This window comes from Nitrospira tepida (assembly GCF_947241125.1).
Lineage (GTDB): Bacteria > Nitrospirota > Nitrospiria > Nitrospirales > Nitrospiraceae > Nitrospira_G > Nitrospira_G tepida.
In genome coordinates this window covers 2,003,015-2,233,700 of sequence record NZ_OX365700.1, presented here as the reverse complement: position 1 = coordinate 2,233,700, position 230,686 = coordinate 2,003,015, and the positions used below count along the sequence as shown (strand labels likewise).

The 230,686-nt window shown below is 59.0% G+C and carries 217 protein-coding genes, 1 tRNA gene and 3 pseudogenes (2 of these 221 cut by a window edge); 83 read left to right on the top strand and 138 right to left on the bottom strand.

What is annotated here, in order from left to right:
- Positions 1-663, top strand: the 3' portion of a protein-coding gene (locus QWI75_RS10555; RefSeq protein ID WP_289268540.1) for a 16S rRNA (uracil(1498)-N(3))-methyltransferase. It extends 78 nt beyond the left edge of the window; 663 of the gene's 741 nt are visible here — the last part of the coding sequence; its start codon lies beyond the left edge, outside the window; it ends in the stop codon at positions 661-663.
- Positions 664-693: 30 nt separating this feature from the next.
- On the opposite strand, the gene QWI75_RS10550 is transcribed toward QWI75_RS10555, so the two are convergent.
- From QWI75_RS10550 to recA, 10 genes are all read right to left on the bottom strand, one after another.
- Entirely contained in the window at positions 694-1,653 is a 960-nt protein-coding gene (locus QWI75_RS10550; RefSeq protein WP_289268539.1) for a WD40/YVTN/BNR-like repeat-containing protein, read from the bottom strand.
- 73 nt (positions 1,654-1,726) lie between these two features.
- A complete protein-coding gene (locus tag QWI75_RS10545; protein ID WP_370693633.1) occupies positions 1,727-3,412 on the bottom strand; it encodes an IPT/TIG domain-containing protein in 1,686 nt (561 codons plus the stop codon).
- 248 nt (positions 3,413-3,660) lie between these two features.
- Complete coding sequence (locus QWI75_RS10540) at positions 3,661-4,128, bottom strand: RidA family protein (protein WP_289268537.1); 468 nt, start codon at positions 4,126-4,128, stop codon at positions 3,661-3,663.
- A gap of 46 nt (positions 4,129-4,174) precedes the next feature.
- Complete coding sequence (locus QWI75_RS10535) at positions 4,175-5,335, bottom strand: alkaline phosphatase family protein (protein ID WP_289268536.1); 1,161 nt, start codon at positions 5,333-5,335, stop codon at positions 4,175-4,177.
- Between the two features lie 69 nt (positions 5,336-5,404).
- Positions 5,405-6,097, bottom strand: coding sequence for a deoxyribose-phosphate aldolase (gene deoC, locus QWI75_RS10530; protein WP_289268535.1), 693 nt, complete (start codon positions 6,095-6,097; stop codon positions 5,405-5,407).
- A gap of 74 nt (positions 6,098-6,171) precedes the next feature.
- The gene (gene mltG / locus QWI75_RS10525; RefSeq protein ID WP_289268534.1) at positions 6,172-7,206 is read right to left on the bottom strand and encodes an endolytic transglycosylase MltG; all 1,035 of its coding nucleotides are present in this window, start codon (positions 7,204-7,206) and stop codon (positions 6,172-6,174) included.
- A 17-nt stretch (positions 7,207-7,223) separates the two neighbouring features.
- Positions 7,224-7,760: a Holliday junction resolvase RuvX gene (gene ruvX / locus QWI75_RS10520; RefSeq protein ID WP_289268533.1), complete on the bottom strand. Its 537-nt coding sequence runs from the start codon at positions 7,758-7,760 to the stop codon at positions 7,224-7,226.
- Positions 7,750-10,380 carry an alanine--tRNA ligase gene (gene alaS / locus QWI75_RS10515; protein WP_289268532.1) on the bottom strand — a complete coding sequence of 877 codons (2,631 nt, stop codon included), beginning with the start codon at positions 10,378-10,380 and terminating at the stop codon, positions 7,750-7,752. Before alaS ends, ruvX begins: the two co-directional genes overlap by 11 nt.
- A 24-nt stretch (positions 10,381-10,404) precedes the next feature.
- On the bottom strand, positions 10,405-10,962 hold the full coding sequence (locus QWI75_RS10510; protein ID WP_289268531.1) for a regulatory protein RecX: 558 nt from the start codon (positions 10,960-10,962) through the stop codon (positions 10,405-10,407).
- Positions 10,959-12,059, bottom strand: a complete 1,101-nt coding sequence (gene recA / locus QWI75_RS10505; protein WP_289268530.1) for a recombinase RecA — start codon at positions 12,057-12,059, stop codon at positions 10,959-10,961. Before recA ends, QWI75_RS10510 begins: the two co-directional genes overlap by 4 nt.
- A 176-nt stretch (positions 12,060-12,235) precedes the next feature.
- On the opposite strand from recA, the gene QWI75_RS10500 reads away from it, so the two are divergent.
- Positions 12,236-13,633, top strand: coding sequence for a DUF4403 family protein (locus tag QWI75_RS10500; RefSeq protein ID WP_289268529.1), 1,398 nt, complete (start codon positions 12,236-12,238; stop codon positions 13,631-13,633).
- A gap of 503 nt (positions 13,634-14,136) precedes the next feature.
- Here the strand turns inward: QWI75_RS10500 and QWI75_RS10495 are convergent.
- The 5 genes from QWI75_RS10495 to QWI75_RS10475 form a co-directional block, all read right to left on the bottom strand.
- Positions 14,137-15,114: a hypothetical protein gene (locus QWI75_RS10495; protein WP_213041706.1), complete on the bottom strand. Its 978-nt coding sequence runs from the start codon at positions 15,112-15,114 to the stop codon at positions 14,137-14,139.
- Between the two features lie 245 nt (positions 15,115-15,359).
- Positions 15,360-16,493: an inorganic phosphate transporter gene (locus QWI75_RS10490; protein ID WP_213041707.1), complete on the bottom strand. Its 1,134-nt coding sequence runs from the start codon at positions 16,491-16,493 to the stop codon at positions 15,360-15,362.
- Between the two features lie 13 nt (positions 16,494-16,506).
- Positions 16,507-17,550, bottom strand: coding sequence for an arsenosugar biosynthesis radical SAM (seleno)protein ArsS (arsS, locus tag QWI75_RS10485; RefSeq protein ID WP_213041708.1), 1,044 nt, complete (start codon positions 17,548-17,550; stop codon positions 16,507-16,509).
- Between the two features lie 49 nt (positions 17,551-17,599).
- Positions 17,600-17,956, bottom strand: a complete 357-nt coding sequence (locus tag QWI75_RS10480; RefSeq protein ID WP_213041709.1) for an ArsR/SmtB family transcription factor — start codon at positions 17,954-17,956, stop codon at positions 17,600-17,602.
- Positions 17,956-19,143, bottom strand: coding sequence for a methyltransferase domain-containing protein (locus tag QWI75_RS10475; RefSeq protein ID WP_213041710.1), 1,188 nt, complete (start codon positions 19,141-19,143; stop codon positions 17,956-17,958). Before QWI75_RS10475 ends, QWI75_RS10480 begins: the two co-directional genes overlap by 1 nt.
- A 290-nt stretch (positions 19,144-19,433) precedes the next feature.
- On the opposite strand from QWI75_RS10475, the gene QWI75_RS10470 reads away from it, so the two are divergent.
- The 5 genes from QWI75_RS10470 (at position 19,434) to QWI75_RS10450 (ending at position 22,376) form a co-directional block, all read left to right on the top strand.
- Positions 19,434-19,910 (top strand): heavy metal-responsive transcriptional regulator, encoded by a 477-nt coding sequence (locus QWI75_RS10470; protein ID WP_213041711.1) that lies wholly within the window; start codon positions 19,434-19,436, stop codon positions 19,908-19,910.
- Between the two features lie 126 nt (positions 19,911-20,036).
- Complete coding sequence (locus QWI75_RS10465) at positions 20,037-20,807, top strand: IS5 family transposase (protein WP_213041712.1); 771 nt, start codon at positions 20,037-20,039, stop codon at positions 20,805-20,807.
- Between the two features lie 344 nt (positions 20,808-21,151).
- A complete protein-coding gene (gene merF / locus QWI75_RS10460; protein ID WP_213041713.1) occupies positions 21,152-21,412 on the top strand; it encodes a mercury resistance system transport protein MerF in 261 nt (86 codons plus the stop codon).
- An 8-nt stretch (positions 21,413-21,420) separates the two neighbouring features.
- Entirely contained in the window at positions 21,421-21,840 is a 420-nt protein-coding gene (locus QWI75_RS10455) for a carboxymuconolactone decarboxylase family protein (RefSeq protein WP_213041714.1), read from the top strand.
- The gene (locus QWI75_RS10450) at positions 21,837-22,376 is read left to right on the top strand and encodes a hypothetical protein (RefSeq protein ID WP_213041715.1); all 540 of its coding nucleotides are present in this window, start codon (positions 21,837-21,839) and stop codon (positions 22,374-22,376) included. Before QWI75_RS10455 ends, QWI75_RS10450 begins: the two co-directional genes overlap by 4 nt.
- Positions 22,377-22,402: 26 nt before the next feature.
- Here the strand turns inward: QWI75_RS10450 and QWI75_RS10445 are convergent, their stop codons facing one another.
- From QWI75_RS10445 to QWI75_RS10430, 4 genes are all read right to left on the bottom strand, one after another.
- Positions 22,403-23,032, bottom strand: a complete 630-nt coding sequence (locus tag QWI75_RS10445) for a hypothetical protein (RefSeq protein ID WP_289268528.1) — start codon at positions 23,030-23,032, stop codon at positions 22,403-22,405.
- Between the two features lie 66 nt (positions 23,033-23,098).
- Positions 23,099-23,515, bottom strand: coding sequence for a hypothetical protein (locus tag QWI75_RS10440; protein WP_213041717.1), 417 nt, complete (start codon positions 23,513-23,515; stop codon positions 23,099-23,101).
- Between the two features lie 195 nt (positions 23,516-23,710).
- The gene (locus QWI75_RS10435) at positions 23,711-24,490 is read right to left on the bottom strand and encodes a hypothetical protein (protein WP_213041718.1); all 780 of its coding nucleotides are present in this window, start codon (positions 24,488-24,490) and stop codon (positions 23,711-23,713) included.
- Between the two features lie 83 nt (positions 24,491-24,573).
- Positions 24,574-24,930, bottom strand: coding sequence for a DsrE family protein (locus tag QWI75_RS10430; protein WP_213041719.1), 357 nt, complete (start codon positions 24,928-24,930; stop codon positions 24,574-24,576).
- Positions 24,931-25,185: 255 nt separating this feature from the next.
- On the opposite strand from QWI75_RS10430, the gene QWI75_RS10425 reads away from it, so the two are divergent.
- From QWI75_RS10425 to QWI75_RS10365, 13 genes and pseudogenes are all read left to right on the top strand, one after another.
- Entirely contained in the window at positions 25,186-25,398 is a 213-nt protein-coding gene (locus tag QWI75_RS10425; RefSeq protein WP_213041720.1) for a hypothetical protein, read from the top strand.
- 343 nt (positions 25,399-25,741) lie between these two features.
- Complete coding sequence (locus QWI75_RS10420; RefSeq protein ID WP_213041721.1) at positions 25,742-26,203, top strand: CBS domain-containing protein; 462 nt, start codon at positions 25,742-25,744, stop codon at positions 26,201-26,203.
- Positions 26,200-27,186 (top strand): M48 family metallopeptidase, encoded by a 987-nt coding sequence (locus QWI75_RS10415; RefSeq protein ID WP_213041722.1) that lies wholly within the window; start codon positions 26,200-26,202, stop codon positions 27,184-27,186. Before QWI75_RS10420 ends, QWI75_RS10415 begins: the two co-directional genes overlap by 4 nt.
- A 116-nt stretch (positions 27,187-27,302) precedes the next feature.
- Positions 27,303-27,523: pseudogene (locus QWI75_RS22805) on the top strand (tautomerase family protein).
- Positions 27,524-27,575: 52 nt separating this feature from the next.
- Positions 27,576-28,151: a carboxymuconolactone decarboxylase family protein gene (locus tag QWI75_RS10405; RefSeq protein WP_213041724.1), complete on the top strand. Its 576-nt coding sequence runs from the start codon at positions 27,576-27,578 to the stop codon at positions 28,149-28,151.
- Between the two features lie 136 nt (positions 28,152-28,287).
- Positions 28,288-28,698, top strand: coding sequence for a hypothetical protein (locus QWI75_RS10400; protein WP_213041725.1), 411 nt, complete (start codon positions 28,288-28,290; stop codon positions 28,696-28,698).
- Positions 28,699-29,052: 354 nt separating this feature from the next.
- A complete protein-coding gene (locus QWI75_RS10395) occupies positions 29,053-29,178 on the top strand; it encodes a hypothetical protein (protein WP_281412671.1) in 126 nt (41 codons plus the stop codon).
- A 357-nt stretch (positions 29,179-29,535) separates the two neighbouring features.
- A complete protein-coding gene (locus QWI75_RS10390) occupies positions 29,536-29,871 on the top strand; it encodes a BufA1 family periplasmic bufferin-type metallophore (RefSeq protein ID WP_246507528.1) in 336 nt (111 codons plus the stop codon).
- A gap of 11 nt (positions 29,872-29,882) precedes the next feature.
- A complete protein-coding gene (gene bufB, locus QWI75_RS10385; RefSeq protein ID WP_213041726.1) occupies positions 29,883-30,728 on the top strand; it encodes an MNIO family bufferin maturase in 846 nt (281 codons plus the stop codon).
- The gene (locus QWI75_RS10380) at positions 30,712-31,488 is read left to right on the top strand and encodes an HvfC/BufC family peptide modification chaperone (protein WP_213041727.1); all 777 of its coding nucleotides are present in this window, start codon (positions 30,712-30,714) and stop codon (positions 31,486-31,488) included. Before bufB ends, QWI75_RS10380 begins: the two co-directional genes overlap by 17 nt.
- On the top strand, positions 31,485-32,018 hold the full coding sequence (locus QWI75_RS10375) for a DoxX family protein (protein WP_213041728.1): 534 nt from the start codon (positions 31,485-31,487) through the stop codon (positions 32,016-32,018). The genes QWI75_RS10380 and QWI75_RS10375 overlap by 4 nt, the downstream gene beginning before the upstream one ends.
- Before the next feature lie 108 nt (positions 32,019-32,126).
- Entirely contained in the window at positions 32,127-33,389 is a 1,263-nt protein-coding gene (soxC, locus tag QWI75_RS10370) for a sulfite dehydrogenase (RefSeq protein ID WP_213041729.1), read from the top strand.
- Between the two features lie 58 nt (positions 33,390-33,447).
- Positions 33,448-33,933 carry a c-type cytochrome gene (locus QWI75_RS10365; protein ID WP_289268527.1) on the top strand — a complete coding sequence of 162 codons (486 nt, stop codon included), beginning with the start codon at positions 33,448-33,450 and terminating at the stop codon, positions 33,931-33,933.
- Positions 33,934-33,961: 28 nt separating this feature from the next.
- On the opposite strand, the gene QWI75_RS10360 is transcribed toward QWI75_RS10365, so the two are convergent.
- The 6 genes from QWI75_RS10360 to QWI75_RS10335 all read right to left on the bottom strand — a co-directional run bounded on the left by QWI75_RS10360 (position 33,962) and on the right by QWI75_RS10335 (position 40,946).
- Entirely contained in the window at positions 33,962-34,729 is a 768-nt protein-coding gene (locus QWI75_RS10360) for a DUF3047 domain-containing protein (RefSeq protein ID WP_246507530.1), read from the bottom strand.
- Between the two features lie 56 nt (positions 34,730-34,785).
- On the bottom strand, positions 34,786-36,339 hold the full coding sequence (locus QWI75_RS10355; protein WP_213041731.1) for a mercuric reductase: 1,554 nt from the start codon (positions 36,337-36,339) through the stop codon (positions 34,786-34,788).
- A 76-nt stretch (positions 36,340-36,415) separates the two neighbouring features.
- Entirely contained in the window at positions 36,416-37,192 is a 777-nt protein-coding gene (locus tag QWI75_RS10350) for a TVP38/TMEM64 family protein (protein WP_213041732.1), read from the bottom strand.
- A 294-nt stretch (positions 37,193-37,486) separates the two neighbouring features.
- Complete coding sequence (locus tag QWI75_RS10345) at positions 37,487-38,848, bottom strand: hypothetical protein (RefSeq protein ID WP_213041733.1); 1,362 nt, start codon at positions 38,846-38,848, stop codon at positions 37,487-37,489.
- A gap of 165 nt (positions 38,849-39,013) precedes the next feature.
- Positions 39,014-39,325, bottom strand: a complete 312-nt coding sequence (locus tag QWI75_RS10340) for a hypothetical protein (protein ID WP_213041734.1) — start codon at positions 39,323-39,325, stop codon at positions 39,014-39,016.
- A 34-nt stretch (positions 39,326-39,359) separates the two neighbouring features.
- The gene (locus QWI75_RS10335) at positions 39,360-40,946 is read right to left on the bottom strand and encodes a sigma-54-dependent Fis family transcriptional regulator (protein WP_289271644.1); all 1,587 of its coding nucleotides are present in this window, start codon (positions 40,944-40,946) and stop codon (positions 39,360-39,362) included.
- Positions 40,947-41,186: 240 nt separating this feature from the next.
- Here QWI75_RS10335 and QWI75_RS10330 point away from each other — a divergent pair, with 240 nt between their 5' ends.
- The 8 genes from QWI75_RS10330 to QWI75_RS10295 all read left to right on the top strand — a co-directional run bounded on the left by QWI75_RS10330 (position 41,187) and on the right by QWI75_RS10295 (position 47,752).
- Entirely contained in the window at positions 41,187-41,756 is a 570-nt protein-coding gene (locus tag QWI75_RS10330) for a carboxymuconolactone decarboxylase family protein (RefSeq protein ID WP_213041736.1), read from the top strand.
- Positions 41,757-41,818: 62 nt separating this feature from the next.
- Positions 41,819-42,622, top strand: coding sequence for a cysteine hydrolase family protein (locus tag QWI75_RS10325; protein ID WP_213041737.1), 804 nt, complete (start codon positions 41,819-41,821; stop codon positions 42,620-42,622).
- A gap of 111 nt (positions 42,623-42,733) precedes the next feature.
- Positions 42,734-43,525, top strand: a complete 792-nt coding sequence (locus tag QWI75_RS10320; protein WP_213041738.1) for an SDR family NAD(P)-dependent oxidoreductase — start codon at positions 42,734-42,736, stop codon at positions 43,523-43,525.
- 84 nt (positions 43,526-43,609) lie between these two features.
- The gene (locus QWI75_RS10315) at positions 43,610-43,984 is read left to right on the top strand and encodes a DsrE family protein (protein WP_213041739.1); all 375 of its coding nucleotides are present in this window, start codon (positions 43,610-43,612) and stop codon (positions 43,982-43,984) included.
- The gene (locus QWI75_RS10310; RefSeq protein WP_213041740.1) at positions 43,981-44,655 is read left to right on the top strand and encodes a pyridoxamine 5'-phosphate oxidase family protein; all 675 of its coding nucleotides are present in this window, start codon (positions 43,981-43,983) and stop codon (positions 44,653-44,655) included. The genes QWI75_RS10315 and QWI75_RS10310 overlap by 4 nt, the downstream gene beginning before the upstream one ends.
- Before the next feature lie 47 nt (positions 44,656-44,702).
- The gene (locus QWI75_RS10305) at positions 44,703-45,944 is read left to right on the top strand and encodes an ABC transporter substrate-binding protein (protein ID WP_213041741.1); all 1,242 of its coding nucleotides are present in this window, start codon (positions 44,703-44,705) and stop codon (positions 45,942-45,944) included.
- A gap of 9 nt (positions 45,945-45,953) precedes the next feature.
- Positions 45,954-46,433: a nuclear transport factor 2 family protein gene (locus QWI75_RS10300; RefSeq protein WP_213041742.1), complete on the top strand. Its 480-nt coding sequence runs from the start codon at positions 45,954-45,956 to the stop codon at positions 46,431-46,433.
- Positions 46,434-47,047: 614 nt separating this feature from the next.
- Entirely contained in the window at positions 47,048-47,752 is a 705-nt protein-coding gene (locus QWI75_RS10295; RefSeq protein WP_213041743.1) for a Crp/Fnr family transcriptional regulator, read from the top strand.
- Between the two features lie 102 nt (positions 47,753-47,854).
- Here QWI75_RS10295 and QWI75_RS10290 read toward each other — a convergent pair whose 3' ends face one another.
- The 8 genes from QWI75_RS10290 to QWI75_RS10255 form a co-directional block, all read right to left on the bottom strand.
- Positions 47,855-48,952, bottom strand: a complete 1,098-nt coding sequence (locus QWI75_RS10290) for a transporter family protein (RefSeq protein ID WP_213041744.1) — start codon at positions 48,950-48,952, stop codon at positions 47,855-47,857.
- A 697-nt stretch (positions 48,953-49,649) separates the two neighbouring features.
- Positions 49,650-50,402, bottom strand: coding sequence for a TVP38/TMEM64 family protein (locus QWI75_RS10285; RefSeq protein ID WP_213041745.1), 753 nt, complete (start codon positions 50,400-50,402; stop codon positions 49,650-49,652).
- A gap of 19 nt (positions 50,403-50,421) precedes the next feature.
- Entirely contained in the window at positions 50,422-50,949 is a 528-nt protein-coding gene (locus QWI75_RS10280; protein WP_289268526.1) for an acyloxyacyl hydrolase, read from the bottom strand.
- 379 nt (positions 50,950-51,328) lie between these two features.
- Positions 51,329-51,739, bottom strand: coding sequence for a carboxymuconolactone decarboxylase family protein (locus tag QWI75_RS10275; protein ID WP_289268525.1), 411 nt, complete (start codon positions 51,737-51,739; stop codon positions 51,329-51,331).
- 125 nt (positions 51,740-51,864) lie between these two features.
- Positions 51,865-52,893: a DUF3179 domain-containing protein gene (locus tag QWI75_RS10270; protein WP_213041748.1), complete on the bottom strand. Its 1,029-nt coding sequence runs from the start codon at positions 52,891-52,893 to the stop codon at positions 51,865-51,867.
- Positions 52,893-53,441, bottom strand: coding sequence for a hypothetical protein (locus QWI75_RS10265; RefSeq protein ID WP_213041749.1), 549 nt, complete (start codon positions 53,439-53,441; stop codon positions 52,893-52,895). Before QWI75_RS10265 ends, QWI75_RS10270 begins: the two co-directional genes overlap by 1 nt.
- A 490-nt stretch (positions 53,442-53,931) precedes the next feature.
- Positions 53,932-54,498 (bottom strand): hypothetical protein, encoded by a 567-nt coding sequence (locus tag QWI75_RS10260; protein ID WP_289268524.1) that lies wholly within the window; start codon positions 54,496-54,498, stop codon positions 53,932-53,934.
- Between the two features lie 125 nt (positions 54,499-54,623).
- Entirely contained in the window at positions 54,624-54,860 is a 237-nt protein-coding gene (locus tag QWI75_RS10255; RefSeq protein ID WP_213041752.1) for an SHOCT domain-containing protein, read from the bottom strand.
- Positions 54,861-54,969: 109 nt separating this feature from the next.
- Here QWI75_RS10255 and QWI75_RS10250 point away from each other — a divergent pair, with 109 nt between their 5' ends.
- The gene (locus QWI75_RS10250; RefSeq protein WP_213041753.1) at positions 54,970-55,500 is read left to right on the top strand and encodes a JAB domain-containing protein; all 531 of its coding nucleotides are present in this window, start codon (positions 54,970-54,972) and stop codon (positions 55,498-55,500) included.
- Between the two features lie 54 nt (positions 55,501-55,554).
- On the opposite strand, the gene QWI75_RS10245 is transcribed toward QWI75_RS10250, so the two are convergent.
- From QWI75_RS10245 to QWI75_RS10210, 8 genes are all read right to left on the bottom strand, one after another.
- A complete protein-coding gene (locus tag QWI75_RS10245; protein ID WP_213041754.1) occupies positions 55,555-55,911 on the bottom strand; it encodes a hypothetical protein in 357 nt (118 codons plus the stop codon).
- A gap of 68 nt (positions 55,912-55,979) precedes the next feature.
- Entirely contained in the window at positions 55,980-59,432 is a 3,453-nt protein-coding gene (locus QWI75_RS10240; protein ID WP_213041755.1) for a hypothetical protein, read from the bottom strand.
- A 183-nt stretch (positions 59,433-59,615) separates the two neighbouring features.
- Positions 59,616-60,152, bottom strand: a complete 537-nt coding sequence (locus QWI75_RS10235) for a gamma-glutamylcyclotransferase family protein (RefSeq protein WP_281412672.1) — start codon at positions 60,150-60,152, stop codon at positions 59,616-59,618.
- Positions 60,089-60,733, bottom strand: a complete 645-nt coding sequence (locus tag QWI75_RS10230) for a hypothetical protein (RefSeq protein ID WP_213041757.1) — start codon at positions 60,731-60,733, stop codon at positions 60,089-60,091. The genes QWI75_RS10235 and QWI75_RS10230 overlap by 64 nt, the downstream gene beginning before the upstream one ends.
- 22 nt (positions 60,734-60,755) lie before the next feature.
- Complete coding sequence (locus QWI75_RS10225; protein ID WP_213041758.1) at positions 60,756-61,682, bottom strand: AlbA family DNA-binding domain-containing protein; 927 nt, start codon at positions 61,680-61,682, stop codon at positions 60,756-60,758.
- A gap of 188 nt (positions 61,683-61,870) precedes the next feature.
- Positions 61,871-64,129 (bottom strand): KAP family P-loop NTPase fold protein, encoded by a 2,259-nt coding sequence (locus tag QWI75_RS10220; protein WP_289268523.1) that lies wholly within the window; start codon positions 64,127-64,129, stop codon positions 61,871-61,873.
- Complete coding sequence (locus QWI75_RS10215) at positions 64,116-67,388, bottom strand: Eco57I restriction-modification methylase domain-containing protein (protein WP_213041760.1); 3,273 nt, start codon at positions 67,386-67,388, stop codon at positions 64,116-64,118. The genes QWI75_RS10220 and QWI75_RS10215 overlap by 14 nt, the downstream gene beginning before the upstream one ends.
- A gap of 10 nt (positions 67,389-67,398) precedes the next feature.
- Positions 67,399-70,785, bottom strand: a complete 3,387-nt coding sequence (locus QWI75_RS10210) for a helicase-related protein (RefSeq protein WP_213041761.1) — start codon at positions 70,783-70,785, stop codon at positions 67,399-67,401.
- Between the two features lie 1,025 nt (positions 70,786-71,810).
- On the opposite strand from QWI75_RS10210, the gene QWI75_RS10205 reads away from it, so the two are divergent.
- The 7 genes from QWI75_RS10205 to QWI75_RS10175 all read left to right on the top strand — a co-directional run bounded on the left by QWI75_RS10205 (position 71,811) and on the right by QWI75_RS10175 (position 76,010).
- Positions 71,811-72,248 carry a macro domain-containing protein gene (locus QWI75_RS10205; protein WP_213041762.1) on the top strand — a complete coding sequence of 146 codons (438 nt, stop codon included), beginning with the start codon at positions 71,811-71,813 and terminating at the stop codon, positions 72,246-72,248.
- Positions 72,249-72,380: 132 nt separating this feature from the next.
- On the top strand, positions 72,381-72,662 hold the full coding sequence (locus QWI75_RS10200) for a hypothetical protein (protein ID WP_289268522.1): 282 nt from the start codon (positions 72,381-72,383) through the stop codon (positions 72,660-72,662).
- Positions 72,663-72,775: 113 nt separating this feature from the next.
- A complete protein-coding gene (locus QWI75_RS10195; RefSeq protein ID WP_213041764.1) occupies positions 72,776-73,060 on the top strand; it encodes a hypothetical protein in 285 nt (94 codons plus the stop codon).
- Between the two features lie 32 nt (positions 73,061-73,092).
- Positions 73,093-73,560, top strand: coding sequence for a hypothetical protein (locus QWI75_RS10190; RefSeq protein WP_213041765.1), 468 nt, complete (start codon positions 73,093-73,095; stop codon positions 73,558-73,560).
- A 112-nt stretch (positions 73,561-73,672) separates the two neighbouring features.
- Positions 73,673-74,044 carry a single-stranded DNA-binding protein gene (locus tag QWI75_RS10185; protein WP_213041766.1) on the top strand — a complete coding sequence of 124 codons (372 nt, stop codon included), beginning with the start codon at positions 73,673-73,675 and terminating at the stop codon, positions 74,042-74,044.
- Positions 74,045-74,115: 71 nt separating this feature from the next.
- Entirely contained in the window at positions 74,116-75,486 is a 1,371-nt protein-coding gene (locus tag QWI75_RS10180) for a hypothetical protein (RefSeq protein WP_213041767.1), read from the top strand.
- 176 nt (positions 75,487-75,662) lie between these two features.
- A complete protein-coding gene (locus QWI75_RS10175; protein WP_213041768.1) occupies positions 75,663-76,010 on the top strand; it encodes a single-stranded DNA-binding protein in 348 nt (115 codons plus the stop codon).
- 129 nt (positions 76,011-76,139) lie between these two features.
- Here the strand turns inward: QWI75_RS10175 and QWI75_RS10170 are convergent, their stop codons facing one another.
- Both QWI75_RS10170 and QWI75_RS10165 read right to left on the bottom strand, forming a co-directional pair.
- On the bottom strand, positions 76,140-76,811 hold the full coding sequence (locus tag QWI75_RS10170; RefSeq protein ID WP_289268521.1) for a hypothetical protein: 672 nt from the start codon (positions 76,809-76,811) through the stop codon (positions 76,140-76,142).
- 787 nt (positions 76,812-77,598) lie between these two features.
- Entirely contained in the window at positions 77,599-77,982 is a 384-nt protein-coding gene (locus QWI75_RS10165) for a hypothetical protein (RefSeq protein WP_213041770.1), read from the bottom strand.
- Positions 77,983-78,045: 63 nt separating this feature from the next.
- Here QWI75_RS10165 and QWI75_RS10160 point away from each other — a divergent pair, with 63 nt between their 5' ends.
- On the top strand, positions 78,046-78,381 hold the full coding sequence (locus QWI75_RS10160) for a hypothetical protein (RefSeq protein WP_213041771.1): 336 nt from the start codon (positions 78,046-78,048) through the stop codon (positions 78,379-78,381).
- On the opposite strand, the gene QWI75_RS10155 is transcribed toward QWI75_RS10160, so the two are convergent.
- On the bottom strand, positions 78,337-78,576 hold the full coding sequence (locus QWI75_RS10155; RefSeq protein WP_213041772.1) for a hypothetical protein: 240 nt from the start codon (positions 78,574-78,576) through the stop codon (positions 78,337-78,339). The two genes, QWI75_RS10160 and QWI75_RS10155, sit on opposite strands and share 45 nt — an antisense overlap.
- An 864-nt stretch (positions 78,577-79,440) precedes the next feature.
- Here QWI75_RS10155 and QWI75_RS10150 point away from each other — a divergent pair.
- The 6 genes from QWI75_RS10150 to QWI75_RS10125 all read left to right on the top strand — a co-directional run bounded on the left by QWI75_RS10150 (position 79,441) and on the right by QWI75_RS10125 (position 84,784).
- Entirely contained in the window at positions 79,441-81,909 is a 2,469-nt protein-coding gene (locus QWI75_RS10150; RefSeq protein WP_213041773.1) for a DEAD/DEAH box helicase, read from the top strand.
- Positions 81,910-82,072: 163 nt separating this feature from the next.
- A complete protein-coding gene (locus QWI75_RS10145) occupies positions 82,073-82,450 on the top strand; it encodes a hypothetical protein (protein ID WP_213041774.1) in 378 nt (125 codons plus the stop codon).
- Between the two features lie 249 nt (positions 82,451-82,699).
- Positions 82,700-83,464, top strand: coding sequence for an RNase H family protein (locus QWI75_RS10140; protein WP_213041775.1), 765 nt, complete (start codon positions 82,700-82,702; stop codon positions 83,462-83,464).
- A 211-nt stretch (positions 83,465-83,675) separates the two neighbouring features.
- Positions 83,676-84,065 carry a single-stranded DNA-binding protein gene (locus tag QWI75_RS10135; RefSeq protein ID WP_213041776.1) on the top strand — a complete coding sequence of 130 codons (390 nt, stop codon included), beginning with the start codon at positions 83,676-83,678 and terminating at the stop codon, positions 84,063-84,065.
- A gap of 134 nt (positions 84,066-84,199) precedes the next feature.
- A complete protein-coding gene (locus tag QWI75_RS10130) occupies positions 84,200-84,379 on the top strand; it encodes a hypothetical protein (protein ID WP_213041777.1) in 180 nt (59 codons plus the stop codon).
- Positions 84,380-84,442: 63 nt separating this feature from the next.
- The gene (locus QWI75_RS10125) at positions 84,443-84,784 is read left to right on the top strand and encodes a DUF488 family protein, N3 subclade (RefSeq protein ID WP_213041778.1); all 342 of its coding nucleotides are present in this window, start codon (positions 84,443-84,445) and stop codon (positions 84,782-84,784) included.
- 231 nt (positions 84,785-85,015) lie between these two features.
- On the opposite strand, the gene QWI75_RS10120 is transcribed toward QWI75_RS10125, so the two are convergent.
- From QWI75_RS10120 to QWI75_RS10110, 3 genes are all read right to left on the bottom strand, one after another.
- On the bottom strand, positions 85,016-85,384 hold the full coding sequence (locus QWI75_RS10120) for a hypothetical protein (protein WP_289268520.1): 369 nt from the start codon (positions 85,382-85,384) through the stop codon (positions 85,016-85,018).
- A 112-nt stretch (positions 85,385-85,496) separates the two neighbouring features.
- Positions 85,497-87,701, bottom strand: coding sequence for a site-specific integrase (locus tag QWI75_RS10115; protein WP_213041780.1), 2,205 nt, complete (start codon positions 87,699-87,701; stop codon positions 85,497-85,499).
- Positions 87,652-89,079 (bottom strand): site-specific integrase, encoded by a 1,428-nt coding sequence (locus QWI75_RS10110; RefSeq protein WP_289268519.1) that lies wholly within the window; start codon positions 89,077-89,079, stop codon positions 87,652-87,654. The genes QWI75_RS10115 and QWI75_RS10110 overlap by 50 nt, the downstream gene beginning before the upstream one ends.
- A gap of 266 nt (positions 89,080-89,345) precedes the next feature.
- Here QWI75_RS10110 and QWI75_RS10105 point away from each other — a divergent pair, with 266 nt between their 5' ends.
- Positions 89,346-89,522, top strand: a complete 177-nt coding sequence (locus QWI75_RS10105; protein WP_213041782.1) for a hypothetical protein — start codon at positions 89,346-89,348, stop codon at positions 89,520-89,522.
- Positions 89,523-89,794: 272 nt separating this feature from the next.
- On the opposite strand, the gene QWI75_RS10100 is transcribed toward QWI75_RS10105, so the two are convergent.
- On the bottom strand, positions 89,795-90,172 hold the full coding sequence (locus QWI75_RS10100; protein ID WP_289268518.1) for a hypothetical protein: 378 nt from the start codon (positions 90,170-90,172) through the stop codon (positions 89,795-89,797).
- 733 nt (positions 90,173-90,905) lie between these two features.
- On the opposite strand from QWI75_RS10100, the gene QWI75_RS10095 reads away from it, so the two are divergent.
- Together QWI75_RS10095 and QWI75_RS10090 are read left to right on the top strand one after the other, a co-directional pair.
- On the top strand, positions 90,906-92,018 hold the full coding sequence (locus tag QWI75_RS10095; RefSeq protein ID WP_213041785.1) for a ParM/StbA family protein: 1,113 nt from the start codon (positions 90,906-90,908) through the stop codon (positions 92,016-92,018).
- Positions 92,019-92,882: 864 nt separating this feature from the next.
- The gene (locus tag QWI75_RS10090) at positions 92,883-95,429 is read left to right on the top strand and encodes a DEAD/DEAH box helicase (protein WP_213041786.1); all 2,547 of its coding nucleotides are present in this window, start codon (positions 92,883-92,885) and stop codon (positions 95,427-95,429) included.
- A 143-nt stretch (positions 95,430-95,572) separates the two neighbouring features.
- Here the strand turns inward: QWI75_RS10090 and QWI75_RS10085 are convergent, their stop codons facing one another.
- The 10 genes from QWI75_RS10085 to QWI75_RS10040 all read right to left on the bottom strand — a co-directional run bounded on the left by QWI75_RS10085 (position 95,573) and on the right by QWI75_RS10040 (position 104,112).
- Positions 95,573-96,265 carry a hypothetical protein gene (locus QWI75_RS10085; RefSeq protein WP_213041787.1) on the bottom strand — a complete coding sequence of 231 codons (693 nt, stop codon included), beginning with the start codon at positions 96,263-96,265 and terminating at the stop codon, positions 95,573-95,575.
- Positions 96,266-96,310: 45 nt separating this feature from the next.
- Complete coding sequence (locus QWI75_RS10080; RefSeq protein WP_213041788.1) at positions 96,311-96,562, bottom strand: hypothetical protein; 252 nt, start codon at positions 96,560-96,562, stop codon at positions 96,311-96,313.
- A gap of 15 nt (positions 96,563-96,577) precedes the next feature.
- Positions 96,578-97,855: an HD domain-containing protein gene (locus QWI75_RS10075; RefSeq protein ID WP_289268517.1), complete on the bottom strand. Its 1,278-nt coding sequence runs from the start codon at positions 97,853-97,855 to the stop codon at positions 96,578-96,580.
- 63 nt (positions 97,856-97,918) lie between these two features.
- A complete protein-coding gene (locus tag QWI75_RS10070) occupies positions 97,919-98,350 on the bottom strand; it encodes a transcription termination/antitermination protein NusG (RefSeq protein ID WP_289268516.1) in 432 nt (143 codons plus the stop codon).
- Between the two features lie 180 nt (positions 98,351-98,530).
- On the bottom strand, positions 98,531-99,085 hold the full coding sequence (locus tag QWI75_RS10065) for a transglycosylase SLT domain-containing protein (RefSeq protein WP_213041791.1): 555 nt from the start codon (positions 99,083-99,085) through the stop codon (positions 98,531-98,533).
- Between the two features lie 18 nt (positions 99,086-99,103).
- Positions 99,104-100,063, bottom strand: coding sequence for a conjugal transfer protein TraN (gene traN / locus QWI75_RS10060; RefSeq protein ID WP_289268515.1), 960 nt, complete (start codon positions 100,061-100,063; stop codon positions 99,104-99,106).
- Positions 100,064-101,157: 1,094 nt separating this feature from the next.
- A complete protein-coding gene (locus QWI75_RS10055) occupies positions 101,158-101,637 on the bottom strand; it encodes a heavy metal-binding domain-containing protein (RefSeq protein WP_213041793.1) in 480 nt (159 codons plus the stop codon).
- The gene (locus tag QWI75_RS10050; protein ID WP_213041794.1) at positions 101,621-102,664 is read right to left on the bottom strand and encodes a prolipoprotein diacylglyceryl transferase; all 1,044 of its coding nucleotides are present in this window, start codon (positions 102,662-102,664) and stop codon (positions 101,621-101,623) included. Before QWI75_RS10050 ends, QWI75_RS10055 begins: the two co-directional genes overlap by 17 nt.
- Positions 102,665-102,718: 54 nt before the next feature.
- The gene (locus QWI75_RS10045) at positions 102,719-103,354 is read right to left on the bottom strand and encodes a hypothetical protein (protein WP_289268514.1); all 636 of its coding nucleotides are present in this window, start codon (positions 103,352-103,354) and stop codon (positions 102,719-102,721) included.
- Between the two features lie 131 nt (positions 103,355-103,485).
- The gene (locus tag QWI75_RS10040) at positions 103,486-104,112 is read right to left on the bottom strand and encodes a hypothetical protein (RefSeq protein ID WP_213041796.1); all 627 of its coding nucleotides are present in this window, start codon (positions 104,110-104,112) and stop codon (positions 103,486-103,488) included.
- Between the two features lie 178 nt (positions 104,113-104,290).
- On the opposite strand from QWI75_RS10040, the gene QWI75_RS10035 reads away from it, so the two are divergent.
- Positions 104,291-105,586 carry a hypothetical protein gene (locus QWI75_RS10035; protein ID WP_213041797.1) on the top strand — a complete coding sequence of 432 codons (1,296 nt, stop codon included), beginning with the start codon at positions 104,291-104,293 and terminating at the stop codon, positions 105,584-105,586.
- A 605-nt stretch (positions 105,587-106,191) separates the two neighbouring features.
- Positions 106,192-106,731, top strand: coding sequence for a hypothetical protein (locus QWI75_RS10030; RefSeq protein WP_289268513.1), 540 nt, complete (start codon positions 106,192-106,194; stop codon positions 106,729-106,731).
- Positions 106,732-106,829: 98 nt separating this feature from the next.
- Here the strand turns inward: QWI75_RS10030 and QWI75_RS10025 are convergent, their stop codons facing one another.
- From QWI75_RS10025 to QWI75_RS09865, 33 genes are all read right to left on the bottom strand, one after another.
- Positions 106,830-107,360: a TIGR02391 family protein gene (locus QWI75_RS10025; RefSeq protein ID WP_289268512.1), complete on the bottom strand. Its 531-nt coding sequence runs from the start codon at positions 107,358-107,360 to the stop codon at positions 106,830-106,832.
- Between the two features lie 575 nt (positions 107,361-107,935).
- Positions 107,936-108,166, bottom strand: coding sequence for a hypothetical protein (locus QWI75_RS10020; RefSeq protein ID WP_213041800.1), 231 nt, complete (start codon positions 108,164-108,166; stop codon positions 107,936-107,938).
- 139 nt (positions 108,167-108,305) lie between these two features.
- A complete protein-coding gene (locus QWI75_RS10015) occupies positions 108,306-112,475 on the bottom strand; it encodes a conjugal transfer protein TraG N-terminal domain-containing protein (RefSeq protein ID WP_213041801.1) in 4,170 nt (1,389 codons plus the stop codon).
- Between the two features lie 33 nt (positions 112,476-112,508).
- On the bottom strand, positions 112,509-113,846 hold the full coding sequence (locus QWI75_RS10010; protein ID WP_213041802.1) for a conjugal transfer protein TraH: 1,338 nt from the start codon (positions 113,844-113,846) through the stop codon (positions 112,509-112,511).
- 18 nt (positions 113,847-113,864) lie between these two features.
- Positions 113,865-114,773: a conjugal transfer protein TraF gene (locus tag QWI75_RS10005; protein ID WP_213041803.1), complete on the bottom strand. Its 909-nt coding sequence runs from the start codon at positions 114,771-114,773 to the stop codon at positions 113,865-113,867.
- 2,473 nt (positions 114,774-117,246) lie between these two features.
- Positions 117,247-117,576, bottom strand: coding sequence for a helix-turn-helix domain-containing protein (locus QWI75_RS10000; RefSeq protein ID WP_053380500.1), 330 nt, complete (start codon positions 117,574-117,576; stop codon positions 117,247-117,249).
- A 185-nt stretch (positions 117,577-117,761) separates the two neighbouring features.
- Complete coding sequence (istB, locus tag QWI75_RS09995) at positions 117,762-118,526, bottom strand: IS21-like element helper ATPase IstB (RefSeq protein ID WP_289268509.1); 765 nt, start codon at positions 118,524-118,526, stop codon at positions 117,762-117,764.
- Entirely contained in the window at positions 118,526-120,064 is a 1,539-nt protein-coding gene (gene istA, locus QWI75_RS09990; protein ID WP_289271643.1) for an IS21 family transposase, read from the bottom strand. The genes istB (QWI75_RS09995) and istA (QWI75_RS09990) overlap by 1 nt, the downstream gene beginning before the upstream one ends.
- A 283-nt stretch (positions 120,065-120,347) precedes the next feature.
- Positions 120,348-120,965: a cytochrome P460 family protein gene (locus QWI75_RS09985; protein ID WP_289268511.1), complete on the bottom strand. Its 618-nt coding sequence runs from the start codon at positions 120,963-120,965 to the stop codon at positions 120,348-120,350.
- Between the two features lie 486 nt (positions 120,966-121,451).
- Positions 121,452-122,120: a Crp/Fnr family transcriptional regulator gene (locus QWI75_RS09980; protein WP_289268510.1), complete on the bottom strand. Its 669-nt coding sequence runs from the start codon at positions 122,118-122,120 to the stop codon at positions 121,452-121,454.
- A gap of 111 nt (positions 122,121-122,231) precedes the next feature.
- On the bottom strand, positions 122,232-122,996 hold the full coding sequence (gene istB, locus QWI75_RS09975) for an IS21-like element helper ATPase IstB (RefSeq protein WP_289268509.1): 765 nt from the start codon (positions 122,994-122,996) through the stop codon (positions 122,232-122,234).
- Positions 122,996-124,534 carry an IS21 family transposase gene (gene istA / locus QWI75_RS09970; RefSeq protein WP_289271643.1) on the bottom strand — a complete coding sequence of 513 codons (1,539 nt, stop codon included), beginning with the start codon at positions 124,532-124,534 and terminating at the stop codon, positions 122,996-122,998. Before istA (QWI75_RS09970) ends, istB (QWI75_RS09975) begins: the two co-directional genes overlap by 1 nt.
- Before the next feature lie 283 nt (positions 124,535-124,817).
- A complete protein-coding gene (locus QWI75_RS09965) occupies positions 124,818-125,435 on the bottom strand; it encodes a cytochrome P460 family protein (RefSeq protein WP_289268511.1) in 618 nt (205 codons plus the stop codon).
- 486 nt (positions 125,436-125,921) lie between these two features.
- On the bottom strand, positions 125,922-126,590 hold the full coding sequence (locus QWI75_RS09960; protein ID WP_289268510.1) for a Crp/Fnr family transcriptional regulator: 669 nt from the start codon (positions 126,588-126,590) through the stop codon (positions 125,922-125,924).
- Positions 126,591-126,701: 111 nt separating this feature from the next.
- Entirely contained in the window at positions 126,702-127,466 is a 765-nt protein-coding gene (gene istB / locus QWI75_RS09955) for an IS21-like element helper ATPase IstB (RefSeq protein ID WP_289268509.1), read from the bottom strand.
- Entirely contained in the window at positions 127,466-129,004 is a 1,539-nt protein-coding gene (gene istA / locus QWI75_RS09950; protein ID WP_289271643.1) for an IS21 family transposase, read from the bottom strand. The genes istB (QWI75_RS09955) and istA (QWI75_RS09950) overlap by 1 nt, the downstream gene beginning before the upstream one ends.
- A 235-nt stretch (positions 129,005-129,239) precedes the next feature.
- Positions 129,240-130,283: a tyrosine-type recombinase/integrase gene (locus QWI75_RS09945; protein WP_289268508.1), complete on the bottom strand. Its 1,044-nt coding sequence runs from the start codon at positions 130,281-130,283 to the stop codon at positions 129,240-129,242.
- Between the two features lie 158 nt (positions 130,284-130,441).
- Entirely contained in the window at positions 130,442-131,449 is a 1,008-nt protein-coding gene (locus QWI75_RS09940; RefSeq protein WP_289268507.1) for a TraU family protein, read from the bottom strand.
- A 125-nt stretch (positions 131,450-131,574) separates the two neighbouring features.
- Positions 131,575-132,786: a TrbC family F-type conjugative pilus assembly protein gene (locus tag QWI75_RS09935; protein WP_213041805.1), complete on the bottom strand. Its 1,212-nt coding sequence runs from the start codon at positions 132,784-132,786 to the stop codon at positions 131,575-131,577.
- A 32-nt stretch (positions 132,787-132,818) separates the two neighbouring features.
- A complete protein-coding gene (gene lepB, locus QWI75_RS09930) occupies positions 132,819-133,364 on the bottom strand; it encodes a signal peptidase I (protein ID WP_213041806.1) in 546 nt (181 codons plus the stop codon).
- Complete coding sequence (gene traC / locus QWI75_RS09925) at positions 133,327-135,858, bottom strand: type IV secretion system protein TraC (protein WP_289268506.1); 2,532 nt, start codon at positions 135,856-135,858, stop codon at positions 133,327-133,329. Before traC ends, lepB begins: the two co-directional genes overlap by 38 nt.
- A 48-nt stretch (positions 135,859-135,906) precedes the next feature.
- The gene (traV, locus tag QWI75_RS09920) at positions 135,907-136,611 is read right to left on the bottom strand and encodes a type IV conjugative transfer system lipoprotein TraV (RefSeq protein ID WP_213041808.1); all 705 of its coding nucleotides are present in this window, start codon (positions 136,609-136,611) and stop codon (positions 135,907-135,909) included.
- Positions 136,612-136,640: 29 nt separating this feature from the next.
- Entirely contained in the window at positions 136,641-137,396 is a 756-nt protein-coding gene (locus QWI75_RS09915) for a DsbC family protein (RefSeq protein WP_213041809.1), read from the bottom strand.
- A gap of 92 nt (positions 137,397-137,488) precedes the next feature.
- Positions 137,489-138,829 (bottom strand): TraB/VirB10 family protein, encoded by a 1,341-nt coding sequence (locus tag QWI75_RS09910; RefSeq protein ID WP_289268505.1) that lies wholly within the window; start codon positions 138,827-138,829, stop codon positions 137,489-137,491.
- A 75-nt stretch (positions 138,830-138,904) separates the two neighbouring features.
- Positions 138,905-139,609 (bottom strand): TraK domain-containing protein, encoded by a 705-nt coding sequence (locus QWI75_RS09905; protein ID WP_213041811.1) that lies wholly within the window; start codon positions 139,607-139,609, stop codon positions 138,905-138,907.
- A complete protein-coding gene (locus QWI75_RS09900; RefSeq protein ID WP_213041812.1) occupies positions 139,518-140,123 on the bottom strand; it encodes a TraE/TraK family type IV conjugative transfer system protein in 606 nt (201 codons plus the stop codon). Before QWI75_RS09900 ends, QWI75_RS09905 begins: the two co-directional genes overlap by 92 nt.
- Positions 140,124-140,130: 7 nt before the next feature.
- Complete coding sequence (gene traL / locus QWI75_RS09895; protein WP_213041813.1) at positions 140,131-140,409, bottom strand: type IV conjugative transfer system protein TraL; 279 nt, start codon at positions 140,407-140,409, stop codon at positions 140,131-140,133.
- A 112-nt stretch (positions 140,410-140,521) separates the two neighbouring features.
- Entirely contained in the window at positions 140,522-140,830 is a 309-nt protein-coding gene (locus QWI75_RS09890) for a hypothetical protein (RefSeq protein ID WP_213041814.1), read from the bottom strand.
- A gap of 299 nt (positions 140,831-141,129) precedes the next feature.
- Entirely contained in the window at positions 141,130-141,465 is a 336-nt protein-coding gene (locus tag QWI75_RS09885) for a hypothetical protein (RefSeq protein ID WP_289268504.1), read from the bottom strand.
- A 387-nt stretch (positions 141,466-141,852) separates the two neighbouring features.
- Positions 141,853-142,641 (bottom strand): nucleotidyl transferase AbiEii/AbiGii toxin family protein, encoded by a 789-nt coding sequence (locus QWI75_RS09880; protein ID WP_289268503.1) that lies wholly within the window; start codon positions 142,639-142,641, stop codon positions 141,853-141,855.
- Positions 142,638-143,444: a type IV toxin-antitoxin system AbiEi family antitoxin domain-containing protein gene (locus tag QWI75_RS09875; RefSeq protein ID WP_289268502.1), complete on the bottom strand. Its 807-nt coding sequence runs from the start codon at positions 143,442-143,444 to the stop codon at positions 142,638-142,640. The genes QWI75_RS09880 and QWI75_RS09875 overlap by 4 nt, the downstream gene beginning before the upstream one ends.
- Positions 143,445-143,544: 100 nt before the next feature.
- Positions 143,545-145,719 (bottom strand): SF1B family DNA helicase RecD2, encoded by a 2,175-nt coding sequence (recD2, locus tag QWI75_RS09870; protein WP_289268501.1) that lies wholly within the window; start codon positions 145,717-145,719, stop codon positions 143,545-143,547.
- A 250-nt stretch (positions 145,720-145,969) separates the two neighbouring features.
- Positions 145,970-146,272, bottom strand: a complete 303-nt coding sequence (locus tag QWI75_RS09865; protein WP_289268500.1) for a hypothetical protein — start codon at positions 146,270-146,272, stop codon at positions 145,970-145,972.
- 366 nt (positions 146,273-146,638) lie between these two features.
- Between QWI75_RS09865 and QWI75_RS09860 the strand changes: the two genes are divergently transcribed.
- The 4 genes from QWI75_RS09860 (at position 146,639) to vapC (ending at position 149,898) form a co-directional block, all read left to right on the top strand.
- The gene (locus QWI75_RS09860; protein WP_289268499.1) at positions 146,639-147,742 is read left to right on the top strand and encodes a PD-(D/E)XK nuclease family protein; all 1,104 of its coding nucleotides are present in this window, start codon (positions 146,639-146,641) and stop codon (positions 147,740-147,742) included.
- 77 nt (positions 147,743-147,819) lie between these two features.
- On the top strand, positions 147,820-149,094 hold the full coding sequence (locus QWI75_RS09855; RefSeq protein WP_289268498.1) for a recombination directionality factor: 1,275 nt from the start codon (positions 147,820-147,822) through the stop codon (positions 149,092-149,094).
- A gap of 182 nt (positions 149,095-149,276) precedes the next feature.
- Entirely contained in the window at positions 149,277-149,498 is a 222-nt protein-coding gene (locus QWI75_RS09850; RefSeq protein WP_213041819.1) for a type II toxin-antitoxin system VapB family antitoxin, read from the top strand.
- On the top strand, positions 149,485-149,898 hold the full coding sequence (gene vapC / locus QWI75_RS09845) for a type II toxin-antitoxin system VapC family toxin (protein ID WP_213041820.1): 414 nt from the start codon (positions 149,485-149,487) through the stop codon (positions 149,896-149,898). Before QWI75_RS09850 ends, vapC begins: the two co-directional genes overlap by 14 nt.
- A 267-nt stretch (positions 149,899-150,165) precedes the next feature.
- On the opposite strand, the gene QWI75_RS09840 is transcribed toward vapC, so the two are convergent.
- Entirely contained in the window at positions 150,166-150,843 is a 678-nt protein-coding gene (locus tag QWI75_RS09840; RefSeq protein WP_289268497.1) for a helix-turn-helix transcriptional regulator, read from the bottom strand.
- Positions 150,844-151,428: 585 nt separating this feature from the next.
- Here QWI75_RS09840 and QWI75_RS09835 point away from each other — a divergent pair.
- The 5 genes from QWI75_RS09835 (at position 151,429) to QWI75_RS09815 (ending at position 155,346) form a co-directional block, all read left to right on the top strand.
- Positions 151,429-152,025 (top strand): hypothetical protein, encoded by a 597-nt coding sequence (locus QWI75_RS09835; RefSeq protein WP_289268496.1) that lies wholly within the window; start codon positions 151,429-151,431, stop codon positions 152,023-152,025.
- Positions 152,003-152,626 carry a hypothetical protein gene (locus tag QWI75_RS09830; protein WP_289268495.1) on the top strand — a complete coding sequence of 208 codons (624 nt, stop codon included), beginning with the start codon at positions 152,003-152,005 and terminating at the stop codon, positions 152,624-152,626. The genes QWI75_RS09835 and QWI75_RS09830 overlap by 23 nt, the downstream gene beginning before the upstream one ends.
- Positions 152,562-153,761, top strand: coding sequence for a ParB/RepB/Spo0J family partition protein (locus QWI75_RS09825; RefSeq protein WP_213041824.1), 1,200 nt, complete (start codon positions 152,562-152,564; stop codon positions 153,759-153,761). The genes QWI75_RS09830 and QWI75_RS09825 overlap by 65 nt, the downstream gene beginning before the upstream one ends.
- A gap of 159 nt (positions 153,762-153,920) precedes the next feature.
- A complete protein-coding gene (locus QWI75_RS09820; protein ID WP_213041825.1) occupies positions 153,921-154,592 on the top strand; it encodes a hypothetical protein in 672 nt (223 codons plus the stop codon).
- A gap of 169 nt (positions 154,593-154,761) precedes the next feature.
- Positions 154,762-155,346, top strand: coding sequence for a hypothetical protein (locus tag QWI75_RS09815; protein ID WP_289268494.1), 585 nt, complete (start codon positions 154,762-154,764; stop codon positions 155,344-155,346).
- 98 nt (positions 155,347-155,444) lie between these two features.
- Here QWI75_RS09815 and QWI75_RS09810 read toward each other — a convergent pair whose 3' ends face one another.
- From QWI75_RS09810 to QWI75_RS09795, 5 genes are all read right to left on the bottom strand, one after another.
- Positions 155,445-156,893, bottom strand: a complete 1,449-nt coding sequence (locus QWI75_RS09810; protein WP_289268493.1) for a type IV secretory system conjugative DNA transfer family protein — start codon at positions 156,891-156,893, stop codon at positions 155,445-155,447.
- A gap of 364 nt (positions 156,894-157,257) precedes the next feature.
- Positions 157,258-158,214: an IS5 family transposase gene (locus tag QWI75_RS09805; RefSeq protein ID WP_289268492.1), complete on the bottom strand. Its 957-nt coding sequence runs from the start codon at positions 158,212-158,214 to the stop codon at positions 157,258-157,260.
- Positions 158,215-158,332: 118 nt separating this feature from the next.
- Positions 158,333-159,202, bottom strand: a complete 870-nt coding sequence (locus QWI75_RS09800) for a hypothetical protein (protein ID WP_213043607.1) — start codon at positions 159,200-159,202, stop codon at positions 158,333-158,335.
- A gap of 36 nt (positions 159,203-159,238) precedes the next feature.
- Positions 159,239-159,670, bottom strand: coding sequence for a putative toxin-antitoxin system toxin component, PIN family (locus QWI75_RS22800; RefSeq protein WP_213043608.1), 432 nt, complete (start codon positions 159,668-159,670; stop codon positions 159,239-159,241).
- Positions 159,667-159,954, bottom strand: a complete 288-nt coding sequence (locus tag QWI75_RS09795) for a type II toxin-antitoxin system Phd/YefM family antitoxin (RefSeq protein ID WP_213043609.1) — start codon at positions 159,952-159,954, stop codon at positions 159,667-159,669. Before QWI75_RS09795 ends, QWI75_RS22800 begins: the two co-directional genes overlap by 4 nt.
- 293 nt (positions 159,955-160,247) lie before the next feature.
- On the opposite strand from QWI75_RS09795, the gene QWI75_RS09790 reads away from it, so the two are divergent.
- From QWI75_RS09790 to QWI75_RS09720, 15 genes are all read left to right on the top strand, one after another.
- Positions 160,248-162,503 carry an adenosylcobalamin-dependent ribonucleoside-diphosphate reductase gene (locus QWI75_RS09790; RefSeq protein WP_289268491.1) on the top strand — a complete coding sequence of 752 codons (2,256 nt, stop codon included), beginning with the start codon at positions 160,248-160,250 and terminating at the stop codon, positions 162,501-162,503.
- Between the two features lie 30 nt (positions 162,504-162,533).
- Positions 162,534-163,136: a hypothetical protein gene (locus tag QWI75_RS09785; protein ID WP_289268490.1), complete on the top strand. Its 603-nt coding sequence runs from the start codon at positions 162,534-162,536 to the stop codon at positions 163,134-163,136.
- A gap of 48 nt (positions 163,137-163,184) precedes the next feature.
- Positions 163,185-164,711: an AAA family ATPase gene (locus QWI75_RS09780; protein WP_289268489.1), complete on the top strand. Its 1,527-nt coding sequence runs from the start codon at positions 163,185-163,187 to the stop codon at positions 164,709-164,711.
- A 35-nt stretch (positions 164,712-164,746) separates the two neighbouring features.
- Complete coding sequence (locus QWI75_RS09775) at positions 164,747-165,061, top strand: hypothetical protein (protein ID WP_289268488.1); 315 nt, start codon at positions 164,747-164,749, stop codon at positions 165,059-165,061.
- A gap of 24 nt (positions 165,062-165,085) precedes the next feature.
- A complete protein-coding gene (locus tag QWI75_RS09770; RefSeq protein ID WP_289268487.1) occupies positions 165,086-165,307 on the top strand; it encodes a hypothetical protein in 222 nt (73 codons plus the stop codon).
- An 8-nt stretch (positions 165,308-165,315) separates the two neighbouring features.
- Entirely contained in the window at positions 165,316-166,221 is a 906-nt protein-coding gene (locus tag QWI75_RS09765; RefSeq protein ID WP_289268486.1) for a hypothetical protein, read from the top strand.
- Positions 166,222-166,321: 100 nt separating this feature from the next.
- Entirely contained in the window at positions 166,322-167,344 is a 1,023-nt protein-coding gene (locus QWI75_RS09760) for a CHC2 zinc finger domain-containing protein (protein WP_213043618.1), read from the top strand.
- A gap of 42 nt (positions 167,345-167,386) precedes the next feature.
- Positions 167,387-169,507 (top strand): helicase-related protein, encoded by a 2,121-nt coding sequence (locus QWI75_RS09755; protein WP_213043619.1) that lies wholly within the window; start codon positions 167,387-167,389, stop codon positions 169,505-169,507.
- A 34-nt stretch (positions 169,508-169,541) separates the two neighbouring features.
- Positions 169,542-170,135 (top strand): hypothetical protein, encoded by a 594-nt coding sequence (locus QWI75_RS09750; protein WP_213043620.1) that lies wholly within the window; start codon positions 169,542-169,544, stop codon positions 170,133-170,135.
- A 49-nt stretch (positions 170,136-170,184) separates the two neighbouring features.
- A complete protein-coding gene (locus QWI75_RS09745; RefSeq protein WP_213043621.1) occupies positions 170,185-171,273 on the top strand; it encodes a DUF6094 domain-containing protein in 1,089 nt (362 codons plus the stop codon).
- The gene (locus QWI75_RS09740) at positions 171,270-172,052 is read left to right on the top strand and encodes a hypothetical protein (RefSeq protein ID WP_213043622.1); all 783 of its coding nucleotides are present in this window, start codon (positions 171,270-171,272) and stop codon (positions 172,050-172,052) included. Before QWI75_RS09745 ends, QWI75_RS09740 begins: the two co-directional genes overlap by 4 nt.
- A gap of 69 nt (positions 172,053-172,121) precedes the next feature.
- Positions 172,122-173,255, top strand: coding sequence for a DNA polymerase III subunit beta (dnaN, locus tag QWI75_RS09735; protein WP_213043623.1), 1,134 nt, complete (start codon positions 172,122-172,124; stop codon positions 173,253-173,255).
- Between the two features lie 14 nt (positions 173,256-173,269).
- Complete coding sequence (locus QWI75_RS09730; protein WP_289268485.1) at positions 173,270-173,524, top strand: hypothetical protein; 255 nt, start codon at positions 173,270-173,272, stop codon at positions 173,522-173,524.
- 375 nt (positions 173,525-173,899) lie between these two features.
- Positions 173,900-174,229, top strand: coding sequence for a helix-turn-helix domain-containing protein (locus QWI75_RS09725; RefSeq protein WP_213043624.1), 330 nt, complete (start codon positions 173,900-173,902; stop codon positions 174,227-174,229).
- A gap of 27 nt (positions 174,230-174,256) precedes the next feature.
- Positions 174,257-175,435: a tyrosine-type recombinase/integrase gene (locus QWI75_RS09720; protein WP_213043625.1), complete on the top strand. Its 1,179-nt coding sequence runs from the start codon at positions 174,257-174,259 to the stop codon at positions 175,433-175,435.
- A gap of 721 nt (positions 175,436-176,156) precedes the next feature.
- Here the strand turns inward: QWI75_RS09720 and QWI75_RS22795 are convergent.
- From QWI75_RS22795 to QWI75_RS09620, 21 genes and pseudogenes are all read right to left on the bottom strand, one after another.
- The gene (locus tag QWI75_RS22795; RefSeq protein ID WP_370693565.1) at positions 176,157-176,435 is read right to left on the bottom strand and encodes an energy transducer TonB family protein; all 279 of its coding nucleotides are present in this window, start codon (positions 176,433-176,435) and stop codon (positions 176,157-176,159) included.
- On the bottom strand, positions 176,407-177,273 hold the full coding sequence (locus tag QWI75_RS09715; protein ID WP_213043627.1) for a hypothetical protein: 867 nt from the start codon (positions 177,271-177,273) through the stop codon (positions 176,407-176,409). Before QWI75_RS09715 ends, QWI75_RS22795 begins: the two co-directional genes overlap by 29 nt.
- Before the next feature lie 22 nt (positions 177,274-177,295).
- The gene (locus QWI75_RS09710; RefSeq protein ID WP_213043628.1) at positions 177,296-177,991 is read right to left on the bottom strand and encodes a HoxN/HupN/NixA family nickel/cobalt transporter; all 696 of its coding nucleotides are present in this window, start codon (positions 177,989-177,991) and stop codon (positions 177,296-177,298) included.
- The gene (hypB, locus tag QWI75_RS09705; RefSeq protein ID WP_213043629.1) at positions 177,985-178,815 is read right to left on the bottom strand and encodes a hydrogenase nickel incorporation protein HypB; all 831 of its coding nucleotides are present in this window, start codon (positions 178,813-178,815) and stop codon (positions 177,985-177,987) included. The genes QWI75_RS09710 and hypB overlap by 7 nt, the downstream gene beginning before the upstream one ends.
- The gene (hypA, locus tag QWI75_RS09700; protein WP_213043630.1) at positions 178,815-179,144 is read right to left on the bottom strand and encodes a hydrogenase maturation nickel metallochaperone HypA; all 330 of its coding nucleotides are present in this window, start codon (positions 179,142-179,144) and stop codon (positions 178,815-178,817) included. Before hypA ends, hypB begins: the two co-directional genes overlap by 1 nt.
- Entirely contained in the window at positions 179,132-179,698 is a 567-nt protein-coding gene (locus QWI75_RS09695; protein ID WP_213043631.1) for a hypothetical protein, read from the bottom strand. The genes hypA and QWI75_RS09695 overlap by 13 nt, the downstream gene beginning before the upstream one ends.
- Before the next feature lie 15 nt (positions 179,699-179,713).
- A complete protein-coding gene (hypE, locus tag QWI75_RS09690; protein ID WP_213043866.1) occupies positions 179,714-180,739 on the bottom strand; it encodes a hydrogenase expression/formation protein HypE in 1,026 nt (341 codons plus the stop codon).
- Between the two features lie 100 nt (positions 180,740-180,839).
- Positions 180,840-181,985 carry a hydrogenase formation protein HypD gene (gene hypD / locus QWI75_RS09685; RefSeq protein ID WP_213043632.1) on the bottom strand — a complete coding sequence of 382 codons (1,146 nt, stop codon included), beginning with the start codon at positions 181,983-181,985 and terminating at the stop codon, positions 180,840-180,842.
- The gene (locus tag QWI75_RS09680; RefSeq protein WP_213043633.1) at positions 181,982-182,671 is read right to left on the bottom strand and encodes a D-sedoheptulose-7-phosphate isomerase; all 690 of its coding nucleotides are present in this window, start codon (positions 182,669-182,671) and stop codon (positions 181,982-181,984) included. Before QWI75_RS09680 ends, hypD begins: the two co-directional genes overlap by 4 nt.
- 7 nt (positions 182,672-182,678) lie before the next feature.
- On the bottom strand, positions 182,679-182,960 hold the full coding sequence (locus tag QWI75_RS09675) for a HypC/HybG/HupF family hydrogenase formation chaperone (protein ID WP_213043634.1): 282 nt from the start codon (positions 182,958-182,960) through the stop codon (positions 182,679-182,681).
- A 7-nt stretch (positions 182,961-182,967) separates the two neighbouring features.
- The gene (gene hypF, locus QWI75_RS09670) at positions 182,968-185,370 is read right to left on the bottom strand and encodes a carbamoyltransferase HypF (protein WP_213043635.1); all 2,403 of its coding nucleotides are present in this window, start codon (positions 185,368-185,370) and stop codon (positions 182,968-182,970) included.
- Positions 185,367-186,365 carry an NHL repeat-containing protein gene (locus QWI75_RS09665; RefSeq protein ID WP_289268484.1) on the bottom strand — a complete coding sequence of 333 codons (999 nt, stop codon included), beginning with the start codon at positions 186,363-186,365 and terminating at the stop codon, positions 185,367-185,369. Before QWI75_RS09665 ends, hypF begins: the two co-directional genes overlap by 4 nt.
- A gap of 221 nt (positions 186,366-186,586) precedes the next feature.
- Positions 186,587-187,420: a NifU family protein gene (locus tag QWI75_RS09660; protein ID WP_289268483.1), complete on the bottom strand. Its 834-nt coding sequence runs from the start codon at positions 187,418-187,420 to the stop codon at positions 186,587-186,589.
- 56 nt (positions 187,421-187,476) lie between these two features.
- Positions 187,477-187,701 carry a hypothetical protein gene (locus QWI75_RS09655; RefSeq protein WP_213043638.1) on the bottom strand — a complete coding sequence of 75 codons (225 nt, stop codon included), beginning with the start codon at positions 187,699-187,701 and terminating at the stop codon, positions 187,477-187,479.
- Positions 187,702-187,713: 12 nt separating this feature from the next.
- Positions 187,714-187,935, bottom strand: coding sequence for a hypothetical protein (locus QWI75_RS09650; RefSeq protein ID WP_213043639.1), 222 nt, complete (start codon positions 187,933-187,935; stop codon positions 187,714-187,716).
- A gap of 46 nt (positions 187,936-187,981) precedes the next feature.
- Complete coding sequence (locus QWI75_RS09645) at positions 187,982-188,992, bottom strand: tetratricopeptide repeat protein (RefSeq protein WP_213043640.1); 1,011 nt, start codon at positions 188,990-188,992, stop codon at positions 187,982-187,984.
- A 639-nt stretch (positions 188,993-189,631) separates the two neighbouring features.
- Positions 189,632-190,084: pseudogene (locus tag QWI75_RS22790) on the bottom strand (hydrogenase maturation protease); the annotation flags it as partial.
- A 359-nt stretch (positions 190,085-190,443) separates the two neighbouring features.
- Positions 190,444-190,758: a hypothetical protein gene (locus tag QWI75_RS09635; RefSeq protein ID WP_213043643.1), complete on the bottom strand. Its 315-nt coding sequence runs from the start codon at positions 190,756-190,758 to the stop codon at positions 190,444-190,446.
- A 110-nt stretch (positions 190,759-190,868) separates the two neighbouring features.
- Positions 190,869-192,464, bottom strand: a complete 1,596-nt coding sequence (locus QWI75_RS09630) for a nickel-dependent hydrogenase large subunit (RefSeq protein ID WP_213043644.1) — start codon at positions 192,462-192,464, stop codon at positions 190,869-190,871.
- A gap of 43 nt (positions 192,465-192,507) precedes the next feature.
- A complete protein-coding gene (locus tag QWI75_RS09625; RefSeq protein WP_213043645.1) occupies positions 192,508-193,470 on the bottom strand; it encodes an NADH-quinone oxidoreductase subunit B family protein in 963 nt (320 codons plus the stop codon).
- Positions 193,471-193,964: 494 nt separating this feature from the next.
- The gene (locus QWI75_RS09620; RefSeq protein ID WP_213043646.1) at positions 193,965-195,452 is read right to left on the bottom strand and encodes a sigma-54-dependent transcriptional regulator; all 1,488 of its coding nucleotides are present in this window, start codon (positions 195,450-195,452) and stop codon (positions 193,965-193,967) included.
- Between the two features lie 514 nt (positions 195,453-195,966).
- On the opposite strand from QWI75_RS09620, the gene QWI75_RS09615 reads away from it, so the two are divergent.
- Positions 195,967-196,042, top strand: a tRNA-Met gene (locus QWI75_RS09615).
- Positions 196,043-196,322: 280 nt separating this feature from the next.
- Here QWI75_RS09615 and QWI75_RS09610 read toward each other — a convergent pair.
- Positions 196,323-196,559, bottom strand: a complete 237-nt coding sequence (locus QWI75_RS09610; RefSeq protein ID WP_289268482.1) for a hypothetical protein — start codon at positions 196,557-196,559, stop codon at positions 196,323-196,325.
- Between the two features lie 32 nt (positions 196,560-196,591).
- Complete coding sequence (lexA, locus tag QWI75_RS09605) at positions 196,592-197,134, bottom strand: transcriptional repressor LexA (protein ID WP_289268481.1); 543 nt, start codon at positions 197,132-197,134, stop codon at positions 196,592-196,594.
- Positions 197,135-197,308: 174 nt separating this feature from the next.
- Between lexA and QWI75_RS09600 the strand changes: the two genes are divergently transcribed.
- Both QWI75_RS09600 and QWI75_RS09595 read left to right on the top strand, forming a co-directional pair.
- Positions 197,309-197,575, top strand: a complete 267-nt coding sequence (locus QWI75_RS09600) for a hypothetical protein (RefSeq protein ID WP_289268480.1) — start codon at positions 197,309-197,311, stop codon at positions 197,573-197,575.
- A 376-nt stretch (positions 197,576-197,951) separates the two neighbouring features.
- Positions 197,952-198,821: a hypothetical protein gene (locus tag QWI75_RS09595; RefSeq protein WP_289268479.1), complete on the top strand. Its 870-nt coding sequence runs from the start codon at positions 197,952-197,954 to the stop codon at positions 198,819-198,821.
- 45 nt (positions 198,822-198,866) lie between these two features.
- Here QWI75_RS09595 and QWI75_RS09590 read toward each other — a convergent pair whose 3' ends face one another.
- From QWI75_RS09590 to QWI75_RS22785, 3 genes and pseudogenes are all read right to left on the bottom strand, one after another.
- Positions 198,867-200,447 carry an efflux transporter outer membrane subunit gene (locus QWI75_RS09590; RefSeq protein ID WP_289268478.1) on the bottom strand — a complete coding sequence of 527 codons (1,581 nt, stop codon included), beginning with the start codon at positions 200,445-200,447 and terminating at the stop codon, positions 198,867-198,869.
- A gap of 41 nt (positions 200,448-200,488) precedes the next feature.
- On the bottom strand, positions 200,489-201,745 hold the full coding sequence (locus tag QWI75_RS09585) for an efflux RND transporter periplasmic adaptor subunit (protein ID WP_289268477.1): 1,257 nt from the start codon (positions 201,743-201,745) through the stop codon (positions 200,489-200,491).
- Positions 201,742-204,922 (bottom strand): annotated as a pseudogene (locus tag QWI75_RS22785) (efflux RND transporter permease subunit). Before QWI75_RS22785 ends, QWI75_RS09585 begins: the two are co-directional and overlap by 4 nt.
- Before the next feature lie 478 nt (positions 204,923-205,400).
- On the opposite strand from QWI75_RS22785, the gene modA (QWI75_RS09570) reads away from it, so the two are divergent.
- Together modA (QWI75_RS09570) and QWI75_RS09565 are read left to right on the top strand one after the other, a co-directional pair.
- Complete coding sequence (modA, locus tag QWI75_RS09570; RefSeq protein WP_289268474.1) at positions 205,401-206,192, top strand: molybdate ABC transporter substrate-binding protein; 792 nt, start codon at positions 205,401-205,403, stop codon at positions 206,190-206,192.
- A gap of 86 nt (positions 206,193-206,278) precedes the next feature.
- On the top strand, positions 206,279-206,860 hold the full coding sequence (locus QWI75_RS09565) for a tetratricopeptide repeat protein (protein ID WP_289268473.1): 582 nt from the start codon (positions 206,279-206,281) through the stop codon (positions 206,858-206,860).
- Between the two features lie 820 nt (positions 206,861-207,680).
- Here the strand turns inward: QWI75_RS09565 and QWI75_RS09560 are convergent.
- The 9 genes from QWI75_RS09560 to QWI75_RS09520 form a co-directional block, all read right to left on the bottom strand.
- On the bottom strand, positions 207,681-208,766 hold the full coding sequence (locus QWI75_RS09560; RefSeq protein WP_289268472.1) for an ABC transporter ATP-binding protein: 1,086 nt from the start codon (positions 208,764-208,766) through the stop codon (positions 207,681-207,683).
- On the bottom strand, positions 208,751-209,425 hold the full coding sequence (gene modB / locus QWI75_RS09555) for a molybdate ABC transporter permease subunit (RefSeq protein ID WP_289268471.1): 675 nt from the start codon (positions 209,423-209,425) through the stop codon (positions 208,751-208,753). The genes QWI75_RS09560 and modB overlap by 16 nt, the downstream gene beginning before the upstream one ends.
- A gap of 82 nt (positions 209,426-209,507) precedes the next feature.
- Entirely contained in the window at positions 209,508-209,711 is a 204-nt protein-coding gene (locus QWI75_RS09550; RefSeq protein ID WP_289268470.1) for a TOBE domain-containing protein, read from the bottom strand.
- A gap of 62 nt (positions 209,712-209,773) precedes the next feature.
- Entirely contained in the window at positions 209,774-210,163 is a 390-nt protein-coding gene (locus QWI75_RS09545) for a hypothetical protein (protein WP_289268469.1), read from the bottom strand.
- A 4-nt stretch (positions 210,164-210,167) separates the two neighbouring features.
- On the bottom strand, positions 210,168-210,971 hold the full coding sequence (gene modA / locus QWI75_RS09540) for a molybdate ABC transporter substrate-binding protein (protein WP_289268468.1): 804 nt from the start codon (positions 210,969-210,971) through the stop codon (positions 210,168-210,170).
- A gap of 132 nt (positions 210,972-211,103) precedes the next feature.
- On the bottom strand, positions 211,104-212,819 hold the full coding sequence (locus QWI75_RS09535; protein WP_289268467.1) for a porin: 1,716 nt from the start codon (positions 212,817-212,819) through the stop codon (positions 211,104-211,106).
- Between the two features lie 64 nt (positions 212,820-212,883).
- Positions 212,884-213,561 (bottom strand): hypothetical protein, encoded by a 678-nt coding sequence (locus QWI75_RS09530; protein ID WP_289268466.1) that lies wholly within the window; start codon positions 213,559-213,561, stop codon positions 212,884-212,886.
- A 91-nt stretch (positions 213,562-213,652) separates the two neighbouring features.
- The gene (modA, locus tag QWI75_RS09525) at positions 213,653-214,495 is read right to left on the bottom strand and encodes a molybdate ABC transporter substrate-binding protein (RefSeq protein WP_289268465.1); all 843 of its coding nucleotides are present in this window, start codon (positions 214,493-214,495) and stop codon (positions 213,653-213,655) included.
- Between the two features lie 66 nt (positions 214,496-214,561).
- Complete coding sequence (locus QWI75_RS09520; RefSeq protein ID WP_289268464.1) at positions 214,562-215,758, bottom strand: XRE family transcriptional regulator; 1,197 nt, start codon at positions 215,756-215,758, stop codon at positions 214,562-214,564.
- A gap of 120 nt (positions 215,759-215,878) precedes the next feature.
- Between QWI75_RS09520 and QWI75_RS09515 the strand changes: the two genes are divergently transcribed.
- Both QWI75_RS09515 and QWI75_RS09510 read left to right on the top strand, forming a co-directional pair.
- Entirely contained in the window at positions 215,879-217,435 is a 1,557-nt protein-coding gene (locus QWI75_RS09515; protein WP_289268463.1) for a sensor histidine kinase, read from the top strand.
- Positions 217,435-218,787, top strand: a complete 1,353-nt coding sequence (locus QWI75_RS09510; RefSeq protein WP_289268462.1) for a sigma-54-dependent transcriptional regulator — start codon at positions 217,435-217,437, stop codon at positions 218,785-218,787. The genes QWI75_RS09515 and QWI75_RS09510 overlap by 1 nt, the downstream gene beginning before the upstream one ends.
- Before the next feature lie 270 nt (positions 218,788-219,057).
- Here QWI75_RS09510 and QWI75_RS09505 read toward each other — a convergent pair whose 3' ends face one another.
- The 5 genes from QWI75_RS09505 to QWI75_RS09485 all read right to left on the bottom strand — a co-directional run bounded on the left by QWI75_RS09505 (position 219,058) and on the right by QWI75_RS09485 (position 223,641).
- Entirely contained in the window at positions 219,058-219,936 is an 879-nt protein-coding gene (locus QWI75_RS09505; protein WP_289268461.1) for a hypothetical protein, read from the bottom strand.
- A 14-nt stretch (positions 219,937-219,950) separates the two neighbouring features.
- A complete protein-coding gene (locus QWI75_RS09500) occupies positions 219,951-220,406 on the bottom strand; it encodes a hypothetical protein (protein ID WP_289268460.1) in 456 nt (151 codons plus the stop codon).
- A 202-nt stretch (positions 220,407-220,608) separates the two neighbouring features.
- Complete coding sequence (gene trmL, locus QWI75_RS09495; protein WP_289268459.1) at positions 220,609-221,073, bottom strand: tRNA (uridine(34)/cytosine(34)/5-carboxymethylaminomethyluridine(34)-2'-O)-methyltransferase TrmL; 465 nt, start codon at positions 221,071-221,073, stop codon at positions 220,609-220,611.
- A 165-nt stretch (positions 221,074-221,238) separates the two neighbouring features.
- On the bottom strand, positions 221,239-222,486 hold the full coding sequence (locus QWI75_RS09490) for a hypothetical protein (RefSeq protein WP_289268458.1): 1,248 nt from the start codon (positions 222,484-222,486) through the stop codon (positions 221,239-221,241).
- 255 nt (positions 222,487-222,741) lie between these two features.
- Positions 222,742-223,641: a hypothetical protein gene (locus QWI75_RS09485; RefSeq protein ID WP_289268457.1), complete on the bottom strand. Its 900-nt coding sequence runs from the start codon at positions 223,639-223,641 to the stop codon at positions 222,742-222,744.
- A gap of 624 nt (positions 223,642-224,265) precedes the next feature.
- On the opposite strand from QWI75_RS09485, the gene QWI75_RS09480 reads away from it, so the two are divergent.
- Genes QWI75_RS09480 through QWI75_RS09465 form a run of 4 tightly spaced genes read left to right on the top strand, consistent with a single transcriptional unit; the run spans position 224,266 to position 230,582 of the window.
- Positions 224,266-224,706 (top strand): response regulator, encoded by a 441-nt coding sequence (locus QWI75_RS09480; RefSeq protein ID WP_289268456.1) that lies wholly within the window; start codon positions 224,266-224,268, stop codon positions 224,704-224,706.
- Positions 224,700-227,957, top strand: coding sequence for an efflux RND transporter permease subunit (locus QWI75_RS09475; RefSeq protein WP_289268455.1), 3,258 nt, complete (start codon positions 224,700-224,702; stop codon positions 227,955-227,957). Before QWI75_RS09480 ends, QWI75_RS09475 begins: the two co-directional genes overlap by 7 nt.
- Positions 227,958-227,965: 8 nt before the next feature.
- Positions 227,966-229,204, top strand: a complete 1,239-nt coding sequence (locus QWI75_RS09470) for an efflux RND transporter periplasmic adaptor subunit (protein ID WP_289268454.1) — start codon at positions 227,966-227,968, stop codon at positions 229,202-229,204.
- A 16-nt stretch (positions 229,205-229,220) separates the two neighbouring features.
- Positions 229,221-230,582, top strand: coding sequence for a TolC family protein (locus tag QWI75_RS09465; protein WP_289268453.1), 1,362 nt, complete (start codon positions 229,221-229,223; stop codon positions 230,580-230,582).
- Here the strand turns inward: QWI75_RS09465 and QWI75_RS09460 are convergent.
- A protein-coding gene (locus tag QWI75_RS09460; protein WP_289268452.1) for a hypothetical protein crosses the window boundary here: on the bottom strand, positions 230,548-230,686 show its end. 512 nt of this gene lie beyond the right edge of the window; only the last 139 of its 651 coding nucleotides appear in the window; the start codon falls outside the window, past its right edge — the gene reads right to left on this strand; its stop codon occupies positions 230,548-230,550. The two genes, QWI75_RS09465 and QWI75_RS09460, sit on opposite strands and share 35 nt — an antisense overlap.

Below are 230,686 nucleotides of genomic sequence, written 5' to 3'. Positions count from 1 at the left end.
CGCACCAGCCTGCGGGTTCGACCGGGCGAAGAACTCAGGCTCACGGAGGACCATGTCCGCCGCCATCGCGCTCGGGTCACATCAGTGACCGCGGAGCAACTGACCGCGTCCGTGCTCGATACGGCTCAGCGGCCTGCTGGGACGGCGCCGGCCGTGATCCTAGGGCAGGCCCTGCTCAAGCATGATCAGATGGACTGGGTAATCCAAAAGGCGACGGAACTGGGCGTCGCCTTCGTCATACCCCTTATCACGAGCCGGGGTGTCGTGCGGCCGGACGCCGCGCGTATCAAGGCGCAGCGAGAACGGTGGAACAAGATCGCCTTCGAAGCCGCCCAGCAAGCGGAGCGTTGGGATATCCCGGAGGTCATGGAACCGCAAGCCTGGCCCGATTGGGTGGGCGCCCTTCCCTCCGCTGCCACGCGACTGTTGCTGCATGAGCGCCGCCGGTCGGTCCCCCTGTCGGATATCCCGCTCTCCGAGGCGGTTGGGGAACCTTTCGTCCTGGCCATAGGGCCGGAAGGAGGCTGGACTGAGGATGAAACCTATGCCGCCGACCAGGCGGGATTTCGATCGGTCAGCCTGGGTGAACGAATTCTTCGGGCTGAAACGGCGGCTCTCGCCGGGCTGACCCTCCTCCAAGGGAGGTTGGGACAGCTTCGCTGAGGGACAGACTGCTTCGCGACGGCTCCACCGTTACGGCATCAGAGACAGAATCGTTCCGTTCTCCCCGACCGCCCAGCCGCGGGATGCATCGGCAAAGGACAAGCCGAACAGCGAATACTTGGCAATCGGCGGGTGAGGCAGCCAGGTAATCCCCGCATCGGCGGTCGAATACAACGCGCCGCCTTCTCCCACCGTCCATCCGGTCTTGGAATCGGTAAAGCGGATTTTCAGGAAATCCGTGACGCGCTTGCACCCGCCGACGCAGGAAATCGAGCGATCCACCCATTGTTGCCCGCCGTCGCTCGTTTGCAACATGATCCCGGCGTTGCCGACGACCCAACCGTTGGCGTCGTCCAGGAACGCGACGTCAAAGAACGTCCCCGCGCTATGGCTGGATTGCGCCTGCCAATTGGCGCCGCCGTCTTGGCTGACGAGTATCGTTCCAAGGGCTCCGACCGCCAGGCCATGTTGTTCGTTCAAGAACGTGACCGAGTAGAGATTGGCGGTCGTCTCGCTGGATTGCTCGACCCAATGTTTGCCCCCATCCTCCGTATGCAGAATGACGCCCCGGTCTCCAACCACCCACCCTCGCCGTCCGCCGAGGAACGTGATTCCATAGAGCGTCGCTTGGATGCCCGTCGGCTGGGGTATCCAGGTTTCGCCCCCGTCGGTCGTGGCCAGGATCGTCCCGTTGGCCCCAGTCACCCATCCCCGACGGTCGTCCGCGAAGAAGATCCCGGCCAACAGCGTTCGCACCCCACTGGGGACCGCTCGCCATTTTTTCCCGCCGTCGGTCGTCTTGAGAATCGTCCCGCCGGCTCCGACGGCCCAGCCCAATTGTGGAGATCTGGCCTGCACGCCCATCAAGGTGTTCGTCGTCCCGCTTTTTTGCGGGATCACGCGCACCCGTTCGGCGCCTTCGGCGATACGAGGGGAGGAGAGCAGCGAACAGAGGAAGAAGATAGCCCAGCCCCAGACGATTACCGGCATAACGCTCGATCGGGACTGAAGACCGGCAAACCGTATCGCGGATCGGTCGGCATGGGGGAAGAGACGATCGCGTTTATTCCTTGATACCGAGGGGGGCCATGCCATGTTCCTCGAACAGCCCCTGCTCCGGAAGCCCACGGTGCTCGACGGTGAACTCTCCGACCGGAACAGTGATGTACTGCTTCGGTTGGCAGCAAGACCCGTCCGGCAAGACATCCCATGACCCCCGGCGCACCATCAACGTCCCCTTTGAGAGATCTGGCAAGAATTCTCCCGGCTTTCCCACGCCGAAGACATGGCGGCGCGGGACGACGACTTTGATTTCGTTGTCGGTCCAGGACAGGATGTGCAGCGCCACGCCGTTCAACAAGACCTCCGTTCGGGACACATCCTCGCCGAATTGAAAACGATCACCCACATAGGCTTGACTGCTCAGACCAAGCTGGATGGCCTCCCGCATGATGAGAAAGTCTCCGAAGCCCGTTCCCTTGATCGTGACGACCTCATCAAGCCCGGCCGAATGGGGTTCGTAGGACGTGACCTGGGGGGTGACGACCGTAAAGTGCCCGGCCTCGGTCGTCAGCACGGTTCGTTCGGCGCAACAACTGCCGTCCGGATTGGGCTTGACCGCTCCCCGCTTCACCACCACGGGCCCGTCCTTCGCGCTGAACGGCACCCAGACATCAATTCTGTCCTGATGCCAGCGATAAATGATCGCGGGCACCCCGCCGATCTCGACGGCGTTTTCCCCTGGATCAAAATCCGCAAAGGCATAGGGGGTCTCGCCGCTTTCCGAGTAATAACCGAAATTCTCGCCGCTGATCCGGAGGAGGGTGCCGATGGGTCCCTTCTCAGGCTTAATTTTCGTCACCTTCGGCACCGTCACGGTGAACTGTGACAATGTGCGCTGCATCCCGGCCTTCTTCAGAACCAAGGGGCCTGATTCGGCGCCGAGCGGCACATGGACCACGATCATCGAGTCCTTCCACTGGGCCACGACAGCCGGATGCCCGTTGAACAGCACCGCGTCGTCTGTCCCCTTGCTGTTGCCGAACCCCAACCCGAACAGCACCACCTTGGTGCCGATCGGACCGCTGACGGGATCGACACGCACTGTCGGCATCAATGAGATCTTGACGCTGTTGCTGAGCACATGTTGCACGGTGGCGCAACAGGAGCCGTCGGGAAGCGGGTCCGACGAAGCCAGCCGGATGTGAATGTCTCCGCTGGCGGCATTGGCGGGAACTTCGACCTCGATCTTATCGTCCCTCCAGCGCCGCGGCCGGACCACGACGCCTCCGATCACCACATCGTTGACCCCGAACATGGAATTGGGGTCGCGCGGGCCCGCCGTGGGGCCGAAATGTTCTCCCAACAGTTGCACGATTTCACCAGGCTCCGCCTCCGCAGGGACAACCTCCCGGATGACCGGGCGCTGGACGGTAAAGGTCCCGGCTGCAATCTTCTGCTTGCCCTTGTGGATCTCGACCGGTCCGTCCTTCGCTTCGTAGGGCACTTTGACCTCAATCAGGCTGGGGTCCCAACGCTGGATCAAGGCCGGTACGCCGCTGAAGAGGACACGGTTCTCCCTCGTGGATTGGAACCCGCCAAATCCGCTTCCAACGATGGACACAGTGGCGCCGGGAGCGGCGCTCGACGGCTGCAGTTGCACGGCCACCTTGGATTGTTTGGGGGACTTCTTCGGCGATGCGGCGAATGCCTCTTCCACTGGACCGGCCCAACTCGCCAGCAGGAGCATCAGCCCCACAACCGAGCGGATCGTCGCACCACCTCGAGATTGTATTGGAACGTCAGGACAATATGAGTTCAACATGTTATGAGCTTTTGTTGCGCGGATGAATGATAGTGGAGCCCTGCCTGTACCAGTAACTCCTCACGCAACAGAAATGGCTGTTCGAGATGGAGTTATCGTGAGGCGACGGACGATGTTGGACTATAACAAGGCATTTTTTTGAGTGTCAAGGCAGCGGGAATGGGGCGGGTGGTTTACGTATCCGTCGAAATTTCGACGATCAACTCCAGCTCAACCGGCGCATTGAGGGGCAACTCTGCGGCGCCGACTGCCACTCTGGCATGGCGGCCCGCCTCGCCGAACGCCGCCACCAGCAAGTCCGAGGCGCCGTTGACGACGGCCGGCTGTTGGACGAATCCTTCGGCCGAGGCGACATGACCGGTCATGCGCACGACCTGACCGATTCGGTCCAAGTCGCCGAGTTCGCTCTTGAGAATGGCCAGCGCATTGAGCAATGCCAGCCGCGCCGCCTCCACCCCCTGTTCGACCGTCAAGTCTCGGCCTAACTTTCCCGTATAGGACAGCCGGCCGTTTTTCATCGGGAGCACGCCGCTCAGGAACAACAACCGGCCCGATCTGACGGCCGGCACATAGTTGGCGACCGGCTTGGGGGCGGTCGGCAGTTCCACCCCCATCTCTCTCAGACGTTCCTCGCAGGACATGGCTCCGACCTCTTCTCCATGACGGCGGTCACCGGCCGCCGCTCCCTCATCCGCCCCGCAATGCGGCCAGGTAACTGTCGCCCGACGGCAGGCGCGATGCGCCGAACGCTTCCGCAATCGTTTGCCCCAGATCCGCGAAGGTCCGAAGCGTGCCCAGATTCACCCCCTTGGCGACGCGCGGGCCGAACATCAACAACGGCACAGGGTCGCCGGTCGCCTCTCCTCCTCCCAGCACATCCCGCGCGTGGTCGGCGGTCAGACACACCAGATCGCCGGGCTTGAGCTTGGCCTGAAGCTCCAACAGGCTCACATCGAGCTTTCCCAACGCCTGGGCCCAGTTGGAGGCGAACGATGCGGCGCCTCCCCATTCTACGTCATCGAACAGGCCGGCGACGATCAGCCCTCGCGGCGTGGTGGTCAGGGTCTTCATCAACTCGCTCCAGACGGCGGCTGTCTTCCTGACGGAAATCAATCTGGTGAAACCGGTCCCGTTGACCAGATCCCCGACCTTGCCGATCCCCGTCACCAATTGTTCGACGTCCACGAGCGCTTCAAACAGCGATGTTCCCGGCGGGGCCAGGCAACTTTCCCGCGCCTGATCCAGCCAGTGGAAGGCTCCGGGCGGCCCGCCGATCGGCCGAGCCACCACTCGTGCAAGCGGACACAAGCCCTGCGCAGCCTTTCTCACATCTCGACAGATGCGGAACAATTCCGGCGGAGGGCACAGGGTATCATGCGCCGCGATATGGCAGGCCGCGCCCTGATCTCCCCAGATCAGCAGGTGCCTGTGCGCGAGCGCCTCTGCGGCCGTGTGTCCCAGCAGGGTGCGGAGGTCAGGAAAGGCGACCGGACGAACGGACGCTTTGGCCGTCCGCTCGACCAATTCCCTGAGCGATGCCGGGAGCGTATCCCGATAAGAAGGGAACGGATGCGGCGGCGCCAGACCGGAGAGTTCCCACAGGCTCGTGAGGGGATCCGATCCCGGACTCGACCGAACCATGCGCCCGAAGCAGCCCTCCGGCTGGTCCATGCGCCGCAGACGGGATGGTCCCGCCACATGGCCAAGGCCCAGCGCCTCCAGCGTCGGAAGGGCCACATCCGGAGCGGCCTCGAGAACCGACCCTAGTCCCCTCCCCTTGGCCTGTCCTTTCTCTGCTTGATCGGACTCGGAAAGGGCGCCGCCCCCCAGGCCGTTGACGAAAAGCACAATAATCCGTTGAATCACGCGCGCACTATAACAGAAGCCACCAGGGCCGAAAAGACGGCGGGACCGGCGTCATCCTGCCACGCGGCCTGCTACCCCTCGCCGCTCAGCGGCCTCTTCAAGAATCTTAATGCCAGCGCTGGTGCCGATCCGATCAGCGCCCGCATCAAGCAGGGCCAGGGTGGTCGCAAGGTCGCGAATGCCGCCCGACGCCTTGATCCTGGCCCGGCCGGCCACGGCATCCTTCATCAACCGGACATCCTCCACTGTCGCGCCGCCTGCCGCAAAGCCGGTGGACGTCTTCACATAGTCCATGCCGGCTTCCACCGCGAGCCGGCAGGCCGTCCGTTTCTCCTCTTGGGCCAACAGGCAGGTTTCGAGGATGACCTTATGTTCTACGCCTGGGGTTGCGCGCACGACTGCGGTCATGTCCCGTCTGACATAATCGAGATCCCCGGACTTGAGCCGGCTCACGTTCAAGACCATGTCCAATACGGTGGCGCCCAACGCCACTCCTTCGCGCGCTTCGGCCACCTTGGCGCCGGTGGTCTGGCCGCCAAGCGGAAAGCCGACGGGCATGCCGACACGGATGTTCATGCCGCGCACCGCCGCCACGACCTCTTCAATGTAGCAGGGAGGCACGAAGATGACGGTGAAGCCGAGCCGCTGCGCCTCCTCGCAGAGCCGCAGGACATCGGCCCGCGTGGCCTCCGGGCGAAGAATCGTATGGTCGATCAAGCCGGGCAACCGATCTATGACTGTCATGATCCGCCCTCTCCCTTGATGGTCATCTGTGCTTGCACCCAACAGGAACCTGGCGTCGTGACCCCGGGCCCGCTCTACAAGCGGGCGCCCGCCATCCGCCGGAACGGCCGCTTCTGGAATTTCTCCACGGCGTGGTTATGCTCGTCCAACGTCGAGGAGAAATAGTGGGTGCCGTCGTTCCGCGACACGAAATACAGGTAGGCTGCATTGGCCGGATACAAGGCGGCTCGGATCGACTGGGCCCCGGGACTGGCGATGGGGCCGGGCGGGAGTCCGCGCACCCGGTAGGTGTTGTACGGACTATGGTCGGACAGGTCCCGCTTGCGCAGGTTTCCGTCGAACTGCTCCAATCCGTAGATGACCGTGGGATCGCTTTGTAGCGGAATCTTGCGCCGCAACCGATTGTGAAAGACCGCGGAGATCAGCTCGCGTTCCTCCCCCACGCTGGTTTCCTTTTCGATCACGGACGCAAGCGTCAGGACTTGGTGCATCGTCATCCGCATGTCGGCCGCGCGCAGCCTCCAGGCCGGAGTGAAGACCTGCCACAATTTCGAGACCATCACGTGGATCAGGTCCTTGGCTTTGGTTCCCCTGGCGACATGATAAGTGTCCGGAAACAAATACCCTTCCAGGCTGGCGGCATCGATCTCAAGCGACCGGATAAACTCGCGGTCCGTGCAGAGCCGCCGGAATTCCCGCGCATCGACCAGCTTATCGATGTCGAGGACATCCGCGATTTGAGCGATCGAGTAGCCCTCCGGCACCGTAATCGGATGTAAGACCACCTGGCCGGCGACCAATTTGTCGAGAATCTCCTGCGGCTTCATCCCCGGATTCAATTCGTACTCCCCCGAGATGATCCGCCGGTCGGCCGAGTGGGAGCGCCCCAGCAACACAAAACGGGAGCGGCTCTTGATGAGCCGCTCCCGTTCGAGTTGTGCCGCGATCTGTTGGAACGTCGCTCCCTCCGGAATCGTCACGATCTTCGGCTGAGCTTGGCGGGGATCGGTCGCGACGGGAGAGTCGGCCCATCTGGTCATCTGATAGCCGATGACACCCGCCACCAGGAAGGCAACAAGGATGATCAGCAGGATCAATCGTCCGTACATCGTCGGGTCGGTTTCGCTTATCCGCTCGGCGCTCCCCCGTTCCGCGAACCGCTATCGTCGGTCGGCCAGTCTTCGGCCGAGGGTGCGTCTGGTGTCGTGGAGGAATCCGCGTGAGCGGCCCTGCTTGTCTGGCCGGCCAGATAGCTTTGCAGCAGGATCGCCGCCGCGACGCGATCCACGACCTGCCTGCGCTTGGCGCGGCTGAGGTCCGCCTCGATCAACAACTCCTCCGCGCTCTGCGTCGTATGGCGCTCATCCCAAGTCACGATCGGGACGGACAGCACCGGCTGCAGGAGCCGGCGAAAGTCCTCGACCACCGCGGCTTCCGGCCCCAACTCTCCAGTGGTGCGAATCGGCAACCCGAGCACGACCTTCCCCGCCTCATGTTCACGCACGAGCGTCGCAATATGGGCGAGATCGGCTTCCAGCGTTCTCCGCCGATAGGTTTCCAACGGTTGCGCCGTCCAGCCGAGTTCATCGCTGAGCGCCACCCCGATCCGCTTGGTCCCGTAATCCAGCGCGAGGATTCGCTTGCCCATCAGCTTACTGTCCAAGTGCCTGCTCCACCAGCGGAAAGACCTTTTCGAGGGCGCGAGGCAACCCTTCCGGTTGCTTCCCTCCGGCCTGAGCCAGTTCCGGCCGTCCTCCTCCGGTCCCTCCGACTTCGACCGCCATGGACTTGATCAGCTCGCCGGCCTTGATGGACGCGGTCAGGTCCTTGGTCACGGCGACCAGCAGCGAGACTTTGTCGTCGCTCACGCCGCCGAGCGCCACGACTCCTGATTTGAGCTTATCACGGACCCGGTCGGCCAGCGCGCGCATGCCGTTCATGTCCATGCCGTCGGTCCGCTGCACATGCACCTGCACCGAGCCGATTGTGCGGACCTGGGCGTCGGTCGAGGCCCCGCTGGCGAGCTTGAGCTTCAACTCCTCCAGTTCCCGCTCCTTTTCCTTCAACTGCGCCGCCAGTTTCCTGGTCCGGCCGACAAGGTCGGACGGCGCGACCTTCAGGATCTCCGACAGCTCCCGAACATCCGCCTCCAACCGCTTGAGCGCGGACAGCGCGCCTACCCCCGTCTGCGCTTCGATCCGGCGCACCCCGGCGGCCACTCCGGTCTCGGACAGGATGCGGAAGAGACCGATCTCGCCGGTGTGACGGCAATGGGTGCCGCCGCAGAGTTCCTTGCTGAACTCTTCGATGGTCACGACCCGCACCTGTTCCCCGTACTTATCCCCGAAGAAGGCCAGCGCGCCGGCCGCGACCGCATCCTGAATGCCCATCACCTGCGTCCGCACCTGCTCATTGCGGCGGATCTGGTCGTTGACGATCGCTTCCACTTCGTCGATATCCCTGCCGGACAGCGCCTTGAAATGCGCGAAGTCGAATCGCAGCCGATTCGGCGCGACCAGCGATCCATATTGTTTGACATGCGGGCCCAGAAGATCGCGGAGGGCGGCATGCACGAGGTGCGTCGCCGTATGGTTGCGAGCCGCGTCCTGTCTCGTGTTGGCCCGCACCTGGGCCTGGAGCCGATCCCCTTCGCGCACAAGACCGCTCTGGACCCTCCCCTTGTGCACAAACATCGTGGGAAGCGGCTTGACGGTTTCCGTGATCTCAATCCGGCCTTCCGGCCCCACCAGCACCCCTTGATCCCCGACCTGCCCGCCGCCTTCCGCATAAAAGGGCGTGACATCTAGGACGCACTCGATCTCGTCACCGGCCGTTGCTTCCTTGACAAGCCGGTCGCCCTTCAAGATGGCCTGGAGCACGCTTTCGCTCTGCAACCGTTCGTACCCGACGAATTGCGTGGCCGGCACCCGTGCCGACAGCTCCGCCAACATCGGGCTCACGGCCTCCGACTCGAACGAGGCGGATTTCCGCGCCCTCGCCCTCTGTTCATCAATGGCCCGGTCGAACCCCTCTTGATCGACGGCCAGGCCCTGCTCGCGACAGGCTTCCGCGATCAAATCCATCGGAAAGCCGTAGGTATCATAAAGTTTGAAGACCTCCGGACCGGCCAGCACCGGCTGGCCGGCGGCTTTGGCCTTCGCCACCATGTCGTTGAGGATGGGCAGACCCTGGTCCAATGTGGCGATGAACCGCTCTTCTTCCCCTTGCGTCACCTCCGTGATCGTATCAGCCGCGGCGCGCAGCTCCGGATAGAACGATCCCATGGAGAGCGCCACCGAGCCGGTCAGGTCGTACAGGAACGGTTCCGAGACGCCCAGCAGGCGACCGTGGCGCGCCGCGCGCCGGAGAATCCGGCGCAACACATACCCGCGCCCTTCGTTCGACGGCAGAATGCCGTCGGCCACCAGAAACGCGATGGCCCGCAGATGGTCCGCGATCACGCGCATGGACCGATCACTCGAAAGGTTCGCGCCGTACCGTTGCCCGGTCCTGGTCCCGATGGCGTGAAGAATCGGCGCAAAGACATCGCCGTCGTAGTTGCTGTGTTTCCCCTGGACGACCGCGGCCAGGCGTTCCAGTCCCATGCCCGTATCGATGCTCGGCCTGGGAAGCGGCTGCCGTTCGCCCCTGTCGTTTTGGTTGAACTGCATGAACACGAGGTTCCAGATCTCGATCACGCGATCGCCGTCGCCGTTCGGCCGGTCGTCACCCGGCACCGCCGTTCCCTGGTCGAAGTGAATCTCGGAGCAGGGGCCGCAGGGACCCGTGTCCCCCATCTGCCAGAAATTATCCTTCTCGCCGAACCGCATGATGCGTTGGTCCGGCATGCCGATCCTTTTCCATAGGCTTGCCGCGTCGTCGTCATCCTTATAGACCGTGACCCAGAGGCGATCCTTGGCCAACCCGACCTCCTTGGTCAGGAACTCCCATCCGAACTCAATGGCCTCGGCCTTGAAGTAGTCCCCGAACGAGAAGTTGCCGAGCATCTCGAAAAAGGTATGGTGCCGCGCCGTGTAGCCGACGTTCTCCAGATCGTTGTGCTTTCCTCCGGCCCGCACGCACTTCTGCACCGTGACGGCCCGCTTGTAGGCCCGGCTCTCCTCGCCGAGGAACACCCGCTTGAATTGGTTCATCCCGGCGTTCGTAAACAACAGGGTCGGGTCCGCCTGAGGAATCAGGGGCGAGCTGGCCACCGCCTGATGGCCCTGCCGCTCAAAATAGCGGAGAAACGCCTGGCGGAGGGCTTCTGTCGTGTGATTCATGAAACCATCCTTCCGTAAGTCCGGCTACTCGCCGTGGGCATCCCCGTCGTCGCGATGTTCCATCCCGATCGCTTCTGCGATCACCTCTTCGCCAAACCCGCGTTGCCGCAGGAGTGAGGCAAGCCTGGCCGGCGAGACGGCCCGTCCCCCTTTTTGCTGTTGCCTAATGATCTCTCCCGCGAATCTCCGTTCGGTATCGCGCCCATACAAACGCGCCAGCGTCTCGGCGACCAAGGGTTCATCAAAGCCCTTGGCCAACAATTCGGCTTCGAGGGCTGGCTTGGCCATGGGGCGCCGCTGCACCCGAGACTCGGCCCATCGAAAGGCGAAGGAACGATCATTCAGATAGCCGAGCTCGATGCAACGTGCGACGGCCTCCCGAACGATTTTCTTCGGCACTCGCTGCCGTTGCAGATAGCGAGTAAGTTGCGCGGCAGTCCGATCACGCAGTGACAGATACTTGAATGCCAGTTGAATGGGGTCCCGCCGGGGGGAGATCACGCGCCGCCGGGAGGACGAGTCCTTCATGGCATCACGGCCACTGTGGCGCTGCCAGATCGCGCAATGCCGGACGAGCGTCACCCCCGCACCGCGTGCGACCGCCTCTCTTTCTCCTCGCCCTTCGCGTCGGCCTTCTTCTCGTGTTTGTCGTCCTTGTCGGACCGCTTGTCGGACGCCTTGGCTCCGACTCCCGAGGATTCTCGAATTCGATGCTCGATATCGCGGGCGATGGCCGGATTGTTCTTTAGGAAATCCCGGACCTGCTCCCTTCCCTGGCCCAACCGCTCGCCCTTATAGGAATACCAGGCGCCGGACTTCTCCAAAACCCGCTTCTCGACGCCGAGATCGACCAGTTCGCCCATTTTCGAGATGCCTTCCGCAAACATGATGTCGAATTCCGCCTGTTTGAACGGGGGCGCCATCTTGTTCTTCACCACCTTGACCCGGACGCGGCTGCCGGTCACGTCGGTGCCTTCCTTGATCGATTCAATCCTTCGGATGTCGAGCCGAACGGAGGAATAGAATTTGAGGGCGTTCCCGCCGGTGGTCGTCTCCGGATTGCCGAACATCACTCCCAGCTTCATACGAATCTGGTTGATGAAAATGACCATCGTCTGGGATTTGGAGATCGCCGCGGTCAATTTCCGCAGGGCCTGCGACATCAGCCGCGCCTGCAAGCCCATGTGGGCGTCACCCATTTCCCCTTCGATTTCCGCGCGCGGCACCAGGGCCGCCACGGAGTCGATCACCAGCAGATCCACGGCCCCGCTGCGGACCAACGTTTCCGCAATTTCCAGCGCCTGCTCCCCGGTATCGGGCTGCGAAACCAGCAGATCGTCCGTGTTGACTCCCAATTTGCGCGCGTAGCCGAGATCCAGCGCATGCTCGGCGTCGATAAACGCGGCGATGCCGCCGGCTTTCTGCGCTTCGGCGATCACATGCAGCGACAGGGTCGTTTTGCCCGAGGATTCAGGGCCGAAGATCTCGATGACCCGGCCTCGGGGCAAGCCACCGATCCCCAACGCAATATCCAACGACAGCGAGCCGGAGGACACGACCGGGGCGTCGACGACCACCTCCGCGGTGCCGAGCTTCATCACCGCTCCCTTGCCGTACTGTTTTTCGATTTGAGACAGGGCCAGATCCAGCGCGCGTTTCTTGTCGTCCTTTTCGGCCATTCCAGGCTCCTTCGTTGGGATCAAAATCGTGGAATTATACCCGACACGGTCGGGAAAAACCTAGCGCCGGTGCCGGAGGGATGCTCCACGTCTCCTCATGCGGACGCGGGCGGAACATGGTACAGTGTGGCCGTCGCTCCTCGGTCCGTGCGGACATGCGCTCAGGTGTTTCCCCAATGCGGACAACTCGGTTCCTCCCGTTCGTCTTCGCCCTGCTTCTGTGGACGGCCGGCGTCCATGCCAAACAGCCTGGTCCGGCCTCGTCTGATTCACAGCAGACAGGACCGTCGGCGATCATGGTGCATGCCGCTGCCCCGCTGGCCCTCCTCAAACCGGCATTGGATGAGTTGGACGCGGCGTGGCGCCAACGGACCGGCGACCGCTGGACGGCTCTGGCCCAAGGAGCCGGCTTTATCAAATATGCGTGGAAGCGGGAACGGGCGGAATGGACCGTCAGAGGAAACCACGTCGACTTCAGCCTGACGATCACCTTCACGGCCGATACCGCCACATCACCGGAAAGCAAGACCGTCGCTTCCTGCGGACGCCGTGCGGCGGGCCGAGCGCCAGGCAGGGTCGTCGCGCGTATTACGTCCGTCCTATCATTGGGACCGCAATACAATGTGCAGGCCTCCAGCAAGGTGACCTCCGTGCAGGCCGTTGGAGCCTGCCTTCGCGAACTGGACCGGGCGGACCTGACTCCCACGGTCGCCTATCTCCTGCGCGCCGACCTCCAGCAGGCGCTTCCGATCCTCAACACGCATATTCAACGCCAATTCCAATTCAAGGAACCGGTCCAGAGGGCCTGGACCTCCCTGCAACGGCCCGTGGCGGTCGATGAGCGGCAACATCAGACGCTGCTCCTCGACCCACGAGAAACCAGAGCCGGGTCCATTGAAGGACAGGACAGCCTGTTGAAGGCGGCGATCGGATTCATGGTGCTTCCCCGCTTAACGAACGGGCAGGTCGCGACTTCCACCGCAGTCCCGCTTCCACTCCTTAAGACCACGCCTCCCCCGGATGGATTCCATGTCTCACTCGACGTCCCGCTTCCATACGAAGAGGCCAACCAACAACTGGCTCAACGGCTCGTGGGACAAACCTATGGAACGGAGCCTGGCACGATCACCATTCGACAGGTGCATTTCCATCCGGCGGGTGACAAGGCCGCGCTTGAGATGACCCTGGACCTGGCCGGCCTTGCGCCGATCACGCTCCTGATGCAAGGCGAGCCACGATACGAGCCGGAGACCCAAACCGTCCGTTTCACTCATTTCGATTACCAGATCAAGAATCGCTCCATGCTGACCGATTTCGCGGAATCACTGTTGCATGAAGAGTTCCGCCGTTGGCTGGAGCAAAGCGCGACCCTTCCCCTGGCGGATAAACTGGAGGAGGCACGGCAGCAATTAGAAGCCGGCCTCAACCGCGATGTGGATGGCGGGAGGCTCCAAGGCCGAATATCCATATTGCGTCTCGTCAGCCTGACCATGAAGCCCACGCTGGTCCTTGGTCGCTTCATCGCCGAGGGTGAATTACATTACCATGTGCGAAGCCGGCAGTTTCTCCGCTAACCGTCTTCCCGAGGAAGCCTGAGATCACAGCGAAAAAGTTCGCAGCAGCGCAATCCTGGACGATCGACTGACAGATCTGAAACTCGCTGCCTTGGGAACGACTACCATGCGCATGTGACGGACCCGTCGCATTACCCGATCTGAACCGCTGCGAGCAAGAACCCTGATTGTCCGACGCAGCGGCGACATGCTATAGTTGTGTTTCGCTTGTTCGAATTCTGTTTCGATTCCCTTCCAGTGCTTGCGTGGCGGTGTAGCTCAGTTGGTAGAGCAGCGGACTCATAAACCGCGTCTCGTTTCTCCCTTTCACACGCAAAACTCCACAAACTCCAAGAGAATCGCAGCGTCCAGCGCACTTTCTCGTTTTCCGACATCCGATCTCTTCCCGCCCAAACCGACCAGTTCCGGCCTCCTGGTGAACATCTGGTGAACATATTGAGGAAGTCGCAACCAAAGGAACTGTTCAAATTAGCAGACTGCTTGTCTCCAGTAGGGACAGATCCTCAGCGCATGATCACTTTTCCGGTCTGGCTCCAATAATAGTAAATCGAGAAATTTGGATAGATCGCGCCAAGGGTGTTCTGACCTGCAACCGTGAATAAGCAGCCGACTGCCCCTACCCAATGTTCTCCGAGCCGATACTGGATCGTCGGTTGAACCCCGAGGGAGTTGAACCCATGACGCCCTCCGACATTGATATCCTTGCCATCGGCCCGCCAAGGAAGGCCATGGAAGCCCACGAACTCCAGGTTGTACCCCAAACCCCGCTTGTCGTTGAAGATGTGTTCAACAATCAGGCGCGTGTTGATGATATCGGCTGGATAGGTCGTCTCCCCCGCATCGCTGCCGGGAAGATGGTACGAATAGAACACACCGCCGCTCACGCGAAACGGTTGCAGGTTCTTCCGAAACATCACCCCTTCCGTCCAGGTCAACGACCCGAATCGAGAGGCTGGAAGTCGCCCCAGCGGCGCAAAGCCGCCTGGAGGGCTTTCACTCCCCGTCACCCAACGACTGGTCGGTAACACAATCATGTTGAACGTTGTGATGGAAGGACGCCATCCATCCGGATCTTGAATAATCGGCCGGTATTTCAAGTACACCTGTGTATCGCCCAGGCCGGAATCCGTAGTCCACGGCCCCCCCTTTCCCTGATTAAACTGCGCGCTGGAATTCGCCCACCAGAATGAGCCCGAGAGACCGACATTGAGCTCGAAGTGGCTCGTCAGGCCATAGGCCATCGTGACGACTGGTGCTATCTGATACGAGTGGACAGGGGAGGAAGTGCTCTTGGTAGTCAGATCGTTTCCGAATTGTTTCTCACTAATCTGAGAAAATAAGAACGGATGGAAGGTGAACTGTCCCTTCGGGTGGATGTCAACCCCACTAATAAAAATCGGCCCGTTCGACAGCGGATTCCAGCTTTTCCGGTACTTTTGCATCTCTTGATCGGTGGGCACCCAATCCAGCGCATGTGACACCCCTCCTCCCGTGAGCTCGAAACAAAGGATGATCCCGAGGATACATGCCACTTCGGAAAAGCATGTCCGGAGGACTAGTTCCTGTGGTGTCCGGCTGTGCAGAGTTCTGCACACATAAGGCTGTTGCTTCATTCAATCCTCGCCTATGACATTGAGTCATGTTGATCAGTCCATGATTCGACTGCTTCAAAACCCCACCCCGCGAGTCTCTACCACGCGACACCGTGACCAAACTGTGAGATCGCTTACACAAGCCTGGTGAGCAGATGATAGGCGAGTGCGGAAAGAAGTCCGGAAGCAGGAAGCGTGACGACCCACGCCAGGACCATGTCACGCACCGTGGACCATCGAACGGCACTGACGCCTTTCAACAATCCAATGCCAATGATCGCCGAACTGCTGACGTGGGTCGTCGAGACCGGCAACCCCATCACGGCGGAGACCATCACCAGCGAGGAGGTCGTGAGATTCGCAGATAATCCCTCACCGTGATCCATCCGTGTGACCTTCTCCGCAAGGACTTGGGTGACACGGAGTCCTGCCAGGTAGCTCCCGACGCCCATCGCCATCGCCACGCCGATGAGTGCCACACCTTGATAGGCCGCGCTGGGCCAAGTCGCGACAGCGCTTCCGAGCAGCAATATCGCCGCAATCTTGGGGGCGTCGTTCGTTCCACGAGCCAGCGAAGCCAATCCGCTTGAGCACCAATGGATACTGTCCAACCCAACAACGAGCCCGCTCAGTCCCGCCCGGTCGCACTGAACCGGAACGGCCACCACCGGTCGCCCCAGAGCCGCGGTCTGAAACAAAGTACGTGTGGCTCCCTGCGCATCGATCATGACCAGCGCCCTGGCGGTCGGCATCACACAAACACAGGCTCCTTCCCATCGAGCCGCGAGCGTGCGGACAAGACGATGCACAATGACAGAGACCATCAGGGCCAGCACGGGACTGAGGATGAGCGGCAAGACAATCTTCCTTCCAATTCCCTTCCACAGAAGCCCCTCACTTCCAAATGCGACGAGGCCTACCCCGACGATCGCGCCGGTTAACGCATGGGTGGTGGATACAGGGAGGCCGCTCCAGGATGCGGCCAGTACCCACAGGACCGCGCCAATGAGCACGGCGGCGGCGATGGGCGGCGATGCGGGAGCGTCTGGCGCCAGCAGTCCTTGGCTGAAGGTCTTCACCATCGCGGTGGCGACCAATCCCGAGAGCCCAGCGCCGATCATTGTCCAGAGCGTTCCCCAGAGGATCGCGGTCCGGTAGTTGGTCACCCCGCTGCCAACGAGGGTGGCAATTGCTTTGGACACATCGTTCGCGCCGTTGGCGCAAGCCAGAGACAACACGAGGACGAATGTGAGGATCGATAACTCCATACGAGTCGGCCAGCTATGCTGTCGTGACCGCCCCGCCGCAAGACGAGCCGGCACCGGCCGTGCAGGCGTAGCAGTGATTCCTCGTCACAATCCTGCGTGCGCTCAGGCGGGTCGGATCGAAGTCACGAATATGGCGTGGCATTCCCTTGTCGACCGGCAGGTTGAGCATCTGATTAAAGTCGCAATCGTACAGGGTGCCGTCCCATCCCACGGAAATCATCGACCGGCACATGACGCCGGCGGCAGCGGCCGGGTTGAACGCAGTGGCCAATCGATCCATGTAGGCCTCATAATTGCCGCTCTCGATCAGGAACTCCAGGAACCGACTGATGGGCATATTCGTGATGGTGTAGAGACGGTTGAACTCGACGCCGTGCCGGCTCCGGAGTTCTTTTCTAAACTGCGCTTCGATGGCCTCTTGCTTGGGAGGGAGAAACGCGCCGACGGGATTGTAAACGAGGTTCAAAACAAGGCCGCTGTCCGGTCGACCGTATCCGAGGCGATTCAAGAGTTTGAGGGCCTCGATCGATTTCTCAAAGATCCCTTCTCCCCGCTGCGCATCGGTCTGGCTAGCACGATAGGCCGGAAGCGACGCAATGACTTCGACGCGATGGGCAGCCAGAAACTCGGCAAGATCTGCTTGGGAGGGAAGCAGCAACACGGAGAGATTGCAGCGATCCATCACATGACGGCCGAGCGCACGAGCCTGTTCGACCAGCCAACGAAAGTTCGGGTTGAGCTCGGGTGCGCCGCCGGTGATGTCGACGGTTAGAACGTCGGTCCTGGCCAACGCCGCGAGACAGAGTTCGGCGGTCTCCTTCGACATCGTTTCGGTGCGGTCCGGCCCTGCATCGACGTGACAATGCCGGCAGGTCTGGTTGCAGAGCTTGCCGACGTTGATCTGAAAGACCGTGATCCCTGTGGCGTGGAGCGGGAACAAGTCGGCCTGATTGAGTCGCCTTTCAAACGGAGGACAACCGGCCGTTTCTGTCAGCACCTTGAGCTGTTCAGCGGAAGAGGCGAGCGGGTTGTGTCGTCCGAGCAAGGTCAGCGCCATCTCTATATCCGTGAGCAAGCGAGAAGCACCTCAGAAAACCACCATGGCATCAGCGGGTGTGCCCCATGCCGGCCAACACCATTTCCGGGAATCGCAACTCACAGCATCCGAAGTTGAGCGCCCGTCCCTGCCGATTGGCCAGCACGCGTTGGACCCTCGGCAGGATTCGATAACAGACCTGCTTGCCGTCCCGAAGCCCCTCAATCAATCCGGCATCCCGGAGAATCCGGAGATGATGGGAGATGTGCGGTTGCGGACAGCGTAGCTGCCGGACGAGTTCCGTCACGCACTTCTCCTCGATCAGTAACGACTCCAGTATACGCAACCGGGTGTGATCCGCCAGGGCCTTGAGAATCGTGGCGCATTGGTCTGCGGTGAGCATGTCGCCGGGTGAGGCGGGCTTCATCAGCAGCAGCCTCCATCGGGTGAACAGGTGACCTCGCCGCCATTCACGCGTTGGCCGGCGCGGTTGATGATGGCGAAATGCGGAGCATACCCGTCGGTTGCCAATACCTTGAGGGTCTTGGAGCAGACTTCCAGCGGTTCTCCCCGTCGGTAGACGTGATGATCGTCATCGGCAGCTTCGAGAAATGGGCCCGCGAGCAGGGCAAAGTCTCCTTGCCACACGCAAGAGGCTTGCGAGGGCAACACCGCCCACCAGCGCGCATCCGCTCGGTCGAGCACGATCGGTTCATGGGACAGCACAAAATACGGGGCGAGCGGGGGTTGACTCAGCAGCAGAGCCGTGTCCGGCCCGATCGGTCGCGGAATACCTCGCTGGTAGCTGGCTCCACGTTCATCCACCACAAGGCTAAATGGTCCGCGGAGTGTCGCGTAGCGAACGGCGGGTCCCGCAGGATGCGGTGGGAGTTTGTAGCCGGTCAGCGTTACGGAGAAGAAGTGAATCCCATCGATGACTTGCCAGGGAGAGAACTTGACGAGATGGATACCGAGAAACCCGGCTTCCACCATGCCGACACTGTAGGCCGCGAGCGTCAATGCGCCGGAGAGACACTCACCCCATTTTTCAGCATCATGCACCAAGTATTGCGGGACGGCTTGGTCTGACACGATATCGGAAATCGTAAAACGCCCACCCGGTTTCGTGACGCGGAACATCTCACGGAAGACCCTGCGCTTATCAGGAGCCAGGTTGATGACGCAGTTGGAAATGATCAGATCGATCGTGTTGTCGTCCACCGGCATCGCATCGGCCATGCCCTTTCGGAACTCCACGTTCGAGGAGGCATAGCCCAGATTCGCTGCAACAATCGGCGCATTGCGGCGCGCAATCTCCAGCATCGCGTCCGTCATATCGAGACCGATCACACGGCCGGTCGGTCCGACCAACCGCGAGGCTTCGAAGCAGTCGATTCCTCCGCCGGAGCCGATGTCCAGGACCGTCTCACCGGGGCGGACCGTCTTCAACCCGGCGGGCGTGCCGCAACCATAGGAAATCTTGAGCACCTCTTCTGGGATAAACGTCTTCAGGTCGGCGAAGTCGTAACTCGTCGGACAGCACATCTGCTCGCCTGCGGCGGCAGCCCGCGCGTAGCGGTCACTGACTTTTTGCGTGATTTCGTCTATCGGCATGGTCCCCTCGTCGCGACTGTATATATAGAGATCCCTCTATGTGTCAATCTTGCCCTATGAGAGCGATCGCATCCTTATAAATAGGTGGATAGGTCCATATACAGGGAAGCACATGGACCTTCTGTAAGCTGGCTTACAGTCACACGGCCGCCAGTCTCTCGGCTGTGGACGCGCTGGAGTAGAGTCGGACGTTCAAGAGGATCATTACGGGTCGGAAACGAACAAACGGACACACTCCCCCCTTGACTCCGTACTATGGTACAGGGTGTATCGTCACACATGAGGTGCACATGACAACCGAACTCACAATTGGGCAGCTTGCAAAGGATGTTGGGGTGAATATCGAAACGATTCGCTACTACGAGCGACGCAGCTTACTCGACCCCACCTCGCGGCTGCCGTCCGGCTATAGACTCTACAACAGCGAGGCGCAGCGACGTCTCCGCTTCATCAAGAACGCCCAGGCGTTGGGTTTTACGCTCCATGAGATCGAAGAACTCCTCGATCTTCGGGTCAGATCGAAAGCCCGGTGCGGTGATGTGCAGCGGAGGGCGGAAGCCAAGCTGAGGCACGTGGAGGCAAAAGTGCGCGACTTGCAGGCACTGGCCAGGGCACTACGAAGCTTGCTTCGCGACTGCCGGGCTGGCCAGCCAACTGATCGGTGTCCAATTCTCAAGGCCCTGGAGGATGAAATGCACGGAAAGAGACGCACAGCGCGAAAGGAGGTGAACGGATCGGGAAGCGGACCTTCGGAATTGCTTAGGTGACGTCAGGAATTGATCCACACCTGCCAGGCTGTTTCGTCCAGCCACAACGGCAGAACCATACAAGCCTGATTAGAACCTATCTCAAAATTATTGACAGCATGACAGTCCGTCCGTATAGGTGCTCCCATGCTGCGGTTGCGCGACGATCAATGGGAGCGGATTCGGGATCATTGTCCTGAAGAGCACATCCCGGACACTCGCCCGGGCCGCAAACCGATCCCAACCCGGGCCGTCCTGGAAGCGGTGCTCTGGATTCTGAACACCGGGGCGCAATGGCACCTGCTCCCGCAGTGCTATCCCAACTACAAGACCGTGCATCGCCGGTTCCAACAGTGGTGTCAACGGGAGGTCCTGCGAGAGGTCCTCACCCAGCTGGCAAACACGCTGCGTGACGAAGGGGCCATTGATGAACGCGAGAGTTTCATTGATGCCACGTTTGCGGCGGCCAAGGGCGGCGGCGAGGCCATTGGACTTACGAAGCGCGGCAAGGGCGTGAAAATCCTGGCGATTGTGGATCGGCACGGACTGCCCCTCTCCGTGAGCACGCATGCGGCGAATCATCATGAAGTCACCCTGGTCCAACTCAGTTTCGACTTCTACATGCTCGAGGCCAAGCCCGAGCATCTCATCGGGGATCGGGCGTATGACAGCGATGGCCTCGATGCCGACCTCCACCAAGACGGGGTGAACCTGATCGCGCCGCATCGATCCACTCGCAAACTCAAGACCCAGGATGGGCGGCACCTACGCCGGTACCAACGCCGCTGGCTCGTTGAACGGTTCTTTGCCTGGCTCCAGTGGAAACGCCGACTCCTCGTTCGCTGGGAGTACTACGCCGCCAATTTTCTCGGGTTCGTGCAGCTCGCCTGCATCACGATGCTCCTCAAACAATTTTGAGATAGGTTCTAGAGAAAAAAGGAGATTCCACGATGGTGACCACAAAGCGAAGGGTTGAGGTATTCACGGCTGGCTGTCCCATTTGTGATAACACAGTCAAGCTGGTCAAGTCTTTAGTCTGCCCCAGTTGCGACCTACAGATCTACGATCTACGGGAGGGCTGCGCGACGAACGAATGCCGGGACAAAGCGAGACGCTACGGGATCACCGCAGTCCCGGCCGTCGCGGTTAACGGTGTGTTGTTGGACTGTTGCCGGCGGGAACCGATCACAGCCGATCGCTTAAGGGCTGCTGGCGTCGGACAGGCGTGATGGTAAGGGCGAACATCAGGGAGGCATGACTCCATGAACCGGAACCGTCTCATGACTTTGGGCTTAACAGGCGCAGCGTTGACAGCACTCTGCTGTTTCACGCCGATTCTGGTCGGGCTGCTGGGTCTTCTCGGCCTGGGAGCGGTCACGGGCTACCTGGACTATGTGCTGCTCCCCGCCCTAGCCGCCTTCCTTGGCTTGGCCCTGTACAGCCTGTCTCGGAGAAATCGGGATGACGTCTCCGGCTGTTGTTCGCATCATTCCGCAAAAGAACACGGTAAACCGGAAGGATGACAAAACTCATGACCGAAGAACAAAAAGAGATAAGGTCAGATGCCGAAAGTTTATTTCAAGAGCTGCGTCGCCTCAGTCCGAAGGTCACCGGCGGGCTGCTTCGCATGCGACAGGAGGCGTACCGCGACGGGGTTGTTTCCGCCAAATACAAGCTCCTCACGGCAATGAGCGTCTCAATCGCCATCCGATGTGAGCCCTGCATTCGAGCCTACGTCCAAATGGCGGTCGAAAAGGGCATTACTCTGGACGAATTGATTGAATTCCTCGAAGTCGCGATGACCATGCAAGGCTGCCCTGGCGAGGAATGGGCACTGAAGGCCTATGCCGTATACAAGGACTGCACGAGTTGTCGGCCGACTTCGGATGCGTCAACCTGCTGCGAACACCAGTCTATGAGCCAGAACAAGAATGCGGAGGGCGGGTCATGAACCGACAGATCGTGACCATGATACTAGCGATGTGCATGACACTCATAGGGATCGCCGGCCTAGGCACGCAGCACGCGTCCGCAGCCAGCATCCTGATCCACATGAAGACCTCGCTGGCAGAGGACGATGCGCAAATTTGTGCCGTGCCGAATGTGGCTTGGGCGGCCGTCAAGGCGGGCCATAAGGTGACAATTCTGGTTGATGCCAGCGCGGTGACATCAGTGACCAAGGGGTTTGGCTTTTTTCGCAGACTGGTCGGTTCGGACAGTACCGCGCTCGAACGAGCGGGGCTGCCGGAGCGAGAACGGCAGAGCGTCTCCGAACAGATGGGCGTACCCCTGGAGCAGGTCCCGCATAACTACGGGGAGTACTTTGAGATCCTCAAGAGCAAGCTGGGCGTTGAAATCTATGGCAATCAGACCATGATGCTGCTCTACAAGATCGATCCGGCTCGAGTCGCCTCTTCAGTAACCCCCCTTCCGCTGGAAAAGATGGTGGGCCTGTTCGTATCAGCCGATCATGTGATCGTGTACTGAGCTTCAACCGACAAGGAACTGTGTGATTATTGGGAAGCTATTGAAGTGAATGTCCATGTCCGGCCGAAATCGGTGCTGTGGACACGAACGATCCGTTCACCCCGAAAGGCCTTCGACCGTACGGTGAAGGAGATGGCACCCTGCCGGGACACCTGAATGTCTTCAAAATGCGGGGCGCGATCCCCCTGGAAATTGTAGTGGCGGCAGTCAGCTTTTCCTTTAGGAGCACAAAAATCGGGTTTCACAACCGGATCGATCAACTCCTCAGGGAGAGACGTGGGATACCACGCTCGAAACTGTCCGCACGCATCGAAGCTCACACTCACACCATTCCCAATCCAGACCAGCGTCTGCTCATCGACCACCAGATAGTTGTGGCGCTCGCGCTCGACCAGTTCTGCGGCATTCTTGGATCCGATGGCGCCCCCGTTCCCTAATGTACGCCAACCTGGGTCCTGGGTCTTGTGGCCCGGAGAGTTTGCTGTATGCTCCGACGCGCACTGGACGCGAAACACTTCGCCGGTATAGTGGAGCGGAAGGTTCTCATAGTACCGAACGACCTTCAGCTTGAAATGAGGTTCATACAAAACAGCCTCGTCGAGTTTCTGCGTGGCTTGACTGCACGAGACTAGCGCGATGTTCCAGATCGTCGTCATCACGATAATCTTGAGGAAGAACCGCCCAGGCGAAGCGATCATATGGTGTGGCAAGACAACGATCCCCTACCGCACCTGCGGCCAGCCGCGCTTCCACAAGCATTGCCCAGACGACAGGTAGTCTTTGGATCGGCACCACTCAAGGCAAGCTACTGTCGGGTAATGCGTCGTCCTCAGATATGCGTATCTGCCGTCGGGTTGCTTCTTGAACACTTCCCACGGGCCGGTCCGATTGCCCCATATGGAGATCTCCGAGAACGCCACGCCTTCAAATGACTCCAAGTCCTGCGCCAGGTTGCAGCGAAACAGAAATGTGTCTTGCACGCCGTTGATGAAGTAATCATCACCCAGCGCATACTCGGCATACACAAAGGCCCCTAGTGGATCTGGTGTGTCAAACTCAGCGGCATCCGCAACGCCCGCCAACATCAGACCAAGCAGCATGCCTATTGACACACACACCTGAATGCTCTCCCGCATCATGTTGGTATCTCGAATCGCATGCCCCCTGTGGGGAGAATGTCTCCGACTCATACCCGAACCCATGCGCTCTTCCATTGTAACCAACGAATGCTGCGCTACAAGCCGAATTGCCATATTCGACAGTGCAGGGGAGTAGTTGTCGTTCAATGGGAATCGCGCGCGATTATTGTACTCACTCAGGCATTGGCATGGGACCTATTCTCTTGACGACACAAAGTCTTGATGACGAAACTCCAACCAGGTGCGTTGCAGGTCCAAAGTCAGCCGCTTCGCGGCATCGTTCATGGTCACCACCCGAAGCGTATTCGGTGCACCTTCATAGGTTGGCGGCCACCAGGGTCGCCCATCAGGGCCGGCGGGGCGAAACCAGATGACGGGATACCATTGGTTGATGCCCGGGGCCATCGGGCGATCCAGCGTGGCCATGCTCCGGCCTTCCCCGCGCAGCAGCACCGCTCCTGTCTTGACGTCGATCAGCGCGGCCTCAAGCAGCGACCAGTTGTCCCGTCGCAAGCCAGGCTGGCTGTGCGAATGCCACCCCAGGAAGACGGTTTGCGGATATTCTTGCTCCATGGCGGAAGCCACAACGACCAAAAGATAGTTCACGTCATGCGACTGTGCCAATTCGAGCAATGGACTGAGATCGCCCCTTGGCTGTACGCCTTCGGCTGGCAGGAGCGTCTCGACCGTGAGCGGAAGTGACTGACCGAGTCGTTCCTTCAGCTGCTCCGTGAGTCGAGTCTGCGCTTCGTCCGGCAATACCGGTGCGGCTCCTTCAGCCGTCTGATCGGCGATTACGAGGAGGCCGGTCCGGCCCTTGCGGTCGGAAAGCGGGTTCAGCGATTCCAGTGTCGGAACCGGATGCGTGCCGACATACTGGTTCATTCGGCTCGGTGGCGAGGCGGTCGCACAACCAGCCAGGACAACGACGACCGTCATTCCCATCTGCAGAGTCATCCAAGATGTCGGAGCCATGGCTACCGCCCTCCTCTCGCTCGTGGGCGGACACCCACCCGGCGGCTTGACTTTACCGGTCGAGTGTCCGCGGCACCCGTCGGCTAGAACGTAATGACCTGATAGCCTTGCGCCACCAGCTTTTTGAAGCTGGGATGTCCGTCGTACTCCCCTGCCAGCTTCACCCCGCATGCAACCACTTTGTCCTTCACGCCAAATGCTCCCGCGCAGAACTCGCAGGCCCCGCCGATCCGATCTTTCACCGCATTGTAGAGCCCGTGCAGCTTGTGATCGGGCTTTTCCAACTCGGGAATCCACTTGGGCCCGGCGCCGTCGAAGATGAGCTGAACGTCGTCATGACCGTCCTTGAACTCCTTGACGGATTCCAGGGCATTCACCACACGGCCTAACCCTTCGTGTGTTTCCGTGTCGGCCAACACGACAATCGCGACTTTGGACATGGTGCACTCCTTTCAGAAGCCAGTATGTGAGAGATGAGAAGAATCGCCGCCTGCGACCAGTGCGGAGGCGGCATCATGCCGCCACGACCTCGCACTCTACCGCGCACAGCCCAGGCCCATCTGTAGCCTAGCTTACAAAACGAATTCTCCGTGTTTTTCTGCAAGCGGTGAGGTGCCTTACAGAACGAGGTCGTCTCAGCCGCTAGGATCACGCTCAAGATGCAAACACACCGATCACTCACGAGGAGGTGCGTCATGACCTGCGAACGATGCAATGGCCTGATGGTCAGCGAGCAGATTTGTGATCTGCGAGGGACAAGCGGCGATCTCAGTGTGGACGGCTATCGTTGCCTGCTCTGCGGCGATGTGGTCGACAAGACGATTCTCGCTAATAGACGGTGTTCATCCGAGACGGTCGAACCGCCCACGGTCTACAGCCCTCCGATGCCAAGACTCGTGGCGGCATAAGGCGAGAAGCATAATCGAAGCGATCATGCCCTTCCCACGACTGATTGAAGGTTGATCGAGGAAGGAGATGTGCCATGACACGTCAAGACGAACCGGTAATGGCCCTTCGAATCCAACTCCACCAACTGCCCTGTCCAACTTGTGGCCGTCATGACCTGGAGCCGATGCTCCAATGTGATTACTACCCGGACGGCTGTCTCTGGCTGGTTCGCTGCGAAACGTGCCGGGCGCAATACCATCTGGATCATCGGAGCGGGCCTGCTTGGATCGACGATGCACGGACTGTTGCGCCTGCAGACCCGGCGGCCACTGAACACTCTTAACGGACAGAAGGGAGGCTCCCATGCGAATCCATGAGGTCATGTCCACCGGAGTGGTGACGGGTGCACCGACGGACTGCGTGCGGGAGATCGTCATCAAAATGTTGAGCCGGCATTGCGGGGCGATTCCAATCGTGAACGGCAATCATGAATTGCTCGGCATCGTGACCCTGCGCGACGTGATGTTGCCGATGTATCCCAACTACGGCGACTACATTCATGACGCGGTGCACAGTCGGGACTTTCTGGAAATGGAGCAGAACTATCCCGAGGTGCTGGCGAAGAAGGCCGAGGAGATCATGGTGCCTAATCCGCTGACCGTTTCGCCGGAGACGCCCATCCTCGAGGCCGCTTCGTATATGGGGCTCAAGAACTTCCGGCGCATCCCGGTCGCCGACCATGGCAAGCTCGTCGGCATGGTCAGTATCGGCGACATTCACCGAGGACTCTTCTTTGCGCGCGGAGGTTGTGAAGCAGAGCCATGACCAGAGGAGAGGGAAGGATTCAGCCTTCTGAGAAGTTCATGAACCGCCGGTCGTTACTGTACCTCGGCGCGAAAGCGGCGTTCGGTTTCTGCACCGCGCTGAGTCTCCTAGGAGGTCTGTCTGCCTGCTACCGCGCCCCGGGTACCGCGCGTGACCAACTGATTTTCTTCTCGGAGGAAAAAGAACTGCAATTTGGACTGAGCGCCTACCGGGAAGTGTTGCGGCAAGCGCGGCTGTCCGAAAACGCCGGGATCAATGACATGGTCCAACGGGTTGGACAGCGGATCGCCAAGGCCGCCAACAAACCCGAGTATCAGTGGGAATTTGCGGTCATCGAAGAGGACCAGATGATCAATGCCTTCGCGCTGCCCGGCGGCAAGGTGGCGGTCTTCACCGGCATTCTGAAGCACACCAAGAACGAGGCGGGGCTCGCCACTGTGATGGGGCACGAAGTGGCCCATGCGCTGCAGCGCCATGGGGTGGAACGCATGAGTCGCAGCATCCTCGATCAGATTGCCCAGCTCGGAGCCCTGGGGGCTGCCGCGTCAGGCCACTCGAGCGGAGCGGCGATTCAGGGGTTGTTAGGGGCATACGGTGTCAACGTGTCGCTGCCCTTCAATCGGAAACAGGAATCGGAGGCGGATTACATCGGCCTGCGGTTGATGGCACAAGCGGGCTATGACCCGCGCGAAGCGGTGCCGTTCTGGGAACGGATGAACGGGTGCCCCAAACAGATGATCGGAAAACTCTGCTTTCGATCGCAACATGCCATTCCCGAGTTTCTCTCCACGCATCCCTCCGATGTGACCCGGATCAATCAGATCGAAGCCTGGCTCCCCGAAGCCTTGCAACACTACCACGTCCCTGGTGGTGGATCCATCCAACCGCCGCCAATTCCCTATCGACCGTTGATCGGACCGATGCCTCAAGTGAGTAGCCTTTCGAACACAGCTCGCATGTCTACACAACAGATAGAGGAGTGAAGGCGAGCTCTTTGGAGGAATTAGTGACAGCTCAAGCGTGATAGCTATTGCGCCTTAGTCTGGACCGATCAGTCCAGAACAAGGTTGTTATCTCGATACAGAAGGGAGGTGAACGCATGCCACTCGCACAATTAAAAGGGCTCAGCGGGTATCTCAGCGCGGAGCAGAAGGCCGAACTGATCCGCAAGGTCACGGACGGATCGTGTCAGTTGAAGGAGAAGGGTTGCGGTCCGTGACCTGGGTCATCATCGAAGGAGTTCCCTCGGGGGACTGGGGCGTCGGCGGGACACCCGTCACGACCGAGGCTCTGAAGAACATGGCCACGCAGGGCCGCTAACGTGAGAGCATCAAGCAACACAAGATCACACATTCGAAGAAGGAGGATCACCATGAAGTTTCAGGTCCATACGAAGGAGACGGCTCCGGAGGCGTCGCGCGCAACGGTCGAAGCCACCGCAAAGAAGTACGGATTTCTTCCGAATTTATTCGGGGTACTCGCCGAGTCGCCGACGGCGGTGCAAGCCTATGCGGCCATCAACAAGGCCCTTGAGCAGAGTGCGCTCTCTCCGGTGGAACAGCAGGTGGTGGCCTTGACCGTCAGTACTACGAACGACTGTGCCTACTGCGTAGGTGCCCACTCCACGGTGGCCCAGATGGTCCGCACGCCCGAGGACATTCTTGCAGGGCTGCGAGAGCAACGACCGCTCTCCGACCGGAAGCTCAATGCGCTTCGTACGCTGGTGCTGTCCGTCATGCGTCATCGCGGGTGGGTGCCGGAAGATGATCTGGAGCACTTTGCAGCGGCGGGATACGGACAGCGGCATCTGTTAGACGTGCTGACGATTGTGGCTCTCAAAACCTTGAGCAACTATCTGAATCACATCGCCCATACGCAGCTCGATCGACAGTTCGCGTCGCAGGCCTGGAGCCCCAAGGAGGGCTGCACCAGTTGTTTGACGACGTGAACTTCTTGGCGAGGTACAGAACGATTGAGAGGGAGTCCCACGCCGGCATAGGCGTGGGACTGCACGGATCCATTTCAGTGACGGTTGCGACCGCGCTCCCGAACGCGGCGAACCTTGTCGGAGGAGGGAGACAGACATGAGCCGGTCAAGATGGGGTCAGAACGTGTGGCGGATTCCTCTCCTGTTTGCCGGCGATCTCCTGAAACAACCCACCTGGGTTCCGATCTGGGTCTTCGCGCTGATGATCGTGAATATGGCCAGCCTTGCGTTCTGGAGCGAACTCCTGGCGAAGGTCATTTTTGTAACGTTTCTGATGTCGGCCATACTGATGATGACCCTATATGCCAAATTTGGGTTCGAACGGATACTCGGATTCGGTCATGTGTTCTGGATTCCATTATTGGCGTATATCCTTGTCCAAGTTCGCCATGCCCAAGGCGAGTTCCATGCATACCTCGTCGTGCTCTCCCTGTGTATTGGGGCGTCATTGCTATTCGATATTGTTGATGTGTGGAAATTCCTGTCATCGAAAAGAGTACCCCGCTGACGTCGATCACCTGGTCGCCTCACTATTCACGCCATCGTTTGTCACATCGCTAAGAGAAGTATAGAGCAGTCCACGGGTGTGCCAACTGGCATGGCGGTGCGGCCCGCTCGGTGGGGGCGATAGGCGGGATATGTATCAGATTGGCCTGGGCGTAAGTAGCGGATGAAGATCCCCCCTGCTTGCGGTTTGCTCCTCTCCGACATCGACCGCAACTGTAAGGCGGCTCACAGCCTTCTCATGTGGTGGATGGTAGGGTGCGCATAAACATATCGAGGCAGCTCAATGTTTTCCTGCTCTCTCGAAGAGCGAAAGCGGAGCAACTTATCTCTCACTATCACAAAGGAGGGTCAGACCATGTCGATGATGTGCAGTATGCAGGGATGCACGCAGAAACACGGAATGTGCGGGCACGAACAAATGATGCTCGTCATGATGGTCATGCTGGTGGTCGGCGGAGCGGCCTACTGGCTTCTGGGATAGCCGGCGCTTCGCTCGATCGTCCACTCGAACCACTCACCGCTTGGTATGTCCCACTGTCCGAGGCGGGCCGGATCACGGCTGAACGATCGGTGCCCTGTCGTGCTTTCTGGAAGCCAAAACAACGGCTGGAATTCCAGCAGGCGACTGTAAGCTGCCTCACAGCGGCTAGGCCATACGGGAGCTAAGATCCAACGACACAATCCAAGCGTAGGAACACGAGGAGAGAAGCCAACGAGATGGTCCACGCCAGAGAAGGGAGGGGTCCACATGATCGAGTCCTGAATCCGTCGCGATGCATCGATGTTCAGTCACGAGCGTCATTCCGAAGATCGTTCAACCTAACAAAGGAGACTTCCCATGAACGCCAACACGAAGAAGAACGCCATGATTCACTCCGCGCTGCTCGTTGCATTCAGCCTGGCAGGATCGCAGGCGATGGCTGCCGCTCCGAAAGTCCCGGAGTTGCCCGCCGGCTGGGAGGCCTGCGGCGGTGTGGCCAAGGCTGGGATGAACGATTGCGCGGTCAAGACCAGCCTCCACTCCTGTGTGGGCATGGCCAAGAAGGACAATGAGCCCGATTCCTATGTGTTCTTGCCGAAAGGTCTGTGTGGAAAGATCGCGAATGGCACCGTGCTGGCCATCACGAAAGACGATCTGGCGAAGATGAAAGAGATGATGATGAAAAAGATGTAGGACGCGGCGCAATGACGACGCACATCGACGCTCCGATCCCGGCCTGCGCCGGGATCGGACTTCGCTCACAACACTTTCGGGAGATCCTGGAGGAATTCCCACCGGTCGCCTGGATGGAAACTCATCCGGAAAACTATTTCGGTGACGGCGGCGCGCCACTCCGGAACCTCGAACGCATCAGGGCTCACTACCCCCTGAGTTTCCACGGGGTCGGCCTGTCGCTGGGCTCGACCGATCCGATCGACCGTCTCCATCTCCGGAAACTCAAAGCTCTGGTCGATCGATTCGACCCGGCACTCGTGTCGGAGCACCTCTCGTGGAGTTCCGTCGACGGTCGGTTCCTCAACGAGCTGCTCCCCTTGCCCTCTACCGAAGAAAGCCTGAACCATGTCTGTTCACGGATCGACGAGGTCCAGAACGTCCTGCAACGGCCCCTCCTGATCGAAAACATCACCCGGTATCTGACATGGCGTGAATCCACGATCCCGGAAGGTGAGTTCATGGCCGAGACAGCCAGGCGGACGGGCTGCGGCATTCTGCTCGATCTCAACAACGTCTATGTCAACGCGGTCAATTTTCACCTGGACCCCTTTGAGTTCTTGGACGCCATTCCGGCCGAGACGGTCTGGGAAATCCATCTGGCAGGTTTCGATCGCTTCGGGCGGTGGCTCATCGATACCCATGGCGAGGCGGTCTATCCGGAAATCTGGGGCCTGTACCAGTGGGCGATTCATCATTTTGGACCGCGCCCGACGTTGATCGAGTGGGATACCAACATGCCGCCACTCTCTGTCCTGGTTGATCAGGCCAAGCAGGCGAGCGCGATTCTTGGAGGCTGCCATGTTGCGGCTTCATGAGATCCAACAGGCATTTGCCAAAGGCATGATCGAGGGACAATACGCCGTCGTGGCGGAAGCGATCGTGCCAGGAGGCTCAGCTCTACGAAATGTGGCGCTCTATCGCCGCCTGATCCGTACCAACTACACGCAGGTGCTCAGCGTCACCTTTCCCATTCTACGCCGGTTTGTCGGTCCCCGGTATTTCAACCTCCTCGCGCGAGGCTATGTCAAAAGATACCCGTCGATGAGCGGCGATCTGTTTTCGTACGGGCGGCATCTTCCGGTGCTGCTGCTCGAACTACAGGTTCCCTGTCTGCTGGTCGAACTGGCGCGATTGGAATGGACCTGCCACGAAGTGTATCAGGGCGCCGATTCCCTGCCCCTCCCCCACGCTCAACTAGATGCCATTGCCTCCGCTGACCCATCGCGCGTGACGTTCCGTCTGAACGCGACAGTGCGGCTGCTGCGTTGCTCCTTGCCGGTACATCGCGTGTGGCTGGCATTGCAGCCGGACGCCCCGACAGACATCGCGGTCGATCTGCCGCTGCCGGAAGAGGACACGGGCATCCTGGTCACCAGGGCCGAAGGGAGGATCCATGTAGCGGCTCTCGCCGACCTCGACTACCGATTGCTCGAAGCCATGCTCGACCGGAAGACCGTGGCCGAGGTCGAGCACTTGGCGACGGAAACCGACCCGGAGTTCGACTTCACTCGGTTCATGGCTTCCATCATAGATTTGAACGTGCTCGCCGGAGTTTCCGTGGAGGCACCCTCATGACACACGAGACTGGCTTGTTGACGCGCGCAGTCATGAGTGCGGCTCCAGCCTACCGTCGGTTGATCTGGGGACTGGAGGCCTTACTCCCGCTGTTCGACCTGTCTGTCCGCCTGTATTTGGCTCACATTTTTTGGAAAGGCGGCATGGTCAAGCTCTCTAGCTGGATGTCGACCGTGATGCTCTTCACCATGGTCTACGATGTGCCTCTGTTGCCGCCGGAGATCGCCGCCTACCTGGCCACCGCCGTCGAATTGAGCGGCTCGTTCCTGCTGGCCATCGGCCTGGCGGGTCGGTGGGCCGCCCTCTCGCTCTTCGGGCTGAATATCGTCGCGTCAATCTCGTACGGACAATTGTCCGAAGCCGCGCTGCAAGAGGCGTTCTATTGGGGGATCCTGTTCTTGTATTTCGTCCTGCACGGACCAGGGCTGCTCTCCGTTGATGCGCTATTGCAGTATCTGGTTCGACGAAGACAAACGATGAACGGTGCCGACGAAGCGATTGCGAAGCAAGCTGTTCCTCGTAGTGCGTAGGGTGGACATGTAGGCATGTGCAACGCTTCGTCTTCGAAAAACTTGCCTCAGGCCGGCCAAAGAGGTCACACTGACGTGTAGGAAGGCGGTCATGACAACTGGGGGCTCATGAGTTCACCCGATCAAACGAAGCCGGTTTTCTCGGAGCGAGAGCCGCCTGAGGAAGACACCGTCGATCGCCGTGCGTGGCTAGTGAGCGCAGTTTCGTCGATTGGGACCACTGCTGCAAGCCTAATCGCTCCGTCGCTACTGCCGGCTGAGGAACTGGCTGCTCTCGATCCCACCGCTGTCCCCGGTCACGCTCCGAGCCCCTACGGGTCACGCGCACCGGGAGAAACCGCCCATCGCCTGCCCACGGCCACCCATTCACTGACGCCCCATCACGCCTTGCACGGCATCATCACTCCGTCCGCACTGCATTTCGAGCGCCATCATAACGGAGTGCCGAGCATCAACCCCGACCGGCACCGACTCTTGATTCATGGACTGGTCGACCGACCACTGACATTTTCGATGAACGATCTGACGCGCTTTCCCTCCATCACCAGAACCCTGTTCATCGAATGTTCCGGCAACTCCGGAAAAGAATGGAAAGGGCCGACGGGAACAACCGTTCAAGAGACCCATGGGTTGATGAGCACGAGCGAATGGACCGGCGTGCCGCTCTCGACGGTCTTGGCTGAGGCCGGCATCAAACCTGACGCGGCGTGGGTGTTGGCGGAGGGCAGCGATGCCGCCGCCATGACCCGTAGTCTGCCGTTGGCGGCGGTGGTGAAGGATGCGCTGCTCTGCTACGCGCAAAACGGTGAGGCGCTCAGGCCGGAGCAGGGCTATCCGCTCCGGTTGGTGATTCCGGGTTGGGAAGGGAACACCTGCATCAAATGGGTCAGGCGGTTGAAGCTCGGCACTGCGCCGTTCATGACTCGTGAAGAAACCTCCCGCTATACCGACCTCATGCCGGACGGCACAGCCCGGCAGTTTACCTTCGTAATGGAAGCAAAGTCAGTCATCACCAGTCCGTCTGGCGGCCAACAGATCACGCCGGGGTTCGTCGAAATCCGCGGTCTGGCCTGGAGCGGGCGCGGCAAGATTGCGAAGGTCGAGGTGAGCGCGGATGGCGGGCTTACCTGGCGCACGGCGCAATTACAAGAACCGGTTCTCCCCTACTGTCACACGCGCTTCCGGTACGGTTGGCGCTGGCATGGGGACGAAGCGATTATTCAAAGCCGCTGCATCGATGAGACCGGCTATATCCAGCCGAGCAGAGCGGCGCTTATTACGGTCAGAGGAACGAATTCCGTGTACCATTACAATGCCATCCAAAGTTGGAAAGTGGGTGGAGACGGGAAGGTGACCAATGTGGAGATGTAATCCGGCCTCGTCGATACTCCTCGTGCTGGGCTTGCCCCTAATCCCTCCAGGCATCTCCATGGCAGAAGAAGCCCGCTACGGATTCGGACAGCCGGCGACCGAGGCTGACATCAAAGCGTGGAATATCGATATCACTCCGACTGGCGAAGGGTTGCCCCCTGGCCGAGGGACCGTACGGCAAGGAGCAGCCGTATATTCAAACAAGTGCGCCGCCTGCCACGGACCGACAGGAACAGAAGGGCCAAAGGATCGGCTGGTCGGCGGCCACGGTTCGCTGGCTACAGAACACCCGGTCAAAACCATCGGCAGCTACTGGCCCTATGCCACGACGTTGTACGACTACATCTTCCGCGCCATGCCCTTCACCGCGCCGCAGTCGCTCACGGCGGACGAAGTCTATAGCCTCGTCGCGTGGCTGCTCCACCAAAACGGCATCATTCCGGCAACTATGGTAGTCGACGCGCAGACGCTGCCCAACGTAACAATGCCCAATCGTGACGGATTCGTCGCCGATCCACGGCCGGACGTGGAATCGCGCGAATGACCAAGCTATCCGTCCGGCGCTAGCCGAATTACGTTCCCTTCTTCTTGAAGACAATGTCTCCGTAATAGGCTTCCGCCGACTCGCCGGTATTGTCGGTATCCGTCATGATGGCGACACCGGAAATCATGGGCGGCTCTGCTCCGAACGCTCGTTTGTAGTCTTCATAGACGTTCCGCTCTTCGGTCGTCCAGGTGTTCAGCTTGGCTGATCCGCTTTCCACCACAATCATATGCACCTGTTCCGTGTACGGGTTGGGCACCGCGGTTCCTACTGGCGCCCGGCTCTCCCAAATGTAATTGATGGCGCCGAGCGGGGGGTACCGGCCGTAGATGAGTTTCGCGGCTTCGTACTTCGCCTTGCCGAAGAGACCGACTTTCGCACTCTCGTATTGGAACGTGACGTAGATGCGGGCGGGATAGTCGTCCCCCTCTTTCCTGGTCACATCGCCGGCCTTTAGGGTATTCGAGACTTTCCATCGCCACTGGACGATCGGATACTCCTTCGGATCGATCAGAATTTCTTTCGTGTATCCCGAAGAGGAGGCTCGACTGGTTGCCTTGACGGCGACGCGATCACCGTCGAGCACAAGGCTGTACGTCGTGTGTTGGGGAATTTTTGGAAAGGTGAGCGGTTTCCAGCCGTCCGGCCAGGGACCATTCGGATTCGCTGTCGAAAATGGACCCACTTCTACGGTGGCGGGGGATTGAGCTTGTAGCCGGCTCGGATCGCCGACGATCATTCCCACCAACACGACCGATGCAAGACCGACGATCACGGAAGATAGAGATGGTGCCATAGGCTGCATCCTTTTCAAGTTCTCAAGTGAAACATCGTTGTTCATGATGTACCGCTCTATCGCCGCATCCAGGCAAACAATTTGATCAACAGGTTCTTGGTTCGTTGCGTGAAATGCGCTTTGCGCCAGAGGTTCACCACCTTCTTGTTCACTTCAGCTTGCGTGGGATAAGGATGGATGGTTGCCGCGATCGTCTTGGCCCCGGCTCCCGCCTTCATGGCGACGGAAAATTCGCTGATCATATCACCGGCATGGTTGGCCACGATCGTGGCACCGAGGATCGTATCGGTTCCCTTTTCGACGTGAATCCTCGCAAACCCTTCGTCTTCCCCGTCTAGAATCGCTCGATCGACTTCATCCAGCTTGTAGGTATAGGTTTCCACCTCAAGGCCCTTCTCCTTGGCCTCTCTCTCATACATGCCGACATGAGCCACTTCCGGCTCGGTGAAGGTGCACCAGGGCATGACCAAGGAATCGACGTTGGCATAGCCCAGACCGAACGGATGCGGGAACAAGGCATTCTGGATGATGATTTGAGCCATGGCATCGGCCGCATGCGTAAACTTGTAGCGAGAGCAGATATCGCCTGCCGCGTAGATCTTTGGGTTCGTCGTCTGCAATCTGGCGTTGACCTTGATCCCGCTCTTGTCGTACTCGACTCCGGCTGTCTCCAATCCGATCCCCTCCACGTACGGCGTTCGCCCGACACCGACGAGAATTTCATCGACCGTTACGTCGTAGTGCCGGCCGTGCGAATCGACGGTCAAACGTTTCCCGCCGTCGGTCTTCTGCACCGTGAGATCCTTTCCGCAGCACAGCACGTTCACGCCATCGCGGACCATCTGTTGCTCGACGATGTCAGCCGCATCGCGGTCCTCGTTCGGCATGATCCCGTGCATCGCTTCGATGAGATAGACTTGGCTCCCAAAGCGGGCGAACGACTGTGCCAGTTCACAGCCGATGGGACCGGCTCCGATCACCCCGATGCGTTGCGGCAACTCCGTCAACGAAAAGACAGTTTCGTTCGTGAGATACCCGGCTTCTTGAAGCCCTGGCACCGGAGGTGCCGATGCTCGCGCACCGGTGCAGACAGCGGCTTTCACAAAAGCCAGGATCCGATCGCCCGCCGGTCCTTCCACGTGGATGGTCTCGGGACTAAGAAAACGCCCGCTGCCAATAAAGACGTCTACACCAAGCTGGGTATACCGATGGACTGAGTCGTTCCGGCTGATGCGCGCCCGGACTTTTCGCATGCGCGCCATGACGGCGGCGAAGTCATACTGCACGCCAGGAGGAATATGGAGGCCAAACTCCGTGGCCCTCCGTAGATCGGTCCAAGCTCTGGCTGCTCGGATCACACCTTTTGATGGTACGCACCCAACATTGAGACAGTCTCCTCCCATCAGATGCTTTTCAATCAACGCGACCTTTGCCCCCAGGCTTGCGGCTACGACCGCGGTGATCAAGCCCGCCGTTCCGGCTCCGATCACCACGATGTTGTAGCGACCGGTCGGCTCGGGATTGACCCAATCGGGCGGATGCACATTGGCGACCAGCTGCTGATTGTACTCGTCGTTCGGAAGAACCAATGACTGATCGTGCTCACTCATTCCAGCGACCCTTGGGAGAGGCTTCATCATCACGTGGCGCCCTTCGTTGTGAATCAATCATCAAACGATGAACTCTTCATCGCGCTGGTTTGGCCGCAAACCTTTTATAGACGACCGGCACGAGGGCGAGAAGCCCCAAGAGGATACAGGCCCCGATCACATTCGGCGACGCGATCTCCTTCAGTGAATTTATGGTACCCAGTTGGCGTCCTGCATAGGCATAGACGAACGAACCGGGAATGATGCCGAGCGCCGTGGCTCCGATATATGTTCCGGCGCTCACGCGAGTCAGTCCTGATACGAGGTTGACCACGAAGAACGGAAACAGGGGAATCAGTCGAAGAGTCAGCAGGTAGCTGAAGGCGTTCTTGACAAAGCCTTCTTGGAACGGTCTCAGCGACTTCCCGAATTTCTGTTCCACTGTGTCCCGTAGCAGATACCGCGCGGTCAGAAACGCCAGGGTCGCGCCGGTCGTCGCCCCGAGATTCACGAACAACGTTCCAGGGACGGCCCCGAACACGAACCCGCCGGCGAGCGTGAGCATGACCGCACCCGGAAGCGACAAGCCGGTGACAATCGCATAGGCCACAATGAAGATGCCGACCGCTGCGACATAATTCACGTCCGTAAACGCCAGCAGATTGTCCCGATTTTCCTTCAGGGCGTTCAACGATAAGAACCGTCCGAGATCAAAATAGAAGAAGGCCCCGATGGCCAGCCCGATCACAAGAGCAATGATCACCTTGCCTGAAGGAAGCTCCTTGGTGGAGGTAACGGGTTCGGTGCCCGGTTGAACAGCGTGGATCGAATGGGTTGTCTCCTCCTGATATCCGTCAGCACACCGTGTTTCCATAGACCGGACTCCCTTCGTGTGGCTGAGTGAAACAGGACATGGGCTCTGCTGCAACTCAGGCTCTCTGAAAGAATCTCCTCTCGCCATGACTCCACAATAACCGACTCCCCGTTTAGATTCTGTGAGCCAATTCACAATCCTGGACGGCAGGGAACCGGGGAAGCACGGCATCTGTAAGGCACATGGATCCCCCGGCCTTTGGACGGCGGGACGTGTTCCAAGTGGACTGGATGGTGAAAAAGTACCAGACCATGCCCTGGCTGCGATCGCTGGTACGTACCATGCCCGAAGGGCTTACGAACGTTCGTGATCATTGGGTATTACGAGAATGAAGTGATTCAAGAGCGTATGCCGCTCGTAGCTGAGCAGATACAGATGAAGCAGTGTAGGATCATCGGCGTCCCAATGGAGCACAGGACCATCGACACCGATGGCATGATGGTCGAGCCAGCGATTTTGCGAATCCAGGTGGAATCCGTAGAAGGTGCGCTCGGCCGGGGGCTCCTTTACCACATGCTCGTAAGACTCGAAGAAACTGGGGTTGCCGATACCGAGGGGAACCTGCCAGCCACGGTCATAGTGCTCCGGAGACGCAACGGGAATAGCGGTCCCATCGAGCCCGCCGAGAATCAGGCGAGTGGCTTCGCCGGTCAGATGACTGCGAAACTCGAGCTCGATCTCGAACAGCGACTGAGATCCTCCGTTGAGTTTCACCTGCCGCACGGTGGCCCCAGCCAGCTCTGCGAGATAGTGCAATTGAGTGTCACGAGCGTGAGCCCGGGAGTATCGACCCGGCGGAATGAAGCTCGAGAACTGCACCGGCCCACGGTACCAGTCTCGATAGGTCGAGGCGACTGGTGTCAGAATGTTCTTGCGCTTATGGACTTGCTCGCCTCGTACGGCGACCGGCTCATCCCAGCGAACTGTCGGCTGAATCGACCATTCCCGCTCGACCGTCCGCACCCGATCTAACCGGATCGGCGTCCCTGACGGATCGACCCAATGTTCGAGGGACCACCAGTAGGACCAATATGAGAGGCCATTGACCCGTTCGAATAAGCCCTTGTACAGCCCGAGCGGGAACGTAAACCAGAGATGCTCATAGACGCGGTCTTCCCCATTCTCATTGGTGAACAGCAACAGCTCCCACAGACCGGCATTCAAACAATTGCGGGCGAGATCGATGCGGCTCAACGCCCGCTGCTCGAACCCGTCTCCTCCCTCGCGGACATGGACCTGGGATGAAGATCGGTCAAACCGGACCTGCTGTCGGTTCCATTCGCGATCGATCAGGCCGATTTTCGTCAGATCTGGATCGGTTTTGACCCAGGGCGGAACGGCGGCAACGAGGTGCGCAAGGTCTACACCGATCAGTTCGATGGCGGTGGCCTGCTCCGAGGCCGGCTCGATGCGGAAGTGAAAGTGAGTATCGCGGGTCTGTTCGATGATGAGGCTTCGGTGAGGATAGTTCGCGAAGACCGCGCTTCGTGTCTCCGGATCCTCCTGGTACGCTGCGTCACTGAATGTCGTGAGACCGACAGTTTGTACTGGTGCCGTGTGGTAACGGACCTGAAACCAGATTGCTCCGACGACGGCAATGAGGATAACTGCGCTTGACAGCACGAGCCCCCATCGCTTCATGATAGTTGAAGACATGGTCTAGTTCCTTTCAGAGATGCGGAGACTGCCCGACGCAGGTCTGCATGGTGCATAGGCGCCGCCTCTCTCAGCACAGGAGAAGGCGCGGCGAGAACTCAGCCGCCTTGGACCGGAGCCGTCCCCCAGGGTACAGTGCAATTATGAAATGGCTACTGTGGAAGGTTAGGACAGTATCGGAGGAGCGCGAGCGCGTACCGTTTCTGAAAAAACCGGCAGGACAGGAGTCTGTGACAGGCTCACCGGATTGTAGAAGACGATTGGAATCGGGCGAATGATGTCAAGGTAGACGACAGAACCGGCTTCGCCGCTTGTTCCGATCCAGGTGCAGACTTGATGGTGCGGGGTCTTGGGCTCGCCCGGAAGCGGAAGGCCGGCCTCCAACGCCCAGACGTGCATCCACACCGTCAGCGACACATAGGCCAGGCCGACGGTCCAGAACAGCAGCCGCTGGCGTCGATCGATGAGCCGGTCCATAAGCTGAAACGCTACTCCCAGGCGAAGAAACCTGTCAACCGGGCAGATCGGCATCCCGCAGCTTGGCCCTTTGGATCCCCAGCGCCTTGATCCGCGAGGCCAGTGTGGTCGGTTTCATGCCCAGCAGCGCGGCGGCGCCCTGTGCGCCGAAGATCCGGCCCTCGCTCGTCCGCAGCGCCTGAATGATGCTCTCCCGCTCCTGGCGTTTGAGCTCTTCTCGCGTCAGAAGTTGTGCTCGCGACGGCATGTCGCGAGACAGTGCCCGCGTCTCGCGCGGTTGCGACGGGTGAAGATGGACACGCAGCGGCCCTCCTTGTGAAAGGATCACCGCGCGCTCGACGACATTCTGGAGCTCCCGCACGTTTCCGGGCCAGTCATGCGCGGCAAGCTGGTTCAACACCGCTTGTGTGACTCGGGGGGCACGGCGATTGAGCCGTTTCGCGCTCTGCGCGATGAAATGCAGCGCGAGCTGCGGAATGTCTTCCCGGCGTTCACGGAGCGGTGGGATGTGGATGGGAAACACGCTGAGACGGTAAAACAGATCCTCTCGAAAACGGCCGGCTTCGACCTCCCGCTTCAAGTCGCGATTCGTCGCCGCGACGATCCGCACGTCCACCCTCCGCGTCCGCGTGTCGCCGACACGCTCGAACTCGCCCTCTTGCAGGACCCGTAACAGCTTCGCCTGCATCGCCACGGGCACCTCCCCGATCTCGTCGAGAAAGAGCGTGCCGCCGTCGGCCAGTTCGAAGCGACCGGGCCGATCGGCGAGGGCTCCGGTGAAGGATCCCTTTACATGTCCGAAGAATTCGCTTTCAAACAATTGGTCCGGCACGGCGCTGCAGTTCACCTTGATCAGGGCCCGGTCTCGCCGCCGGCTCCGGTCATGAATCGCGCGCGCGACCAGTTCTTTCCCCGTCCCACTCTCTCCCGTGACGAGCACTGCCGCGTCGGTGGGCGCGACCAACTGCACTTGACGGAGGACGTGCTGGAGCGACTGGCTCTCTCCGACGAATTCCTCCATCCCCAACGCGGCGGTGACCTCTTCACGCAGGTAGAGGTTCTCCTCTTCCAGCCGGGCACGCAGCAGGGCGATCTCATCGAACGCCTTGGCGTTTGCAATGCTTACCGCTGCGTAGTCGGCGAACATGCGGAGCCACTCGAAGGCTTGCTCGTTGAGCAAGCCGCGGTCGAAGAGCGCCAGCACTCCGAGGACCTCCTCCCGGAAGATCAAGGGTTGCGCCGCGAAGGTCCGGACTCCCTCACGCGCGAACCAGTCAGGGTCCGCGATCCACTCCTCGTCACCGCGAAGCCCGGCCAGCCGGAGCGGCTCACCGCTCGTGGCCACGCGCCCGATCTTGCGCTCGCCAAGGGGAAACCGATGAAACGAGCCGTCCAAGCGGCCGTAGTCGGCCTGCGGATCGCGCGACACTCCCGCGCTGGCGACGAGGTGCAACCACCGACTGTTGTCGGAGACATCCTTCCGCTCACGGCAGACCGTACAGAGTTCATTTGGCGTCGTGAGCCAAATCCGCGTCAATACCGTATTCGGGCATTGCGCGATGCCGTCGGTAATCGTGCGCAGCACCGCATCAAGCCCACGTTGTTGAGCGGTGGAAACCATCACATGAGGGAGTTTGTTGGGGTCCATAGATTTTTTACAGGCTACGAGATCTCATGCCAACATGCAACGACTATTCGTATATTACGATTAGTCGTAGCGGCTGTCAGTCGAGCAAAATCCATTTAAGTCATGTTTTTTCAATACCTTATTAATCAGTGCCGATCAGGCACGTCTTCTGCTCACACGAGGGCTATCGAACGCTGGTGCAACGAATCAGATCCACTCACAAAGGAGGAATGTATGAATCGCATCGCACACCTTGATCCCGCAACCACGAACGGCCCAGCCAAGCAGCTCTTCGATGCCGTGCAAGCCAAGCTTGGTGCCGTCCCGAACCTGTTCCGGGTGTTGGGTAACTCTCCAGCCGCGCTCAACGGCTTCCTGAGCCTCAACGGAGCTCTCGCAGCCGGAGCATTCCCCCCGAAGCTGCGCGAGCAGATTGCGCTCACCGTGGCCGAGACCAATCAATGCGCCTACTGCCTCAGCGCGCATGCATTTGTCGGCGGCAGGCTCGGATTGAGCACGCAGGATATTGCGGATGCCCGGCAGGCCGATGCCACCGATAAGCGGACCGATGCCATTCTCAAACTCGCACAGAGCATCGTCGTCCAGCGCGGGGAACTCGGCGCGACGGGCCTGGATCAGGCGCGCGCGGCCGGGCTGACTGACGGTGACATTGTCGAAACCGTCGCCCATGTCGCGCTGAACATCTTCAGCAATTACCTCAACCATATCGCCGGCACGGTCATCGATTTTCCGGAGGTTCCGCTCACGCAGGGGCATGCCGCATCGTCTTGCGCCTGCGGCTAGAAGCAAAGGCCAGTGCTATTCAAGGGATTCCAACTCATCAACGCAGACGAAAGGATGCTGTCATGACTATTCTTACTCGCTCGAGCATCGCCGCGGTGGCCGCCGTCATCGTCGGCTTGACCCTGACCTCGTCGCCGTTCGCACAGAATGCAAAACCCACGGTGTCGCATTATGCCGGACCGCGAGAGGATGCGCCGGTTCCTCGTCCGGGCCTGACGCCGAAAAGGGGGCGGGTGGCCGTCGTCGTCACCGACCCGCAGAACGATTTCCTCAACCCCAAGGGAGTGGCCTGGGGCGTCGTCGGACAGAGTGTGCAGGAGAACCACACGGTCGAGAACATCGAAAGCCTCTTCAAGGTCGCCAAATCCGCCGGTGTGCCGGTCTTTGTCAGCCCGCACTACTACTATGCGCACGACCATCAGTGGAAATTCGGCGGCGCGCTCGAAGTGCTCATGCACAACATCGGCATGTTCGATCGCAAAGGCGCCTTGACGCAGGAGGGTTTTGCCGGCTCGGGCGCGGACTGGCTCGACCGCTACAAGCCCTATATCGAGGACGGCCGGACGGTGATCACGAGCCCGCACAAGGTGTTCGGGCCCGAGTCAAACGATCTCATCTTGCAGTTGCGCAAAGCTGACATCAGCCAGGTCATCCTGGCCGGCATGTCCGCCAATCTCTGCACCGAGTCACATCTACGCGAACTGCTCGAGCAAGGGTTTGAAGTCGTGGTCGTGACCGATGCCACGGCCGCAGCCAAGCTGCCTGGATTCGACGGGTATGAAGCGGCCTTCGTGAACTTTCGCTTGATGGCCAGCGACGTGTGGAGCACGGCCCAAACGGTCAAGACCCTCACGAGTCTCAAGTAATCCACTCGGACCTCCGGATGGGGCATCCGACCGTGGTGACTGAGAAAAGACTGATGGCGCAGGTGATCGTTTTGAGAGTTCTGTCCATTCGAACCGATAGGGGAGGAGAACATGCAGACGTACGAAACTACGGCAATCGTGACAGGTGCGGGAAGCGGCATAGGCCTGGCCGTGGCGGAATCCTTTCTCCGCGAAGGGATGAATATCGTGCTCAACGGGCGCAATGAAGAGAAGCTTGTCCGTGCCGCAGTCCAGCTCGGTCAACCTGATCGGCTTGCGATCGTCGCCGGTGACATCACCCGGCCCGAGACGTCCACCCGGGTTGTGGAGGAGGCGGTCAATCGCTTTGGCCAGCTCTCCGTGCTCGTGAACAACGCCGGCATCTTCTGTACGAAGCCATTCACCGAATACGCCGTCGAAGAGCTTGACGGGTTTCTCGGCTACCTGCGGGGAACCTTTGTTCTGTCGCAAGCGGCGGTTCGGCAGATGCGTGGGCAGGGCCGCGGCGGGTCAATCGTCAACATCGGGACGATTCTCGCGTCGAACGGTGTGAACGGGATTCCTTCCAGCGCGCCGATCGCGGCCAAAGGGGGAATCATGGCGCTGACCAAGAACTTGTCCGTTGAACTGGCGAGGGAAAACATTCGCATCAACGCGGTCGCGCCCGGAGTGGTTCCCACGCCACTCTACGGTGATCTCACCGACGAGCAACTCGAAGCACTCCATGGGATGCAACCACTCGGTCGTTATGGGACGCCCAAGGACATTGCAGATGCCGTCCTGTACCTGGTCAAGGCAAGCTGGGTCACCGGAGTGATCCTGCCGGTGGATGGCGGAGTGGATGCCGGGGGCGATGGAGCCTACCACGGAGTGAAGGAGAGCGCTGGGACAGTTGCGGCATGAACGTGGCCGAACGGCTCCGCATGAACACAATGCACAGCATCGTTAAAGATCCATACCACCACTCACGGATGCGAAGGAGGAACTATGAAAACGGCAATCGTCATACTCTCTGACCCCAAGAGCGGCGCCGAAGAGGCGCTTGGGCGGGTATTCAATGCGCTCGCCCTGGCTGCTGAATCCAAGCAGAAAGGCGACGAGGTCGCCGTGGTGTTCAACGGGCCAGGCACCAGGTGGCCGACGGAGCTGACCAAGCTGACCCACCCGGCTCATGCGCTCTATCAGTCCGTACGCGATGTGGTTCAGGGCGCGTCGTGCGCCTGTGCCGAGGTGTTCGGGGCGACGGAGAGCGTGAAGTTGTGTGGAGTGGCGAGCGTGAACGACAACGCCATACCGGGAACTGCCGGTCTCTTGAGCCTCAGACGGTACCTGGCCGACGGATGGAACGTGGTGGTGTTTTGACCAGTCGAACAGGGGTGATGGAAGACGGTCTGAAACCGTTTTCCATCATCCGACTGGCGGAGGGCAAGGCGATGGCGCGGAAATATCTCCATATGACGATGACTGAATCAGTGCGCCGTGCGCAACAGCAATACTACGGGCATGCGGCGACGATCACGGATGTTCATGAGCGTGATCCGTTAAGCGATGCGGAGGCTCAATTCATTGCAGACCGCGACAGTTTTTATCTGGGATCGGTCAGTGAGACTGGTTGGCCCTATGTCCAGCACAGGGGCGGGCCGAAAGGCTTTCTGAAGGTCCTCGATCCCGCCACGCTCGCGTTCGCCGATTACCGTGGGAACCGGCAACTTCTGAGCACAGGGAACCTGTTCGCGAACGACCAGGTGGCATTGTTTCTCATGGACTACAAGAACCGAGAGCGGTTGAAGATTCTCGGTCACGCGCGGGTGGAAGACGTTCGAGACCATTCGGCGCTAGCAGTGCGGCTCACGCAGGGAGACAGCCAGCCAAAGGCGGAGCGGATCGTCATCATCGAGGTCGTCTCCTACGACTGGAATTGCCCCAAATACATCACCCCACGCTATTCCATCGATGAGGTTGAGGAGTTGGTGGGGCCGTTGAAATCCCGCATCGCCGAGTTGGAAGCGCAGCTCCGATCGGCTCAGGACTAGACGATAATTGGACTCATGTTGAGTTGACCATACAGGAGGGACGTCCCATGCAAAACGTATCGCGTCGACGCTTTCTTCAGTTGGCTGTCGCAACGGGCGGCGCGCTCGCGCTGGGAGATCTGGCCGACTCGATCCGACTTCCCCGGTCCGGACGTGTTGCCTACGCCTCGGAACCAATCAAGGTCGGGATCATTGATCCGCTCTCAAGCCCGTACAAAACCTCCTCGATCCACGACGTGCACGGCGCGACCGTGGCGGTGGATCGCTTCAACAAGGCCGGCGGGGTACTGGGACGTCCAGTCGCCATCATCGAAGCCGATGATGCGTCCAACGTAGACACTGCCGTCCGGGCGGCCCGCAAGCTGATCAAGGACGACCGTGTACATTTCCTCATGGGCACCTTCAACGGCGACGTGGCGCTGGCCGTCGCACAGGTGGCCAAGCAGGAGAACCGGCTCTTCATGGTGACCGGGGCACATGTGCCGGAGTTGACGGGTTCGGGGTGCAACTCGCATACGTTCGTGTTCATGCCAAGCGCCCGAATGTTGTCCAGGGCCGTTACGCCCCATCTCGTAAAGACCTACGGGAATCGCTGGTTCATGATCACGACCGAGACAATGGACGGCCGGGCGGCAGAACAGGCCATGGCGGCCGCGCTCCAGGCCGAGGGTGGCGAAGTGCTCGGCTCGATCAGCACGCCCTTCGGGACCACCGACTTCACAATTGCGCTGGCTCAAGCCAAAACTGCGAAACCCGGCGCCGTCATCCTGAATCTCTACGGCTGGGATCTCGTTCATGCGCTGAAGGCCTATACAGCGGCAGGGTTGGCCAAGGAGCAGATCGGCGTGGGTGGCATGATCGGCGGCGAACAAATCGGCCGTCCGCTCGGCTATGCCAACAATGCGGGGATCTGGGGGTTGATCTGGGACCCCAAGATCAACAGCGAGAGCTCACGGCGGTTCATTCAAGGCGTGATCGACAAGTACAACCATACCCCCACCTCACGCTGCTACCATGGCTACACTGCGATGACACAGATTCTGGAGGCGGTTCAACGGGCCGGCACGACCGAGACGCAGGCGGTCATCAAGGCGCTGGAGGGACATGAATTCGACGGGCTGAAAGAGAGCCGGTCCTACTTTCGCGCCAGGGATCACCAGCATGTGCAGGACGTGCTGGTAGGGAAAGCCTACGGCAAGGAACTGGGCCTGGGCCATTACCAACTACTGGCCACAGTTCCAGGTGACGCCGTCGCCGGCCGTCATGACGAGTCGACTTGCACGCTGTAGGAGCACGTCATGTCAACGATCCCGAATAGGCGCCCCCCTGTTCCACCCTTTACCGAGGAGACCGCAATCCGGAAAGTGCGCATGGCAGAGGACGCCTGGAATAGCCGTAATCCCGATTTGGTCGCACTGGCCTACAGCGTTGACAGCCTGTGGCGGAATCGCGACGAGTTCCTGTCCGGCCGTGAGGCGATCGTGGCATTTCTGCGACGCAAATGGGCCAAGGAGCTGGACTACAGGCTGATTAAGGAACTGTGGGCGTTCCATGAGACGCGCATCGCCGTGCGTTTTGCCTATGAGTGGCACGACGATTCCGGAAACTGGTTCCGGTCCTACGGGAACGAGAACTGGGAGTTCGACGGAAATGGCCTCATGCACCGGCGCCTCGCAAGCATCAACGATCTTCCCATTAGAGAGGAGGAACGCCAATACCACTGGCGGCTTGGCCCTCGCCCCGAGGGCCACCCTTCCCTGTCCGATCTCGGCCTGTGAAGGACGGCGTGAGTGAGACAGGCAAATGTCGGCGAATGTCCGCCATGGCAGTCAAGCGAGATGGGATCAATGCATCGCGACTATCTCGCATTCCGGCAACCATGGGGAGCGGTCATGGGAAGAGGCTCTGTGACCATATTGTCCTGGGAAAGCCACAATTTGTAAGCTACCTCACAGATTTTCCTTATGCATATCGGGTAACAGTACAAATTGCGCTGGTGTCTTCGGAAGGCAAAACGCGTCACACGTGTGAGGAAACCCCAAGGACGCATCCGAGTCGTCGGTGTTCGGTATCGTGCGGTTGTGAACGCTCCAAACCGTGGCGGGTGCAATGGCCTGAGTAATTGTTGATGATGCTCTTCACATCATCCACCGGATGACAGCAGCCGACCTAGGAAAGAGCAATAAGGCACATTTGCATCGGGTGGCGATGCGTGTGCAAGCTGTAAACGATTTCTTGCTAGAGAGAGCTGCCGGATGTCATGATGACGTGCACGCATTTCATCTGCGCGAAGCACACGCACTGCCTGCGTCCAGAGGCAGACCAGGCAGTACCCATTGCAATGTTCGAGGCGGGCGATTAGTCTGTAGCACGTTAACCGTGAGCTGACCTGATGGAACGCGTACAGTCTGCCGCCACCAACAAGCTCTGGTTCCTCAAGCACATTCGCTTGTTTGACGGGATCTCTCCGTCTGAAATGCAGGAGATGGAGAAAATTACCCGAATGGAAGAGGTCAAGAAACGGCAGCCCTTGTACCTTCCAGGCGATCCGAGCAGCAACGTCTATCTCCTCAAGAAGGGCCGCGTCAAAATCGCCAACACGGCGCCCAGCGGGAAAGAAGTCACCTTCGATATTTTAGAGCCGGGAGAAGTGTTCGGAGAACTTGAGGTTCTGGAAGACGCTCCCCGCTCGACATCGGCCGAGGCCCTTGATGACGCGCTGATTTGTGTGATTCCCCGGAAGGATTTCGATCAGTACCTGGCCATGCATCCGAACGTGACGGTCAAGTTGACCAAACTCATCGGGTTGCGGCTCAAGAAAATCCAGAGCCGTATCGAAGATCTGGTCTTTCGTGATGTGCCAGCCCGTCTGGCCCATCTGCTCTCGGAGTTGAGCAAATCGGATGGGGTCGCAGATAAGCAGGGGGTTCGACTCAAAGTGAAGTTGACCCACCAGGAAATGGCCAACTTGATCGGCTGCAGCCGCGAAACCGTGAGCGCCACCATGGGCCTGTTCAGGGATCAGTGCCTCATCCAGATGGAAGGCCGGAGCATCACTATCCTGAAGCCGGACGAGCTCTCACGCCTGGTGTCATAGCCACTTCCCTTCACTGCCACGCTCGGCCGGCGTCCTGCCTTGGCGATGGGAACCGGTGATCAGCTCCCATCGCTAATGAGCTCGTCGCTTTATGCCCCGCAGTTATGTCTGCGGTTTCACAAGCTGAAACGAGCGGGTGAGGCCGAATATAAAACTGGTTCCTTGCGCGAGGTTATTGTTCGCATCCCGAGCGAGAGGGATCTGGGTCATGAAGTAGACTGAGGTCGCCTCCGTGAGCCGTGACTTGATCAACTCGCCGAGAGCAAGCTGAAAACCTGGAGTATAGGCAAGGTATGTCGATCCCGTATTGGGGACGCGCCGATCCAGAACTCGGGGATCGAGCAGGACCGGTTCATCTCCGGCGAAAGGAGGCGCCGATTGCTCCAAGTTTGCCGTAACATTGTCATGAGTCAGATACCGGTAGTTGAACTGACTGATCAGCACAAGCCAAGGGGTCGTAATGAGATTCAATCCCACGTTCAATTGGTACTCATCTCCAAATTGATACCCGTCACGATTGCGAAACGTATGGCGGTAGCTGGCAAAGGCGAATTGGTTCAAACGGTGAGGAATCAGCTCGTACGTCTGATAGATGGATCCGATGAGGCCGACGTTCCCGCGACCGAGCTGTCCCGACGACTCCAACACTTGTCCTGAACTGTCCCGCGCCCTGGTATCTCCCGTGGGAAGCTCAAGGCCCAACCCCATCACGACCATGTGCCGGAGCGTCGGCAACAGGTTGTACTTGGCCGTAACCCGCACATCGCCGATGCCGTTGTCCGCAAAGTTGACCCGCTCCCCAAACTCGGTGGGGGATTCGCCGATCTCGTCGAGATGGATGTGCGTGCGTTTCAGGTAGGGAATCGTCACCTGCATCGCAAACCGATCGGTGACTCCGTAGTTCAGATCGAGCGTATAGGTCTGGGTGATCGTCCGCACCTCCTGATGATGATCGAGAATCAACCGTTGCCGAGCCTGGTCAGCCGCCGGAATGATCCCGGTCGTGCCGCCCAGCAACCGCATCGGCGTGTAATTGTAGATTCCATTGACAGTCAGGACCCCCTGCTGTGGAACCTGCTGTTGCGCACCGATGACGACGAAGCAACTCACGGCGCCGCAAGAGGCTAGAGCCGCCGCTTGGGTGCAGAGAACCCAGGTGATCATGAGCAAGATCAAGGACATTCGATGATGAAGTCGCATGAGATTCCTCCTAAGCCACAAGGGCGCAGGTCTTTCGATAGGCCGAAAAACCGCCTCAAGACACGTTGTTCGCTGGATGTCCCGTCTCACCTCCGGCCGAAACGCACAACCACGGGACCACAGAATGACATGGTCCAGTGGTCATCGTCCGGGTCGATTAGTGACGGGTATGATCTTCGTGGGGGGCATGTTGAGGTGGGTGGACCGCGAGAGAACTGCCGAGCGAGAGCCCGCGCGTGGCTCGAAGCCAGCCGAGCCGAGTCGACCAGTTCTCGGATCATGAATTGAACTCTGTCGCGCTGTGGAATGGCATCAACAACGTAGCCGGCTGCACAGAGCCAGGCGCACAACAGACTTGAGTGTGTGCCGGCATGATGATGAGATTGATCGCCCGTATGTGCCGCCAGATGGGGACGCGCAAGTCCCATCGGCGCAAAGAGCACTCCCACCAATAAGGCAGTCAGCAATATCGGAGAAGGACGTTTCATCGAGCTCATAGTCACAACCACCGGCCGAGTCCGGCTCTACGCTCCCCGCCTGGTCCATTACTGCATGATCGTCCGAGAATTCCTGTGAGGTGGGTTACAGTTTGTTCGTCAGAGAGATCGGATAGCGCGTCTATCGCGCGTGCCAACAGACGCGTGGTATTTCACCTAGCCTTCGTGGTGTCACCTCGGCTACATGGAATCTGCCGATCTCATGGCAGTGGGCCGCCGCATGAAGCGCATCGAGAATCGACGATCGCATTGGGGGTGGAGCGAGGAGCGGGGACCGGCATGTCGCCCCGCAGTAGACGGACCCAGCGTGCGGTGGGGTAGCGAACCACCAACTTCGGGACGAGGAGGAGCAGGGCTACCATAATCAATCCCAGCACGATCAAGAACCACTCCCCCGAGACGACTTGGCTGCCTGCATAGGTCAGTGCGAGCGTAGGAACAATCATCCCCAACAGAGTCGCGGCGGCGAACACGCGAAGCGACATGTTCGTGAGGCCCGCTCCGTAACTCACCAGATCGAATGAGAAGACCGGGAACAACCGCGCGAGGAACACGAAGATGGCCAAATGCCGGTCCGAACATCGCTCGCAAAAGCTGATCTCCATCCGGAAGATCCGAGTCACGACTTCCCGTCCCAGGGCTCTGCCGATAAGAAAACTGAGAATGGCACCAAGTTCCGCGCCGGCGACAGCATAGGCAGTCCCCAAGGTCACGCCGAAAGTTGCGCCCGCTGCCAGATCCAAGGGCAGACTGGGAATGGGACTGATGACCACAGCCACCGCCATGAGTGCCATGAACAAGATCGGCCCGAAGGGACCAGCCGCACGGAGTTGATCGGCGATCCTGTCCGGCTTGAGCCACTCCCCTACATCCAGCCAAGATACAGCTCCATAGCCCGCCACTAGTACGACGAGAAGCGCGCCGACCTTCAGCCAACGTGTTTTTGTGGTCACCGCCATATCTCCCGTCCGGTCAAAATAACCGAGGTGTAAAGAATGACACGCCGACATACGGCAGGACTCCGTTGATTCCAGTATTTCTATCGCCAAGATTCGAATTGGAAATATGATGGAGTCGCACGCCCATCGTCCAGGTGATCCGGTCCGTCACGAAATACTGCACCCCGGGGCCGGTCTCCAAGACGAATTCGAACTGTGTGCTTTGTTCTGGAATCCGCGGCGCCAGATTGGTCCAGATCATGCCGGCGCCGGCGTCCCAGAAGGGGACCCATCGGCCGAAGGAGAGAAAATTGTATTTCAGGACGAACGATCCTCCTACAGCTTCGGCAGCGAATGGCTTGATAAATCTCCCGAATAGCGGTTCCACCAGGAGTTCGACATTGCCTTCCCACCAGCTTTTTCCCAGCGGATCGGTGAGCACCATCCCGACGCGCGGCAGCACGAAGACCGCGCTCCGGTTGGAGGAGGAGCCGTTCCCGATCGCCGTCGTGCCCTGGGCGTATCCCACCGCCCCTCCGAGTTCCATAGTCCCCCGGGGCATGACATCGCGGACCTCGAATGACGATTGCGCAGACGCGACACTGCCACTGGCCCAGAGCATCACAATGGTGAGCACCGATGCTGAGAAGAGTGCGCCGGTGTGATGCCGACGTTGACCTATCAGCCTTTTCGGAGTCCCGCGTCCTACCGCAGCGTGACTCCGGCATCCCCGCCTGTTCCCCGTTCGCATGATCCCGCATTGCACCCTTTCTATCCATCACTGGATGATTGCATGGTACGGCAGGCTTGAAGACGCGTCTGTGACATGCCTTACAAGCGACTGAGAATATGTTTGTGGGAAACCGAGAAAGTGGGATCTTGGGTTGTAGGAAGATCGGATGAACTGACGGATATTCTTGAGCTTCTCCTACCCTTGCCGGTCAGCGATCCCGCGCGCCGACCTGAGTATTCCTCGGGACACAAGGCGCGGCATAGCCCATGGCATGCAGGACAGTGGGAAACATGCGTGAGACGGCGATCGCCAGAGAGAGCTCGATAACGCCGATGTCACCATATCGACGGAAAATGGCCTCACGCCAGGTATCCTCCTCGCCGCTGGCCGTCGCCACGGCTTCGGCAAAGAAATACACTACCGCCAGGTCCGGGGAGAGCGAACAGGGGTTTTCATCGAGGATCGAATCAAGAATGGCCACGCTGACCCCGGCTTGTTTCGCGAAGCGAACCTCCATCGGAAGGCACGTTCCGCAGTCTTCATGTAAAGCTGTTACGATCCGAGCCAGGTGATAGGCCTCAGCAGGAAGGGCGCGTCGAAATCGTGCGAGCGGCATCATCTTCGTGAACTTCAGGAAGTGCGGAGGCGACACACGAAGTACATGACGTAGATAGGCGAGCGGGATGCCCTGTTCATATTCGATGGCACTCAGTCGCTTCTCACAAAGCCATCGGATCACTGGTATCATGGGGATCTGCCCTCTGGACTCTTGAACACCTGAGTGTCCGGATGGAAGGCATACCAGGCGAACCAGAAACCCATGATCGAAGGGATCGGCGTTCCGTCGACATCGAGGACGGAGGCACTGCGGGATTCCTGGTTGAACCGTATCGTGATGGACCGGCCTCCGATCTGATCGCTGATGAGAGGGCGGGCCTTCTCCAGCTCTGAAAAGGGATAGGCCTTGGTGACGCCGTTGATCTCCACGCCGACGACCCGCTCCTTGGGATGGTAGCGTGGATCGAAATGCGTGGTATCGAACATGAGGTCGCGACGGTCGGCATAACCCAGGTACGGATCGTGGTCGTAGTTCCGGAATGATCCTGTCTCTGTAGACAGAACGAGCGTGGCAGGATGGGCGGCGCGCCATTCCGCCCAAGTCGTATGTTCCAGAAACATGGGCGTCAGTCGCTCTCCGGTCAGCGGGCCGGCCACCGCGTGCATGCCGACTTGCGACCAGAGACTTTCCGTCTGGTGGTCGTACATGAGGAGGTCGCTCTGATACAGCAGTCCGGACACACCGAATGTGTGTCGTCGTCCTTGGATGGTGGCATCGAACGCGATGCCGGTTCCGCAGAGGGGGCAGTAGGTGACAACCACCGCGTGGCCATCAATTGTATCGTTGACGATCTCGTGCCAGTTCAAAATCTTGATCGGGTAGGTCTTGGCTTCCGCTCCCAGGTTGAGGCCTAGTACCCGGTCTCCGTCGAGCAGAAACGTCGCCTCTGCGGCCGGGACGAATCGCGGATGAAGAATCGCGGGGATCCCATCCTTGCCGGGACCTCCATCAACGATCTGATCGAGCCGCACGTTGTGGCGGGTCAGGTCGAATGTGGTCGTCGGATTTTTCCCGAGTCCTAGCCAGGCCGCAAGAATGAGGATCGCGCCGACGGCAATGAACAAGGTCCAACGCCATTGCGGAGACGTGATGCGCTGACGGAACGTATTGCGAGAAACCGTGGGGGGAAAGAGATCTGGCTGCAGATCGCTCATCAGATGAACCAGTAGATGCCCACAACGCACGACAGCAGGACGAGCATGATGATCATGCTCCCGATCCCACAGGCCGCACCCCGGCTTTCTTTTCGTGAGAGCGCGAACTGGCTTGCTCGCGTCGCTTCGTAACTCTGATATTCTTCACGCAAGCAATTGTTCACGAATCTGACGGTATCGGGGACAAAGGCCGGCATGATTCCGGACAGGTATCGATCAAAGGCCTTAAAGAAGCGAATCGTCGACAAGATCTTGTCGTACGTCGCCTGCTCGAGCGCGTTCAGACGGAACGCATGGGGCAATGCCGTGATGAAATAGGTTCCGGCCTCGTTCGTCGTGATGGCTAAGGCGATGATCAGCTTGGTTCTCCGATCCAGACGTTCGAGATTCATCTCTTCCTTGAACAGTTCCCAGGCCGTTTCCAGATATGCCGGTCGATTTCGCATGCCTTCAAACAAATCGGGCACGAACGAGATGCCGAATGTCCGGGTGATATCCAGGAATACGGTCTGAGCGATGGCAAAGCGGGTGAGTTCGGCATCAGTCATCGATGCGTGATCGCCTTCTGCCAGCAGGGTTGCGGCCCGTACTGTCCTGCCCAGAGCAACAGTAGACTGAGCCCTCATCGCTCCCCCCTCTCCCATGCACGCAATTTGGCCACAAGCCAGTCTTTCCTCGGAATGCCTGTCGTAAGGATACGACCGTCTAACAAGAAGGCTGGAAAGACCAGCACCCCGAACAGGTCCGTGTCACCCGGTTTCGCTGTTCGGACGTCGATCTTCCAATCCGGAAGTTCACTCTGGATCTCCTGCGCCAGGGTTCGAGCTGAGAGCTCGGACAGGCATCCCCCATGAACGAAAATATCAAGACGGGCCATGGCGCCATTCTAGAGGGGTCGCGCATACCAATCTGTGAGGGGGCTTACATTTGAACGATAAACGACGTGTCGGGGAGCGAAACGGAACTCGAACCATGAAGCCTGTGCCGGGTCATCTACAAGCGCACTCTCCTTACTGCGGGATGAGTTCGGAGGCCAGGTCAGCCGATCTCCTCAGGTGACGGAATGAGTAGAACCCAAGTCAAGGCACAGACAAGATTCTCCATTATCGACAGAGCATCGGTGAAAGAGATCCCAGGATCTTCTCGAACTTCCAAGCTTCGGTGTTTGAGCATGTTTTCAGCATTCCTTCCTCGTTCGGACCAAATAGCAAGCAACTCGGGAGGAAAAGTCCTCCTGGTGGGTACCTCCCTGACTTCTCCAATGGCAGCGTTTGGCCCAAGATTGCCGACGTACCGGAGGATGTGTTCAAAAGCGAGATCCAGACGGAATATCGCATCATTAAAATAGAATCCCGCCAGCCACTCACCTTGTTCCGGTGGTCGGTCTTCCCCCAGCATCCTGAGGGCCATCTCCTTGGCTTCATCCATGCGTCGCCACACCCTACCCGGTTCCTGCAATTGCCCTGGATATCCTAACTGCTCCGCTCGTGCGAGCGAATAGATCGCTCCGAGGGCGAAGTTGTAGAGGCTCGAATGTCGTGGATCAGAGCGCGACACCTCCAGATCCTTCATCTGACTCAGGGCTCTTTTAATTCTGTCATTCATGGGATGCGCACCCCCTGACGAAAGACCAATGGTCGCTAGCTGATAGCATCAGGAGTGAGAGAGCACGGGAACGGCAGGATCGCGCACAAGAGACAACAGCTTGAGCGGGCCAGATGAGCCGCTCGTTACATAAGTAAGTCCCGTTTTCGCTCCTCAAACTCCTGCTTACTGATCTCCCCGCGGGCATACCGTTTCTTGAGAATTTCCAATGCGGAGTCTTCACGACGGCCGAACCCTTGTCCCATCAGCCATCGGGCGACGAAGAGGCCACCGAAAATCAAGACGGTCCAGAAGAGCACCATGCTTAGCAAGCCAAAGCCCATCATGGGGATCCAGCCACAATCCGTGAATCGGTCCATCATGGCAAAACCTGCACGCGATAGATGAAGGCTCTGGTTTCGAGCTGGCACTTCTTATCGACAATCGTCTTAGGCTAGTCGAGCCCGTTTAACATCTTCCATAGAGATCACTATGACACCCTCTACTCCAGAGAGTCCACATCGTGACCTGTCTCCTCGCTCGACGAGAAGACCTCGCGCTGCCAAGCCCCAGACAGGCCAACATGTCTATGCGATTCCCCACTATCGGGTGATGCTGGTGAAGGAGAGCCTGGCGCACCCCTCACCCGTCAAGATCATGGATTCCCACAACGCGTACCGGCTGCTTGTACCGGTCTTCGATGGACTCGATCGCGAGCATTTCCTGGTCATAGGCCTTGACGCGAAGCATGCCGTCATCGGCATCAACACCGTCAGCATCGGATCGGTTACCCTCAGCATCGTCCATCCCCGCGAAGTCTTCAAGCCACTCATCCTCATGAACGCGAGTGCCGTCATCCTGGCCCACAACCATCCGAGCGGCGATTCGAGTCCGAGCCCAGAAGACCGTGCTCTGACTCGGCGACTTAAAGATGGGGGCGAGCTGCTGGGCATCACCGTGCTTGACCACGTTGTGCTGGGCGAGGACCGGTACTACAGCTTTGCAGACCACCAAGAACTGTAGGCAGAATAACTTCCTCCCCCACAGTCCCCCACTGTCCTGATGCTGGCAGGCAGGCTAGCGTTGACGGTCGGGAAAAGTGTTCAGCGGTCTGAAAGGCGTGTTTGGGTTGTACTGATTGATCGGGTTCAGCGGATTGTTAGGGTTGACCTCGTTGATCGGATTAAAGGGATTGTTGGGATTGTAACGATTGATCGGATTGGCGGGATTCCCCGGATCGACACTGTTGATGGGGTTGAAGGGGTTCTTAGGATCCACCGAATTGATCGGGTTCAGGGGATTGTCAGGACGCAGTTGATTGATCGGATTGAAGATGTTGTAGTCGCGTTCATACTTCTCATCGAAGCCGAACTCAGCCCACGCCGGGGTGATCACGATGAGCATCAAGGCGACGAGGAGTAGGAAGGTACGCATAGGCACCTCCGGGCTGGCAGGGTGGATATGTGCATTATACGCCGTTAGAGGTCGAACTGACACAGATCCTAAGCCGACTTGCCGGAAAGTAACTCCGCATAGCCGAGGTGACCAAATCTCCCAAGAAGTTCAATTACGGCATCTGAGGCCTGTCTAACTTCCGGTAACGGGTGTTCTCTTGTCTGCGAGAACATTCTTCGAAGATCTCCACCCCAACTAGAAAGCTCAATATGCGACGTTTGCCCCTCGACCAAGAGCCTGACACATTCTAGAACCTCAATTGGAAACGCGGCTGCATAATCGGGGAGACGCTCCAGCACCTGGAAATCCGGATCAATGCTATGTGTTAATCGCAGGACACCCAGAAGGTTTTCCACAGCCCACCCTGCCCCAAATTTACTAGAACCGAAGCACCAGCCGAACGCCCGAAGCTCGGCCTGGTGGCTTGCCGGATCCCGCCTCGCCTGTTCGAATCGCCAAACCCAGAGACGCTGCAGTCGGTCTAGCACAGCGGGTTCGATAGGATCTGCCGTGCCATCTAAGCTGCGGCCAATGAACTCAATCGCCTCCGCCCGTATCTTGTCGGGTGCCCGTGTGAAAAACAGGCGAAGAAGTGAGTCCTCCTCCTCTAGCGTGTAGTGGCCTCTCCAATAGAACGTCATCAGATGGCCGGCTAATCTTTCATCGCGCAAATGGCGAGTGTCATCCGCCGATGCCGTCGGACTCCCAAGCTGCGCAACGGCCTGCGCGTATACCGGCTCGAGTGGTTCAAATACCTCTTCATAGCCGTCGTTGAAACAAATCAATCCATCCCATGCGACCAGCCAGTACCGTTGGTTGGTGGCCGGAAATATCCGCGGGACAGCGGCAGTTGCCCAGTCTCGATCAAACACAAGGATCCATGGAAACCAACGGCCGTACAGGGACCGAATCGCCAGTGAAGGATCCCTAGCCGGATCTAAATGCCTGTCGAGTACAGCACGTGCTTCTGCGGGAAGTGTTGGGGGCCCGGCATCTTCATTCTGCCGTTTTATCCATCCCGGGTAGAAGATGAGACCCTCGATGGCCCGACCACGAACTGAATTGATTGCGCGATGCATCGACTGACTCGGCCGTTCGGAATCTTCTTCGTCGTCCTCCGGCTCTGGATCCGGATCCATCGTCAATGTTTCCAGGAGGCACCAGGCCGCTTCACGAAGTTCAATCGGAATCCCCAAGGTTTCATGCTGAAAGCCGACACGAAGGAGCTCAACGATCCACCAACGGGTTCCACCCCAATCCAGATCGGCTTCCCAGCGATCAACACTCCGTCCTGGAATTGTGCGAGGTTGATCAAGGATCCACGAGCACAGAGAGAAGACCCGCGCCCATGGAATTTGATGATCTGCCTGAAGCGCCTTCACGAACCCACGAACGATGCCGTGAACATATGTCGGATCTATGTCTCTCCATTTCTCTGATGCGTCGGCATAAGGAACTGGATTAGTCGCAACGACGGACGTCAACACTTCTGCCAGACCTGACCGTGTGGGATACGGAAAAGAGTTCCGATCTGGTGTCCAACTGAGCAGATAATTTCGCAATTCAGACGGCGTAAGTCTCCGCAGTTCGTCTTCAGATCTTGGAGCACGCTCTCCCGCCGAGACCACCCTCGCTTCTCTCATTGGCGGTGGCGCTGGCTCGAACTCGCCAAATTCCTGTACAAGCGCGGCATACCGCTCTTGCCAGGGAGGTGGCAGGGCGGTATGGCATGGCCCTAGCCGATTCCATTGCCAGCTCCGGCGATGCCTCTCGATCTCTTCACTGCTGGGGCGCCGCCCAGTGCTCGCTTCATAGTTCCTAATCAATCTCTCGACGTTCTGAGGTCCTGCGTCAACCCATGCGACAATTGTCCGCTGTTCATCAGGAGTCAGGCGCGCAAAACCGACTTGAAGTAGCGCATCGTATTCCTTTCGCAAGTTTCTGCCTCTGAACGATGGTTCATGTGTGAGCCTCGACGCCACCATGTCTCTTGGCGCTAAGGTGGCAGATGCGAGAAAGTATAGAGCAAGCCGTCTGAAGATCAGCCAGCAGCGTGTTTCAAGCGCTTCGACCAAGGGACCGAGCTCGATACGTCCATCGCTCAGCAAAGATTGGGCAGCGTCCCGAGTCGTGACGGCCAATACGCTCCTAACGTCATCGCGATCGTCTTCGTCCTGAAGAGCTAGATCCGGCTGCCACACGATGGAGTTGTCGTCCCATTCATCCGACGAGGATGAGCGGCGAGAGAGTTTTGCCGCCTTCTGAAGGATGTTGCATAAGATGTCAAAGCACTCGCGGCCGGTCCTGTCAAGTACGGGTTGAAGATGGTCCTCCACGACCTGACGATATTCATACATGCTTATCCGCGGCTTAACCGGCCTATACAAGATGTCCGAGTCACCATCAGCCTGTACATGTTCAATAGCGAGCAGCGCTGTAAGCAGTGTCAGGGCTTCCTGTGACAGTCCGCCGTCTGCCAGATGGGTTGTCAGTTTGCCAAGTCGTCGCCAGAACAAGATCCCGCTATCGTGATGAACCCATTTGCTCAATCTTGGGATAAAGCGAACGGAATGTTGCGCCGGCAGTTTAAGAAGTACATCTACCAAATCGCGGATAACAAATGGATTCGCCAAGGTCCGTTGAGCAAGAGCATCTACAATGTCGGTCAAGCCATTCAGGACCGCGGTGGGATCGGCTCTGTCGGCAACACGCACGAGGTATTCTGAAGCCGCCCAACGTGGGATGCCGCTAGCTTCAATAGGTGGAGGGGTCCTAAAGATTCCTTCGGTTCGTAGGGCAGGGATCCATGCCGGATCCTTGAGATTCTCGAAAAAGTACCTGTAATGTTCAATATGTCCAAGCTGGGTTACGACGAGATGGACGTCGGCTGGAGTCGAATTTCGAATCAAGTCGTCAATGTCAGCGATCGTTACGAAGAAGCCTTGTCCAAGCGTGAGCACTGTCCTTTCAAAAAGAATAAATCGTCGCTTGATGTCGTCCCAGTCATATTCCGAATCTGTCTTGCCGTTATCATGTGCGTGACCGACAAACCATTCCTTTAGTTTGATCCAACGTCTCAAAACCGGACGCAATGCATCACCAAGATGGCGATTTTCTGGGCGGTCTGCCTGAAACAGTTTCTCGGCAATCGTATCGGGTTTGGCACGTGTTGCCTTGTGCTCCTTGATCAGCTCTTCTATCTGACCCAAGAAATCCTCGGTCAAAGCATCTTGGGGATCCGGAATGGATGTAGAGCCAACGGTCCGAGGTGGACGGATCAGAGGCCGGATCATTCGGTCCCAGGCCAGCGCAATCTCATCCAATCGCTTGTCGTATTCCAAACGTGTGCGCTCCACACCTGCGAGAATTCCGGGTAAGGTATTCGCGATCTCTCGAACGCAATGCGCAATGATTCGGCTCCGGCCAGGGAGTGGTTGTTGCTCAAGAAGAATCACAGCGGTCTCATAGAGCTCTGCCAGGGAAGGTGCCTTTTTCTTCAACCAATGGAGCAGCCTCCGCCGCGATGAGGACCACGGAGTCGTTAAAGGGGATGGCGATGGTGTTTCATCCAGCGGTGGCTGAGGGACAACGTCAGGTCCATTGGGCATGGGCGATTATATACAGGCGCCGAACGGCGGGGTAGCGTCAACGAGATGGCACTGAACGATCTTCTACCAGTCGCCTCACTCGTCGAACACAGCGACAGTTTGTAACCATTCGATGTATCCGTGCGGCAGGTTGTGCTCCTTTGCGCCTTTGATTATCAGATCGAGGTAGACTCGGCCGGGACGCAGTCTAGAAGATGGGCTGACCGCGAAATAGCACTCAGCCGAGATCGGCTCCACGTCATGGGTTTTGACCGTGATCGTTCGTCGTACGTACTGTTTCTTGTGAACGCCCTCATGTTTGTCGAGCTTGTCTAATTCATGATCTTGCAATGCGTACAAAACTCCATGGACAGCGTGACCTTCATCGGGAACCACCATCGCGTAGCCAGAGCCATCATCGGCAGGCTTGTCAAAAGAAAGCCGGTATCCATCGAGCCGAGCAAGCCTACACTCGACGTTCTTCCTCCCGACGCGGTGCTCCAAGCGTCCTGTATCAAGATTCGAGCCGTATGCGAAATAGTAGCGCAGTATACGCCGATGGGAACCTTTCAGTTCGCTCTTACATTCACAGAAGCTCTTTTCAGACGAGCAAGCTCCTTGGCATAGATACAAAGGCAATCCTCGATTTCGTGAGGCCTTAGCTTGGTGAATTCTGCTGGCAGTTCGCCCACCTTCAGGTACTTGCCTCCTGAGGCAAGACCGAGAGCTTTGGCGCCCTTCCGCGTCCCACGATGCAGGTAGACAAATTCGGGTTCCATCCCGAGCCGAGCTCCAATGCGGACCGCGGTATCGTATATCGCCAGCTCTCCAAATCCCCTGATCGACCCAGCCGTTGTTTCCACCAGTTCGATTAAGCTGTCAAAGCCGGTGCATTTCCTGATCTGAGCGCGTTTCGCCAGCAGCTCTTTGCCCGCCCTGGCTAATACCGCCTCCGGGATCCGCCACTGGTGGTCATGCTTTCTCCCACCGTCTACCTCCGCCCTGGCAGCCCTTTCTACGGCTTCATCGAGAGAGTTCAACATCTGGAAGGAGGCAAGCTCATTGTTAGCCCTGTCTCTGTACCTAGCGATGTAATCCTGCACAACCTCCTTGAAGGAGTGAAGGACCATCTGGTCGCCGGTCCGGGGTAGGCAAGATCCGCGGGGCCTTTTCGGATGAGCCTTGCAGCTCTTTGCATCACCAATTCTTTTCATGGATACGAACCTTAAAGAATCTTCATTGGCCGCCTACGGATGGTATTTCACCCAGCATCACTTGCCCGGACTGCGGTGGCATGTCATCGGCATAGGTTTTCCAGAGTAGAATGGGCTCCCTGGTCTCATTCATATCAATGCGGCTTGTGTCCACGATTAGGACGAAGTCTCGATCCTTTCCGTTGGTAAGCTCCCAATCATCTTCTGGAAAAATGACACGCCCGACCGCGGTCAACGGATTCTCGAACCATTGATTCCCGAACAGACGAGAAGGTATTTCGATGATGCGCTGCTTATCAAAGCCCTTCACGACTTTGGATACGGTTCTTGGAACGGTGAAAACTGCCTTCACATCATGGGTAGACACTGCTCCCTTATTAACAAGTGAGATGTTCAGTGCATATTCGCACACAGTTGCCTTGCGATCTATGAATCTTCGCGAGAAGGAAGGGATGATAAGAGGGTGTTTCATGCGATTCATGATGTCGCGGATCTCATAGTCTTCCATCGGTACAGATTCAAAGTTGAATCGCTTGTAGTATCTCTTGTCCGCCGCTTGATGGGCCGTCGGTGCCTGTGGAACGCTTACGACATAGGCCACCTTTCCCGGAGCGGAGGCAGTGAGCGCAACTAGATTTATGTAGACTCCAGCTAACCGAGGACGTACCCGGCCGTTGATGACCTGCTCAAGCCACTCCTTTGTGACCTGCGCCGGATCGACCCCGTCCAATTGGCGTGGAGTATGTTGCTCTTCCACCATGCCGTAGACAATTACGCCGCCTGCACCGTTAGCCAACGCCGAAACGTCCTTACTAATCTCATTCTTCGCCTTCACGTTGCTGGTCAGTGCGTCGCCCCGCTTATATTCGAGGTCGGTCTGTTCCTCTGCGCCACTCTGAATCAGCGAGAGTAGATCCTGCTCCGTCCATTCTGACGGTGGCTTATCCATGCTGAGGGCACACACCCCCTCGTTGTACCGAGTTAGGTTCGATCCAGAGAGTGGATATGCGATGGCCAATTTCCGGGACGCCTGGCGCCGGGAGGCCGGCACATTTGGGGCTCTTGTCCACCAGGTATTTGTTCAGGGCGACGGGGCACTGAGGATGGCCGTGAGTGGTCCAAGCGAACGCTGGCACCTCATCCCTCGTCCTCGTCATCAGCCCAGTGACCGTCATCAGGTTTTCCATCCCGTCGCCGCTTGATTGCCTTTTGGAATGCCTTCACCGCACTCTTTTCCTTGTCGCTGAGGCCGTCGGGTGAGATTTCCGCCACTTTCCTTTCCAAAGTTCCCACGGGAACGAAATCTTCGATGTTCGTCAGATTGATCCGCCAGTGCTCCTGCGACACATAGTCCCCCATACCATGGGACGTAGACCGGTGAAGACATGCGGTGAGGAAAGAGAGGACGCCTTCCTTTGAGTCGATTAACTTTTCCACCCATTGACGAGGTTTTTCGTGTGAGGCCCATTTATCCCAGCAATAAAGGATGCTAAGCATGTTGCGATGGCTTGTCAGGATTCCGGAGCCTGCGGCTTGTTCAATCTTTTCCACACAGATATGGTGCAGTGCGTCCAAATCAGCGTCAGTCACATTAAAAGCATCAGGGTCCTTCTTTCGCTTCTCTTCGTTACCTTCGAGGGAAGCGATCCTTATCGGAAGGTACAGACCCGTCGTGGCTTTCATGGCCTCCTTGAGGATAGCCCCGCGTCTGCCTATGTCCATCTCCTGTTTCAAGTACCAGTAGATGATGCGGGACGCATGCGTGTCTGGGGAAATTGAAAAGAAGCCACCTCGATCTTCTGGCAGTTCGTCGCCGATATCGAACAGCGCGGTGATAAACGATACGGCGTGTTGCAGGTCGATTTTCTGCTTGTAGGCTTCAAGACGGTCCAGTGCGACGCCTAACAGGCTACGCTTGTTAAGCGCACGGAATTCTACGACTAGGCCTTCACGATTACCAACGAGGGACAGTACCCGATCTAGCTCCGCTTGGGAAATGTCTCCCTCAGGAATTGCGAGATGGAAATACCGGTCGAACACATCGGGGTGGCAGAGACGCAGCTCCCTAAACCACTCCTCCTTAAAGTCATGGCCATACATGGATCCGTTGAATACCCATTCAACCGGCGGGAAGAGTTCTTTGACTATCTCGCGGACCTGGCCGGGTTGTGAGGCCGCTTCGACTATGGACTCAATGAGTTTTCTCGTTCGCTCGTTTTCGTCGTGCGAATCATGCGCGCGGTCGCGAAGGTTCGTCAGCTCTAACTTAGCCTCGGGAAGCCTCCGGTAAACGACTGGCTCAAAGACGCGGAGCACTTCCAGCGCGATAAGGTCCACTGGGTTCACTTCAAAGCTGCCCGTGCTCCGAAACAGCGAAACGTGAAAAGAGAGGGAGGCCAGATAGCGGTACACATCCCGTAGCGTTTGGAAGTAGGGGCGAAGGCCTCCAAGGAATAGGTTGCCCCAGCGCGTCTGGTCGAACCGCTTGCCCACATCCCCATCGGTTAGTAGTTCGTCGAGGCCCGCGAATAGGACTTTCTCCAGGCGTGTTCGCTCAATACGTGGGATATCGAATCCCACCTGTACTATTTTCTCAAGGAATTCTTGTCCACTGACGGCTGGCGATGAATCCAAACTACGCTCCACGATGTCGCGTTGGAACAGAAGGAGATAGACCACGTTTGGAAAGTCAGCATTAGCTTTGACGAGTTGGAAGAGGAGTCGTATTTCTTCAGGTGTGAGGCGATCGATATCATCCAACACCACGAGGATTGGCCTTTCGAGTTCTTTCAGGGAGTCAGAAAGCTCTTTCTTTATCTCAGCCAATGTCTGCTGTTGCACGACCGCTTGGTCCTCGACTCCTTTTGAGCCTTCTTGCGCCACGGTCGCAGATTGCTCCATCCCTTTGGAAAGCATGTCTGCGATTCCCGAACCGGGCAGTCCAAGTATTGGCAAGATGGTCTTAAGTGATTTGGCGAGAGAGGCGCCGAGGGTGAGGTAGGTTCCATAGGTTCGCCACTTGGCCGCACGTCGTTTCCCGTCTTCGCTTCCGTCCGATCGGCCCAATAACAGACCGATTTCTTGAAAGAACGCCTCTGCCAGTTGATCTTGGCCTGACCATTGCCATGGATTGAACTCAATGATCAGGGGACAGTTCGTCTCGGCCAAACGGAGCGTTTGCAGGACCATGTTTTTTACCGAAGATTTCCCCGAGCCCCAAGGTCCATACATGGCAACGACCAGGCTCTCATTGCCCTGCCAGCCTTTGATGGCGGAGGCTAGGGATTTCGCAAACGGAGCACGGCCCAGGAGGTCTTCCTCAATAGAGCTGATAGGCCGATCGGCTGAGAATTCATGTTTCGTGCGCTGGCTCTTTTCGGGGTTATTCTCCATCATCAGACCCAGCATCCTGACCCATACGGTACTTGCCGTCGTAGTTGATGATGAAGTCCAGTTCTTCATCCGTGAAGCCGTAGTGCTTCGCGAGCACGCGGTCTATCTCGTCGATGATGGGCTTTGATCTGTCGGGATAAAACTCATCATACTCAACTTGTCCCGATGCCTCGTAGTTATAAATGCGTCTTCGTGAATGCCGCTGGAGATCTTTCATCAGTTTGTTGAAGAGAGGTTCGAGATGTTTGAGCGCTGGTGAGTTCAGATCTCCGATGGGGAAGTTCTCTATATCTGGGCCAGCGATGTTTCTACAATTTCCTTGGCTCGTAAACCAAAAGTAAAAGAGAGTGCTATTCAAAATGGCGCCAAGTCGCTTTGCGTGCTCTTCCCTCTTGAGATACAAGTCCTTAAGATGATCGGTTGATCTCTCCTTAACGGCAGACTTAAAGTACGGTTCGAAGTCCATGGATCTAATCCAGAACACAGGACTTCTATGATACGTGACATGACCTGGCCCCGAATCGGAGAAATAAATGTTCATAGTAAGTTGTTTGCTGACGATCTTGCCAAGCACCTTGGCAGCCAACCTACTTCCGAGTTTTGCAAATCTTAAGAAACCATTTGGGAATCCACATTCTGAGTAAGCTATCTTTGCGAACAGGTAAGGCCTCTCGTCCGCATACCATCGCAAGTACTCAGTGGTCTGGACCTTTGCCGAACCTGTGTACTGCGGTCCGCCAATAACGATGCACAGGCGGTACTTTACTCCATTGAACATGACAGAAGGGTGAGCATCTCCACTATAGTAGGAAATGTGTAGTTGTTGCCCGTATCGATTCCAAACGTAATCTTGGTAGGGCTCCATGCGATCAGTCGAGAAGCCGCTCAAGGGAACGATCATGCTGAAGCTTCCTGTATTCCTTAACAGAGCAGAACTGCGCTCCACACATGGCGGGTAAAGGTTGCCACACTCTTTAGTTACGTAGCCAATAAGGCTGTAGGTCGTAACTTTGTGCATCTCCACGTAGGGCGGATTGCCGATAATCACATCGAACCCCCCGCTTTTCATAATGCGGTAAAATTCTATGAACCAGTGGAAAGGCTTGTGGGAGGCAAGCCACTTCGCATAGGAAGCGCGCTTTGAAGCCTCGACACCATACTCGTTGGCAAGATAGCGATTGAGTTCGTCCTCAAGCGTCTGGAGTCGCCTACGTAGCTCCTCCTTGGCCTCGGCGAAGTCTTTCGCCTCCATGCCGTGCTCAGTCTGCATCTCGTGGAACTTCTGAAACGCCCTGTCGGCAATCTCGGCGTTTTCTTCTATGGTCGGGAGGGATTGAAGGCGTACCCAGTCCCCTTCCATGGACTTCTTCAAATCTTCAAGCCTGGCGTATCCAACCAACGTATTACCCGCACGGATATTAAAGTCGATGTCCGGTAGCGGCTCGATCTGCTCCACCTTCTCGACTTGCGCCACAAGTTTGAGGAAGAGACGAAGTTTGCAGATCTCGACGGCCTCTTCCATGATGTCCACGCCATAGAGATTGTTGAGGATGATGGATTTCAGGATGAAGTAACGACGGTTGGGATGACTCGCGACCCGATCAAGAATTTTCCGAAAGTCGTTGAACTTCTCCGGGAGGTGCTTGGTGCCCGAGCGCGTGAGCTCGTCTAGGAACACTTCCATCCGGTCCAGGCAAGCTTCGTAGAGCGGTTCAAGGATATTGAGTGCAGCAAAGAGGAAGGCTCCAGAGCCGCAAGTCGGATCGAGCACCGTGACCTTTTCAATCGCATGGTAAAAGGCCCGCAGCAGTTCCGGACCTTCGGAATTTTCGATGACATCCTGCGCAAACTGCCTGATATCGAGGTTGTAGGTAATGAACTGGTTGACATCTCGAATTTCGCCGTCCGCGAGTTTTTTGCGCACCTCTAGGTATCGCGCACGGCGGGCGACGACTTCACGCCAAATTTCCGTTGGCAGGGAATAGTCTGAGGGCGCGGCTTTGTTCCATTCCGTCCGATTCGAGATATCTTTCAGGCCGGAAGCAATTTCAGGAGGGAGCTCGAGAACGACTCCCTTCTTCACCGGCTCATAGATGTAGCGGTCTGGGTCGAGCTGGAGCGGGCGCCAAACGGATTGATTGCCTTCGAAGGCGATCTTGCACTTCTGCCGCGCGGCATCGAAGAGGAACGGAATTACCGTGTTTTGGCTGATGTAGCCGGTGATGTCTTCCTTCGTATAATAGGCGCCCATCTGCTTCTGGTTGATGTACTTCTCAAAGATATAACCAAGCACGTCGGGATTGATTTCGTCATCCCGGCGGAGCGGGCGCTCATCGAGGTGCCAGTGGTACTGTTCGAAGAAGCCGAAGAGTCTGGCAAACGCGGCATCGGCCACCTGAATGTCTTTGCCGTGCTGCTCTTCAATCTGATGGCGTAGAAACAGACCTCCGTTGAGGTAAGGCACCTTGCCCAGCAATCGGTTCACGGTTGCTCCGCGATCGGTATCCTTTTTGGCGAAGCCTTCGAAGAACAGCGCGCAGAGAAAGTCTCTGTAGAATCGGTCCCTCCCTCGGGCCTGCGACTCGTTCAATTTGATCCGCAGGTAGTCTCGGTTGTCGTCGAGAAAGCCCTTTTTCTGAATGAAGTAGACGAACATCAACCGGTTGAGCATGACGGAGGCGTACCATCGCTGCAGGTCCTCGTCTGGAATGCCTTTGAGAAACTTTAGGAATGCCGTGTGTTCTTTCTGGAACGTATCGTAGAACCGCTTTGTGACGCGCTCCACGTCGAAGGCCGCTCGCGCCCGCGTGGTTACTTCCACCAGACTGAGTTGCTCCTCCTCCTCCAGGGAAAAGACGATGCCCTGGAGCTTTTGGATGAGGGCGTCTCCCGGTTGATTGCGATGGTAGGTATGTTCCCGACAGGCCGTCGGTTTGCCCACCTCGCGCTTCACCCACTGCCATACTTGAGCGGAGTTGGATGGATCGGTGTAAATGATGAGATGTTCTTGAGCGGACTTGGTGAGCTGGCGGTCGATTTTGCGGCGTATCGAGTAGTCAGGAATTCCCTTCTGGCCAGTTGCACGACAGTGGAACGCAACCATGCCGCGCTTCTGAGCGACGGCGCTAAGGGTAAACGGCTGGCCGTCGATCGGTATCTCGATGGTTGCAGAATGCGTGTCCCAACCGAGTTCTTCTATGAAAAGACGTCGAAAATCACAAGCGGCGAGGTGTTGGCGAGTTCGAGTAGGGTCGAGCGGCATTGTTGGTTGGTTATTCGGGCGCTGATAGTCCCATGGAACAGATGATCCTAGGTTCCTGGGTCTGTTCTTCCTCATGAATTAGACAGAGCCGATCTTCTTCACGGAGCGCGATGACCAGTTCTGCCAGTGCCTCGTCCGACACCCCGCTTCGGAGTTGGCGATTGAGCGTATCCACGGCGGCTTGGCGGAGTGGATAGCGGTAGATTTCATCGATGGCTTTCAGAAGTTCCAGGGACTCAAACAACGTGCCTTTGACATGCTCCGCATGGCGCTTGAGTCGTTCATACGTGCGAAAACGTGCCCCTGAAGGCCGTCCTAATTGTCCCCCAACTGTTTTCTCTTCTGTGACTATCAACTCGACACCCTTCTGGACCAGTTCGTGATGGTTCGATTGGCGCGGTAGGGCTGGTGTGTCTGAGCTGCACGCCGCAGCCTGGAGGATGGCGAACTGAGACTCCGTGACGGCGGTACCGTTTTTGTCGATCCAGGCCAGCGCGTCGTTGCCTTCGGCTGTTCTCAGATACACCAGCACCCCGCCTGGTTGCTTGTTCGTCGGGTCATGCGCCCGCGTGGCATAGATTACGGGCGGCAGATCGGGGATGGTCTTTTGTAGGCTTGGATCGGCGGTAATCGCGTTCTTCCAGATTTGATAGGCATACGAGGCCAAATCCACTTCTGTATCGGCCTCTCCATCTAGAATGCCTGCTTTCTCATGGTAGAGATTGAGGATCGCATTATCGTTTCGATCATCCTCGAAGAAGGCCTCGTCGGTGCCGACCACTTCCGCATTTTCTTGAAGACGGCGCCTCACTCTGGCTCGGAGTCGTATGATGCGCTCGACGCCTTCGGCGGGCAAGAAAGAGTAGCAGAGGATGTTCTCAGCCTTCTGTCCGATACGGTCCACACGGCCTGCTCGTTGGACGAGGCGAATGATGGCCCAGGGGAGGTCGAAATTCACCACAATGGCCGCATCTTGCAGGTTTTGTCCCTCACTGAGCACGTCCGTGGCAATCAGGACTCGCAACTCCTCGCCCGGTTTCAGTCTGTCACGCTTATCGTTGCTATCCGGGCTGAACCGCCACGCCAAGGCTGTCGGGTTCGGAGAGTCTCCGGTTGCACCAGCCAAGGATGAGACTCCACGAGCCGCGAGCTGGGTCTCTAGGTAGCGGACGGTATCGGCAAATTGAGTAAAGATAAGGACTTTGTCATTCGGGTGTTTCTTCTTGAGCAAATTGACGAGGGCCAGAAGCTTGGCGTCTTTGTTCGAGTCCCATTCACCGCATAGTTGCAAGACCTTTAGGAGGGCCTCTGTATCGCTCCGCAAATCGTTCTCTAACGATTTCACAAAGAGTCCTGACGGAAGCCACTTAAATCGCCGCTTGTATTGACCAGCGTACTCCTCATAAATCTCGGCTCCTCGACTGATGAAGTCCTTGGCCTTTCGGAGCGACCCTGTGAGTGGTCGCTCTTGCTCTTGATCGTTCTCGTCGTCGTCAAATAATCCTGTCTTGGCTCCGGGGGCGTCGGCGTCTTCGTCGTATATGCGCGCATCGAGCATCTCGGCATCTTGCGTGCCGATTGGGATGGGCTTCTTGTGTTCAATCGCATGAAGGTAAACGTGATTGCGGAGGATATGACGTTCGATTGACTGGAGAAAGGCCTGGCCGCTGCTTTCGAGACGCTTGAACAGATTCGTCCGACAGAACCCCATAAGGCGTTTCCCGGCACGAGATAGGTCTTGCAGCAATCTCGCTTCAGCTTGTGTAGGTGGTTCATGCGGCGTCGCCGCCACATAGTTCCCTAATCCGTACCGAGGGAGATTGAGGGCGTTGATGGTATTGACGATATCGTCGGCGTAGAGCCGCGCATACTGGTCTGCGGGGTTGGCATCGTCAATCTTAAAGGTCACTGTTCTTGGAACTCTGATGGGAAAGTAAGACCGGCTCCCATCCTCGAAGGTGAGAAATCTCCGACCGCTGGTTGGGTCAGTCTGGGCATAGTTGTCCTGAATGAAACTGCGGGTGCGTCTTACCATGTAGAGGCGCATCAGTTCTCGCCAGTCGTCCGCATATTCGCTCTTCTCGAAAGCCGCCAGAGAGCGCACGGAACATTGATGGCGTCGAATAAACTCGGTTTCGGTGAGCTCGCGAATTAAGCGTTCGGGACGAACACCGAGGTCTTTGTCTTCTTTGACGAAGAGACGTAACTGGTTGGAAAGGTCAAGATAGGTTTTGTTGTAGGGGGTGGCAGAAAGCAGAATGCACTTGCTCTCATTGGCTTGGATGTATTCTTGAATTGCCCGATAGCGCTTGCCTTCACGGTTGCGAAGGTTGTGGCTTTCGTCGATGAGCACGAGGCGGTAACGGCGCAGATTCGGCAGTTCCCCTACAACCTGGCTAATTGACAACACCTTCGCGAGTAACCGGTATTGTGCTCGATAATCCTCCCACATCGGGACCAAGTTCTTGGGACAGATGATGAGTGTCTCAAGCCCATGATCATCTTCGAAAATCCTTGCCAGGGCAGTGGCCATCAGAGTTTTCCCGAGACCCACCACATCGCCGATCAACACGCCGCTGCGCTTGTTCAGGTGATGAGCCGCAATCTTGACCGCCGCCGTTTGAAACTCGAATAGCCGCTTGCCAAAGTCTCGTGGTATTCGAAATTCGGAAAGCCCCGCCCGTGCCTCTTGCGAAAGATGGTACGCCATCTTGATATAGATATGGTACGGAGGCACGAGTTCTTCCCGAGCCCAGCTCTCTTCGATAATCCGGACCAGTTCTTCCGAAATATCCACACACCAACGGTCCGTCCACCGATCTTCGAACCACTTGGCCAACTTCTGGCAGGCGTCGTGATCCAGTACGTCCACGTTCAGCTCGCCCTGCTTGGAAAGGCCCGCAAGCGTCAGATTGCTGCTTCCTAGGTACCCGACGGAGGGATTGATAGGATCGGGGCGAAAAAGCAAATACAACTTGGCATGTAGGGGATGCCGGAGGAACAGTTTGACTATAACCCTCTTGGATTTAATCTGTTCTGCCAGCTTGCGTAATCCCGCTTCGTCTTCGTTGGTAGGAATGCCAACGCTCAATTGCTCGCGGAACTCTTCGGCGAGCTTCTTTTTGAGGCGAATTGCCGTCTGGTTGTCTATCTCGCCATCTCGGCTTATCAGGCTCAGAGCTTCCCGTAATTCGTCTTGCGGCAACCGCTGCATGCCGACCAATAGGCGGCAGCAGTGCCCGTCTCCTCCGGACCACTTCTCAATATACGAGTCGAGCTGCTTCCATCCCCGAAGGTTGAAATACCCAACACAGAAGTCGGCACGGTCAGCAACTTGGATTGTTTCGCGCAGCGCTGGCAGGAGAGATTGTTCGATGTTGTCAAAGATACGAGGCATCAGAAGTACTCATAACCGGTGCAAATCTGTCTCACAGATTCAAATGTACCTACATACAAGGCCTGCCAGGCAGTTGAGCGGGTTGGGACAACTCCTTATCAGAAATAAGCTATGTGTGTGGACACATGGGAGCAGGCGGCTGTGCCGGCTAACTCGCAAGAAATGTCCATATATCGAGGCGAGAGTTTAGCGAATTACGCTGAAAAAGCCAATGAGAGCGGCCGGATAAGCAGCTCTGCTTTTCGGGGAAACAGTCCTGTGTTCGAGCCGCCAAGAATTTCGACAGCTCATCTTGGAGTACGCAGTGAGCACCCTTGCTTCATAGGCCCTTATCGACGAGCTTCTTCGGTTGGACCGCTTGCTGCAAGAACGCCGCTAACTCGCTGGGCACATCCCATCTATCCATCAAGGGCATGGTTATCCTCCTTGCTCCAGGAACTCAGTGAGCCTAGAATTTTGTTAGCATGTCCCCGGCTGATCTATACATCGCACTCTGGCTGCTTTCGCATTCTGCGGCAAGCGTGCCCTACAGTAGGTTCATCTGCTCTAACAGTTCCACCCCTCCCCTCTGCACTGCCCAGATCTCGTCCGCAAGCCTTCCCTTTTTCGGCTCTCTGTACGACGGCGACTACCCTCTTCCTCCCGCGCAGGGTTTCCCCGGCTGGTTTTTCTCCTACCAAGACCGGAAGACACATGGGACCGCCCCTCCAGCAAGTTGCACTGACTCATCCAAGCCCACGCTGGATGGCGGGACACCGTCTATGTTCACTTTCTCCCCCGATCCATCTCCCGCACAGGCCGATCGATTCGAAGCCTGCCACGACAAGGCCTCCTAGCTCCCCTCGTCTCGAATCACGGCCTGACCTTTCGGATTTCCACAAGTCCGCCGCTCGGCAAAATCATCCACAGAAGACTACGCGTAGACTTGGCCTTCCTCGAAGACTTCGAATGCCAATCCCAATGGCAACGGGCCCGCGGCGGGCAGGGATCCGATGAAATCGGTCTATTCGACGAGGTGAATCGCTATGCGTGAGATTACCGGTGACCTGTGGGATGTGCACGATCAGGGCTTTTGTATCGGCGTGCCTACGAACGGAAACTGTCGCCGGGATGGTCGTGCGGTCATGGGTGCGGGAGTGGCCTTGGCCGCCGCACAACTATTCCCGAATCTGCCCATTCTCCTCGGAGAGAAGCTCCGCGCCTCTGGAAACCATGTCTACTACTGGCCTGAGTTCCGAATCGTGACACTGCCGACCAAGGAAGCATGGATACGGCCCTCAAATCTCGGATTGATTGAACGCACTGCCCGAGAAGCCGTCCACCTCGCCGATCATAACCGACTCACCACGATCTACTGCCCCCGACTGGGCTGTGGACTCGGCGGCCTCGCGTGGAAAGACGTCGCCTCCGTCCTGGCCGGCTTGTGGGATGGCCGCTTCATCATTGTCCACCCGGCTGCATAACGCTATCCCCAGCATCGCCGAAAACTCACCACATTGCGATCCAACGGTCAGTAGTACCCAGAATGAGCACCGACAATGCTCGAGGGGGGCACCGTGCACGCCCCTTCAGATGAGGAGGACGAAGAGACGGCCATGAATCCGCTGAAAGTCATCGAGCAACGCTGTCCCGATCGCCCGCTATGGGACCCTATTCTTAAGGTCATGCCCGAGAAGAGCGTCGCACAATTCATGTTCATGGGAGAGGTGCTCTGCGAGAGTGGAACCCGCATCTTTCTGTACAAGCACATCTGGAGCCGGCGCTATATCAATCTGGATCAGCAAGGACGGGCCTACCAGTTCCACGCTTCTGAGCAGGGCTCCCACTACGTCCCCGTCGAGCTTTCGGGCGCCATCAGTCGCGCCTCATCCTTTTAGATCAGCCGCAAGCGAGCGCGATGCAGATGATGTGACTTCATTCCTCGCGTAGACCACCCGACAAGCCACAGTCTCCCTTGACGCGTGAACGCCGCACGCAGGATACTCCACCCGTGAGTCCCATCCTTCCGGATCAGACGGACCTCGAATCGCAGCTCGGAATCCTCCTCCGCTCCGGCCGCGCGGCGGGATTCTCGAGCGAACGCTTCGACCAGTGTCTCCGGCTGATCGCCCAGATTCCGTCCCCCGATTCCCAGAAGGCGTGGTTCGATCTGTTCTACGAACAATGGACGGAGTTTGCCCGGACGCCGGACTGCTTGCAGGGCCCGTTGAAAGAGTCCTTCGAGTCACGGCTGGCTCGGCTTCGTACCCAGATCGAGCAGCAGCGCCGAGATTAACCTTTCCTTCTTCCCCACCAGCAGGAGTCATCATGAACAGCGCCCGCCCTTGGATCGCCGTAGTCAGTGTCTTTGATTGGACCCGCATTCACGAGTTTTGCCGCGAGCACGATATCGCCAAGGGCAACAGCTCCTGGCACATGTTCGATGCGCCGACAGGCGGGGCGATCAACTGCTGGACGATCGATGAGTCGCACTGGCAACGGATGGGGGAACTGTGCGGAACCTTCTACCCGGAACGATCCGACGGCCAGCATCCGGGTATCATCATTGAGGACATCATGGCCGGCAAGGTCGCGCCGGAAGCTCTGCTCCAAGGCGGCTTCATGGCGGGGGCTGAGGCTGTGATTGTCCGATTCGCCCCCGCGAACCCAGATCCCAAGGTCGAAGCAGAAGTGCGCGCTGCCTGGTCGGTCGATCAAGCCCGTGCGTTCTTCAACAAGTTGCACCTGCGTGTGTTGCAGCGGCCCTTGCCCGCGCCTCAGCCACTCGAACAATAGATCCTCCTTTGTGAACGAGACAATTCTCGGATGGCCCGCAAGCGGGCAGTGCTCCAGCCTGCCTGACATGTGTGCGCGTCCATGATCTTTATCTTTGTTGAAGGAGGTTGCCATGGCTGAGCAGGACATCAAGATCTTGACCCTTTCCGGTCGTGTCACGCACAAGCCGGAGCTGTTCCAGCACCAGGATGGTGCGTCATTGGAGTTCTCCGTCGCGGTGCACTCGAACGGGTTTTATGCCAAGGCCGACGACCCGGAATACTGGGACATCAAGGTCCTCGGCGCGTCGGAGAAGCTAGCCAACACGCTGGAGAAAGGGCAGCACGTGAAACTGACCGGGAATCCCCAGATCCGGACCTATATAAAGGAGGGAGTCCGGCATAAGGCTGTCACCGTGATCGTCATCGATCCGCGATTGCTGATCCTCGGACCCAAAGCGAAGCAACCGAAACCGGCTGAACCTGTCGAGTCGGCTGCGGCTTGACGCGTCAAGCGTGACTGATCTGCCTGACCGTATTGTGTGACCGACCAACTGCGTTGGAGGAGGATCATCCTATGGAATGTGCAACGTGCCTTGCAGACTTGTACCCGCCAGAGCTCATTGCCGAGCCAGCCTTCGATTCGGAAGACACCCTTCCCCCTCTCTACGACCGCTATGTGTTGCTCCCGAGTGACAACGAAGAAGTCGTGGTCACCTTCCTCGTCGCATTGCATGCCGCCCATCTGGAGCAATGGGCACGCCGAGACCAGGAACGCCGGTTGTCGGGGGAGACCCGGTTCGCGGACGAGGATCCCAAACCGGAGTTCCCGCTGATCATCAAACGCTCACAGAGGGCCGGCGCGCCCCGATTCGCTGTGCTCCCCAACGGCCAGCGAGTGCTTCTCCTCGATGCTCATCGTGTCTACTTCCTCTGCGGCATCGCTGGCGTCCTCTCGCTCGAAGAGGCGAAAGCCCGGAACCACACGAGAACCGGCTACAGGCTGTGCCCGGGCTGTCAGGGGAAACATCTGCCTCCAATTGCGACGACCACCTCTGAGGCTGGAGCAGTCGCAGTTAGCCAATCCCCCTCAGAGACCTGCCCCAAGTGCCACGCGCCCAAAGCCTCCTCCTATATTCTAGACGGGCCCGACCACAGCCGGTGCCTGCTCTGCGGACGGTACGACTACTATGCCGCGCCCGACCAGCTCACAGACGAGGAAAGGGACCAGAACGAGGATGCGATTGCCAGCATGCTCTTCGCCCAGGGAGACTTGGAAGTCACAGTCCCCTCACTCGAAGACGACCTCAGCGAGGAGAGTGTCGAGGGCGATCCCGACCGCCATCTAATGGACGCCCAGGACGGCGAAGACTGCGTCAAAGGGCTCGACCTCCATGAAGAAGAGCTTGCCGACCTCCTCGCCAACACGTCGCAAGACCTCGCCGATCTCGGCGACCGCATGCACAAGCCTGCATTCGACCTTTTCCTGACCAGCCATCCCCTCCGGAAGAAGCTGATCGACCTAGCCCTCCGTGGCGTCGACCATACCGAGTCGCGTATGGCCTTGTGGGCAGCGGCCGGCCGGATCCTTGAGGTGTCTCCGCGCTCCCTCAGCGAGGAAGACTCCAAGGCCATCTCCGAGTGGCTCCTCACGTTATCCGATGAGGACTTGTCCCTACTTGCCGGCGATCCGGACGCGCACCATCCGATGCTGCGGCACCCGAGCCCTGCAGCCTTTCAACCGACAGATCCCCTGCTACTCCCGCTCATCAAGTATTTTAAAGAGCAGCTCCGACGTTTCCGCTCGAAGGAAGCCGGCTGCCGCCTTCTTTCGAAGGACCATGGATTGAGCGAAGAAGCGCTGCGTTCGGTCGCCGTGCAATGCGGCATGCTGCCTGGGACCACTCCCGCCCCCATACGTTCCTCTCCTCAGGTCTACGCCGCCTGAGGTCACCAAGCGGCACAGAAGTTCACTGCGACGCTTGTTTCTCGGACCCTGGATGCCATGCGCACGGTAGTCCGGTGCGTACAACCGGTGACCGGGTCAGCTAGGTGACCGGCGTGGCGCATTGAGCGTCATGTCTTGTTGTTCACTCACCACTCACATGTTGGAGGTATCTTCACATGCGTACGTTCGCCAAAGGGACTATCAACGGCCGTCTCACCACCGACCCCGTCATCCGCACGGTCGGCGACAAGTCGGTCTGCAACCTGCGCCTCGCGGTCGACGGGCTCCCGTCCAGGAAGACCGGCGAGAAGCGGCCCTCGAGTTATTTCTCAGTCGTCGTCTGGGGAAAGCTCGCCGAGAGCTGCCGCAACCTGGTCAAGGGCCAGGAAGTCTACGTGGAAGGCAACCTTCAAACCCGGACGCGAGAGACCGACGGTCAGGCGTCGGTGACGTATGTCGAGCTCAACGCCAGGACCGTCAACTTCGGCAACCTGCCGAGGTCGGCGATGCAACGGGCCGCGTAAGCGGACAAAAAAAGGGAGTGCGATCCCCCGATCCTCACGATCGAGCTGGACGCACTCCCTCACCTGTAGGGAGACCGGAAGGAACTCCGCACCGCCCTGAGGGCAGAATTCCTTCCGTCTCGTTGCCTGTCACCTGCCGCAAGCTCTCTGGAACACGGCCTGGGACACTCCGAACTTGGGAGCCAGGATCCGGATTCCTGCCTGCGGATAGATGAAGCGCGCGAGTTTGACGCGGCAGGAATACTTCCACCGCTCGATTTTCACCGAAATCGGCGGCAGGACCCGCTGCATTCCCTCGGTCGTGATCTCGGTCAAGAGGTCAGATTCCGGCAATAGCTTCCAGAGGACATCCTCCGGCGCGGCGACCAGCCAATGCGCGACCTCACGCTGCTCCCTCTCTTTCATCCTGACACAGGATTCGGCCGTGGCCGATGCAGCCGCCCACACCAGATCCGTTCGGCTCCCCGACAGGCGGCCGAGTATCGTGGCTTCAAGGAGCCCACAACGCAACGCCTTGACTGACAGGCTTTGCCAGAACCGGTTCTGGAGCGCGATGAGCATGTCATCGGCATCCTCCTGCTCGGATCCCTCCTGATCTGCTGATGCTGCTTCGTCGGAGGGTTCCTCGGTTAGTTCCTCATCGGATCTCTCCTCGGTCGAAAGGGATGCCGCATCCGTCTTCTCGGGGTCTTGATCCTCCTCCCGATCCGCATCCGGCACCTCGCTGCAGAGCAAATCCTCCGCCTCCACTGAGCCCAACGCCGCCACCTCCGCAAATTCCTGGGCGACGTCGCCAAGCATCAGGGCTGGCTCCTGGTCGTCATCACGCACCGCTGCCCGCGATAACGCCAGCTCGTTCTGAGCCTGGTCTTCCGCTGACAGCAGTGTCGTTGTTTCACTCCACCCGCACAGACAACTCTTCTCCAGGATTCCAGATTCGGAAGTCCCGGAGACCACCCGTTCCAGCACCACCGACGCCTTGCATCGCGGGCATGCCGGTTGCGTAGATACGGATGTGCGAGGTAAGGAGACCGGATTCTCGGGCTGTGGCCTCGGCAGGTGATATCCGAAGCACATCGGACACTGCCGAGGACCAGTGATCCACGTTCCGCCTCGTCGTTCCTCTTCCGACAACACCACCGGCGCTTGAAGGCCGCACAATGGCATCGCCCGTGAGGTATCCAACCGGCGTGCGCGACGTCCGTCACGCAGCGTGACATACACACTGCGGTATCGACGGCGGAGAACCGGGACTCTGGGTTTGGTCGGTTGATGTTCTTCATCATAGCGATTCTCCAATGGCGTGCGAGCTGTCTGCATCAGCCGGTTCGACCAGTCCACTTCCTCCATTTCTGCCAATCGCTGTTCGAGGTTGTAGAGATTGACAGGGTGGATTCTGTGGTTCCCAGTCCGGCACTCCTCAAGCAAGGCCTGCACATCCTCTTTCTCCAGACGTGCGACACGGGTCGCATGCGCTCGTGGAGCCAGAATGGCCTTGCGAAGAATGGTCCGAATCGCTGTGAGCTTCGATGTGGTTGTTGTGGTCATGATGGTGTCTCCTTCGATGGTGTGTGTCATGGTGAATTGGTCAACGTTGGCAAATCGGTTCCGCATAGAGGGCCTGCGAGGCGGTCACGACCGCTTCATGAGCTTCCTGCGACAACCTTGGCAGATCCCTTGGGCTGTACCGGGCAAACGTCATCAAGGCTTCGCGCTCGAAGCGCCCAAGCCTTGCCGCCTGTGCGACCACTCTCCGGGCGAAGTCGAACTCCCAGGTTTCCGGAAGCGTCGCCTGCCCCCGCGTTTGCTGTTCAATCTCGTCCACGAGCGTGCGGACCTTCACTAGCTTCCCATCGACTTCGCAGAGTACGTCCCCCGCTGCCGTGTGAACCCGATCCGGTTCGAACAGCGTCGCGAGGATGAATTCGCGATGGGACCTGAAGTAGTCGTTCCATTTGTGATGGCTCTCCATGATGGCCTCCTGATGAGTGACAAGGATTGACAATCCGCCTGCGCTGCAGTACATCGTGAATCGATGAGAGCCTACCGAGTCGAAATCCCGCTCAGCGGGCCTCTCCACGATGAAGCAGAGGTCCTGCTGCAGGAGTCACAGAGCCGTGACACCGGCAGCGATGACCTCAAGCAACGCCTGCGCGACTGGTTCGATCGAGTGCTGCGCTATTGGAACTTCCAGCCGAAGCCGGTCCTGTGTCCGAGATGTCAGACTCGACTCGACACGCTGTATCCGAAAGGTTCGCGAGAAGATTGTGATCTGTGGGAACTTGAGATGAACGGGAAGGGACCGACGATCATCTACACCTGTTTCTCATGTCGAGAGCGGGTGCCGATGCCGATTGGCGTCCTGACCTGAGACGACCTGCCACAGTTTTCCCAACAGGCCATCTCGCAGAATCTCTTCTTCATCGAGCGTACTGAGATACAACCGCACTTTCTCCGGTTCGCTCTGCGCACGTTCCATCAAGTGCCGATAGGTTCGTCGCGCATGCCGGATGTCCCCGAGAAGCATCTCCCACGCCTGTTTTTCCTTCTTGCTCATGCCTGCCATAGGGCGTACCTCCACAATAAAGATGTGCTGAGCTCAGCACGGGGCCGGAGCCCAGGTTGAGTCATGCGATGTCTGGAATGAATGTGAGGTGATTGGACCTGATGCAGAAGAGAACAGATGGAAGGATGGTTTTGAGGAGCTGGAAGGTTGTGAGTGGCGCTGTCCTGCCGATGATCTGACTATGGCACTGTCATGATGTCCTCCTTTCCTGTGTGCTGAAGCCGCTGCCTGTGCGATACGATCAAGGAAAACCGCATCCATGTGGAGACAGACGACGGTCGTCTGACTCAGATGAGCCGACGGTCAGATGAATGTTGGTGATGGAGTCGAACTGTGTGAAGAGTGAAACTGTGCCTGCGCAGGGCGCGCAATCGCTGCTGAAGGGACCGTGCGCTGTCCACGATGATCAGTCGTGAAACGACGGCGTCACGATGATGAGAAGAATTGAGAAAGGTTCTGCCGCGTGAAGTTCACCGGCAGAGAGATGATTCGGCGAGTGCCTACTAAAAGAAGTAAAGTGGCTTTATCCTACGGCTCTGCGCGCCGAGTTGCAAGAGTTTGCCGCCTGCATCACGAAATCTTTTTCGGTCGGGCATCATGCATAACTGAGACCAACCTCCGCCTGACCTGGCCTCAACGGCATCACTCCGATCACACAACACGCGCCCGGTGCGAACGCGCTGCGCACGGACCTCGGCAGGTTTCAGATCGTTCGTGTACCGACATAGAGATTTCACGCGACAACACCACGCGGCTCCACGTTGTATTTTGTCTTTGCCCGTCCTCCCTCCGGCGCTCGTCCCGAGCGCAGGTTCAATCACCCGATGCTCTGTGCGCTTATCTTCGGCACTCAAGGGAGATGTCATGCAGACTCCGGCAGGATGGACCGCTCCCAAAATGGACCATGCGGACCATCACTCCACCCTCGTCCCTATGATTGAATCCTTTCGCCAGGCCATCGCAGATGAGCTGCGGGCTCGGCAACCTCTGAGCGATACGGACAGCTTCACCTTCCCAATCCGCAACGGCCGCCTCCAACACCGTGCTGGGCGAACCTCCTATTTCCTCTTCGACTGCCAGCCGATTCCTGACCACATTCTGGAGGACGCCCATCCTTCTCTCCTAGCGAACGACCAGCGTCATCCTTGCCGAGTCGTTGGATTCTCGATCGATGGCCTCGCACTGGCGCTGGATACAGAACTGCAGGCGGAAATCCCCCAAGCGCATCTCACCTTTGACTCCATCAAGCTCTTGCAGGCCCTCGACAAACGACTGGTCCAGATCCTGCGGCAGCAGGCCGACTTCAACACCGCACTCAGCCTCAAGGCCTTCCAGCCCGATGCCGTCCCCAGACTCGTGGATTCCGCGGGAATTTCCGCACCCCCCTGCCTGAATACAGAACAAGCCGCAGCCTTCGCACGCGCGCTGCAGGACGACCTCCTGTTCGTCCTCGGTCCTCCGGGAACCGGGAAAAGCGAGTTGATCAGTGCCCTTGCTCAGGCTTTCCTGCATCTTGGGCAGCGGATCTTGATCTGCTCTCCGACGAACACCGCCATCGATCACATCCTCGACCTTGTGCTCGATAAGGTGCTGGATTGTCCCCGCGGAACGATCGTTCGCGTAGGAACTGCAAGCCCTGATAGCTCCGAGCGAAGCCAAACGACCAATCTTGAGGCCCTGGTACTGGACCAGATGACCGCTATCGAAGCAACCGTTGAGCCTCTACGGAAGCAACTCAGCGCCCTGGAAGCCGACCTGCCCGGGCTTGAAAGCCTGCTCCAGCATACTCTGCAGATCAGCATCTGCCAGCGCACCGTCGCCGAGCTGCAGCAACGGCATGATCTGCTCGTCGGCTATGAGGAGCGGCTCCTCAGCGCGATCGCAAGGGTTCGAAGCGAGTTGGAAGAGGCCCACCACCGCCTGGCGTCCCTGCGGGCCCTGCCCTTTGTGTTCCGGCTACTGAAGCGACGGCAGATCGCGCAGACGGAACAATTCATTCTGGAAGAAACTCCCGAGCAAGCCAGGCGCTATGCGGCCCTCCGGATGCTCGAACAGGATCTCCGCCAATCACGGCGACTCATCCAGGACGCTCAGGCACGGGAGCGAGCAGCCAGAGAGCACCTCCCCTTTTCAGCGGACAACTTCACCCTTGATGAACTCGAACTGCTGGTCCGCGTCACGCAGCACACAATCCGCGAGCTCCGGCAAACCGTCACTGATGGAGAGCGGCGCATTGCGGAGATCGAACGCACGATCATCAACCGAAGCCGGATCATTGCGACCACCTTGACCCGGACCTATGCCTCCAAATTGCTTAGTCCCGAGCGGTTCGACGTCGTGATCCTGGATGAGGCGAGTATGGGCTTGCCGCCCGCCGTCTTTGCCGCCTCGTGTCTCGCAACCAAGAAGCTGATCATCGTCGGCGACTATCTCCAATTGCCCCCAATCACAGTAGCCAAGACCGAGCACACCAAAGCGTGGCTCGCGAGGGATATTTATCAGATCGCGCAGATCACGTCCGGACGGGATCAGCGGGTCGTGTCGCTCGCCACCCAGTACCGGATGCATCCAGATATCGCACGGGTTGCCGCGCGCCTGTATGCCCGCGCCGGCCTCGCATATCACTCGGCCGCCCACATGGGGGCAGCCCGTCGGCCCTTGACGGCCTATGCGCCCGCTCCTGGTCAGCCCTTGATCGTCTTGGACACGGCCGGCGCCGATCCCGTGACCAAACGGGACCGCAGAGGGTCGCCCTATAACCTGTACCACGCCATGCTCGCTGTGCGGCTTGCCATGCAAACCGTCTCGACCCCGGGTGAGGCGCCATCCGTCAGCATCATCGCGCCCTATCGCGCCCAGGTCCATCTGATCGAACGATTGCTCCGCCTTCAAGGGCTGGCAGATTTGGTTCAGGCCGGAACGGTCCACCGCTTCCAAGGACGCCAGAGCGATGTCGTCATCTTCGACACGGTCACGACGGCCAACATCGCACGGACCATGCTCGGGTGGGTGCACGAGGACGCAGCGCCGCACAAGCTCATCAACGTCGCGATCACGCGCGCGAAAGGAAAGCTCATCCTCATCGGCCACGCCGGGGCGCTCGAAGAACTCCAACGGAGTCCCGAACCGCTGCTCTGGGACTTTCTTCAACTGGCCCGGGAATACGGCGTCATCGTGCCCGCGACATCGCTGCTCGCAGCGGTCCCGGATATCCACTTGGATTCCACCGCACAAACAGATCAATTGCTTTCGGAGGTGCTGGCGCGCTCACGCACTCACAGGCAACCCCTGCACCTGATCGAGGCATCTCCTGCGGCAGTGTCGGTTTCCTAACTCGCACCGCACGGTCGCAGAGATGTTCTGCCATGATTGCTCCCTAGTACGCTACGGCTGTAAGGAGAGTTCTTCCCGTCTCCACCTGAGAGAACAGGTTCTCGATCGAGTTGATTTCTGACCGGAGACATCCTAGACTGCGACACTGCGGAAAGGAGACACTGTGGACACCGACTCCCTAGCTCAAATTCGCCAAATCGTCACGGAGGCGTCACAAGGCCTGCGCGAGGAAATGGGAGGGCTCCGTACTGAACTCCGGCAAGAAATGGCCGCTATGACCGCGACCCTGCGCGAGGACATCGCGGACGCCAAGCGCCACTCCGGCATCCTTGTCGAAGATCTTCACCACAAGCTCGACTTGGTCATTGAAGGACAGCAGTTTCAACGCCAACAGCTTGTCGACATCCGCTCAGAAATCCACCTAGAGTCGCGCGATACACGGGCCATGCTCCAGCTGTCCTATCATCAGCTTCAGGAGCGGGTTGAAAGCCTTGAACGTCGGCTCCAGACCGTCGAGCAGCACCTCGGACTTTCAACCTGATCGGTTCTGAAAGTTCGACTTTCTCACGGACCAGACAGTGGTTGCCCCTTTCCCTCTTCACGCAGAACCCCGCGCCTTCAGATAACAGCTCCCGACAGTTATCATCCGGCTTGCCCGATATTTACAATTCCCTACCCGGAGATCGTACCGTTTTCCCGCGCGCGTCAGAAAACTATGAACCAGCTGGCCCGCTGCGCGGGCATTGTCTCCGGCCCAGCGGCTCTGGTAGACAAACAGCGAGGAGGGCACATGACGCTTCAGGAATTGGCAGATGCCATGACCAGCGGACTGCAAGAGCAAGGGATCATCGCCACGCCAGGCCCGTCGATGAACAACCACTACGCTGCGAAACTGCTTATCCAGATGCAGAACGGCCCCAATCTCGGTGCTATCAAGCTTTATGTCGGCAAACGTGGCCCCACTTTGGTCCCTGATGAATTGCACTCCTGTCCACCGGCCATTCTAGCGACCATTACTCAGGTATGGCAGCGCATTTCCGGTGGGAGCTCTGCTGCTCCGAGGGGTCACGACACGCTGACCATCGACCCATCGGTTATCCAGGTCTGGGTGGACGGAGCCTGTCTCCAGGCACCGCTCGGGTACCGGTTCGGGTGGTCGTTCGTCGTCCAGCAAGGTGATCGAGAATTGCACCGGGACTCCGGCAGCCTTCTGCAAAGCGGCGCATTCGAACACCGCAATGTCGGAGCCGAACTCGAGGCCGCCACTCGCGCGCTGACCTGGTGTGTTCTCAACGGGTACAAGCAAGTCACGGTGTACCACGATTACAAGGGCATTGCCGCCTGGCCAACCGGCGCTTGGCGGGCCAATACCCCGTCGACCCGCGAGTACGCCCGGTTCATCAAAGCGTTGCCGATCGAGATCGCGTGGCAGAAGGTTCCGGCGCATCGTGGCATTGCGATGAACGAACTCGTCGATCAACTCGCCAACCGCGCGGCAGCCGAGAGTCCCGCTCTTCCGATTCCCGCAAGCTCGACTCCTGATCCCGTTATGTGAAACGCGCCCTTCCTCGCACGTCTTTTTTTCCACCGTCCGAGCGGTCATGAGGCCCGCTGCGCGGGCAGCATGTCCGAAGTGTTGACCGGGGCCCGAGCCCACCTCACGAATCAGACCACACTTCGGTGAACGGCCCAGGCCCCGGCCTGTCGTTCTCTATTGCTCTGCACTCCTGCAGGGCCTTTGTTCACCCATGAAAAGGAGTGTTGCGATGAGCACTGCTACCGCTGATTCGGGGACGGACCGGAAACTATTCAAAGATACGAACAAGCTTGAGATGACCGGACGGCTTGCGAGGAACCCGGAGATCCGCTACCGAGCCAATAGCCAGGCTGTGACTACGTTCGATCTCTGCAGCACCGAGGAGTATCCAGTGCAAGGGGATGTGCGAAAGCGGGAATGCTGGGTCACAGTCGTCATGTATGGCCCCGATGGCGAGAAGTTCGCCGGTGAAGGCCAAAAAGGCGATTGGATCGGCATCGCCGGCAAGCTCCAACAGCGTCGCTGGGAAACCGAGGATGGCCATAAGCGCGCGAAGCATGAGATTGTCGCGTTCTCCGCTGAGGTCAAGCGCAAGGCTCGCACGAGCACCCCGAGCTGATCCAGCTCAAAGCGGGCGGCTTCAGACCATGGAGCCGCCTGTTGTGTTTCGAGAGCGCGTCTGTCGCTCTCCACCCTGGGCCATGGGGACTAACATGGCCACCCACTTGGCACCCAATCCTTCAGAGGCGCGCCATGGACATCTTCGATTCTGCATTTGTCGGAATCCTGCAATTCATGGTTGCTTCCGTCACCCTGGGTACCGTCCTTGGCTCGATCGCGATCTACGTCTTCCAGACCCAGGAGAGACGGGTGGCTCGTCGTACGCTCTTCATCCACATTCCGCCGCACTATCCACTCGGCCGCTGCCGGTAACAGCCAGCTCAGACTCGCTGCGCTCGTAGGTCACACCTCCCGGGTAATACATGGAGGTGCGCCATGACTGTACTGACCCGCGGACAAATCAAGCCGGGCGTGATCGGCATCGATACGACCGTGAAGTCTGCCATCGGACTGTGGCGATCCTTCGCCCCGACGTGGTCTATGGTGATGGGCTGGAAGCGCGGAGAACTCACCTGGGAGCAGTACGTCTCGCAGTACGGTACGATCCTCGCTCGTGTTCCGGATGTTGTCTGGAACACCCTGGCCGCGCAACCCGAAGCCCGATTGCTTTGTTATTGTCGTGACGGTCTACCCTGCCACACGCACCTCATTATCTTTTCCGGGATTTGTTCTCGTATTCGAATCGCTATGAGGGATGAATGGTTGCATATATGCTAGTAGCGCATAAAGCCTCTTTCAGGCTCTACGATCCCGTTCAAGACCTAAAGGTCGAACGCCAATCTTCACTTGAAACGGATTGCCTGCATTCTTCAAGAGCGACGAGATGGGGAACCATGGTGAAGCCCGCTCTAACAGGAGCTTGGCCGCCTCTGACCAATTGACTTCATTACCCGTTCACTGTTCGTCAGAAGGAGCTGGCGTCAAATAGACCTCAGATGGCTGTTCCCCTTAGCCGGTCGTTGGAACGGATTTATCATGATGACCCAGCATCGCATTGTAGAGCGTATCATTAGCCTGCAGCCACGTTTCTTCGAGTGCGACATAGCTTTCTTCCATTTTGAGTAACCGTAACGCTAAATCCCGTTTCGGCATTTGCAGATATCGCTCGTACACTAAGCGAAGATCGCGGCCAGCTTTTACTCTCGGCTGTGGCATCTCCTCGAGGCACTCCACCGAAAAGCGTCGTTTGCCACGCGGTGCCCGCCAAGTGCGATGCGCCTCATACAGCTCGCGGGCTTCATCATTGCCCAAGATCGCACTGGCTGAGATCCCCAAATGTTTTCGGTCCAATTCCTTGGACGTCATGACAATTGCCATCAGCGAGACTTTTCGTTTGGCCTTTAGCAGTGCATGAACGGACTGGCGCACGAGCAGGACCGTACGCTGGCGTTTCGGTTCATACACCCGCTGCACTAACCAGGGACGTCGGTTATCGCTTTGTAGGCTGCTCGTCGATTTGGATGAGCGGGACACGAGATTCGTCCTTTCGATATTCTTCAATCAACGTCATTTCCTGCAACTCCCGTTCGCACTCGCGCACCAGTTGCTGCATCCGCTGGCTTTCTGCGAGCAGCCCTTCTGTCTTGGTAAAGGCGATCTGCCGGAGCGCCCATTGACGTTTGTGTTGGACCTGATGCCGCCTTGAAGGATCGGGTACTTTCCCCGGGCATCCGACGCATGCAAACTTCGCCGTGCAGAATCCGTGGCTCACACAGATTCCTCCGATGACATCGGTGAGGGTTCCTACCTTGTCATGTGCCTCCTCATACAGAGCTTTGAGGTCTTCTGGAAGACGCACGACGGCCTTTCCCACATTTAAATGAGATGCGAGTTTGGCGAGGTATTGGTCACTGGCGTCCACAAGGAAGGTTTCAGTTGGCTTGCTGTAGTAGTCGGTCACGGCGAGGTTCTTTTGCTTGAGCATTTCCCGCACGATATCGATCGGCAGTTTTTCAACCTGCACGGCATGTGTGGCAAAGGCATGGCGAAACAGGTGGGGGCGGAGCACCACGCGAGTGCCGTCGACCGTTGACAACGGAATCCCATGGAGAAGAAAGCGCACACAACTGGTGAGGGTTTTATAATCCAAATGTTTGGACGAATACTGGAAGATATAGGGTGCTTTTCCAAACCGATGTGCCCGGGCCAGATGCTTGTTATAAGGCACCCGCGGTAACGGCTGCCCGGCCTTGAGCCCATAATGCTCAGTAAGCATCTTGGCCACTTTGACCAGCAAGCGCCGCGTTTCCTCGCCAATGAAATAATTCTGCGGAGTATTCGTTCGTTCTCCTTTTGGAACCAACTGTAAGACGTACCGCATGCGGGGCGATTGATCTTTCGCTCCGGGTGGCGCTGGGAAAATCAGTCGTGCGAGGCAGTCGCTACTCAGGCGCACTTGGCAGCTTTCATTAATGCGCATGCCCGTTGTGGTCCACAGATCCAGCGCGAGGAGACCGAACAAGCTGGCGACATACAGGGACTCTAACGGGATCAATATCTTGCCCGTCTTCTCCATCAACCACACTAAGTGATGCCCTCCCCCCTGTTGGATCGTTGGGGTCAAGACGCCAGCCACATACGTGCCGAATGGCTCTGGACTATACAGCTTTGGGTCGCGTGAATATCCCCACGCGGCGAACCACCGACGTCGCAGCTCTTTTTCCTCTTCCTTGATCTGTCGTTGTGATCCCAGGACCTTCTGCTTGATGAGATCAACAAACCACAGTCCTTCCGGCGTGGCGGCTCCAGTCCGCTCAGCCTGAACAAATTCTAGGATGAGGTAGTTATTACCCCGTGCAAACTCCCACCTTTGTTTGTGCGCACGCCGCCGCACCTCGACGCGAAATGTGTCAGGGTACGTGAGGCGAATGCTTCTCTTATCCCAGACCCGAAAGCGCAAGGTTTCGTCGCCTTCCTGATAGTGAAACGCGATCGGGAAGACCGGCTCTCCTGTGGCATCATGAGGGGCTCGTTCCACCGCTTCCTTCATAGCCTGGCGAATGCGAGTGATCAGATTCAGGCGAAAGTGCGCCTCAGCCCGGATCTGCGCATACTGCCGAACGATGGCATCGGTCTCGGCCTTTCTTCTTTTTCGCGCCAGCTGACGCATTTGCTCAAAGTCTCGCAGACCGCGGACCTCCTCAAACGGAATCAGAGGGAAAATGAATGGCCGGTATTTCTCCTGTTGCTGAGCGGACAATGTCTGTAGCCATTGGTTCCCGTATCTGGCCAGGGATTTATAGGACAGCCAAAAGCCATACCGGCTCTGATCCGTATCGTCCGGCACAAGCTCACCTTTTAAATACGCAATCATCGTTTCCTTAGGCTTCCAGTCGTCCATCGATCTGAGGCTCAACACCTCGAAGAACGTTCTTAACCGGGCGTGGCAGGAAGCCATGCGTCCTTCAATGGTATGCAAATCCATACGGTTGGCAGAGAGAATGGCAGCTCCTAGAATCAGATGATTGGACCAGGGATATCCAAGACGTCGCTCCAGGCGACGCACGATGCGATCATGGATGCTCGGCCATTTGTGCCCATTCTCTGGATCGGCACCTGTCCGTGGCGCTCGATACACCAGAGGATCAATACGGCCCTTGAACCGATTCCATGGCCGGGTCACGTTCGCCTGCAAGGTTACCTCCTAACTCTTGTAAGAACGTCCAGTCAGCGTCTTCTGTTCCTGGTCTGTGGGTGATGGCTCTTGTTGGGAGGCGGGAGCCTTGATCAACGATAGCTTCTCGGAGGACGTTGTCCAAGTGTTGGTGCAGTTGATTTTGAATTTCGGCGTGACGACTTGCGTTAAAATAGTGCTCGTAAGACTGCAGGGTCACCCATCCGCTTTTCCAGCTCATATACTCGATCAATTCACGCAATTTGCGATTCAGATCCGCCTCGCTTTGCGAGGTTTCATAGATCTGTCGAATGGCCAAGGTGACATACCAGTGACGAGCTTGATGCATGTTCGCTCGCAGGCCGGCCACTTCACACGCCGGATTCCAGTAGTAGCGACGGTAGTGGTCCGCAGATAAGACGGTCCCGTGTTCGGTCATGAACAGTGGGATCGTATGAAGATCGACAATCCCTGAACGAGCCAGCTTCTGATAATCGGCCAGCGAGGCATGGCGGGAATCGATGTCTCGCCGTTCAGTGTTCACATACCGGCGCAGAAGGTTGGCGGCTTCGCGAGAAAAGCGGATAAATTTTGTTCTCACTTCATGGCTGCCTTTGTTGAACGCCGTCGCCTCTTGCAAGAATCCTCGAGCCCCCCAGTCTCCAAATGTGAGGCCGAGGACCTCCGACACTCTCGCTCCTGAGCTAAAGAGAATCTGCGCAATGCATTCCTCGCGGATTCGCCAACGCGGGAGCCTCCGTCCTCCAGCTAGCACCATTGCTGGAAATGCAGGATCATCAATGGGCTGGGGCCTCCATTCAGTTCCTTCCAAACGGAAATAATTTTCCGAGAGCCGTGTCTTCGGCATTGGGTGAGAGACGCCGCTAATCTCAGGCATCGTGGGATATGGCGGCTCTTTTTTCAGGCCTTCTATCTGGTTGACGGTCCTAACAGCCCGATGCTCTAACGGGTTGTCGAAGGCATAGCGCTTCGTTCTGCGCATGATCGAATAGAATGTCTTGAGCGAGGCGAGAAATACGCGGAGCGTCGTCCGTGTCTCTTTCGTCAAATACACGAGCTCAAAGCCGAGGTGATGAGGGCGAGCTTGCGCGGCCAAACGCTGAGTTAGATACTCCCGAACATAGTCTCGGATAATCATTGGTTCACTTGTCCAGGAGAACTGATGGGTGTCCAGCCAAGAGAAAAATGGCATCAAGGCATAGATATACGCGCGACAGGTCCCACGCGACAGCCGTGATGAGGCTTCCTCGCAGTAGTGGGTGAGCGGAAGATGAAGACGATTAGAGCCATCGAACACCAAGACCCGACGGCCACCATGTGAGGAACCAGGTCGAGAAAACAGCCGGTAGGTGCGGATAATGATCCCTTCGACAACCACGCCTAAGGTGCTGACGACCCGACATACAGTAGTAGTCAATAAAGGTCAACCGAATTGCTGGGCTATTTGTCGTATTTTTAAAAGTGACTGTTTACTTAAACGAGTATGCGGTGGCAGCCTGGCCCGACCGCTTTCGCGACGGACGCATGTGACGCCGTTCCTTCGACCGCCCCTCGATGCTGATGCGCTTGCGACCGAAAAGAAGGCCGCCGCGGACGGCGGCAGGAGGTGACGACGCTGACGATCGTCCAACCAAGGAGGCGCCGATGCGGTTCGAGATTCAGATCTCAGAGGGGATTCTGGACAAGCTGAAGGGGAAGGCTCATCAGGAGGTCGACTCGTTCGCCCGCCGACATTTCCGGATCAAGGAAATGCAGGCACGAGAAGAAGAGCAAGCCCGGACCCACACTTTCAACACCATCCGTGCGGCACTGAGTCGCTAGTGCTTCTCAGGCGAGTGGACATGCCTACCGTACCACGCTTCTAAGACAACCGGCTTCCCTTGGGCTGCCGCAGATCGAGCGGGAGCACGCCGCTCTGTCCCAATGTCGCGGCTTCGCGCCCACGATGCGGGCACTCGCCGCTCCGTACCAGGGCTGCATTGCGCACCTGGCACCTGAGGGAAAGGCCGGCGCTTCGCGCCGGCAGGTTACAGAACTCCGCGGTGCTCCCTTCTAATTGCGAGATCTTGCTCACCGAACCCAGGTGTCCTCCCTTATGAAGCCCCCTCCTCGCGCCCAGTCTCCGCCTCGTAACCAAGATTCACGACTTGTTCTTTCCCATCAATGATACGGACTTCGATTCTCCCCCGATGCCTTCTCATCCGATACCTGGCCTTGACCTTCCGCGCCAGGTTGATGAGGAACGGTTTCATTCGCGGATCAATCTTATGGTACGCGATGAGATAGTCTGCAATACGGGTGGGCATCGTACGGTAATTCTTTCGCAGCCACATTTCTATTTGCTTTTCCGTTTTCATCCAGCGTTGGCTTGTCATCCCGTAACTACAGGCACGCTGATACATGAACGGCACTGCCTCGGGGCACTCCGCCTCTGCCCGGACAAACAAAGTATCGACCTCCTCGCAGTACATCCGAATCCTGATTCGTCTGCCTGTGTCGCTTGAGCTTTCAGAGGCAGGTTGGACCGGGTTCGACACCTGAGTCCCATCAATAGGCCCTACCATCAACGCCTCGTCAGAAACAGCAGATATCTTCACTTCACCGGACCCGTTCCCCACCCCGCTTTACCTTCCCTCCGTCGCGTCGTGAGTTCAGGACAGTATATTCATATCTGTTATGTGCGAACGTCTTGAGCACAATCCCTCAGCAACCTCATCCAGGAAGCGCGAACAGCTCGGAACCCCGTACTGCCTCATGATAAGCAGGTTCACTCTGAAGGGAACCATCGTAGTATCCCTCAGTCTCATGGCAATTCGGATGTAGAGGTATTACTGCTTCGAGACCCACCCTCCAAACCCCTTGATCTCGTGGAGCATAGAAATACTCCAGGCAGTCGCACTCAACAGGCTGATCCGGGCATTGAGGCAACCTCAACAGAGAGGGCCCGCCTTATACGCCTATATATAAGGATAGAGCGACCCTCCTTAGACCTTCAGCGTTACATCGTCTTCATTCTCTAACATATTGCTACCATTCCTATTTCAGACTTTCGGCTTTGTTCGCGATTCCCTATTTCCTCTTTGGCCTGGTGACTTTGATGGTTTCCTGGAATCCTGGGAGCTCTCCGGCTTCTGGTCAGTAATACGACAGGCGAGAGGCCAGATTATCCGTTACCGCGAACCAGTCGAACTAAAGGAGCGCTACATGGCAACTCGCACAAGGGCGGCCGCCAAGGCAGGAATGACGTCAGGCGTTAGACATTCACCGAACCGATTGAACGGAGACGTGCCGTTCATCGGTCTCGACGTGGGCTACGGGTACACGAAGATTGTCTTTGAAGATGGGCGACGCTTCATCTATCCCTCGCTGGTGGCACCGGTTGCCGTCACCTCGATCGACTTGGGTCTCTCGCTCTCAAAGAGCGCCGTTCAGGTCGAGGGAGCCGATTATGTCGTTGGCGAGGAAGCAGTCCAAGCGGGCTGGAGGTTCCGCGAACAATATGACGGGTGGTGGACCTCTCCCACGTTTAAGGCGCTCGTGGCATTTGCAGCACGCCATGTGCCCGAAGGCGCCCACGTGTTCACGGGCCTCCCGCTCCATGTGTATGCGTCTGCAGTGGCCCAGACTCAGGTGGCAGAAGTAGTCCGGAAGGGACTTCGCACGAACCAGGTCACGGTCTTCCCTCAGGGCGTGGGGGCGTTTTTCGCCGCGATCGCTGCGCATCCCGGTTCTGAGGAAGGCCGGAACGCCTTCGTCGATATCGGCATGCGCACAACCGAGTTTGTCGGCATGTCCAATCGCCAGTTCCTGAGCGACCTCTCATGCGGCAAGGTCCTGGGCGTCACAGAGCTCTTCACACGCGTTGCCGACAGCTTGACTCACCAACATGAAAGAACAATCGATCCCTACGAAATTGATCTCGCGATTCAAGGTTTTCGCCCGATAAAGGTCAAAGGGGACAATCTCGCCCAAAAGCTCATCGATGAGACTATCCAACCCCTTCTCAAACCATTTGCCGAACGCATCCTCGGCGAAATGACCAGACTCTGGGGACCAGGCGCTCCGTCCTTTGACCGCGTCATTTTCTGCGGCGGAGGCGCATTGATCCTCAAGCCTTATCTTTCCGGATTCCGAGAGAAAGTGGAATTTCTCAGAGACTCGCAATACGCGAACGCCTGCGGGTATCTGCACTTCGGCCGGTGGGTCTATCAACGACCGGTCACGAACAATGCAGTCCATCATCCAGAGTCCGAGCGGGATCGCCAAGAGGAAGCAATTCAAGATGAAGATATGCTTCGTGTGGGAGGGACCATATGAGAAATGAGCCGGGGAAGGGGCATCGCATCTACCGGCTCTATTTCAACGAAGAAGATCCGTCCGACGTTGCGCTCCGGCGGTGGATATGGTCCCTGCCCACGCGAAAACGGGGTCATATCGTCAAAAGCATCCTAAGAAAACAGCTCGCAGACTGGGGCAGAATGAAAGGCCGTCGCGGAGTTCGCAAGCCCCGACAGATCCAGCGGCGGGTTTCGGAGCGGACCCTCCGAGCATCCAAACCGCAGAGGCCAATCCCTGCCACCAACGAGATTCAATCCCTTATCAACCAAGCCTTCGCATCGACAAGGTCGGCATCGTAGCTGGGAGGTACGTCCACACATTGCTCGCCTTGGCCCGCAGATTCGACGCCGTCTGAACATATCCCAGAACCCAGGACACTCACACACGATTTTTTCAGGTTCATAAACCCTATGGATCGCTAGTCCGCAGACCCCATTTGCCGGCACCGCGATTGTCGATAGATTGAGAGCCGTGTCTAAAGGATCGCGGTCCCCAAATCAGATGGTTGGGGGACAGGTTAAATGTAGGAACAGCGGCTTAGGAATGCGTCCCTGTGACCTTTTATCTGCTGGACCGCGAGACTTAGGGATAGCAAGGCTAGATAGACGTTCAACCGTGACCTATTTCGGAATGGACAAAGTTGAGACCTTTACCGTCTTCCGAGAGGTAGAGGAAAAAGCAACGCTTCGCTGATGGTCGGTGGACCGGCGACCCGCGGCTTGGTTGGACTATCACCTGAACAAACCTCCGCAGTGTCGGTTCTGAGATATCATGGTGACATGCTAAAGCGAAAACGGTATTCTGCTGAGCCGCTATCACAGCCCACACGACAAGCAGGAAAATATGAGCGACACAGGGAACCGACCAGAATTTCGTAAGCCCAAAGCGGCCGTTAACTATTCCTCACCGGAGGAATTGTTCTCGAAGCTACCAAATCGTGCTGGTAGTCACGGATATCTCAGGGTTCCCCAGGCCGATGTTCTAAGAGAGTATAAAGATTGCGCGGACAGGGATATCGCTCTCGAACTGCCCACAGGAACTGGGAAAACGGCCGTTGGTTTACTTATAGCAGAGTGGCGTCGACGTCGATCCGGCGAAAAAGTGGCCTATCTTGTATTGACGAATCAACTTGCCAAACAAGTTATGCGAGAGGCGCAAAATCTTGGAATTGAGTGTGCAGATCTTACCGGGAACAAAGACAGCCGCCATCCGGCTGAAGTAGGGAAATATAGTTTAGCAAAAGCAGTCGCAGTATCCACATACTCCAACCTGTTCAATGTCAATCCAGTCATACAAGAGTCTGATGTCCTCATCTTCGATGATGCACATGGTGCAGAGTCATTTGTGAGCGGAATGTGGACCGTTAGGGTTCGCAAGGACGCGCCGCGCCGACTTTACTCAGAGGTTTTGACTGCAATCAGGCCTTCTCTTACCGATGCACAATTTCGGGTAGTGACGGACGAAGATGAATTTGAGGTGGTCGAATTAGCCGATGTACATGCTTCTTCTGGAGTCGTGCCAGCTATTACAGCTATTTTCGATCGTGAAAGAGACGCGGAAATTTATTTTCCATGGGGTCTAATTCGAAACCAAATCCAAGCCTGCCTTTGTTTAGTGTCGACCAGAGAGATTGTTTTCAGACCTGTAATCCCTCCAACCCATACGCATGCCCCTTTTGCTAACACCAAGCAGAGAATCTATATGTCCGCGACTTTGGGAGGCGAAGGCGATCTACAGAGAAGTTATGGCATCACATCCATAAAACCGATTAGAGCAAGGCACGCTGAGTGGGGAAAAAGATATGTATTCGTACCAGGAATATGTCATTCAGAACAAGAATGTTCCGATCTCATAGCCAAGGTTTGGAAGGCCATAGCACCTCGTCGGGCCCTTTTACTGGCTCCATCTTTTCTAACCGCGGACAGAACGTTCACTCGGATCTCGGGTGGCATGAAGCCACAGCCTTCTAAGTTTAGCGCAGCGGATATTGAAGAGTCGCTTGAACCCTTCACCAATAGTGTTTGCGGAATATTGTGTCTTGCTGGCCGATACGATGGCATAGATTTGCCGGGTGACACCTGTCGTTTACTAATTATCTCGGAAACAGCGGCTGCTATAGATGCTCTTGAACGTCATATGCGCGACCACTGGAAAATGGGTCCCTTGCTGCGACGGCGGGAAAGGACAAGGCTTATTCAGGGAATGGGGCGATGCACAAGAGACGCAACGGATTTTGCGGTTGTCATTATGTTGGGCCAAAGCCTACTCAATGCTTTGACTACGCCGGCACTTGTCCAGGGCTTCCCTGAGGAAATTCAGAGAGAACTAACATGGGGTATGGAACAAAGCGACGTGGCGAAAGAACATCGCCATCAACTGAGCGACATGATTATTGGGCTACTAATGGACTCAGACTATCGAAAGCAAGCGAATGAAAGTTTAGAAGATATAACGATCGAAGGCCATGAAGAGAGAGATGATCCTTACAGCCAAGGTGCTATAGCGGAGGTCAATTATCTAAGGTCACTTTGGGACAGCGATTTCACACACGCCCTTCTCACCGCCCGTGAACAGGCCGATCGCACCAACGATCATGAACTATCAGGCTATAGAGCCTGGTGGTGGTACCTTGCGAGTATTGCAGCTTTTCACCTCGGCGATACGGTAAGCGAAATTGATTGCCTAAAACGAGCACGAGCAACGCGGATAAATTCGGGTTTCATGGATCACCTTTTGCGTGCACGTAGCAGAGCTACATCGGTGGATCCGTCCGACATCGATGATATTAGAGCGGAATCTATATGGAATATTTTCGAAAAGTGGGGATGGCAAGGTCCTCGCTTTAGTGGAAAACTTGATGAAATGCTGGAGGGGCTAAGCAAACCTGACGACCCGACCCAATTCAATATTGGCTTAGAAAGATTAGGTGAGTGTTTTGGCGCCAAAGTATTTCGTCGCACTGAAGATGGCGTTCCGGATGTTGTCTGGTTGTTTCATGACTGTTGTTATGCCATTGAAAATAAGTCTGACAAGAAGCCAGATGGTGCTTTGTCAAAACGGGATGTTCAGCAGGCGAAGGGCCATCCAGAATGGGTTCTTGCCAATATAGCGGAAGCAAAAGATATTCCCATTAGACCAATAGTCGTTTCAGATGTTTATCCGGATGCCATCGCGGAACCTTTTATTGAAGGGCTGTTTCATGCGGTAATTGAAGATATTGTTAAGGAAGGTAACCGAGTTGCTTCCGAACTTCCTAATCTTCGCGCACAGTTTGCCGGCAAGGAATATGGATCAGTTCACGGCGAATTCAGAACCGCCATTAAGACTGCGTCTCTTGACCGTGGAACGGTCGAATCCTTTTTCTCTAAGCCGCTAAGGATGAAATCTTAAAGATTCCGTCTCACTCGATCTCACTCCCTCTAGGATGGCAAGTTGTTGAGTTTCTGAAATAAGACCTGTGAAACCAGGGTCAGCATTGAGGATGCTGAATTGGCCCCAAATCAAATCCGGCTTTGGCACCATCGCATACCTACTCAGTATCCGTCGTAGAGCATGTTGCGGCGATGCTCGAGCTCCGCCTGCTTCGAGCCGCGCACGAACAAGATCCGCGGGATGATGAGCGAGACAGCCGTACTGAAGACAACGAACCAGCTCGACAGAAGGAGCACCTCGCGGACATTCAGGATCCACGTTTGCACCTCCAGTGCCGTAGCCTGATTCATAAGAACCCGCCACGCCGGCCACAACTGTTCGGCTTTGGCATGCACCCAATGCGGCGTGAGCAATCCGTGCAATCCGTGGAAGAGCAGAAAAACCAGGATCACCTTCAAGATGTTGAACGTGACCATCGCGCTGTAAATGCTGTCGATGGCTTGCCGGCACGCCTTCCCATAGTAGCAGTTGCCCAGATTGACCCCGATCATGACGTTGTAGCCCAATCCGTACGCCATCGCGATCAGGACGGAGAAGAGCTGATCAAATAAGCTCGGGCTGAGCGTGCCGAAGATCGGCACGAGGTTCGACAACACCCCCATGCTCACCGGGACGAACAAGGCGCTGATCAAACCATCGGCCAGTGCCCCTTTCACTCCCACTTCAAAATACGCGATCCGCCGGTCCAGCAAGAGATAGTTCTCAGGAATCTCCCGCCCCGTCTTGACGACCGTCGCGAGAATCTGAATCTCGGAGATCGCCTCGATGAGGCTCCGGGGCTTGGCCCTAGCCATACCCTCTGCGAACAATGGCCCCGGACGTCCCCCTTTCTCCATCGTTCACCCCCCGCCGAAGAATCGGACGACCGAATTCACATAGGCAAGCAGGATCGTCAGCGCGTAGAAGAAGATGCCGATTGCTAACCGTTGTTTGTAGGCCCCGTACCAGAACGCGAATCCGAGACACGTCACCGCCAACACTCGCGCCACCACACCCCGGAACAAAGTCGCAAAGACCCAGTTCCACCAGGCCAAATATTCTTCTAGCGTCATATAGGAGAGCGGGTTCAGATAATCGATGAGATTCTCCATGGCCAGCGGGTACTCCTACGAGATCGCCCGCAGTTCGACAACGATTTGGAGGATACCGGACTTGCGGGCCTCCAGATCCGACGCCGGCACGTTGAAGACTTCCAGCTTGATCGGGACAAAGTAATTACGAGGTGGGAGCGTATTTCTCCGTCTCGGATTGTTCATGATGATCTGATAGCTCCGCCCATAGAATCCCTCCCCGATCGGTACTGCAAGGACGTCAGCACGCCGTACTTCATCGACGATGCGGCGCAAGGCCTTCTCGCGATCGGAAAGCCGGATCAAAGAGAGATCCACCACCTTGCGCTCCGCGGAGAGGCGCCGGGCCGCGTCGAGGAGCAGGTCAGGATGCGCGTAGACCGTATCCTTGATGGAGATGGCGGACCACCTCCCGCCCCGCTGGAGCTGGTTGATCTTCGGCTCCATCAGTTCCAGCAAGCGGGGAACCGAAAACCAGCTTTCCCACGGCTGCACTTTCAATTCCTTGGAGAAGGCAGCCACCTCCAATTCTCGCGCCCGTCCGTCCGCCTGCCGCAGGAGAGCGTCGAACTGGTCTTTACTCGCTCGATGATGTCCTCGGATCGCATCCAACGACTCCTTCAGCCACGGAATGTCGGAGCCTGCGAAGAGTTCCTGCACCTTCATCGCGCTCACAGCGGGATGGTCACCCATCGTGTAGATCCCGCTCGCGCGGAACACCGGAATCTTTCCCAGATCATGGCCCAGCGCGGCCATCAGCATCTTCGGGACCAGCGGCTCATAGTCGCGATAGGTTTCCTTGAGACTCTTCATCGCCAGCAGCGTAACGCGATGGGTGTGCTCCTTCAGCGTCACTCTCGCCAATGTGTCGCGGATACTGTATAGATCGCTGTGTTCCTCATCCTTCTCTGGCGCAGTGACAACCACTGACGGACAGTGCCCGTACTGCTCCAGCACCTTCACCATTTCCAGGATAGGCACCCACACACGCTGTGCCTCGAGGATGGCCTGATACGGTACCAGTAGATCCCGCACCAGGGCGGAGGACTGAAGGCCTTCCGGTCGGAGAGGCTGGCTCACAGATCGGGATTGATTCGGAGGCATGTCGGAAGAGGCGCCCTCCTTCGCTTCAGGAGTATCACCAGGCTGAGCCGCGTCCGATTCGGCCTCCATGGCCCGATCGTTCGCCTGACCCTCCTCCGGCGCGACCTCGATCCGCATGAAATCAACGTTCAAAGGTAGCCACAGGTTCTTGGCCAGGTCGGACAAATCGATTTGAATCGGGTCGGGCACACGAGGCTGTGGCGCCGCCACGCTGACTGATTGCTTCCATCCCAATCGGGTTACCACCGCACTCAGCCATCGGTTCACCACGGGCTAGGCCCATTGTTCGGGCAACGGAACAGGTTCAATCGCTGGCCGCGTCACGAGGACGGGAATCGCTCGCCCGAACAGGGCTACGTCCACCACCCCCTGTTCCCCGTCCCACTCTCGTAGGAACCCGATCACGGGCGCACTCGGCCAATGGGCGATGCGCACGAGGTCTCCTGGAACGAACGTCTCCTCACGAGCACTGGGAGGTGCGCCTAACGCTCCCGCATCGCACAGATCCTCGATCGGCATCACTCTCCTGACACCAGGAAACTTCGACACCGCCTCAATCTTTGTCCGATCCAACTCGCACACCACATAGCCCTTCACGAGTTCAGTCATCCGTGCGGTGTGAAGTTGCTGCAAATATCGCATCACCCGATTCTCATGGCCCGGAACCGCCTCGATCGCAACGACCTTCACGTCCGCGTCTTCCACCGACCCGCCTCGACAGCCACCAGCCACTGTTCAACCATTCAATTTCATTCCCGAATGTATATGAAATGCTCCCAGCGACTCGCTACGATTGGTGAGTGTCCCGCACACAGGGGCGACCGTATGCTGGAGCTGTTCAAACCCGTCCGGGAGGTGCAGGAGCAAGACCCGCTTGCTCGCAAGTCATCGGCGTGTCTTCCTCACCTGTTCCAGATCAACAAGCGAGCGATAGACTTTCCACACATACTGAGTCAGCCGCTTCGAACCGTTATACCGTCCGATCGCGACCCAATTGTTTCCAAACAGATCGAGCTTCTGCCGGAGCACGAACGCCGCCCACTGCAAATTGACACAGGGATCCAGAAGATAGACGGGATGCACGCGATACTGTTCCAGATTGCGACTGTTGATCTGCCCCAGTCCCACATCAAAATTGGCGCCCTGCTGCCATAAGCGACTGACCAGCTCCGCCGCTTGTGTATAGGACAGCCTGCCGCGCGACTCACCCTCGCCTTGGCGATTGACCCCGACCGCAAAGGGATTCCCTTCGCTCTCCACGTGCACGATCGCTTCGAGCAGAACAGGCGAGACTTGGTATCGGTGCGCGGCCTCCTGAATGCAGCGATGGTTCAGATACCAGTAGGTGTCCCCGCTGAGGGGTGATCCGCCGATTGCTTCGGCTCCTATTGGAACCAGCGCAATGACCAGGAGCGCGCCAACCAGAACTATATGCACCATGCCGTTTTGGCCTCTGCGCTAGCACTTTCCGCTGTAGGCGCAAATCTTCGCGTTCATGTCGGAAGCCACGGCCGCCGGATCGATATTCGCGCTGACGTGCACGTACCACTCGGTAAAGTCCATGGCGGCGAAATTCAACGAGGAGAATTGCGTGATGCTGAACCCACTACACTCTGGCGCATCGGCGGAACCCCAGGGCCAACCGATTTGGGCGCGGCCTTGTTCCTGGACAATGCGGGCCAGTTCCGACTTGAAATCACAAAACACCTGCTCCTTTCGGATGCAGACCTTTCCCAGCCCGAAGCTGATCCACTCGACGCAGCGATCGCCGACGTAGTGGGCCTTGTACAACTGCCGATCCTTTGCGAGTTGAATCTCCTCGTCCGAACAGGTTCCCAACAATTTGCTCGGGTCGCTCGCGTCACAACAGTTGATCAGCACGGACGCAATGGTGCTGTAATCGCAGGCCATCCTCGTTCCGTTGAAGACTCGCAAACTGCTCGTATCCCAGTCGTTCTCGACGTCTTTGATCAGCTGGAGATACGTGGCGGACAGAGCCAGAGATTGGTCCGGCGGCGTGGACGTATTCACACAAAACGGCACATAGCTCCCAGGCGTTCCGCATTGAGTGCATTGCTTCATCGTGACGGTCTTGTCGCACACGGGCGTCGACGCACAGGAATAGGTGTTGGTGTACATCTCGCAGGTCCCGGTGGTGGTATTGAATTGCGAGCAACTCGACCCGATCTGCGTACAGCCCGCCGCCACATACGATTGGCAGGTATCGGGAGCCTGGTTCTGAATCTGCCAGGTCTGCTGCTCATTCCAGCACCCGGACTGCGGACTCACGTTATAGCTTTGCCACGTGAGCCCACCCGTGATCGTGACGCTATAGGCATGGGCCTCCCACCAAAAGGTAAATGGAATCTGAAACGTCGTCGGTCCCGTCCAGATCGCCGTTCCCAGGACAAACGTCATCCCGTTGCCCCAGCAGCCACACTTACGATTACAAAAAGGCGGCCTGCCTGTCATCGAGGTTGCCCCACCTTCTGACACCACCACCGTTCCGGCACTCCCGCTCGCGTTCGTACAGCCGTACTTGTTTTCTCCGACAGCATTCCCGGAGAAACTGAATTTCAACGTGTAGCCTCCTGTGCCGTTGGGAGTCGGAATCACATAATTGATGCCGTACCACGCTTGCGACATCCCGGGAGTGTGATCGTGAGACCCTCCCCAGCCGCCACCCGTCCCGATCGCGGCCCCTGTCGGGTCTGAGCATGTCACCGTGCGTGTGGCATTATCCAAACAGGTCTCTGACTTCTGCGTCGCTTGTCCACTCGTCGCCAACGCTTGGTAGGGCGAGCAGCCGTCGAATAAGGTCTCGGTATCCACCGGAGGCGTCCCATTCGGGGGCGCGGAACAGGCTGCCGCCGTCAACGAAGGAGACCAGGTTCTGTAGCACATGGTTTCGGCTATCCCGGGGACTTGGCAGGTCTGGATGGAGGGCGGGCCAGGAACCCATTCGATACAGGTCGGGACGTCCACACAGGTCGCGCTGAGTCCTGGTGACGGAGTGATGCTGGAGGCCACCGCCTCGGCGGTCTTGACCGGAGCGGTTGTGCTCACATCCCATCCATCTTTGGACGATTTCTGCCCCTGGAGCGTCGAATACGTTGGATCCGTCAACGTCGCGTTGGAGGAATCCGAATTGAGAGAGCCAATATCTCCCGTGTTGCTGAAATACCCTTCCTGCGACGCTCCCGAACAGCCGGAGGTTGTACAGCTGGTAGCCCCGCCGTACTGAGGCGTCTGCGTCATATTCGGCGCCAAGTTTCCAGGGCTGACCGAACCAGCAGCTTGCATCTCGCCCAACACACATTGAGCCCGTGCATACGCATCGGCGACGCTGTCGCATGGCCCCGCCGCCGTGGCCGGTCTCACCAAGGCCGCAGCACAGCTTACCGACAGCGCCGCAACAATCATGAGCCATCTCGATCGACTGAGCGGTCTGGCCGCCGACGACGGCATCACCTCGACGAATTGGAACGGAACGCGCGGCATCGACCCCTTCCCTAGCTTTTCAGAATCGGTATCGTCGGTCGCGCCACCGCTCGTCCGGAACGAGCCGTCATCTCACTCACGACTCGTTTGGACTCCTCCGACAGCGGGAGCACACCGTCCCTTCCTTCAAACTCACTTACTTCCTTCCTGAGAAATCGCACCGCCGTTCCAAATCCCAAGACCTGGGTCATGGCCATCCCTTTGAAGGGAACCGGTGAGACTTCCACCGCCACCCCGATCACCGCATCAGCACCGAGAGCCCCAGCCTGGTCCTGCAGACTATCGAACACCTTCTCCATGGCCTTGCGAGCCGGCTTATCGTAGGTGTTCACCCGGCCACCCAAGATGTCCATAATCCGCGCGATATAGTCGCGAAACGTGCCCAATCCCACCGTGTGGATCTCCACGACCAGCCCTAACGCCTCGACCTCTCGACCGGGATAACTCTGCGTACTCAGAAAGTCGATGTCCTTCTTATCTCGCTTTGCCATCACCCTTCTTCTCCCCTTTTTCCGGGACGGTGGTGTCGGCAGCCGGCTGAGGCGAGAAGGTCAGTGTCCCAGGTGGCGGTGCGGCAAGAGGCTCCGCTGGAGGACCAATCCGTGAACCAGACGTCTCGGTCGGAATCGATATCCTTTCCGCCACAGTGCCCTCGCTCGGACCCAGAGCCCCCTGGGCGCCTGCTTTCCGCTCTGGTTCGCCTTTCTTGATCCCCGGATCCCGGATGGCACTCCCGCTTGTTTCCACGGGAGAGCGCTGCCCCTTGCCATCGACAGATCCCTGAGCGATCTTTGACGCCGGTGTGAACGGACTGTTCTTCACGGCCGCAGCGGATTTCCCGGCTCCTCTCCCAACGGCCGACGGGTCGGCTTTGACTCCAAGTTGCCGCATGGCCTGTTCTACGGCGGGAGACTGGGTGTTCTCCGTCTGCTTACTTTCCTCCCCAGAGTTCGAAGGAACCGTGGTGTTCGGACCCACCTTCGAGACCGTTTCCCGCAGCGCATCATCCGGCCGACCTTCTCCGTCCTTCGCGCCAGCCTCCTTGCGTAGTTCGGGAGCTTTGGCTTTCGGATCTCCCGAGGCCACTGGCTTCATCCTGGCCATCAGGGTCCCCATCTTGGCGATCAAGGATTCGACCCGATTTGTGAGCGTCACATTGGTCTCCGCCAGGAAGCTGAGCTGGTCCATGACCTTGCCGAATTTTTGATCCAGCTCCGAGACCCGAGACTCCTGCGATGCCAGTTTGCTTGTGAGCAGTCTGGCGTCATCGCGGGCGCGTGCGACTTCTGTCTTGGTCTGGTCCTGTTGCAGCCGCAGCGTGCCCTGATCCTTGCTCACGTTCGAGTAGGCCCGATGAACCGCATCCACGCGCTGCTGCAAATCGTCCTTCTCCGTTTCCCACTCTGTTTTCACGTCCTTGAGATGCTCATACTGAGTCCGGACTCGCTCATATTCCTCACTACTCACGCATCCGACCAGCAACATCGCCATCAAACTGCAAATCCAAAGGCGCATCATGCGTTCCTCCCCTTGTTCACCACCACCTGGGCTCGATGTTGAGTGCTGTGCGGGTTACGTCGCTATCCGAGGAGGGACAGTTCCTCCCGCCGTCATGGGCGTTTGAGCGCCTCGGTCCGGAGGCTCGCTAAACAAGTCCTCCGCTTCGCGTGGCGTTCGGTAGGGCAACTCCACCTGTGCACAGAAATCCGCGATCAATTCGTGGAGGCGCCTGATCAGTTCGTGAATCTTCGTGAACAGATGCTCCGTCTGCGATAAATCGTCGCAACTCATCCGTGTGTGAAGAATCACTCCATCCAGCTTCTCCGCCACCCGCGACACCTTCTTCGTTTCCTCGGATCGCGGGGTGATCACCCGCGCATTCCGTTGCCCGGCGAGGGTGAGGCGATACTGATAGTTCAGGACCGGCGCTGGTGCGAAATCCTGCTCACTGACCCCCATCGCCTTCAGAAGTTCGTATCCCAAGTGCACCCACTCATGGATACGATCTAGCTGCGCCTGCACCTCACCGACAGATAGGGAATGTCCTGCGCTGAGCCGGAGCCGATTGACAGCCTTATCCAGGGGGAAGAGCATCCCTACGATAACCCTCCCCTCGGGCGTGCGCGGCAGGAGCAACAGGCTCTGAGGATCTTGCAGCCGTTCGCGGTTGTGCTCGGCCCGTTCCTCGGGGCTGGGACGTCCGCGCATCGGGCGATTCCTTCCCTGACCAGCTGGACCAGTCCGCCCATTCGTCCCCTGCTCTTCCTTTCTCGCCGATCCTGCTTGTCCATTCTGTTGCGTTGCCGATGCCATGGAACCCTCCTCTCCCGGAGCGACTATCACTGTTCTGTCCTCAGCTCGATCGCCACTGATGTCAGCTTGCTCGCGAGCGCGATGTTCAGGCCGCCCTTTCCCAGGAAATATCCCTTGCACTCGGCCGGGACCAGTACCCGCGCCATCTGCTCCTCCCGGAACACGTCGATCCGTCTGATACGATCGACCGGTGCCGGTGCCAGCGCATTGCGGATGAATCGTCCCAGGTCCGTCGAGTACCGGACAAACGACACCATCAGTCTGGTGTAGCTGGCGTAGCTCTGACGGTAGGGCACACACAACCTGACCGGGTCGACTCCCTCTTCACTCTCGACGGCGATCTTGACAAACGGCGAACCGAGGCCCGTGGCGACCCGACGTATCCGGACTTCACCAGCCGCCAACACAGGACGGAGGATGGATTCCGAAATACGGCGGATGTAATGGGGACAGCGCTGGGACAAGACCGGATACACCTCACCCAACCGGTACACCGCTGCCGAGATTGTGTCCTTGACCCGATAGGGCCGGTCGGCATACTGCTTCGGAAGCACAGCGAAGGGCTGCGTGCCATGGACTAGGATGAGGTAACTGTCCCGGTCCGGTAAGGCCTTCACAACCCGACCCAGCACGAAGTCCCCGATCTTCTCCATCAAGCCGGCTTCCTTCCTCCGTCCTTTGTATTACTCCCGCCTCTGTCAGGGGCTTTCCCCCAGTTCGACGCGCCCGTGACTGCCAACTTGCCCCTTCTGCCTTGGCTTGCGTTTCGCCTCCGCTCCTGTATTAGTTCTGGAGGAAGCTGCGCATCATCTGGTTGCTACCGAGGCAGAAATGGGTCATCAAAACCAAGCTCCCACGGACCAACCACCGGTCCCCCATACATCATTCCCCTGGTTTGTCTACATTGCGCTTGTGCTGCCCCACTGCGCGCCGATCGACAAACCCGTCAGCCTCGACCACGTTCAGCAGGTGCCGGTCATTCACCACACTGAGCCTATCGGTCCTCCGGAACTCCGGATCACGACCCACACCGATGGCCTTGGGTGGTCCGTTCAGCCGATCCAACGGATCCGACGGTATGTCGACGTGACGCAGCAGGAAACGTGGAAGACCAGAGTCTATCCGGCTGCGAAAACCTGGAGAATTCCAAAACTCGTGGCAGGGTGGGTCACATGTCCGACGTGGGGAATCTTAGGGATGACGGGACTCGCTTTCGCTGATCCCGGGGCGCCGATGTGGCGCCGACCAGCCCTCTATGAACCTTGCTCGCTGGCCGGCGGCGGCGAGGCCTACTCCTTCGAAGCAACGATGATGCGAAACGATGTCAGCCTGGATCGCCGGATTGAAGAGGAGGATCAGCCGGTGACGACTGGTTCTCTTGCGCTCGTATGGCAGCTCCCCGGCAAGGATCCTCTCGGCATCGACATTCCTCCGAGTCCGCAGCAGCCGACAATCACCTTCCGAGCTCGTTGGATCGCAAACCTGCTCGCGCGGCAGGGCATCGAGATCTCCGACACCCTTTCCGGCCACGCAGAGATTCAACTCCAGCAACCAGGAGGCCCTCTCGTCTCTCATCCGATCCCGTTGACCACCGTGATGCTCCGCACCGCCATCGAGCAGGAAGCGGCACGGGCTCCCGCAGGCCGGTGGCCATCAGCGATCAGAATCCGAACCGTCGTGGAACCCGATAGAAATGCTGCCGCTCCTGAAACGCGAGCGATCGCGACGCATCTGCTCCGACACTTTGCTCGGTCGGATCTGGCTGTCGTCGCGCGCGACGAGCTTCTCACCGAAACCGAAGACCTACAGGCGGCTCACCATCAAGGCCGCTACAGGGACTCGGCGCAGAACGGAATTGGGGAATGGTCCGGTGCAACCCTTCTCGTCCGCGTGTATGCCCGGAATCTCCACGAACAAGGCTACCTCGCGACGACGAGCATCACTTCCATCGAGACGGGCGAAGTTCTCGCTCATCTCCTCGTGGAAGCCCCGCCCGGGCAGTGGGCCGAGTTTCTCGACACCATGAGCGCACGGATCCTCGACACGGTGATGCACGCAGGTCGCCCACAGGGGGACATCGCGCCCCACAATGATACGAGGCGGGAGGGATGGCTCATCACACAATGAGAACCAGCCGCCTCCTTCCCCTGCTTATCAGCTTCCTTCTCGCGGGATGTGCAGAACTTGTCCCGGAGGTCGCGGGCCCTCCCCAGACCCGCGTGTTCGAGCTCGACCGCCATCCGACCCGCCACCTTCGGATCAGGACAGAAGTACACCCAGATCATCTGGGCTGGACCCTGGCCATCGAGCAAGCGACAGCCGTGACCACCGCGGTTCAGACAGAGACATCCCAACACTATCGCCGCTACGTCTTCTCGCCCCTCTCGATCGTTCCCGGACTCTTCCAGTGTCCGTACGGCATGATCAAGTACGTCCTCACGCTCGGCCACGCTTCGGATGAACCGATGCCTTACGGATGCCGACGACTTCTCATGCGAGAACCCCTTCAGGGCTCCATCCTCCTACCCAGCAACATTCACCGCACCCTCGAGCTGACGGAACGATGGGAGCCGGTGAAGGGAGGCTGGATTGACGTGAAATGGGCCGGGCAGACAGATCTACTCGCGACGTATCCGACTCCCGCTATGAGGACAGTCCTCCGACTAGCGCATCTCCTCCGGAACGATCAGGCAAGGGCTACGTCACAGGAAGCGCACACAGGCAGATTGGAAGTGAACTATAGGCAGGGACCACATACCATCACGACGATGCTCGACGTCTCACCGAAACAGCTCACCAAAGCTTACCAGGCCGCGACTCATTCCATTCCGGCCGAGCGCTGGCCTCATCCGCTCGTCGTTCAGGTCGCCAAACTTCAAGGATTCCCTACCGTACTCGAAGAGGTCATCGAGGCGTCTCTTGCGAAACACTTCTTGCAGGCACAGATCTGTTTCGTCGCTGACGATCCAACAAAATCCAGAATCATCGAGGAACAACAGTTTCAACTCAGCGGCCGGGTCCATGACAGCCAACAGGTGGCGCTCGGCCGCTGGATTCCGGCCACCGTACTTATCACCGGAAACATCGATACTACCCAGACAGCAGCCGAGGTCGTCCTGCAAGTATCGTCGATCCCCTCTGGAGAAGTCCTCGGAACGATCCGCCTCCCAGTCACTCCCACCACCGCATTCCCTATGGCTTCAATGCTCTCCGAGGACCTCCGGCTTATCACCGCTCAAGCACCAAAAACACCTTGCGGAAGCTTCCCATGACATAGCCATAGAAAATCGAGCGCGTCTAACGTCTGAATTCACCGGCCTGCGCGGCTTTTCGCGCACGTCCGGTGGAATGATGGGATCGGCGTCATAGGCTACCGCCTGCTATCAACAATGCGAAGCAAGTGGCTCGCCAAGATGACCATTTCTTGGGCTTCCGTCGCGTCGCTGATGGAAACAGTGCGATGAGAATGTGGGTTCTTGTATGAACCGATTGCTCCGGCAAACAAATGTGCCAATGCCTCACGCTCCGCCTCGGGCTGCTGCAAATTAGAGAGCGGACCGGTCATTTTGTCGAATGCCTTGCGCATTAGCGCGGTTCCAATATCCGTATCGGCAAAGTGTCCGGCCTCTCGCACAGCTACTTCGACCGCCCGAAATGCCTTGAACACTGCGGTTTCTAAGTCACCGCGAACAATGTCGAGCCAGACTTCATCGGCTATTGACGGATGCAACAATGCCTTCGGGAACGCAACGCTGCGCGCATAAGTCTTGAACGAGTCGTTAGCCAATATTGTTCGGGCGCGGCGGCTCAGAAGCATCCATCCATTGTTCCCGTTCGTTCTTGGCTCCGGAATCAGAAGGCCCTGCACCGACAGCCAATTCCATGCCTCGGCAAGCGCCAACTCAGCATCTCGTTTCCGGTTCTGGGGATAGCCGTCCGAGGCTCCTGGAGTACCGTGAATGTCTGACACCAAGGACTGTAGGTGAATGAGGCCGTTTTGCCGGCGCTCATGGGCGAGCCGCAGAACGACCTCAGCAAGTTCTTCAGGCGCTAGTGCCACAAGCACGTCTACGTCGGGGATTACTGATGTCAAAGTGGCCATGATATAGGGGCGTAGAAATATGACGCCGAACTAATAAGTCTGCTGCAGGCTTTCCCCGCAGTATATTGAGGCAACCTGAATAATGTGCCGATGCCCAAGTTTACTTCGAACTCACACACTTATCCATCGCTCCGTCTGGTGCCAATCACTGAGATAGGCTGCCAATCCTGCAGTCCATCCGGCTATCAGCCCGCGGTGTATCTCGACCAATCACTTTGAGTCAGAGGCAGTCAGCCGGGCTGTTTATTCCACGCCCGCCTCGCCTCTCTGTCTTCGCATCTTGCACCAGATCAGTCGTAGCCCAACATCAAAAGGTGTGATGACCCTCCTCAAGAACAATACGACTTGATAACCGTCATCACGCCAGGGAACCGCTAATCATTATCGCAGAGAGAGTCTTCTCCTCTCCCATAGGTGTTGCCATGAACATCGATGATCTCATCGATCATGGGGTAACCGGTTCCTGGATTAAGTTCCTCCCTGCTGGACTCAGGATCAGGATCCAACAGACCCAACTCATCTCCTCGTTGAGATAGCTCCCATCCGAGGCCCTTCCACCAGTTCTTCAGCCGCCGCCAGAAGACCTCTAATTGAGTCCACATCATGATGAGTGAACCTACATGTTGTCAGGCGAAAGTTTACCTAAATTGACGAACAGTAGCCATTTTCAATGCTACCCGCGTGACAAGCGATAGTGTTCCGATCCCGCTACACGCATCAAGCACTCCTATTGATGCGAAGGGATCACGGTTGAATGTGCTTACCAGCGCCCTTCGCCCCAGTAATATCGATCCCGCTTTTCTTGAGGGCATGCGTAAGATCCTCCTGGAACCTCTGGAGATCCTCCATACTCTGCGGCGAAGTCCCCAGCCCAGGCTGCATGCCAGGCCGACCAGTGGGACCTCCTTCTGGAAGTGGTCCTCCTTTTGGACCTGCAGCGCCGGTTCCGCCTCCGAATGCCCCGCCAAGTCGCCGACCTGTCATAGCCAAATTACCGGCACCCGTTACAATGTCAACAGCGGTTTTGCCGGCCCCAATCGCTTTTAAAGTTTGCTTCGCCCCGCTGTCTTCATTGGTGAGTTCTTTCGCATCCCAGTGCCCAAACACAGCATACTCGGCGCCGATGTTCACCCGTCGCTGGAGTTCCTGCCTGTACACATCCCATTCGATCACCTGTATGCCGCTATCCCCTTTCTCATAGAGCAGCTTTCCGTCAGGCCCAATAACCTGGGTCGAGGCCAAGCCACTCGATTCCACCTCGTTCTTGGAAAGCGAACGGAAATTCGTCAATCCCGGTCCACCAGACGTGGGCTGAGCGGTCTCGGCCACTCCCCATTGCGCCTTTCCATCGACCACCTTGTAGTTCCACGTCTTCCCATACTGGCCGCTCTGAAATTCGGCGTAGACCACGTTCCCTTGTTCATCCATGAAGCCACGCATCTGCACGGGATGATGTTGCCCCTGATGGACGGGATCGGGAATCCACTTGGTGCCGCTGAACATGCGTGTGTTATGCATTTCGGAGAGAGTCCCACCCTGCATCCGATGGAATTCCTCGAACCGCTCGACGAAATGCCCGCCTGTTTCATGGGTGTAGTCATGGAACAGGTCGGTCTTTCTCCCGCCTGTTCCGATATCCGAGAGGATCTCTCTCGTGCCATTCCCTGCTTGCGGCCCCAGCGTCAATGTCCGAGCGGTCCCGTCCGCGCCGATCTGTTCGGTAGAAAGGGTCGTGTAGGTCGCCACGGAGGCATGCGAATCGGGATCTTGATGCATGTCAATGAAGCCGGTCTCGTATTCTTTCGTCAGCGGATTCTGCTTCATCACGAACGCCTGGCTCCTCAGGTCATTGACCACGCTGCCCTCCAGCAGGTTCCCTTCCTGATCGAACAGGCCGAAGAAATGTCCCTTGTGGGTCTGCCCGGTCGTCCCATCCTTCCACTGAATCGGTTTGTCTTTGAGGTATTGTTCCTTTTCCTGCCATCCCATCACGTGTGACACATAGTCCCACAGTTCTGTCTTTCGGCCTCCCTCCGCGTGGCTGAAGATTGCTTCTCCCGTCTGATTGCTTCTCACGCCGCGGACGGCAACCTCCTGCCCGCGATACTGGTCAAGCGTCAGAAATTCCACCCCTTCCCTGCTCTGCCCGGCAGCGATGTGAAAATCTCCCTGGTGGTCGTAATTGCCGGTCAAGGATTTCGTCACCCCTCCGGGAATTGAATAAGACAGACTGACCGACGTGGGGACGCGCCGCTCCTGGCCGTTGGCAAGCTGGATCACGTTCCCTTCCTCGTGCGTCGCCACCTGCCTGATCACCGCCTCATTCTCGGGAAGAAGCCCGATGATCCGTTGAAGCCTCACGCCATCCGCAGTGTAGCTCTTGCCGCCGTTGTCACCGGTCTTGTAGACATACTCCATCCCCGCATCGACGAAGCGATCCTTGTTGCTCCGCTCTGTCCCACCCGCCGTCGCTTGGAGAAACTTCCTTCCCTCTGCATCGACATGGATCTCCCCTGAATAGGCAGCCTTGTGGTCGCCCTTGGTGCTTTCGATTTCATACGTGAGGGGATTGTGCTGGAACTTTTCATCTGATCCCACAGTCACACGACCGAATTCCCTCGCCTTGCCCTGAATCGTCTCCATCTCCCCGTCCAGTTTGCGCACGTCAATGCTCTCCGCCGCCTCGCGAGTATAAAAGGTGCCATCGGCGCTGTGGTAGTAGCGGAGATTGGCATCCTCTCTCAGCACCTCCCCGACGACGCCCTCTTTATAGCCTCCCTGCGAGACGGCGAAGACCGAGATCCCGTTGATCTTCTGTCCGGTGAGTCGTCCCTTGTATTCGCGGGTCGGGCCGTCGCCGGAGGTCACCAGCTGCCCTTCGCCCCAGAAGTCCTCGTGGCCGAGGCGCAGACCCGAACGTGAGAGGGTGCCGGTGACCGGTTCCTGCCGGCCATCGGGATGGACCGCCCAGGCCATGACAGGACCCGTTTCGCTGACCTGTTGCGGCCCCCACTGCGTGCTCGTCTCGACCCGGCTCACGCCATCCTTAATCGAGGAATCCACGCGGCGGACGGTTCTTCCCGTTTCCTGGTTGTATTCTTCCCGGACCGAGTGGAGGACACCATCATGCTCGTAGCTGAAACTTTTATCGATCGTGGCCCCGCGGACTTCGAACTGTTTCTGCACTATCCGGCCGGCCGCGTGATCGAACTCGTCGCGACGGAACGCGCCGCTCTCATACCAGGCGCCGGTGGGAGCCAGCTCGCTCGCGCGCCGCGAGAACCCTCCCGTCGGCCCCTGGTAGGTCACCATGCCGTTCGCCCCGATGCGGGTCGTCCCGCCATCAGCGTGATGTAGAGTCGAGACCCCTGTTTGCGCATCGACCCGCAGGCCGCCGACGCCAACCGGGACTGTATAGCTCTCTTGCGACGCGGAACGTCCTGCAGTCTCCATCCGAACCGGCTCCATCAGATAGGACGGTGGTTCCGACATGACCTGCCCGTGACCACGAGCGAACCGCCCTGCTTCCTGGCCGGCGGCAGAGAGAGGAGCGGAGAGACTTCCGGTGAGCGAAGAGGCGAGATTCCCTCCGGCCCAGACCAGGCCCCAGGCGACGGCCGGTACCGCCAGCGTGAGATCCGTCGCCATGGAATTGATCCCGACGATGTACTCTCGGATCGGGTCGAACGAATTGAACGTGATGGCGTCGGCGAACCCCGAATTGATGATGAGATCCTTGACCTTGGCGTTAGCTTCGAAATACATGACGAAATTTACGACCGCATAGAGCGGCCCCCACATGGCGAGCCATGCGAAGCTCCGCCCGTAGAGGCCGAGGACCCGAGTCATGGAGCCGGACAGGGCCATCACGGCGATGAACGGGGTGACCAGATACACCAGGCCTTCCGCGACCGTTCGGAGCACGGGGAGGAACTTCGCGGCGATATAGGACTTGGTATAGGCCTGATACTTCAAATCCTGGGTTGTGGCCTCCTGAGCCAGCTTCACTGCCGACGGCACATCGTTCATCGTCTTGGCCCTCTGGGCCCATGCCTCCTTCCAGGCCTTCACGATCACGATATTCCGGAGAACCTGGTCCGAAGTCTGTCCCGGCACACCGAGCAGGGTCGTCCGGAGTTGATCAATCACTGGCAACTCGTCTCCAGGAGTCGCAGGGTCCGCACCGAGCGACGAACGCAGCTTCTGGGTGGCTTCCAGATATTCGGGCGCCGGTGTCGTAAAGCCCGGCGTGATGACGTTCGCGTAGAAGTCCGTGCAGAGCTGCGCAGTGGGCTGGATATTGCCATTCTGATACCACGGTGAACTCAGAGCGGGATTGGTCGCCGCGATCGCGCCAAGAGCATCGGTCGCCTTCTCCACAGCCGTGCGGTTCAGTTGGTTGTAGTCGATCTCCTTCAGCGTGCAGTTCATGAGATACTGGACGAGGTTTTTCCACAGATCGCTGTCAGGGAGCGTGAAGTCGAGCAGCTTCTGCGTCTCGAACAACGGGCGGTTGATCACCGATCCCGTGGAACGATAGCCGGTCGGCAACAAGAGCGCCGTCTCGGTGATGGAGGTGAGGTGATACCCCACCTGACCAGAGACGTAGGCCGGAAACGCGATCAGCACCGGCACCCCGGTCACGATCGTGTCGGGCACCGCCGCATTGACCTGATCTTCGATCGAGACGTCGGCCGTCACGAATACCGAGGCGTACAGCAGCCCGACCGCGCCGATCAGTAGGGGGCCGAGGAACCGACGGTTGAAGGTCACATGGAGCAAGGCGAAGACCACCAGGCCGAGCAGGCCGAGCCTGAAGAGGCTTTCATAAGCCCCCGTGGTCATCATCACCTTGAGGCCCGTGATCACCGCCGCGATGACATCCCCGTTCCCGAACGTAAAGATCTGCCACATTGGCTGTCCGCTCCGGCCTCAGCTCACGGCACCCTAGCGGGCCGTGCGATACTGTCCCTGCTCCAGGGCCATCTTTGTGACGTTGTAGATATTCTGGAGGTGGGCCGAACGCTTCGCTGCCTCGGCGTAGGCTTCGGCGAGCACCTCGTGCGCCTCTTTCCGGAATTCAGCCGTATCCACGGCAAAGCTGGGCTTGAGCTGTTTGATCTTGGCCCCCTGCTGGATCGCGTTGTTCACGGCCCACTCCATCCATTGAATCGCCATTTCGATGGCCACCACCTCGCTCGTCATCCGTACCAACTGGGTCGCGACTTCATTCGGATGCCCGTAATCCGTCAAGATCTTCAGCACCGGGATCGGGCTCATGTTCACCAGCGTCACATCCGCCGCGCTCATCGCGGTCTTACTATAGAGATTGGTCACGATGTTCTGCAGCGCCGTTGCCGTGCGGCTCTTGAACCCTTCCATCGCCGTTTCATTCTGAGGCTGGATCTGGAGGCATTGGGCGGGATCATCGGTGCAGGCGTAGACCCGGACGGTCTCCGCCGGCACCACATCGATCAAGTCGGAGAAGTTGATCGTGGGCGGATGATACTCGGACTGGCCCTGGTCATTCACAATGATTGTGCCGGTCGTCGACATGATGATGCGAGCGGTCTGATCTTCCACTCCTGCCTGCTTCAAGACGTTCCACACGAGATTCCCCGTGATGTCGTATTCCGTGCCCTTCAGAGCCGCTGCCGCATCAGCCGACGTATTATCCTGGGCGCTGTCCCGATCTTCCCACGGATCCCCGGTGATGCCGGTTTGGGTCTTGAACTGCTGCCATTTCCGGTACGCGTACTGGTTGAGCTTGTCCGGATCCTTCATGCTCTGGGCGAGCGCTTCCCCCACCTCCTGTCCGGCCTGGCACGGTTGAATCCGGCCCAGCGCATTCAACGTCCTGGACGCGGTCTCGATCATGTTGAGGACGTTCGAGCAGGTCTCGCAGAGTTCTTTCATCGCGAGCTGGAAGGCATAGCCCAACACCACGGACCCGCCGAACTGCTGGAGCATATCGACGTACCGGTTCAGCTTGGCGTAGGAGAAACTGCCCAGGTACGTGTCGATGCCCGCGCAGCCCCGCCGGAACCGTGGAGGGTTGATATTCCAGAGCGAGAAGTTGTCGTTGTTCAGCCGGATCGAGTAGGCGCCCGCGGCGAGATACCCGCGGCTTTGGCTCTCATAGGCCCCCGGTATCGCCGTGCTGACGACGCCCCAGCTATCGAACATGGACTGGAGGGAATCATTGACGCTCTGAGCCGAGGCGACGGCCGGCATCCAGACCATCGCGCCGACGATGAACAGGGTCCGCAGTATCCGTGTTGCCATAGTCACCTCTTCGGGCTGTTACGAATCGCCCGCTTTTCTCCTCAACTGAGGGCGCTGCTTCAGGATCGTGAGCACACGCTCGCGAAGCTCGTTGAATGTCATGACACCGGAGCCGATCGGGACCAGGAAGTTTTCTTGGGGTATCGCGAGATAGATCGTCGGGACCTTCTGCAATGACACGCGTTCGGCCATGCCGTTGTCCGCCGCAGCCTTCGGGAATTCCTTCAGCCCCTGCCCGTCCAGGGTGACCGGAAAGACCTCGATCTGGTAGGTATCGGCGAACAGCTTCAGAATCTTCGACTGCTCCTGGCAAAATCGACAGGTGGACGTGAAGAAGAAGAACAGGCCGACATGGTTCGCCCTTGCGGATGAGAGGAGCCGCTCGTCCACCTCTTGCGTCGCCTGTGCCTCCACGTCGTGGCCGAACTGCGAGGTCGGATGCTCGGTCGCAAAATCGAGCTGCGGGTTCGTAAACATCGCCAACTGCCACATGGACGTGAAGTCCTCGGAGCGCTTGAACACGGCGCGTTGCGCGATGATGTACGTCTTCACGGTCTCTGGAGTGGGGGCATCCAACGCGGCCTCGCGTTTGGCCGAGGCCAACTCCCTCAGCATCCCAGCCGGCAGCGTGCTCAAGTCTTCCTGTTCGATAGGGACCCGCTTGAGGAGGCTGCGATACTTGGCGGGGTCCAGCCAGGCTTCGAGCGGAAGAGTGGCCAACGTCACCGGTCTGACAACCGCATCCGTTTCGTCTTCCTCGACCGGATCCTGATACCAGAACCATCCCTCCCTGGCTCGCTCATAAAACTCATTCGCCAAGCGGGAAGAGGACGGATGCTGGTCAGGGAGAGACCCGGCCCGCGCGACAACCGGCGCGAGCACCGCACAGACCATCACGATGAATCCTCGCACGATCTTTTTTCTCACACTCCTACTCCACCAGAAACCAAACTCCATTCTGAGTAACCCTCGCACAGTCGCCCATCGCCGGAGAGCCATGAAGTACAACGCCGCGTCCAGCTGGGGACTGGTAAAGGGGTGATTTTCGTAATAGGGGGTATTCTTCCATTCCTAACCCTCTTTCCGGTAAGGGGCTCTCTCTCCATTCGTCCCATGGCCTAATTGAAACCTTGCGGCCCCCAACTTAGTAATACGTCCCCGTCATAGCACGCGGCGGATCGATGGCTGGCAGCAGCTCAGTGCGATCCTGACCGCCTTGGAGAGTACCGCGGCTACCTGAGGGGGGATCTGGAGGTCAGGCCGGATGCCGATCGCCTCGTATAAGGGAAATGTGGAGGTTATTTTGTAGAGTCAATGCGGGGAGAAGCCAATTTCTACGGAAATCGGGGACACGACCCCACGGCCGAGCGTCACGGCCAGAGACGACAGTACAGCTCATTTCTCATCATGCAGAGTGATGGCCGTTCTCGATCCTGGCTGTTCGAGAGGCCACATATCGATTAAAGCCACCGCCAGCATTTTGGGACCACCTGACTGCTACGTTCGGTGACATATGTAAGAGCCGTCCGAGAACTGCCGGATGAAGTTGGCTCGCTAATTGTAACAAGGCACTGTTACGGCCCCTCCGACACTCCACCCCAATGTTGTTAAGGTTCTTCTGCAAGCGGACCACGTTCCGATGACTCCCGTAATGTCGTCCCGGAAACAACCAGTACGTCCCATCGGCTCGACGACCGTTTGGATTTCCACGGCAAGCCACTAATTGCTTGGAGAGCAATCTTGCTATAACGGGTGGCATCACAACTGGTTCCCCTCCAAAGACTATCTTTACGTTCTTCTTCTCGTCGATTTGCACCATAGAATCCAGTAACGTGACGATCCGGCTGACATGTTGGCCAAAAACAAGAACGAATAGGCCGCAGAGGCGAAGTTCGAGTCTCATGGATTCATCGTTGCTTAATCGCTCAATCATTGCCCAGCGCCTGTCCTCGTCAACGAGAACCATTCCGCTCGATTTCAGAAGAGGCACCTCTAGCGGGCGTGAGAACTTGCGGAGCGATGTCCACTGCAAAAAGTCGCGGACGAGATATGGGGTCGTCACCTTACTCTCAGTGAGCCAGCATTCAACATCCTTTTGGGTGCATTGCTGGAGCGTCTTTTCCTGTCTATCTAACCACTCCAAAAACCTGACGGCGATCCGTAACCGCAATTTCATTGAGTGCAAAGCCCAGCGTGTCAGGCGTTGGTGTTGAATTTTCCCACGGAGTCGACGCACTATACGCCATTCAGCAAACATCATAATGAGAAGACGATGCTGGTCGGGCACTTCGGCTCTGAAGACCTCGAGCCAGTGGTCAATGTGGGCGGCCATTCGATTCCTCACTGGCAGTCCACCTGCTTCCACAAGGATTGAGCGCACGAACTCCGCGTGGCCGGGGGACGTATGTTTGTCAAGTGCGGAATGTGAGAGTGCTGTTTGGCCTTGCGCGATGGAGTGGAGCAGAGCCGCGCTTCCTGTTTTCAACCAATTCACCACGGAGATGGGCTTTCGGCTGAGTAAGGTCTCCATTACCCGGTTCAGATGTGGGGTATTTGATGAAGCACCTTGGAGATTCAGTAACTTCGGAAGGGCCACGTGCCGCAGATAACAGTCAACACAATACCCCTTTGCATAGCGCGGTTTTTGCTGCCCGCAGTGCACACAACGGCTTGAATCCTCCCAACCAGCGCACGGCCGGCAAATGATCTGCCGCTTCTCGAATGGGACGGCCATGCCCATATTTCTACATCTTGTACATTCCTTCGGCTTTTGCCTAAATTCTTCGGCACAATGATTACAGACGGGGCCACCTGGCCAATACGCCGTCACAGGTTTCTTTTCACCGCACCACACGCACTGCACGAGTGGACGGCCGGCGCACTCTGCACATAAGGGCGTCGGCCCTAGAAATCCTTGGCACAACTTTCGTTGACCACAGTTCGAACAGATGCGTATGCGTCCGGGTCGCCTTGGCCGCCGGCGCACGTGCAAAGGGTCTTTGCCGTCCCGGATCGCCATATAACAACACATACACAAGGCCCTTCCGTCACGTCGACTCTGGACTGGTCTCTGCTGACCACAGAGCGAACAGGGCTCAGTGTGACGAGGGTAACACGCCCCGCAGATGGGGCTTCCGGCTCTCTTCACCACAACGGGACCGAAGCTCTGACATACTGTGCAGGTAGCCAACTGAGAGGGATGGCATTTCCAACATTGGTGACAAATTGGCTGCCCATTCAAATGCCTTACGACCCTACGGGCATTGCCGCAGGTGCCACAGATTTTCTTTTGGGCCGCACGACACCGGACACACACCCGACGTTGATGAAGGATGCGCTTCAGGAGTCGTTTTTCGTTGCAGATCGGACAGATCCCAACAGGCGCCATGGCTTCCGTCTCTTACTTCGGTCGATGGACACGTGTCTTAATGAGGGACAATCGACCTGATGATTTTGTCTCTCCGGCTGCAGCAAGCTTTTTCCTTTCTTGACGGTCTACCTGTTTGATGGTGATCAGATCATTCGGTGTGCAGGCGAAGATGTCACATAACGCAGCCAGCAGATCCAGTGTGAGACGGAGAGGCGCCTGGGCAACGAGTCGATACACTTGAATGCGAGACAACTGGACTCCCCGTTGCGCCAGCATCGGGACCAGCTCTGTAGTCGAATGAAAATGATGCTGCTCCATCACTTTCTTGAGATTCCATTCAGCGGCCATTTTCTTGGTCACCTTACTCCTCCTTTGGCCGATAGAGGCGTTCAAGCGCCTGTTGCAGTTGGTGGTTTTTGAAATCACTGCTGACATGTGTATAGATGGCTGTTGTCGAGAGAAATGCGTGCCTGCGTATTCCGCTGAATCCGGCCACCGATTCCGAGCGAATCCGGCCACCCCTCGGAGCCCCGCGACGCAGGGCCTCAGTGCTCTGTCTTCAGTGGCCGACTTCCGTCCGATTTGGCTAACCGTTTGCGCATTGATTCTCCTTTCAAAGTGATCTTATAGGCATTGTGGACGAGCCGGTCAAGAATCGCGTCGGCCAGTGTCGGCTCCCCGATCGCCGTGTGCCAGTGATCGATCGGGAGTTGACTGGCCACGAGGGTGGCCCGACGTCCATGGCGATCATCGAGGAGTTCCAAGAGATCTCGGCGATGCTCGTCGGTCAACGGGGCCAGCCCCCAGTCATCCAGCACCACGAGGTCCGTCTTCGCGAGACTCCGGAGCACGCGGCCATAGCGGCCATCGCCTTTGGCGATCGCCAGGTCCCGGAAGAACCGCGGGAGTCGCAAATACAGGGCGGAGCACCCCAACCGACAGGCCATCTGGGCCAGTGCACAGGCCAGGTACGTTTTGCCCGCGCCAGTCGGCCCCACGATCAACACATTGTCATGACGGCGAATCCACTGACCCGTGGCCAGGGACGCGATCACGCTTTTGTCCAGCCCCCGGGGATGGCGATAATCGAGATCTTCCAGCGTGGCGTGGCCGGGGAACCGGGCCTGGGCCAGCCGCCGCGCCAACCGGTGATTGTCCCGGACCGTGCACTCGCGATCGACTAATAGCCCCAGCCGTTCCTCGAAGCTGAGCCGCTGGACGTCGGGCATCTCCAATTGCTCCGCCAAGGCGATGGCCATGCCGGTGAGCTTCATCGCCTCCAGCGCCGTGAGTGTGGGATGACGTAACATCAGAACCCTCCTTCCTGTTGGTAATAGGTGGTGCCGCGCAGATGGGCGTGCTCGAACGGCAGCGGGACCGTCAGCACCGGCTCGGGGAGCGGCTGTTGGTCGAGTCCGGTCTTTAAAATGGACTGCACACTCTTGTAGGTGAACGCCTCCAGCGCCTGCGCCCGCCGGCAGGCGGCTTCGAGTCGCGCCACGCCGTACGCACGCTCCAGGCGGAGAATGCCCAGACAGGAGCGATAGCCTTGCTCGGGATGCGGCCGCCGCGCCAGGAGTTCGGCCACGACGGTTCCGGTCGCGGGCCCCACGGTCTCGGCCCACTGGATCAGGCGGGAGGGAGACCATGCCAGATATTGCTGATGCGCCGAGGGGAGATGCGCCACCACCGTCGTATGCCGACCCCGCTCCGCACTCCGCACATGGCTCGCCACCCGCTGGTTTTTGTGGAAGCACTCGACGGTGGTCACGGTCAGCCGCACATCGAGGGCCGTATGGACCAACGGCGACGGGACGCTGTAGTAGTGGCCCTCGACCTCAAGATGCGAATCGATATTCACCCGCGCCGTCCGCCACTCGGCATAGACGTAGGGCTCGGTGGGCAGCGGCTGCAAGGCGGGCCGGTCCACCGCGTCGAACTGAGACTGTCGACAACCAGGGAGTTTCTTGAAGGGGCGGCGATTCAGCCGGTCCAAACAGGCGGCGATGGCGATATTGAGCTCCGCCAGACTGAAGAAGGGGTGATGCCGCAGACAGGCCAGGATCCATCGTTCGACGAGCAGGACGCCCGCTTCGACCTTCGCCTTGTCGCGCGGTTTGCGCACCCGAGCCGGAATCACCGCGACATCGTAGTGCCGGGCCAGATCGGCATAGGTCGGGTTCAACTCGGGCTCATAGCGGCAGGCCTTGGTGACGCCGCTCCGTAAGTTATCGGGCACGATGATTTCCGGCACGCCGCCGAACGAGGCGAAGGCGCGCGTATGCGCACCAATCCAATCCGGCAGCGTTTGGGTCCAGGTGGCCTCGGCGTAGGTGTAATTGGAGGCCCCCCACACCGCGACGAAGATCTGGGCTGGCCGCACCTCGCCGGTCTGCCGATCCTGGACCGGCACGGTCTGGCCCGCATAGTCAACGAAGAGTTTCTCACCGGCACGATGCTCCTGCCGCAGACACCGATCCAGGGTGGCCCGCCAGGCCCCATAGCGATCGCAAAAGCGGCTGTACTGATAGCCGGCCGGATGCTGGGCTTTGTACTCCTGCCAGAGGAGCGCCAGGGTGACACCCTTCCGCGTCAATTCCTGGTGCACGGTCGCCCAGTCCGGCACAGCCCGCGGCGGGCCGGTCGGCGAGGGGGCCACCGGATACAGCCGGGTTTCCAGCTGCTGATCGTCCAGGTCCTCCGGGAACGGCCAGGTCAGCCCGGCCGCCGTGGCCCGATAGAGCGTCTCGGCGACCGTGCTCCGCGCCACGCCACAACTCGCGGCGACTTGTCGGTTACTGAGCCCACAGGCCCATTTCAGTCGCAGAATGTCTTTGATCTTTCGCATGGTCACTCGCTCCGCTGGCATCGGTTCCTCCCTCATAAATTGGAAGGGACACGATACCCAAGGGTGAGGAGGACCTGCGTCGCGAATGGCTCCAGAACGATCGGACGGCGGCGAGCCGCCTGTTATTCCGAGGGATGTCGGCCACCGATTCCGAGAGGACTCGGAAAAGTGGCCGACTTCCGGTCGGAATCAGTGGCCGCGTTCCGTCGGAATGGGTGGCCGACTTGCGTCGGAATCAGTGGCCGGCTTGGGTCGGAATACGCACTGAGACGCTTAAACTCGCCTATTTCTTCTGGAGCACCGGGTAGCCAAATGCATAAATCCACTTGTCTGCATCAGGGGCATTGGCCCTGGCAAGCTCTTTGGCTGGTGTATGGCAAGGAAGACAATCCGTCTTGTAGTTTTTCGACACTGTTCGTTTCGGATCTTCTGCGTTGAACAGAGACCAGGCCCATCCATCTCCCCAGAGGCTCGACTCTTTGTGCCGGCCTTTGGTGTCGCGCACGAGTACGAACCACCCTTTAATAGTGGTTGCGTGGCCGACGGCCAATCCTGTCGTCATCGACATCGTCGTGGCATTCAACAGTTCTTTGACTAACACGGCGCCATCAGGAAATTGGCCAGTCTTCTTGTAGTACGCAATGGTTTCCGGCTGGGTATACACCACATGGTACTCGTGAAGGCCTGGACCCATCTTCTCGAGAGCCTCGCCAGTATTGGCATGCGCCCACGTCCCCAACGTCGGCCACTCTGTATAATTGGCCGGCACGCGAAGGGCTCCGGTTGCCGCATCGACCACATTGGGCACGAAGAGCGGCTCTGCTTCGGCCCGCAAGGGGCTGCTCTGAAGCGCCACGGCAACACACGCCATACCCATGACAGACCAGATCTTGTTCATCATGCCCCTCCAGTTGTTGTAGAGCCCATTCGATTGTCCTCGCACATCCTGCCTGCATCGGGTGCAAACAGCCTCGTTCGCGCTGTCGTTCAAGCGTGGTATTCAGCGCGTCCTAGAAACATCCAGACGCGTACTCCGCATAATCTTCCTCCGAACACACGAGAGCCCCGTGGTGGCATCAGATCACGTCTCGGCAACGCCGGCCTTCGCACGCAACCATTCCTCAGATGGTACCGGCGTCTGATTGGGCCACATACGTGAACGGCGTCATGTAGAGAACAGTACCGCAGAGACTGTGTGGGGGTCTGTCATGAATATGACAAGTCAGATGAATTGCATTTGGGGCGTCTAAGGGGAAGGCCGTGTGCCGAACGGTAGACTCTCCCACTGGAGATAGTGGGCTAGATCAGCTTCATTCCTCTGCGAGAGGGAGTATCTTTTGAACATGAGTCTGCACGAGCGGCGGCAGGGTTTCCGCTGCTCGTGTTGTCACTGGGAGAGTTGGTGTTTTAATCGCTCAAGGCTTCGTATGCAGAGGTAGGATCTGGTCGAGGAAATGAGTTCCTTCTGATGCAGCTTGCCCAAGACGGCGCTGACGCTCGGTCGGGCGGCTCCGACAATTTCTGCGAGCTCCTCATGGGTCAGCCGAATATCCATCGCATAGCCAGGGCCGTGGCCACAGGGTGTCCCTCCGAAGCACATCAGATCATACAGCACCATGGCCACGCGCTTTTCTAACGGGTCTGTCTGCTGCCACTGCAGCCGGCGGGAGAGGATCTGTAGCTGCGCGCCAAGCGCTTCGATCAGCAGCCGCTGCAGCTCAAGGCTGCTTTGCATGGCCCTCTCGGCAGACAAGCAGTCGAACTCAAGGACAGCGGTTGGGCCGTTGGCCAGCGCCACTTCCTCGAGCATCTCCAGATTTGGCACAAATGGGAGCTCCCCAAACAACGCGCCTCTCCCAAGAAGCACTCGTGTGACCTGTCGACCAGTTGATTGGATAGACGTAAGGCGAACGAACCCCTTCTCCACGGCATAGAATTTCTTGGCGGTGGAGGTGATGTGGATGGCCCCCCCATGCTTGAGGAGGTGCCGCCGAAATGCACACGCTGCCTTCAAAGCTGACAGTGTCCGCTGCATAAGCTCTTGGGGAAGATTCACGTGAGCCCCCTTTCAGATATTCGATTGCATTGCGCAGTGCGTATTCCGCTGAATCCGGCCACCGATTCCGAGCGAATCCGGCCACCCCTCGGAGCCCCGCGACGCAGGGCCTCAGTGCTCTGTCTTCAGTGGCCGACTTCCGTCCGATTTGGCTAACCGTTTGCGCATTGATTCTCCTTTCAAAGTGATCTTATAGGCATTGTGGACGAGCCGGTCAAGAATCGCGTCGGCCAGTGTCGGCTCCCCGATCGCCGTGTGCCAGTGATCGATCGGGAGTTGACTGGCCACGAGGGTGGCCCGACGTCCATGGCGATCATCGAGGAGTTCCAAGAGATCTCGGCGATGCTCGTCGGTCAACGGGGCCAGCCCCCAGTCATCCAGCACCACGAGGTCCGTCTTCGCGAGACTCCGGAGCACGCGGCCATAGCGGCCATCGCCTTTGGCGATCGCCAGGTCCCGGAAGAACCGCGGGAGTCGCAAATACAGGGCGGAGCACCCCAACCGACAGGCCATCTGGGCCAGTGCACAGGCCAGGTACGTTTTGCCCGCGCCAGTCGGCCCCACGATCAACACATTGTCATGACGGCGAATCCACTGACCCGTGGCCAGGGACGCGATCACGCTTTTGTCCAGCCCCCGGGGATGGCGATAATCGAGATCTTCCAGCGTGGCGTGGCCGGGGAACCGGGCCTGGGCCAGCCGCCGCGCCAACCGGTGATTGTCCCGGACCGTGCACTCGCGATCGACTAATAGCCCCAGCCGTTCCTCGAAGCTGAGCCGCTGGACGTCGGGCATCTCCAATTGCTCCGCCAAGGCGATGGCCATGCCGGTGAGCTTCATCGCCTCCAGCGCCGTGAGTGTGGGATGACGTAACATCAGAACCCTCCTTCCTGTTGGTAATAGGTGGTGCCGCGCAGATGGGCGTGCTCGAACGGCAGCGGGACCGTCAGCACCGGCTCGGGGAGCGGCTGTTGGTCGAGTCCGGTCTTTAAAATGGACTGCACACTCTTGTAGGTGAACGCCTCCAGCGCCTGCGCCCGCCGGCAGGCGGCTTCGAGTCGCGCCACGCCGTACGCACGCTCCAGGCGGAGAATGCCCAGACAGGAGCGATAGCCTTGCTCGGGATGCGGCCGCCGCGCCAGGAGTTCGGCCACGACGGTTCCGGTCGCGGGCCCCACGGTCTCGGCCCACTGGATCAGGCGGGAGGGAGACCATGCCAGATATTGCTGATGCGCCGAGGGGAGATGCGCCACCACCGTCGTATGCCGACCCCGCTCCGCACTCCGCACATGGCTCGCCACCCGCTGGTTTTTGTGGAAGCACTCGACGGTGGTCACGGTCAGCCGCACATCGAGGGCCGTATGGACCAACGGCGACGGGACGCTGTAGTAGTGGCCCTCGACCTCAAGATGCGAATCGATATTCACCCGCGCCGTCCGCCACTCGGCATAGACGTAGGGCTCGGTGGGCAGCGGCTGCAAGGCGGGCCGGTCCACCGCGTCGAACTGAGACTGTCGACAACCAGGGAGTTTCTTGAAGGGGCGGCGATTCAGCCGGTCCAAACAGGCGGCGATGGCGATATTGAGCTCCGCCAGACTGAAGAAGGGGTGATGCCGCAGACAGGCCAGGATCCATCGTTCGACGAGCAGGACGCCCGCTTCGACCTTCGCCTTGTCGCGCGGTTTGCGCACCCGAGCCGGAATCACCGCGACATCGTAGTGCCGGGCCAGATCGGCATAGGTCGGGTTCAACTCGGGCTCATAGCGGCAGGCCTTGGTGACGCCGCTCCGTAAGTTATCGGGCACGATGATTTCCGGCACGCCGCCGAACGAGGCGAAGGCGCGCGTATGCGCACCAATCCAATCCGGCAGCGTTTGGGTCCAGGTGGCCTCGGCGTAGGTGTAATTGGAGGCCCCCCACACCGCGACGAAGATCTGGGCTGGCCGCACCTCGCCGGTCTGCCGATCCTGGACCGGCACGGTCTGGCCCGCATAGTCAACGAAGAGTTTCTCACCGGCACGATGCTCCTGCCGCAGACACCGATCCAGGGTGGCCCGCCAGGCCCCATAGCGATCGCAAAAGCGGCTGTACTGATAGCCGGCCGGATGCTGGGCTTTGTACTCCTGCCAGAGGAGCGCCAGGGTGACACCCTTCCGCGTCAATTCCTGGTGCACGGTCGCCCAGTCCGGCACAGCCCGCGGCGGGCCGGTCGGCGAGGGGGCCACCGGATACAGCCGGGTTTCCAGCTGCTGATCGTCCAGGTCCTCCGGGAACGGCCAGGTCAGCCCGGCCGCCGTGGCCCGATAGAGCGTCTCGGCGACCGTGCTCCGCGCCACGCCACAACTCGCGGCGACTTGTCGGTTACTGAGCCCACAGGCCCATTTCAGTCGCAGAATGTCTTTGATCTTTCGCATGGTCACTCGCTCCGCTGGCATCGGTTCCTCCCTCATAAATTGGAAGGGACACGATACCCAAGGGTGAGGAGGACCTGCGTCGCGAATGGCTCCAGAACGATCGGACGGCGGCGAGCCGCCTGTTATTCCGAGGGATGTCGGCCACCGATTCCGAGAGGACTCGGAAAAGTGGCCGACTTCCGGTCGGAATCAGTGGCCGCGTTCCGTCGGAATGGGTGGCCGACTTGCGTCGGAATCAGTGGCCGGCTTGGGTCGGAATACGCACTGAGACGCTTAAACTCGCCTATTTCTTCTGGAGCACCGGGTAGCCAAATGCATAAATCCACTTGTCTGCATCAGGGGCATTGGCCCTGGCAAGCTCTTTGGCTGGTGTATGGCAAGGAAGACAATCCGTCTTGTAGTTTTTCGACACTGTTCGTTTCGGATCTTCTGCGTTGAACAGAGACCAGGCCCATCCATCTCCCCAGAGGCTCGACTCTTTGTGCCGGCCTTTGGTGTCGCGCACGAGTACGAACCACCCTTTAATAGTGGTTGCGTGGCCGACGGCCAATCCTGTCGTCATCGACATCGTCGTGGCATTCAACAGTTCTTTGACTAACACGGCGCCATCAGGAAATTGGCCAGTCTTCTTGTAGTACGCAATGGTTTCCGGCTGGGTATACACCACATGGTACTCGTGAAGGCCTGGACCCATCTTCTCGAGAGCCTCGCCAGTATTGGCATGCGCCCACGTCCCCAACGTCGGCCACTCTGTATAATTGGCCGGCACGCGAAGGGCTCCGGTTGCCGCATCGACCACATTGGGCACGAAGAGCGGCTCTGCTTCGGCCCGCAAGGGGCTGCTCTGAAGCGCCACGGCAACACACGCCATACCCATGACAGACCAGATCTTGTTCATCATGCCCCTCCAGTTGTTGTAGAGCCCATTCGATTGTCCTCGCACATCCTGCCTGCATCGGGTGCAAACAGCCTCGTTCGCGCTGTCGTTCAAGCGTGGTATTCAGCGCGTCCTAGAAACATCCAGACGCGTACTCCGCATAATCTTCCTCCGAACACACGAGAGCCCCGTGGTGGCATCAGATCACGTCTCGGCAACGCCGGCCTTCGCACGCAACCATTCCTCAGATGGTACCGGCGTCTGATTGGGCCACATACGTGAACGGCGTCATGTAGAGAACAGTACCGCAGAGACTGTGTGGGGGTCTGTCATGAATATGACAAGTCAGATGAATTGCATTTGGGGCGTCTAAGGGGAAGGCCGTGTGCCGAACGGTAGACTCTCCCACTGGAGATAGTGGGCTAGATCAGCTTCATTCCTCTGCGAGAGGGAGTATCTTTTGAACATGAGTCTGCACGAGCGGCGGCAGGGTTTCCGCTGCTCGTGTTGTCACTGGGAGAGTTGGTGTTTTAATCGCTCAAGGCTTCGTATGCAGAGGTAGGATCTGGTCGAGGAAATGAGTTCCTTCTGATGCAGCTTGCCCAAGACGGCGCTGACGCTCGGTCGGGCGGCTCCGACAATTTCTGCGAGCTCCTCATGGGTCAGCCGAATATCCATCGCATAGCCAGGGCCGTGGCCACAGGGTGTCCCTCCGAAGCACATCAGATCATACAGCACCATGGCCACGCGCTTTTCTAACGGGTCTGTCTGCTGCCACTGCAGCCGGCGGGAGAGGATCTGTAGCTGCGCGCCAAGCGCTTCGATCAGCAGCCGCTGCAGCTCAAGGCTGCTTTGCATGGCCCTCTCGGCAGACAAGCAGTCGAACTCAAGGACAGCGGTTGGGCCGTTGGCCAGCGCCACTTCCTCGAGCATCTCCAGATTTGGCACAAATGGGAGCTCCCCAAACAACGCGCCTCTCCCAAGAAGCACTCGTGTGACCTGTCGACCAGTTGATTGGATAGACGTAAGGCGAACGAACCCCTTCTCCACGGCATAGAATTTCTTGGCGGTGGAGGTGATGTGGATGGCCCCCCCATGCTTGAGGAGGTGCCGCCGAAATGCACACGCTGCCTTCAAAGCTGACAGTGTCCGCTGCATAAGCTCTTGGGGAAGATTCACGTGAGCCCCCTTTCAGATATTCGATTGCATTGCGCAGTGCGTATTCCGCTGAATCCGGCCACCGATTCCGAGCGAATCCGGCCACCCCTCGGAGCCCCGCGACGCAGGGCCTCAGTGCTCTGTCTTCAGTGGCCGACTTCCGTCCGATTTGGCTAACCGTTTGCGCATTGATTCTCCTTTCAAAGTGATCTTATAGGCATTGTGGACGAGCCGGTCAAGAATCGCGTCGGCCAGTGTCGGCTCCCCGATCGCCGTGTGCCAGTGATCGATCGGGAGTTGACTGGCCACGAGGGTGGCCCGACGTCCATGGCGATCATCGAGGAGTTCCAAGAGATCTCGGCGATGCTCGTCGGTCAACGGGGCCAGCCCCCAGTCATCCAGCACCACGAGGTCCGTCTTCGCGAGACTCCGGAGCACGCGGCCATAGCGGCCATCGCCTTTGGCGATCGCCAGGTCCCGGAAGAACCGCGGGAGTCGCAAATACAGGGCGGAGCACCCCAACCGACAGGCCATCTGGGCCAGTGCACAGGCCAGGTACGTTTTGCCCGCGCCAGTCGGCCCCACGATCAACACATTGTCATGACGGCGAATCCACTGACCCGTGGCCAGGGACGCGATCACGCTTTTGTCCAGCCCCCGGGGATGGCGATAATCGAGATCTTCCAGCGTGGCGTGGCCGGGGAACCGGGCCTGGGCCAGCCGCCGCGCCAACCGGTGATTGTCCCGGACCGTGCACTCGCGATCGACTAATAGCCCCAGCCGTTCCTCGAAGCTGAGCCGCTGGACGTCGGGCATCTCCAATTGCTCCGCCAAGGCGATGGCCATGCCGGTGAGCTTCATCGCCTCCAGCGCCGTGAGTGTGGGATGACGTAACATCAGAACCCTCCTTCCTGTTGGTAATAGGTGGTGCCGCGCAGATGGGCGTGCTCGAACGGCAGCGGGACCGTCAGCACCGGCTCGGGGAGCGGCTGTTGGTCGAGTCCGGTCTTTAAAATGGACTGCACACTCTTGTAGGTGAACGCCTCCAGCGCCTGCGCCCGCCGGCAGGCGGCTTCGAGTCGCGCCACGCCGTACGCACGCTCCAGGCGGAGAATGCCCAGACAGGAGCGATAGCCTTGCTCGGGATGCGGCCGCCGCGCCAGGAGTTCGGCCACGACGGTTCCGGTCGCGGGCCCCACGGTCTCGGCCCACTGGATCAGGCGGGAGGGAGACCATGCCAGATATTGCTGATGCGCCGAGGGGAGATGCGCCACCACCGTCGTATGCCGACCCCGCTCCGCACTCCGCACATGGCTCGCCACCCGCTGGTTTTTGTGGAAGCACTCGACGGTGGTCACGGTCAGCCGCACATCGAGGGCCGTATGGACCAACGGCGACGGGACGCTGTAGTAGTGGCCCTCGACCTCAAGATGCGAATCGATATTCACCCGCGCCGTCCGCCACTCGGCATAGACGTAGGGCTCGGTGGGCAGCGGCTGCAAGGCGGGCCGGTCCACCGCGTCGAACTGAGACTGTCGACAACCAGGGAGTTTCTTGAAGGGGCGGCGATTCAGCCGGTCCAAACAGGCGGCGATGGCGATATTGAGCTCCGCCAGACTGAAGAAGGGGTGATGCCGCAGACAGGCCAGGATCCATCGTTCGACGAGCAGGACGCCCGCTTCGACCTTCGCCTTGTCGCGCGGTTTGCGCACCCGAGCCGGAATCACCGCGACATCGTAGTGCCGGGCCAGATCGGCATAGGTCGGGTTCAACTCGGGCTCATAGCGGCAGGCCTTGGTGACGCCGCTCCGTAAGTTATCGGGCACGATGATTTCCGGCACGCCGCCGAACGAGGCGAAGGCGCGCGTATGCGCACCAATCCAATCCGGCAGCGTTTGGGTCCAGGTGGCCTCGGCGTAGGTGTAATTGGAGGCCCCCCACACCGCGACGAAGATCTGGGCTGGCCGCACCTCGCCGGTCTGCCGATCCTGGACCGGCACGGTCTGGCCCGCATAGTCAACGAAGAGTTTCTCACCGGCACGATGCTCCTGCCGCAGACACCGATCCAGGGTGGCCCGCCAGGCCCCATAGCGATCGCAAAAGCGGCTGTACTGATAGCCGGCCGGATGCTGGGCTTTGTACTCCTGCCAGAGGAGCGCCAGGGTGACACCCTTCCGCGTCAATTCCTGGTGCACGGTCGCCCAGTCCGGCACAGCCCGCGGCGGGCCGGTCGGCGAGGGGGCCACCGGATACAGCCGGGTTTCCAGCTGCTGATCGTCCAGGTCCTCCGGGAACGGCCAGGTCAGCCCGGCCGCCGTGGCCCGATAGAGCGTCTCGGCGACCGTGCTCCGCGCCACGCCACAACTCGCGGCGACTTGTCGGTTACTGAGCCCACAGGCCCATTTCAGTCGCAGAATGTCTTTGATCTTTCGCATGGTCACTCGCTCCGCTGGCATCGGTTCCTCCCTCATAAATTGGAAGGGACACGATACCCAAGGGTGAGGAGGACCTGCGTCGCGAATGGCTCCAGAACGATCGGACGGCGGCGAGCCGCCTGTTATTCCGAGGGATGTCGGCCACCGATTCCGAGAGGACTCGGAAAAGTGGCCGACTTCCGGTCGGAATCAGTGGCCGCGTTCCGTCGGAATGGGTGGCCGACTTGCGTCGGAATCAGTGGCCGGCTTGGGTCGGAATACGCACGTGCCCGAGTTGCTGTTGAATGAACACGGGATCGTACCCATATTCGGCTAGATTGGTGGCGTACGTATGGCGCAGATGATGAAGGGATAATTCGACAGGCAAACCCGCCTCCTCCACGATGTGTTGAAAGCGAGATCCAAAGTCCTTACTCCCAAGGTATTGAACCCGCTCTGTCGGAAATAAGGCAGGATGGGCACCCACATTGAACAGGGTCCTGATGTCTCTGAGATATTGTTCGAGAACCTCCACAATCCAGCTGACCTCCGGCACAGTGAAGACCAACCGCCGTCGTGGCGGCCCCCCGTTCGCGGCCTTCCCAAATCGCACGTGCAGAACACCGAACCGACCAAGATGTTTCATTTTCGGATCAGGATTGCGCCGAAAATCACTGATATCAAGCCTGCACACCTCCGTTCGCCGGAGACCAAAGGCATAGGCGACCTTGACCATCACGGCATCGCGCGCCGCCGCAAGGGAACCTTTTCGGCGCTGGCGAAGCACCTCTGCATGGTGTTGTTCGACATATTCAAACAATCTATCGATCTCGTCGAAGGTAAATGGGCGACGGCTGGGACGGCCCTCGTATTCTGTAGCGTGTGAGACCGTGTTCCATTCATCACAGATTTGAATGATGGAAGATCCAATCTCGCGCTCACAGCGTTCCACCCACCCGTATCTCCGATCGGTGACATACTCCAGAAATAACTGAAGAGTAGTCTGGTATTGGCGAAGAGTTGAGACACTGAGCTTTTGCGAGAGCTCGGCACTGAACTCGACAAGGTCTTCTGGCTTCCACTGCCAGGGAAATGTATCCGTGTACTGTTGAAAGCGCTGGACAAGCCGATGACGCGCTTTAATCGTGGAAGGGTTTAGATGACGACTGTGCTGCTGAAGCCGCCACCCTTCCAGCATCGCGGCATAAAGTTGTTCAGGCGGATCAAGAAATGTAACGTTGGCAGGAAGGACATTCTCCGCGGTTGCGGAAAATGGCCCCATTCGGTCGTTACCTTTCATGTAACGTAGGTTACATGAAACGTAACGACAGCGCAAGCTGGTTTTTTTCGGAAACGATCATGGCATAGGGATGTGAGAATGCCTTGCAGAAAGCCGGTCTTGGCGAAGTTTTCCAGAGGAACGAATGTTACATAAAAGATATTGACCCCCCTTTCTCGCTACAGCAGACAGCAACGCTGCAGCTTCCACAGGAGAAAGACGAAGTCTTCTCCGATCACCGGCACCATCTTGCCCATCCCCCACATCAGCACCGTTCGACCGATCGGCTGGCAACAGGGCGCCGGGACATTGGGGATCGGGTAAAGCAACTGGTATTTGTATTGACTCTTCACAATCAGGCCGGTCGGAAAGTCCGTGCAGATCAACGGCCCGTCCGCTGCCGTATAGAACTCGGTGCCGAAGCGGGCCAGCCGAGCCAGCAGGCGCGACATGGCCAGCGCCGCTGGTTTGAGCTGGCCGCTCGACTCCGACACGTTGCCCGTCGTCGGGTACATCAAGCCGAAACTTCCCGCGCACCAGAACAAGGGATCGATGGGAAAACCAGCTGACGCGGCAAGGGAATCGGCGGCACAGGCCGCGACCGTGAGCGGATTCCCCAACAAGAGGGCTTCCGGGAACAGAATGAGTGCCAGCAGGTCATCGTTCCAGGAGGGGTCGATCTCAGACAGGTACGCCAGATCGATCTCGTCGCCGGCGGCGCTGGGATTGACACAAGCCCAGTCCACCGCGATGCCGACGATGGCCCAGAGGGGAAAGATGTAGAAGTGCGAATGGTAAAAGGTGAAGTCCAGGTCGGGGGAATCCATATTGGTATTGGCCGATCCGCGTCCCTCGAACACGAACTCCGGCCCCAACGTGATCCCGTTGAGAGCCGGGAAGCAGAGCGGCGTGCGGACGATTTCGACCAGTCGGACCGGCTCCCAGATGCCAAGCGGTATGCCCGGGACGCAGAGGTACGGCGTGAGACACACGCAGCCGCAGAGCTGAGGCGGATAGACGGCGGAGATCCCAGGCCCGACGGCGGGACGAGTCGAGTCCTCCCCGACCTCCGTGAGCGTGAACCCGAAGAGACTGATGGGAAACATGCATTCCCAGCAGGTCTTCACCAGGGTATCGGCCAGGATATTCGTGTTCTTCGGACAGACGGCTTCCGCGGAGTCCGGCATCGTTCCGCCCAGGAGAACTGCGAACAGGAGGAGCAGTCCAGCGAGGCTTGCCAGCCTAGAGCGCTGCTGAACTCGCGCACTTTCTTCGGGTTTAGCCGCAGTGGACCGTTCCGCCCGATCCTGTCTCATGGCACGATCTCCTGAACCCGGAATCGATTGCCTTCCTGCGTCACCAGACTCGGGACAGCGACCAGGCCGAACCGCTCATACATCAGCAGATTCGCCCAGTAGACCGGACGGTGCAACAGCCGACCGAGCGGACCGATATGCCCTTCCGTCACGAGCAGTTTCAGCGGACGGTCCTCGTGAGCCAGGAGGTAGTGCTGAACCCATTGCACCTGTTCCTGCGAGTTGCCATTGAAGAAGATGAGCGTGTAGGGGAGCTTCACCTTGTCGAGCGGATTCACGGTCGAGCCCGCCTTGATGTAGAGAGTTCCCGTTTTCGGATCTGTCACATCGTCCGGGAATCGGACCGTAGCATCCACCAGGAAGCTGCGAGGTTGCTGAGTTTCCGGCAAGGGAAGCTGAGGGCCTCGATGGATCTTCCGCGCCGTCGCGTCCTCCGCACGGCGCTTGATCGCGTTCCAATCCGCCCTGGCCACCGCCTCGCTCAGCACTTGTTTCATGTCGCGTTCGGCAATCGACCAGGTCGGAGAGTCCGTGCGGATCCGCTGATGCCCGCTCGGCATCGGGAGGCTCGGTTGCGGTTCACTCGTCGGTCCTCCTTGCAGGAACCCTCGCTGGCGCCGGTCAAACCACTCCGCCAGCGCGCGATAGACTCTCTCTTCGCGCGCCAGGACCTCCAACAGATGGCGAACGGAAGTCGAGCCGATCACCACCGCATCATGGTCCCCTTTCACGATCGCGAGAGCCGGGACTTCCGAGACCCCGAGACGCCCGTAGAGCACCGGGTCGATCGAGACCGCTGCCAGCAACGCCTCATCAGTCCCCATCAACTGCCGGAACCGTTCGCCTGTCGCCTTGAAGGACAATTTGACCGGCCCGTCGCCGGACGAAGGCGCATTGAGCAGACCCCGGATCACGATGCGCGCGCCCAGCAGCTTTGCCTCGGCAAAATATCCTTTCAGCACTTCGTCCGGCATGGACAGGGACAAGAGCAGATAGATCCCATCCCGATTGACTTCGCGAGACTCCCGGCCTTGGGAAGGTTGCAGCACCGTCCGGGAGAAGCGCGCAATCTCTTCCGCCACCTCGCGTGGAGACCGTTCGGGCTCCCGAGCCTGCCTTGAGGATTCCCCCGCACTCGACCAGGACAGGGCTCCGCCGCAGAGCAGCCCCGCGACGACCAGCACCAACAGTCCCTGCCTTCTCATCATGAAACAGACCTCCCCCTCTAAATCACTGCCACCTACCAGATCGGAGTGACCACCCCTCGGAGATCCTCCGCCCTCACATAGCCGTAGTACCGGGAGTCGAAGGATCGCGGATGGGACAGGGCCACGTAATACTGCCCCGGTGGAATCGGACTCTCGAGCTTCGCCAAACGGATCGGTTGCCCGAGTCGATCACGCTCCAGGCCTTCTCCGACCACTGCACCATTGACCAGCACCTGCCTCCCTCGCACTTCCACCCGATCACCCGGCACCCCGACGAGGCGCTTCGTCCAGAGCACCCCGACCCTCGTGTAGGGCCTGGCCAGGCCAGCCGGCTGCACGCGATCGGCAGAGGCCTGCGCCATCACAAACGCCACGAGTTCGCCCCGCTGCGGCTCGCGCCCTTTCTCGATCAGGAAGAGCCGGTAGTCCGGCAGGCTTTCATCCGACCGGAGCGCAAGCTGATACCAAGGACTCGCCACAGCCAGAACGGGCCAGATCACTCCGATCCCGAGGAGGGCGAGCACCAGCTTCGGATGCCGGTCATGCCACTCGTTCACCTGTTGCAGCAGCTCTTTCATGTTCCTGCTCCAGAATGAGGTCGATGGCCCGATCGATCGTCATCTCCGGACCACCCGCCTTCACGATCCGGTCGATCAAGGCCAGCTCTTCTGCCTTGGTGGAGTACATCAACTGCGTGCGCCGATCGACGGTCAGCCGGCCGATTCCCCGGCCGTGATTGGCCGTATAGAAGAAGATTTCCGAATAGCCGGCGCCCCGATGGACGGATCGCAGCAGTTGATACTCGAACTCGCTCAGGATCAGCCGGCCCCGCTGCTTGATGGACTCGATGCTCTCCGGCTTCTGCTTGAGCAGGAAGACGAAGTCCGAATTGGCCAGCAAGGCCGCCCCGGTCTGTCCCATCTTGTCGTAGTAATCGTTGATGCCCTGGGTGATCGTCATGATCGATCCCCCGTACTTCCTGACTCGCCGGACGCCTTTCTCGAAGAACGCCGACACGTTGCCTCCTTGAGACAGGAGATCCCAGGCCTCGTCCATCGCGCAGATCTTCCGCCTGGCCCGATCGCCCTGGTACATGGCCACCTGAATGTTCATGATCATCTGGAGCAGGATCACCGAGCGCAGGTCCGGGAGCGCATCGAGGCCGTCCAGCTCCAGCACATAGAAGTCCCGCTCGAAGTGCATGTTGTTCGGGCCGTTGAAGAGATCGCCGTAGTTGCCCGCGGCCGTATAGGGAAAGAGCTGAGTGCCGAGATCCGTGATCCGCTGATCCTCCCGCTCCTGCCCCATCTTCAGCAGCGCCGCCGCGACATCGGTCGGCGTCGCATCGCCTCCCTTCTGAGCAAGCACCTGGATCAAGGCCTGCTCCAGACAGGACAGCTCCAGATCGGTCAGCGCACGCGAGGGGGACAGCATCTGCGCGAAGATCGCTTTGATCATTGCCAATTCGTCCTTGCGGTCCGCTTCCTCTTCCGGCGACTCGGCCTTCCGGTCATAGCGGCCGATCACCCGTGACAGGGGGTTCAAGCACAATTTCCTCGCCTCGCGCGAGAACTGCATGAACTGCCCCTTGAGGTGCTCGCAGAGCTTCATGTAGCTCTTGCCGGCGTCGATGACCCAGGCCTGCCCGCCGGTGGCCAGATAGGACCGGAAGAAGAAATTGGCGAAGAAACTCTTCCCCGCCCCCGAGTCGGCCGCGATACAGATGTTGAAATTGCCTTCTGTATTCGCGAACACGTCCAGACTCATCATCTGCCCGGACCGGGAGGTCAGCAGCATCACGGGCTGCCCCATGCCTTTCCAGTCGCCGGCGATGGGAGCGAGGTGGGCCGGGACCTCCGAGTGGACCGTCTTGAGCCGGCGCAGGTCGTCGCGGAGGAGTGGCACGTTCGAAGGAAGCCCCATTGGCAGGCCGAACAAGAACACCCGGAACCCGATGAAATGGTCGTCCTGCAGCAGCCAGTCGTGCGTGCGATAGATCGCCTTGATCGCCGAGCTGTGTTTCTCCAACTCCTTGGGATCGTTTCCGTACAGCGCGGCCTGGACGTACAGCCCGATGGTCTGCTTGCCTTCCGCGACCAGCGCCATCATGCGGTTGAAGTGCTGGAGCTTCTTCTCGAAGATGGGAATGAGCTTCAGCATGAAGCCCACCGCCTGGTTCGTCACCACGACATGCTTCTTCCGCAGTGCGGCGACCGACTTGACCTGGTCTAGCTTCACCGCATTGAGTGTGAGGAAGAACGGACAGGTGATCTGGTCCATCCCTCGCAGGAGACTGCCGATCAGCTCCCGGTTTTTGGATCCGTGCCACTCCTCGGGAAACTGCTGCACCGTCAGGCTCTTGACGAACTTCCCATCGAGTTCGAACATGCGCGCGTGGAGTTTCGCGTAGGTATCCCGCGCCACGACCTGGTCGCTGATCAACTGCGTCGAGTTGTAGGAGGGCGGGCGTTCCTCCCAGGCATGGCCCGGGCTCAGCAGCGTATGGAGCAGCCAGATGAGCTCCAACGGAGGGACTCTGACCACCGGCAACCCGACGTTGCGCAGCGTCTGCTCCACCCCCTCGAGCTGTTCGACAATGTCCTCGAACTCGATCCCGTTCGGATACTCCTCCTTCAGAGGCATCGTAACCGACACATAGACGTTGAAGTCCCGGGGCCTGATGCCCGACGTCGGGATCAACCGTGTTCCCTGCGACTCCAGGAAAAACTCCCTGGTGCGTGTCGCATCCCGGAGGAACCGGGAGTCCGGATCCCCCCGATGGCTCAATCCCACGTGCGCATCCAGATAGGGCTGGATCACCGGCGAGGCATGGATCATGAGCTGGTAGGTGGTGCCGGTCGGCGCCTGGCTCGATTCGAACAGGTTCGTGAGCTTCTGAATCGTGTCCGGTCCCATGCCCAACAAGGGCGGGCTTTCCCAGACACAGCCGATCCGGCCGTCAGCCAGCCGGTACACCCGGTTGTCCGGATCATAGGCATGGTGCGGCAGCCAGTCACTGATCGACGTCCGCGCGATCATCTTTCTCGCAAAATACTCAAGCAGGGTAGACATGTAGATCTCTCTCCGAATGACAAGCCGATCGTTTCCGGAAACCGGAGATCACGGGAAATTCGGCCCGAAGCCATAGGAATCCACGGGCGAGGCCGGCGTTCCATTCATGGGCGATGGGCCCGGATTGCTCGGAGCCCCTGGCACACCGTTGACTCGCGGCTGCGCCATGGAATGACGGCTCTCGTCCTGAAGGTTGAGATCCTGAGAGGTGCTGGGACCCGACCCTGTCCCTGAGGCAGCGCCGGTCCCCCCGGTCTTGCCGCGACTCGCTCGTTCAACCATCCGTGACGTCTTCGGCAAGAAATCGGCGCCAGGCCGAGCGCCGCGCGGGACGCGACGCATGCCTTGCCGGTGGCCGTAGACAAAATGCGCCTCGCTCAGCACGACGTACAGCTGAGCCGAATCGTGCAGCCGGCCCTTCGAATCCTGATAAGGAGCGATCCAGACTCGCAGGACGTCCGCCGGGACCAGGACCGGCTTGCCCAGATAGGAATCGATCGTCCCCGCCACCGGTGGCGCTGGCGGAAACCCCTCCCTGGGGCCGGTCGGATTGCGACCGTGACTCTCCTGCGTAAGATCCTGGGATGGAGGAGACGGCTCAAACCTCCGATCGAAGTTCTCCGAGACCGACCGGCAACTGGCAGATTCAGGATACCCCTTGCAACTGAATTGCGAGTGATAGCCACAGCCCGACAAGAGGACGAGCCCCATCGCCATCAAGCCGGTCCCAACCTGTCCGCCGATGTGTCGCATTCTCAGCGCTCTTTCTCGACCCGTACTCTTCATTGTCCAAGCGAGAGGCCAGGATTCGGCCGAACCAAGGCCAGGATCTCCTCCGCGGAACGATGCCCGAGCACAAGGGTGCCGTTCGGCAAGAAGATCGACGGAGTGCTCGACACATGCAGGTCGTGACCCAGTTTGAGATTCTCGTCGATCGGATGGGCACAGGGCTGCTCCGGAGATGGGACCGGCTGACCCGCCAGGGCATGATCAAGCATGACGGCCTGGTCCGCCGCGCACCAGATCGCGACGGACTTGCGATAGGCATCCGGGTGCGGACGCACCAGCGGGTAGAGCACCACCGCGACGGGAACACCGGCCTGAACAATCTTCTTCACTTCAGGATGAAATTTGCGGCAGAAGGGACAATCCGGATCATCGAACACCACAATCGGGTGCAGCGCAGGCTCCCTCTGTGCCTCGGCTTGTGGTTTCAACAGAATGACCTTGGAGAGATCCAAGCCCGAGAGCACCTCCTGCTGCTTGCGCCTCAAGTATTCCCTGGTCAAGTTCCGTCCGGAAGCCAGGTCGAACAGGCCACCCGAGAAGACATACCGTCCGCTCTCATGGACGTACAGAATGCTCGCATCCAACTGCGCCCCATCGGTCTCGACCAGGTACCAGCCAGGGATCTCGGTTTGCGAGAGATTCTTGATCTTCACCCCGGGGAACTTCGCCTCGATCGTGGCTCTGACCGACTGTCCCGGAGGTTCCTCGGCGACGACGGGCGTCGAGACGAAGGACATCACGGCCATCATGAGAACGGTCCTGAGACAGAGCCCTGGAAGATGTGTGTTTCGCATGGGCAACCTCCGATAGCGTCCGGTCATCAACTTGCTCCCTTCGGGTATTATTGGATCGGCACCGCGGACGGGTTAAACGAACCGGGTGGGCTGTATACGCTGCTGGATGGAGCAGACGACAAGAAAAACTCCTCAAGCTCCTTCCCGTCCGACACAATGAAGTCCACCTCCCGATCCGCCGAGATCTCGATGATCGGGAAGATCGAGGAGGCCATCACGGCGTAATGGCGTGCCAGCAACGACGCCGCATTCCCCGCTCCGCCCGCCACCCCCGCCATCGCCAACTGGCCCGCCGGCGGAAACGTGAAGGCTTGCGACGGACTGCTGGAGATGACGAAGCCCTGTTGAAACGGCATGAACGCGCGGCTGATGCCCGACACGAAGCCGGCCAGGAGCGAGCGCGCCAACATCGCGCCCTCTTTCATCACCACCGGCCCGCGCATGCCAGCCTTGCCGTCCTCGCCGGCGACGAACCCTTTAATGGTCATATCCACCGCTGTGCCGTTCTGCCGAACGCAGGAGATATTGACCCCGCGGATCTGCACGCGCTCCGACGACAATTCCGCGAGCCCTTCTCCCATTAAGAAGCAGTCGGTGGCATGCACCCGAAAGTCATTAGGCAGCTTCATCAGATCCCGGATCTGCATCAGGATGGGAGACGGACTGTTCCCCATCGCGCCTCCGCCCCCTCCCGTAGCGCCGGCAGTCCGCGCCGGCGCATCCAAACCGGAGAGCAATTTGACGGGCACGATCGTGCCCGTGGGCAGCCAGTACTTCTTGGACTGATTCGTCCGAAGGGACACCGGCTCGACCCGGAAGGTGCGAATGCCATCGGTCGGTGCCACAATGACATCTTTCTTCTCACTGCCGACCTGGCGAGCAGGGATGGGCGCGGAGGCCGTACCTGGAACCCGCGGCGGAGTGCCGGAGCGCTGGTTGAGGGCATCCGGCCCTTGGGCCCAGGTCGGAGGAAGCGGGGGCGGCAGGACCCCGTTTCGTACGGCTGTCTTGTCCGCTCGCCCGTCGCCCGTCGGCTTGGACTCAGGCTTGAGCGGCTCCTTCTCCTTCGCCTCCATGCGCAGGCGAAGCGCATCGATCATCCGCCGCAACTCGTCTTTCTCCTGCGACAACGCCTCGATCCGTTTCCCCGCCTCCGCCCGCCAGATCTCCTGGTCCGTTTTCGCCGCATCCAGCGAGACTGGTTTGGACTGCGCCTGGGCCCGAGCCCCGTGACTGCCGGGTGTCCGGAATTGGTTGAGCCCCACCGTGCCGACGGCGAGCACGACGAGACCGATCAGCCCGATCAGCCATTTCGACGGCGGCGTCTTCGGTTTCCGGTTCGGATCACCGCCCGGATTGAGAATTGGGCTTGTTGATTTCTGCTGCATCGGATTCATGTCGTTATGTTCTTTCGCCTCGGCGCGGACAAGCCTTCCCCAGGAGTACAGCCCGACCGTGCCGCTCTATTTCGCCGCCGGAGACGGAACCAGATCGATCCACAAGACTCGCACCTCCTCGCCCGATTCGATGACGTGGCGATTCAAGGCGATCGCGAGCTCCTTCCCCGTGAAAAACTCCGACTCCCGGAGCGTCTGCGTCCCGGACGTCTTGTTCGCCAGCCGGTATGCCATCACGCGATAGCGTGGACAGCGGGATTCGATCCCCTTGACGACCTCGAGCTCCATCCACCTGGGATACTGCTCCGGGTCGATCGGGGCTGAATGGCAGCCTCGCGGCAAGTCTTCCAACGCCGCTCGCCGTATCAACTCGACGAGCCCATCCACATAATCCGCCGCCATCTTGACGGGATCGTCTTCCCCCGGCGCTCCGTCCGCCCGATCGTCCTCGACCGTGATCCGTTGCGTTGATTCCGCGCTCGCCACCAGTTCGAAGACGTAGGCCTGTCTGCCGGCCATCACCACGAGATCCGCCGGGCTCGTGCGGACCCGAACCATGACATACCGGCCCTGCGCCTTCGCCTCCAGATCCGGTTTGGAGCTGGACACGGAGGTCACCTCTTCGGGCAGCTCGATGACATTGATGTCACGAAGCGACACCGCCGCCCGCAGCGTCCGGCTATCCTCGACGGTCAGTCTCTGATCGGCCTGACTGAATGGCGGACTTGCCAGCGCGAGCGCGATCGCGATGCTGGCTGCTGATCGCCACAATCTCAGGCCTGAAGTCTTTGAATCGCAGTGTGAGATGGTATTCACGCTCCTCCTCCGCTACCAGAATCGACCCCGAAAACCGGCGTTCCAACCCGCTGATGATCACGTCATCTCCGACGATCTCCGTCGCGTCCGGGAAAAACACCCGATTGAGGTTATTCCCGACGATGTAGATCCGCTCGGCCCCCAACCCTTCCGACATCATCCCGTACTGCTCCGGCGCCACGTAGCGCAGCACGACCGTGTGGCCGAACTCGACGGATCTCGGCGTGACATTCGTGACGAACGGCAGCAAGGTCAGGGCGATCTGCCGCCGGTACTCATCCGAGACATTCCCATCCGAGGTCACCAGGTATTCTTGGGAGACCGACGCGGGAACCACGTGGAGAATCTCCACCCGGCGATACAGGCCGTTCGCCATCAAGGCCAGCACCAATCCGATGTTGGCCAGGAGCAGAACGAACGCGATGGCCCGCGTGCTGTAGAGATCCTTCACATAGCGTCCGATATGCATGCGCTCCTCACTCGATCAACTCCCGAACCGTTCCATCCGGCCCCAACGGCAGGTCGAATCCCGGGATCCCGTACCAATAAGCGAAGTGGAAGATGAATCCGTCGCTCTTCCCGCTCTTCAGCGTTGAAATCATGAACGTGCACAGGAGGCCGACGACGAGCAGAGAGGTCAGCTGCCGCGTGAGGATGCCGATGAAGCCGCACAGAATCAGCACGATCAGTTCGTCCAACTCCCACCAGGCGATCTGTGGCGGACTGTCCAGATATCTCGGGATGAAGACCTGCATCGTGACCCTCCGTACCGGCACCCACCCGCTGACCCGTGGACCCGGATCTGTCGCCGTGAACCAGACCGGGATGGAGTCGTCTGTGCAACCCCATCCCGATCGAGCCTGAGCCTTACATCAGTCCCGTGGTAATAGTCGGGATCACCGTTGGCAAATAAAAGGACCCGGCTGCGACGCCGAATCCGGTGAACATGTAGCCCCACCGGCCGGCCATCGCAGAACCCAGCCCGATCGCCCCGGCAATCAGGCCCAGCAAGGTGCCGAGCGAACCCTGCATCCAGCCCGTCAACAGGGTGTTCAGCGGACCGAACGTCGCATCCGCGCCCGCGAACGCCGGAACTGCCATGATCACCATGCTGGCGAAGAGCACCATCGCTATCACGCCCAGAACCGCTGTCATCTTCTTCATGAGGTTACGCATGTGGAACCCTCCAGGTTCTATCCTTGGATCATTCAGAGCTCATACAACTGATCGTGCAGCCATGCCGAACAAAGTCAGACAACAGACCGTCTTAGTTCCTCACTGGGTCACCTCTCTTTTCTGCATCGCCGTCGCTGGCCTAGCCGTTTCATACGGATCGTCGGATCAGCCTGGGAGGTACGGCAGTGCACTGCCTGGCCGATTGGCCTCATTCCCCTTGATCGTTCCGTCGCCCCACGCTTGGTCCAGACTCGAACCGCACCGTCCCATGATGGATTTCTGCTCTTGCTCCATGATCATCACTGAGTGAGTTCGCGCTGCTGATCGCTGTGGCCGGACTGCCGGACGGTTGTTTTCGGCAAGACCACGGGCAGTGACCGGACCGTCTTCAACAGCGACGACAGTGCTTCTGGAGCCGGATCGAGGATGCGAGCCGATGGGAGAGGCGAGAGCAGATCCGCCTCCGGACAGGTCATCGGCGTCCCAAGCACATACTGAACAGTCTCTGGCACCGTCACGACTCCGCCAGGAAGCTGGTACTTCCGTTCACACAGCTTCACGACCGCTCCCGCGTGGACGGCGACCGAGGACCAGGCAATCATGCCGGCCACGAGACTCATCCTTCTCCACTGCATCGCCAACTCCCTCTGCGCCGGCAGAATCTCCTAGCTGCGTCACTCCAGACGGAACGACGCTCCGCCCTGACAATTCCACGGAGAGTATTACCGGCTGATTGTGATACGAAGGGAAGTGCCGAAGGCTCTACTGCAGAGACAGTGATTGGTGAGAGATGGACGAAGAGAGCGATGGAGAATGATGCTGAAATAACCGGCTATGGCGAACGGAGGCGTGATCTCGTTCCAGTGCCGTTTAAAAGGCCTGAGGACTGCCGGTGTAGACCAGATGCCTGCGTACGCCCCCCGGGGAACAACACTTCGCGGGACCGCGAACGATCCCGCGAGTCAATCATGACAGAAATGATGTCACAGCACGGACCGGCGCGAGCCGACACCCTTGAACCTTCACAGATGGGCAACGAGCCGATCGCTCACAAGTTTCGCTGCGGCGCGAGCGTCGTACTCGACAATGGGCGCTAGTAAGGGGCGGAGATCTTCGTTGAAGGTCCGGGAGGCAACTTTCGCCGCCAGGTTCTCTTCGAAGTCTGTCACCCTGATCTTTGCCCCTGCTGCCTTCATGTAACGATGAAATGCCTCAATGATGCGCTCGGGGTCGACACCCTCCATGCGCAGTCCGATCCACAGATCGAAGAGATCACGCCCTTTACGGCGCTGGTAGAGTGCCCGCAGCTTGGTGGCGAGCAGCTCTTCAAGCGTATACGTATTCACCGCGGCCTCGCCCTCGAACCACCGAGAACGGACGGCGAATAGCCGTGACTTGAAGCCAAACACATCAAAGTGCTCCCGGCTGTTGATCTCGATCTTGAGCCGCAGTGGAACAACCGGCGGAACCTCGGACACCATGCGATAGCGAAGCGTCACATTGTCAGGGTTGTTTTGTCGACGCGGTGTCCCGAGTATTGGATCGAGCCGCGCTCGGAGTTTATCGAGAAGAGGTCCGATTGGGCCCGTCTTGCGCTGAACCAAATCGATATCCTCCGAATATCTGACGGGTCTGGCCACGTACAGTTTGTGCAGAGCTGTCCCACCTCGGAGAATGAGATGATCCGAGATTTCCAATTCACGAAAGATCTCGACCAGAGCGCGGCAGAGTATCAGATCCTGCTCAACCTGAGCGTCTTGGGGCCAAGGCGCCGCGTTTCGCCACTGAGTGATGAAGGCCTGCGGAATCATCCTTCAGGCTCCAACTTGGCATTAACCAGGAGACGCCACTTCCGGCTCTCAGGCCCATCTCCGACCGGTGAGGCCGGATCCAGGGGTCTCAAAGGGGGATCTTTCTTGTCAACCCAATCGGCCAGGCCGCGCGTCAACTTCCTGCGGCTCAGCCGATCAAGCAGATATCCCAACCGTTGCGCAACGAGGATCTCTCCATGTCTCTTCACTATCGCCGTAAGTTTAGCCGCATCCAGGCGCTCGGCCAGTTCAGCCAATACGGTGATCACGTGTTCCAGCCCTCCGGCCGCTCTAGGATAGCGAACAAGGTCCCAGGCTGTTGTCTCAGCTGAGGAGGCCTTCTGGAAGCCGGTCGGGGTCTTGACCTCGACCGTGACTGAATGGTCGAACGGTCCCTTTCCGAAGAAGCGGATGTGTACGTTACCAACCCGAATTGGTCGGACAGCTCGCGTCGGCACCATGACCTGGAATTCCTGCGGTCTATGGTGTGCCGCACCATGACTCTGAGCCGCGGAGAGCAGGCCCACATAGTACTGTTTCCCCATATTCTTCATGAGCTCATCGATAAACCACTCCGGAGGCAGAGTGCCGACGGACCAGTGCTGCGCGTCCACGATGACGTAGAACCCGGACCGGGGCATCACCAGACGGCCGGCCTTGACCAGCCGATGCAAAGCCATGTATACGGCTCCCGGTGTTGCCCCGAGCTGCTGTTTCGCCTCCGCTCGCGTGAACGTATAGCGTCCTGTTGCCAGGAGGTTGTCGACAAATTGGCCAGCTGAGATGGTGGGTCTTGCATTCATATCGGTTGCACAATCTAACGAATATCGTAAGATTCCGCAACCTGTTTATTGGTCATGTTCAGGCTGATTATCGCTGCATGCCTTCTGGATACCGCGCACTCTATGCGAGGAACACTGTCTGATGAGAGAAGGGCTCAAGCACAGCTAGGGGAGAATCGCGAAATAACCCGCTATGGCGACGAGTGCCTTGATCCCGTTTCAATGCCGTGTAAAAGGCCTGAGGACTCCCGATGTAGACCAGCTGCTTCTGCGCCCTGGTCACTGCGGTATACAACACTTCACGAGTCAACATCGGGTAGTGGCTCGAGTGCATCACCACAACCGTGCAGGGAAATTCCGATCCCTGGGCCTTGTGCACTGTCAAAGAATAAGCCAGGGCCAAGTCGTCCCAGTCCGCTTCCGTATAAGAGACCTCGCGATCCGGAAAAGCGACCTGCAGCACGCGCTCCGTTTCTGACACCTCTGTGATCGACCCGATCTCACCGTTGAACACCTGCTTCTTGTAGTCATTGTCCAAATGGATCACCCGATCCCCGACGCGAAAGGGAGAGCCATCGTCCGACATCCCGGGGTTCATGATGTCCTGCAACACTCGATTCAGCTCCACCGTCCCCAGCGGTCCCCTTTTCATCGGAGCCAGGACCTGAATCTCCCGCGGCTGAAACGGCAGCGTCGGAAGGACATCCCGCAGCGCCGCGAGCACTTCTTCCGGCTCGTTCCGCAGGAAAAACTCACACTCGCCCAGCGAGCCTGAGCGCAGAGACGGCACGGTTCCGAAGTGGATGTCGTGGGCCAGACGAACGATCTGCGACCCGGCGGTCTGGCGCTGGATCTCCACGAGTTCCGTGACCGGACAGATGTTGGCTGCGATAAGATCGCGGAGCACCTGTCCCGCTCCCACCGCAGGCAGTTGATGGATGTCGCCGACGAACACCAGCCTGGTCCTAGCCGGATCCAGCGCATTGACGAGCGCCGCCGCCATTTCAAGATCCAGCATCGGCGCTTCATCCACCACCAGCAGATCGACCCGCAGCGGCCGTCGCCGATTGAACCGACACCCCTCCCCGGGGTGCCATTCCAGCAACCGATGGATCGTCATGCCGTCCAGGCCAGTGCCCTCCCCCGCCCGCTTCGCCGCTTTCCCGGTTGGAGCCGCGAGCGCCACCTTCAATCCCAGCCGCACCGCCTGGCGCAACAGATATCCCACGGCCATCGTCTTTCCCGTCCCAGGCAATCCTGCAATCACCGACAGACCATGATTCAGGGCCCGTGCGACCGCCTCTCGCTGCACCGGCGTCAGCGCCAGGCGTTCCACGGCCCCCAACTCAATCCGGGAGGGGAGAAAGGTCTGGCTTGCCAGGTCTCGCAGCCCGGCCTCAAGCGCTCGCTCCGCGTTATAGAGCCGAGGCAGGTACAGCGTGCGCTCCCACTCCTGCAGTGTCCCACGCTCGCTCGCCCTCGCCACCGCGGCCTCCAACTCGGTCGCTTCGACATTGAGCACCCGTTGCGCCTCTTTCACGAGGATCTCGCGCGGCAGACAGCTATGGCCTCTTCCTGCTTCCTGCTCCAGGACATAGTGCAGCCCGGCGACCAGCCGATGAGGATCGTTCATCGCCATGCCTCGTCCCCGGGCGATGCTGTCCGCCCGCTGAAACCCGACCCCATGGAGCTCCGCCAAGCAGTAAGCATTCGTCCGGATCTGCAGAGCCGCCTCGGGTCCGAACTGCCGGAGGGCCTTGTGCGCCAGACCCACGCTCAAGCCCAAGCCCAATAACTCGCTCAGGGTCGCTGCCTGTCCTTTCTGAATCTGCCAGGACTTGACGAGATGCTGGATCGTGGACTCGCCAATGCCCTGAATCTCGATGAACTGTTCGGGATGCAGATCCAACACTGTCAGCGCGTCTCTTCCGAAGCGATCAAGGATCCGCTGCGCGAGGACCGGTCCGATGCCAGAGAGCACCCCCGAGGCGAGATAGGCCTTGATCCCTTCCGGTGTATGAGGACGCGCACAGCTCACCGCTGCCACGCGGAACTGTTCTCCCCGGGTGCCATACTCCCACCGACCCACCAGCAGCAGGCACTGACCATCTACCGGCTGCGTCCGGAACAGACCTATCACCTTGAAGACCCGAGGCCTATCGAGCGCCGATGCAGCCCTCCCCGCCTCGCGCACGGATAACACGGTAAATCCGGTCTCAGCCTTCCGGTAAAGAGCCCGCAAGACTTCCACCTCGATACAGATATCCGAGCCTGAAGCTACTCGCTCCTGATCCACCGATGGGTACTCCTCCCCCTCTGCCTACGCACCTGGCTCGTCTCACACACAGAACTGACCACAGGAACAATCCCAGTTCGTCACTCGCGCACGACCCGCACGAGGTGAACCCCACTCACCTCATCCCTTGAACCGGCGCACGGAACATCGATCGCGCTCTCCACCCACAGACCGGGTGTCTCACTGAGTCCTTCCTGACGCAATTCGATCGGCCAGATCCAGACGCCGCCATCGCTCCGACCCCATGAGCTCACTGGCTTCCATGCTGGAATCGCTCGCGTTGATTCAATTGCCACTCCAGCCAACAGGCCAGAGCTCGATCAACCCCTGACCTCATCAAATACGGATGGCGAGACATGCGAGCGAGCACGTACTGGAACCACACGTGCGCCCGATGCTTCGGCATGATTGCCAACAACACACTCACCCCGGAGAGCCATGTGATTCGCAGCGTCCTCAGCGGGTGTCGATCCATGACCTCCAAATCATCCAGCAGGAGTTCTTCCAGACACTCCCGACGACCAGCGACGGTCGGTTCCGGTGGAACGCGCATCTCCTTCACCTTCCTCGCCTCCTGGTGAATCGGGCCATCTGTTGACCCTGTCACGCATTGTCGTCCCACATACTCTTTCCAGAGGTCCGTCGCAAATGTCCCGCCCTGCCCTTCAAACCCACCGGATGGAACGGGACCGTCCAAACCAGCGAAAGGGCGCCCCGCACCCCACCCCCGGACCCGCTTCTGTTTTCCATTTTGAATATAGAGACCACCGCGCCTCTATTTTCACTCTGGCACATCGAGTTCGTGCTGCTTGCCCGCCTCGACCACGCCCCTCCCCTCATTCTGGCGGCCACGACCGGATAGACTCGCAGCAGTTCTTCTTCTCGGTATTTCCGAACATGAGCCCTCGACAGGTGGTCTATGCTCGCCGAACTGATCCATCCCCTCGCCGCCATGGGAGCACAGGACTGGCCGTATCGACCCCGTCCCTCCAGCGCCGGTCCCAACCAATGTGTGCGGAAACTGGTCTACCACGCGCGCGAGTTCCCGCGAAGACAGACCCACGGCCGATTCCTGGTCGTGCTGGACGACAGTTCCTGGCACGAAGAGCTCACGCTGAATTGGATTGAGCAATCGGCGTTTCAGCTGCGGGATCGCCAGACGGAGGTCGTCTGCGGGGAAACTGTCTTCGCAGGGGAAGCGTACACGATCCTGGGCCACATCGATGGGATCGTCACGGATCTGCTCGGCATCGACCGACTGCTTGAACACAAGGCCATCGAACACTTCACCTTCCAACGGTACGCGGAGGGCGACTATCCCTTCGATTACTTTGCGCAGGTCTGCTTCTATTTACACGGCATCACCAAACTCAACCCGGACATCAACGAAGCCCTGCTCCTCATCAAGAACAAGAACCAGAGCGCCTACCTCGAATACCGACTACACTACGACTTACCGAACGACCGACTGAACGTGGTCGAGATCGTGCATTCCAATGGAGAGCGTTCTTTCCCGAAACAGGACGTCATCGGTCTGTACCAGCAAGCGCTCGCCCGATTCGCGCAGATCGAACAGCATCGAGCTGACCAGACCTTGCCGGACCGGCCCTACGAAGACGACTCCAATTACCATTGCCAGTACTGCCCCTACTCACGCCTGTGCTGGGAAGGCCACGTGGCTCCGGTCCTCACGAATACGGTGCCTCTCTCACCCGACATGGCGGCACTGGCTGCGGAGTACCTTGATCTCGACGCCAGGATCAAACCCCTCCACAAACGATTCGACCAGGTGAAGAAGCTGCTGAAAGCCGGCCTCAAGACGCAGCAAGCCAGCGAAGCAGAGGGGCACGGGTTCATCGTCCGCATCACCCAATCCACGCAGACCCGCCATGACGTGAAGCTGTTACCGTCTTATGTCCAGGAGCTGGCTGAGACTTCCCTGCCCATCGAAAAACTGTCGGTTAGCAGGGTCGCCCAGGAAAGCCGGACTCTTCAGGCTGATCCCGACCCTCGGGTCGCCTGATCCAGGCAGGGCCGCCGAACGCCCGCCAACATCACCTAATCGCTCGTCCCAAGTCCATCACAAGGAGGCACATCGCCATGACCACGACCTTCGTTCCGTTCACGCGCATCAACGGCCTCTCCAACCGCCGTCGCTACCCGATCATCGGCAAGATTCGCCTGGGCATCCGAGCGCTCGGCAAGAGCGGCAGCTATCCCGTCGAAACCCCCTACTTCGTTGTGCCCAAGGAGGTCCAAGAACTCTATGGGGAGAAACCCACCGAGCTGGACGTCATGTTTCCTTCCAACAATCCGGAGCTGATTTTTCCCCAATCCCTCCGATGGTACGGGAACTCCCATGGGCTGAAATGCATCGGGAACAAGAAACAGGCCCAGCGCCTCGACGAACGCACCTTCCGATTCGAGCCACGCGAATGCCCCTGCGAACTGCTCGAGAAAGGCGAGTGTTCGGAGCGCGCGCAGCTGCTCGTCATGCTGCCCAGGATCAGCATGGCCGGTCTGTATCAGATCGACCTCGGCAGCTCGAACAGCATGATCGACATCAACTCCTACTTCGACTGGATGAATACCCACATCGGACGGTTTGCGATGATCCAGCTCAAACTCCGCCGGGTCCCCAGACACATGGTCCACAAGGGCCAGCCCCGCATCCATTACCCGCTCGCCCTCCGCTTCGACGGGTCCGCCGCCGACATCGAAGAGTTGAAAAAGCTCAACGCGGAGATCCTCAGCAAGCTGGGTTCCATCGACGTCCAGGAACCAGAGGACACCAATCCGGCCATCGACCCACAGGCCACCACAGTCCTCGAACACGACCTCCCGAAGGCATTATCCCTGAACGGACCCGGCTCTGATCAGGCCGAGAGCGCCACATCTGAGCCGTCGGCCATTTCCGTTCCGGCACGACCACTGGAACAGGCCGATCCACCCCCCTCTGCCGCTCCCGACACGCCGGCAGCGCCACAGATGACCGAGCCCCAGAAACGGCGCATTCTGCGAAAAGCCAAGGAAGCGGGATTGGCCGAGGACCTCATTCTCGCCAAGATCCACCATCTGACAAAGAAAGAGGCGTCGGCACTGATTTCCCGACTCGACCGGCAGGACCATTCGTTCTTCGACGCCGCTGCTCCGGCCACGGCGCCGGCACTTTCGGGTCCGCGGTCTGAGGTATTGGAACCCCGCGCGAACGCAACGCTAAAGGCCAACGAGCGCCTGACCCCGTTGACCCGCGTCCAATTCAAGACGAGCGGCGACGCGACCGCATTCGATCAAGCAGCAGACGGTGAAGCCCCAGTGGCCGATGGCGGAGGCGTCCCCCCTTTCCTTCCCACTACGGAAGGAGTTGAATTCTAAGAGGACCGTGTCTCGACCAAACTCGTGGACACTGAGTGCATGAACGCAGCTGAGGTCGCGGCAATCGTTGCCAGCCCCATCATCTTCACGTCATTCTATATATATGGACATCGTTTTGACGCCCATATTGTTTTCCAGTATGATATAGCCATAAATCTGAAATCATAGGGGCAGAGGATGACATGAAGACCACTATCGAAATCGATCAGCATCTCCTGCGACAGGCTCAGAAGGCGCTTGGCACGGATACCATCAAAGGAACCGTCGAAGCCAGTCTCCGAACGGTCATCCGCCAGGGTCAGTTACAGAAACTCGCGGATGCGCTCGGGACGATTCCCCTCGACCTGACGCCCGAGCAGCTTCGACAGCAACGCCGCAAACGGACCCCGCATGTATCTCGTTGACACGTCCGTGTGGATCCATGCCCTGCGTCCAGCCGGTCATCCCGAAGTCCGTGCACGACTCAAGCCGTTGATCCTCAGCGGGGACACCGCGCTCACCGAGTGGATTCTGCTCGAACTGATGACGGGCCTCACGAAGTCCGAACATCCGGACACCTTGCTGCAGTGGTTTGCTCCAGTCATACGCCTTCCGTTCGAGGTGGCCTGGTGGGAAAAAGCCTGGCAGAATGCGGGGCGGCTAAGAAAACACGGAGTGTCGCCCACGGCTGCGGATTGTCTCATCGCCACGGTCGCGCTGGAGCACCGCGTCACCTTGATCCATTGCGACGCCGATTTCGAAGCCATGCATCCGGCGCTTCAGTTGCAGACCCTCGATTGGACGCAGTACCTCGCGAGGTCCTAAACACAAGTTCTGATGCGCGCGATCCATGATCGCGCATGTCGCAGCCGCCGAAGCGTCACCAGTCAAGATGGTCGTGTCGGCAAGTTTTCCCTCGAACGAAAGGCCGCCGTCCTCCAGTGGCTCAGACCGCTTCGCATTTCACACCGCCAGTGCCGTTGAAGGATCAACGATACGGCAGGCACTTCCATGCGACAGACCGCAGGGCCTGAAAATACGAAGGGCTGACAGGATCTCACTCCCGTCAGCCCGCTTCATTGCAAACCCGGCTTATTTTTTCTCTCCGACCTCGATCTTGGCAGCCTGCAACCCCTGAACCAACTTCATCCAAGCGGGCGGCAGGACACTGGCGAGTTCCCCCAAGGCCTTCCCTGAAATGTTCCGGAGCGCATCGAACAGCCCAACCTCCCCCTCCTCTTTTCTCACCAGCGGCAGCATCCAATCCGGGAGATATCCCGCAGCAACCAGATAATCCTCGACCGGCTGGTCTAATGCCACAGCCAAGGCTCTCACCTCACTCTTCGTCAAGCCCGCGAGCCCTGCCGCCACCAACCCAAGCCGCCCATTGAAGCCCAACTGCGCATCCAAGAATCTGATTTCGGTTTCCGATCGTCCTTTGAGATCAGCCTGAACCCGCCGTTGGAACTCCTCCGGCATGTTCTCTTCCCCTCGAGGCGAAAGATGGGCCGCCACTTCAGGAGAGACGATCAATCGCGCACGCGCCAGGAGGAGGCTATGCGTCACCGCTGCCCGCTCCTGAAGATCCGCACAACAGACCCGTGCGATGGCCCGCAGCGTTTCATCGCTCGGCAATGCCCCGCTCTGTTCATCCTCGATCTGGTACAGGTGCGCCGGAGACATCTTGAGCTGGCGAGCCAACTCTCTCGGGTTCAATCCCGCCCGCGTCCGCACCTCGCGAATCAAATTCCACAGGGCCGTCTCAGCCATCCTGACTCCTTATCTATATACCAACGGATAGACGTATAACAAAGTTTGTCATCCGTGTAAAGACAGGCTATCTCAAAATACCATCAATTTTACATATTGTGTATTTTCAATAACTTACAATCATTATACCTGAATCTGTATTACTCAGGAGACGACACGTTACTGTGGTTCGTATCCCTCTTGATATCTGTTAACTAGTTTACATACAATACCGCTTCAACTCCAGGCTGGAGTTCGCTTTAAGCGTAGTCAACATGAACTTTCAGGAATCTACACACGCGCACTCTCGCTCGACCCACCGTGTTCCGATTCATTCGTGCGGGCTCATCCAGTCATCGGTACGGCTCCATCCGAATTCGTCCGAGCTCAGTCTCCAGAACCCACGTTCCTCCAGCACGCCAACCTTCCTCGCCGTCTGCCAGCCCTTCTCCATGGGACCAGAAGCCATCCGTGTTTCTCCACCGAGAATTGAAACATTCTGCGTAGAGGTACCAGTCTTCCTTTCGATCAAGTCTCCTCAGTTTATCTCGCTGTTCATGTCTGTCACCTTGTTCATCTACCTAAGGGAAAGGGATCATCATGTTCGTGCCTTCAAACGCTTCGTTGCACCTCGCCAATCCTCAGAACGCCATCTTCGAACTTTGGCAGAAGCACGACAGACTCATCGAGGCGGTCATCGACCGCTACCACTGCCTCGATCCGGCCGTCAGCCGAGAAGATCTCAAACAACAATCGTTCATCGCCTTCGTTGAGGGCCTGGCGAACTACGACTTCACCAAAGGGGCACACTGCCAACTGAGCAGCTATATCTACCGATTCCTCCAAAAGGAGTTCCACCGGCTCGTTCCGGGCAGGGACAAAATCGTGCTCGTCGAGGATCCCAGCGGCACCTTCCTCAAATTCATCGAATACTCGACCTACGAAAAACGGAAGCGAGAATTCCAGCAGCTTGGCTACCGCACCACCATCCTCTCTCGCATCGAGCGATTCCACGAGCCCTCGTTCCAGGATGCGCAAGACGAGGCCAGCGAGGATTCTCGGGACGCACCCGGCTCACAGGATGGGCTCGACGATGACGTCCACAAGATCGATGTCTCATCCCCGGACGTCGGCGACTCGATCCCGGCATGGATGGACGCACCGCACTCGGAGCGATTCAGTGAAGACCAGCCTGCTCGTTAACACCTCAAAGCAGGAGTTCCACGCGCTGGCCCGAGAGCTTGGGATCGCCCATGGCCTGACCTGCCCGCGAATCGACGCGCTCGGGGAGGTCCCGTACATCTCACTGCCCGCCTTCCGCCAGGTGCTGACGCGGTTCCACATCACGCATAGCACCCAGCAACTCCGCCTCTGGCTCCCCCTGCCTCGCACCCATCTTCCGCCCGCCCTCCAGGTTCTGCTTTGCCACGCGCCAGAGCGATGGTATCTCCTCCGGACCCGCGGCCGGGGCGGGCGCAACGGGCGCCGCTACGCTATCCCTCTCAGTTTTCTGTCGCCGGATGCCCAGGACTTCGTCCGAACTCGCCAACTCGTCCGCAAGGACATCTCCGACGACACGTTGATCCACACCATTCGCGCCTTGCTCGGGACCAACCCCCGGCTGAGGTCGACAGACATCCATCGGCACTTCCTGCGGGAAGGCTTCTCCATCCACTATCAGGCTGTTCGGAAAGCAGTCGGAACCATCAAACTGCGAGGACTGTATGCAACCCTCTGTCATGATCCCAGTCAACCAGCTGATCGTGAACCCGGAGTACAAAGACCTGTTTCCCCCGCTCGCTGACCCCGACTTCGACGACCTCTGCCGGAGTGTCGCGGAAGTCGGCATCCTCTGCCACCTGATCGTCGAGCGGACCGGTGACCGGTACACGATTCTCTCCGGTCACCATCGCTACGAGGCAGCCATCCGAGCCAAGTACGGCGAGGTGCCGTGCAGCATCGCCACCACGCTGGAAGAAAAGATCGCCGCCCTGTTCGACAACGTCCATCGCCGCCACCTGTCACCCCACGACCAGGAACGCCTTCGGCAGTGCGAGGCCGAGTGGAAACGCAAGGTCCTCCAAAGCCTCATCCCGGAACTGCAGGGCCTGATTCCGTATCTTCCCGGCGAGATCAAGTTGACCCTCGCGGCCGCCTCGCCCGAACGGCAGCGCGCCTATCTCACGGAGCTTCAGCAACGGCTCACCGCTCACAGCAGCTCCGGGGCCCCAGTCGCCCCGGCTGCCGAGCAGAGCTCGTTGATTCACGATCTCCGCCAGCAACTCCAGGAGAAACAGCTCCAGATCCAGTCCCTCAACAACCAGATCACCGCACTCCAACAGACCCTCAAGCAGGCGAAGTCCCTCGCCACGACCCTGACCTCGAAACAGAAGGCAACCAACGCGACCGTCGATCAGGCTGTGCAGAGCCGTTTCCAGACCGAGCTTGAGGATTTCCGACAACGACTGGAGGACCTCTCCAAGCAGCTGCAAGCGGCTCACAAGGACAAGGAGACCCTGGAAGAGCAACTCCAGCAGGAACGCAACCGGATCAAAGCCATGGAGGCAGAGGTCAAAGCTGCTGCGCTCCAACAGCAGCAGGCGGTCGACCGATTCCAGGACTCGCTCCGCCACAGCCCCGGCCCCGAACTCCTGTCCAACGGACTCGATTGCGCCAGTCAGATCCTTGCCACCTTGGCCGTCTATGCCAAGACGATCACGACCTGGAGTCCCGGAACCCCGGACCAGGCGGCAAAAAGCCTGCGCAAAGTGGAGCAACAGCTCGGACTGGTGCAGGAGGCCGTTTCGGCGGCCTCCCACAGGGGACGGGATGCTCATCCACTCGGGAACGGGACGCCCACACTCAGCGTGGTTGGGGACGGTGCCTCCAAACTGAACACCGGGCGGCCAAGGGAGAGAGGCAAATCACTGGAGGGGTGAGCAACCGTTGAAGCCATTGCTGACAGAGGGCTTCCGGACCTAGCCAAGTGGCTAGGCTGCCCCCTACGAATGGCTAGGTGTGCGAAGGGTCGTCTTGCTGGTATAAAAGCCATGCACCATCACAACTGTGTAAACCCTGACCCAGAGCCACGTTGCTCGATGGACTGTCTTGACACATCAACGCTCTCTCCCTGCCACGGTGTCGGCAATGCCACGCTGGCGAAGGCCACGCTCCTGCAGCGCATCCGTGTGGCCCTCACCAAGATCAGCTTCTATAACCAGGTCGCCAAAGAACCCGCATCCTGCCCCTCTTCGCTGATTGAACAACACATCCTCACGTTGCTGCTCGCCTCGCAGCTCCACAGCATGTTCCGGAGCAGCCTCGTGCGCGCGCTCGATGTGTGCTGCCCGAGCCTCGACGAAGCCATTCACCAGCTCGTCACCAAGGATCTCATTCACGTGCAGACCACCGATCTTCCCTCAAAAGACGTGCTGCTGACGCTTGAACCAGCCGGAGCGCTCGCCGCCCATCGCCTCCTCCAATGGCCCCATGTGCTCAACTCCGTCCTTGAATCACTCAGTCCTGCCACCCAGGAGGAATTGTACGCCCACCTGCTCCATACCCTCCTGCAGCTTCAGGAGGCCAAGCAGATCCCCACCAGCCAGATGTGCATCACCTGCCGGCACTTCCGGCCCAGGCAATATCCGGAGAATCCGGAGAAGCCGCACCATTGCGCCTTCGTCGATGCCCCATTCGGTGACCGGGACCTGCAGATCGACTGCCCTGAACATTCCGACTCCGACCCTTTGCCGCGCGGTCCCATCATCTAACCACTCGTTCTGTCGGAGCCCGGCGCCATCCTCTCGTGCAGCGCGTTCGTTGAGTGCCGCTCCAACTGCCGTCGGGCTGTAATACATGGGTAGATTGGACGCAGATTGCCATGATCGCCCGCCTACTCTGCTCGGGGACACGACTCGCCTGCTCCTCGGAGCAGGACCGATGACCGCCCCAGGCAAGAGCCCGACGCGATTCGCGTTCACCTTCCACGCGACCGTCTTCAGGAAGGATCCCGCGTTTGTCGCTCGTGTCACCTGGGACTTCACCCAACAGAAGATCCATCGAGAACACGCGCCGCTCGAACGGAAGCCAAAAGGCCGGTTTCATGCGGAGGTCAGCGGAACGTTCACCGCGTCGGTCGGGGACATCATCGAGGCACACCGCGGACGGACGAAAGAGCGCGACAGCCGCGCGTTCTTCCTCGTCGCCCCCTCCGGGACCCTGATCCTGGTCGCGTTCGCGGACGAATTGGATGACGTGATTCGAGTCGGAAACTATCTCGCCGGCCGGCTCGCGGTCGAGGACCTTGGGAAGGGAGGTTGGGTCTTCGATAAAGTACGGAGCGATTGGAACGGCGAGCCGGTCAGTGGGGAGCCGCAGCAACGTCAGAGGACGCCATCACCCAGTTCATCCCTGTCGAGAGACAACATGGATCACCACAAACCTGATCTCCTTCACGAACTCTCACGGCCGGACACGATTCCTGAGGCGAAGGGCAGACACCGACGGATTCGCCATCCTGGCTGAGCAGAAACCCTAAATTCACAGCCTGTGGCAGTCCCCCAAGGGATCAGGAGAACAGCAGCACGGGACAGTAGGAATACAGCGAGTCCACCGGTCCGCCATCACGCGGATGAGAGCGGCGGTGCCTGAGCCGGACCGTCCTTGGTGGCATCTGGGGCAGGCGCCGGGGACTCGACTGACCTTAGGGGACTGACGACGGGGAACTTCACATTTACGTAGAGCGGCGTCGTATCCAAGGTCTGGCCCTTGTACGTCTGCCCGTACGTGCGGAAATAGAACCATCGTTTCGGGAGAGACATCACGCGATCGCGGAGGACCTGGCGCCGCGCCGTCAACTTCATCATCACCCGGCCACCGACCTCAATCATCGGCTCATCTCGAGTGACCAGCGGCGTCGAATCCTCCACGTATTGCGCGGTCTCCGGATGGTTCAGCAGGAAGTAGGCCCAGGAACTGATGTTGTCCATGATGCTCTGTGCCGCGTACGGACCGACCTCCTCCTGGATCTGCGCGAGCGACTGCGTATACAGATGGATCCAGATATTGGCCCCACCGCCCTTATTGAACAACTCCTTGATGTCGGGGTAGAGCACGTTATGGCCCTCGTCGATGTGCAGACACAAGGGCGGAGTAAGCGCACGCCCGGAGGCAAACAGGCGTCCCACCAGGCTCTGAATCATGGAGATGAACACCTTCGCGATAATATGAGCCGTCCGGCGCGTCAGTAGACTACCGGTATTGCAGACCATGATCACGCGTTTCCCGGATTCGAGGCGCCGAATGAATTCATTCGTCTTTGCCTTTCCGATGATCCGTCCCGTCGTGCCGAAAGTCAGTGCCGACAACATCGTCTGGAGCGATGTCGAGACCTTGGCGTAGAAGTCCGCCATATTCGGACCATGCGTGATCTGATCGATCGCCATGCACAGTTCCTCCGTCCCCGGCAACGCCTGAAGCGTATCTCGGAACTGCATCAGGTCCTTATGACCGGCTCGCAGCTTCACATCGTAGAACGAGATCTGAGGAGGGATTCCCTTCGCCTTGGCGAGTATGATCAAGCCTGCCACGATGACTTGAGCCACCTGGGTCGCAATCGCAATATAGAAATCCTCGCGCGCCTTGATCCCTGAGACGATGTGATTCACGAGTTCATCTTCCATGTAGTAGCTCGATAACGGGTCGAGGTAGACCGACTCATCGGGAAAGATCGGCGTGAGCAGCATCAGCTCCTTGAGCCGCCCACACTCGGCCGCTGTTTGCACCACCTTTGAAAACAACTCGATGTCTCCCTTCGGATCGACCACGACCACCGAGTAACCTTTCCTGATGTCCTGCTCGACGATATTCTCCATCAGGCGGGTCTTGCCCACCCGCGTCGTTCCCAGGCAGCCGAAATGACCACTTCGATCGGCATCCCGCATCACAAGGACCCCTTCCCGTTGGTTGTCGTCGAGATTCGCGCCGAATCCCAACAACGTCAGCTCCGGATGAACCGGTCGCGGTTTACCCTCCCGGTTGAGCGCACGGAGCCGTTCCAGCGGAGAAGCCATCGTCCCAACCTCCTTGCCCGAAGGTGTCATTGAGTGATCAACCTCATGCGAGTAATACCGGTTAGGAGAATGCGAATACGATCGAGGAAGGGGATAGCCAACAAAGGAGAGCCGGCGAATGGGGTCGAACTGCCGACGTTGTGAATACCAATAGACGAAAGTGATCTCTGCAGCGACTCGGCGTTTTAACTGTGTTGGTACTGAATTAACTAGGGAAGGTCTGATTAATTCACGTTTCCACTGAGAAACCAGTTCCTGGGGTGATCACTCTGGGCTATCCGGTGAGAATCTGCTGGTCCGTGAGCCTTTTTGTGAGCTCACCCACCGTCCAATGGCCCACTGCCTCCCTGCGGACACACGTCTCCTACGTTCCCGCCAAGAGGCGTCGTCGCGCCAGATACAGATTCGTTAAGCCGCACGTGACAAAGAGCCAATTCGTATTCTTCGCCAGCCCCCGGTAGCGGACTTTGGCCCATCCAAAGATCTGTTTCATCACCAAGAACACGTGTTCGACTTTGGCCCGCACCTTCGACTTGGTCCGGTTCCGGGCGCGCTCGGTTTCACTCAGCGGCCGATGGCGATGTGCTTTCGTCTGCACGAAGCTCTTGGCCCCAGGCACATGTTGCTGAATCACGTCGCGTTGGCCACTATAGGCGGCATCGCCCCACACCCGCGTCTCCTGTCCATGCAGCAGCTCCGGCAACACCTGACTGTCATGCACATTGGCGGCGGTGGCTGCCACTGAATGAATCAGCTTCGTCCGGCTGTCTACTCCAATATGGGCCTTCATCCCGAAATACCACTGGTTGCCCTTCTTCGTCTGATGCATCTCCGGATCCCGCTCCTTCGTGCGATTCTTCGTGGAACTGGGGGCGCTGATGATCGTGGCATCCACGATGGTCCCCCGGCTGATCTGCAGCCCCTGCTCGGCCAGATACGTCCGGATCAAGGCAAAGAGTTGCTCGCCCAACCGATGGGCTTCCAGGAGATGCCGAAATTTGCAGATGGTCGTCTCATCCGGTACAGGCTCGCGCCCCAGATCAATGCCAACGAACTGCCGCATGGCGCGGGAGTCATACAGGGCCTCCTCCACCGCCGGGTCAGACAGATTGAACCAATGTTGCAGGAAATGGATACGGAGCATTCGCTCGACTCCGACCGGCGGACGCCCGGCCCCCTCCGCCTTGGGATAGTACGGCTCGATAACCGCTGCCAGCTCGCTCCACGGAATCACCTGCTCCATCTCCGCCAGAAACCGCTCGCGGCGGGTCGGTTTCCGATACTGTTCAAAGCTCGCTTCTGCAAAGGTCTGTTGCGACATGGGGGCGCCTCCTGACCGGTGCTGCGCTACCCGTAGCACATCACGCGCGAGGAATAAATCAGACCTTCCCTAGACAGGGTGCAGAAGATCAGCGGCGATGAGACCGCCATGTTTTCCTTCACTCGTATGGTGAAGCATTGTTCCCCATACACTTAAAGATGGCAGGAAAAACTTGGTACGCACAGCGCTCGGGCGTGTGCAGGAGGTAAACCTCCCGAAAGGTGGCAGACAGGTTTGGAAAATCTAGGCTCAGCCAATGTCCGGCAAGTTGAGCCATGTCTTCTAGTGTTGTATCACTATCCTGATAAGGAGAGTTATAGAGGATCGCTTCGTCGTAATGAAGCAGAAGCCGAGCATCGACGCCTTGTAATCCACCGTAGCGACCTGCCTTTTTCGCAACAATCTTGCGAAGAGCCTCAACCGCTGTGAGGGGGTTATACGCACCTCCCCATCCTTCCATTTCAATCCATCGTTGGTGAGGCCTATCTTGCGCCCCTCTGGGCATAAGCAGAAAACTGTGCAAGTATCTCTCCAGTCTCGGATACTTTGTAAAGTCTCTGCAGAGTTGCCCTTGAGGCGATTGCAGTAGGGGCTGTGCCGTCCAGTCCGAATCCGTTTTCTGAATGAGGTGCTGGAGTTCAGATTTAAGCGCGTCTGCCTCAGACTTTTGGAATCGCTCGGCGTCATCCCTTGGCAAGATCAGGCATAGTCTAAAGTTCACTGTTGTATTCGGAATTCTTGAGATGACCCTCCTGAGTTCTGTTTCAAGGCGTTCTTTCTTCCGCGCCACTCGCATCTGGTCTTCATCAAGCCATCCACCCAGTTGCCATTCGACAACGCTGTCATCACGCATTATTGTCTTAACGTCCGCGAAGCCATCCTTAGGATACTCCTCGTCTTTCATTTGTAGCGACAGCGAAAAATGCGCTTCGCGGAAAGCGGAAAATACGAACTTATGTTTTTCGATTTGCGGATCGATGTGATTCATGGGAGTCAGTAGGCGGCCGAGACGACTATGAGCCTCTCAACCTGGGCGAGGCTTCCCCCGAAGGCTCTTCCGGTAGAAGTCGAGAAACTCACGGGGAGTCAATATCTGAGAGCCTTGTCGGGCCCCAGGGGGGAAGTGCTTCACGTTTCCAGTAATCAGGCACCGGACACGGCCGGCCAGGGCGACTTCCAGGAAGGGTTCGTCATTCGGGTCCGGCAAGCGAGCCGGGAGTGGATCACCCGCCGCAACGGTTCCCGTCGCTTTCAATTGATCCAGGAACGCGTCGACATGCTCCCTGCCGAATGAAAACTTCGGGCGCCGGAGAACCTCCACGTACTCTGCCATGATTCGGGCGTCATAGGCTACGGTCAGGGTCCCAGAGGCAATCATGCGGACGATTTCACCAGGTGGGCCAAAGGGGGACAAGAGGCCGGCCACGAGCACATTCGTGTCGACGACGACGATCACCGCCGCCGGGTCTTCCGAGTCGACGCGATCTCAGCATTAATCTCTTCCAGAGACAGCTTGTCGGTTCCGGCGGCAATAGATTGAGACTGCATCACTTCAACCGCGGCGACGGCGCGGGCCCGCCGGAGCGCGACCAGCGAGCTTTCTAGTGTTTCCTCGGACACGGCTGAAAGGATCGCAATCGGTTTCCCGTTCGACGTGAGAACCAGATCCTTGTCACGTGAGAGTTTCGACCACACCTCGCTCGGCCGCCCTCGCAGTTCTCGCACGGTAATGAACTTCATGGCCTAACCTCCAATGTGAGTGACAAAATGGTACACAACTGAGGTCCAATTGTCAATCATCCTACCCTTTGCGATCGGATTTTCCAACCCGAATGGCAAGAGGCGCGACACCTCCTCCGTTCGGGCAAGCCGCTCCCCAATTGTTTTGTTTGACCCAGAAGGCGGCTCTGGCACCCGTCCTGACTCATGGTTTTTTGCAACATTCGCAGGCTCCCAAACCCGGGAAGTAATTCTCAATTGAGGCGTTGCACGTTTAAAGGTGCGACAACCTCCGACTCATTGAAGGTTGACTGATGACGAACAACCTGACCGATCCGATCCCACCCTCCACCATGGAGTACATTCCGCTATCGGACAACGCTCTCACCGTCCTCCGAGAACGGTACCTGGCCAAGGATGACCAGGGAAACATCGTCGAAACCGTGGACCAACTCTGGGCACGGGTCGCCCGTGAAATCGCCGTGGTCGAGACCCTGTACGAGGCGACACATGAAGAAGTGGCATCCATCGAGGAGCAGTTCCGCCGGATGCTCGCCTCTCGAACCTTCCTGCCCAATTCCCCCACCTTGATGAACGCCGGCCGGCCGGGCGCGCACAAGCAGTACTCCGCCTGTTTCGTGATCCCCATCGAGGATGACATGCAGTCGATCGGGGATGCCGTGACTGCGGCCTTGTTGATCCACAAAAGTGGCGGAGGCACCGGGTTTTCGTTCTCCAATTTGCGTCCGAAGGGCGATCGTGTGAGGAGCTCAGGCGGCGTGGCATCCGGCCCGGTCTCCTTCATGAAGATCATTGACGGCGCCACCGAACAGGTACGCCAGGGCGGAACCCGCAGGGGCGCGAACATGGGGATTCTCCATGTCCAGCACCCCGATATCCTGGACTTCGTGAGGTGCAAGACGCACGACGGCCAGATCCGGAACTTCAACATCAGCGTGGCCGCTACCGACGAGTTCATGACCGCGGTCAAGGAGGACAGGCTCTACGCCCTGATCAACCCCCGCACGATGCAGCCCATCAAACACATCTCCGCACGGCTGGTCTTCGATCGCATCGTCGAGGAAGCCTGGAAGACCGGCGATCCCGGGCTCTTCTTCATCGACCGCGCGAACCGGGCCTGTCCGATTCCAAACATGGGCGAAATCGTCTCGACCAATCCCTGCGGTGAGATCCCTCTGCATGGCTTCGATGCCTGCACGCTTGGCTCCATCGACTTAGCCAAGCATCTTCGGATCCTGCCCGGCCATGATCAGTACGAGCTCGACTGGGAGCGTCTCGACCAGACCATCCGGCTCGCGGTTCGATTCCTGGACAACATCATCGATGCCAACGACCATCCGCTCCCCCAGATCAACGCCATGACGCGGCAGACCCGCCGCATCGGCCTCGGGATCATGGGATATGCACGGCTGTTGATGATGTTGGGCCTTCCCTACGGCAGCGAAGAAGCCATACGCTTGACCGAGCGGCTCGCACACCAGATGAAGGCCATGGCGTGGCGCGCGTCGGAGCAACTGGCCCACACACGAGGCGTGTATCCGGCGTGGAAGGGAAGCAAGCATGAACAGGAAGGGAGAAAGGTGCGGCACAGCTACGTGACCACCGTGGCCCCGACTGGGTCGATCAGCATGATCGCCGACACCAGTGCCGGCTGTGAGCCCGAGTTCGCGCTGGTCTGGTTCAAGCACGTCCTCGAAGGCAGGAAGCTTCCCTACCTGTGCGACCTCTTCGAAGCGACGGCCAGGCGCGAAGGCTGGTGGCACGACGTTCTCATCGACAAGATCGCGGCCAATCACGGGTCGTGCCGCGGGCTCAAGGACGTTCCCGCCCACTGGCAACAGGTCTTTACAGTGGCCCACGATCTCACCTCCGAGCAGCATGTCCAGGTCCAGGCTGCCTGGCAGCAGTTCAGCGACACGGCGGTCAGCAAGACGATCAACCTGCCCTCCATGGCAACCGTTGAAGACGTCCGCCACGCTTATGTGCTCGCATGGGAACTCGATTGCAGCGGGATCACCGTCTACCGCGATGGGAGTCGTGCCAGCCAAGTGCTCAATCTGGGCAAGGCGGACCGCAATGGGAGCCTGTCCACGAACGGAACAAGCCAGGTGCCAGACGCGGACCTCCCTGTTGCCCACCCCTTCGAGCTGCCGGATGTCCTGGACGCGAAGCGGGTGCATGTGAAGACGACGGACGGGCATGTGTACGTCACGATCTCAACTCTCAAGACCAGACCGCTCGAAGTCTTCATCCACACGCCCGTCGAGGCCAGCAACGCGGAAATCTACGAATCCTTTGCCCGGGTCCTCTCCATCTCCTTGCGATCGGGTGTGCCTGTGGAGGCCTTGCTCGAACAACTGGAAAAGGCCAACCAGCGGTACGGCTCGGTTGCCAGTATCCCGGCCGCCATCATCCGAGCACTCCGCATGAGCCAGCTGATCAAAGAGAACGGCGAGGGACTCCCTCCCTGCCCGCAATGCAACCAGGGCACCATTCGGCAGGAGAATTGTCTGGTCTGCCCACACTGCAGCTGGACGAAGTGCAGTTGACCGTTTACCCATTATATAGAGAGGTCGGCCATGCCTCCCCAGTCGCTTCCACCATCCATCCCGCTCAACAGGGCGACCGTGTCGCCGACGGATCAGAACGTCGGGCTTCAGGTCGGATGGACCGTGGTCTACCGCGATGCCAACGACCGACTGCAGGACGGCAGAATCCTCGAGATCCTCGACCCGAGCGCAAAGGGCAGCGTCAATCTCGATTCCGGAGTCACAATCCCCATCGCCAAGATCACCGCTGTCAAAGCCGTCGATCAAGCCGGCCGTTGCCTCGGCGCCTGGACCGTCAACCCCCACGGCTACGACGGCACCAGGTCCGCCACTCTCCCGGTACTCACCGGCCCGGACCGCTGGCTCAAACGGTTCCGCCGCCTGGCCGAACTCACCGCCGGGATCACCAGCAACGATCCGCGCTTCCCTTCCTCCATGCGCCTGCTCGACCAATGCGAAGAGGCATACGTGCAGGGACATGACGACGCGTTCATTCAGTGTGCGCGCCAGGTCACCGCACTCGTCAACGCTCCCGTCTCCAGACAAACCGCTTCCACCGAATCGGGCGAGCGTGCTCCATCTCAACGAGCCGCGCAGCGACCGTCACAGTCATCCGATCATTCACCTACGTAACCATCTCCTCTTTCATCCTCGCAACGAGCCATCACGAAGGAGAGTGCGATGCAGACTTCCATGCCTGATCTCGTGGCGCAGTTCGTCCGCGCCCGCAGGGTTTCGGTTCCGCTCCTCGCCATCACCACACCCGATCCCGCCGCGACGATCGGCCTGGTCCGGACCTACGGGTTGCGAAGTCCTGGATCCGATCAGGAAGACCCCGTCTTCTCCTGGGACGTCAGCCGCGGGCTCATGCCCGTCAACAGCGGAGCCGAGAAAGCCCTGGCGACGCTGCTCGGCAGTACCAAGTCCAACGTCACGATGAATCCCTCGGAAACCCTCAAGCTCCTTGCAAATGTGCCTCCGAAGAGCGTCGTTTTCTTTCACAACGCCCACCGCTTCATCCGCAACGAGTTCGTCTCCCAAGGCATCTGGAATTTGCGCGACCTCTTCAAGGGCAAACCGGCGACCCTCGTCTTGCTGGCTCCGGCGATCGACGTACCCGCGGAACTCTTCCATGATCTCCTGGTCCTGGAAGAAACCCTGCCGGGGCGGGAGCAACTGGCCGCGATCATCAAGGACCAATGCGTGCAGGCCCAGATCGAAACTCCTCCAGACGAGGCGATGGCGCAGGCCGTCTCCGCCCTCCAGGGGCTCGCGGCTTTTCCGGCCGAACAGGTCGTGGCCCTGTCGCTGAGCAAACGGAACGGCATCAACCTGGCGCGGCTCTGGGAACGGAAACGGCAGATGATCAACGCCACACCCGGGCTCTCCGTGTGGGGCGGGAACGAACGGTTCCACGACATTGGCGGCGTGCAAGCCGCCAAAGACTTCCTCGCGAAACTCTTCAAAGGCAACGATCCGCCGAAGGCCGTCGTCTTCCTTGATGAAATCGAGAAAATGTTCAGCGGCTCCCTCTCCTCCAATCAGGACTCGTCGGGCGTCACCGTCTCCATGCTGGGGACCTTGCTCACCTATATGCAGGATCACAAGGCGAGAGGCATCATCTTCGTCGGCCCGCCGGGGACGTGCAAATCCATGGTCGCCAAAGCCAGCGGCACGGAAGCCGGCGTGCCCGCGATTTGCTTCGACCTCGGCGCGATGAAGGCGTCGCTCGTCGGTCAATCGGAAGGCCAGCTGCGCCAGGCGCTCGGCGTCGTCAGCGCCGTGGCCGATGACAATGTCCTCTTCATCGCCACCAGCAACAACGTGAGCGCGCTCCCGCCGGAGCTGCTCCGCCGCTTCAAGTACGGCGTCGTGTTCTTCGATCTGCCTTCGGCAGCCGAGCGGGAAACCATCTGGGCCATCTATCGCAAACATTTCCGGATCCCAGCCGAGATGGCTCAGCCACCAGACCAAGGCTGGACCGGCGACGAGATCCGGACCTGTTGCGAGCTGAGCTGGCAACTCGGTTGCTCCCTGGAAGAAGCGAGCGCCTACATCATCCCGGTCTCCATCCGCGCCGCGGACCAGCTCAAAGAGCTGCGCTCGCAAGCCAATTACCGGTACCTCTCCGCCAGCTACCCCGGCCCCTATCTAATGGACAAGGCTGAGGCCGCGCAGGGACCGAGCCCCCGCATGTACGCGGCCTAGGTGACTCTCTTTCTATTTTTCTTAACGAGGTCCACATGCCCTGCTGGATGACCGCCACCACCACGGTCGAACTCAAGGCTGCCGATCAGAGGCTCCTCAAGCAAGCCGCTGAACGACTCGGCTGGACGGTGTTCCTTGAGGGAGCATCCCTTCGCATCCGGACACCCGACGGGATCACGCTCTTCGTATCCCCCGGGTCGGTTGTGATTCCACGCGGCCAAGAAGAACTCGTCGAGACGCTGCAACGAGCCTACGCCCACCAGATTCTTGACGCGGTGGCATCCCAATTCGGCTGGACCGTCGAGTCCACGGACACGTCGGAATCCACCTTCGTCCTCAGCAAGTTTTAATCGCTCGATGGAAAGGAGCCGGTCATGCACAGGCCCGACGCCATTCGCGTGCACATCGCGCCGGACGGCACCCTGACAGTTACGACGGACGACATCAGCATGCCCAATCACCGAGAGGCAGACGATTTACTCAACTTATTGAACCAGCTCGCGGGCGGCCAGACCGAAGTCATCGAGCGGCCCGAACGGCTCCTCCACGGCGAGCACCAGGACCACTCGCATGTCCACCGTTCACATCACGCATGAGGTTCTCCATGGACACTCCACAAGCCACTCTCTCCGCACTCTGGAAGAACGCGGTCTGCCTCGTCCTCACCTTGCGGAAGCTCGGCATCAAGCGGACCGTCCGCCAGGATGTGCTCGCGGTCGAGACCGACCGCGCCCTGGTCAAGGTGACCAAGGCGATTCTGGCCTGTCCTGAATTCAAGGAAATTACGAAACTGGACGCGCAGATCCGCAAGCGACTCTCCAGCTATACGCTGCCCTCCTCCCTGCGGCCGGGCATCTACCTCGTCCCCAATGCGCTCCTCGAAGAAGTCGACGAGCTGATCACGAACTTCAAAGAGAAACGAGAGAGCCTAATCGACTATTTTGTCCAAGTCTACCCCCAGCGCAGAGAAGAAGCCCAACTCAAGTTGGCCGACCTCTACAATCCTGCCGATTACCCGGACGTCGATACGGTCAAGGCCGGCTTTCTCTTCGAATGCCAATACCTGACGTTCGACCTTCCCGGAACCCTGAGTGCTCTCAGCGAGCGGCTGCTGACGCGTGAGACCGACAACGTCTCGCAAAAAGTCAGGCAGATGCTTGAGGAAGCCAAGACCACCTTGCGCGAGGCGATGGCCGAGTTGGTCGATCACCTGATGGAGCGACTCACGCCCAGTGCCAACGGCAAGACCAAAACCTTCAAGGCCAGCACGGTGACCAACCTGATGGACTTCCTGAACCGGTTCGATGCGCGCAATCTCAGCCAGGATCTGGACCTGCAGAAGCTCGTCGATCAGGCCAAGGGCCTCCTCTCGGGGATGGAGCCGGCGCGCATCCGCACGGACGAATCCGTCGCCACGGTCGTTCGCGAAGGGATGCGAGCGATCAAGTCCCAGCTGGATGCGCTGATGGTCGAAAAGCCGTCGCGTGTCTACGCGCTGGAGGATGAATAGGAGAAAGGTGCCGAATCACACAATCCGACGGCGTCTTCGCAGTAATACCCTCCCTGCCGGCACCTCCATCACAGGATTACGCAAAGGATCACGACCCATCATGAAGCTCTCGCCTGACGATATCCGGCGGGCCCGTTCCGTCAATCTCATCGAGATCCTCATCGAACTGGGCCACAAGCCCGTGTCCCGCCGCCCGGATCATGCGCTCTTCCACTCTCCCTTGCGCGACGACCGCCACCCGTCGTTTTCCGTCTCCCGTGTCAACGGCGCCTGGGTCTGGTATGACTTTGGCCCGGGCACGCACGGCGATGGCATCGAGTTCATCCAACAGACATTCCAGCTCACGTTCCCCGAAGCGGTGTGCAAGCTGCTCGGTTATCCCATCTCCTTCGGCCCTACTCCCAGGCGAACCCGGAAGGATTCGAACCAAGATCAGCGGCAGCGGATCGAGCTGGCGCGGCAGGCCTACCACAGCGCCAAGGCCAGCATGACACCTGAGAAGGAAGCAGAGCTCCGGCAGTATTTTCTCTCTCGGCAGGTCCCGTACTATCCCCACGTCGGAGCGGTCTGGATGGCCCGCGGCGAGGCCAAGACCCCATACATCGGCATCCCGCTTCCCGGCCCCAATGTCCACTTCATGCATGGAGTGGAATGCCGGGCGCTCCATGACGTGCCGAACGAACTCCTGCGCGCCACGATCGGCATCAAGTCTCCCTGGATCATGAAGCGCGGGGACGCCGCAGTCCTCGTCACCGAAAGTATCCTCGACTGCTTGGCCGGTGATGCGCTGTTCGGCCCCACATTCACGCTCTGTGCCCTGAACGGGATCGCCAACGTCGGCAAACTTCCGGAGTACCTGACTCGCCTCAAGGCCAAGATCGTCTATCTCGCGCTGGACAATGACCCCGAGCCCGACAAGGGTCCGAAAGCCCAGCAAGAGGCGATCGTGTTACTCACGAGACTGGGAATGCATGTGGTGGAAGTCCGAGTCCACCATCAGGCAGGCGTCAAGGACCTCCACAAGCTCCTGCTTCACGCCCCGACCCGCATCTCGCTGTTCCGCCTCACCGAGAGCGGCATTCACCACCAGCCCACGTCAAGCGCTCCATCCCTCTGTTCGTAACAGCACAGGCATCGCTCAATCTTGATCTCGCAAGGAGACGCCATGGACACGCGCCAGGTTCCGATCACGACGTTTATCGAGACCTTCAGCGCCAGCCTGTGTGAATCGGCCGCCTCACAGCTCAGGCCCATCTTCAGACCCGAGCACCGGATCACGGCGCAGCCCATCCTGAATCAACTCAAGGAACCGCTCTGGCCTCCGCAAGCGGATGTCGCCGCGGCCGCGGCCCTGGTGCTGCAACAGCATCGCGGCGCGTTGATCGTCGGAGAGATGGCGACCGGCAAGACCCGCACTGCGGTTGGCGCCTGTCTCATCCACGGCTCCCGACGCGTGCTGGTGATGGCGCCGCCCCATCTTCTCCGCAAGTGGGAGAGAGAAATCACACGCATTCTGCCGGACGCCCCGGTCCACCAGCTGAAGTCGCTCAGCAGCATCGATCGCATCGCTCGGACCCCGCTGCCCAATCATCTCCCCCTCTTTGCGATCATCTCCCGTGAAAAGGCCAAGCTGTCGTACGCCACGAAACCAGCCCTGGTCCACCGACGCTGGAAGGGTGAGCACGGATCGGTTGACCTCTTTTGCTGTCCCCACTGTGGGGACCAGGTTCGGGACGCTGACGAGACACCCCTCACCCCGGAGACCTTGCCGGCGAAATCGAAATGCCGCGCCTGTGGCTCTCCCCTGTACGACTTTGATCCGAACGGGCCACGCCGGTACGCCTTGGCCGATTACATCTGCAAGCAGCACCCGACCTTGTTCGATACGTTCGTGGTTGATGAGATCCACGAGCTGAAGGGCAAGGCCACGGCGCAAGGTATCGCCTTTGCGAATCTCATGAACGTCACGGACCGGGTCATTGGATTGACGGGTACGCTTTCGAACGGACGCAGCACGTCGGTCTTCTACCTCCTCTGGCGCCTCATTCCCGGCCTCAAGTCGTCGTACAGTTTCCATGATGAATCCCGTTGGGTCGATGTCTACGGCATCCGCGAGACCCGCACCACGTGCATCGATGCCGACCAGGTGGTCGAGCACGGAACCCAGTCGAAACGGAAAGTCTACGTGACCGTCGTGGAACGGCCGGGGATCTCGCCCCGGCTGATCCCGCACCTGGTCGACAAGGCCTGCTTCCTCCGGATGGAAGACCTGGATCTCGCGCTCCCTCCCTATGAGGAACGTGTCGACACGTGCGAACTCGAAGGCCCACTCAAGGCCCAGTACGAGCAACTCTTCAAAGCGGCCAAACCGCTGATCCGGGAGGCCAGGAAATCCCGCGACGGGCACCTGCTGTCAACGGTCGTTCAGGCACTGGTGGCCTACCCGGACCGTTGTACAACGGAGGAACGAATCACCAACAAGTTTGGAGAGGTCAAGTTCACCCTTCCGCCGTTACCTGAGCCGATCCGATATCCGAAAGAACGCCTGCTCCTGCAACACATCGAAGACAACGTGAACCGGCATCGCCGGGTCCTCGTGTACTGCACCCATACGGGGACCCGCGACATCACGCTCCGCCTGCATCAGATTCTGAAGCAAGCAGGGTTTCGCACGGCCGTGCTCACGGCTTCGGTCCAAGCCGAACGCCGTGAGGAATGGATTGAGGACCGGGTGAAGGCCGGCCTTGATGTGCTGATCTGCAATCCTCGGCTGGTGCAGACCGGCCTCGATCTCCTGGATTTTCCCAGCCTGCGATTCTTCGAGTCAGACTACAACATCCTGACCGTCCGGCAAGCCGCGCGCCGTTCCTGGCGGCCGGGACAACAGCACCCGGTCGACGTGCGACCGCTCATCTATGCCGGCACGGCCCAGGAACAGGCCTGGTCCCTCATCGCCAGCGGGATCAAGGCCAGCCTCTACACCGAGGGAGACATTACCAGTCACGCGATGGCGGCCTTCAATCAAGAGGACGACATCACCATTGGCCTGATCAGATTCATTCTCGACCAGAATCCTCAGCTCCTGAGCGCGGAACAAGCCTTCCGCGACCTCGCGCGCGCCTACAAGGACCAGCGGGAAGTCATTGGCGAGTCGTCACCTCAGCCCCCAGTACATCTCCTGGCCGCCTCCGCGGCAGGAGACCAAGCTTTCACGATTCCGACAGCCGAGCCGGCTCCCGTGGTGCTCCCAGAGCTCTCGCAGCAACTCGGTCTCTTCGCCGTCTGACCCATCCTACCTTGCCATGCATCCGGAGGCCCGCATGACACACGACCGGTCACACCCGATGGATGATGACCCGAAGATGCTCCGCGTCAATGGCTTCGACGCCCTGATCGAATCCTATGCCTACGAGGACCAGCAGCCCGCCCTCTCCCTGCGAGTGCTCTCGCTCATCGCGCGAGAGTCGAGCATGCGAACGATCCGTGCCAACATGAGCCTCGGCCATCAGGTCAACATCGAGGGTGTCGGACTCCTCTCCTGGCCGACGCCCTCCGACCTGGAGATCCAGTCCTATCACCGGCGGCTCCCCTCAGGACTCATCTCCTCCCTCTGGATCCCCAAGACCGCCACGGCCTATGGGATCGAGCCCAACCAGCCCGCGTATCTGATCAGCCCTCACGGCACCGCCCCCACGACTCCGTCCGGCTTCATCCCGCTGCTCGACCGGCTGCTGCCATTCCCGGTTCTCGCTGCCTGGGCGGAGGCCCTCTGGGAATTCGGGCTGGAGGCCGAATGGATCATCCCCCTGATCGGGCACAGGCTGCATGTCTGGGAGGTCCATCCTCCGCGTCGCGTCGTGCAGGACTTCATCACGACCCAGCTGCAAGCCCGCGCGTTACCAGTTCCAGCCTGAGCCGAGCCGGGGGAGCCATCTTCCACCATTCACACGAGAGCCACGGACCATGAGAACGATCGCCAGAGCAAAAGCGGGATTCTATCCGACGCCGGAACCGGTCACCCGCGCCATCGCCGAGCTAATTCAGAACCCCTCCGGCCATTCCGGCCGGCTCTGTGATCCATGTTGCGGGCTCGGAGAACCAGCACGCGCCTTGGCCCAATCGCTGAGACTGGTCAGTTTCGGGATCGAGCTCGACAGAGACCGATTCCGGGAGTCGAAGACCATCCTCAACGAGACGCTCCGCTCCGACGCCTTCGCCACCACCATCCAGAAGCAGAGCATGTCCCTCGTGTTCCTCAATCCTCCGTATGATGATTTGGGAAAACGCCAGCGCAGCGAACCCGCGTGGCTCCGCCTGCTCACCCCCGCCTTGCAACCGGGAGGCATTCTCGTGTTCATCATCCCCGAGCCGCGGTTGACGAAGGAACTGCGCCGCTATCTCGCCACCCACTATCGACAGGTTGCGTTCTTCAGGTTCCCTCATCCGGAGTACCTCGCCTTCCGCCAGGTCGTCATCCTCGGGGTGAAAAGCACCTCGCCCTTGCGCGATCGCAGACGCATCGATGCTCTCGCGCAGGAGGAGATTGACTACCAATCCTTCGAGGGCCGCCTTACCCCGGTCTATGCCATCGCACCCCAACTGATTCCAGAATCGATCGAGTTTCGCAGCCACTGGGTCTCGCCCGAAGACCAGCTCGCCGAGGCCGCCGCACATGGAATCTGGCGAGATCCTCGCATCCACGATGCGCTCGACTTGCCCGTCACAGGGCCCTGTACTCCCCTCATGCCGCTCAGGAAAGGGCATCTCGCGAGAATGATCGCGGCAGGCATGTTGAACAACCAGACGATCGCGACCGGGTCCACTCGCTGGATCATTAAAGGCTTCACCGACAAGACCACGAAACAACTGCCGCCCGAGGAGGAATACTTCGACACGCCAAAGAGACACGAGACTCGGACGGTGACACGGGTCATCGAGATGTTCGTCCCCCAGATCCAGGCCTGGGACATCACGGAAGGCCCCACCTACGGCCAGCACGTCATCGTCAATTGCGTCGATCATCACGGAGAGGTCGCACCCGAGACACCATGACATCCAGTCACGAGCCATCCACCAGCCAAGATCTCCAGCCGCACACGCCGGCTCGCCGCAGGGCCAAGCGAGCCGAGAAATCAGAGCGATCCTGCAAGGACTGCCGCAAACCGTTCCTGGGCACGGCGGCGGCCCAGTACGGTCCGTGCTGTCGCTGGAAACAGCGAGGGCAGATCAGAAAGAAATACGAGTGGACAGCAGACCGAGATCAGCTGCTCCGTACTCGGTACGATGGCACCAGGAAAGGACGCGCGGCTGACATCGCCGCTATGCTTGGATGGCCCACATGGGTGATCAAGCGCCGCGCCGCCGAGCTCGGACTCACCTATCACAGGGATCCGAAGACTTGGACCAAGGAAGAGGAAGCATTTCTCCTCGAGCACGTGGGCAGCCGCCTCCTCCCCTGGCTTGCCAGGAAACTGCAACGATCCGTCACATCCGTGAAAATGAAATGCCGCCACATGCAGCTGAGCCTGCGGTACCGAGAAGGCTATACGCTGCGCGAGTTGGAGCTGTGTTTCGGCTGCGATCACCGAGTGATCGAAGGATGGGTGCGCGAGGAGAAGCTTCACATCCGACGACGGGGAACCGAGCGCGCCCACGACGCCTGGTACGTGACCGATTCGGATCTGCTCCGGTTCATCACCGAACATCCCCTCGCCTTCCCACTCCGCAAGGTGGACCAGTTCTGGTTCATGGATCTCGTGACCAGTGGCGGGCTTGTCCGAAAGGCCCTGCAGGCTGCCTCACAGGATGATGCTGATCAACCTGCCGCCTGACCTCTCGAGTTCTTTGGCTGGTCATTCCAGGACATCACTCACGTCTTCTCAGACTCTGTGGAGGTTGTTATGAAATTCACGTGCACCCGCAGCATCCTGCTGAGCGCCATCCGGAATCTGCTGAGCCTCACCTCGAACAGATCCACCCTCCCGATCCTCGCCAATGCCCTCCTGGAGGCCACGCCCACGGGCCTCACGGTCCTGGGCACTGACATCGAAACCGGGTTCCAAGGCTCCTATGACGTCACCGTGCAGAAACCCGGGCGCGTCACCGTCAACGCCCGTGCCCTCTGCGATGTGATCAAGGAACTCGGTCCCGAGCATCCCATCACCTGGCAGGCTGATGAGAAACACGTGATCAAGCTCGTGTCGGGAAACAGCCGCTTCACGCTCCATGGCATGTCCGCAGACGACTATCCACAGCTCCCTGCCTTTGACGAGCCTGCTCAGTTCAGCATCCCCAGCACCGCTCTCCTCACCTGTCTGCAACAAGTTCTCCCGGCTGTTCCCGATCAGGACCAGCGGTTCGTCCTGCAGTCCGTGCTCATCACCATCAGTACACAGCCTACGCAGGAATCACCCGCGATCGAACTCGTCGGAACGGACGGGCACCGCTTGGTCATCGCTGAATCAGATGCCGGCACCTGGACCACCTCGGCACCCCAGCCGCTCATCGCCCTTATTCCCAAGAAAGCTGCTCAGTTGCTGGCCGCATTGCTCGCTCAGGAAGATACGTTGGATGTTCCCATCGCTATTTCCAAGGAGCTCTTTTGCGTGACCGTCAAGAACGTCATCCTGACGAGCCGGCTCATCGAAGGGACTTATCCCAATTACCAGCAGGTCATCCCCGTCCTGAACGGCGCGCGTATGGAGATCGACCGTGAGATCTTCGAAGAGGCGCTCCATCGTGTGGCCGTGATTTCTCGCGACCAAACTCAAGCCGTGCGTCTGGCTCTGACACCTGACACGCTCACCATCCACGCCCAGAGTGCAGACGTGGGGGAAGGAACGGAAAGTATCCCGGCGGTCGTCGCCGGCAAGGAATTCAAAACCGGCTTCAACGCCCGCTACCTGCTGGATGCGCTCCGGACATGCCCAGGCAAGCGCCTTCAACTGCATATGAAGGAACCGGTCAGTCCCTGCCTCATCGTGAGCCCTGACAGCCATAATCGCTGGAAGCACGTGATCATGCCAGTCCGCTAATAACTATGGAGGCGATGATGCGCGGTCTGGCTCCGTCACCAAACACAGTCTCATGGGGGTGGACTTCATACCGGCGGGCCGGCTGGCTCAATCAGCAAGGCCAGCGGCTGTATGTCGTTCACTTTCAAAGCATCAAGGGTCAAAACGGCTACACCAGGATGACGCTTCACGTCTGGGCTCGCCGGCCGGTGTTGGCCCTCCGGGCTCTGTGCAAGGAGAAGAAAAGCGAGGAAGAACTTCTTCGGTACGACTGGGCCGCCATCGATTAGTCCTCCCGCAGCATGTCGCCCCAGGCCTCCTCTGATCGTCGTCGTGTCTGTCTTAAGTGGCGATCGGTATCAGTGAAGGCAACACCACTCCTCTCCAACACTGGCCCCACCCCATTCTGCCCATCCAGTAATACTCAAAGAAAGGTCCTGTCACATCGATAGGCGGGGGCTACCCCCTTCGCTGCCTGCGATACATCTGAAAAGGACCATTCTCTACCAGTAAAACTTGCATGGGGCCCCACGCTTGCTCGATGGTCCGGGACAAGGGCACCAGCTCCTGCGTGGGCTCTCTAGAGGTCTACTGTTACGGGCATAACGACTACCGGGGAGCTACTGACACACTCCGTTCCAGGCTCTCTAAAGGTTAGAGGTCATATGAAAATGCGATCACTTCGAGGGGAAGCACTCACCACGACCAGTGCGAATGCCCAGCAGGCCGCAGACCAGTACATGACCGTACAGCAACTGGCGCAACGCCTGCGGGTCACTCCGGACTACCTGTACAGCGACGTGCTCGGTCAACCCGACGGGATACCTGGAATCAGACTAGGGAAAGGGCGCCGTCCTCGGTGGCGCATCCATCCGAGCGATGTCGCGCAGTGGGAAGAGCGCCAGCGAAGGACCTATGATTCACCGCCGCCGTTAACGGCCAGCGCCAAGAAAGTACGTTCTGTTCCAAGACAAGTTGATTCCAAGGCTAGCTGATCGAGCTAAATCAGTTGAAGGGGATCCATGGGGAAAAGATCGGGAGGCGGCACGGTCACACGCATCGGGGAGAAGCGGTATCTTATTAAGTGGCACCAGGGCCGTGGCCGGCCCAATATCCGCAAGGTCATTCATGGCACGCGGGAGACAGCAGGCCGTGTGCTCCAGACATTGCACGAACGCTACTATGGGGGCCTCTTTGGCTGGCCGCAGCAAATGGAGACCAAGGTCAGAGAGCTGACCCAGCTCGTCGTTTCTGATTACAAGGCAAATAGCTACAAGTCCCTCAAGAATGCAGAACAGCTTCATGCCTTCTGGAGCGCTTTCGCGGGGAATATGCTCGCCGAGACAGTGAGCGCAACGGACCTTCGCAATTGGGCAACCGAGTGGCGCGAGAACGGATTGAGTCCGGCGCGTGTCAATAGACGGATGTCCTTCTTGCTTCGCGCGTACCGCTTGGGGCTTGCGGGGAAGCCGCCGCTCGTGACCTCGGTCCCACAGTGGACCAAATTGAAAGAGTCACCCCCGCGCTCTGGTTACCGCTCGTGGCAGGAATTTGTGAAGGTTAGAGCCTTGCTGCCGCCGCACGCTCGCATCCCGGTCACGATTGAGTATTGGCTGGGGACGCGCGAAGGTGAGACCATGAATCTCGAATGGCCTCAGGTATACTTCGATCATCAGAAGCGGAACGTCGAGATCCGGCTTGCGTCAGAGACTACGAAGACGGAAGAAGAACGAGTCGCTGTGATGGGCGGGGACCTTTACGATGTCCTCGCCGCATGGTATAAGCACACTTCGGACCTGTATCCGGATTGCCGGTGGGTCTGTCACCTTAGCGGGAAAAAACTGGCTTCCATCAAGAGTTCATGGCGAACCGCCTGCGTCAAAGCTGGACTCGGGCGATTTGAAAATCCTAAGGGGCGTTTTGTTGGAAACCGGCGCTATCGTGGGGCGTTAATCCACGACTTCCGTCGAACAGCAGTCAGTAACATGGAGGATGCCGGGGTGCCAAGAAAGGTCGCGATGGCAATCAGTGGTCACAAGACCGATTCCGTCTACCGTCGGTACCACATCGTGAAGAGATCTGACCTCATTGAAGCCGGGCGCAGGCTCCAGGAACACCACGACCGGAAGCACGGTCACGGTGAACAGTTGGTGAACAGTTCTGGGTCGGAGCGCTCGGCTGACAAGACCAAAGCCCCTTAGAAATCAATGACGTGGCGGTGTAGCTCAGTTGGTAGAGCAGCGGACTCATAAGAGGCCTCTCGCTTCTCCCCTTCACGTGCAAAATGCCACGTTCCTCAATAGTATCTCGCGGCGCCCAGTACGCTTCCCCGTCTAGCAACATCAGACCTTGTCCCGTCCAAACCGACCAGTTCCGGCCTCCTGGTGAACATCTGGTGAACACTTCGCAATGGCTCGGGAACTTCGCATGGGATTTGGTATGTGACCAGACCAGTCTTGGAGATTTGCCACCACTTTCAATCGGAAGTCAGGCAGAGGGCTCTAACGCTCAATCAGCTGGCTATACGAACAATGGATGACTGATAGGCAAGCAACTGGAACCAGGATCCTACGTTAGATCATGAATGATGGTGATCGTGGGCGCCATGGTCACCATGATGGTCATGGTCATGATCTTCCGCTTTTCCATGGGAATGGTCATGGGCATGCAGATGAACATGCTTGTGGGAGTGACTGAGTGATGACCCGTGGGTATGAGAGTGACTGTGCTCATGCTTATGTTGATGCGAACCCTTCATGGTATTTCCCCTTTCTTGTCAGGACCGAAACGATACGCCCACAACGGTTACCAAAATCTGGGAGTGACCAACTACTCTCTGGCTCACTATAGCACATTACAACTCGCGCAACCTCTCGCATCTTTATCTGTAGTCTCGCATCCACCAGGCGCCAATCGCTCATCTCAGTCCGACGAGAGGCTATAGCTGATAGGGATACGGACAACCACTTGGGGTCGACTCAAGGCGTAGTCTAACGGAATGGGAAAGGCCAGCTGCACCAGGCGCAGAGCCTCCTGATCGAGACGATCCTCTCCGGAACTTCGTTCTATTTTCAGCTCACCAAGATCACCGCCTTCAAGAATGACCACTCGCAGCAATACTTTCTTTCCTCCCGAAACATCCAGAAGGGGGCGCGACTGACGCTTAAGCTGTTCAAGTCTCTTGAACAGAGTGCTCTGCAACCACCCATAGTCGCGTGCGACCGGTCGAGCGGTGGGCGTTCCCGAAGATAGATCCTGGACCTGAGCAGGCAAAGAGGCCAGTTGGTTGGTTGGTTATGGCTCGTCCGGAAGCTATTTCAGCTCCAGCCGGCTCTTGCGGCTGATGACCATAATGTTGGATTGGTTCCGCACTTGTCGAGGATTCCCGAGGTGCTTGCTCCGTCATTTCCTCTCTGACCGGGGAGGGAGTAGCAGAAACGATCGGAGGTGATGACGATGCACTCACAAGCGTCGCCTGCTCGACGGCCTTAGGACGTTCCTCATTAGCCTGGCTTGCCGGCAGAGCAGGCTGCTCAGGAAGAGAATATGCGTTTTCCTCCCACTCCATCAACTGCTCCCTCCTCTGTAGCGGGAGAGCCTTTTCGGCCGTTACTGGGATAGGTTTGCTTTCTTGTGTTATGGACGGACTGGGGCCCGCGAGTTGCTCCTGTACGAGAATCGGTTGAATTCTTTCCGATGTTGCCGTCAGCTGTGATTGTGCTGACTTAGTCACCTCTGAAACTGTTACGTCCGGCATGCCTTGGTCCGTTGGAGTATGGGACAATGAATTCGAAGCAGAGAGGAGATCCGGCTGGCTTTCGGCTGCACTCGGACTATCCACCGGAATACTGTCGGTCGCTCTGGCAGAAAGGCTGACGAGCGCCACCTCCCAGTGAAACGGGTCGGCTACAGGAATGAGCGTGATGCGCCTGATGAACTCGGCAGAAGCACTGAGGACAGCGAGATGGAACAACAATGAGCAAAGCCAGGCGTAGGCGTGAATCCTCAGGTGAACATGGTCAGGCAGGAAGCTATCCATGAGATGGAATCCTTCGTCTCCATCAGCCTAGGAATTCCGACCCCTGGGTGTACAGCATGCTGGCTCCGAGAAATACGCTGATGCCTCCGATGGCAATCTGAATTCCGTCATACGCCCATGCGAAGGATTGCGCTGATCGACGGAGTGGAATCGCAATAGCCAGAGACAGCGTGGCCATGCCAAGAATCGAGCCGAGACCAAAAAGAATGATGTAGGTCCAGGCGAGCGCAATGGATGTGGCGGCATGGAGCGTGAGGAGAATAAGAGCCGCTGAGCCTGCCATCCCGTGCGTCACGCCGACGAGTAATGCACGGTACGGAATGTGATGCGCGCGCTGATGTTGGACACGATCCGATTCGTTCCGATGCGCGTGGATGTGTATATGGGACTTCCCTGCTTCATGTTCATGGATATGAATGTGGATCCGATCCCGCCTGATCCTCCGCCACACATCAAGACCCAATCCAATCAGCATCACACCGACGGCCATCTCCAATGCCAAGGCCACGCGCTCGGGAACCATGCTGTTCAGGGACAGCACGACTGAACAGAAGAGAAAGAGCGTCAGGGCATGCCCAATGCCCCAGGCGATCCCCTGTCTGACCGTTTCACCGACCGAATGACTGCGACTCGCCAAGGCTGCGACTGCCGCCGCATGATCCGCTTCGAACGCATGGCGCAACCCTAACAGAAAGCCGAGGCCCAAGAGCGTCAGCATGCAGGTGCCCCTTCCAGCGCTTGTACTTGCGCGCGAAGCCAGTCATACCAGCTCTGCATGCCCTCTCCTGAGATCGCGGATACCAGAAAGACTTCCAGATGGGGATTGACCGACTTCGCGTACTCGACGCAGCGCGTGATATCAAATGAGAGATGCGGCAGAAGATCGATCTTGTTCAACAGCATCACGTCTGCAGCCCGGAACATATGGGGATACTTCAGCGGCTTGTCCTCCCCTTCTGTCACAGAGAGCACGACCACCTTTGCCTGCTCCCCCAGATCGAAGAGTGCAGGACACACCAGGTTTCCGACGTTCTCGATCATCACGATGGAATACGGCGCCGGAGCCAACTGCTCTAATCCCCGGGCCACCATGTCCGCTTCGAGATGACAACCGGCCCCGGTGTTGATTTGCACGACTCGACAGCCGGTGCTCCGGATTCGTTCTGCATCGTTCACGGTCGCCTGATCGCCTTCGATGACCTGGATAGGCAGTTCGTGTCTCAACGCGCGGATCGTCTGCTCCAATAACGTCGTTTTCCCGGAACCGGGCGAACTGACCAGATTCAGTGCCACGACGTGCCGTCCCTGCAACCAGCCGCGGTTGCGTTCAGCCAGGCGATCGTTCTTCGCGAGCACCGCTTCCTGGAGCACGATGGTTTGTCCGTCCACGTGCACATGGTCTCCATGACGATCGTGATGATGGTCATGATCGTGGTCGTGTCCATGACTCCCTGCGTCAGATCGAAGCTTGATTGTCTGCCCCGTCATTACATCGGTCAGCCGCGGCGCGGCATCATCCGAACACCCGCATGTGGTACACATTAGGCTGTCACCATTTGTTTGATGTTTAGTTCTTCACCGGACAGTCGTACCAGATTTGAGGAACCGCAGGAGCAACGGGCTACCAGATGGCGCAGTTCCACGTCGCGTCCGCAATCGCGACATTGACCGTGCCCCGGCACCTCGATGACTTCGAGTTGCGCCCCTTCCAAGAGTGTTCCTTTGGCGACCACATCGAAACAAAATCGGATGGCATCGGGTATCACGGGGCTCAATTGTCCAATCTCCAGCGTGACTTGCGTGACTTTCGCCCCACGCGCCCGCTCATTGACGATCGCGACGATGTTCCGGGTAATGCTCAATTCGTGCATGCGAGAACGGTGGCTCCTGTCGGCTGCATCGTGTCAGTGACGCGGAAGAGCGTATCGAGTGGTTCCCGCCATACCTGATCCGTCAGCTGCGCTTTCATGTGCTCAAACTGGCCTCGATCGCTCGCGCGTTCCATTGAGGTATCGATCCGATCAACGAGGATAAAGAAGTCCTCCGGCACAAACCCTTCACGCAGCTGGACAGACACCGTTTTCAACCTTTTGGAGATCCACCAAGCGAACTGCATCCCGTTGTGGCATTGTCCAGCTTGTTCTGGTTGAGTCAGATAGTATCGACCACGACTGACACATCCGGTGACATACTCCACTGCGTCCCTCACGCCCGGGCCAGGGTGGGCACTGGTCACCGTCAGCTCTCGGCGCTCCCACAGTGTGGGGTGCGAAAAGTGTCGTCCAGCCCGTTGTAAGGCGCGAAACGCGACCGCGGCACCCCATGTCGCATCCCCTCGATGAAACCGAAGCAAGCCGTCGTAGTCCAGCCGTTGGAGTTGCCCGTCATCAAGGATGTCGAGCGATCGGACCTCACCAGTGAGCATGGGCGGTTTCCTTAGTTAGCAAATCCGCGGCAACTGATCGCCAATGAGCGTATCCACCACGCGCGTCCCGCCAAAGGCCGTCGCCATGACGACCGCGCCATTCGGGGTTTCTTTCACTTCTCCGATAATCGCGCTGTCCCGACCAGCCGGATGAGTGCGCATCGCTTCCACGATGGGATCGGCCTGTTCCCGCGGGACGATCGCGACCAACTTTCCCTCGTTGGCCAGATACAGAGGATCCAACCCAAGGATTTCGCAGGCGCCTCGCACCGTTTCGTGGACGGGGATCGCCGCCTCCGACAGATGAATGCCGACGTTAGACGACGCAGCGAATTCGTTCAGGACGGTTGCAATGCCGCCCCGCGTGGCGTCCCTCAGACAATGGATATCCGGGCAGACTCTCACCATCTCTTGCACCAGTTCGTGGAGGGGCTGCGTGTCGCTCTCCACCGATGACTCCAGGGCAAGCTCGTTCCGAGCCAAGAGAATGGCGATTCCATGATCGCCAATGTATCCGTTCGTAATTACCACGTCCCCTGGACGCGCGCGGGTTGCGGAGATGGCGACATCGTGTCTGATTACACCAATGCCGGCCGTGTTCACGAAGAGCTTATCGGCGGCTCCCCGTTCAACCACTTTCGTATCGCCCGTCACAATGACCACCCCGGCTTCACGCGCAGCGTGCTTCATTCGGCTCACCACTTCACCGAGCGTGTCGATCGAAAGCCCTTCTTCGAGAATCATCCCGCAGGAGAGAAACAAGGGGCGTGCCCCGCTCATCGCCAAATCGTTGATAGTGCCGTGCACGGCGAGTTCACCGATGCTGCCACCTGGGAAGAACAAGGGATTCACGACATAACTGTCCGTGGTGAACGCCAGCCTTGTTCCCTGCTGCTGCAATTCATCCAATGGGACGACCGCCTGATCTTCCAGCGCGGCCAACAACGGATTGTTGAACTCCGTCACAAACAGCTGCTCGACAAGTTCTCGCATGGCCTTGCCCCCGCTCCCATGGGCGAGGGTAATCCGCTTCTCGCGCATTCGAGCCAGCCAACCGTTCGCGGTTTGCGCGGTCGAAATGTCCGCGGATTGGCGATCCAACATCGGAGGCGTCATGGCCGCTGGCTCCTCCTTGTGAGCCTCATGCGGAGACCTTGGCTGGCTTGATACTCTCTCGATCAATCCACCCATAGTTGTAATAGGCGGCACAGGCTCCTTCGGTTGAGACCATCAAGGCGCCGAGCGGATTCTCCGGCGTACAGGACGTCCCGAAGACTTTGCATTGCGGCGGCTTGATGACTCCCTTTAATACTTCGCCGCATTGGCACGAGGTCGGATCGGCGATTTTGATATTCGGCATCTCGAACTTACGTTCCGCATCGTATCCGGCAAACGGCGCCTTCATTCGCACGCCGGAATAGTCGATCGAGCCCAAGCCGCGCCACTCAAAAAACTCCCGCAATTCGAACACGGTTTGAATCGCCTCAAGCGCCTGCGCGTTCCCCACATCGGGAACCACGCGGCGATATTGGTTTTCGACCTCGCACCGGCCGTCGGCCATCTGCTTGAGCACCATCCACACCGACTGGAGAATGTCCAACGGCTCAAAGCCGGCGATGACAATCGGTTTCCGATACCGCTCGGCAATGAAGCGGTATGGTTCCGTGCCAATGACCATGCTGACATGGCCGGGTCCCAGGAACGCATCGACTTGAAGATCGGGCGAATCGAGCACGGCTTTGATGGTGGGAATGATCGTAATGTGGTTACAGAACAGGGAGAAATTGGAGATGCCTTCCCGTTGTGCTTGCAGCACTGTAAACGCGGTGCTCGGCATCGTGGTCTCGAATCCCAGGGCCAGGAATACCACCTCGCGATCGGGATGGGCCTTGGCCAGCTTCAGCGCATCCAACGGCGAATACACCATCCGAACATCCGCGCCCTCTGCCTTGGCTTGCAGCAAACTCTTTTTCGATCCGGTCACCCGCATCGCGTCCCCAAAGGTGGTCATGATGACGTCTGGGCGTTGTGCCAGCGCCACACAGTCATCGACACGTCCCCGAGGCAGGACGCACACAGGACAGCCCGGCCCGTGAATGAATTCCACTTCGTCCGGCAGCATCTTGTTGACGCCGTAGCGGAAAATCGTGTGGGTATGCCCTCCGCACACTTCCATAATTCCTATGGGCCGTCTCTTGCAGAGTTCGATCTGTCCGACCAGGTCGCGAATTTCCCGAATCAACGATTGGGCCTTGAGGGGGTCGCGAAACTCATCAATAAATTTCATGATCCACTCCGCGGTTGCCCCATACCCCGGTCGTCAGCCAGAAGGGTGTGCACCAGATCCCACAGGATATGATAGATGGCGACATGACACTCCTGCACGCGGTGGATGCTGTCGGTTTCGACAACTAAACAGTGGTTGATGGCCGCTGACTGCGCCATGAGGCCTCCATTGCCTCCCGCTAACCCGATGGTCGTGAGTCCCAAATCTTTGGCCTTTTCAAACGCTCGCAGGAGATTCGACGAGTTGCCGCTGGTGCTGACCCCGATCAATCCATCGCCAGCCCGCGCCTGGGCGATTACTTGCCGGACAAAGACATGTTCGAACCCGACGTCGTTGCCAACAGCGGTCAACATGGCAACATCGGCATCTAGACTGATCGCTGGAAGAGCGGGCCGCCCGGCTGTGATGGGATGCTGGAACTCGACGGCAATGTGGCAGGCATCGCAGCTCGATCCACCGTTGCCCATCGTCAACAACCGCCCATTCCGGCGATAGACGTTCGCAATCGCATGGGCCGCCTCGATCACTTGGACTCCGTGTGCCGTGAAGAATGCCCGCTTCACCGCAAGACTGTCTTCGGCCTTCAGCCGGACTGACTCCAGCAATTCCGTGTCGAGGCGGGCGGACGACGGCGTTTGCTCTTGTAAGAATGGATAAAGGTTGTCCAGAACTCGTTTTGACGACATGGTTCCCTCAAGACTGTCCGGAGGCGCGCATGGCTTGAACCTCGGCCTGCACTTCTCCCAGCTGGCTCAAGAGTTCGATGGTCCGCTGAGCCTCCTCCGGATCAACCCGGCTCATCGCAAAGCCCACATGGACCAGGACCCAATCTCCGATGCAGGACTCTGGCGGATGTTGATCGTCCACGATACAGGCGATATTCACCGTTCGTCTGACGCCTCCGACATCGACCACTGCGAGTTTTTGCTGCTCGTTATTGATTTCAACAATCTGCCCGGGAATTCCGAGACACATGGCAACCTCACCGATTGTGTGATAACGCTCTCGCGGCGGCGATGGCAGCTTGGCCCAGCGACAGCCCTCCGTCGTTTGACGGAACGTGCCGATGTGCGAGCACCGCGAATCCCATCCCTTGCAATTTGGCTGTCACGAGTTCACACAGCGCCTGGTTCTGAAATACTCCGCCGGATAACACGACGTGGCGAATCGTCCGCTCCCCTTCGTCGACTCTGGTGACCTTGCCCACCACGGCGCAGATCGCCAACGCCAGTCCCTTATGAAACCGGGCAGCCATGACTGAACGCGGCGTGTGCAGGATCAAGTCGCCGAGCAGGGCTTGCCACATGGCCAGCGGTTCGATGTAGGGCAGCTTCGCCTCGTCGAGGTAGGGGATCGTGAACGGATAGGCCAGGGCGTCGTCTTCCTCTTCCAAAGTCGCCTGATTAACCACCTGTTCCAATTCAATGGCTGCCTGCCCTTCGTAACTCGCGTGGTCGCGGCACAATCCCATGGCCGCCGCCACCGCATCGAAGAGACGGCCACAGGAACTGGCCGCAGGGCTGTTGATTCCGCGAGCCAGCATGGAGTCCAGAACGCCACGCGGTTTCTTGGCCAAAAAGTGGTAGAGGTCTAGTTCGGCATAGTTCATGGCGAATCGAACCCACCCGAGTTCCGCCATGAGATGCGCATAGGTGTTTCGCCAGGGCTCCTTGACCGCTTGCTCTCCACCGAGCATTCGCACGGGCTTGAAGGTTCCAACCCGGACGGCCGTTCTATAGTCAGCCAGCATGAACTCGCCGCCCCAGAGCTGTCCCTCATCCCCATATCCCAAGCCATCCAGCGCAATTCCTAATACAGCTGGATGATCGATCGGAATTCCGTTCTCGACCATACAGGCAGCGACATGCGCATGATGATGTTGGACTTCGCAGACCGGCAACGATCGATCGGCAGCCAGGGCTTTCCCGACTTTGCTTGAGAGGTACTCAGGATGGCAATCGACTCCGATCAGATCCGGAGTGTGCGCGAACAAGTCTCCATACTGCCGCAGTGCTCTCCGATAATCGGCGAGCGTCAAAGCATCCTCGAGGTCTCCGATGTGGTGGGAGAGGATGGCACGATTGTCACTGAAGAGACAGAAGGTGTTCTTCAATTCGCCCCCCATCGCGAGGATGCGCGGGGCCTGATCAAATCCTTTTGGGAACAGAATCGGCGCCGGGGCATAGCCGCGGCTACGACGGAGGACACGGGGAACCCCCGCGATGACTTTGGTGACAGAGTCATCGACCCGTTGCGCGATGGGACGATCATGGAGGAGAAAATACTCCGCGATGGCGCCCAATTGTGCCTTGGCTAAATCATTGTCGATCCATTGAGGCTCATCGGCCCGATTCCCGCTCGTCAGGACGATCGGGCGATTCATTCTTCTCAGCAGAAGGTGATGCAATGGAGTATTGGGCAACATGAACCCCAACGTACGCACGCCCGGTGCCACGCTCGCCGCCACCTCGGCATCGGGCCGACATTTCAGGATCACGATCGGCGCCGCCGGGCTCTCGAGCAGCGCGCGCTCCTGTTCATCAATGCCCGCATATCGCGCGATAACCTGAAGATCGCGGGCCATCAGCGCAAAGGGTTTGCCTTCTCGACCTTTCAATCGACGAAGTCGAGACACGCTGTCTTCCTGGGTGGCGTCGCAGGCGAGCTGGATGCCGCCCAGTCCCTTGATCGCCACAAGGTGCCCCCGCTGAAGAAGCGTACAGGCCGCGTCAACCGCATCCATCATCGACAACGCGTCGACCGCGATGGGCTTCCCATCGGCCCGTTCCAACCAGGCCCTCGGCCCGCATGTGTGGCAGGCAATCGGCTGCGCGTGAAACCGGCGGTCGGCGGGATCCTCGTATTCCGCCGCACAGGCAGGGCACATCCGAAACCGATTCATGGTCGTGCCCGAGCGATCGTAGGGAATCTGTTCTTGAATCGTCAGTCGCGGCCCGCACTGCGTGCAGTTGGTAAAGGAATACCGATAGCGCCGGGCGAAGGGGTCGAGGATTTCCTGTGCGCAGTCAGGGCAGGTCGCGGCGTCCGGCACGACTCCGGTTGACACGTCTCCTGATCCGCTTTCCCGGATCGTGAAATCCGGGGGAATGTGCTCAATGGCAGCCGGTTCAGAGATGATCTCATCGATCCGGGCGAGGATTGGCGGCTGCTCCTTCAGCGTCGTCATGAAGTGCAGGATGCGGTCCGGTGGGCCAATCGCCACAATCCTGACGCCTTCTCCATCGTTCAGGACATAGCCTCGGATCTGATGCTGTCGTGCCAGTCGCCAGACCATCGGACGGAACCCGACCCCTTGAACAAGGCCGTGCACACGAATCGAGAATGCCACGTGGTCCGACGTATGGGAGGACACGACCGGACTCATTCCAACTCCTCAACGCACATCGGCCGGATCACCACTCGATTGTTGCCACTGTCAGCGATCGCCAACATCCCTTCGCAAACAGACACGCCGTAGGGCCAACAGATCGTATCGGGTGTAGGAAACCCCCACTGATTGTCACCTTTCATCTCGAACGAGCGCTGGCCTGCCAAAGCCCGCGCCCGCGCACCGGTTCCCAGATCACGGACATGCCAGCCGAGGAGCCGAGAGTTGGCGGTGTCGCTCACGACGAGCCAATCCCCTGCCGAGGCGATACCATAGGGCATGTTCAGGGAACCAGCATGCGGCCAGTACTGTCCACCGTTGTGATCGACCTGCGCGACATCGGTCTGTCCTAAAATCCAGTCGCTTTCAGCGCCGCAGGTTGAGGGCAACGTGTTCCAGATCATGACGCGATTATTGCCGGCGTCAGCCACGCACAGTTTGTTGCCCCAGCGAGCGATGCCATGCGGCCACCGCATGCTCCTTGCTGACGGCGCACCACCGGCGTTTTCATCTTTTCCGGCAAAGTCTGTTTGACCCAGCACGAGATCAGCAGCCTGACCGTTCTGGGTCGGTGGAGTGAACCAGATCAACACGCGGCGGTTCCCGGTATCCGCCACAATCAAACTGTCTCCCCAACAACACACGCCGTAAGGCCAATAGAGCGTCTCTGCCGATGGAGCGGCACAGCCACGATTGATCTCTACATCCTCGAAATTTTTCTGGCCCAGCACAAGGTCAGGAGGACAATGACTCGTTGTTGGAAGTTGTCGCCAGATCAGCACCCGGTGATTCCACGCATCCGCCACCGCTAATCCGGTTCCGTAGGCGACAATCCCGGTCGGCACATTCAAGGTTGTGGGGCCAGGGAGACGTTTTGCGTTGCGACCCTCTGAAAGGAAATCGGGTTGACCGATGACCCAGTCGGCTTCCGCGTCGTTCGCGGTTGGACAGGTCCGCCATCCCAGCAAACGGTGATGACCGGTGTCAGCCACCCACAGCGGACCATCCTTCGATACAAGACAGCACCCTCGTGGACCGAACAGGGTTTTTGGCGATGGGACGACCGGAAGAGGAAAACCTTGGTCATCTCGACTCTCCCCTAACACAATGATCGGGCCAACCGGTGCCCACAAGGGCGGAGGAATGATCGGTTCTCCGGCAGCAACAGGGCGCTGCCCGGACTGTGCGAGATGGACTGAGAGCGCCATCGCCTCTAGCCTTTCAGTTTCACTTCCACGGTCGATCCCACGACACGTACCGCTCGGGGAACCAGCTGCACTTCAGGAGCCGTCAGGCATTCTCCTGAGGACAAGTCATAGCGAAATCCGTGGTAGGGGCAGGTAATCACGCCTTGTTCAACTTCACCCATGTCGAGCGGCATTCCCATGTGCGCACAGGCGTTCTCAAAGCAAGTCACGCGATGATCCTGTCGACTGAACAGCAGTGATTGCCCATTCAGTTCCAGCACCTTGATGCCGGCGTCAGGAATCTCTTCCAGCGTTACGGCCGCGTGCCAGCCCGTGTCGCTTCTCAACGCAAACGGGCTGATGAACGACACCGCGGCTCCATGGCCATTGGAGGCGGGGAGGCTGCCTTTGACCTTCTTGATTGTGAGGATTTCCGGGCAATGCTCACGGATGGCTTTCTCAATTCCCTCCGTCAGCGTGAGCCCTGAGGAAGGACATCCGTCGCACGCGCCAACCAGTTGAATCTCGACGGTATCGGGGGGGGCTACCGAAACCAGCTCGACGTTTCCGCCGTGTCCTTGAAGCAGCGGACGAACAGAGCCCAGGGCTTGCTCAATTCGCTCATGGAGCGACGGTTTCACCAGTTCCAGATAGCGGAGGACGGCATAGACCACTTCATCGCTGGCGACCTGTTTCAACGCCTCCAGAGCAGCTGGCTCAGCCTTGATCCCGCGAATCACCCGCGCAAAGGCTTCCTTGTGCAGATCGTCGACAGCCTGCCGCAGGGCCTCAACGGTCAGCCGGTGTGACTCATCCCATCCTTGCACGATAGCCTCAAGACTCTCGATGCTCTTCAGCAAAGAGGCCAGCGTCGGCTGTTCTGTCGAGAGAATCGCGTTCGACTCCGCCATCGGACTCACCGATACTTCAGGTCACGAAAGAGCCTCGGCTGGAGCGCCCCTGCAGAGAGACCAGCGACGAGGACGGCTATCCATAACGCCACGCCCAACTTGGCTAACACGATCAGGATCACGGCGGCCACCGTCATGCCGACTCCAGCCAACATCATCACTTTAGGAAGGTCGTGGAACAATTTGCCCTTGAAGAACAACAGAACGGAATTCCAGAACATGTCAAACATGGTTTCATTCCTCTACATGAGCAACGCCAGGATGAGCAGCCCCACGAACACACCGGGTATCGATGCCACGGGCCCGAAGAATGCCCCCATCATCGCAGCCAGCTCGTTTCCCAACACTTTCCCCCCGACAAGAATCCCGCCTACGGCGCCACCGAGCGCTCCTGACAGCAGCGCCAAGCCCATCAGAATGGCTCCACTGAGGAGCGTTAAGTCACCTTGAGCCAAACCTGTCATTTCCGTCCCTCTCCTTCCTCGCTGCGGATAGAACGGCACGGACTATTCATGCGGCTCCGTCATTCGTAGAAGCCAGCATGTCAGCCTCAACGAGAGCTTCCAACTCCTGCCTGAGTTCGTTGAGGACCTCCCCGGTCACTCGCACCTTGCTCGTATCTCCGAAACGCTCGAACAACTCCTTTGCTTCTTCGAGATACCGAATGGCCTGCTCCAGATTTCGCCGATTCCCCTGCTCCGGCCGGGACGGCTCATCGGGCAAGTTGCGCAGGGCATTCGCCTTATTGGAGATGGTGTTCGCGTATTCGATCGGCGTATCCGCTGGGGTTCGAACCTTCAGCGCCTCATCATAGGCGACAATGGCGCGCAGATTATTCTCCACGCTGTGGCTGCTTGACGCATACTGCAACGCATTCCCAAGGTTGTTCTGCAGCATGGCGTATTCGACGGGCTGATCAACGAGCGTGACGACCGTGAGGGCTTCTTCGAAGGATTGCACCGCAAGCGCCTCACGCATCTTCCCGCTCGGTTCGGTCATGGGGAGAGACAGGTAGGCGGTGGCGAGGTTGTTGTGCAGAATGGCATACTCGGTCGGATGAGCCTCACGGGTAAAGGTCCGCAGCGCGCGCAAATAGGCTCCGATCGCATCGGCAATCCTGGCACGCCCGGCCGAGGCAAGTGTGTGCAACGCCAGACCCAGGTTCATCTCAGCTTCGGCAATTTCTTCCAGCAAGCCGCCATGCTGAAATCCTGCTAAGGCCGACTCAAAGAGTTGTCGCGCTTGTTCGACGAATTCTGCGCCCTCGTAGGGGATCGCGTTCAACGCCGTACCCTTGCGCGCCTGAATCCGCGCCGTGAGAAGGGCTTCTTCTTCCGCGGAGAGGGTCAACGCGCGATCATACAGCGAGACTGCGTGATGGAGGTCGTGAACGGAACGGGGCTTCCGCTGGAGTCCCATCGCGACCTCGATCAACAGATCAATCTTGTCCCGATTAGCAATCTCAGGAGATTCGACGGCCGCGAGCGCGGCTTTCACATGTTCATCCGAGAGAGAACTCATGATCTCGACTCCACAGGAGGGGAAATTCACTGCACGATCGAACGAGCGCACTCTACGAGGGACACCAAGAGATGTCAACTCGATTTTCTATGTGCAAACTTTGTTTTCACAATCAAGTTTCATGCCGATGGACTGCGTTGAGGCAGCGGTCTGTGGATATCCGAGCTGGGGGTGTCTGGTGGCGATCCGATAGAAGGGAGTGTCGGACGAAGGACCAGTCCGACCGGTGGTGGAACCCTGATCCGACCCTTATGAGGGCCAATCGGTTACGAGCGCGGCCATTCGGCTATCCCACTGCACGGGGACAACCTTTTCCTGCTGGTCCTCAATTCCGTGGCCCCGGAGAAACTCTTGGGCATGCACGACACGATCGCCTTGAGGATTTCGGACTTTCAGCAACAGGCCCCCAGCCGCGGCATGGCGGACCGGTAACAAGAGCAGCTTCTGGTCCTGTCGAAGGAGCACGATGCTCTCCAAACCACCCAGATATTTGGCATATACCTTCGCGTCGATGTAGATGCTCCCCTGCCTGATCGTCACCTGAGGATGATCTTCTGAACGCTCCGTGACTGGTTCATCGCTGCAAGGAGCACGCTGCCCGCTCCTTAACCGTGTCGATCGCTCACGGATGTCTTCCTTGATCTGGTCAATGACTCGCTCCAGAGCTTGAGCGACCGCAGGACTGAGTTCTAGTCCCAAGGAGACATCTGCCGCTTCGACGAGATAGACCGTGACATCGTGAGGAAACGTGTCACCAAAGATTTTTCGTCCCGCATAGAGCGCGTGATCCCATCGAAAATCATGCAGGCTATAACCAGGTTCGGGCCTGCTGGCCACTTCCTTTCCGGGAAGCTTGAAAATGGAGCCGGGTGTCGAGCCGCTGAGGCTGGCATCGACGAGAATCAAGGAGGAGGTCCCACGGGCTTGGAACATGACGTCCATTCCTCCGGTCCCTGCATCATAGACCTGGATGTTCTCCTGCGGTTCGGCGTTTAACCACTGCATCAGCCGCTGGGCGACGATCACGCCGAGCCCATCATCGCGGCGATTGAGATTGCCGCACCCGATCACGGCCAGCGCCTCGGTTGCCATGCTTAAATTCTCCACAGACGGCATGACCAGTCTTTCTCGACAGGCAGGTGTAGTTCTGGCAAGTCGCAGAACTGCCGGTGGATCACGAAGTACATACACGTTTCGCAGGATTGTTTCAGGTCATCGTCATCCTCGGGAGGAGCGTATGGGGTGAGTGTAACCCCGGCCGCAGTCAGCTTGTCAGCATAGTGATCCGGAGGGATGGCCTGGAGTCGACTGACGAGCTGAGTGACCATCTCACTCGTATAGGCTCTTGGCTCTACCTCGGTTTTCAGCCCGTCTTTCAATAGTTGCTGAAGCTTGCTTCGGAGGATGTCGTCCGCATCCTTCATGCAAATCACCAAGCATAGACGGAGACATCAGATTCGCCAGAGGCGGCACCACCAATCGGGTTCCACCGGCACAGCGAGTTCAGGCAGATCACACCATTTCCGGTGAACGAGGTAGTACATGCACTCCAGACACCGCATCTGATCCGGCCCGTAGGGTTTGTCGGTAAAGCCTCCGATGACCAGCTTGCCTTTCAAGTCATCGGGGGGAAGCGACCGAAGTTCATCCAGGATCTTGGCAAACTCAACGTGCGTTTCGGGAAACGGCTCCGTTTGAGTTTTGAGCCCACTGGCTAGGAGCTGGGCGATTTTCTCCCGCAGTTTTTCTTCTTCCTCGGGGCGCATTCAACGATCCCCTCTTCGCTCGAGGGCTACTTTAGCCCATTAGTTCCGTTGTTCGATGGGACCCAGGCCAAGAGGATTGCGACCCATAGGATCGCAATCCCTCTGGAGCGCTACCCGATTTTGAAGCGGGCTAATTCTTTCCCTGTCTTGGCATCGTGCGCGTGAACGGTACACACCAAACATGAGTCGAATGATCGGGCGACGTGACCGACTTCGACGGGATCGGTTGGATCGGCAATAGGCGCGCCGAGTAACGCCTCCTCGATCGGACCACGACGACCCATACCATCGCGAGGCCCCACATTCCACGTGGTCGGAGCAATAATCTGATAGTTCTTGATCTTCCCGCCCTTGACTTCAATCCAGTGACAGAGCGCTCCACGAATCGCTTCGGTCGCCCCCCAACCCCGGCCATCCTTCTCCTGGGGCTTGATGTACCAAGGCTCGTTGAGCCGGAACTCCTTCAGGCATCGCTCCGCTTGGCGATATAACTTGATAGTCTCATGCATCCTGGCGAGTTGACGCAGGTGGAGACTCGCGCCACCCATCTTTTTGTACACATCCAGGATGAAGCCATCGTAGTGCTGCCAGGATTCCCCGTGTTTTCCTCCTGCGACCATCTGGCGGGCAAAGGGTCCCGCTTCCAGCCGGCCGAAATCCGCATGGCTGACCGCGGTCGCCCAGGAGTAGGTCCCGTTGAAATCGGTCTTGTTATTCGACTTCGCCTTGGTCGTGCGATCATAGGGATGCGTATCCGCCGATCCCTCGTCATACCAGGAATGAGACGTATTCTCTCGCGCGAAGTCCTGGCTCATGAGCTTGTGCGTGTTTGTGGCCCCATCATAGACTCCGCCCTTCATGATCACGGCGCCATTGCGTCCTTCGATGGTAGGCTTCTGGTATTTATCTTCGTGGGGCAAATATCCCCAGCTGACATATTTCCCAAGCCCAGCTCCGTATTTGTGGAGTCCAGTATCTAGGCCCATGCGCCAATAGAATCCCAGATCCGAATTGGCATGGGCTGGATTCTCGTCCAACCACGCATTGAAGTCTTCGTAGGTTTTGATTTGCTCGTACCGCTCCAATGAGCAGCCAAGCCAGACCGGTTCGAGCCAATTGTTCTTGTAGTACTCCAGTAACGAGACGGATCTCGTAATGTCTGCCAGGGTCGGCGCACACATGACCCCGCCGGGGACCATATAACTAGAGTGAGGCCACTGGCCACCCAGAAGCGCATAGATCTCCACAGGCTTCCCGGAAATGGTGACGCCAATTTCATAGGATTTCCCGGTGAAGGGAGCAAAGCGCTTGCAGGCCTCCTCGTAGTATCGGCTACCACGATACTTCTTGTTGGTTAGGTCGATCGCATAGAGCCCATAGAAGTAGCGCGGCTGGCTTTGCAAGCTTTCAACGATCTGACCGAGATTTCTCGCAAGAATCGCGTTCCTCGGGACGGTGGTTTGCCACGCCGTATCCAAGGCCCACGCAGCGCAGGTTAAGTGGGAGGCTCCGCAGATGCCGCAGGCGCGTGGGGTCACAACCAGCCCGGCTTGCGGATCTTTGTCTCTCAGAATGATCTCGAATCCACGGAACAGCTCTGCCTGTGTCCAGGCGTTGGTGACAACACCGTTGTCGACCTCAACGCGCACGTCGAGGTCGCCTTCCACTCGGCCGACGGGAGAAATGTCTAATGTTTGAACAGCCATGGCCATCTCCTTTATGAACAGATGCGATTGCCGATCATTGTGTTTAGACGACAAACATGTCCTGCTCGGCCCACGCTGGCGCCGCATTCTTCGCCGCGCTCGTGAGCGCGATGTACCCTTTCTTGTCGACTCCCTGCGGCAGGTCCTTCGGGACGCCCATAACAGTTTGTGTCTTGAACACCGTGCCAGGGGCAAGGTCGAAGAAGGGGAATTCAGGCTCCGTGCAGCCCAGACAGGGCATGCCCGCGCGGGTTTTCGAGGACTGTCGATTCCACAGAATGCGATTGCAGGGCGAATGGGTCATTGGTCCACGACATCCGAGATCATAGTACAGGCAGCCTTTGCGCTGGCCGAATTCCGTGGCCGAGACTTTGTAGGCAAAATGCATGTTGCGGGTGCACCCTGTCTGGGTAAAACTCTGGAAGAAGGTTTTGGGCCGTTGGAGCTCATCGAGGGTGATGTCGCCTCCTCGGCCGGCTGCGACGGCTACCACAATCTGTGTGATCCAATCCGGGTGTGCGGGGCAGCCAGGAATATTTATTACGGGAAGACCGGCCTTTGAGCGGAAGTCCTTGCCTAGGAAGCCACCATGGTTCCGCTTGAGGAACTGCAGGCCTTGAGACTCGCTCGGATTCGGCGCTGTGGCTGGGATACCGCCCCACGTGGCACAGTCGCCGATCGCGACGACAAACTTAGCGATGCCGCAAAGATCTTTGACCCACAGTTTCATCGGCCGGCCAGCGAATCGATTCCATTCGCCAGTACCGTTCGGCGCATTGACCACCGTTCCTTCGAAGACGAAGATGTCGAGGGGAATTTCCCCCGAGACACAATCTTTGAGAATTCGCTGCAGACCATCGCCAAGTTCGACACCCAACGAGGGGTGCCAGAGCACATTGATCCCGAAATCAGTAACGAGATCACAGGCGCTCGGCTCTTCTGCGTTGAGGAATGACATGGTGTTGCCGGAACAAGCACCGCCCTGAAGCCAGAGTAGATTCGCCATGATGTAGTCCTCCGTTATGCCTTTTGAATCGAAGCGTGAATGCGCACCACCTCCTAGAGCAACAATTGAACCAGCGCCCTAATTTTAGGGCGACAGGATCTATGTCCTCTCTCTTTAGCTGAAAACACCGAGGGTTATGTGAGGACTTCGTTCGGACAGGACGAGATCATTCACCGGGATGCCTTGCAAAGTAACTTTACAAGGCACTGCTAGCTGTAAAGACAGTGTGCAGTTTTCTCTGCGCCTACCCCTTGCGATTGCCACAGACTGGACATTCGACCTCAAGCGTGTAGCCATACCAAATTCCTTGACAGCGGCTACACCAATGTCCATTCGTCTGCTCGTCAGCTAAGCCAAGTTGACGAGCGAGGGGTGTCGTGCCCAACTCTCGCAGGGGAGGCGGTAGAAAGGATGAATCAGGAACCTGAGAGGGGGTGGCCAGCAGAGAGAACAAGAATCGGTCTATTTCATCCCCATCCTTATGTTCTGCCCGTTTAGGATCGTCCGGGTTGGGCATGGGGCGGGTCTCCAGCGGAGGTGGTCGCCAGTTTGTATCGTCGAATCTTGTTCGCCAAGCCGACACGGGACAATCCTAACTCCTTGGCCACCTTACTTTGATTCCAACGGAATCGAAGCAGCGTTTGTGTCACAACCTGGGCCTCCAACCGCTCGACTTTTTGTTTGAGCGTCCCGCTGGAGTGGATCAAGTTCATCTCTTTCTGCCGCAGATCCTGCGGCACCACCTTGGCCAAATCGTCGGACAAATGCTCCGTGGACAAAAATTCGCCCTGACTGGCAAGAGACACCATGCGTCGGATCTCAGTTTCCAGCTCACGCACATTGCCAGGAAATGGGTAGGCCTGAAGCTGGCGCATCATCTGCACCGTGATCCCTGCGATACGACGATTCGAGAACTCAGCGTACTTCCTCGTGAAATGCTCGGCAAGCACTGCAATATCTTCAACACGGTTTCGCAAAGGAGGAATCGTGAGTTCGAATCCGCGGAGACGGTAATAGAGGTCTTTCCGAAACGCACCGGCCGCCACGAGTTCTTTGATCGGCCGATTCGACGCGGCAATAATCCTGACGCTTGTATGGCGGGTTTTTTCAGAACCCAGAGGCTTCACTTCGCCTTCCTGCAGAAACCGCAAGAGACTCACTTGAAAGGAAGGGGAGACTTCAGACACCTCATCCAAGAAGACAGTTCCTCCGTCGGCGGCTACAAACAATCCCAGCCGATCACTGACGGCGCCCGTAAAGGCCCCGCGTTTGTGTCCGAACAATTCCGACTGGAGCAACTCATCGGGCAAGGCCCCGCAATTCTGAGCGAGAAATGGGAACGCCTTCCGCTCGCTAAACCCATGAACCGCCCGGGCTAAGAGCTCCTTCCCCGTACCGGTTTCGCCTTCTATCAACACCGGCAAATCGGTGGTAGCCGCTTTCCTCGCCAGATTGCAGACTTCCAGCATCGCGTCGCTCGCAAACACGAGCTTATCGAATTCATAGCTTTCCCGTATCAGCTTCGTGAGATGGGCTTTGTGATTGTGAAAGGCGCCATCGGACAGCTTCAAATCACGGCTCAACATTCGATGGCGTCGCGAGAGCTCTCGACTTTCAAGCGCACGATCGATCAGAAGACGGAGATGCCACGGAGGACAGGGCGTGGGAATCACCTGATACACCGCCGCCTCTTTGATGATGTTCATGACCGCCGAATACTCGCGCGACTCCGTCAGGAGAATTCGGACGACATCGGGATAACGCACGCGGGCCTCGCGAAAAAACTCTACGCCCTTCACGTCAGCGACGCCATCGTCAAAGAGAATAAGATCGACCTTTTCTTTAGCCAACGTTGCCCACGCCTCGGCTCCCGTTTTGGCACCAAGGACACGATAGTCGGTCTTGAGATAGTTCGCGAGGCTTCTGCGAATGGTGGGATCGGCCTCGACGATCAGAAGGGTTTCTTCGTCGCGAGTAGACATGCAACTGACCTTACACTCTGATAATCACGTTTACAAGGTATCAGTTTTGGTTCGAGTGGATCAAGACCATTTTCTCTGAACTTAACGGTCAGAGATTTTGTCTGGAGCTCATCCAGTCGTTAGAAGACTATCTAGGACCAGGTGCTGGATAGTGGGTCAGTCTGAAAGCGCTACGAGAAATGCGAGAGACGATCATGGAGCAACGTGGCCTCCGGTTGCCCAAAGACCAGAGCCGCACTGTTGAGATCCGGATCGCGTGAGAGCATACGAAAACGGAAGAGGAGCGGGTGGCCGTGATGGGTGGGGACCTTTACGACGTCCTCGCTGCATGGTATAAGCACACGCTGAAGTTCCATCCGGATTGTTGCTGGGTCTATCACCTCAAAGGAAGGAAGCCGGGCCAGGCACTTGGAACACCACGAGCGAGAGCATGGTCGCGGTGAACACTTGGTGAACAGTTTGGGGTCGGAGCACTCGGCTGATAAGACCAAAGCCCCTTAGAAATCAATGACGTGGCGGTGTAGCTCAGTTGGCAGAGCAGCGGACTCATAAGCCGCGGGTCACCCGTTCGATCCGGGTCACCGCCACCATACCAACCTTCGGTTGAGCCAGCCGCTCTTCATCGCTCTATCGTAGTTGACGCGGCTGGAGAAGCACCTCCAGGATTTTATTCTCCGGGCTATTGCTTCAATTCCTTTGTGTGAACCGGCGGCTCGTCGGGCAGAACCCCTCTCTACCAAGCTACTTGAACCCGTGGCTCTTTTGGGTCATATCGTCACGGAGAAACACCTTCAGGGATCCGTTCTTTCGCTTACTCGCTTGAACCCCCGGCCATACTGCCCTTCTGTTGAGCGAGTCATCCTCGATTGTCTATGACACCAATGCCGCATCTTTTCTGCGGTTCGGGCGAATGGGACTCTTGGGAGACATCGTGCCACTTGTTGCACCCCCATTTTGCCAAAACCCCCGCCACCAGGAATCGGCTCGCTTTTCAATCTTTTGTTTAACCTGTACCTGCCGCTCTAAAAACCGGAGATGGGCCTCAAGCGACCGGATGGATCGTTGCAGGTTCATCACCTGCTGATTGAAACCTTGATTCGCCATCATCACATCCTCCTTTGCCGTGCAATCGCGCGAGACTATTCACAATGACGAATGACGCCGACAACTACTCCTTCGATCTGAAATTCGTCGGTTAGATGAACGGGAATTGGTCGCATAGCAGAGTTGGCAGGATGGAGTTCGATATGCTCCCCCTTTCGAACGAACGTTTTGATCGTGGCCTCCCGATTGAGCAGCGCGATCACGGTCTGCCCGTTCCGGGCCGTGTGTTGTTTCCTGACCACCACGTAATCTCCGGGCAGGATGCCCTCCTCGCGCATCGATTCCCCCTTAATCCTCAGGACCATCGTGCCGCCTGCCTCCACCATCGACTGAGGAACCTCCACGAAGTCCGATTGGGCAATTGGTTCGATCGGATGCCCCGCCGCCACGACTCCCGCCATCGGCAGCACACGCTTCTCAGCCAGTTTTTTCAGCAGCACATCCACGACACCGGGAATGCGCCGCGTTCCTCCTTCATAACGGGTCACGGTCATCCTGGTTGTCCGTAACTCCCTGGCCAACTCCTCTTGTGTCAGCCCGAGAGCCAGGCGGCGACGTTTAAGTTCATCCGGCTTCATGTGTATCCAATGGTTACATCTCTTGGCAGCCGCTGTCAAGCCCGTTTCCTCTCAAGTGCTACACTTTCCAAAACCCTTCGGCGACCGATCCTAAGACGGCACCCATCAGGCTATGCCGCCATGCCGGCCGCCCTATTCAGAAGACCGGACGGCAACCGATAAGAGATCGGCACCATGATGACCCGCCTCCCAGCCATGTCAGAAGTCAGCCTCGCCAGACCATCCCATGCGGGAAGACGCATTTTTGCCGCGGCCCTGGGAACCACCTCCGCGACCGTCTGGTTCCTCATCGCTCTGTCGCTCTGGCACGCACAGGTCCCCAGGACCTGGTTGCAGGACCTTCTCCTCTTGGTCGGCGGCTTGTTCGCCTTTCTGGTTCCCTGCGTCCTGGTTTGGGTTATCGTCCACGGTTATGACTGGGCCAAAGGCTTCCGCCGCTGACTTCCCGATCCCTTCTCCTTCCTCCCCATGACGGTTCCCCCGGATTCGGATCGGCCATCGCCGGTTTTTCAGCCTTCCTGCTGATCGACATCGCCACCATGCCAGGAGAAAAGTTCATCGTAAACCATCCTTGTAATTGTTCTTGACAAATAAACTCAACTTTAAATATAGTCGCCCCTCTCAACAAGCCATGTCCACTCTCCACCGATCACGACTACCTATGTCATCAAACCGTTTCCTTGCCTGCTTCCTTCTCTTCCTGACCACAGGCCTGCTCCCGACAGAGCCCCTTCTGGCCTGGCAATGGGTCCCGACCGATGCCGAAATTCAGGCATACCGGAAGAGCTGGAATCCTTTTTCCGAAGGTCCGCTTCTTATGCAATCCGTCGACATCCACCCCCAAGGTCAGCTTTCGGTCCGGCCATTCGTGTTCTCGCAGATCAGCGAGCATAGTTATGGAAACCAGCTTTCCTTCGCCGCCGATCGTCGCGACAGCCCCGTCAGCCTCTATTCGGTCTCCCCGCTCGTCACCGTCACCTACGGTTTGACGAACCACCTTGAGCTTGGCGTCGCCACCTCCCTCATCAGTTTTTGGGCCAAGGACTCGGCCGGCGATTGGACGACCGATACCGGGATGGGAGACCTTTCCTTGATCCTCAAATATCGACCACTGGTCCAGGATCCCGACAGCGCCAGGCCGTCCATGACGCTGTACACGCAGGTCGTGCTCCCGACCAGCCGGTGGGCGGGCACCGAGCGGCCGCCTGGAGGCTTTCCGCCGCTGGGCCGTCTGCCGGCCACCAGATTCGGAGAGTACGGGGTCACGGAAGGCCTCACGTTCAGAAAGAACCTCCGGCCGTTCCGAATCAGCGGCGGGGTGTTCTATACCTATGCCGCGCCCGGCAGCGACGGAGGCCAGACCACCTATACCGGCGATATCGTCAATACCAGGCTGGTGTTCGAGCATTTCCTGGACGACAAGCGGGGCCTGGCCTACAACCTCGAATTCGTCACCTTCCACACGTTGACCTGGCGGCTGGACGGACAATCGATCAATCGGGGCCCACAGAACGGATCAACCGTGATCGGAGTCGAACCGGCCATTCAATGGCGCTTCTCCGACGCCTGGGTGGGAGCCGTCGGCGTCCTCTTTACGGCGGCCGGACAGAATACGCTGGACGCGATCTATCCCAATTTTTCCATTCAATGGTACTGGAACAAGAGCGGCAAGGTGGTGATGCGATGACCGACATCCTCGGATGCCGGCGCCCGCAGGGATCTGCCGGGACGCTCAAGGAACGGCAGGTTTGGTCAGATCATTGTTCGCCCAATTATTGGCCGCGTTGACATCGATGCCACCGGCAGGCGGCGGTTTGTCGAGATCGACATACTGGAACGTCCCGAAGGGCTGAATCTGCTCATCGGTCGGCAATTGCTCTCGGTTCCAGCCTCCGCCGAGCGCGCGGATCAGCGCCACCGAGGCCCTCAGCAACTCGGCCTTGATCTGCACGGCGTCGATGCGCGCCGTGAGGGTGGCGACCTGCGCGTAAATAAGCTCCAGGCTGGAAGCCAGCCCGCCCTGATAGAGCTCCGTGGTGAGATTTTGCGTCTTCAGCGTGGCGCCGACAGCGGCGTCTTGTCGATTGGCGGCGACGGTCAGCCGGTTGGTCAGGCTCAAATTGTTCTCGACCTCGCGGAACGCATTGAGCACCGTCGAACGGTATCGGTCTTCCGTCTCGCGATAGGCCGACCAGGCCTGCTGCAATTGGGCGCGGCGATACCCACCCTGGAAGACCGGCAGCGCAACGGTGGCGCCATAGGACCAAAAACTATTCGCCAGCGAGATCAAATTGATGCCGGCATCTTCAAATCCGCCGCCGACACGGAACCTTACATCGGGGAAAAAAGCGGCGCGGGCGATGCCGATGGCGCGGTTTGCCTGCGCCATCCGGCGCTCCATCCCCGCCACGTCGGGCCGACGCTCCAACAAGGTGGATGGGATCGTTTGGGGAATCGTGAAATTCGCGACGCGAAGGTCATCGACCGGCTTGATCGTGAAACTGGCCGGCGCCATATTGACCAGGACGGCGATCGCCTGTTCCGTCACCTGGCGCTGTCCTTGAACCCGCGCCAATTGCGTCTCCGTGCTGAACAACAGCGATTCGACCCGGGCGACGTCCAGGGCCGACGCGATCGCGCCGGCGAACTGCGCCCTGACGAGTTCGAGCGACTGCTTATAGAGCGCGATCGATTGGGAATAGATGGCAATTTGCGCGTCGTAGCCGCGCAGGGTGAAATAGTTCGCCCCGATTTCCGCCTGGAGACTGAGTCGAGCGAGGCCCCACTCGGCGGCGCGTTCTTCGGCGCGGTAGGTTTCCACGCGCGTCGCATTGCGAATCGCCGACCAGAAATCCGGCTCCCAGGACGCGAGCCCCCCCGCCACAACGCTCGATTGCTCAAGTGAAATGTCGGGGGCTCGAAACAGACGATTGTCAGATATCCGATTGTCCGAGGCGTCAAATCCAATGCCGATTTGCGGGATCCGCTGCGAGCGGACCTTCATCATCACATCCCGGGCCTGGACGAACCGCTCGGCGGCGGCCTGCAGATCCGGATTGGCCGCCATGGCCTGTTCCTCGAGCCTGTTCAGGACCGGATCGTCATACAGCTCCCACCAATCCGGACGCAATTCGCCGTCCGACGGCTTCGCTTCGACGAAGGGACTGGCGCCGTGCCATGAGGCGGGCACGACGTATTGGGGCGGCTGATAATCGGGCGCCAGATCGGCGTGCGGCAGCCAGTCGCTTTGGCAAGCGGATAGATTGAGCACCAACAGGACCAAGCCGCTGCATCGCCGAGTGGCGCGAACCATGGATGACACGTCTGATTTCACGCGCCTACGCAAGCCGATGATCATGGCGAAACTGGCGATGGTGGTGCCGATGGTGCCTTTGTCCGGGATTGCTCATGTGGGTTTGAGTTGTCTTTTGACGCCGAGGACTCGGTATTGACCAGATCATACCCCGGCGCCGGAGTCACGACGCGCACCTGGTCGCCCTCGAGCAATGCGGCGCTGGGATTGTTGATGATGCGGTCGCTTTCGGAAAGTCCCTCCGCCACTTCGACAACTTGATCCATGAGTTTGCTCACCGTGATGGGTTTCAAGTGGACTCGGTCGTCCTCCGTCACGACGGCCGCTTGCGTGCCGTGTTCTTGGAACACCAACGCGGTGGAGGGCATCGTGAAGGCTTCTCGATTGACCGGAGCCGTGAGATGGACCTCGGCGTAGGAGCCCGGCCAGAGCGCCCGGTCCTCGTTGTCGATCGTAAAGACCGTCACCGCGGTGCGCGTGCTCACATCGAATCCCTTCGAAACCGTCAGGAATTTCGCGGTGAAATGACGATTGGGCAGTTGCGGCACGGTCACGTCGGCCGTCAGGCCCGGCTGGAGGAAGGGCCCGAACGATTCCGGCACGTTGACGAAGAGACGCAAGATATGGACGTCGGCCACGGTAAAGAGGTTGCTTTTCGCATTGGGGGTGCTGAGATTGCCCTCCTTGCTGACCAAGTCGCCGACGTTGATGTTGCGTTGGGTCACCACGCCGTCAAAGGGCGCGACGATCGTTTTGAACCTGATGAACGCTTCGATGTTCCTGACCTTTTGTTCCGCGGCCTTGACCTTTGCCGCTTCGGCTTTCAACTCCTGTTCCTTCACCGTGATCGACTGTTCGGAGACGGCATGATTCGGGCGGAGCGCGGCCCAGCGCTTCGCGGTCACCTCGGCAAGCTTATACCTGGCCCGTTCCGTCTCCAGATCCGCCTTGGCCTGCGCATATTCGGCGTCGAGATCCGGCGCGTTGATTTCGGCGAGGATGTCGCCTGTCTTGACCTGGTCTCCGTAGTCCTTGTACCACATCTTCACATAGCCCGTGACTCGCGCGTACATCGGCGCCTCGTACCAGCCCACGATATTGCCGGGAAGCGTAATGGTCTCGGTCGCCGGCACCGGCTTTGGAAAGACGACGGCCACGGTGGGGACGGCCTCTTCGAGCGTCTTCTCGCGCAGCAGCGCGGCATCGCTCCTGCTCTCATGAATCCGGTAGCCGACATAGAGCGCAAACAGGAGGACCGCGAAAAGCGCCACGCTTCTTCCACCGAATGTCTTCATCATGAAGCCTGTCCCTTTTGCCGAGCCATTCGCCGGCTGTAGACCATCGCGTACACGCAGGGCACGAAAAACAGGGTGAAGACCGTGGCCACGAGCAAGCCGCCGATGACGGCGCGGCCCAGCGGCGCATTCTGGGAATAGCCCGTCGCCATGGGGACCATCCCGATGATCATGGCCGAGGCCGTCATGAGCACCGGACGAAAGCGGGTCTTCCCGGCTTCGATCGCGGCCAAGAGCGCGTCGCCGTGCTCCTGGAGCCGCTCGCGCGCATAGGACACGACGAGGATCGAATTGGCGGTCCCCGTGCCCATGGTCATGATCGCCCCCGTCAGCGCGGGCTCCGACAGCCGCGTATGGGTCAGAAACAACGCCCACGCGATGCCCGCCAAGGCACCGGGCAACGCCGTAATGATGATGAAGGGGTCAAGCCAGGATTGGAAGTTGACGACGATCAGCAGATAGACCAGCACGATCGCGGCGAGCAGCCCGAAGATCAGCTCGGCATAGGCCTCGTACATCAGCGCGGCCTGGCCATGGATTTCGACCTCGGCGCTGAGGGGCTTCTCGTGCTCCATGCTGTGGGCAATCCTCTCGACATCTGCCAGCACGCCGCCGAGATCACGCCCTTCGGCGGAGACGTAGATGTCGAACAGGGGCATGATGTTCCCGTGCGTGATCACGCCCGGCGTGCCCTCCGCCGACAGGTCGGCTAAATTGCCGAGCAGTTGCACATCATGATCGTTCGAAGCATTCCCCGAGGCATCGACCGGGACGGTCTTGATGCTGTTGACGCTGTTGATCTGCGGCTGCGGCGTATAGACATTGATCAGATACGACATGCCGGTGCTCGGATCGAGCCAGTAAATCTGGTCGACCTGCTGACTCCCGGCGGTCGTCATGAGCAGATTGTCGGCCATGTTCTTCAGGGTCCTGTTGACCCCGAGCCCGAACGTGCGGTCGCCTTCGACCATGAGGGTCGGCGTGCGCATCGTCTGCTGAATCACCACGTCCGCGGCGCCGGGGATCTCGCGAAACTTGCCCGCCAATTTTCTGGCGAACTCATAGTTGGAGTACATGTCCGGGCCGTTGACCTGCACGTCAATCGGCGCCGGCGCGCCGAAGTTGAGAATTTTTGCGGTCAGATCCGACGGCTGGAACGTGAACTCGGTGCCCGGATAGCGCTCCTTCAAGCCCTTGCGGAGGATGCGGCGGTAGTCCCACACCGGCGCTTTTTCATCTTTCAACAGGATCGTCAGATCACAGTCCTGAGAGCCGATCGTCGGCGTCGGAATGAAGGCCAGGTTGTGCGGTCCGACCGGCAGGCCGCAATTACTGACGATGTTTTCGACCCGGCCCGGCAGCAACTCCTCGATGCTGTTGGAGACGAGCGTGGCGATGCGTCCCGACACCTCGATGCGCGTCCCGAGCGGCGCCCGCATATGCATCTGAATCACCCCCGACCGGATCTCGGGGAAGTAATCGCGCCCGAGGAAGAAGAAGAGGGACAGGGAGCCGGCCGCGATAGCCAGCGCGATCGTGACGAAGGCGCGGCGATGGGCGATCACCTGTTCGAGCAACGCGCCGTAGCGCTCGCGGAACCGATCGAAGCGGCGCTCGAACGCCTTCTGAAAACGGACGAAGAGGTTGCGCGACGGTTCGACATCCGATCGCCCGTGCTGTTCAGGCGGCTGCGACATGGTGGCCCTTCATCAGATATTTCGCCATGGTGGGCACCAGCGTGCGCGACAGGATGAAGGAGGCGAGCATCGCGATGATGACCGCCTCCGCCATGGGCTTGAACAGGTAACCGGCGACGCCGCCGAGCTGGAAGAGGGGAAGCCAGACGATCGCGATGCACAGGGTGGCGACGAGCGTCGGGACGACGATTTGATTGGCGGCGTCGATGATGGCTTGCTCGAGCGGCTTGCCCATCTCGAGGTGGCGATCGATATTCTCGATCATCACGGTCGCGTCGTCGACCAGAATGCCGACGGCCAGCGCCAACCCGCCCAAGGTCATGACGTTGATCGTCTCTCCGAGCCAGTGCAGGCCGATGATGGCGGTCAGAATGGACAACGGGATCGAGGTCCAGACGATGACCGTGGCTCGCCAGGAGCCGAGCAGCAACAGCACGATGAGGCCGACCAGCGCGCCGGCGGTCGCCATTTCATGCACGACGTCCGAGATCGAATCCTTCACGAAGGTCGAGGCGTCGTCGAGGAGCCTGATCTTCACGCCCTCCGGAGAGACTTGCTCGGCGCGCGGGATCATCTTCTTGATCCCATCGACCACGTCGAGGGTCGAGGCCTCCGTGCTCTTCATCGCGACGATGATGACGGTCTGCTTGCCCTTCACCAGCACCGCGTTCTGTTGCACCCGGCCCATGAGGCGCACGGTGGCGACGTCGCGCAGATAGACGAACGCATTGCCTTCCCGCTTGATCGGGATATTGGCGAAATCATCAATCTTCAACGGCGAGGCGTTCGTCAGCACGATCCAGTCGGTCTGCTTGATTTTGATGTCGCCGGACGGCAGCACGAGGTACTGCTTCATGAGAACATCGTGAATGTCCGACGGCGTCAGGTGACGGGCGAGCATTTTCTGCTGGTCGAGATTGACCATGACCTGCATGTCTTGCCCCCCGTAGGGGTGCGGCAGGACGATCCCCGGCACCGTCACGAGCAGGGGGCGGATGCGCATGTAGGCGAGGTTATAGAGTTCCGCGGGCGTCATGTTGTCGGAGCTGATTTCGAGCATGGCCACCGGGATCGAGGATGGCGCGAGACGCATGACCATGGGCGGCGAAATATCGGGCGGCAGCGCCTTGACGACATTCTGCGCGATGCCCACGATGTCCGCTTCGGCCCGGCCCACGTCGACTCCGTCCTGGAGGAAAATATTGGTGATGCTGCTGCCATAGTAGGAGTGGCTATGGATGTATTTGATGCCTTCCACCGTCGAGGTCAGGAACCGTTCGAACAGATAGGTGATGCGTCCTTCCACCTGCTGCGGCAGCAGGCCTGAGTAAATCCAGACCACCGAGGTGACGGGAATCGTGATGTTTGGGAAGACGTCCGTCGGCATGTGGAGCACCGTCAGGCCCCCCAACAACACGATCAGGATGGACATGACGACGAAGGTGTAAGGCCTGCGCAGGGCAATGAGGACGATCTCGTTCATGCCTGGTTCATCCGCGAAGTCTGCCCATGCGGTCGGATGGTCCCTCACACAGATCCCGCTGGTTTAGGAAGGACCGCCCTGGCCGCGAGCCGAGACCATTGCCAGTACGTACAGCAAGGCCCATACCTGATCGTCTGATTCGCTCAACCTATGGGTTGGGAATGGCAGGAGGTACGTCATCCTTATTCGGACAAGACATCGGCGGCTCCGACGCGGTTCGGACCGGACGGCACAAACTCCGCATGGTGCATTTGATCACAGAGCGCGTCGTGCGGAATCACACGATTCGGCGGCTCGCGCGGGTGAGGCGGTCGTGCAATCGCCTGTCGCGAACCCGTTGGAGATGCGATGGTTGGACCGGTTTGCCCCGGTTCATCCCATGAGGACGATCGTGGGTATTGATTTTGCTGTTCAAGCCGCGCACATGGACATCACCTCATCGGACCTCTTCGTGAACAGGGTCAAGAAAAGGAGCACCATGACGGGAATTCGGGCATTCTGCATGGCGATGGCGGTCAGCGGGCTTGGAGGCATTGTGGCGACGGGGGAACCTGTTCGAGCCGAGACCCTGACGGTGGGGGCCGCGCCCAGTTTGAAGGCGGCGTTTCAGGAAATCGTGCCGATGTTCGAGAAAGAATATGGAGCGACGGTGCATGTCCTGTACGGTCCATCCCAAGCGATGCGCCGGCAAATTGAACAGGGAGCGCCCATCGATGTGTTTCTCCCTGCGGCGGTGGAGGAAGTCGAGAAGTTGCACGCAAAGGGGCTGACGCTCAACGGCGCGCCGCGCGTCTACGCGCAGACCTCTCTCGTTCTGGTGATGTCGGCGGCCTCCCGCGCCATTGCGGTCTCCTTGCACGATGCGTTGCCGAATCGAGCGACCCGGATCGCCCTCGGTGATCCTCAGACCTCCTCATTGGGAGCGGTCACAGCCCGAGCCCTGACCACGCTCGATCCTGCATATAAGAGCCGCTTCACCCTTCTTTATGCGCGACAGAACGAGGATCTCGTCAATCTGGTCCATATGGGGAAGGCGGACGTGGGGATCGTCTACCGCGTCGATGCGATCAACAACGGGCAGGTGCGCATCATTGATGAGGCTCCGGCCGGAAATCATACGACGGTCCGGTTCGGAGAAGCGGTGGTATGGACCTGTCGGCCGGCATCCTTGGGCGCCGCAAAAGAGTTTGCCGATTTCATGGCGAGTCCCCGCATACAAAAACTCCTCCTCAAATATGGCTTTGACCCTGTGTCATCGAATGGATCATAGAGCAAGGGATAGAGCTTGCTCGGCGAGTGAGAAGGGAGGGTTGAGCTAGATGAATAGTACCTGAGAGTAGCCGAGGAGGGCGTCATATGAGCACATGCCCGGGTATTCTTGCTCGAACGTCTGCGGCGATCTTGAGCGTGATCTCCGAGCCGGTTTGCGCCCTGAGCTTGGAGACCAGATGGCAACAAGGACCCAGTGAGGGCTCGCAGCCCATCCTGACGATCAGCGGACCGGATCGCGAAGAGAACCCTCCAAGGGCCGCAATGGCCCTCACCGCGAGGGCATCAGCCTTCGCAAGACGTGGCAACTATTCCGAAGCCGAACGCCTGCTGAAGACATCACTAGAGATCACATCGAACGCCCTGGGCCGGGACCATTCTCACATCGCGGTGCTTCTGAGCAAACTAGGAGGCCTCTATGCCGTGCAGCGCCGCTATGCCGAGGCAGAACACCAGCTCCGGCTTTCACTGAAGATCAATGAAAAGGTGTTTGGCCCCGGACACTTGGATGTAGCCGCCAACTTAGAAGCCTTGGCCTTTGTCCTCAAAAAAGCGCACCGAGAGGAGGAAGCCCAAGAATTACTGACTCAAGCGTTTAAGATATGGTCCAAGCACCGAGACGATAAGTCTTTAGGCTCTTCAGGATTTTGTGTGGGTGACTCAAGTTGAGTGTCGGCATGGGGCTTGTGCTGCCGCGCCTCTCAGAGCGACCCTACCGGGGCTTGCCGAGCGGAAACCCTTCCGAAATTCCTACGGCCACGGTCTGCGGCCGTGGTGCCTTGGTCACTTTCGGCTTTCCTGCTCGACAAACCCCCGGTGGGGCCCCGCTTCTTCAGCGAAGGCAGCGTCACCCCCATGCCGACCCTGAAGCCACCCCAATGCCTGCAGAGCAGCCCAAGGGCTTTTCCGGAAATTGTGCGGGCCATCGGACGAGGTGCCATCGTGCCAGCCCCGGCTGGAAGGGCGGACACGGAGGGTTCGCGTCATGACGGGAACGGGGCGAATGCAGGCTGATCCTGGTGCCACCGCGACGGCTTGACGCTCCGGCGTCGCCTCACAGTCGCGGTGGCCAACAGGACGACCAGGAACGGCCTCCTGACGCCAACGCATCATGACGCAACCCGGAGTGTCGGGGAACCCGTTGCCTTTCTGGATGCAACGGGTCCAACGTCAGCCGGAGCCATCAACTTTACCCACACGAGTTCCGGAAGAGCCGGTCTTTAGATGCGAGTGAGCCTCCCCCAGGGTGAACGGCCGCAAGTCTTCCTGGCCCAAAAGGCCGCTCCAAGGATCACATGACGTTCCGGAAATGGAATTGGACTCTGGAACGAGAGAGGAAGTCTGGAACAAACGGGAGCTTGGTTGTCGTGCGTGAGGCAGTCCTGAAGATGATCAGCAAGCGTGCAGGCGCCGCTGAAAAAGATCGCACGATCATCGTCGCGATGGGTTGCATGCGCCTTGATTCCGACGGAGCCGGTCCGCGAAGCCATCAGCGGGAGATCAGATGGACGGCGCCCGCCTTGACGGCGGCCTTGACGGAAACCCCCGGCTGCAGCCCAAGATCCAGCAGCGCCGAGCGGGTGACTAAGGCTGTAAGGTGAAACCCACAATCGATACGCACCTTGGCCAAGGCCCCGATCGATTGAATATCCGTGACGCGGCCGAGCAGGTGGTTGCGCGCGCTCGTGACGCCCGACTGAGCCGGCTCCAACACTACATCTTCCGCGCGGATGCAGACGAATACATCCTGCGCGAGACCTTCCGACCCGATCGCCGCCAGCCGTAATCCATCCACCTCCACGGTGACGAGGCCCTCAGCCTCCTCGACCACCCGCCCCGGCAACACGGTGTCGACCCCCACCACCCGCGCGACCTCGGCATCCAATGGACGGGTGAACACCTCCTGCGGCGTCCCGCTTTGCACCACACGGCCGTGGTTCATCACCACCATCGTATCCCCCAGGGAAAGCGCTTCGGCCCAATCATGGGTCACGACCACCGCCGGAATAGCCAATCGCTTGAGCAGCCCGCGCAGCTCGCCGCACAAACGGGCGCGCGTCGGCGCATCCAGCGCCGAGAGCGGCTCATCCAGCAAGAGAAGCCGTGGCCGCCGCACGATGGCCCTGGCCAGTGCGACCCGCTGCTGTTGCCCGCCGGACAGTTGGGCCGGACGCCGATCGGCCAGATCCTCGATATGCAACAAGCGGAGCGTTTCCCCGATTCGTTGCCGTCGCTCGGCTCTCGAAAGCGCGCGGAGGCCGAAGGCCAGATTCCCGGCCACCGTGCAATGGGGAAACAAGGCATAGTCCTGCGACATATAACCGAGGGCGCGGGCCTGGGGCGAACGGACAATGCCCTCTCGGAGGTCAAGCCACCGTTCGCCGTCGAATTGAATCGTCCCGTCGTCCGGCCGTTCCAATCCGGCCAGACATCTCAGCAATGTGGTCTTTCCCGACCCGGACGGACCAAACAGGATCACGACCGAGGGAGGGTGCAACGGAATCTGAAGCCGAGCCTCCACCGTCAGTTTGTTGGGAAAGATCTTGCGGAAATCGAGGCTTATTTCTGCGGCCATGCCGCCCACATTTTGCGATTGAGGCCGTACACGCCGAGCAGGACGAGATACGAGATCCCCAGCAGCAGCGCCGCCGTCTTCGCCGCCGCCGCGTAGTTCAAGGATTGCACGTCGTCGTAGATCTCGATGGAGACCGTACGCGTGATCCCCTCGATATTGCCGCCCACCATCAGCACCACGCCGAACTCGCCGAGCGTATGGGCGAAGCTGAGGACAAACCCGGTGACGAGTCCGGCAGTCGAGAGCGGAATGATCAGCTTGAAAAGCGTGGCCAGTTTGGACAGCCCCAAGGTCCAGGAGGCCTCGATCAAGCGCCGATCCACCTGTTCAAACCCCGAGGCAAAGGGCTGCACGGCAAAGGGTAGGCTGTACAGGACCGAGGCGAACAAGAGTCCTTCAAACGTGAACGGCAAGGGATGTCCGACCAGTTCCGTGTACCAGCGGCCCAGCGGGCTGTGGGGACCGATGGCGACCAGGATGTAGAATCCCAGGACGGTCGGCGGCAACACCAGCGGGAGCGCCACGACCGACTCGACCAGGAATTTCCAGCGCCGGCGCGAATAGGTCAGCCAGTAGGCGATCGGAAGTCCGACGACCAACAGGATCGCGGCGGTCAACAGCGCCAGTTCCAGCGTGAGACGAATGGCCGTCCAATTCACGAGTGTGGGAACCTCCATCGGCCGACCGATGGCACGGGCGGGCCATGGTAGGAAGGCGAATCCGCAAATGTCAACGGAGGCCCTACTTGCCGATCATCACCTCGGTTGCCTTGATCGCGACGGTCACTTGATCGTTGACCTTGAGCCCCATATTTTTGACCGACCCTTCCGTAATAGCGGCAATGAACTCGAGCGTGCCGACCTTCACCACCACCTCGGCCATCGCCTGGCCTTCCGTGATCTTGGTCACCGTGCCTTGAAATTGGTTGCGCGCGCTCAGCTTCATGAGTGTCCTCCTTGGTTAAGAACAGACGAACGACCTCTTTACATTCATAAGGGATGGCCCTGCTACCGCCCGCCACGCCCGTCAATGGACTGTCCTCCTTGACCCTGCGATGCCTTGCATTCGAACTGAACGCCCCATTTCCGTCCGATGCCTTCGTCCTCGGTGCCTTCCCTGATGCCGGAGACGCTCGAATAGCCGCGCGCCTCCCCTTCCCGCACGATGCGATAGCCGGTTGGACACTTCCGCATCATGAGCGCGTCGGCTTCCCGCCGATACGGCGACATCAGATGGCCGCCCCGGTCTGCTTTGTAGGAATAGGAGACCACCCCTCCTGACGGCGTTTCCCGCACCATCGTGACCGCATCCGAACAGCCGGCTGTCGCCATTGACCAACAGAGGGCCAACGCCAGTGAACGAATCGAGGCTCGGCTTTCATGCCTGTTTGGTTCCATCAGTTTACGAGGGCAGTGTAAAACCATAACGGGTCATGATCGTCCTGCCTTCCGGCCCCTTGAGAAATTCCAGAAAGGATTTGGCGCGGTCCTGATTCGACGAACTCTTGAGGATCACAGCCCCCTGTTCCAGCGGCGGATGGGCGTCGGCAGGAATCTCCCAATATTTTCCGTTGGCTTTCATCGCAGGCGCCAAGGCGAGGGATAGAGCGATGATTCCGACGTCCGAGGCTCCTGATTCGATGAACTGCGCCGTCTGTGAAATATTCTCCCCGAGCACCAGCTTGTCTTTGACCCGCTCATGCAGCTTGAAGTGATCCATCGCCGAGACCGCGGCCCGGCCGTAGGGCGCGTGCTTGGGATTGGCGATCGCGATCTTCTTGACCGAGGGATCGAGCAGGACCTCGATCCCTCGGTTCTCCACGGGCAGAGTCGATCCGGACAGAGTCCAGACGACGATGCGGCCGACGGCATACTTGTAGAGCGACCCCGGCACGGTCAGGCCGGTATCCTCCAGTTTCTTGGGATAGGCGATGTCGGCCGAGAAGTACAGATCAAACGGGGCGCCGTTCTGGATCTGCGAGAAAAAATTTCCGGATGAGCCCAACGTCAATTTGACTCGTTCGCCGGTTTTCTTCTCATATTCGCCGACCAGTTCCTTGAAGGCAAAATTGAGATCCGATGCAGCCGCAATGGTGAGATCGCCGGCCCAGGCGGTCCATGGAGTCCACAGCGCAACCAGGACCATCGCCATCGCCCATCGCCCGCTCAGGTTCAATATCGATCGTCGGCTCATGACCAGCTTCATGCCTTCCTCCGCATCAATGATCAATGTGACCAACCTAACACTCTTGTTTTGTCCTGCTCAACGTCATGCCCTGCCGCTTCCACGGCCATGATGACGATTCGCCGACGGTGCTCGTTCGACCGGAATCTCCTATCAGAAGAAAATCTGGTACTGCACGCGGATCATGTTTTCGATCAGTGTCCCGCCGCTCGCGTCAAGCGGAATGGTCCCGGACTGAGGGGGAAGGGGCGCGCTGCGGCCGATCGCGTAGCCGCCGGTGCCCATCGCGATGTTGCTATAGGTCACCATGATCTGATGGTCATAGGTGCCGTTCAAAAACCAGTTGAGCGACAGGTCCACCTGCTTGATCAGGTCGTCGGCCGAATTGGTGTCGGGGTCCCAATAGGCATAACGGCCGGCGATCTCCAGATAGCGAGGGATCACATAATAGCCGGTCTGCACATACCACCCGGTCGCATTGCCGAGCAGCCCGGGCGCGGTCTGGGTGCAGGTGGTATTCATGCAGGGCAGGCCCTTCTCGTGACGGGTCACGTTCTTGAAGTAATACTCTCCCTGAAGCGAGAACCCGCGGTACTTGAACACGCCGTCAAGCGCCCAGGTGGCGTAATCCACGATTCCCCAGCCGAGCTGCCGGGCGTTGCCAAACGCCGCGATTTGTCGTCGGAAATTCAGGTTGGCCAGATCCGTACCGACGAAGGAACTGTTGGAGCTGGCATTGACCGCCGGATTGTAGGAGAACCCGCCCCCCACAGCTATTTGAGGCGTCTCCGAATAGGCCAGATCACCTTCTCCATATCCAGGCCGTCCCATGATGTTCCAGTTCAAGCGCGCCACATACATGAGCTGGTTGATGTCGTTTCGGAGGTTGGCATTGATATTCCGTTGAGGCGCCGGACAGCTAGCCGGAGAAGGAAAGGGATTCTGCCCGGTCGTGCCTCCGCCGCAATTCTCCGTGGGCTGCTCGCTGAAGAATCCGCCGATGCGATTGAAGCTCGGCCCGGCGCCGTTGAAGATCCCGACATAGTAATTGACCGGATAGATCTCCTCGTCGTTCATGATCGTGATGCCGATGTCCCGACGATCGAGACCGCTGGCCGTGAAGGCGTCCATCACCAACGCGCGTTCGGCAAACTGCATGGAGGCCGTCGAATTGATCTGCGCGCGATTGAAATAGACCTTGTATTGACCGAATTGGATATTAAAGAGCGGGAAGTGCGTGCTTGAAAAATTCAGGTCCAGGACCCGGACCGAGCCCGGCGATTGGGAGTTCTCCGCCGTCTCCCCCGCAAGCTGCACGTAATATTTGAAGTCGGGATTGAACAGGTGCCCCATGAAATACAAGCGGGCGCGACGCACATTGAAGCTGGAGCCGGTCTCGTCCGACCGGTTCGCCCGGTAATCCCCGAACACGCCCAGCAGTTCCGGAAAGTTCTTGGCGTCTCCGGGATCTCGCCAGGCGTCGTTGCGAAAACGCTGCGTATAGCGCAATTGCGCGCGAAATCGGATTTTCAGGTAGAACGCATTGTCGTTCATCGAGAGGTTGAATCCGCGGTCATACCAGCCTTTGAAAGTCGGCGTGAGCGCATAGGCCCGCTCTTCGGACTCTTTTTCGACCTTTTCGTATTCTTCCTTCGTGATCAGGCCCTGCTTGAGCGCGCGCTCCAGCAACAGCTTGATCGCCGGATCGGTGCTTTCGACAAACACAAGCTTTCCATCCTTCTCAACCAGGCGTCCGGACTCCGCGGCAATGGCCGGAGGGAGGCTCAGCCCCCCCGCAACGGCTGTGACGATGAACGCCACGGTCACCCAGAAACCTGGCTCTGTCAGGCACCGGAACCTGCTCCTCATAAATCCTCCTGAACGAGATATGAATGTTCGCGCGGATAATCCGGTATCGAATGAATCGCAAGAATCACTTCATCGGGACGATGGGCGCGCTCCTAAGAAAGTCCCTGTACTGCAACACGGGCTTCTCGAAACCGGGCGCCGTTCCCCAGAACCTGCCCGGTTCGAAATACAGGAGGTACTCGCTCTTGGTCGGGGGCGGGGTGGGATAGTTGTAATCGTAGGGAGAAGACTTCTGTCTCGGCGTTTGCACGTGATGGTAGTCCACCTCGAGTCGCAGGGAAGGCTCACGGACGGCTATCCACCCGGCCGTCGTATCCCACTCGTCATGAGGGTTGTTGCCTGGCGCCCGTAACTCAAAATGAACGCGCTCGTTCGGCCCGGCTTTCCGAAGGCCTTTCGCCAACGGCCCCGCCAACACGGCGAGTTCGTCTTCGCGGAACAGCGGCGTCGGCGGGACCTCCTCCGCAAACCAGCGAAGCGGCAACCGTTGCTGCTTCCGCAACGAAAACCCCCTGAGAATGGCGGACAGGTCCTGGTCCGATATCTGAACCGGATGGGTATAGGCCGGGGCGTCGATCTCCCGCTGCAACGTGACGACCACCCGTTGATCCTCGTGGATGGTCTGCGTCGTATAGGGCAGCCTCGCGCAGCCCACTGCCGCCATCGCAAACACGAACACTCCGATCGCGGCACATGTCATCCTCCGATTCATCCCACCTTGCGCCAGTTCTCTCCCCTTCATCGATCCTCCTCCAGGCCGCGAGCAATTACATTATGAATGATGTATTGTCATGTATAATTGACAACGCGCACATAAAAATAACGCCGCTCGCCTAATGCCGAACGCCGCCGGCACGCTGTTCGCCCGGCACTCCATACCCGGCCAGCCGAACCACGTCTTGCGCCTCGGCCGTTTGAATGAACGCCAGGAAATCCTCGCACAACGTTCGATTGGGACAGTACCGCTCCATCGCCATGGAATGGACAATCGGCTGATATCCGCGATCCGCCCTCGCCACGATGCGCACCCGTTCCTGCTCTTTCACCGCCTCATGTTCGAACACAATGCCCATGTCGGCCTCGCCGCTGAGGACATGGTCGAGGACCCCACGGGAGTCGCTCGCCACGTCGAGCCGGCCTTTCAACTTGTCCGCAAGATCCAGCGCCTGCAGGACGCCCTGTGTCTGTAACCCCAACTTTGTCCGTTGTGCATCCGCGATCGCGACCCTCGTTTTCCCGTTCTGCCCCAACTCTTCAAACGACGCCGGCGCTTCGACCAATGATTCCGGCACGACCAAGACCAGATGCTCCTGGGCGTAGGCGCGCTTGGTGCCAGGCAGCACGTAGTATTTTTGCTCCAATCTGGTGATCAATTCGTCCCCGCCTGGAGCGACCAAGTGAATCGGCCCCTTCCCGATGAAATATTGGCCGACCATGCTGTTTTCCATGCCGGCGATGGTGCGCCTGAGATCCAACCCGTTGTCGAAGTAGAGCAGCACTTTCACGTTCGGGTGCTTGGCCTCATAGGCCTCTGCCAAAGCCTTCAAGGGAACGGCCAGGCTTGGCGAGCCGGCAATGACGAATGTTTCTCGCGACTGCCCGGCCTGGGACGGCCCGGCTACGGCCGCAACGGCCGCCAGCGCATAGACAACCAGCCACAGACGTACCCTCATCATAGTTGCTCCTCGATCAGCGACGATCCTGTCGGCTTCCTATCTGTGACAAGAGGGTGTTCATCCGAATTAGGCGGAGCGTTTGTCGAACAGCTCCCGCACCATCCCGGTTTCCCTCGTGTCGTACCCCCCCAGCGCTTCCACTTCAGCCCTGAAGGCCCGGCTGACGATGGTGTCCAAAAATTGCTGGAGCGCGGGGTGAGATTTCAAGAGGCCGGCCGGGACCACGAGATCATAGCGCTCGGTCTGCAGCGGAAGAAAGTCCAGGCCGAAAGCCGTCGCCGCCGCGCCGACCCCTACGCCGACATCCGCCAACCCGTCCGCCACGGCACGCGCCACGGCGAAATGGGACGGCACCACATGGCGGTAGCCTCTCACCTGCCCTCCCTTCACCCCCGCGTCAGTCAAGCGCTGATCCAACAGTAGCCTGGCGCCGGCTCCCTCTTCCCGATTCACCAACGTGACGTCCTTTCGCGCCAGGTCGCCGGCTTCCCTGATCCCGCGTGGATTGCCCCGCCGGACCATCCACCCCTGCTCCCATGCCGCAAAGGTCACCACGGCATAGTGTTTCGGATCAAGATGCCGCCGCAGATAGGGCAGATTCGATTCTCCGGTCTTGCGATCCACCACATGCACGCCGGCGACATGGACCTCCCCCCGCTTGAGCGCCTCGACAGCCGCCGCGCTGCCCGCCGTCCAACCGACCACCGAGGCCCCGTGCTGCCGGCGTCGCAGATAATCGCCTGCCAGAAAAATGGCCGGGTCGCAGCCGGCCACGGCGACCGCTTCGCGAATGGAGGCCCACTCGCGCAACAACCGTACCTTGACCCGGAGAGGCGACGTTTTTGCTTTTCCTGGCGGAATGCCCGTCACGAGCCCATCGGCGGGAACCGTATAGGTCAAAACTTCCCCGAGATGCGTGACCGGCCGCACGATCACCCGTTCCCCGACCTGCGCCACTTTCACCCGCTGCCGCAACAGGCCGGCGGCAGAAGCCCGGTCCACTCCGATGAGTTCGCCGTCGATTTCTTCCCCGCTGGAAATGAGATTGAAGAGGTCCTCGATCCGGCAGTGCAGGACGCCGGCGAGCCGCAGCGCCACCGCGGTCGTCGGCAAATATTGATTGGCTTCGATCGCGCACACCGCCTGTCTGGTGATGCCGGACCGGGCCGCCAATTCCGTTTGCGACAGGCCGCGCGCCATCCGCACCTGGCGCAGGCGATTCTCGATGTTCTCGGCCGGCTCCGCGCGGTGCTGCTCGCTCATGCGGCCTGTATAAATCAATACAGGACATTCTGTCAACTATACTGTATCCCTGAAGGGCGCCGGCCAACCACCGACGCCCCGATCTCTGGCCTCCATGGCTCCCCTATGGTAGGCTACGCCATGTCGTTCGCTCTCCTGCGCTCGCCGCTCCGATTGTTCCGCCGGTTGACCATCGGAAAGAAGCTGCTGACTTCCTTCGGCATCTTGCTGGTCGTGCTGGGCCTGAGCTTCGCGGCGATCCTGTTCTACCTCTCCAAAATCAACAGTTACGTAGACCGCCATCACCGCATCACGGTGCCGGCCTTGGCGACGACGGCGGCGATGCAGCAGCTTGCCGGGGAATTGCGCCTGACCTTTCACCGATGGGAGCATGCCGCGACCGCCGAGGAGGCCCGTGAATCGTTCCGCCAGGGGGAAGCCATCTCGCACACGTTGCGGCGTCAACTCGAGGTTTATCGCGGCACGCACTTAATCCGTCCCCACCATCCGCGGCTCCTGACCATGCTTGATGATCACGGCCGGCTGGACCTGGTCGAAGAAGAAGCGCACCTGGTTTCGACCATCGCCTCCACGCTCTCCCATGTGGAGAGTTTATGGGCCGAGCGGGCCGGTGCCTCGCCGGAACCATCCTCCGACGGTCTCCCCCGCTCGCTCGAAGATCTGTCTGAACATCTGATCCGGTTGGTCCTCCTTCAGACGGCCGTGACCGCGGAGATGAAAGCCGAGGGCGATCTGTTGTCTCAACAGGGCACCGTGATCGTGGTCGCCGGCATCCTGCTCCTCGCGGGGCTGATTCTGCTCACCTACGCCGTGGCGCACTCCCAGATCGCCGAGCCGCTCCGGAGTTTGGCCGCCACCGCCGATCGCGTGGCCCATCACGACCTGGCCGCGCGGTTTCAACCCCTGTCCAGTCAGGACGAGGTCGGCCGGCTATCGAAGGCCCTGGCGGCCATGCTGGCCAATCTTCGGGAACGGAGTTCGGCGCTGGAGCGCAAGACCAAGGAGCTGGAGGCCTTCACCTACTCCGTCGCGCACGACTTGAAGGGCCCGCTGCGCGAGATCGAAGGGTTCTCCTCCCTCCTGGAAAAACAGTTCGCCCAGACTCAGGATGAGCAGTTGCGGCACCGCATCGACGTGATCCGGACCTCGGCCTTGCGCCTCACGCACATGATCGACGCGCTCCTAAAATACTCCCGGTTGGAACAGGCCTCGCTCCCGATGTCGCGGTTCAACCTGCTCGAAATGCTCGGCACGCTGGCGGCCGAGCGCCTCTCCGGCGCGCAAGGTCCCAAGCCCAGGATCACCATTGATCTCCCGTTCGCCGACCTCTATGGCGAACCGGTCAGCATCAGACAAGCCCTCGCCAACCTTCTCGACAATGCCGTGAAGTTCGCCAGGCCTGGGGAGCCGGCCGACATCGTCGTGACCGGCACCTTGTCCGCGACTGAGACGATCCTCTGCATCCGAGACCGGGGCATCGGATTCGACCAGGCCTATGCCGATCGTATTTTCGGCCTCTTCGAACGATTGCACGGCGCGCAGGCCTTTGAAGGCACCGGCGTCGGTCTGGCCATCGTCAAACTGGTCATGGACAAGCACGGCGGGCGCGTCTGGGCGGAATCCATGCCGGGACAGGGCGCAACCTTCTACCTGGCCTTTCCACAGGCCATCTCCTGATGCGAATTTTGATCATTGATGACGAAGAATATGTGCGGCTCGTCCTGGAGCAGACGCTCCGGGAACAGGGCTGTGATGTCCTGACGGCGGCGGGAGGGCAGGCCGGCCTCGACTGTCTCACCACCGCCTCCGTCGATTGCGTGATCACCGATCTGCGCATGCCTGGCATGGACGGGCGGGCCGTGTTGCGATGGATCAAGGAACGGCAACCGGACATCGACGTGATGGTGCTGACCGGCCACGCGGACGTGAAAGATGCCGTGGAGGCCATGAAGGACGGAGCCTGGGATTTTCTGGTGAAGGAAACGCCCTTCGACGCGGCCTCGGTCACGGCGGCCCTCGCCAAGCTCAGAACGATGCGGGCCCTCCGGCAGGAAAATTTGGCGGCGCGACACGGCGGGTTTCTGAGGGACACCATTGTCGAAGGGCTCAGCCCCGCCTGGCAGCGGCTGAAGACCCTCATCACGCAGGTAGCCCCGTCCAACGCGCCGGTGCTGATCCAGGGAGAAACCGGATCGGGCAAGGAAGTGGTGGCTCGGCTCCTCCATGCGCTGAGCCGCCGGTCAACGGGGCCGTTCCTCGCCGTGAATTGCGGGACCGTGAGCCGGGAACTGTTGGAGAGCGAACTCTTCGGCCATGAGAAGGGCGCCTTCACCGGCGCCGGTTCCGCCAAGTCCGGCCTCATCGCGGCGGCCGAGGGCGGCACCCTGTTCCTCGACGAAATCGGCGAGATGCCGGGCTCCATGCAGGTGGGGTTGCTGCGCTTTCTGGATCGCGGCGAATTCCGGCCCGTGGGGAGCACGCGCACGCTCCATGCCGACGTCCGGGTCCTCGGCGCCACGAACCAGGACGTGCAGGAACTCGTGCTGCAAGGGCGCTTCCGCGACGATCTGTTTTATCGCATCAACACGGTGACCCTGCGGGTGCCGCCCCTGCGCGACCGCAAGGAGGACCTCCCGAAGCTGGCCGAACATCTGCTTCACAGCCTGCGGGTCCCTGGCCCCCACAAACGAAGCCTCTCGCCGGAGGCCTTGGAGCAACTCGCCGCCCACCACTGGCCCGGCAACGTCCGCGAGCTGCGCAACGTGATCGAACGCATCATCCTGACAAGTCCTGGCGCCGGCCCCATCACCAGGGAAGAGGTCGTCGCCCTGTTGCCGCCATCCACTCTTCGCACACAGGCGGAGGACACCACCCTCTCGCTCGACGAGATCGAGCGCCGGCACATTCTGCGCGTGCTCGACTCCTGCGGCGGGAACAAGACCCAGGCCGCGAAGACGCTTCAGATCGACTACAAGACGCTGCTGGCGAAGCTGAAGCGGTACGGCATGAGCGAGCCGTCAGAAGGCTAAGGCTAAGGTCGAGGTTTAGCACAAAGCATCTGGCACTTAGCCTCAGCCTCGACCTCAACCTTTCATGAGATGCGGCTAGCCCGCATTATTCATGACGGTTCGTCGCGAAATCGGGCAGTCGCCAGGCGAGACGGGCAAGCACAGCCGCGAAGGACCAAGGCGTACTTGAAACAGTACGTCGAGGGACTGAGCGGCGAGCACGCCAGCCGGCAGGCTCCGTCGCAGCGGCGAATCCGAGATTGCAGCAGAAGCGTTCATGAATAATGCGGGCTAGGGACAGGGGTTGACCGCGGCGAGTTCGTTCAGATTGGCTTGGATGTCGTTCAGAATATCCGTTCGGCTGGGATCGAACGACAGATAGCCGATGAAGCTGTGGCCGCCCGAGTAGGCGGGAGCGATCAGGGTGAGCAGATTGCCGCCCCAATTGGTGTTGGCCGGCAAGGTGTTCGACAGGGTCAGACGAATCACGTTGATCAACGAATCGGTTGAAGACGACCGGTACCGCCCGTTTCCCTTCACCAGCGAATCCGGCGTCGCCACGCCCGCGATCTTCAAGGCGCCGGCCGGAGGACTCGGCGGAGGACCGGCAAAGGCCAGGTCGTAGGCGGCGTTCGTATAGAGATTGCCCTGAGAATGTGGCACCACCAGCACCCGCCGGCAGGAGGGAGCCAGGATCTCCTGCCGATAGCGTGCCGCATGGCGCTGAATCGTCGCCTGGTCGATCTGGTTCACGTCGGTCATCGGACCCTGGAGTTGCGTCAGCAACGGAGAGAACACTGCCACGCTCTCTAATCCCTGCCAGAAGGTCGTCGGAGAAAATCCGAATCGCTGCTCGCCCGCCTCAAGGAAGTCCCTCACCTCCCCGTGCGTCGGGTTGTAGTTCAGATGAAAGAGGTAGCAGAAGCCCTGCAGATTGGCCGGCAGGCTCGCAAGGCGTCCCAGGAACTCCTGCTCCAGCTTGCCGGCATTGACCCGCGCTTCGTCGAGCGTGGTCGTGACTCCGTTGACGTAGAAGATGTCGATCCGCGGCGCTGAAGGATTCTGACAGGCTAGCTGAGGCCCCGTCTGGGCGGCCACGAGGTCTGGCGTACCGGCAAGCAAAGCGAGCAGGCCGAGCACCATGATCAAGCGGCGAGACCGCACCTTCATGCTCTCCTTCGCCCTCATGGGGTTACACAGGCAGCCGGCCACTGGTCCGCCGGCAGCAAGGCTATCTGAGTCGCCGTCACCTGCCCGTCGGCCTGCAAATAGGCCTTCGACCGGGCATCGGTATTCAGGATGCGGGCACGCAAGTCGGAGAAGACCGTCGGAAAATCCACCGGCCTCCGGGCCATCAGACATTCGATCGCCCGGAACCGTGATTCGGCGTGGGTGACGGAGCGGGATTGATCCCCCGCATCCAGCATAGCGGCCTGCACCGCCCTGGCATATTGCCGCAAGGCGTCACGGGTCGGACCGTCTGTCCCGCTGCTGTAGGTTTGATCGATGTAGGTTTCGACATCGTCTCGGACGCCGTCGTTGTCGGCGTCCACGCCGGCCACCGTGGCGGCCGTATCGGCAGGAGCCTCGTCGTTGCTGCCGCAGCCGCCGAGGCCAAGGAGGAGGAGCCCAGCACACATGAGCTGAGCGACCGGCGCCTTGCCTTCGTTCGATGAACCCCAAATGCGCAAAGCCTCACCCTTCGCCGGTTCGCGCCGACTCACAGGCGGGCGAGTCTACGCCCCGGTGGAGACAGAACGCAAGACGCCGCTCCACTGGCGGTGGCCGTTACTTACAAGACCGGTTCCTTGCAGAGGCGAAGTTCTGGTTTCCGATGCCTTTTCACCGGCCGGCCTCAAAGTCCACCTGCCGCCAGGCTTCGTAGAGAACCAACGCGACGGTGTTGGAAAGATTGAGGCTCCGGCTGCCGGGGACCATCGGAACCCGGATTCGTTGTTGCGCAGGTACGCTGCCAAGGATCTCGGGCGGCAATCCTCTCGTTTCCGGACCAAAGATGAACGCATCCCCGGCGACATACTGATTCAAGTCATACCGCTGGGCACCCTTGGTGGAGACGGCGAAGAGACGGCTATCCTTGAGACATGTCGCGCAATCGGCCCAGGTCTCGTGAACGGTGATCGTGGCGAACTCGTGGTAGTCCAACCCGGCCCGCCGCAGGAGCCGATCCTCCAACGTAAACCCCAACGGCTTGACCAGATGCAGCCTGGCTCCGGTATTGGCGCAGAGACGGATGATGTTGCCGGTGTTCGAGGGAATTTCCGGCTGGAAGAGAATGATATCGAACATGGTGCAAAGTATCGGCCGAGGCGCCGGTTGGCCAGTCTACTTCAAGAGCCTACCAGCCCCCAAGAGGGGATCTCGCGCGGCTCATATACAGAGTGGCTGGAACAGATTGGGACGCAGTGAGGGCCTGCAGGGCTCAGGCATCAGGCTTGGCCGCGCGAGGCGAACTTATTCTTTGGTTCCTCCCTTGTTCTCATCCTGGGCCACATGGCCCTTCATGGATTTTTCCACGATATTGCGCTCAATCTCCAAGGCAATGACGCGGGCAAGCTGGTCCGCGGAAAGCGCACCCATGGGCAATCCCTTTGTATCTGCATAAAACGGATCGTCCGGCGCGGCAGTCCGGTAGGTATTCACCAAGATCTTGGCCGGTTGAACCGACCGCTCTCGCTCCCCCACCAACACCGATTGCTCCTCCGGGAGCACGCGTGTCCTCGTGGCCCAATCCCGCTGGTCGATCTTCACGAACGACACGTTCCAGATTTTGCCGTTCAAGAGACTCCTCACCGCTTTCGGAGTCTGCTGCTCAAAAGAGGGATCGCGCACGATCGTCTGCAGAGCCTCGCGGATCCGAATGTCATAGAGCTTGATCGTGGAATCCGGCTGCGCCGGCTGAACCAGCTTGGTGGTCCCGACCTCGTAAAACGGCTGCCCCTCCAGACTCTTCTGATCATCCACGGTGGTCAGATAGCTCCCGAACAACTGCTGCAGGAGACGCGCCCGCTCTTCCGCCGACAGCTCCCCGATCTCTCTGTTGGTACGGATCGGGGCATGTTTGAGATCGCGTTCGAGCGAGACGGTGTTGGATTTCGGGGCCGTATCCGCCTTGCTCACGACCCATTGGAATTCTCGGGCCAACACCGGAACCAGTTGCTCTGGGTGGCCCAGATACCCCTTGTCTTTGAGCGACGAGGCGCTGATCAGCAGCCTGACCCGGCCCGGCTCGTTCGTGCGGGCGACCAGGAACGGAAATTCCTTCCCTTCCCGATTGACCACTTTCGGCTCGACCACGACCTGTTCGAGCAGGTTGCGCGTGACGCTCTCATCGAATCGCGGATAGTCGGTCCGATGCTGGATCATGAAGCTCAAGGCATCGACAACCGTCTTGATTGCCTCATCCGCCTGGGTCTGTTCGAGCGCTGCGCTCTCCGCCGTTTCCTTACCCTTAGCTATGAACACCTGAAAGGAGGCGCCAGGGATCGGGTGTCCCGTTCCAGCCACGTCATGGCTGTCCTCACCCGCATGGCTCTCATGCCCTTGATGGCTTGCGATCACCGGCGGAACGAAAAAGGCTGCCCCTACGGTCACTGCGCCGATCATGATGCCAACAAAGACCATCCCCCTGATCCGTGATCCAATCTCGTCCATCGAATGCAGAAGCCTGCGCCCCATTAAATCTATCCTATCGGGCTTCATGTTTTCCTCCTTCGAGGAATCACCTCATCGCCCAGGAAAGCGTGATTAATCGTAGGTGGGTATCCTACCTGGCTTTGGATCGATATTTGGAGACTCCCAAAAAATTGGTGGTATGTTCCACTACGCCAGCCAAAAAGCGTCGCAACCACCAGTTTACGCTGTTGGACGAAGCTTTCTCATTTCATTACAGTTAGCTGAAATCCCTCGCTAGGTGATTGATAGATCTTTGTAATGCATCTTGAACGCTAGCTGGCATTAATGACGAAGCATAAGGTTGGGATAAAGGTTGTAGGCTCTGGCAACTGGGCCGCCTAAGGAACTCAGCCGGAACCACAATACTGCACTCAGCCTCCGAAAAGGTTCTCCTTTCTCGTCCGGACGAAATGCTCCAGTGGGTGATAATCGCCATTCTGGCGTATAAGTCTTGTTTGAATGATCACGCCTAAGCCTGCAGAATTCTGTTCCGAACAAGGCGCGTTCAAGGTCCTTCCGCTCACCCTGTAAATGAGCCAGAAAAACTATATTCACTCCGTCTTCCGGAAGCTGACTCAATGCCTCAAGTAGCACTTGTCGGAGGACCGTGCTTTCCGGAGTTGCTTGGTATTGGCTACCGGGTGCTTTCTGCCCTGCCCTAGCGTTGAGAGCCGGCGCGTCATGCGGATCGATAGTTTCACGCTCAACAAAATATCCGGCGTATTCGCCGTCGTCATTTATAATGCGATTCCGCGGGATTAAGAAGTTGTCATCGCGTGTCTTAGTCTCCACGTTCACTATGACACCATGAACTTTCGCCTTGTAGTCGAAGTTGGTATTCGAATCGGGATGCCGTGCAACATGAACCATCAGATCTGAAGATACAGGGCAAAGTAATGCTGCTCCGTGAATCTCGTAGACGGATTGCATCAATTTAGAGTGGTCTCGCAGTAATGTCTTGTACTGGCGATTTACCTCATTGAAGGTGAACTTCTGAGAAAGAATGGCCAGGTCCTCCTCCAGTTGGCCTAGCCAGGGTGACCACCACTGAAAAGGTTTCCCGCTAGACGGCCAATCTGGATGGTTACCAAGCCAGTTTCTGCCCAGCAAATGCATTATAAGCGGAAATCGTTCAACAAGAGATTGGTCACTGCCCTGAAAAGAGCTGCTTTGTTGATCCACTTGATTCCTTGGAAGTGGGAATAAGAAGATTGAGGAACACGAGAGCTGACACTACGCTACTTTCCTCAGGACAGCTTGTCAATTGCAATACTGACCAAATAAGGGCACCTATGGACGGAAGGAGTCTATAGATTCCCCCCCTTTACAGGCGGAGATCTCCCGCGGGATTAGATCCTGCGTGCGCGTTCCGGGAGCAAGGGATCGGCACGAGTGCCCTTCACCGTTATAATGCTCCTTCCAAGCTTGCTCGTTGCTTCCTCTCCCAAGATTCCAGGTCTCCGGCCGTTTCTTCATGAGGGAGCGATCAGGCTGTCCTTCAACTGCGCGCATCGAGCGAGCACTTTCCGAAGTGCGGGCTCTGCGAGCAAGAAGGATGGCCTGATCGCTCCCTCACCTGATTATTCCCTCTCCCTACCGCTCTGGAATTTCTCCTCTTCCACTCTGGCATTTCTCCATACCCTCCCGCCCTCCGCCCCCCTCCTCCGCCCGTAACCGAATCTTCATCTCACCGAAATGCCCGTGTTTTCGTCACATTCTATAAGGGGTCCGGTCACGTGAAGGGAGCCAGGCCATGGCACGATCCCTGCTGAAGCTTCCGTCTGGATTTGTGCGACGGACACGATCATGGCCGGCCATTCCTCCATCTTGTTGATCGAAGACAGCCCCGGAGAGAACGAACTGTTCCGCCTGGCGCTCGAACAATCGGCCATCGGCGTCTCGCTTCGGACCGAATCCGATCCAGAGAAGGCCTTCCGATTCTTGGAACAGGCGCCGGACATGCACGCGCTCCCTTCGTTAGTCCTCCTCGACCTGAACCTCTGTGGACGACATGGCTGTGACTTCCTTCGCCGCCTGCGCGCCGACCCCCGATTCGCCCACCTGCCGGTGGTCGTCTTCACCAACTCGGATGCGGCGGCGGACCTGTCCCTCTGCTATGGCAGCGGGGCCAACGGGTATGTGGTCAAGCCCGGCACCTATGCCGATTTGGTTCAATGCGTCGCGGCGCTCTGCCGCTACTGGCTGATCTGGAATCGCGTGCCCTTTCCCGTTAAAGTCCGATGCTGACCCGAAGCGCCCTCAAGAATCCCTACGCCGTCTTCGCGCTCTGCATGATCGCGATCGTGCTCGGCGCCGTGTCCTATCAAAAGATGCGCGTGGACATCTTTCCGGAGATCAAGCTCCCGACCATTCTGGTGACGACCTTCTATCGAGGCCTCAGCCCGGCTGAGATGGAAGGGGCGATCACGCTCAAGCTGGAACAACGGTTCATTGAAGCCAGCTATATCGAACATATCGAATCGCAATCGCTCGCCGGCATGAGCTACATCAAGGTCTTCTTTCAGCCGGAATATGGGATTGACGCGGCGCAGGCTGAAATCACGAGCCTCGCCTACAACGTCATTCGGCTTTTGCCGCCCGGGGTGTTTCCTCCGTCGGTCTTTAAGTTCGGGGCGTCAAGTCTGCCGATCGGCTTACTCTCGATCAGCAGCGATCGGCTTTCCCAGAAGGAGATCCGCGACCTCGCCTACTATACGGTTCGCAATCAAATCGCGGGGATTCCCGGCATCGCGTTCGGATCACCGTTGGGCGGCCAAGTCCGGCAGATCACCGTGTTTCTTGACCAACAGCGGCTGCTGGCCCGCGGCGTCTCGCCGTCGGAGGTCGTCAAGGCCATCAACTCGCAAAGCGTGATCATCCCCTCCGGCGACATCAAAATCGGGGACCTTGATTACTACGTCTACTCCAACAGCCTCATCGACCTCGTGGACAAGATCAACGACGTCCCCATCAAGGTCGTGAACGGCACGCCGGTCTTCGTGCGCGACATCGGCTGGGCCGCCGACTCGGCCGCCATTCAAACCTCCGTCGTGCGCGTGAACGGACGCGAATCCACCTATATCCCGATCACCAGGCAGGAAGGCGCCAACACGCTGGAAGTGGCGGACGGCATCAAAGCGCGCCTCGCGCACCTGACCGAAATTCCCGCCGGCACGGCCGTCAAATTCATCTACGACCAGTCGGTTTACATCCGCCAGGCCATCGCCAATCTGCAAAAGGAAGGGTTGCTGGGCGCGTTTTTGGCCGGCCTGATGATCTTCCTGTTTCTCCGCAGCGTGAAGGCGGCCCTGGTCGTCGGGCTGGCGATTCCCTTGTCTCTGACGACCGCGCTGGTTGCGCTGTATTTGACCGGACAGACGGTCAATATCATGACGCTCGGCGGGCTGGCGCTGGTCATCGGCACCCTGCTCGACAACAACATCGTGGTGCAGGAGAACCTGCACCGCCATCTCGAATTGGGCAAGGATGGGCGCAGCGCCGCCGAGGACAGCGCCGTCGAATTGACCCTGCCGATCTTTGTGGCGACGATCTGCATCCTCATCGTCTACCTCCCGATCATTTTTTTCACGGGCATCGTGAAGTACTTGTTCGTGCCGCTGGCGCTCACGGTCGCCTTTGCCATGTTGGCGGATTACGTCGTCTCGATGTCCGTCACTCCGGTCATCCTCGCCCGACTGTATCGAGCCGGTCATCAAGACCATGGCGAGGACAACTCGGCCCAATCCGACTGGTTTCGCCATGTGCTCACGGTCTACGAGCCGTTGTTGCGGCTTGGCCTCCGATTCAGGACTCTGGTGATCCTCGGCGCGGCGCTGGCCTTGGTCATCGTCGGCCTCTTCGTCGTCCCGCGCCTGCACACCGAGTTCTTCCCGAAGATCGACGCGGGCAACTTCACCTTGCTGGTCACCGCGCCGGAGGGGTCGCGCATTGAGAAGACCACGGCGATCGTGGCGCGGATCGAAGCCCTCATTCAGGAGGAAGTGCCCAAGGAGGAGCTTGAGCAAATCATCTCCAACACGGGGCTGTATTTCGGCGATGCGGCGCGGTTTGCTCCCAACACCGGCAACCATACGGCCTTCATCCTGGTCAACCTCGTGACGGGTCATGCAGTGCCCACCGATCTGTACATCTCCAAAATCCGCGCCCGTCTCCGGCAGGATCTGCCCGGCGTGGACGTGGCGTTCCAAACCGGCGGCATCATCAGCGACGTGTTGAACTTCGGCCTGCGCGCGCCAATCGACATTCAGGTCCGAGGTCCCAAGCTGGATCTGATCCGACCGGTGGCTGAGGAGATTCGCCAGAAGGTGGCGCGGGTACCCGACACGGAGGACGTGCGCATCAAACAGGGCAAGGCCTACCCCGAGCTGCATATTGACGTCGATCGGACCAAGGCCGCCTACTACGGCATCACGCAAGATCGGGTGATCGTGGACGTGATCACCGGGATCAGCTCGAACATCGCGCTCAGTCCCAATTACTGGCTCGATCCAAAGACCGCCAATGGATACTACCTGCTCGCGCAATATCCGGAACAGGACTTGAAGGATACTCAGGACCTGCTCAACATCCCGATCATCGGGGCGCGGACGCCGCTGCTTCCGACGGCGAGCCTGGCGACTGGAGCCAGCGCGGGGGCCACCTCGCTCGCGCTCCAGAACACCCCCTTCGCCGGCCGTCAGTTGGAACTGTCCAGCGGCTTCTATGCGCAAGGGGACGAACGGCGCGGCCCTCCCGTGCTGCTGCGAGATGTCGCCGACCTGCGCATCAAGACAGGCCCCGATTCCGTCGATCACTACGACCTCTCCCGTCTGATCAACGTGCTCGTGACTCCGGTCGGGAACGATCTCGGACGGGTCGCCAAGGAGATCGAATCGGTGCTGGCCGGGATCACGCTCCCAAAGGATGTCACGGTGGTCCTGCGCGGCGAAGTGGCCAACATGCGCGCGGCCTTCAACAACTTCGCCCTGGCGCTGCCCCTGGCGGTGTTGCTGATCTTCTTGGTGATGGTCGGGCTCTTTCGCTCCTTTATCGATCCGCTCATCATCCTGGTGGCGGTTCCGTTGGGATGGATCGGCACGGCGCTGATGCTGGTCCTGACCAATACGTCGGCCAACGTTGAATCGATGATCGGCACCCTGATGATGATGGGCATCGTGGTCTCGAACAGCATTCTGTTGGTGGACTTCGCGAACCGCATGGCCCGCGCCGGCTTGCCGCCGCAGGCTGCCGTCCTGGCCGCAGGACGGCAGCGGATCCGCCCGATTTTGATGACAGCCCTTGCGACCATTCTGGGGTTGCTGCCCTTGGCGCTCGGCTACGGCGAGGGGAACGAAACGATGGTCCCCTTGGCCCGCGCCGTGGTCGGTGGATTGATGGTCTCGACGGTCATGACCCTGTTCGTGGTGCCTGTGATGCACAGTCTGGTGCTGGCGCGCGAACAACGCCGGCACGAAGCCGGGACGAGTTCTTCCCACTAGGAGCGCGCATGGCCGACGCACAACTCTCCTTCTTCCAGCGATCGTCAGTCCGATGGACCGGATTATTCTTGGCCGCGCTGATTCTGGCCGGGCTCGGCGTCCACTGGCTGGCTCATGACGATCGGGGCGCGGCGCCGCCGGTCGGGACAGGACTTTCCGCCCCGGAGGAGTTGGTCGAGGTGCAGGTCACGAAACCGCTTCGCCGGACCCTGGCCTACACAGTCAGCCTGCCCGCCAACATCGCTCCCTGGTATCAGACCACGCTCTACGCGAAGGTCTCCGGATATTTGAAGTGGATTGGCCCGGACAAGGGCGATCGCGTGAAACGGAACGAGGTCGTCGCCGTCATCGACGCGCCGGAAATCGAGGAACAGTACCAACAGGCGGTGGCCGATTATAAGATCAAGAAACTCACCTTCGAGCGGCTGGAGAATGTCTGGAAGACCACGCCCGACGTCATCGCCAGGCAGGATGTGGACGTGGCGCAAGCCGCCTATGAAGGCGCCAAGAACCAAATGGAGCAGCGCGCCGCGCTGCGTGACTACACCAAAGTGCGGGCGCCCTACGACGGCGTGGTGACGGCCCGCTTCGCGGACCCCGGCGCGCTGATCCAGATCGCCACGTCTTCCGCCACGACCGCCATTCCGCTGTTCACGGTGATGGACCTCAGCACGGTCCGTGTCTACGCCAACGTGCCGCAGGATGACACGCCTCTCGTAGTGCCCGGCAAGACCAAGGCCTTAGTGAACGTGAAGGAACTGGAGGGGCGGACATTCGAGGGGACCGTCACCCGATCGACGCTGGCGCTCGACCCGACCACGCGCAGCATGCTGATCGAAATCGACCTGCCGAACCCGGATCAGGCCTTGCGGCCCGGCACCTTCGCCGAAGTGGTCCTGGCGCTCCGCGAAATTCCCGGTGCGCTGGTCCTCCCGCCGAACGCCCTCTCCACGGCCAACAGGACCAAGCTGGTCTACGTCGTGGACCAGGGCAGGGCGAAGCCGAGACTCGTTCAGACCGGCATCAGCGACGGCACCTGGTTGGAGATCGTCAGCGGGTTGACGGAGCAGGACGAGGTCGTCGTCGTGGGCAAATCCAAGCTCACCGACGGGACGCCGGTCAAGGCCTCTCCGTACAACCTGCCGGCCGGACAGGCCTCGTCACAACGGTTTGAGAGGCGAACCGCCGGCGTGCCGGCCTCCAATGGGACCAACGGCGCCAATGGCAACGGCGCCTACTCGAAATGAGCGCAAGGAGTCACCGATGAATCCCGATTCAACTTCAGCCTTTCGGCACCTCTCGTTCACGCTCTGTGCCTTCCTGTTGACCGCCGGCATGGCGTTCGGACAGGAGGAAGTTCTCCTGAAGGGAACATTTCTCGCCCTGCGGCAGGCCGTCGAAATAGGCCTGAAGCAACATCCCGCCGTTCAGGAAGCCCAGGCGCAGGTCAAGGCCGCGGACGCCCGGATCAAGCAGGCGCAATCGCTCTACTACCCGCAGGTCTATGCCAACGCCAACACCGTCGCGGGGGCCGGGCGGACCAATCCGCGGTTCCTCATCGGCGGAGGATTGTTGCAGGAGAACCAGTCCACGTTTGCCGGCGGCCTGATCGCCAACCAACGGATTTACGACTTCGGCTTCACGCAAAACATGGTGGAATCCTCCAAACTCGCAGCCGAGGCGCAGGGACAGGACCTGCAAGCGCGCCGCTCGCTCATTATGCTGACCGTGCAACGGGCCTACTTCAACAGCCTCAAGCGGCAACGGCTCGTGCAAATTGCGGAGGAAACCGTCCGGGAGCGGGGCACGATCACCGGCCAGATCGGAGCCCTCTATCGGCAACAGCTCAAGTCCAAGCTCGACCTCAATCTGGCGCAGGTCGAATTGACGAACGCCGAATCGCAGCTCGTGCGGGCCCGCAATGACTTGAAGGCCAGTTTCGTCGAGTTGAACCGCGCGATGGGCATTCAAGGCCTGGATGATTACGTGCTGGAGGATCTCCCGGTCGCCATCCGCGACCTGCCTCCGCTTCCCGCTCTCCTACAGGACAGCCTGACCCATCCGGAATTGCGGCGCGCCAAGGAGTTCACGGCTTCGGCCGAGGCCAAGCTCGTCGCGACCAAACGGCAATACCTTCCGACAATCTCCGCCATTGCCAGCGGCGGCACGTTCGATCCCTTTGATCCAAGGCAAGCCCAGCAGACCGGGGGGTGGTGGACGGCGGGGGCCCTGGTGTCCATGCCGCTGTTCACGGGCTTCCTCATCGAAAACCAGGTGCGGGAAGCCGGCGCCCAACAGGCGGCGGCGCAGGCGGCCAGCGCCAACGTCGAGCAGGCGCTGAGCCAGCAGGTGACGACTTCCTACCTCGAAACGCTGACGCTCGCCCAGCAGATCCGACTCGCGGAGGAGCAGGTCCGGACGGCGCAGGAGGCGTTGCAATTGTCGCAGCAGCGGTACAAGTTGGGCCTGGGCACCGTCGTCGAAGTGACGCAGGCCGAAGTCGCGGTGGCGGCCGCCAAGACGCGCCTCGCGGAGTCGCAATACGACTATGTGATTTCCCAGGCGACCCTGGCCTATGCGGCGGGACTCATCACGGCCGACCGTCCGGATGAAGTGCTGCGGTAGCAGGAGTCGCCCGCACCAGGGCCGGCGGTTCCTGGACCCGATTGAGGTCGATGATCAGTTCATCCTTCTCAAGGCCGATCAGAATGTCGAACCAACTGGGGCGC

Excerpts from the sequence above, each read along its gene's own strand:
- QWI75_RS10550 (WP_289268539.1), bottom strand. The coding sequence starts at position 1,653 with ATGCCGGTAATCGTCTGGGGCTGGGCTATCTTCTTCCTCTGTTCGCTG.
- QWI75_RS10545 (WP_370693633.1), bottom strand. The coding sequence starts at position 3,412 with ATGCTCCTGCTGGCGAGTTGGGCCGGTCCAGTGGAAGAGGCATTCGCC.
- QWI75_RS10540 (WP_289268537.1), bottom strand. The coding sequence starts at position 4,128 with ATGTCCTGCGAGGAACGTCTGAGAGAGATGGGGGTGGAACTGCCGACC.
- deoC (WP_289268535.1), bottom strand. The coding sequence starts at position 6,097 with ATGACAGTCATAGATCGGTTGCCCGGCTTGATCGACCATACGATTCTT.
- mltG (WP_289268534.1), bottom strand. The coding sequence starts at position 7,206 with ATGTACGGACGATTGATCCTGCTGATCATCCTTGTTGCCTTCCTGGTG.
- alaS (WP_289268532.1), bottom strand. The coding sequence starts at position 10,380 with ATGAATCACACGACAGAAGCCCTCCGCCAGGCGTTTCTCCGCTATTTT.
- recA (WP_289268530.1), bottom strand. The coding sequence starts at position 12,059 with ATGGCCGAAAAGGACGACAAGAAACGCGCGCTGGATCTGGCCCTGTCT.
- QWI75_RS10500 (WP_289268529.1), top strand. The coding sequence starts at position 12,236 with ATGCGGACAACTCGGTTCCTCCCGTTCGTCTTCGCCCTGCTTCTGTGG.
- QWI75_RS10490 (WP_213041707.1), bottom strand. The coding sequence starts at position 16,493 with ATGGAGTTATCGATCCTCACATTCGTCCTCGTGTTGTCTCTGGCTTGC.
- arsS (WP_213041708.1), bottom strand. The coding sequence starts at position 17,550 with ATGGCGCTGACCTTGCTCGGACGACACAACCCGCTCGCCTCTTCCGCT.
- QWI75_RS10480 (WP_213041709.1), bottom strand. The coding sequence starts at position 17,956 with ATGAAGCCCGCCTCACCCGGCGACATGCTCACCGCAGACCAATGCGCC.
- QWI75_RS10475 (WP_213041710.1), bottom strand. The coding sequence starts at position 19,143 with ATGCCGATAGACGAAATCACGCAAAAAGTCAGTGACCGCTACGCGCGG.
- QWI75_RS10470 (WP_213041711.1), top strand. The coding sequence starts at position 19,434 with ATGACAACCGAACTCACAATTGGGCAGCTTGCAAAGGATGTTGGGGTG.
- QWI75_RS10465 (WP_213041712.1), top strand. The coding sequence starts at position 20,037 with ATGCTGCGGTTGCGCGACGATCAATGGGAGCGGATTCGGGATCATTGT.
- merF (WP_213041713.1), top strand. The coding sequence starts at position 21,152 with ATGAACCGGAACCGTCTCATGACTTTGGGCTTAACAGGCGCAGCGTTG.
- QWI75_RS10455 (WP_213041714.1), top strand. The coding sequence starts at position 21,421 with ATGACCGAAGAACAAAAAGAGATAAGGTCAGATGCCGAAAGTTTATTT.
- QWI75_RS10450 (WP_213041715.1), top strand. The coding sequence starts at position 21,837 with ATGAACCGACAGATCGTGACCATGATACTAGCGATGTGCATGACACTC.
- QWI75_RS10445 (WP_289268528.1), bottom strand. The coding sequence starts at position 23,032 with ATGACGACGATCTGGAACATCGCGCTAGTCTCGTGCAGTCAAGCCACG.
- QWI75_RS10440 (WP_213041717.1), bottom strand. The coding sequence starts at position 23,515 with ATGATGCGGGAGAGCATTCAGGTGTGTGTGTCAATAGGCATGCTGCTT.
- QWI75_RS10435 (WP_213041718.1), bottom strand. The coding sequence starts at position 24,490 with ATGGCTCCGACATCTTGGATGACTCTGCAGATGGGAATGACGGTCGTC.
- QWI75_RS10430 (WP_213041719.1), bottom strand. The coding sequence starts at position 24,930 with ATGTCCAAAGTCGCGATTGTCGTGTTGGCCGACACGGAAACACACGAA.
- QWI75_RS10425 (WP_213041720.1), top strand. The coding sequence starts at position 25,186 with ATGACCTGCGAACGATGCAATGGCCTGATGGTCAGCGAGCAGATTTGT.
- QWI75_RS10420 (WP_213041721.1), top strand. The coding sequence starts at position 25,742 with ATGCGAATCCATGAGGTCATGTCCACCGGAGTGGTGACGGGTGCACCG.
- QWI75_RS10415 (WP_213041722.1), top strand. The coding sequence starts at position 26,200 with ATGACCAGAGGAGAGGGAAGGATTCAGCCTTCTGAGAAGTTCATGAAC.
- QWI75_RS10405 (WP_213041724.1), top strand. The coding sequence starts at position 27,576 with ATGAAGTTTCAGGTCCATACGAAGGAGACGGCTCCGGAGGCGTCGCGC.
- QWI75_RS10400 (WP_213041725.1), top strand. The coding sequence starts at position 28,288 with ATGAGCCGGTCAAGATGGGGTCAGAACGTGTGGCGGATTCCTCTCCTG.
- QWI75_RS10395 (WP_281412671.1), top strand. The coding sequence starts at position 29,053 with ATGTCGATGATGTGCAGTATGCAGGGATGCACGCAGAAACACGGAATG.
- QWI75_RS10390 (WP_246507528.1), top strand. The coding sequence starts at position 29,536 with ATGAACGCCAACACGAAGAAGAACGCCATGATTCACTCCGCGCTGCTC.
- bufB (WP_213041726.1), top strand. The coding sequence starts at position 29,883 with ATGACGACGCACATCGACGCTCCGATCCCGGCCTGCGCCGGGATCGGA.
- QWI75_RS10380 (WP_213041727.1), top strand. The coding sequence starts at position 30,712 with ATGTTGCGGCTTCATGAGATCCAACAGGCATTTGCCAAAGGCATGATC.
- QWI75_RS10375 (WP_213041728.1), top strand. The coding sequence starts at position 31,485 with ATGACACACGAGACTGGCTTGTTGACGCGCGCAGTCATGAGTGCGGCT.
- soxC (WP_213041729.1), top strand. The coding sequence starts at position 32,127 with ATGAGTTCACCCGATCAAACGAAGCCGGTTTTCTCGGAGCGAGAGCCG.
- QWI75_RS10365 (WP_289268527.1), top strand. The coding sequence starts at position 33,448 with ATGGCAGAAGAAGCCCGCTACGGATTCGGACAGCCGGCGACCGAGGCT.
- QWI75_RS10360 (WP_246507530.1), bottom strand. The coding sequence starts at position 34,729 with ATGGCACCATCTCTATCTTCCGTGATCGTCGGTCTTGCATCGGTCGTG.
- QWI75_RS10355 (WP_213041731.1), bottom strand. The coding sequence starts at position 36,339 with ATGAGTGAGCACGATCAGTCATTGGTTCTTCCGAACGACGAGTACAAT.
- QWI75_RS10350 (WP_213041732.1), bottom strand. The coding sequence starts at position 37,192 with ATGGAAACACGGTGTGCTGACGGATATCAGGAGGAGACAACCCATTCG.
- QWI75_RS10345 (WP_213041733.1), bottom strand. The coding sequence starts at position 38,848 with ATGTCTTCAACTATCATGAAGCGATGGGGGCTCGTGCTGTCAAGCGCA.
- QWI75_RS10340 (WP_213041734.1), bottom strand. The coding sequence starts at position 39,325 with ATGGACCGGCTCATCGATCGACGCCAGCGGCTGCTGTTCTGGACCGTC.
- QWI75_RS10335 (WP_289271644.1), bottom strand. The coding sequence starts at position 40,946 with ATGGTTTCCACCGCTCAACAACGTGGGCTTGATGCGGTGCTGCGCACG.
- QWI75_RS10330 (WP_213041736.1), top strand. The coding sequence starts at position 41,187 with ATGAATCGCATCGCACACCTTGATCCCGCAACCACGAACGGCCCAGCC.
- QWI75_RS10325 (WP_213041737.1), top strand. The coding sequence starts at position 41,819 with ATGACTATTCTTACTCGCTCGAGCATCGCCGCGGTGGCCGCCGTCATC.
- QWI75_RS10320 (WP_213041738.1), top strand. The coding sequence starts at position 42,734 with ATGCAGACGTACGAAACTACGGCAATCGTGACAGGTGCGGGAAGCGGC.
- QWI75_RS10315 (WP_213041739.1), top strand. The coding sequence starts at position 43,610 with ATGAAAACGGCAATCGTCATACTCTCTGACCCCAAGAGCGGCGCCGAA.
- QWI75_RS10305 (WP_213041741.1), top strand. The coding sequence starts at position 44,703 with ATGCAAAACGTATCGCGTCGACGCTTTCTTCAGTTGGCTGTCGCAACG.
- QWI75_RS10300 (WP_213041742.1), top strand. The coding sequence starts at position 45,954 with ATGTCAACGATCCCGAATAGGCGCCCCCCTGTTCCACCCTTTACCGAG.
- QWI75_RS10295 (WP_213041743.1), top strand. The coding sequence starts at position 47,048 with ATGGAACGCGTACAGTCTGCCGCCACCAACAAGCTCTGGTTCCTCAAG.
- QWI75_RS10290 (WP_213041744.1), bottom strand. The coding sequence starts at position 48,952 with ATGCGACTTCATCATCGAATGTCCTTGATCTTGCTCATGATCACCTGG.
- QWI75_RS10280 (WP_289268526.1), bottom strand. The coding sequence starts at position 50,949 with ATGCCCCGGGGGACTATGGAACTCGGAGGGGCGGTGGGATACGCCCAG.
- QWI75_RS10275 (WP_289268525.1), bottom strand. The coding sequence starts at position 51,739 with ATGATGCCGCTCGCACGATTTCGACGCGCCCTTCCTGCTGAGGCCTAT.
- QWI75_RS10270 (WP_213041748.1), bottom strand. The coding sequence starts at position 52,893 with ATGAGCGATCTGCAGCCAGATCTCTTTCCCCCCACGGTTTCTCGCAAT.
- QWI75_RS10265 (WP_213041749.1), bottom strand. The coding sequence starts at position 53,441 with ATGACTGATGCCGAACTCACCCGCTTTGCCATCGCTCAGACCGTATTC.
- QWI75_RS10260 (WP_289268524.1), bottom strand. The coding sequence starts at position 54,498 with ATGAATGACAGAATTAAAAGAGCCCTGAGTCAGATGAAGGATCTGGAG.
- QWI75_RS10255 (WP_213041752.1), bottom strand. The coding sequence starts at position 54,860 with ATGATGGACCGATTCACGGATTGTGGCTGGATCCCCATGATGGGCTTT.
- QWI75_RS10250 (WP_213041753.1), top strand. The coding sequence starts at position 54,970 with ATGACACCCTCTACTCCAGAGAGTCCACATCGTGACCTGTCTCCTCGC.
- QWI75_RS10245 (WP_213041754.1), bottom strand. The coding sequence starts at position 55,911 with ATGCGTACCTTCCTACTCCTCGTCGCCTTGATGCTCATCGTGATCACC.
- QWI75_RS10230 (WP_213041757.1), bottom strand. The coding sequence starts at position 60,733 with ATGAAAAGAATTGGTGATGCAAAGAGCTGCAAGGCTCATCCGAAAAGG.
- QWI75_RS10225 (WP_213041758.1), bottom strand. The coding sequence starts at position 61,682 with ATGGATAAGCCACCGTCAGAATGGACGGAGCAGGATCTACTCTCGCTG.
- QWI75_RS10220 (WP_289268523.1), bottom strand. The coding sequence starts at position 64,129 with ATGATGGAGAATAACCCCGAAAAGAGCCAGCGCACGAAACATGAATTC.
- QWI75_RS10215 (WP_213041760.1), bottom strand. The coding sequence starts at position 67,388 with ATGCCGCTCGACCCTACTCGAACTCGCCAACACCTCGCCGCTTGTGAT.
- QWI75_RS10210 (WP_213041761.1), bottom strand. The coding sequence starts at position 70,785 with ATGCCTCGTATCTTTGACAACATCGAACAATCTCTCCTGCCAGCGCTG.
- QWI75_RS10205 (WP_213041762.1), top strand. The coding sequence starts at position 71,811 with ATGCGTGAGATTACCGGTGACCTGTGGGATGTGCACGATCAGGGCTTT.
- QWI75_RS10200 (WP_289268522.1), top strand. The coding sequence starts at position 72,381 with ATGAATCCGCTGAAAGTCATCGAGCAACGCTGTCCCGATCGCCCGCTA.
- QWI75_RS10190 (WP_213041765.1), top strand. The coding sequence starts at position 73,093 with ATGAACAGCGCCCGCCCTTGGATCGCCGTAGTCAGTGTCTTTGATTGG.
- QWI75_RS10185 (WP_213041766.1), top strand. The coding sequence starts at position 73,673 with ATGGCTGAGCAGGACATCAAGATCTTGACCCTTTCCGGTCGTGTCACG.
- QWI75_RS10180 (WP_213041767.1), top strand. The coding sequence starts at position 74,116 with ATGGAATGTGCAACGTGCCTTGCAGACTTGTACCCGCCAGAGCTCATT.
- QWI75_RS10175 (WP_213041768.1), top strand. The coding sequence starts at position 75,663 with ATGCGTACGTTCGCCAAAGGGACTATCAACGGCCGTCTCACCACCGAC.
- QWI75_RS10170 (WP_289268521.1), bottom strand. The coding sequence starts at position 76,811 with ATGCTTGGCGACGTCGCCCAGGAATTTGCGGAGGTGGCGGCGTTGGGC.
- QWI75_RS10165 (WP_213041770.1), bottom strand. The coding sequence starts at position 77,982 with ATGGAGAGCCATCACAAATGGAACGACTACTTCAGGTCCCATCGCGAA.
- QWI75_RS10160 (WP_213041771.1), top strand. The coding sequence starts at position 78,046 with ATGAGAGCCTACCGAGTCGAAATCCCGCTCAGCGGGCCTCTCCACGAT.
- QWI75_RS10155 (WP_213041772.1), bottom strand. The coding sequence starts at position 78,576 with ATGGCAGGCATGAGCAAGAAGGAAAAACAGGCGTGGGAGATGCTTCTC.
- QWI75_RS10150 (WP_213041773.1), top strand. The coding sequence starts at position 79,441 with ATGCAGACTCCGGCAGGATGGACCGCTCCCAAAATGGACCATGCGGAC.
- QWI75_RS10140 (WP_213041775.1), top strand. The coding sequence starts at position 82,700 with ATGACGCTTCAGGAATTGGCAGATGCCATGACCAGCGGACTGCAAGAG.
- QWI75_RS10135 (WP_213041776.1), top strand. The coding sequence starts at position 83,676 with ATGAGCACTGCTACCGCTGATTCGGGGACGGACCGGAAACTATTCAAA.
- QWI75_RS10130 (WP_213041777.1), top strand. The coding sequence starts at position 84,200 with ATGGACATCTTCGATTCTGCATTTGTCGGAATCCTGCAATTCATGGTT.
- QWI75_RS10125 (WP_213041778.1), top strand. The coding sequence starts at position 84,443 with ATGACTGTACTGACCCGCGGACAAATCAAGCCGGGCGTGATCGGCATC.
- QWI75_RS10120 (WP_289268520.1), bottom strand. The coding sequence starts at position 85,384 with ATGGCAATTGTCATGACGTCCAAGGAATTGGACCGAAAACATTTGGGG.
- QWI75_RS10105 (WP_213041782.1), top strand. The coding sequence starts at position 89,346 with ATGCGGTTCGAGATTCAGATCTCAGAGGGGATTCTGGACAAGCTGAAG.
- QWI75_RS10100 (WP_289268518.1), bottom strand. The coding sequence starts at position 90,172 with ATGTACTGCGAGGAGGTCGATACTTTGTTTGTCCGGGCAGAGGCGGAG.
- QWI75_RS10095 (WP_213041785.1), top strand. The coding sequence starts at position 90,906 with ATGGCAACTCGCACAAGGGCGGCCGCCAAGGCAGGAATGACGTCAGGC.
- QWI75_RS10090 (WP_213041786.1), top strand. The coding sequence starts at position 92,883 with ATGAGCGACACAGGGAACCGACCAGAATTTCGTAAGCCCAAAGCGGCC.
- QWI75_RS10085 (WP_213041787.1), bottom strand. The coding sequence starts at position 96,265 with ATGGCTAGGGCCAAGCCCCGGAGCCTCATCGAGGCGATCTCCGAGATT.
- QWI75_RS10080 (WP_213041788.1), bottom strand. The coding sequence starts at position 96,562 with ATGGAGAATCTCATCGATTATCTGAACCCGCTCTCCTATATGACGCTA.
- QWI75_RS10065 (WP_213041791.1), bottom strand. The coding sequence starts at position 99,085 with ATGGTGCATATAGTTCTGGTTGGCGCGCTCCTGGTCATTGCGCTGGTT.
- traN (WP_289268515.1), bottom strand. The coding sequence starts at position 100,063 with ATGACGTTTGTCCTGGGAACGGCGATCTGGACGGGACCGACGACGTTT.
- QWI75_RS10055 (WP_213041793.1), bottom strand. The coding sequence starts at position 101,637 with ATGGCAAAGCGAGATAAGAAGGACATCGACTTTCTGAGTACGCAGAGT.
- QWI75_RS10050 (WP_213041794.1), bottom strand. The coding sequence starts at position 102,664 with ATGATGCGCCTTTGGATTTGCAGTTTGATGGCGATGTTGCTGGTCGGA.
- QWI75_RS10045 (WP_289268514.1), bottom strand. The coding sequence starts at position 103,354 with ATGCGCGGACGTCCCAGCCCCGAGGAACGGGCCGAGCACAACCGCGAA.
- QWI75_RS10040 (WP_213041796.1), bottom strand. The coding sequence starts at position 104,112 with ATGGAGAAGATCGGGGACTTCGTGCTGGGTCGGGTTGTGAAGGCCTTA.
- QWI75_RS10035 (WP_213041797.1), top strand. The coding sequence starts at position 104,291 with ATGGGTCATCAAAACCAAGCTCCCACGGACCAACCACCGGTCCCCCAT.
- QWI75_RS10020 (WP_213041800.1), bottom strand. The coding sequence starts at position 108,166 with ATGATGTGGACTCAATTAGAGGTCTTCTGGCGGCGGCTGAAGAACTGG.
- QWI75_RS10015 (WP_213041801.1), bottom strand. The coding sequence starts at position 112,475 with ATGTGGCAGATCTTTACGTTCGGGAACGGGGATGTCATCGCGGCGGTG.
- QWI75_RS10010 (WP_213041802.1), bottom strand. The coding sequence starts at position 113,846 with ATGGCAACACGGATACTGCGGACCCTGTTCATCGTCGGCGCGATGGTC.
- istB (WP_289268509.1), bottom strand. The coding sequence starts at position 118,526 with ATGTTACGTCATCCCACACTCACGGCGCTGGAGGCGATGAAGCTCACC.
- istA (WP_289271643.1), bottom strand. The coding sequence starts at position 120,064 with ATGCGAAAGATCAAAGACATTCTGCGACTGAAATGGGCCTGTGGGCTC.
- QWI75_RS09985 (WP_289268511.1), bottom strand. The coding sequence starts at position 120,965 with ATGATGAACAAGATCTGGTCTGTCATGGGTATGGCGTGTGTTGCCGTG.
- istB (WP_289268509.1), bottom strand. The coding sequence starts at position 122,996 with ATGTTACGTCATCCCACACTCACGGCGCTGGAGGCGATGAAGCTCACC.
- istA (WP_289271643.1), bottom strand. The coding sequence starts at position 124,534 with ATGCGAAAGATCAAAGACATTCTGCGACTGAAATGGGCCTGTGGGCTC.
- QWI75_RS09965 (WP_289268511.1), bottom strand. The coding sequence starts at position 125,435 with ATGATGAACAAGATCTGGTCTGTCATGGGTATGGCGTGTGTTGCCGTG.
- istB (WP_289268509.1), bottom strand. The coding sequence starts at position 127,466 with ATGTTACGTCATCCCACACTCACGGCGCTGGAGGCGATGAAGCTCACC.
- istA (WP_289271643.1), bottom strand. The coding sequence starts at position 129,004 with ATGCGAAAGATCAAAGACATTCTGCGACTGAAATGGGCCTGTGGGCTC.
- QWI75_RS09945 (WP_289268508.1), bottom strand. The coding sequence starts at position 130,283 with ATGAAAGGTAACGACCGAATGGGGCCATTTTCCGCAACCGCGGAGAAT.
- QWI75_RS09940 (WP_289268507.1), bottom strand. The coding sequence starts at position 131,449 with ATGCCGGACTCCGCGGAAGCCGTCTGTCCGAAGAACACGAATATCCTG.
- QWI75_RS09935 (WP_213041805.1), bottom strand. The coding sequence starts at position 132,786 with ATGATGAGAAGGCAGGGACTGTTGGTGCTGGTCGTCGCGGGGCTGCTC.
- lepB (WP_213041806.1), bottom strand. The coding sequence starts at position 133,364 with ATGAAAGAGCTGCTGCAACAGGTGAACGAGTGGCATGACCGGCATCCG.
- traC (WP_289268506.1), bottom strand. The coding sequence starts at position 135,858 with ATGTCTACCCTGCTTGAGTATTTTGCGAGAAAGATGATCGCGCGGACG.
- traV (WP_213041808.1), bottom strand. The coding sequence starts at position 136,611 with ATGCGACACATCGGCGGACAGGTTGGGACCGGCTTGATGGCGATGGGG.
- QWI75_RS09915 (WP_213041809.1), bottom strand. The coding sequence starts at position 137,396 with ATGATGGCCGTGATGTCCTTCGTCTCGACGCCCGTCGTCGCCGAGGAA.
- QWI75_RS09910 (WP_289268505.1), bottom strand. The coding sequence starts at position 138,829 with ATGCAGCAGAAATCAACAAGCCCAATTCTCAATCCGGGCGGTGATCCG.
- QWI75_RS09900 (WP_213041812.1), bottom strand. The coding sequence starts at position 140,123 with ATGCATATCGGACGCTATGTGAAGGATCTCTACAGCACGCGGGCCATC.
- traL (WP_213041813.1), bottom strand. The coding sequence starts at position 140,409 with ATGCAGGTCTTCATCCCGAGATATCTGGACAGTCCGCCACAGATCGCC.
- QWI75_RS09890 (WP_213041814.1), bottom strand. The coding sequence starts at position 140,830 with ATGCGTAACCTCATGAAGAAGATGACAGCGGTTCTGGGCGTGATAGCG.
- QWI75_RS09885 (WP_289268504.1), bottom strand. The coding sequence starts at position 141,465 with ATGCAGTGGAGAAGGATGAGTCTCGTGGCCGGCATGATTGCCTGGTCC.
- QWI75_RS09880 (WP_289268503.1), bottom strand. The coding sequence starts at position 142,641 with ATGATTCCGCAGGCCTTCATCACTCAGTGGCGAAACGCGGCGCCTTGG.
- QWI75_RS09875 (WP_289268502.1), bottom strand. The coding sequence starts at position 143,444 with ATGAATGCAAGACCCACCATCTCAGCTGGCCAATTTGTCGACAACCTC.
- QWI75_RS09865 (WP_289268500.1), bottom strand. The coding sequence starts at position 146,272 with ATGCGCGTTCCACCGGAACCGACCGTCGCTGGTCGTCGGGAGTGTCTG.
- QWI75_RS09860 (WP_289268499.1), top strand. The coding sequence starts at position 146,639 with ATGCTCGCCGAACTGATCCATCCCCTCGCCGCCATGGGAGCACAGGAC.
- QWI75_RS09855 (WP_289268498.1), top strand. The coding sequence starts at position 147,820 with ATGACCACGACCTTCGTTCCGTTCACGCGCATCAACGGCCTCTCCAAC.
- QWI75_RS09850 (WP_213041819.1), top strand. The coding sequence starts at position 149,277 with ATGAAGACCACTATCGAAATCGATCAGCATCTCCTGCGACAGGCTCAG.
- vapC (WP_213041820.1), top strand. The coding sequence starts at position 149,485 with ATGTATCTCGTTGACACGTCCGTGTGGATCCATGCCCTGCGTCCAGCC.
- QWI75_RS09840 (WP_289268497.1), bottom strand. The coding sequence starts at position 150,843 with ATGGCTGAGACGGCCCTGTGGAATTTGATTCGCGAGGTGCGGACGCGG.
- QWI75_RS09825 (WP_213041824.1), top strand. The coding sequence starts at position 152,562 with ATGATCCCAGTCAACCAGCTGATCGTGAACCCGGAGTACAAAGACCTG.
- QWI75_RS09820 (WP_213041825.1), top strand. The coding sequence starts at position 153,921 with ATGGACTGTCTTGACACATCAACGCTCTCTCCCTGCCACGGTGTCGGC.
- QWI75_RS09815 (WP_289268494.1), top strand. The coding sequence starts at position 154,762 with ATGACCGCCCCAGGCAAGAGCCCGACGCGATTCGCGTTCACCTTCCAC.
- QWI75_RS09810 (WP_289268493.1), bottom strand. The coding sequence starts at position 156,893 with ATGGCTTCTCCGCTGGAACGGCTCCGTGCGCTCAACCGGGAGGGTAAA.
- QWI75_RS09805 (WP_289268492.1), bottom strand. The coding sequence starts at position 158,214 with ATGTCGCAACAGACCTTTGCAGAAGCGAGCTTTGAACAGTATCGGAAA.
- QWI75_RS09800 (WP_213043607.1), bottom strand. The coding sequence starts at position 159,202 with ATGAATCACATCGATCCGCAAATCGAAAAACATAAGTTCGTATTTTCC.
- QWI75_RS09795 (WP_213043609.1), bottom strand. The coding sequence starts at position 159,954 with ATGAAGTTCATTACCGTGCGAGAACTGCGAGGGCGGCCGAGCGAGGTG.
- QWI75_RS09790 (WP_289268491.1), top strand. The coding sequence starts at position 160,248 with ATGACGAACAACCTGACCGATCCGATCCCACCCTCCACCATGGAGTAC.
- QWI75_RS09785 (WP_289268490.1), top strand. The coding sequence starts at position 162,534 with ATGCCTCCCCAGTCGCTTCCACCATCCATCCCGCTCAACAGGGCGACC.
- QWI75_RS09780 (WP_289268489.1), top strand. The coding sequence starts at position 163,185 with ATGCAGACTTCCATGCCTGATCTCGTGGCGCAGTTCGTCCGCGCCCGC.
- QWI75_RS09775 (WP_289268488.1), top strand. The coding sequence starts at position 164,747 with ATGCCCTGCTGGATGACCGCCACCACCACGGTCGAACTCAAGGCTGCC.
- QWI75_RS09770 (WP_289268487.1), top strand. The coding sequence starts at position 165,086 with ATGCACAGGCCCGACGCCATTCGCGTGCACATCGCGCCGGACGGCACC.
- QWI75_RS09765 (WP_289268486.1), top strand. The coding sequence starts at position 165,316 with ATGGACACTCCACAAGCCACTCTCTCCGCACTCTGGAAGAACGCGGTC.
- QWI75_RS09760 (WP_213043618.1), top strand. The coding sequence starts at position 166,322 with ATGAAGCTCTCGCCTGACGATATCCGGCGGGCCCGTTCCGTCAATCTC.
- QWI75_RS09755 (WP_213043619.1), top strand. The coding sequence starts at position 167,387 with ATGGACACGCGCCAGGTTCCGATCACGACGTTTATCGAGACCTTCAGC.
- QWI75_RS09750 (WP_213043620.1), top strand. The coding sequence starts at position 169,542 with ATGACACACGACCGGTCACACCCGATGGATGATGACCCGAAGATGCTC.
- QWI75_RS09745 (WP_213043621.1), top strand. The coding sequence starts at position 170,185 with ATGAGAACGATCGCCAGAGCAAAAGCGGGATTCTATCCGACGCCGGAA.
- QWI75_RS09740 (WP_213043622.1), top strand. The coding sequence starts at position 171,270 with ATGACATCCAGTCACGAGCCATCCACCAGCCAAGATCTCCAGCCGCAC.
- dnaN (WP_213043623.1), top strand. The coding sequence starts at position 172,122 with ATGAAATTCACGTGCACCCGCAGCATCCTGCTGAGCGCCATCCGGAAT.
- QWI75_RS09730 (WP_289268485.1), top strand. The coding sequence starts at position 173,270 with ATGATGCGCGGTCTGGCTCCGTCACCAAACACAGTCTCATGGGGGTGG.
- QWI75_RS09725 (WP_213043624.1), top strand. The coding sequence starts at position 173,900 with ATGAAAATGCGATCACTTCGAGGGGAAGCACTCACCACGACCAGTGCG.
- QWI75_RS09720 (WP_213043625.1), top strand. The coding sequence starts at position 174,257 with ATGGGGAAAAGATCGGGAGGCGGCACGGTCACACGCATCGGGGAGAAG.
- QWI75_RS09715 (WP_213043627.1), bottom strand. The coding sequence starts at position 177,273 with ATGGATAGCTTCCTGCCTGACCATGTTCACCTGAGGATTCACGCCTAC.
- QWI75_RS09710 (WP_213043628.1), bottom strand. The coding sequence starts at position 177,991 with ATGCTGACGCTCTTGGGCCTCGGCTTTCTGTTAGGGTTGCGCCATGCG.
- hypB (WP_213043629.1), bottom strand. The coding sequence starts at position 178,815 with ATGTGTACCACATGCGGGTGTTCGGATGATGCCGCGCCGCGGCTGACC.
- hypA (WP_213043630.1), bottom strand. The coding sequence starts at position 179,144 with ATGCACGAATTGAGCATTACCCGGAACATCGTCGCGATCGTCAATGAG.
- QWI75_RS09695 (WP_213043631.1), bottom strand. The coding sequence starts at position 179,698 with ATGCTCACTGGTGAGGTCCGATCGCTCGACATCCTTGATGACGGGCAA.
- hypE (WP_213043866.1), bottom strand. The coding sequence starts at position 180,739 with ATGCGCGAGAAGCGGATTACCCTCGCCCATGGGAGCGGGGGCAAGGCC.
- hypD (WP_213043632.1), bottom strand. The coding sequence starts at position 181,985 with ATGAAATTTATTGATGAGTTTCGCGACCCCCTCAAGGCCCAATCGTTG.
- QWI75_RS09680 (WP_213043633.1), bottom strand. The coding sequence starts at position 182,671 with ATGTCGTCAAAACGAGTTCTGGACAACCTTTATCCATTCTTACAAGAG.
- QWI75_RS09675 (WP_213043634.1), bottom strand. The coding sequence starts at position 182,960 with ATGTGTCTCGGAATTCCCGGGCAGATTGTTGAAATCAATAACGAGCAG.
- hypF (WP_213043635.1), bottom strand. The coding sequence starts at position 185,370 with ATGAGTCCGGTCGTGTCCTCCCATACGTCGGACCACGTGGCATTCTCG.
- QWI75_RS09655 (WP_213043638.1), bottom strand. The coding sequence starts at position 187,701 with ATGTTTGACATGTTCTGGAATTCCGTTCTGTTGTTCTTCAAGGGCAAA.
- QWI75_RS09650 (WP_213043639.1), bottom strand. The coding sequence starts at position 187,935 with ATGACAGGTTTGGCTCAAGGTGACTTAACGCTCCTCAGTGGAGCCATT.
- QWI75_RS09645 (WP_213043640.1), bottom strand. The coding sequence starts at position 188,992 with ATGAGTTCTCTCTCGGATGAACATGTGAAAGCCGCGCTCGCGGCCGTC.
- QWI75_RS09635 (WP_213043643.1), bottom strand. The coding sequence starts at position 190,758 with ATGCGCCCCGAGGAAGAAGAAAAACTGCGGGAGAAAATCGCCCAGCTC.
- QWI75_RS09630 (WP_213043644.1), bottom strand. The coding sequence starts at position 192,464 with ATGGCTGTTCAAACATTAGACATTTCTCCCGTCGGCCGAGTGGAAGGC.
- QWI75_RS09625 (WP_213043645.1), bottom strand. The coding sequence starts at position 193,470 with ATGGCGAATCTACTCTGGCTTCAGGGCGGTGCTTGTTCCGGCAACACC.
- QWI75_RS09620 (WP_213043646.1), bottom strand. The coding sequence starts at position 195,452 with ATGTCTACTCGCGACGAAGAAACCCTTCTGATCGTCGAGGCCGATCCC.
- QWI75_RS09610 (WP_289268482.1), bottom strand. The coding sequence starts at position 196,559 with ATGATGGCGAATCAAGGTTTCAATCAGCAGGTGATGAACCTGCAACGA.
- lexA (WP_289268481.1), bottom strand. The coding sequence starts at position 197,134 with ATGAAGCCGGATGAACTTAAACGTCGCCGCCTGGCTCTCGGGCTGACA.
- QWI75_RS09600 (WP_289268480.1), top strand. The coding sequence starts at position 197,309 with ATGATGACCCGCCTCCCAGCCATGTCAGAAGTCAGCCTCGCCAGACCA.
- QWI75_RS09595 (WP_289268479.1), top strand. The coding sequence starts at position 197,952 with ATGCAATCCGTCGACATCCACCCCCAAGGTCAGCTTTCGGTCCGGCCA.
- QWI75_RS09590 (WP_289268478.1), bottom strand. The coding sequence starts at position 200,447 with ATGGTTCGCGCCACTCGGCGATGCAGCGGCTTGGTCCTGTTGGTGCTC.
- QWI75_RS09585 (WP_289268477.1), bottom strand. The coding sequence starts at position 201,745 with ATGATGAAGACATTCGGTGGAAGAAGCGTGGCGCTTTTCGCGGTCCTC.
- modA (WP_289268474.1), top strand. The coding sequence starts at position 205,401 with ATGACGGGAATTCGGGCATTCTGCATGGCGATGGCGGTCAGCGGGCTT.
- QWI75_RS09565 (WP_289268473.1), top strand. The coding sequence starts at position 206,279 with ATGAGCACATGCCCGGGTATTCTTGCTCGAACGTCTGCGGCGATCTTG.
- QWI75_RS09560 (WP_289268472.1), bottom strand. The coding sequence starts at position 208,766 with ATGGCCGCAGAAATAAGCCTCGATTTCCGCAAGATCTTTCCCAACAAA.
- QWI75_RS09550 (WP_289268470.1), bottom strand. The coding sequence starts at position 209,711 with ATGAAGCTGAGCGCGCGCAACCAATTTCAAGGCACGGTGACCAAGATC.
- QWI75_RS09545 (WP_289268469.1), bottom strand. The coding sequence starts at position 210,163 with ATGGAACCAAACAGGCATGAAAGCCGAGCCTCGATTCGTTCACTGGCG.
- modA (WP_289268468.1), bottom strand. The coding sequence starts at position 210,971 with ATGAAGCTGGTCATGAGCCGACGATCGATATTGAACCTGAGCGGGCGA.
- QWI75_RS09535 (WP_289268467.1), bottom strand. The coding sequence starts at position 212,819 with ATGAGGAGCAGGTTCCGGTGCCTGACAGAGCCAGGTTTCTGGGTGACC.
- QWI75_RS09530 (WP_289268466.1), bottom strand. The coding sequence starts at position 213,561 with ATGAAGGGGAGAGAACTGGCGCAAGGTGGGATGAATCGGAGGATGACA.
- modA (WP_289268465.1), bottom strand. The coding sequence starts at position 214,495 with ATGATGAGGGTACGTCTGTGGCTGGTTGTCTATGCGCTGGCGGCCGTT.
- QWI75_RS09520 (WP_289268464.1), bottom strand. The coding sequence starts at position 215,758 with ATGAGCGAGCAGCACCGCGCGGAGCCGGCCGAGAACATCGAGAATCGC.
- QWI75_RS09515 (WP_289268463.1), top strand. The coding sequence starts at position 215,879 with ATGTCGTTCGCTCTCCTGCGCTCGCCGCTCCGATTGTTCCGCCGGTTG.
- QWI75_RS09510 (WP_289268462.1), top strand. The coding sequence starts at position 217,435 with ATGCGAATTTTGATCATTGATGACGAAGAATATGTGCGGCTCGTCCTG.
- QWI75_RS09505 (WP_289268461.1), bottom strand. The coding sequence starts at position 219,936 with ATGAAGGTGCGGTCTCGCCGCTTGATCATGGTGCTCGGCCTGCTCGCT.
- QWI75_RS09500 (WP_289268460.1), bottom strand. The coding sequence starts at position 220,406 with ATGTGTGCTGGGCTCCTCCTCCTTGGCCTCGGCGGCTGCGGCAGCAAC.
- trmL (WP_289268459.1), bottom strand. The coding sequence starts at position 221,073 with ATGTTCGATATCATTCTCTTCCAGCCGGAAATTCCCTCGAACACCGGC.
- QWI75_RS09490 (WP_289268458.1), bottom strand. The coding sequence starts at position 222,486 with ATGAAGCCCGATAGGATAGATTTAATGGGGCGCAGGCTTCTGCATTCG.
- QWI75_RS09480 (WP_289268456.1), top strand. The coding sequence starts at position 224,266 with ATGGCCGGCCATTCCTCCATCTTGTTGATCGAAGACAGCCCCGGAGAG.
- QWI75_RS09475 (WP_289268455.1), top strand. The coding sequence starts at position 224,700 with ATGCTGACCCGAAGCGCCCTCAAGAATCCCTACGCCGTCTTCGCGCTC.
- QWI75_RS09470 (WP_289268454.1), top strand. The coding sequence starts at position 227,966 with ATGGCCGACGCACAACTCTCCTTCTTCCAGCGATCGTCAGTCCGATGG.
- QWI75_RS09465 (WP_289268453.1), top strand. The coding sequence starts at position 229,221 with ATGAATCCCGATTCAACTTCAGCCTTTCGGCACCTCTCGTTCACGCTC.